Genomic DNA, 225,557 nt, shown 5'->3' with positions numbered 1-225,557 from the left:
AGCCGGATGGCCTTCATGGCCTTGAGGCTGAGCGACATGAACGCGGCGTACTTCTCGTCGTCCATGCCGAACGACGGGGCGAGCGGCATGATCCGCTGGTGGGCGACGGTCTGGGCCTCGGTGTACTTGAGGATGCCCTCGGAGCCGTGGCGGCGGCCGAGGCCGGAGTCGCCCATGCCGCCCATCGGGGACTGGACGCTTCCGTAGCCCGCCGCGTAGGACTCGTTGACGTTCGCGGTGCCGCTGTTCAGCTCGGCGGCGACCTTGCGGCCGCGCCGGCCGTCCTTGGTCCAGACGCTGGAGTTCAGGCCGTAGGGCGTGGAGTTGGCGAGGGCTATCGCCTCCTCCTCGTCGCGGAAGCGGTAGAGGGAGACCACCGGGCCGAAGGTCTCCTCGTTGCAGACGGCCATCGGGGCCTGGACACCGTCCAGGACGGTGGGCTCGTAGAAGAGCGGGCCGATGTCGGGGCGGGCCTTGCCGCCGGTGAGCAGCTTGGCGCCCTTGGCGACGGCCTCCTCGACGTGCCGGGTGACGGTCTCCAGCTGGCGCTCGCCGACCAGCGAGCCCATGTCGGCGCCGTACGCAAGGGCGTTGCCCAGGCGCATGGCCTTCACCCGGGCCACGAAACGCTCGGCGAACTCGTCGGCTATCGACTCGTGGACGTACAGCCGCTCGATGGAGATGCACAGCTGGCCCGCGGAGGAGAAGCAGCCGCGGACGGCGCCGGCGGCGGCCTTGTCGATGTCGGCGTCGTGCAGCACCAGCATGGCGTTCTTGCCGCCCAGTTCGAGGGAGCAGCCGACCAGCCGGGCCGCGGCGCCCTGCGCGACCTCGCGGCCCGTGCGGGTGGAGCCGGTGAAGGAGACGTAGTCGGCGTGCTTGACCACCTCGGGGCCGACGACCGGGCCGTCACCGAGGACGACCTGCCAGACCTCCGGCGGCAGGCCCGCCTCGATCAGCTGCTCGCGCGCCCAGAGGGCGGTCAGCGCGGTCTCGGTGTCGGGCTTCATCACGACCGCGTTGCCCGCGACGAAGGCGGGGAGCGCGTCGCCGACGGACAGCTCGAAGGGGTAGTTCCAGGGCGCTATCTGGCCCACCACGCCCTTGGGCTTGCGGAGTTCGGTGACCTTGGTGAGGGTCGGCACGACGCCGGTGTGGCCCTTGGGCTTGAGGTACGCGGGGGCCTTGCGGCCGTAGTGGCGGGCGGCGACCGCGACCGCCTGGACCTCTTCGTGGGCGTGCAGCCGGGCCTTGCCGGTCTCCAGCTGGATGAGGTCCAGCACCTCGGCCTGGCGCTGGAGCACCAGGTCGTGGAAGCGGAGCAGGATCGCGGCGCGCTTGCGTACCGGGGTGGCCGCCCACTGGCGCTGGGCCACGCGGGCCCGCTCGAAGGCGTCCGCGACGTCCTCGGGGGTGGACTCGGGCAGCTCGGCGAGGACGTCGCCGGTGAACGGCGTGTGGTTCGCCGTCCGGCCGCTGCCGACCACGCCGCGGGTCAGGCGGGCGACCAGGTCCTTGGTGACCACATCGGCGGCGGTGCGGGTGCCCGCCGCTGCGGAGGCGACCGGGTTGCCGTCGGCGGGGGCGGTCTGTGCGGTGTCCAGCGAGTCCGTCATGGCGCCGAGCGTATGCCTCCGGGAACACTTTGTGTACCCGCCGGTAATGGGTTTTCACCGGGCGGCCACAATTGCGCCAGTGTTCGCTGGCCAGAACGCCGGTGTCCTGGGGATTCCTCCGCGCACGAAGGGCGGCGGGTCAGCCGGTGGCCGGGTCGCGCAGCACCTCGAAGGTGTCCAGCGCGGTGTCGAAGTGTCGTTTCGCCGCTGCCCGGTCACCGAGCGGCGCGGAGATCCACACGTCGTACATCCGGCCGCCCTGCGTCCAGCTGAGGTCGTACGTGCGGCGCGGGCCGCCGTCCCCCTCGCCGCCGTCCCAGGTGAACTCCCACAGCGCCGCCCGGTACCCCTGGTGGGTGGTGGCCGTGACCCGGCCGTCGCGGTACCCCCGGTAGTTCTGCGGACCCTTGACGTGCGCCTCCCGCATCGTGCCGAGCGGCCCGCCCGGCTGCGGCGGCTGGACATGGATGCCCAGCCGGAACCGCTTCCCGGCGGAGTAGTAGTACACCCGCGGCTTCTCGTAGGAGCGCGTGAAGCCGTCCGGCACGGCGAGCGCGAAGCCCTGCGGATCGCGGACGACGCCGTACCCGCGCGGCGCGGTCGCCCCCGGGCCCGGGTTCCCCGACGCCGTCGGCGCCGGCGTACGCGCCCCGTCACCGTCCGTCCCCTTCAGCACCAGTACGGCGGCACCGGCGCCCGCACCGGCCAGCACCAGCGCGGCCGTCACGGCGAGCAGCACCGTACGGGTACGCCCGGTGTGCGGCCGGGCGGCGGCGGCCAGCGCCCGGCCGTCCAGCGCGTCCCGGAGCGGCGCCGACGGCCCCCGGGCGGGCGTGGGCGGCAGCGGCGCCTGCTCCTCGGGCAGGGCGTCGGCGCCCGGCTCCGGCATCCGGCCGGTCTGGAGATAGCCGCGCAGCAGCCGCTCGGTGCCCGCGACGGTCAGCCGGCGCTCCGGATCGCGCTCCAGCAGCCCGCTGACGACCGCGTGCAGCGGCCGGGCCGCCTCGGGGATACGGATCTCGTCGGACAGCACGGCGTGCAGCACACCGCCCAGGGAATCGCGGTGGAAGGGCGTCCGGCCGCCGCTGAGGACCGTGCACAGCAGCACCCCCAGCGACCACAGGTCGCCCTCCGGGCCGGTACCGCGGCCCGCCATCCGCTCGGGCGCGGTGTACTCCGGCGAACCGACGAACGTCCCCGTCTCGGTCAGCGTCGACCCGCCCGCCACCTGAGCGATGCCGAAGTCGGTGAGGACCACCCGGCCGGTACCCGCCTCCAGCAGCACGTTGGCGGGCTTGATGTCGCGGTGCAGGACCCCGCGGGCGTGCGCCACGCGCAACGCGCCCAGCAGCGCGACGCCGATCCGTGCGGCCTCCCTGGGGGCCAGCGGGCCGCCCGTCGCCAGCCGGTCGGCCAGCGAACCGCCGTCCACCAGCTCCATCACGATCCACGGCCGGTCGTCCTGGGTCACCACGTCGTGCACGACGATCACGTTCGGATGCTTGATCTGCGCCACCGTACGGGCCTCGCGCAGCATCCGCTCACGCAGCACCGACACGTCCGCGGAACCGCCCAGCCCGTCGGTGCCGAGGGTGCCGAAGGTGGTGCTGCTGCCGCCCTGGTCGTCGTCGAGGTTCAGCTCCTTCACCGCGACCTGCCGGCCCAGCAGTTCGTCGGCGGCCCGCCAGACCGTGCCCATCCCGCCGCGGCCGAGCCGGCCCTCCAGCCGGTAGCGGCCGGCGATCAGGCGGCCGTGTCCCCCGAAGCTCCCCATGAAGGCCATCTTGCCCCACCGTTCGCGAAGCGGAAGAAGGTACCGACCGCTCCGCACCCTGTCGCGAACGGGGACCGAGGTGATCAACTGGCCATATGGAGGCAGTAGTCACGAGCGTGGTCGCGGTGGTCGGCACGCTGCTCGGCGCCGGCACCACCCACCTCTTCCAGCGCCGCGAGACCGAGCGCAGCCACGCCCTCGCACGCGAGGAGAAGTTGCGGCAGGAACGCATCGACGCGTACTGCGCCTACGCGGGGGCCCTGCTGGAGTACCGCAGAGTGCTGGTCCACCGGTGGTTCGTCCTGCACGACGGCGACGAACTGTGCGGCGAGGACACCCCCGAGCTGCGCGAGGAACAGTACAAGGCGCGGCGCGCCGCACAGGAGACGATGTTCCGGGCCCAGATGGTCAGCGGCGACGCCGACGTGGTCGAGCAGGCCGAGCGGCTGATGGCGGGCGTCACGGAGCTGCACTCCGTCGAGACCCGCCAGTCGCTCACCGCACTGCGCACCCGCACCCGCCAGGAGATCCGCGACTTCGTCTCGGCGGTCGCGGGACGGGTGCGCTGAGAACGCGGGGCGGGTGGGCCAAGACCGGGGGCCGGTGGGCCGGACGGTGCGCGACACGGCCCGAGGAGAACACCGGGGCCGCCGGCACACAGGGGTGGAACCTCCGCGCACACACGCGCCGTCCTTGAACAATGACAGTGCACGGCGGGCGCACCGCACGACGGGCGCCCGCGGGCGAGAACGCGGCGTACGGCCCGGTGTGCGCGGCGGATCGGGGGTCGGTCATGGCGATGCAGGACGGCGGGCTGCTCGACGTACGGCCGGGCGCCGCATCCGGCCGGGCCGCGCCCGAGCACAGCGGCGCCTACCTCGCGGCCGGGCTGGCCCTGACGCTGTACGCGGGCGCGCTGCTCGCCTGGGTGGTGACCGGCGCGGTCGACGCCCGGGTGGGCCCCCTGGACTTCGCCGAGGGCCTCTTCAACCCGCTGGCGGGGCCGGTGGGCGCGCTGGGCCCGCAGGAATGGGCGCTCGCGGTGGCACTCGCCGCGGTGGCCGGTGCCGCGCTCGCGCAGCGCACCGTCGCCCGCCCGGCCGCCGTACTGCTGGCCTGCCTCGTCCTGGCCCGCTCGCTGCGCGAGGGCATCGGCCTGCTGCACCCCGGATACCGCTCCGCCTACCGCTTCGAGGCAATGGGCGGCTGGACGCTGGCCACCCACGTACTGGGCCTGCTCGCCGGGATCGTCGTGCTCTGCGCCCTGCTGCCCGCGCGCCCCGACGCGGGCCCCGGCCGGGCCCCCGGCTCCTGGTGGCCGGGGCGGGTATCCCGGATCTGCGGGGCGCTGTTCCTGCTGGCCGGACTGGTACAGACGGCCTGGCTGGTGCGGCTGCTCGCCGACGGCACGAAAGGCGCGGGGTCCTACCTGGCGAGCGCCGTGGACGCGGCCGTGAGCCCGTCGGCCGTGGCGCCGTCCGCCGGGGCCGCGTTCGCCACGCTGACCGCCGTCGCGGGCTGGCTGGTGACCGGCCGGCTCGCCCTGCGGGGGCGGCGGGACGTCCGCGGCGCACTGCTGGTCTTCGCCGCGCTCCAGCTCTACCTCGTGGTGCGGACCGTGGTCGGCTACACCGTCACCGGGGCCTTCGGCACCGGGACGCGGACGGTCGAAGGGACGCTGGACCTCGCCACCACCGCGTACTTACTGGCCGCGATGACCTCGGTAGTGGTACTCACCACGGGGCGGGCGTTCAGCCCCGGCCACGGCAGCACGCACTCCTGGGCGCACACCCGCCCGGAGTGAGCACGGACCCCGAAGGGGACGTTCGGTACCGAACGCACCGATGGCGGCCGTCGCGTGTGGGGGTCGCGGCGGCCGCCGGTGTGAGCTGCACCGCGTGACCGGCTCGTGGCCTCCTCAGTGGTGCAGCATGAGGAGCACTCTGCCCGCGGGTGCCGTCCCGCGGCATCCTCCGCAGGTCGCGTGCGGACCCCCGCCCAACGGCGGGGGTGCGGGCCCGCCGCGCGGAGTCGGTACGGCACGACAGGAAGGGGCGACCGGTGATCCGTGTCGCTGTGGTGGACGACGAGCGGCTGGTCCGGTCCGGGCTGCGGATGATCCTGGGCACGGCGCCGGACGTGGAGATGGTCGCCGACTGCGGCGGCGCCACGGCCGTCGAGACGGTACGGCGCAGCGGTGCCGAGGTCGTACTGCTCGACATCCGGATGCCGGACGTCGACGGTCTCACCGTACTCCGCGGCCTGCGGGCCGCGGCCGAGCCCCCCGCCATCGCCATGCTCACGACCTTCGACGCGCAGGAGTACCTGACGGCCGCGCTGCGCGAGGGCGCGTCCGGCTTCCTGCTGAAGGACTCCGACCCCGAGCAGCTGATCCGCGCCGTGCGCACTCTCGCGGCGGGCGGCAGCGTGCTGGACCCGGGCGTCACCCGGGCCGTCATCGGCGGGTACCTCACCGCCGAGACCCAGGCGGCCGCGGCGGACGCCGTACGCGCCCTCACCCCGCGCGAGTCGGAGGTGCTGGCGCTGCTCGGCGAGGGCCTGGGCAACGCGCAGATAGCCGCCCGGATCGGCCTCGCGCCCAGCACGGTCAAGGATCACGTCAGCGCGCTGCTCGGCAAACTGGGCGGCATCAACCGGGTACAGGCCGCGATCGTCGCGGACCGCGCGGGCCTGGTCACGGGAGGCCCGAGATGACACCGGCCGGTACGGTCACGGAGCCGGCCCCGGCGGCGGAAGCGGGGGACATACCGGCGGCAGGACGGCGCGGCATCCGCGCGGGCCGGTGGCGGCAGCACGCCGTCCTCGTCGTCCCCACCCTGCTCGGCATCGCCGACTCCTTCCTCGTCAACGACGTCGACCAGCCGCTGGAACTGGGCGTCTCACTGCTGGCCGCGCTGGCCCTGCTGCTGCGCCGCCGACTGCCCCTCACGGTCTTCCTGGCGACCATGCCCGGCCTCTACATCGGCTACATCTGGTTCGCGCCGATGATCGCCCTGTACACGGTCGCCGCGCTGCGGCCGGGCCGCTTCCGGCTCGGGGCCTGCGCGTTCCTGCTGATCGCCGCGCACTTCTTCCCGTACCCGATCGCGGACTGGGAGCCGACCGCGTACCGGGAGAACACCCTCGTCCTGATCGACGCCTCGGTGACCTCGGCCGGGCCGATCGGGCTGGGTCTGCTGGTACGCACCCGGCGCGAACTGGCGGCCCGCGTCGCCGATCTCACCCGCAGCCTGGAACGGGAGGACCGGCTGATCGCGGACCGGGTACTGGCCACGGAGCGGGCGCGGCTGGCGCGCGAGATGCACGACGTGGTGGCCCACCAGGTCAGCCTGATCAGCCTCCAGGCGGGGGCGCTCCAGGTCGCGTCGGAGGACGCCGGGGCGCGGGAGGGCGCGCGGACGATCCGGCAGCTGTCGGTACGGACGCTGGAGGAGCTGCGGCACATGGTCGGCATCCTGCGGGCCGCGGGCGGCAGACCACCGGAGGAGCAGGACGGCGCGGCGCAGCCGGCGCCGGCGCCCCAGCCGGACCTGGCCGAACTGCCGCGGCTGATCGAGATGTCGGCGCTGGACGTGACGTACGAGAACGGCGTGGACGGGGACGCGCCGACGGACCGCACCGTGGAGCGGGCGGCGTTCCGCACCGTGCAGGAGGCGCTGACGAACGTCCGCAAACACGCGCCGGGCGCCCGGGTACGGGTACGGGTCGCGCAGCCGCGCGCGGAGGATGCGGGACTGCTGGTGGAGGTCCGGAACGGCCCGCCGGACGCGGGCGCGGACGCCCCGCAGCTCCCCGGCGGCGGCCACGGCCTGGTGGGCCTCCGCGAACGCGCCCAGAGCCTCGGCGGCACCCTGGAAGCCCGCCCGACCCCGGACGGCGGCTTCGTCGTACGCGCGGAGTTCCCCCCACGGGCGGCTTGAGGGGGGGGCGGTGAGGCTGCCGGGGCTTGGGGGAGGCGGTGAGGCTGCGGGGGCTTGGGGGGGGCGGTGAGGCTGCCGGGGTTTGAGGGGGGGCGGCGAGGCTGCGGGGGGGCTGTTGGTGCCCGGGGGGTGTCAGACCCTCCCGCTACTGTGTTGAGAAGGGGACCTCGTGCTCCCCCATGGGGAAAGAAAGCGGGGGAAACGGTACGGCGGTACAGGCGTCCAGCGGTCCGGCGGGGAGTGCCGGGGCGAGCGGAAGTCAAAGGCGCGATACGGCGGAAAAGCCGCAGTTCGGTGGCGGGGCAGGCGGAGAGCGGGGCCGACCCGGCGGGGAGAGGAGACGCTCAGGCGGAGAGCGGGGCCGCGGTTTCGTCGACGGCGGTGGTCACGTCGGGGTACACCTCGAAGAGGCGGCGCACGCCGAGCGCCGCGAGCACACGGTTCACGTGCGAGCCGTCGACCGCGCCCTGAGCGGGCAGGATCAGCCGCAGCCGGCCCTGGCAGGAGCGCATCAGGCGGCGCGCGGCGATCAGTACGCCGACGCCGCTGGAGTCGCAGAACTGCACTCCGGACAGGTCCAGCACGACGCTGCGGCGCCCCTCCGCGACCGCGTCGTGCACATGCTGGCGCACCGAGGGGGACGTGACCAGATCCATTTCGCCGGACACCCGCAGGACCGCCCAGGGGCCCTGCTCGTCCTCTGCCACCTTCAACGTCACGCGCTCGAAGCCTTTCGCTCGCTCTCGGACCGGACGCCTCTCCGGAGCCATCCGGAACGCACCCTTCCCCGCATCGGCTGCCCGGACCCGCTCCCCTGAAACTCGTGGGAATTCCTCGCGCAACAGGCCGCCACGACCCAGGCTATGCCCTGGATCACCGGCTTTCCTCCCCGCATCCGGTCACACACGAATAACGTGCGGGCAAAAAAGGGCATGAACGATCTGTATCAGTCGTCTTTCGCCAGGAACTTCAATCAGAAAGTGACGGGACCTATACCATCCGCAGTCGCCGCACGGCTCGTTTTGCCGTAAAGGAAGGTGCGCCGGCGGACCGGAGCACTACATTCGATGGCACGGCGCACACACGACGGACTCTGTGACGATGAACTTCTGTGACGGTGGGCACAGCGGCGACGGGGAAGGGGGCCGTGGATGGTGAACGAAGCGCCGCCGCGCTGGGACAGGCGGATGCAGCAGCGGCTCGCCCGCGGCGAAGCAGCCGCGCTGGGCGAGCTGTACGACCGTTTCGCTTCGCTCGTGCACAGCCTCGCGCAGCGCGTCCTGGAGGACGAGGACGCCGCCGACCGGATCACCCGCGAGGTCTTCGGCTACATATGGGAGAACCCCGACGCGTACGACCCCAAGCAGGGTTCGCTGCGGTCGTGGGTCGCCACCCTCACCCACCGCCAGGCCGTGCACCGGCTGCGCCAGACCGAGGCCGCCTCCGCGCTGGGCTGTGGCGCCGACGCACCGGAACCGGCCGAGATCGAGCAGAAGATCAACGCCGCCTCCACCGCGGCCCGCGCCGACTACATCGTCACCTCCATGCCGGCCCCGCTCCGCGCCGCGCTGGAACTGGCCTACTTCCAGCGCCGCGACTACCGCCAGACCGCCGCCGACCTGGGTGTCACCGAGGACGAAGCGCGCCGTCGGCTCCGGCTCGGCCTGCAGCTCCTCGCCACCGCGCACAACCACCAGGCGGGGCCGACCGCGCCGGGCCACCCGGGCTCCCCGCCGCCGGCACCGCCCGGCTCCGGATACGGGCGGGCGCTGTGAACGGCCCCGAGGACTGGGACCGTTTCGGCCCGCAGGGCCCCGAAGGCACGGGCCGTCCCTGCCCCGGCAACGGCGAGCGCCCGCGCATACCGGCCCCGCGACGCCCCGCCGAGGACCAGGGCCCGCTGCCGGACGTCCACGTGCCGGAGTCGGCCCCCGAGCCGGACCCGCCGGCGGAACAGGAGCGGAAGCGGGCGCAGGAGCGGGAGCAGGGGCAGGAGCGGGACACCTCCGACGACAGCGGCGCCGAGCACGCCGCCACGCAGAAGGACGGGACCACGGACCAGGACCCGGCCGGCACCGACCGGCCCGAGCCGCCGCACGCGGTGCTCAAGTCGCTGCTGGGCGCCTGGGCGCTGGCCGCCTGCTCGGCCGAGGAGACCGCAGCCGTCGAGGCGCACCTCACGGACTGCGCCACGTGCGCCGATGAAGCGCTGCGGCTGCGGGACGCGGTCGGCCTGCTGCACCCGGCCGACAGCCTGGATCTGGACCCGCTGCTGCGCAGCCGGGTCCTGGAGGGCTGCCTGGGCCGCCGTCCGGCGCGTATCCCGGTGCCCGAGTGGGCGGGCCCGTACGACGCGGAGGCGGCCAAGCTGGACGCGTTGCTGCGGGACATGGGCGAGGCGGAGTGGCGGGCCCCGGTCCGGCTGCGGTGGTTCGAGAACGACCGGGCGGCCGGCCGGACCACGACCGTCGCGGGCGTCATCGGGCATCTGATGTCCGTGGACGGCCTGGTGGCCAACGCCCTCGGCCTCACCGACCCGCTGGGCGCCGAGGTCCCGGAGGACGCCCCCACCGACCCGACGGAGCGCACGCTCGCGTACTGGCGTACGTCGGTGCACGAGGAGTCCCCGCTCGCCACCCGCGAGCCGTGGCGCGAGCAGACCCACGCCCTGATACGGACGGTGGCGTTCGCGGGCCGCGGGGTGGCCGAACTTGCCGTTCCGTACGGCGACTTCCGGCTGCCGCTGCGCGACTCCATGCTGGAGCGGGCCTTCGAGTGCTGGGTGCACGCCGGGGACATCGCCGACGCCGTGGACTATCCGTACGAGGCCCCGGCGGCCGACCACATGCACGGCATGGTCGACCTGGCGGCCCGGCTGCTGCCGTCGGCGCTGGCCGTACGGCGCCGCTCCGGGCTGGCCACGCCGCCCCGGCGGCTGGTCGAGGCGGGCACGCCGGGGCGCACGCTGCACCTCGAGGTGGAGGGCAGCGGCGGCGGCCACTGGTACATCTCGCTGGACTCGCCGGGCGCGCTCGGTACGCCGGACCACACCGTGGCGCACATCGCCCTGGACAGCGTGGAGTTCTGCCAGCTGGCCGCTGGGCACGTGTCGCCCGAGGACGCGGCGGCGGGCCAGCACGGCGAGCGGGACGCCATCCGCGACGTCCTCTTCGCGACGGCTTCGCTCTCGCGCCTCTGACGGCTTCGCTCTCGCGCCGCTGACCGTCCGTACGGTCAGCGGCGCGAGCGGCGGTACGTCGAAACGTTCAGGCGAAGACGACCGTACGGCTGCCGTTGAGCAGCACGCGGCGCTCGCTGTGCCACTTCACGGCGCGGGCCAGCGCCTGGCACTCCACGTCGCGGCCGACGGCGACGAGCTGCTCCGGGGTGACGTCGTGGCCGACCCGGGCGACCTCCTGCTCGATGATCGGGCCCTCGTCGAGGTCGGCGGTGACGTAGTGCGCGGTGGCGCCGATCAGCTTCACGCCGCGGGCGTGTGCCTGGTGGTACGGCTTCGCGCCCTTGAAGCTCGGCAGGAAGGAGTGGTGGATGTTGATGATCCGGCCCGACAGCGCCTTGCAGAGGTCGTCGGAGAGGACCTGCATGTACCGGGCCAGTACGACCAGCTCGACCTGCTCGGCGCGGACCAGCTCCAGCAGCTGGGCCTCGGCCTGCGCCTTGGTGTCCTTCGTCACCGGGATGTGGTGGAAGGGGATGTCGTAGGAGGCGACCAGCTCGGCGAAGTCGGTGTGGTTGGAGACCACGGCCGCGATCTCCACCGGCAGCGCGCCGATGCGGGAGCGGAAGAGCAGGTCGTTCAGGCAGTGGCCGAACTTGGACACCATGAGGACGACGCGCATCTTGTCGTCGCCCCGGTGGATCTGCCAGTCCATCTGGAAGGAGTCGCCGACCGCGGCGAAGCTGGCGCGCAGCTTCTCCAGCGTGACGGCGGTCTCGGCACGGAAGTGGACCCGCATGAAGAAGAGTCCGGTGTCCCGGTCCCCGAACTGCTGGCTGTCCACGATGTTGCACCCGGTCATGAAGAGGTAGCTGGACACCGCGTGCACGATGCCCTGCTTGTCCGGGCAGGACAGCGTCAGGACGTACTGATCGGAGAGGGCGGGCTTCGACTGGCTCATGAGGAGAAAGGGTCGCACATTCCGGCCCTGCGCACACCGTCCGCTCCCCTGTCGGCTGCCCGGAGGGCGCCGCCCGCCGGGCCTCACGTGGCCCGGCTCACTCCTGCGGTTCCAGGCCCCTGGTGACGATGGCCAGCACTTCGAGGGAGCGTGGCGGCACGTCCGGGTCCTCGCCGTCGGCGGTGGCCATGCGGACGTGGGCGTCGCGCGCGGCCCGTACGGCCTCGGGCCAGCCGTGGTGCTCCAGGTAGTCGCCGGCCGGGGCGTCCGCGCCGACCTGGTGCAGGATGCGCAGCACCCGGAGCACGGCGACGTCGACCAGCGCGGCTTCCTGGGAGTCCCGGAATATCGTGCCGACGTACTTCTCCGCGGACCAGTTGTCCAGCCAGGTGTCCTCCACCAGCCGGTACACGGCGTCGGTCACATCGCCGTATCCGGGCAGGCCGGCCACCCAGGTGTCCTGCTGGAAGGCGGGGTCGGAAAGCATGTGCAGCGCCGAGCGCACATTGGCGCGCCAGCGCCACCAGGGCATGTCGTTGAGCGGCATGGCGCCCATGGTGGTCGAGCGGCGGCCGCGACGGGAAGACTTCTCCGAACCTTGCACAACAATCGATCGTACGTTCTCGGCCAGGACGCGGTGGCCGGGCCTCCCCCGCTGTTCACCTTCAGGTCACTTTCCGTTACCCGAGCAGCACTCAGGTGTTCTGTCCTGGCCGGAAAAGTGCGGGCACATGACCGGACGGCGTCGTTCCTTCCCCCGTTTCTGCCACCGCGCCACCGCGATCCGCTCAGCGGTGGCGGGTACGGCGGTCCTGGCGTCCCTGCTGACCGGCTGCGGTTCGCTCCCCGGCGCCTCGGGCGACGCCGCCGGTGCCGGGGACGGGTCCACGATCACCGTCATGACCTGGGCGCCCTCGGGCACCAAGGGCACGAACATGGCCGGGATGCCCGCCATGGCCGAGGCGTACGCGCGCTGGGTCAACTCCAAGGGCGGCATCGCCGGCCACCGGCTGCGGGTGCTCACCTGCAACGAACGCAACGATTCGGTCGCCGCGGCGCGCTGTGCCCAGAAGGCCGTCTCCGCCCACGCCGTCGCCGTCGTCGGTTCCTACAGCCGCCAGGGCCGGTCCTTCATGGGCCCGCTGGAGGCCGCGAACATCCCGTACATCGGCGGGTACGGCGTCTCCGGCGAGGAGTTCGACAGCCCGCTGTCCTACCCGGTCAACGGCGGCCAGGCGGCCCTGCTGGCGGGCAACGGGCGGCAGCTCGCCGGCGAGTGCGAGCGGGTCTCGCTGGTCCGTCCCGACACCATCCAGGGCGACCAGATGCCGCCGCTCCTCAACGCCGGCCTGGCCACCGGCGGCCGTACGGCGGCCCACGACGTCCGGGCCCCCGAGAACGCCACCGACTACACCGAGGCGGCCCAGCAGTCGATGGACGAGGTCGGCGCCGACCCGGCCTTCTACGGGACGGCGGAGTTCGGGGCCAAGGCCAAGGGCGCCTGCGTCACCGCCACCCTCGGCGAGCACACCGACACCTTCTTCGACTCCTTCCGGCGCCTCCAGGAGGACAAGCCGAAGGTCCAGATGGCGTCCGTGCTCGGCAGCGTGAACCAGACCCTGGTGGACCGTACGGGCGGCAAGTCCAGCCCGCTGGAGGGCGCGCTGGTCACCGGCTGGTACCCGGACGCGCGCGACCGGCGCTGGGACCCCATGCGCGACGTGATCACCGAGCACGCCTTCGACGACAACCGCATCGACCCGGCGGACGCCGGCGTGCAGACCACGTGGATCGCCTACACCGTGCTGCGCGCGACGGTCGAGCAGGTCGCCGAGGAGGGCGGGGACGTCACCGCGCGCTCCCTCCAGCAGGCACTGGACAACGGGGACCGGGCGGTCGACACCGGCGGCCTCACCCCGAAGCTGCGCTGGCGCTACGACGACATGCTCGCCGTGCAGTCCTTCCCCCGGATCGTGAACGCGATGGTGACGTACCAGGTCGTACGGGACGGCCGGCTGGTCACCACGCACTCCGGCTTCGTGAACCTCACCAGGACGCTGGAGAAGCCGCGCAAGGACGCGTGAGGTGCGGCCCCGGCACCGGGCCGCACCGGGAGGCCCGGAGGGCGCCGAGGCCGGTCCTCGGCGCTGCTCCGGGCGGCGGTGCCTCAGAGCCGCCCGGACGGCCTCAGAGCTGCTCGGGACTGTGCTCGGTCAGGCCGTACTTCTTCGCGATCGGGTTCCAGAGCTGCGCGGCTTCCTTCTTGTTCGTGGTCGCCTGGCCGCTGGCGGTGTTGCCCTGCACCGCCGCCTTGGTGCCGCGCGCCTTGCCCTTGTGGCAGCCCTTCTTGCCCGCGTGCGCGACCTGGTCGGCCCAGGTGGCGTAGTGGCTGTCGGCCGCTGCCGAGGACTTCCAGGCATTGGTCAGCGCGGTGGTCAGCGCGAGGTGGTCGGGCACCTGGTCGACCGAGAGCTTGCCCAGCCGGGTGACCAGGTCGTTGCGCTGCTTCGCCGCGTCCCGCAGGTCCTTGGCCGCGTCCCCGAGCTTGTTGCAGGACTTGATGTTCCCGACCGCGCCGATCACCGCGGAGCGGCTGTTGTTGCTGTCCTTGAGCAGCGCGTCCAGCTCCTTGGCCTGCGCCTCGGCCGGGTCCGCGGTCGGCGAGGGCTTCTCCTCCTGCGCCGCGCCCGCGGACGTCTTGCCGCTGTCCTTCTTGGCGCTGTCGTCGCCGCTGCCGCTGAGCGCGTAGCCGACGCCGAGCCCGGCGCCGACGCAGACCACCACGACGGCCCCGATGACGGCAGCGGGCGCGAGCTTGCGGCGGCGCCCGCCACCGCCGTGGCCCTGGCGGTCCTCGGTGGGGAACCCGCCCTGCGGCGGGAAGCCGCCCGGCTGTGGTGCCGGGCCCGGCTGCTGGGACGCCGCGGGCTGTGCCGCATACGGCTGACGCCCCCCGAAGCCCTGCGCTGCGGGCTCCTCGAAGCGCGGCATCTGCTGGGTGGAGGCCGGGGAGTCCGCCTCGGCGGCACCGGCCGGCGTGTCACGGAAAAGGCCGTCGAACTCGGCCGGGGTCGGCCGGTCCCCCGGCCTGCCCGGCCGGATGGCGAACGGCGCGCCCGGGGGCGGCTGCGGCGCACCGCCGCCGACCGGCGGGATGAGCTGGGTCGCCGCGTCGGTGCCGTCGGGCGAGGCGGGTGCCTTCGGCATCACCGGCCGCCGCAGCATCGTGGTGGACTCGGCGTCTCTCTCGGGCCGCTTGTTCTCGGGCGGCAGCGAGCCGGGCATCGGCCCGGGCGCCCCCTGCGCCGGCGGCATCGGCTGCGCGCCGGGACCGCCCTGGCCGCCCTGCCCCTGCCGGCCGGCGAAGGGCGGGATGAGCTGGGTCGCCTCGCTGTCCCCGGTGGCGGGCGGGATGAACTGGGTGGCCTCGCTGTCCCCGGCCGTGGGCGGCAGGTACTGGGTGGCGTCGGCGTCCCCCGCGGCGGGCGGCAGCGGGCCGGCGCCCTGCCCCGCGGCGGGCGGCAGCGGCGCGCCGGCGCCGGGCTGGTCGGCCGCGGGCGGCAGCGGCGCCGCGGGCTGCCGCTCGGCACGCACGAGCGCCCCGCCGGCACCGTTCCCGGCCCCGTCCGTACCGGACCGCTGCGGAGCGGAGGGCTGCTGCGGAGCGGCGGGCTCCTGGGGGTAGCCGTAGCCGGAGTGCGCACCGTTCGGGGCGGCGTCCTGGCCGCCCCCGAAGGCGTTCCGGTCGCCATAGGCGTTCTGCGCCCCGTGGGTGCCCTGGGAGCCGTAGCCCTCCTGGCCGGCGAACTGGGGCTGCTGGCCACCGTAGGACGCCTGCTGGCCACCGAAGGGCGCCTGCTGGCCGTACGTGTTCTGCGCGCCGCCGTAGAAGGGCTGCGTGCCCTGGGAGGGCTGCGCACCGTAGGAGGGCTGCTGCCCGTAGGCGCCCTGGGCGTCGCCGTACGAGGGCGCGGCGTCGTACGAAGGCGGGGCGTCGTACGAGGGCTGTGCGCCGTACCCGGACTGGGGCGCGCCGTACCCGGGCTGCTGCCCGTACGTGCCCTGCCCGCCGGGCGAGCCCTGGCCACCGCCGTACGAGGGCTGAGCACCGTACGAGCCCTGCGCGCCGTACGTGTCCTGGGCGCCCGGATAGCCCGGGCCGGCCGGCGGCTGACCCGGCGGCATCGGGGGCACCGGGGCCTGTCCCTGGGGCGGCGGCGGGTAGCCGCCCTGCTGCGGCGCCCCGTAGGAGTCCTGCTGCTGCGGCGCCTGGGACGGCCCCCAGGGCTCGCCCCACGGCTGACCGGCGGCGGGCGCGGACTGCTGGTCGGGCACGTACGGCTCGCCGCCGTTCGCGGGCAGCACCACGCCCTCGCGCGCGGGTCCGCCCGCAGCACTCTGCGGGTCGCCACCCTGTCCGCTCTGCGTCACCGGGACTCCTACTTCTGCTTCTTACGGAATCGTCGGCTCACGCTACCGGGTAGCAGTCACGTTCGACCACGTCGCCTGGTCATGGGCCACTTGACACCCAGCAGCCCCACACGGTGATGTCCGCAGATCCACGGATATGGGTGCCACACGACAGAACGGCACACAGCAGACGTCCGCCGCTCCCCCGAGGGGAGCGGCGGCACCGTCCTTCCGCGCCTGCGCCGGTACGCCTACGTCTACGCGGCCCGCAGTTCCAACCGCGCGGCGAACTCCCGCACCACCGCCTCTTCCCGGTACGGCTCCAACCGCGCCTGGAAGTCCTCCAGGTACTCCGTACCGCGCGAGGACCGCAGCCCGCTCAGCAACTCGGCCGCACGCGTACCCGTATGGCACGCCTGCTCGATCTCGCGCTGCTGCACCTGCGCGCTCGCCAGCAGCACCAGCCCGATCGCGCGCCGCCGCGCCCGGCTCTCGGGGAGCCCGGCGAGCGCCTGCTCGGCCTGCTGCCCGGCCGCGGTCGCCTGCCCCAGGTCCCGGTGGCAGTGGGCCAGTTCGTCGGCGAGGTAGGCGGGGTCGAAGTGCGCGATCCACGCCGGGTCGTCGCCCGCGTCCGTACCCGCCTCGGCCCGGTCCATCGCGCCGACCGCCCGCGCGGCCACGGTCTGGAACGCCCGCTCGTCCCCCATCAGCGCGTGCCCGCGCGCCTCGGCGGCACAGAACATCGCCTCGGCCCGCGGCGTCACATGCCCGCGCGAGCCTTCCTGGGCCGCCCGCGCGAGCTGGGCGATCTCCCGGGGGTTGCCGAGCGAGGCGGCGAGGTGGCTCATGCTCGCGGCGAGCACGTACCCGCCGTACCCGCGGTCGCCCGCCGCCTGGGCCAGCCGCAGCGCCTGGATGTAGTACCGCTGCGCCAGGCCGGGCTGCCCCGTGTCGACGGCCATGTACCCGCCCAGCTCGGTCAACCGGGCCACGGCGGCGAAGAGTTCGCGGCCGACCGACTCGCGGTACGAGCCGGCGAGCAGTCCGGAGACGACGCTGTTCAGGTAGTGCACGACGACCGGGCGGACGTGCCCGCTGCCGTACTGGTGGTCCAGCTCGCTGAGGGCGCTCGTCATCGAGCGCACCGCTTCGACATCCGAAAGCCCCACCCGGGCACCGGCGTTTCGCGCGACCTGGGTGTCGGCGCCGGTGATCAGCCAGTCGCGGCTCGGCTCGACCAGCGCGGACGCGGCGACGGTGGAGCCGCTGAGGAAGTCCCGGCGGCCCACGTCGCTCCGCCACAGCTCGCAGACCTGTTCTATCGCGCCGAGGACGGTGGGCGAGAACTGCAGCCCGACGCCGGAGGCGAGGTTCTTGCCGTCGGCCATGCCGATCTCGTCGATCGTGACCGTGCGCCCCAGCTTGCGGCCCAGCGCCTCGGCGATGATGGCGGGCGCCCGGCCGCGGGGCTGCTGGCCGCGCAGCCAACGGGCGACGGACGTCTTGTCGTAGCGCAGATCCAGACCGTGCTCGGCGCCGCATACGTTGACGCGGCGGGCGAGCCCGGCATTGGAACAGGCAGCTTCCTGGATGAGCGCCTGCAGCCGTTCGTTCGGCTGCCGCGCAACGAGTGGCCTGGCGGCCATGCTGTACCCCCTGTGTACTGCGGCGCGTTCACCGTCGAACGCCGTCCCCGTCCATCATTTCCCGCCCGTACCCGTGATATCCGTGATACCCGCCATATCCGAGTTGCTCGGGATATCAGAGGTATCAGCGATATCAGCGGTACCTTCCACATACCGCCAATTGCCCGCGAGGTCCGCTCCCTCCCTCCATGAGCTTCACTGCGTGCACGGCAGGTACGAGCACATACGGGAAAGCGCGCGGCGCCCGCCTTCTGTGTGCGTACGCGGCGCCGCCGTACCGGAACGCGTCCTTCGGGGACGCCCACACGGCCCACGGCCCGCCGCCGGGCGGCCTTCCCGCCCTCTCACGCAAGTGGCTACCCACCCTCCGCCGCACGGCCCCGTACGCGCCCCCGCCCGTGCATCCATGCGCCCCACATGCAAGAACGTTGCGCCGGGCCGTGCCACGGGTTGGCCGTAACCCTTGGTGACAGCGGAAGTTGTCACCTTCGTGGAACAGAGCAGCGGAGTCACTCAAGCCCCACAGGTCCCTCAGCAGCGCGGTGAGCGGCTGCTCGACATTGCGGTGCGTTACGCGGCGGAACGGCATTGGGACGTACTCCCCGGCGCATGGCTGGAAGACGACGGTGCGACGCCGTACTGCTCGTGCGGCGCCCGCGGCTGCCCCGCCCCCGGCGCCCACCCCCTGGCGGCCGACTGGACCACGGCCGCCACCGGCAGCACCTCGGTCGTCCACACCCTGTGGACGAAGAACCCCCGCGCGGCGATCCTGCTCCCGACGGGCCGCACCTTCGACGCGCTGGACGTGCCCGAGACCGCCGGCTGCCTGGCCATGGCCCGGATGGAACGGCGCGGCCTGCCGCTCGGCCCGGTCATCCGCACCCCCGCCCGCCGGATGCTCTTCCTCGTCCTCCCCGGCGCCGCCGCCAAGGTCCCGGACCGCGTACGGAAGCTGGGCTGGTCCTCCCTCGCCGGCCTCGACCTCATCATCCACGGCGAGGGCGCCTACCTCCCCGCGCCGCCCACCCGCACCGGCCGCCACGCCCCGGTCCAGTGGGCCGTTCCCCCCACCCCCGCCAACCGCTGGCTCCCCGACGCCGAAGACCTCCTCACCCCCCTCACCTACGCCTGCAGCCAAGAGGCCGCCGCCGTCCGCTCTTCCTGAACGCGGGGCCTTGCGGGGGGAGGGTGGAGCGGCGCCGGGACGGGGCCGAGGGCTGAGGCCACCGTTTCGGCGAACGGCAGCCGGCCCCTCCCCGCCGGAACGCCACTCCCCTCGCCCCACCGCCCCGGCCTCCCCTCCCAGCACCCCGGTAAGCCCTGCCCGAGCACGAGCCCACGGCCGCACTCCTCGAGCCCCCACGGATCCGCAGAGACGGCCCCGGGCTCAGTGGCAGAGCGGCCGGTGACGACGATCAGCAGTCGGCCGTGTCACGTAACCGACGCGGAGCTCGATATCCGTGCCAGCGTCCTGAACGGCGTTGGCGACCAACCCGCCGCACACACAATCGGGCATCTCCGCCGGACCGGGCAGCCGGCTGCCCGGCGACACGTACGAGGTGGCCCGCGGCCCCGTGCGCAGTACGGGCACAGGGCCGCGGTCGAATACGGCCCTTCGCCCCCGCGCGCAGCATGGTGCTCCGCGACTCGCAGGCTTGAGGACCGGTGGCGGCAGGGGGCGGGGGCAAGGGGGGCCAGGGGTGGTGGGAGGCGGGGGGCGGGGGCGGGGAGCGAGTCGGGAGCCGGGGGCCGGAGAGCGAGTCGGTAGCCGGGGTGGGGGCGGCTCGAGATAGCCCCCTCCGGGGCCCTCCCCCCTCCCCCCCCGGATGGTGATCTTGAGCTTCTGGTGGGGCATGCCCAGGCAATGCCTGGCCCGTGCTGGTTTGTGATCGGGCGCATATCGTGGGGCGTGGCGGGGGCGTGACCGGTCTCTGCCGTGACGTCTATCGACAGGGGAACCGGTGACGACCGAAGGTTCGGGTGCTGTGGAACAGGCTGGCACGGCGGCGGCGCCGGCTGCCGTGCGTATCCACAACCTCTGGAAGAAGTATGGAGATCACACCGCCGTCGCGGGAATCGATCTGACGCTGCCCGCCGGGCGGTTCATCGGGCTGGTGGGCCCGAACGGCGCGGGCAAGACCACCACGCTCTCCATGGTGACCGGCCTGCTGCGGCCGGACTCGGGGCAGGTGGAGATCGGCGGGCACGACGTCTGGCAGGACCCGGTCGCCGTGAAGTCCCGGATCGGCGTACTGCCCGAAGGACTGCGCCTGTTCGAGCGGCTGTCCGGCGCCGAACTCCTCTCGTACATCGGTCGGCTGCGGGGGCTGCCCGGCGACGAGGTGGACAAGCGGGCCGGTCAGCTGCTGGACGTGCTCGACCTGTCCGGCGCCCGGAACAAGCTGGTCGTCGACTACTCCACCGGTATGCGCAAGAAGATCGGGCTGGCGGCGGCGCTGCTGCACAACCCGGAGATCCTCTTCCTGGACGAGCCGTTCGAGGGGGTGGACCCCGTCTCGGCGCAGACCATCCGCGGCGTGCTGGAGCGGTACACCGGGTCCGGCGCGACCGTCGTCTTCTCCAGCCATGTGATGGAGCTGGTCGAGTCGCTGTGCGACTGGGTGGCCGTGATCGCGGGCGGGAAGATCCGCGCCGACGGGCCGCTCGCCCAGGTACGCGGCGACGCCCCCTCCCTCCAGGACGCCTTCCTCGAACTGGTCGGCGCGGGCGGCCGTGCGCGGGCCGGGCAGGACCTGGACTGGCTGGGCGGGAGCGGCACACGATGAGTACGCAGGTCCGAGCGGTGAGCCGGCAGTCGGCCGCGGGGTCGGCGCCCGCCCTCACCCCCCTCTTCGTACGGCTCAAGCTGTCGCTGCTGAAGAACGGCCTGCGGCAGTCCGCCGGCCGCACCGCCGCGTACATCGCCTCGATCGTCGTCACCCTGCTGATCGCCGCCGGGCTGCTGCTCGGGCTGATCCTGCTGCGCGGCGTGCCGGGCGCGCCGACGGTGGCCGTGCTGCTCACGGCGCTCGTCGCGCTCGGCTGGGCCGCGATGCCGCTGTTCTTCCCGAGCGGCGACGAGACGCTGGATCCGACGCGGCTGGTGATGCTGCCGCTGCGGCCCCGGCCGATGATCATTGCGCTGCTGGTCGCCTCGCTGATCGGCACCGGGCCGGTCTTCACGCTCGTCCTGGCGGCCGGTTCCGTGATCGCCGTGGCGCACGGCGCGGCGGCCGCGCTCGTCGGGGTCGTGGCGACGGTGCTGGTGCTCCTCGTGTGCGCGGCGCTGGCCCGCGCCATCGCCACCGCGAACGTACGGCTGCTCACCAGCCGCCGCGGCCGTGATCTCGCCGTCCTCAGCGGCCTGTTCGTGGCGGTCGGCGCGCAGGGCATCAACCTCGGCGCTTCGAAGCTCTCCGAGGCGCAGAGCCTGACGGTGCTGGAGCCGGTCTCCGATGTGCTGCGCTGGATCCCGCCGGCCTCGGCGGTGGACGCGGTGGCCGCGACGAGCGAGGGCGCGTACGGGCGTGCCGCGCTCGGGCTCGCGCTCACGGCGCTCGCGCTGGTGCTGCTCGTGTGGTGGTGGCTCCGCACCCTCACCCGGGTGATGACCTCGCCCGACTCCTCGACACTCCAGGCCGCGGAGACCGACAGCGGCCGCAAGCGCGCCGACAAGGCGGGCGGCGGCTGGTCGCGGCTGCTGCCGGGCGGCCGTACGGGGACCGTCATGCAGCGCACGCTGCGGTACGCGTGGCGTGACCCGAAGACGAAGATGGGCTGGGCCTCGGGGCTCGGCGTCGGCCTGCTCGTGCCCCTCGTGTCGGTCGTCCAGGGCAACGGCAGCGTCTACACCGCCTGCTGGGCAGCGGGGCTGCTCGGTATGCAGATGTACAACCAGTTCGGGCAGGACACCTCGGCGTTCTGGATGGTGGCCTCGACGATCTCCACGCGGCGCGACGCGTACGTGGAGCTGCGCGGGCGGGCGCTGGCGCTGTGCCTGGTCGCGGTGCCGTACGTGTCGCTGGTGGTGGTCGGCGCCGCGGCGCTGCTCGACAGCTGGGGCGAGTTCCCGGAGGCGTACGGGCTGGCGCTGGCGCTGCTGGGTGCGCTGATCGCCACGGGCGCTTTCGCCTCCGTCTTCTTCCCGTACTCGGTCCCGTCCGAGGGCAACAAGAACGTCGCCCCCGGGCAGGCCGGGCTCGCCTGGATCAGCATCCTGGGCGGGATGGTCGTGGGCGCGGTGCTCTGTGCCCCGATGGTGGGTCTGACGGTCGGCCTGCATGTGGCGGGGCTGAACGGGCTGCTGTGGCTGGTGCTGCCGACGGGTGTGGCGTACGGGGTGGGCGTGGCCTTCCTGGGGCTGTGGCTGAGCGCCCGTCATGTGCTGCGGCGGCTGCCGGAGATCCTGGTGGCGGTGAGCCGGGGCTAGGTCGCGTCCCTGGCGTCCCTGGGGCTGTTGGGGCCGGGCTGCCGGGCCGGCGGCGGTCGGCCCTACGCGCGGGGCCTCGCCGCCTCCGCACAGGGACTCGCCGCCCTCCACGCGGAGCCTCGCCGCTCACCGCGCCGGGCCTCGCCGCTCACCGCGCCGGGTCTCGCCGCTCACCGCGCCGGGCCTCGCCGCTCACCGCGCCGGGCCTCGCCGCCCTCCGCGCCGGGCCTCGCCGCTCACCGTCGAACGTGTGCCCCGGAGCTCGGGCTCCGGGGCACACTCATGTCCGGTCGACGGCCCCCTGGTGACCTCCGCAGACCTTTGGCGAAAGCTTCCGCCCCGGCTCGGCAGCGGTGCCGTCAGGCCGGGAGGGCCGTATGCAGGAACGGTTCCAGGCAGCGGCGCCAGTCCTCGGGGCGCTCCCACGGGACGAGGTGGCCGGCGTCGGAGATCTCGGCGTACGCGCCGCGCGGGAGGACGCGGACCATCTCCTGCGCCTCGGCGCGGCCCAGTTCGCCGTCGAGGCCGCGGACGACCAGGGTGGGGCACTCCACCAGCGCCAGTTCCTCCCAGTGCGCGTCGTGCACCCAGGCCTCGCGGACGGCGAGCATCTGGCGGCGGGAGAAGACCGGGCGCCAGCCGTCGGCGCGCTCGGCCATCACCTCGGCGAAGAACTCGCCGCGGGCCGGCCGGGGCCGCTCCAGCGTGGGGTCGTCCTCGCCGAACCACTTGCGGACGTCGGCGAGGGTGGCGAAGGGGACCGGCCAGGAGCGGAACCACTCCTCCCATTCGCGCTGCGAGGCCGCGCCCAGCGCGGAGGCCCGCATGTCGCAGATGACCAGAGCGCTGACGAGGTCGGGCCGCCGGGCGGCGAGCTGCCAGGCGGTGAGTGCTCCCATGGAATGGCCGATAAGTGCCACCGGCGCGAGGTGCAGCTCCTCGATGGCGGCGATGGCGTCGTCCACGTATGTCAGGCGGTCGAACGGCCCGTCACCGGGCTTCTCGCTGCGGCCGTGGCCCCGTTGGTCCAGGCCCACGGGGCGGTAGCGCGCGCCGAGCCAGCGGGCGGTCTCCGCCCAGTGCGCCGCCCGTCCCATCAGGCCGTGCAGGAGCAGCACACCGGGACCTCGTCCGTTGCGCTTCTGCTCCGATCCCTCGCCGTAGGCCTTGGGAGGGTCGGTGAACTCCCAGGCCGCGAGCCGTACGCCCCCGCTACCGGTCACGTCGATGCGCCGCACCATTGCTTGGCACCCCCATCCGTCCCCTTGAGCAGCCCCACACTATCGAACCCATATTCGAATATACTGCCGTCGCGTCTCAACACCCCTCGTACGAGTGACCATGCTCAAGGATTGGCCGCCCGCGGCAGGGAAAGAGTGTGAGCGGGAGGCGGGCCCTGACGGGAAGAGGGCCCGCGGGGGAAGACCCTGAGAGCTCGGGGCTCCGGGTCTTCGCGGGGGGACATGGGGAGGCAGGGCCCCGGCTGCTCGCAGCGCCGGGGCCCCTGCTGTCCGTGGCCCCCCAGCCAGGCGATGCTTCCGTCCGCGGACTCATCCGAGCCCCCTCCCCAAGGGGTCACGACGGCCGGCCGGATGTGTTCCCCGCGCACCCGCCGACGCCCGTCCCCAGGTCCTCAACGCCTCACGCCCATGCGCCCACGCGCATGTGACAGCGCCAGGGTGACACGGAGCCGCGCCCACCGCTCGCATTCCGCCAAGTCCACGGCGGGCGGGCGGCCGGAGCGCGCCTTGGTACAGGCAATTGCTCCAGGTCAGGGGCGCAAAAGAGACGGAAGGGGCGGCGAAAAAATCTTCGCGGAACGGCGAAGCGGAACATGCCCCGGGAAACGGCGGTGAAGCCGTCGCACCGGGTGGGCGCCTGCGCAGGCATTGCGGAAGCGGCGCCCCACCGGTGAAGCGGAGCGGCGGTACGCGGACGGAGCGACCGCCGGAACGGCGCCGGCGAGCGGGCCGGAAGAGGTCAGCGCTTCGCCACGAAGACGTGCTGCGCGATGTCGGTGGCCAGCTCGGCGGCCTCGCCGCTGCTGCCGACCAGCACCCCGGCCGACGACTCCGTCACGCTCACCACGGCCCCCGGCTGCACCCCGGCGCGCCGCAGGGTGTACATCAGCTGGGCGTCCGTCTGGATGGGCTCGCCGATCCGCCGTACGACGACGGTCTTGCCGTCGGCGCCCGGGTCGAGGTCCATCAGGCTCAGCAGGCCCTCGTCCAGGAACGCATCGGCCTCGGCCTTCTCGCCCAGCTCGTCCAGGCCCGGGATGGGATTGCCGTACGGCGACTCGGTCGGGTGGCGCAGCAGCTCCAGGACGCGGCGCTCGACCGCCTCGCTCATGACGTGCTCCCAGCGGCAGGCCTCGGCGTGCACCTGCTCCCACTCCAGGCCGATCACGTCGACGAGCAGGCACTCGGCGAGCCGGTGCTTGCGCATCACGCGCGTCGCCAGGCGGCGGCCCTCCTCGGTCAGCTCCAGATGCCGGTCGCCGGCGACCTGGACCAGGCCGTCCCGCTCCATGCGGGCGACGGTCTGGCTGACCGTCGGACCGCTCTGGTCGAGCCGCTCGGCGATCCGAGCGCGCATCGGGACCACACCTTCCTCTTCCAGTTCGAGGATGGTGCGGAGATACATCTCCGTGGTGTCGATCAGTCCGGACATGCGTGCCCCTCGGCTGTGTCGTGCGATGGCCCTGGACTCAATTCTGACGCATCCCACCGACAACGGTGCCGCCCGTGGGCCGAAGGGCGGTCGGGAGCGCTGCCCGGAAGCGGCCGTCGAGCGGCCGTCCGGCCCGTGACCTGGGCCGTACGCACGGCGTTCGCCATGCGTCGGAACCTTTCGGCCCTACGGTACGGGCGCCGTATTGACAGGGCACTGGTCCAGACCGCAACGTGAGCCGCGCCACGACCGCGGAACCGGCCACGACCATGCGCCACAGGAGCGACCGTGTACCGCTGCGGGCGGCCGTGCACCACTGCGGCGCGGGACGCCCGTCCGGTTCCGACCGGCCGGACGGGACCATACGAGGAGAGGGGCGCTCCGCGATGGGCGGAAGCGAGAGCAACGGGCTGGCCGGGCAGTTCTTCGACGCGGCGATCGACCTGCTGCGTACGGTGCGCGACACCGAGGGCGAGCGGATCGTCGAGGCGGGGACGCTGATCGCCGACACCGTGGCGGCCGGCGGCCGGATCTTCTGCTTCGGCGCCGGGCACTCCTCGCTGCCCGCCCAGGACACGGTCTACCGGGCCGGCGGCCTGGCGGTGATGAACCTGCTGGCCGTACCGGGGGTGGTGGGCGTCGACGTGATGCCCGCGACGCTGGGCAGCGCCCTGGAGCGGGTCGACGGGCTGGCCGCCGCCGTCCTGGACTCCAGCCCGGCGCGGGCCGGCGACCTGCTGGTGATCATCTCGCTGTCCGGCCGGAACGCGCTGCCCGTGGAAATGGCGCTGAACGCCCGCGCGCTGGGCCTGAAGGTCATCGGGCTGACCTCGGTCGGGTACGCGGACGGCACCAAGTCGCGGCATGTCTCCGGCACGTTCCTCAAGGACCACTGCGACATCGTGCTGGACAGCCGGATCCCGGTCGGCGACGCGGAGCTGACCGCGCCGGGCATCGAGGCGCCGTTCGCGCCCGCCTCCACCGTCGTCACCAGCGCGATCATGCAGGCGGTCGTGGCGACCGCGGCGGGGACGCTCGCGGAGCGCGGCATCGACCCGCCGCTGCTCCGCTCGGGGAACGTCGACGGCGGCCACGAGTGGAACGGCCGGGTCATGCGCGAGTACGCGGACCGGATCTTCTACCGGCACTGAGAGAGCCGGGCTCCGCTGCCGAGCGCCCCGGAGCACCGGAGGGACGGGGCGCGGGGCCGGGCCCACGCGCCCCGGCGTCATCTCTTGCCCAGCGCGTCCGCCAGGTCCAGGGACGCGGCGATGCGGGAGGCGACGTCCTCGGCGTACGCGGCGTCCGCGCGGTCGAAGGGGCGGCGGGAGGCGCCGCGCAGGAAGGTGGCCACCCCCACCGTCCGGCCCCGGCTGCGCAGCACCACGCACAGGCCGTGCACCGTCCCCTCGGGCCACTTGCGGGCCGCCGCCCAGCCCTCGGGCGAGGCCGAGAGACCCGCGCTGGCCCGGACCGAGCCGCGGCGCCGGTACGCCTGGACGGCCGGGTGGCCCGGTACGTACGCCAGCGGGATGCCGGTGGCGGCGACCGGCTGGGAGGGGCCGGGCGCGCCCGCGGGCGAGGCGAGGGCCCGGACCAGGCGGGGCGCTGGGTCCCCGGTGTCGTCGGGCGGCGCGCCCACGTCCGCGTCCTCGATGGGCGTGGTCGTGTCCAGCCCGGAGAGCGGCGGGCCGGCGGGCGACGGTACGGCCGCCAGGTCGACCAGGCCGTGGTCGGCGAAGCCGGCGAGCGCGAAGTCCAGCTGGACGGCGGCTGCCTCCATCGGGTCCTCGCACTCGGCGGCGGCACGGCCCGCGCGGTGCAGCTGATGGGCGCGGAAGCGCTGCAGCGAGCTGTCCTGTTCGCCGCGCTTGATGTCGGTGATGTCCTGGAAGAGCCAGCCGACGCCGAGCGGTACGGGCTCCTCGGCGAGCGGGGACGCCAGCCGCAGGAAGCCGCTGCGCCAGCAACGGCGGGGCTCCTCCGCCTCCTCGGAGCGCAGCGTCACCCACAGTTCGGTGGCGGCCGGGGGCGCGCCCTCGGCCAGGACGTGCTGGAGGGCGCCCTCCAGTTCCTCGACGCCCTGGGCGAGCAGGTCCCCCAGCGGGCGCCCGAGTACGTGCGTACGCCCCAGCCCCAGGGCGCGCGCGGCGTGGGCGTTGACGACGGCGGGGCGCAGGTCGGCGTCGACGAGGACCACGCCCCAGGACGCGTCGTCGAAGAGGGCTTCGCTGAGCGCGATGGAGCGTTCGAGGTCGATCTGCGTGTGCACCTCGCTGAACGCGCAGTACACCCCGGCGGGCGCGCCGTCGGTGCCGGTGACGGCGGAGGACTGGGTACGGACCAGGACCCGGCCGCCGTCCTTGGTGAGCAGCGCGAACTCGTGCACCTGGCGGCCCGGCGCGGTCATGGCGCCCATCAGGGCCGCGTGCACCTCGTCGGCGTCCTCGGCGCGTACGGCCCAGCCGGCCAGGCCGGCGCGGCCGACCGCTTCGGCGGTGGTCCAGCCGAGGATGCGTTCGGCCTCGCGGTTCCAGTGGGTGACGGTGCCGTCGGCGTCGAAGGCGCACAGGGCGGCATCCATGCCGTCCAGGAGTGCGGCGAGCAGGCCGGAGTCCTCGCTGTCGGGCGGGGGCGGATCCGCGTCGGCCTCCTGGTCGTGGCGCTGGTCCGGGCGGCCCGGTTCTCCGGGCAGCGCGGCGTTGAAGTGGCGGGACGAAGCAGTCACTGGCACCCCCTGCTGGACGCGGCTGCACGTGCTGCACGTCGGATCATTCAACTGGAACGTGATGCAGCCCACACCCCATTCCGTAAAATCTCCGCCCGCCGGAAATTCGGTTGTGGAGGGCCGGAGGGGTTCTTAGTGTGTGGAGCACACGAGAAGGGAGGTGGTTCGGCAGATGTATGCACACCGGACGCGTGAGGTGGCTGCGGGCTAGCGGCCCGTCGCTTCACTCAGTGCAGCGCCGGACCAGCGCACGAGAGCTGTGCGCAGCCGGCCAATCCCAAGCAGTCACCCGACCCGCGGGCCGCCGGTTCGTCCGACCGGCCCCCGGCGCCTGCCGGCGCCGGGGAGATGGCCCGCGGGTCGTCTGCGTTCTCCCCTCGCCCTACGGCGCGAGGCGCTCCACGGCCCAGCCACCGCCCGGCGCGCGGACGTACCGCAGCCGGTCGTGCAGGCGGTTCTCGCGCCCCTGCCAGAACTCCACGCTCTCGGCGGCGACCCGGTAGCCGCCCCAGTGGGCCGGCGCGGGCACCTGCTCGCCCTCGGGGTAGCGGGCCGCGAGGTCGGCGTACGCCCGTTCCAGCTCCGCCCGGGAGCCGACCACCGAGGACTGCTCGCTGGCCCAGGCGCCCAGCTGGGAGCCGTGCGGGCGGGTGCGGAAGTAGGCGGCGGTCTCGTCGCGGCCGATGCGCTCCGCGGTGCCCCCGACGATGACCTGGCGGGCGAGCGGGTGCCAGGGGAACAGCAGCGAGACGGCCGGATTCCGCCCCAGTTCGCGGCCCTTGCGGCTGGTGTAGTTGCTGAAGAAGACGAAGCCCCGGTCGTCGAACGCCTTCAGCAGGACGGTGCGGGAACTGGGCCGCCCGTCCTCGTCGGCGGTGGAGACGACCATGGCGTTGGGCTCGTGCATGCCGCTCGCGGCCGCCTCCTTGAACCAGCGCGCGAACTGCTCGTACGGAGTGCCCGCGAGGTCCTCCTCGCTGAGGCCGTGCGCGCGGTACTGGGCGCGCATCGAGGCGGGGTCGGGGTGGGCTGCGGATGCGGCGTCGGCAGGGTGCACGGGCATATCTTGCAGCATCCTGCGGGCAGTACGGACCGGCGACGGCCGGCCCGTGCGCCACTCGCGGCCCGGCAGTCTGCCCGTCTTCGGGGGTGCGTAACCCTCCCGTCAGGAAATCGCACAGTGTGCCGGATGTCACGCTTCCCCGCACGTGCGGAACCCACCAAAATCATCTGGTGGGGCGCTGTGGACTCCGGACATCCGGAGATATGGTGTCCGCCCCTGAACGCACTGAACGCCGGAACCGAACCGGTGACGCACCGTCACCGCCCGCGGTCCGACCGGAATGCGGGGACCGCCGGGCGAGCGAGAGCAGTCCAGGCAAGGAGTACCGACGACCGCATCACACGTGACCGCACGGCCCCGACCGCACGGCACCGTGGCCACGAGCCGCGCCGCCGTCCCTAGCTTGAGGAGCTTGCCTGATGTCCGACTTCGTACCCGGGCTCGAAGGAGTCGTCGCGTTCGAGACGGAGATCGCCGAACCTGACAAGGAAGGCGGCTCGCTGCGGTACCGCGGCGTCGACATCGAAGACCTGGTCGGCCATGTGTCGTTCGGGAACGTGTGGGGCCTGCTGGTCGACGGGGCCTTCAACCCGGGCCTGCCGCCCGCCGAGCCGTTCCCCATTCCGGTGCACTCCGGTGACATCCGGGTGGACGTGCAGTCCGCGCTCGCCATGCTCGCGCCCGTGTGGGGCCTGAAGCCGCTGCTGGACATCGACGAGGCCGAGGCGCGCGACAACCTCGCGCGGGCCGCCGTCATGGCCCTCTCGTACGTGGCCCAGTCGGCGCGCGGCCAGGGCCTGCCGATGGTCCCGCAGAAGGAGATCGACAAGGCGGAGACCGTCGTCGAGCGCTTCATGAAGCGGTGGCGCGGCGAGCCCGACCCCAAGCACGTGAAGGCCGTCGACGCGTACTGGACGTCGGCCGCCGAGCACGGCATGAACGCCTCCACCTTCACCGCCCGCGTCATCGCCTCCACCGGCGCCGACGTGGCCGCGGCGCTCTCGGGTGCGGTGGGCGCGATGTCCGGTCCGCTGCACGGCGGCGCGCCGTCCCGCGTGCTGGGCATGATCGAGGAGATCGAGCGCACCGGCGACGCGAAGGCGTACGTGAAGAACGCGCTGGACCGCGGCGAGCGGCTGATGGGCTTCGGGCACCGCGTGTACCGCGCGGAGGACCCGCGCGCCCGCGTGCTGCGGCGGACGGCCAAGGAGCTGGGCGCGCCCCGCTTCGAGGTCGCCGAGGCGCTGGAGAAGGCGGCGCTGGAGGAGCTGCACAACCGCCGCCCCGACCGGGTGCTGGCGACGAACGTGGAGTTCTGGGCGGCGATCACGCTGGACTTCGCCGAGGTCCCTGCGCACATGTTCACCTCGATGTTCACGTGTGCCCGTACCGCCGGGTGGAGCGCGCACATCCTGGAGCAGAAGCGGACGGGCCGGCTGGTGCGGCCGTCAGCGCGGTACGTGGGCCCCGCGGCCCGCAGCCCGCGCGACATCTCGGGTTACGGGGACATCGCGGGCCGCTGACGGCCGGCGGTACTCGGCACATCGGCCGAAGGGACGGGCGCCCCGGCGGGGCGCCCGTCCTCATGTCCGCAGCGCCTCGTCCAGCAGCAGTGCCCACTGCGCCACCACTCGCTCGCGGCGGGTCGTGTCGTCGCTGAGGAGGGTGGCGAGGCCCAGGCCGCGGGCCATGTCCAGCAGGCCCTGGACGGTCTCCCGCACGCCGGGGACGGTCTCGTCGGCGCCCAGCAGTTCCACGGCGATGCGGTGCGACTCGCGGCCGACCCTGGCCTCCAGTTCGGTGACCCGGCCGTGCAGCTGGTCCTCGTTGGCGGCGGCGACCCAGAGGTGGAGCGCGGCCCGGAAGAGCGGGCCCGTGTAGAGGTCGACGACGGCGCTGACCACGGCCCGGCGGTCGGCCGGCGCGGAGGCGGGGAAGAGGGCGCGCAGCGCGTGCGAGCGCTCCTCGGCGACGTACTCGACGGCCGCGGTGAAGAGGTCCTCACGGGTGGGGAAGTGGTGCTGCGCCGCGCCCCGGGAGACGCCCGCGCGCTCCGCCACGACGGACACCGTGGAGCCCGCCCAGCCGTGTTCGGCGAGGCAGGAGACGGCCGCTTCCAGCAGCTTGCGGCGGGTGGCGCGGCTGCGGTCCTGCTGCGGTTCCTTGGGGGCGCGGGTCACTGTGCCCATGACGGCTCCCGGCGCTCCAGGAACGCGGTCATGCCCTCGCGGGCCTCCTCGGAGGAGAAGAGGCGGACGGACTGTTCGGCGAGCGCGTCGGTGTCCCGGTCGAAGGCGCGCAGCACGCCGGCGGAGGTGAGCTTCTTGGACTCCGCCAGGCCCTGCGGCGAGCCCTTGCGCAGGCCCTCCAGCACCGGTTCCAGCGCCGCGTCGACGTCCTCGGCGGCCAGCGTCACCAGGCCCGTCCGGGCCGCCTCGGCGGCGTCGAAGCGCTCGCCGGTGAGGTAGTAGCGGGTGGCGGCGCGTGCGTCCATGCGCGGCAGTACGGGCATGGAGATGACGGCGGGGGCCAGGCCGAGCCGCGCCTCGGTGAAGGCGAAGGTCGCGCCGGGCCCGGCCACGGAGATGTCGCAGGCGGCGAGCAGCCCGAGCCCCCCGGCCCGTACGTGCCCGGTGACGCGCGCGACGACCGGGACCGGCAGGCCGACGATCTCGCGCAGCAGCCGGGCCAGCCCGAGCGGGCCGTCCCCGGCCGCGCCGGACGTCGCCTCGGAGAGGTCGGCGCCGGCGCAGAAGGTGGTGCCGGTGTGGGTGAGGACGACGGCGCGGGTGCCGGGGTCGGCCACGGCGTCCGCGAGGCCCTGCCGCAGTTCGGTGACCAGGCGGGCGGAGAGCGCGTTGCGGTTGCCGGGCGAGTCCAGGGTGAGCGTGGTGATGCCGCGCTCGTGTGCCCGCGGCACCAGGGGGGTCTCGGGTGCGTCGGTCATGAGTCCTGCGAACTCCTTTCCCGGGCGCGGAGTTCGCGCCGCAGGATCTTGCCGGTGGCGGCGCGCGGTACGGCGTCCGTGAACTCCACCCGCCGGATCTTCTTGTAGGGGGCCACCCGGTCTGCAACGTACGCGATGATCTCCCGCTCGGTGAGCAGGGCCCCCGGTTGCGGTACGACGTACGCCTTGGGTATCTCATTGCCGTCGGCGTCGGTGACGCCGATGACGGCCGCGTCGGCGATGTCCTCGTGCTGCAGCAGCAGGGCCTCCAGGTCGGCGGGGGCCACCTGGTACCCCTTGTACTTGATCAGCTCCTTGACCCGGTCGACGACGTGCAGCCAGCCGTCCGCGTCGCAGTGGCCGATGTCGCCGGTGTGCAGCCAGCCGTCGGCGTCGATCATGGCGTCGGTGGCCTCGGGGCGTCCCAGGTAGCCCTTCATGACCTGCGGGCCGCGGATGAGGATCTCGCCGGTGTCGCCGGTGCCGAGGTCGGCGCCGCCGTCCAGGCCGACGATGCGCATTTCGGTGCCGGGCAGCAGCTTGCCGACCGCGCCGGGCGGCGCCTGGCGGGCGTCCCGCGGGACGACATGGGTGCCGGGCGAGAGCTCGGTCATGCCGTACGCCTGGAGGACCGGCGGCAGCTTCAGGCGCGCGGCGCAGGCGGCGGCCAGCTCGGCGTCGAGCGGCGCCGCGGCGCTGAGCAGGTACTCCAGCGACGAGAGGTCTCTGCCCTCGACGGCCGGGTGCTTGGCGAGCGCGAGGACGATGGGCGGGGCCACGTAGACGGCGGTGACCCGGTACTTCTCGATGGCGCCGAGGAAGCTGTCGAGGTCGAAGCGGGGCAGCACGACGACCGTGGCGCCCTTCCGCAGCGGGGCGTTCATCAGCGCCGTGTAGCCGTAGATGTGGAACATCGGGAGTACGGCCAGGACCCGGTCGCCGGGGCCGGCGGTGAGGACGCCGTCGAGCTGGACGAGGTTGGTGGCGATGTTGCGGTGGGTGAGCATCACGCCCTTGGGCGCGCCGGTGGTGCCGGAGGAGTACGGCAGGCACGCCAGGTCCTCGGCGGGGTCGAGGGCGACCTGCGGCTCGGGCGCGCCGGTGGCCAGCAGGTCGGGCAGGGACCGGTGGCCCGGGGCGCCGTCGCAGACGAAGATCTCGGTGACGCCGCCGCACTTCTCGGCGGCCGTACGGGCCGTCGGCAGCAGCGCGGAGACCGTCACCAGCCAGCGGGCGCCGGAGTCGTGGAGCTGCTTGGCGACCTCGTCGGCGGTGGCCAGCGGGTGGACGGGCGTCACGGCGGCGCCGCAGCGGGAGGCGGCATAGCAGACGACGGGGTAGGCGACGGAGTTCGGGCTGTGCAGGGCGAGGACGTCGCCCTTGCGGATGCCCGCCTCGGCGAAGGCCGCGGCCAGGCGGCGGGTGCGGGCGTCCAGTTCGGCGTAGGTGAGGGTGGTGCCGGTCAGGCCGTCGATGAGGGCCGGCCGGTCGCCGTGCTCGGGGGCCGACCGGCCCAGTACGGCTTCGTGGATCGGCAGGTCGAGGGGGGCGACGCCGGGGTACTCGCTGCGGAACACCATGGACTCACTGCCCTTCGCTCGGTGGTCGGCAGCCGGCTTCTGCGGCTGCGGTGTCGGACGGTGTTCCGCAGCATGGCGGTCTCAGTAGGACTTGGGGAGACCCAGGGACTGGTGGGAGACAAAGTTGAGGATCATCTCCCGGCTGACCGGGGCGATTCTGGCCACCCGGGCCGCGGTGATCATCGAGGCGAGGCCGTACTCCGCGGTGAGGCCGTTGCCGCCGAGGGTGTGCACGGCCTGGTCGACGGTCTTCACCGCGGCCTCCCCCGCCGCGTACTTGGCCATGTTGGCGGCCTCGCCCGCGCCCATGTCGTCGCCGCTGTCGTAGAGATGGGCCGCCTTGTGCATCATCAGCCGGGCCAGCTCGATGTCGATGTGGCACTGGGCGAGCGGGTGGGCGATGGCCTGGTGGGCGCCGACGGGCACCTTCCAGACCTGCCGGTCGCGGGCGTACTCCAGGGCCCGGCCCAGGGCGTAGCGGGCCATGCCGAGGGCGAACGCTGCGGTCATGATGCGCTCGGGGTTGAGCCCGGCGAAGAGCTGGAGGAGACCGGCGTCCTCTCCCCCACTGCCGAAAGCGTGGGAGGGGCCCCCACCCACCAGCGCGTCGGCGGGCAGCTTCACATCGTCCAGCACCAGCTCGAACTGCTTCTCCGGCGCCGCCAGTTCCATGTCGATCGGGCTGCGGGAGAAGCCCGGCGCTTCGCGCGGGACGATGAAGAGACAGGGCTTGAGCTTGCCCGTCTTCGCGTCCTCCGTACGGCCGACGATCAGCGTGGCCTCGGCGATGTCGACGCCGGAGATGAAGACCTTGCGGCCGTTGAGTATCCAGCCGCCGGTCTCCGGGTCGCGGCGCGCCGTGGTGGTGATGCGGTGCGAGTTGGAGCCGGCGTCGGGCTCGGTGATGCCGAACGCCATCTTGCGGGAGCCGTCGGCGAGACCGGGCAGCCACTGCCGCTTCTGCTCCTCGGTGCCGAAGCGGGCGATGACGGTGCCGCAGATGGCGGGCGAGACCACGAGCATCAGCAGGGGGCAGCCGGCCGCGCCCAGCTCCTCCAGGACGATGGCGAGTTCGGTGATGCCGCCGCCTCCGCCGCCGTGCTCCTCGGGCAGGTTGACGCCCAGGTAGCCGAGCTTGGCGGCCTCGGCCCAGAGATCGTCGGTGTGCTTGCCCTCGGCGACGACGCGGGTGAAGTACTCGCGTCCGTACCGCTTGCCGAGCGCGGCGACGGCCGCGCGGAGGGCCTGCTGCTCTTCGGTTTCGATCAGGCTCACGGGGTGCTCCTTCGAGGGGTGTCGGTCAGTCGGAAACGACGGCCAGGAGGGCGCCCACCTCGACCTGGCGGCCGGGCTCGGCGTGCAGTGCCGTCACCGTCCCGGTCGCAGGCGCAGTGATCTTGTGTTCCATCTTCATCGCCTCCAGCCACAGCAGCGGCTGCCCGGCCGCCACGCGGGCCCCCTCGGTGACCCCGTCCGCGACGCGGACCACCGTGCCGGGCATCGGCGCCAGCAGCGATCCGGGTTCCTGGCGGGCCGTGGGGTCGGGGAAGCGGGGCAGCGCGGTGAGGGCCGTGGCGCCGAGCGGGGAGTCGACGTACACCCGGTCGCCGTGGACGGCGACCTCGTAGGTGCGGCGCACCCCGCCGGACTCCAGGACGACACGGTCGGCCGAGACCGCCACGACCTGCACGCCGTCCGCCGTGAGGCCGTCGCGGGTGTGCCAATAGCGCGCCTCGTGCTCCTCGCCGTCCGCCTCGGTGCGGTACCGCTTGACCTGCGGCTGGGAGGGCACGTTGCGCCAGCCGCCGAAGCGCGAACGGCCGTGCGTGTCGGCGAGCGCTGCGGCCAGTGGCGCGTGCGGGTCGGGGGCGGCGGCCGTGAGCGCGGGCAGGTGGCGGTCGTAGAAGCCGGTGTCCATGGCGGCGCCGGTGAACTCCGGGTGGCGCAGGGAACGTACGAGCAGGTCGCGGTTGGTCACCGGCCCGTGGACGCGGGCCCGCTCCAGGGTGCCCGCCAGTATGCGGACGGCGGCGGCGCGGGTGGGTGCCCAGGCGACGGCCTTGGCGAGCATCGGGTCGTAGTGGATGCCGATGGTGTCGCCGTCGGCGCAGCCGGAGTCCAGGCGGACGCCGGGGACGTCGAGACGGTGCAGGGTGCCGGTCTGCGGGGCCCAGCCGGCGGCCGGGTCCTCGGCGTAGAGGCGGGCCTCGACGGCGTGGCCGCGCGGCTCCGGCGGGGTGTCCGGCAGCGCCTCGCCCTCGGCGACGCGGAGCTGGAGCGCGACCAGGTCGATGCCGAAGATCTCCTCGGTCACCGGGTGTTCGACCTGGAGGCGGGTGTTCATCTCCAGGAAGTGGGCGGTGGAGCCGACGACGAGGAACTCGACGGTGCCCGCGCCGCGGTAGTCGGTGGCGCGCGCCGCGCGTACCGCCATCTCGTACAGCGTTTCCGTCAGTTCCGGTGTGAGGCCGGGCGCCGGTGCCTCCTCGATGACCTTCTGGTGGCGGCGCTGGAGGGAGCAGTCGCGAGTGCCCAGCGGCCAGACGGTGCCGTGCGCGTCGGCGAGGATCTGCACCTCGACGTGGCGGCCGTCCTCGATGTACGGCTCGACGAACACCTCGCCGTCGCCGAAGGCGCTGGCGGCCTCCGCGCGGGCCGCCGCCAGCTCGCCGTCCAGGTCGGCCAGGTCGCGGACGACACGCATGCCGCGGCCGCCGCCGCCCGCCGCCGCCTTCACCAGCACCGGCAGATCGTCCGCCGTGACCTCGGCGAGCGGGGCGATGCCCATCAGCTCCTTGGCCCGGGTCTTGGACGCCATCGCCTCGATGGCGGCGGGCGGCGGGCCGACCCAGGTCAGGCCGGCGTCGGCGACCGCGGTGGCGAACTCCGCGTTCTCGGAGAGGAAGCCGTAGCCGGGGTGGACGGCGTCGGCCCCGGCGTCCAGTGCGGCCTTCACGATCAGGTCGCCCCGCAGGTACGTGTCGGCGGGCGCGTCCCCCGGGAGCCGTACGGCCGCGTCCGCCTCCCTGACGTGCGGCGCTCCGGCGTCCGCGTCGGAGTGCACGGCGACGGTGGCGATGCCCAGCTCCCGGCAGGTGCGGAAGACCCGGCGGGCGATCTCGCCGCGGTTGGCGACGAGGAGAGAAGAGATCACGGAGGTCATGAGGTCCCCTACATCCTGAAGACGCCGAAGCCGCCGCGGGCGCCCTCGTACGGTGCGGTGTGGATCGCCGACAGGCACAGGCCGAGGACGGTGCGGGTGTCGCGCGGGTCGATGACGCCGTCGTCGTAGAGCCGGCCGGACAGGAACATCGGCAGCGACTCGGACTCGATCTGCTGCTCGACCATCGCGCGCAGCCCGGCGTCCGCCTCGTCGTCGTACGGCTGCCCCTTGGCGGCGGCCGAGGCGCGGGCCACGATCGACAGGACGCCCGCCAGCTGCTGCGGGCCCATGACGGCGGACTTGGCGCTGGGCCAGGCGAAGAGGAAGCGGGGGTCGTACGCGCGGCCGCACATGCCGTAGTGCCCCGCCCCGTACGAGGCTCCCATCAGCACCGACAGGTGCGGCACCGTCGAATTCGACACCGCGTTGATCATCATCGCGCCGTGCTTGATGATGCCGCCCTGCTCGTACTCCTTGCCGACCATGTAGCCGGTGGTGTTGTGCAGGAAGAGCAGCGGGATGTCGCGCTGGTTGGCGAGCTGGATGAACTGCGCGGCCTTCTGCGACTCCTCGCTGAACAGCACGCCCTGCGCGTTGGCGAGGATGCCGACCGGGTAGCCGTGCAGCCGCGCCCAGCCGGTCGTCAGCGAGGGCCCGTACAGCGGCTTGAACTCGTCGAAGTCCGAGCCGTCGACGAGCCGGGCGATGACCTCGCGCGGGTCGAAGGGGGCCTTGAGGTCGTCGGGGACGATGCCCAGCAGCTCGTCCTCGTCGTACTTCGGGGGCTCGGCGAGCTGGGGGTCGGCGTGCGCCTTCTGCCAGTTGAGGCGGGCGACGACCCGGCGGGCCCGGCGCAGCGCGTCCGGCTCGTCGACCGCGAAGTGGTCCGCGAGCCCCGACGTACGGGCGTGCATCTCGGCGCCGCCGAGGGACTCGTCGTCGCTCTCCTCGCCGGTGGCCATCTTCACCAGCGGCGGCCCGCCGAGGAAGACCTTGGCCCGCTCCTTGACCATGATCACGTGGTCGGACATGCCGGGGACGTACGCGCCGCCCGCGGTGGAGTTGCCGAAGACCACGGCGACGGTCGGGATGCCGGCGGCCGAGAGCCGGGTGAGGTCCTTGAAGAGCGCCCCGCCCGGGATGAAGATCTCCTTCTGGCTGGGCAGGTCGGCGCCGCCGGACTCCACCAGCGAGACGACGGGCAGCCGGTTGGCGTACGCGATCTCGTTGGCGCGCAGCGCCTTCTTCAGCGTCCAGGGGTTGGAGGCGCCGCCGCGTACGGTCGGGTCGTTGGCGGTGACCAGGCACTCCACGCCCTCGATCACGCCGATGCCGGTGACCAGCGAGGCGCCCACCTGATAGTCGCTCCCCCACGCGGCGAGCGGCGACAGCTCCAGGAACGGGGTATCGGGGTCGAGCAGCAGCTCGATGCGTTCGCGGGCGAGCAGCTTGCCGCGTCTGCGGTGCCGCTCGACGTACTTCTCCCCGCCGCCGGCGACCGCCTTGGCCTGCTCGGCGGCCAGTTCGTCCAGCTTGGCGAGGAGCGCCGCGCGGTTCTCCGCGTACTCGGGGCTCGCGGTGTCCAGCCCCGTGCCGAGCACGGTCACAGCAGTACCTCCGGTATGTCCAGGTGGCGGGCGCGCAGCCACTCGCCCAGGGCCTTGGCCTGCGGGTCGAAGCGGGCCTGGGAGGCCACGCCCGCGCCGAGCAGTCCGTCGATCACGAAGTTCAGCGCCCGCAGGTTCGGCAGCACGTGCCGCTCGACGGGCAGGCCGGCGGCCTCCGGGAGGAGCGTGCGGAGCCGTTCGGTGGTCAGCTCGTGCGCCAGCCAGGCCCACGCCTCGTCCGTACGCGCCCACACCCCGACGTTGGCCGCGCCGCCCTTGTCGCCGCTGCGGGCCCCGGCGACGAGGCCGAGGGGCGCGCGGCGGGTGGTGCCGTCGTGGTGCAGGGGTTCGGGGAGGGGAGGGTCGGGCTCCCGTATCAACTCCCTTGTCACCGTCGCCGGTTCGACGGTCACGCGGCGACCGTCCGGCAGCACGGCGACGTGCGGGACCTCCCCCACCGGTACGTACGCGGCTTCGAAGACGCCGTACGGGGCGCCCTTGCCGGGCGGCGCCGTGACGTGGAAGCCCGGGTAGCTGCCGAGGGCGAGTTCGACCGCGGCACCGCTGATCACCCGGCCCACCGCGTCCTGGTCCGGGTCGCGGACCACCAGCCGCAGCAGCGCGCTGGCCTCCTCCTCGGATGCCGCGTCGGGGTGGTCGGTGCGGGCGAGCCGCCAGTCCACCTCGGCGGGGCGGCGGCCCGCCGCGTCGAAGGCGGCCTCCATCTGCTCGCGCACGAGCCTCGCCTTGAGGTCCACGTCCAGCCCGGTCAGCACGAACGTGACCTCGTTGCGCCAGCCGCCGAGCCGGGTCAGGCCGGTCTTGAGGGTGGGCGGCGGCGCCTCGCCCCGTACACCGTCGATCCGCACCCGGTCCGGGCCGTCCTGGGTGAGCCGGGCGGTGTCCAGCCGGGCGGTCACGTCGGGTCCGGCGTACCGGGCGCCCGTCGTCTCGTACAGCAGCTGCGCGGTGACCGTGCCGACCGTGACGGCGCCGCCGGTCCCCGGGTGCTTGGTGATCACGGCGGAGCCGTCGGCGGCGATCTCGGCGAGCGGGAAGCCGGGGCGGCGCATGTCGAGCGCGCCGAAGAAGGAGTAGTTGCCGCCGGTGGCCTGGGTGCCGCACTCCAGGACGTGCCCGGCGATCACCGCCCCCGCCAGCCGGTCGTGGTCGTCGGGCCGCCACCCGAAGTGCGCGGCCGCGGCCCCGCTGACCAGCGCGGCGTCGGTGACCCTGCCGGTGACGACCACCTCGGCGCCGGACCGCAGGCACTCCGCGATGCCGCCACCGCCGAGGTAGGCGTTGGCCGTCAGGGTGCCGTCGGGCCATCCCCCGCGGGCGAGCAGGTCGTCGCCCTCGACGTGCGCGACACGCACGGGCACGCCGGCCTTCTCCGCCAACTCCCGTACGGCGTCGGCGAGTCCGGCCGGGTTGAGGCCGCCCGCGTTGGTGACGATCCGTACCCCGCGTTCGGCGGCCAGCCCGAGGCCGGTCTCCAGCTGCCGCAGGAAGGTCTTCGCGTAGCCGCGGCCCGGGTCCTCCAGGCGGTCGCGGCCCAGGATGAGCATGGTCAGTTCGGCGAGGTAGTCGCCGGTGAGGATGTCGAGCGGGCCGCCGGTGAGCATCTCCTCCAGCGCGCCGAAGCGGTCGCCGTAGAATCCGGAGGCATTGCCGATGCGGAGGGGAGCCGTGGGCTCCCCGGGTATCGCGGGGGTCACGCGGTGGGCTCCTTCGGCGCTGTGGGCTCCTTCGGCGTTGCGGACCGGGGGCCGCGACCGGCACCCGGCGGCCCCGCGAAGGCCTGCGCGATGCCCAGCCAGCGGTCGGCCTCCGCGCCCTCCGCCGTCACCGCCACGTCGTCGCGGTGCGCCCGCTGGGTGACCAGCAGGCAGAAGCCGAGCGCGTCGCCGGTCACCCGCTGCGCCGCGTCCTCGGGCCCCCACGTCCAGAGCCCGCCGTCCGGGGCGCGCAGCTCGACGTGGAACTCCTCCTCCGGCGGCGTGAGCCCGTGCGCGAAGTAGGCGAAGTTCCGGGCCCGTACGCCGATGTGGGCGACGTGCCGCAGCCGCGCCGTGGGCTCCCGTACGACGCCGAGCGCATCGGCCACGTCCTGGCCGTGCGCCCAGGTCTCCATGAGCCGCGCGGTGGCCATCGAGGTGACGCTCATCGGCGGCCCGAACCACGGCAGCCGGCCGCCGGGGTGCCCGGCGAGCGCGTCGTGGAGGGCCGCGCGGCCCGTACGCCAGTGGGCCAGCAGCTCGGCGGGCGGGCGGCGGGCCCCGTCCTCGGCGCCCTCGTCGACGAAGGTGTCCGGGGCGGCGAGCGCCGCCTCGGCGGCGCGCCGGAAGCCGTCCGGGTCGGTGGCCGCGTGCAGGGCCTGCTGGTCGGTCCAGGCGAGGTGGGCGATCTGGTGGGCGATCGTCCAGCCGGCGGCGGGCGTCGGCAGCGCCCAGCGGTCCCCGGCGAGCCGTCCCACGAGGCCGTCCAGCGCCTCCCCCTCCGCGTGCAGGTCGGCGAGGACCGGGCTCGGATCGGACACGCTGCACTCCCCTCATCAGGCCCGACTCGCAGGCGGGTGGGCCGCGTTGACGTGTGTGGTGCGGCTTAAGAGAGTGGCAGTCGCCCCAGAAACAATCAAGCACGCATGCATGATTTTCTGCCGCGCCGTCGCTCCCGGGCGGGCGCATCATGGAAGGGAGAGGTCCGTCCGGCGCTGTGGCCGGTCCGTGAACACCGCCGGAGGGGTGGTGACGGGCCCCGGAGGCATGACACGGGCCTGTCGACGAAAGGACCCCTCATGCTTGAGGTCAAAACGATTGAGAAGCCGGACGAACGGCGCGAGTTCCCCCGTGGCCACCTCGACACCGTCCACCTCTCCGGGCTGGACTTCGCCAGGGCGACCTTCGAGCCCGGCTGGCGCTGGTCCGAGTGCGTGGCACCGCTCGCGGGGACCACGAGCTGCGAGGTGCCGCACAACGGCTATGTCGTGCAAGGGCACATGGGCGTCCGCATGGACGACGGCACGGAGGGCGAAGCCGGCCCCGGCGACGTCTTCGTGATCTCCCCCGGGCACGACGCCTGGGTCGTGGGTGACGACACGGTCGTGGTGTACGACTTCGCCGGCGTCATGGCCCAGCAGTACGCGAAGTCGACGTAGGAGGAACGCACTCAGCCGCCGTGTGCGTACAGCGAGAAGCGGCGGCGGTTGACCTTGCCCGAAGTGAAGCCCGCGACCAGCTGGTCGCCGCCGCGGCGCAGCACCGCCAGCCCCTCCGGCTCGCGCGGGCGCAGCTTCCGACCGGCCGTCGTACGGACGTCCTGGAGGACGGTGCCGGTGCGCAGGTCGATGCCGGCCAGGCGGGCGTCGCCGGGCCCGGAGGCCGGGTTGCCGGGGCCGTACGGGCTGCCGGTGAGCTGGTACGCGTAGTTCCCCGAGAGCGCCAGGCCCTGGTAGAAGACGCCCTTGCGCAGCGGCGGCTGCGGGACGTCGGTGAGCGCCTTGGGCTTCGCGCCGCGGACGAAGTCGTCCAGGTCGTAGAGCGCGTAGCGGTAGATGCCCTTGCGGCGGTAGCGGAGCAGCAGCCGGCCGGTGGCCATGTCGACGGCCGGCTGGTTCTTCGTGGTGCCCGGCTGCGGGTGGAAGGTGGTCAGCGAACGGTCGCCGGCCCGCAGGACGCGGTTCGGGGTGTAGGTGAAGCGGGCGATGCCGCGGCCGTAGCCGGAGGCGGGGTTGACGTCCCACTCCGTCCACAGCAGGGGCGCCCGGCCCGGCCGTTCTTGGACGCCGATCGAGCCGCCGTGCCCGAAGCCCTTGAGGAACATCCGGTCCTTCAGCCGCCCGGCCATGGTGAGGCGGTTCAGGCAGAGGTCGCCGCGGGTGACCCGCTGTGCGTGGGTGTACGTGCGTGTCTCGCCCCTGAGGCGGACGCCGCCCTGCACGACCTGGAGGGCGTAGATGTAGCCGTTGCCCTCGTCGAACGCGAAGGACTGGAGGACCGAGGTGTGCGTGAGCCGCTTCTTCTGGAGCAGCGAGGCGGCCGGCCCGGACACGTCGATGTACCCGCCGCCGCCCGGTGCGGCGCCGGGCAGGGCGATGTCCGGCATGCCGACGTCGGCGGGTGCCGGTTTCACCGTGGGCACCGGCTTGCGGCCCGGGCCCGGGGGCCGCGGGGCCGCCTCGGCCGGGCCTGTGAGCAGCGCCGGACCGCCGAGAACCGCGGCGCCTCCGAACCTGAGAAGTTCCCTGCGCCCGATCCCCGTCATACCGCGTCGCCCCTCCGTCGCCGTCCCGTGCGTCGTCGTCCGTACGTCCTCTTTCCGTACGGAAGACGTGTGACCGATGGCGGACAGGCACCACACTCGTTTTCCGGCGGCTTCATCCATCCGCCCCCGGCCCCTCACACCAACGGCGGCAGGGATCGGGGGCGGTGACGGAAGCGGGCCGGTGACCGGAGCTCGCCGGCTTCGGGTCAGTGCCCCGAACTCGCCGAGCGGACGGCGCCGACGCTCGCGAGGACGACCATGCCGATGGCGGCGACCTCGGCCCAGCCGAGCGCCTGGTGCAGGACCAGGAAGCCCGCCGTCGCCGCCGCGGCCGGCTCCAGGCTCATCATGACCGCGAAGCCGGAGGCCGGGAGCTTGCGCAGGGCGAGCAGCTCAAGGGTGTACGGCAGCACCGAGGACATCATCGCGACGGCGGCGCCCAGCCCGATCGTGACCGGGTCGAGCAGCGCGGCGCCGGAGGTCGTGACGCCCAGCGGCAGGGTGAGGACGGCGGCGACGGTCATCGCCAGCGCCAGCCCGTCGGCCTGCGGGAAGCGCTGTCCCGCGCGGGCCGACAGCAGGATGTACGCCGCCCACAGCGCGCCGGCCGTCAGCGCGCACCCGGCGCCGAACAGGTTCAGCCCGTCGAAGCCCTCGCGGCCCAGCAGCGCGACGCCGCCCAGCGCGAGCGCCGCCCACACCAGGCTCAGCGCGCGCCGGGAGGTGACGATGGACAGCACCAGCGGGCCGAGGAACTCCAGGGTGACCGCCGCGCCCAGCGGGATGCGGTCGATCGCCAGGTAGAAGAGGGAGTTCATGCCGGCCAGCGCGAAGCCGAAGCCGACCACGGTGGCCCAGTCGCCGCGTGAGTAGCCGCGCAGCTTCGGGCGGCAGGCCACGAGCAGGACGAGCGCCGCGACGACGAGGCGCAGGGTGACCACACCGAGCGCGCCGGCCCGTGGGAACAGCAGCACGGCCACGGAGGAGCCGAACTGCAGCGAGATGATGCCGCCGATCACCAGCCCCACGGACACCATGCGGCTGCGGGAGCCGTCCGCCCGGGCCGCCCGCTCGGCCCGCCGGACCTCCTCCGAGGCCGGTACCGCTACGGGCAGCGCGCCCGCGTCGGACGCCGCGAGCCGCGAGGGCTCACCGGCGTCCGGGAGGCCGGAGGAAGCGCGGGAACGGGGGCCGGCCTGCGCGCCGGCCGAGGGAGACGAATGATTCACGTGCCCCAAGCTACGGTCCGGCCGCCGCACGGAAAAATGCACTTTCCGCGAATTCGTTGCGATCGCACATTTCCGGCCGTTCCGTCACAGGTGCTCCGCCAGCACCTCCGCGAGGTGACGTCCGGGCCGTTCTCCCAGCTGAGACAGTTGCGTACGGCAGGAGAAGCCATCGGCGACGATCTCGGCGGACGGGTCAGCGCCCCGTACGGCAGGCAGCAGTTGCTCTTCTGCACACGCCACGGAAACGTCGTAATGCCCGCGTTCGAAGCCGAAGTTGCCCGCGAGACCGCAGCAGCCGCCGCTCAGCTCGCCCGTCAGCCCCGCCCGCTCCCGCAGCCGCCGCTCGGCCGCGTCACCGAGGACCGCGTGCTGGTGGCAGTGGGTCTGACCGGCCACGGGACGGTCGATCCGGGGCGGCTGCCAGTCCGGCGCGCACTCCTCCAGGTACTGGGCGAGGGTCCGCACCGAGCGGGCCAGTTCGGCCGCGCGCGGGTCGTCCGAAAGCAGCTCCGGCAGATCGGTACGGAGCGTGGCCGCGCAGCTCGGCTCCAGGACGACCAGCGGGCGGCCGAGGGCCGGGCCGATGTGGTCCAGGGTGCGGCGCATCACCTTGCGCGCCTGGTCGAGCTGGCCGGTGGAGACGTAGGTCAGGCCGCAGCAGACGGCCTTGCCGGGCGCCGCCGGGAGCACGACCTCCTTGCCCGCGGCCTCCAGGACCCGCACGGCGGCCTGCCCCACGGACGGTGCGAGGTAGGTGGTGAAGGTGTCGGGCCAGAGGGTGGCGGCCTTCGCCCGCGGGATGATCCGCGGCCGGAAGCCGGTCGTACGGGCACGGAAGCGGCGGGCGAACCAGCGCGTGAACGGCTCCGGCGCGATCTCGGGGATCGTGCGCTCCGCCGCGATGCCGCCCGCCCGCTTGGCCACGGCGGCGAGCGGGCCGACCCCGGCCGCCGCGTTGAGCACGGGAGCCAGCCGGGCGACGGACGCGGCACGCAGCCACAGCGGCAGCCGCCCCATGGCGTAGTGCGCGGCGGGCCGCAGCCGGCCCGCGTAGTGGTGGTGCAGGAACTCCGCCTTGTACGTCGCCATGTCCACACCCACCGGGCAGTCGCTGCGGCAGCCCTTGCAGGACAGGCAGAGGTCGAGCGCGTCGTGCACCTCGGCCGACCGCCAGCCGTCCGTGACCACCTCGCCCGCCAGCATCTCGTGCAGCAGCCGGGCGCGGCCGCGGGTGGAGTGCCGCTCCTCCCCCGTCGCGCGGAAGGACGGGCACATCACGCCCGCGCCCGGGACGGAGGTGTTGCGGCACTTGGCGACGCCGACGCAGCGCCGTACGGCGGCGGAGAAGTCGCCCTTGTCGTGCGGGTATCCGAACTCCACGTCGACCGGCTGCTTGGGCAGCACGGCGAAGCGGAGATTGTCGTCCATGCGGTGCGGACGGACGAGCATGCCGGGGTTGAGCCCGCCCGCCGGGTCCCACATGTCCTTGAAACGACCGAAGAGGCCCGTCAGTTCCGGCCCGTACATCTTCGGCAGCAGCTCGGCGCGAGCCTGCCCGTCGCCGTGCTCGCCGGACAGCGAGCCGCCGTGCGCGACGACCAGGTCCCCCAGGTCGTGCGAGAACTCCCGGAAGCGGCGGATGCCGGGACCGGTGAGCAGGTCGAAGTCGATGCGTACGTGGATGCAGCCGTCGCCGAAGTGGCCGTACGGGGTGCCGCGCAGCCCGTGCTGGGAGAGCAGCGCCCGGAAGTCGCGGAGGTAGCCGCCCAGCCGCTCCGGCGGTACGGCGCAGTCCTCCCAGCCGGGCCATGCCTCGCTCCCGTCGGGCATCCGGGTCGCCGTCCCCGAGGCGTCCTCGCGGACCCGCCACAGGACGCGCTGCCCCGCCGGATCGGACACCACCATGTGGTCCGTGACGCCGTCGGCGGCCGCCGCCCGGCACATCTCCTCGGCCCGCGCCCGCGCCTCCGCCGGCGAGGAGCCGCCCGTCTCCACGAAGAGCCAGGCGCCCCCTTTGGGCAGCCCGCCCGCGTCCGGCACCAGGTCGGACGCCATGCCCTCGACCGTCAGCGGCTCGTACGGCAGGAGGGTGTGCGCGGCCTCGGCGGCGGCGCTCTCGTCCGGGTACCCCAGCACGGCCAGGGCCCGGGCCGCCGGCGCCTCGACCAGTTTCACGGTCGCTGCGGTGAGCACCCCGAGCGTGCCCTCGCTGCCGGTCAGCGCCCGCGCCAGATCGACCCCGTTCTCGGGGAGCAGCGTGTCCAGCGCGTAGCCGGAGATCCGGCGCGGCAGCTCGGGGAAGCCGGTGCGCAGCAGCGCGAGGTTCCCGTCGACCAGGGCACGCACGCCGTCCGCGAGGGCGCCCGGCACCCCGTCGAGCCCCTGCCCGGCCCGCACCCGCTCGCCCCCGTACGTCAGCACGTCCAGGGCATGCACATTGTCCGCGGTCGTCCCCCACGCCACCGAGTGCGAGCCGCAGGAGTTGTTGCCGATCATGCCGCCGATCGTGCAGCGGCTGTGCGTGGACGGGTCGGGCCCGAAGGTCAGGCCGTGCGCGCCGGCCGCGGTGCGCAGCTCGTCGCAGATCACGCCCGGCTGGACCACGGCCGTCCGCGCCTCCGGGTCCAGCGACTCGATCCGCCGCATGTGGCGGGTGAAGTCCAGCACCACACCCGTACCGGTGGCCTGCCCGGCGATGGACGTACCGCCGCCGCGCGGCACCACCGGCACCCCGTGCTCCCGGCAGACCCGCAGCGCCGCCGCCACGTCCGCCGCATCACGGGGCGCGACGACCGCCCGCGGCACCCGCCGGTAGTTCGACGCGTCCATGGTCACCAGCGCCCGGTCCGCCGGGGTCCCCGACACCTCCCCCCGTACGGCCGCCGTCAGCGCCCGTACCAGCTCCTGGTCCGCCGTCCCTGTCCCTGTCTCCCTCTGCGCACGCTCAGCCATACCCCTCAGCCTGCCCCGCGGGACGCCGGGAGATGGGCTGCGACGCCCGGCCATCCCCGGACACTCCCGTCTCAACGGCTGGACTCGGGTCAGAACCCGGCGGCCCGACGGATTAGGCTTCGCCTGTGGCTGATATCCAGATTCCCGCTGACATCAAGCCCGCCGACGGTCGCTTCGGCGCGGGCCCCTCCAAGGTGCGTACGGAGGCGGTCGACGCCCTGGCCGCCACCGGAACCTCTCTCCTCGGCACTTCCCACCGCCAGGCCCCGGTGAAGAACCTGGTCGGCAAGGTGCGCGAGGGCGTCCGCGACCTCTTCCAGCTCCCCGAGGGCTACGAGGTCGTGCTCGGCAACGGCGGCTCCACCGCGTTCTGGGACATCGCGACGCACGGTCTGATCGAGCGCAAGTCCCAGCACCTCACCTTCGGTGAGTTCTCCTCCAAGTTCGCCAAGGCCAGCAAGCTCGCGCCCTGGCTGGAGGAGCCCACCGTCATCTCCTCCGAGCCCGGTACGCACCCGGAGCCGCAGGCGGAGGAGGGCGTGGACGTCTACGCCTTCACGCACAACGAGACCTCCACCGGTGTCGCCGCGCCGATCAAGCGCGTCGCGGGCGCCGACGAGGGCTCGCTCGTCCTGGTCGACGCCACCTCCGGCGCCGGCGGCCTCCCGGTCGACGTCTCCGAGACGGACGTCTACTACTTCGCCCCGCAGAAGTCCTTCGCCTCCGACGGCGGCCTGTGGATCGGTGTCTTCTCCCCCGCCGCCCTGGAGCGCGCCCGCGCGGTCCACGCCTCCGGCCGGCACATCCCGGAGTTCTTCTCGCTCCCCACGGCGATCGACAACTCCCTCAAGAACCAGACGTACAACACCCCCGCCCTCTCCACCCTCTTCCTGCTCAACGAGCAGCTGGAGTGGATCAACGGCCAGGGCGGCCTGGACTGGGCGGTCCGCCGCACGGCGACCTCCGCGCGCACCCTGTACGGCTGGGCCGAGGACTCCAAGTACGCCACCCCGTTCGTCACCGACCCGGCCAAGCGCTCGCAGGTCATCGGCACGATCGACTTCAACGACGACGTGGACGCCGCGGCCGTCGCCAAGGCCCTGCGCGCCAACGGCATCGTCGACACCGACCCGTACCGCAAGCTCGGCCGCAACCAGCTGCGCGTCGCGATGTTCCCGGCCATCGACCCGGCCGACGTCGAGGCCCTGACGAACTGCATCGACTACGTGATCGACAAGCTGTAGTCGTCCGCCTGCGGTGACATACGGAAGGGCCCCGGCGAGGTGATCGCCGGGGCCCGTACGCGTTCCGTGGCGCCTGCCGCGTTCTGTGACGTACCCCGTGGCGCCTGCCGCGCGCTCAGCGGCGGCCGCGCCTGCGGATGGCGATGATCGCCACCATGGCCACGGCGATGACGAAGATCCCGGTGACCGCCGGGTTGCTCTTCTCCGAATCGCCGGAGTCGGAGGAGTCACCGGAGCCGCCCGTGCCGTTCTCGTCACCACCGCCCGGAGTGGCGGAGACCGAGTCCGGCAGCTGCTTCCCGCTCAGCCCGACCGGCCGCACCTCGCTGTTCTCCCCCTCCGACCCGAACATCAGCGTCCGCCCGTCCGGGGTGAACGTGACGGACTCGCCCTGCCCCTGTATCGGTACGCCGATGCTGCCGATGTCGTCCTTCGGGCGGCCGTCCTGCCAGCGGAACATCCGGCCGCCGAAGTAGCTGCGCAGCATCAGCCGGCTGCCGTCCGGCGAGAACGCGCCGTCGGTGACCCACATGTCGATGCCGGAGACCCGTCCGAAGACGTTCGGCCCGGACGTGCTCAGCCGCTCCGGCCCGGCGTACAGCGCCGCACCCCCGTCCTCCTTCTTCGACACGACGTACACCCGGCCGGTCTTCGGATGGACCATCATCGCCTCGGCGTCCCGCGGACCGTCCGCGTACTTCACGTCGTACTGGGTGGCCGTCACCGTCTGATCGCGCAGCTGCTTCGGCTCCGGGAAGCGGTAGATCCAGACGTGGTCCCAGGAACCGCCGAGGTTGTCCCCGATGTCGCCGACGTACAGATCGCCGTCCGGCCCGACCGAAATCGCCTCCACGTCACGCGGATCGCCGACCCCCCGCATGGTGACGGTCGCGACGGTCCGCCCGGTCCGGGAATCCACGGCGTAGACGTAGGGCCCGTCGTCGCTGTCGTTGTGCGTCCAGTAGACGCCGGGGTGCGCGCGGCTGGCGGCCAGACCGCTGGACTCGGTGATCCGCGGGTCCTTGATCGTGAACTGCTCCGGCTCACCGCCGGACGCGGCCACGGCGCCGGCGGCCGACACGAAGAGCAGTACCCCCGCGGCACCTGCCGCGCACAGAAGCGAACGCATGCCCCCAGCTTCCCACCAGCGCGGCGGTGTACGGGGGCACGTGGCGGGCGTCACGTACCGGCCACGCCGGTGATCGGCGAAAATGGCCGGATGCGGATCATGTTCGTCGGCGACTCCATGACCATCGGCTCCGCCGGCGACTACACCTGGCGCTACCGCATGTGGCAGCACCTCAACCGCACATACGGCGGCCCGTACCGAATCGTCGGCCCGCGCGACACGCTCTACGACGTCGCCGCCGCCGAACCCGTCTCGTACGACTACGGCGACCCCGGCTTCCCCGAGCGCGCCCGCCGCCATCTCGCCGGCTGGGGCGAGGGCTGGCTGCACATGGCCCCGCTCATCGCCGACGCCGTACGCGCCCACAAGGCCGACACGCTGCTCATCTCCCTCGGCCTGATCGACCTCGGCTTCTACACGGACGCGGCGCAGACCGCCGCGAACGCCCGCCGCTTCTTCGCCGAGGCACGGGCCGTACGCCCGCACGTGCGCGCCGTACTCCTCCCCGTCATCCCCAACATACGAGCCCTGACGGATCCCCTCTTCGCCGCCGAGTGCGACCGCTTCAACGAACTCCTGGCGAAAGCCGTCGCCGACCTCTCCACCCCGCAGTCGCCGTTGCTCCTCGCCTCTCCCCCGTCGGACTACATCCTCGACCGCGACACGTACGACGGCACGCATCCCTCCCCCTCCGGCGAACACCTGCTCGCGGCGGCCTTCGCCGACGCGATGCACCAGGGGTGGGACGTGGGCGGCCCGTACGAACCGGCACCGCGCTAGGCCGGACCCGGACCTCCCCGACGGGATGCGGTCACCCGCCCCACGCGGTGCGCTGCGACACCCGCACGCAGTACTTCTTCCAGTCCCCCTTCCTGGTGTCGTACGTCGTCGGCACCGCGCACGCCGTGGCACGGAACGTGTCGTCGACCGAGGCCATCGGGGTGAACTGGTCCTTCCCGTAGGCGACCAGCGCCGCCTTCTGCGAGCCGCCGCTCACCTGGATGGTCACCTGGTCACCCTGCTCGCCATCGAGGATCCGGGCCCACAGGACACCGCAGTGCTTGCTGTACCGCACCTGCAGCGCCACGGGGTTGCCGCGCGGGGGCTGCCATCCGACGGCGTCGGCGGAGCAGCCTTCCTTCTGCGGGTTCCTGCCGTCGCAGCCGGGACCGGGGCAGGTCGCCGGCGGCGGGTCGTCGGGCAGTGCGTACTGGACCACGACCGGTACGAGGCCACCGGCCACCGCGACGACCAGCGCATGCGTCGAGTGAGCCCGCAACCAGGCCCAGGCCGCCGCCCAGCGCCCCCGCGTCGGCCGGTGCGAGCTGTTGGTGTCACCGCCTGCTGTGCCCATCCGGTCTCCAGAGAGAACTCGTGCGCCAGAAGACACCAGTATTCACGGCCGCCACTTCTCAACGGCAGTCAATTTTCCGCCCGTTGGGCCACGTTGCCCTTCAGCAGGCGGCCAGCACCCGCACCGCCATCTCCTGCAGCAACTCCGGCTCCACGTAGGGCGCTTCCACGCAGGGGAGCGAGCGCCAGTCGAGCGGCCAGGTGTCCCCGTACAGCGCGGGCACCCCGACGAACGCCGTGTGCCGCCCGTCCCGCCCCAGCACCTCCGCCCCCACCGGCCACGCGTATGCCGCGGCGGTGCGCGGCGGGAGCAGGAAGTAGGAGCTCCGTCCCCGGGTCGAAGTCCGGACGATGGGCCCGGCCCGGAAGTGGGTGAACGCCATCAACTCGTAAGCCACTTGCTCCCCGAACAAGTCCCCGATGCGGATGGCGTCGAAGTGGACGCCGACGAGCCGCAAGGCATGCCCCGAGGCGGGCACCCAGGCCGGGACGAGATCGGGTGAGATTCGAAGGTTCATGCCGAAGACGATTGCCGCCGGCGCTTGACTGTGACCAGTGCCACATACGGCTCGTGCGAAGCCGTGCACTCGGGGAGGGCGTTGTGTACATGGATGGCAATGCGCGGATGTTCGGCGCGCTACTGAGGTTCTACAGGGAACAGGCTGGGCTGACTCAGGAGGTCCTGGGCCGGCGCATCGGCTTCTCCAAGTCCCAGGTGGCCATGGTCGAGCGGGGAGAACGACCGCCCAAGGGCAGCTTCGCGCCGCTGTCGGACGAGACGCTGGATGCTCAGGGAGCGCTGCGTGTGGCGGCGACGCACTTCCGAGTCGACCACCTGCCACGGTGGACCGCGGAGTACGCGGAGGAGGAGGCTCGGGCGGTTGCCCTCCACACGTACGCCAACCATGTCGTCCCGGGACTCCTCCAGACGGAGGCGTACGCGCGGGCCGTCTTCAACTGCAACTACTGCCCTCCCTTGGACGACGAGGAGGTCGAGGCCCAGGTGGCCACTCGGCTTGCTCGTCAGCAGCTGTTCCACCGAAAGCCGACACCTGTCCTCAGCTTCATCCTGGAACTGGTGGTGCTCACCCGGCCACTCGGTGGGCCGGAGGTACTGAAAGGGCAGCTCCAACACGTGCTGGACATCGCCCGGATGCGCAATGTCGAGATCCAGGTGATGTCATCGGACCGGCAGACGCACGCGGGCCTCGCGGGCCCGATGATCCTCCTGGAGACGGGCGAACTTCGCCGGCTCGCCTACGTGGAGGGACAGGGGAGCGGCTACTTCGTGAGCGAACAACCAGACGTGGGAAACCTGTTCGGCAAATATGGCATTCTGCGGTCGCAGGCTCTCACGCCGGAAGAGTCCGTGGAACTCATCGAACAGGTGGCACGAGGACTATGAACTGGTTCAAGAGCAGCTACAGCGCTGAGCAGGGCGAGTGCGTCGAGGTTGCCATCGCCCCCTCCGCCGTCCACATACGGGACTCCAAAGACATAGCGCGGCCCGGTATCACCGTGTCGGCCGACACCTGGGACCGCTTCACGTCCTTGATTCGAGTGCGCTCCAAGGCGTTGGCTGTGGAGTCATGGAGTACACGCAGCTAGGACGTACGGGGCTCAAGGTCAGCCGACTCGTGCTCGGGACGATGAACTTCGGGCCGCAGACCGACGAGGCCGACAGTCACACGATCATGGACGCCGCGCTGGGTGCGGGCGTCAACTTCTTCGACACGGCCAACGTGTACGGCTGGGGCGAGAACAAGGGCCGGACGGAAGAAATCGTCGGGTCGTGGTTCGCCAAGGGCGGGGGCCGGCGCGACAAGGTCGTGCTGGGGACCAAGGTCTACGCGAACATGGCCCCGGACGGGGACGGCGCCTGGCCCAACCACGACAAGCTGTCCGCCGTGAACATCCGGCGGGCCGTGGACGCCAGCCTCAAGCGGCTGGGGACGGACTACATCGACCTGTACCAGTTCCACCACGTGGACCGGTCGACGCCGTGGGACGAGATCTGGCAGGCGATCGACGTCCTCGTGCAGCAGGGCAAGATCCTGTACGCGGGGTCCTCGAACCACGCGGGCTGGCACATCGCGCAGGCCAACGAGGCGGCCGCGCGGCGCGGGTCGTACGGGCTGGTCAGCGAGCAGTGCCTGTACAACCTCGCCGAGCGGCGGGCCGAGATGGAGGTCATCCCGGCGGCCCAGGGCTACGGGCTCGGCGTGATCCCGTGGTCGCCGCTGCACGGCGGGCTGCTGGGCGGCGCCATCCGCAAGGAGCGGGAGGGCGGCAGCGGCCGTACCGCCTCCGGGCGGGCCGCCGACACGCTCGCCGACCCCACCGCGCGGGCGCAGATCCAGGCGTACGAGGACGTCGTGGCCAAGCACGGGCTGGAGCCGGGCGAGGTCGCGCTGGCGTGGCTGCTCACGCGGCCCGGCGTGACGGGGCCGATCGTGGGTCCGCGTACGACGGATCAGCTCGCGTCGGCGCTGCGGGCGGTGGAGCTGACGCTGCCGGACGAGCTGCTGCGGTCGCTGGACGAGATCTTCCCGGGGCCGGGCCCGTCCCCCGAGGCTTTCGCCTGGTAGACGGGCGCTGCGCGGGACGGCTCCTGGGCCGGGTGGTTCAGGAGCCGGTCCCGTCGTACGCACCGGCGCCGCGGCCGTCACTGCATGGCGGCCGCCACGACGACAACGATCAGCAGCACGGCGAGCAGGCCGGACATGATCCGGTTACGGGTCTTGGGGTCCACCCTTTGAGCGTAACCGGACCGCCGGACCGGTCCGCAGCCAGTACCGCCCCGGGTCGTCCACGGGTCAGTGGCCGTCGCCCAGGGGCCAGGAGGCCACCGTCTCGTAGCGGGGCTGCTCGCCGGGGACGCCGGAGACGGGCAGGTTGCTGCGGACGAGGGCCAGGTCGGCCACGCTCCACTCCTCGCTCTCGTACTCCGCGAGCGCGTCGGCGAAGGGGACGAGGTCCACGCGGGCCTCGCCTCCCCGGGCACGGGCGAGGGTGAGGTGCGGGGTGTAGCGCCGGTGCTCGTCCATGTCCACGCCGGCGCGCCGGGCCGCGGCCCCCGCGGCGTCCGCCAGGTGCCGCATCGGCTCCCGGCCGCCCGCCGCGCCCGCCCACAGCACCTTGTGGTCGAACCGGCCGCCGCCGCTGATCCGCAGCGGGAACGGGCGGTGGCGGTGGGCGGCGCGGGCCAGCCGGGTGTGCAGCTCGGGGAGCAGGTCCTCGGCCACCTCCCCGTAGAAGGCGAGCGTGAAGTGCCAGCCCTCATGGCCGGTCCAGCGAAGGCGCTCCGCGCCGGGAAGCCGACGGAGGAGCTTCACCTCGGCCGCCAGCGCGTCGATCACCGCCTGCGGCGGCAGAACCGCTGCGAAGAGTCTCATACGGTGATTCTCGCGGGTGCGGGGCGTCTCGGGCGGGCTGATAACGCGGTTCCCCGCGCCCCTTGAAGGGCGCGGGGAACCGGGTGGGCGCCGTGGGACCGTGGGCGGCGGACGTCACGCCGCGGCGGTGACCCGTTCTCGGGTGGCCGGTTCGCGTGGGACGACGGCCAGGTGCTGGTGGCCGCGGCGGAGGTCGACCTTGAGGCGGAGGCCGCCCTTGCGGGCCAGGACCAGGCCGACGGCCACCGCGGCCAGGGCGGAGATCAGGCCGCCGGTGAGGAAGCCGACGCGCGCGCCGTACGCGTCGGTGACCCAGCCGACGAGCGGCGCGCCCAGCGGCGTACCGCCCATGAAGACCATCATGAACAGGCTCATCACGCGGCCGCGCATGGCGGGGTCGGTGGCCAGCTGGACGCTGGAGTTGGCGGTGACGTTGATCGTCAGGCCGCACATGCCGATCGGGACGAGGAGTACCGCGTAGAGCCAGAACGCCGGCGACAGGGAGGCCGCGATTTCCAGGACGCCGAAGAGGAGCGCCGCGCCGACCAGCAGCCGGAGGCGGGAGGTGCCGCGCCGGGCCGCGAGCAGCGCGCCGGCCAGTGAACCGGCCGCCATGAGGGTGTTGAGCAGGCCGTACGTGCCGGCGCCCGAGTGGTAGACCTTGTCGACGAAGGCGGTCAGCCAGATCGGGAAGTTGAAGCCGAAGGTGCCGATGAAGCCGACCAGGACTATGGGCCATATCAGGTCCGGGCGGCCCGCCACGTAGCGCAGGCCCTCGCGGAGCTGGCCCTTGCCGCGGGGCACCTGCTTGCCCGGGTACAGCTCGGCGGGCCGCATCATCAGCAGGCCGATGACCGGAGCGATGAAGGACAGACCGTTGAGCATGAAGGCCCAGCCGCTGCCGACGGCGGTGATCAGTACGCCGGCGACGGCCGGGCCGACCAGCCGGGCGGACTGGAAGTTCGCGGAGTTCAGGCTGACGGCGTTGCGCAGGTCGTCGGGGCCGACCATCTCGGAGACGAACGACTGCCGCGCGGGGTTGTCGACGACGGTGACCAGGCCGAGCAGGAAGGCGACGAGGTAGACGTGCCAGACCTGGACCTGTCCGGTGAGGGTGAGGACGGCCAGGGCGAGTCCCGTGCAGCCCATCGCGGCCTGGGTGAGCAGGAGGAGCTTGCGCTTGGGGAGGCGGTCGGCGATGACGCCGCCGTACAGGCCGAAGAGCAGCATGGGGAGGAACTGCAGGGCCGTGGTGATGCCGACGGCGGTGGAGGAGCCGGTCAGGCTCAGCACCAGCCAGTCCTGGGCGATGCGCTGCATCCAGGTGCCGGTGTTGGAGACGACCTGGCCGGTGGCGAAGAGCCGGTAGTTACGGTTGCGCAGCGAGCTGAAGGTGCCCTTGCGCGGCTTGACGGCAGCCGCAGCGGGTTCCGCGGGGGCGTGGGCAGTGCCGGTCCCGCGGTCGTCGTCGGGGTTCGGTGCGGGGGCGGAGTCTGCTCCGGATCCCGTACTCAAGTGGGTTCGCCTCCTCGGCGGTCGGTGGCTGTATCACGGTGCACACAGGTGGCTCCGGCGGTTGCGGCTCGTCCTTCTCGGCCCGGCGCCGCGCGCTAGAGGTGCGCGAGCTTCTCCAGTACGGGTGCGGCGACGCGCAGCGCCTCCCACTCGTCCTCGTCCAGGCCCGAAACCAGCTCGGCCAGCCAGACGTTGCGCTTGCGGCGGCTCTCCTCGAGCATCTCCTCCGCCTGCTCCGTCTGCATGACGACCTTCTGGCGCCGGTCGTCGGGGTGCGGCTGCAGCCGGACCAGCCCCTTGGCTTCGAGCATCGCCACGATGCGGGTCATCGACGGCGGCTGCACGTGCTCCTTGCGGGCCAGCTCACCGGGGGTGGCGGTGCCGCAGCGCGCGAGGGTGCCCAGCACCGACATCTCGGTGGGGCTCAGCGATTCGTCGACCCGCTGGTGCTTGATCCGGCGGGACAGGCGCATGACGGCGGACCGCAGCGCGTTCACGGCGGCATCGTCGTCACCGAGGGACAGTTCCGGCATGTTTGTTAGCGTAACTCATTACTCTCGCTAAAGAAAGCCGAGGGGCGCAGGACTACATGCATCACCCAAACGAGTGAGAGGGTGGCGGAAAGTGACGCGCCAGAACGGGCCGTACGTGGAACGTTGACCGCATGGGATCGAGAGTGCTCAGCCTTCGCGTCGAGAGTGAGCTGCTGGAGCGCATCGGACAGCACGCGGCCAAACGCGGCATGAGCGTCCAGGATTACGTGATCCGGACGCTCATGCGCGAGGACTTCGACGAACGCTTCAAGACGTCGGTCGAGGAGACGGAACGGTTCTACGCCGCTCCGCCGATATAACGGGGCGATAGCAGGGGCGTTCGCTCCGCCGATACAGCCGAGGGAGCCAGTGACTACTTCAGGCCGAGCGCCTGCTCGATCGGGTTGAGCAGGAAGTAGACCAGGAAGCAGAGGCCGACGACGTTCAGCAGCCACGGGACCTGCCGGAAGCGGCCGGTCGCGGCGCGCAGCAGGATGAAGGCCACGACACCGATACCGATACCGGTGGTGATGCTGTACGTGAACGGCATCGAGACGATCGTCAGGAACGCCGGGATGCCGACCGTGAAGTCGCTCCAGTCGATCTCGCGGACGTTGGACGCCATGATCAGGAAGCCGACGACGAGCAGGGCGGGCGTGGCGGCCTGCGACGGCACGACCGTGGCGAGCGGGTTGAAGACCAGCGTGAGCAGGAAGAGTCCGCCGGTCACGACGTTCGCGAGGCCCGTACGGGCCCCCTCGCCGACGCCCGCGGTGGATTCAACAAAGCACGTGTTGGCCGAGCAGGAGCCGAGGCCGCCGCCCGCGACGCCGATGCCGTCCAGCATCAGGATCCGGCCCATGCGCGGCAGCTGCCCGTTCTCGTCGGTCAGGCCGGACTCCTCGCCGACGCCGATGATCGTACCCATCGCGTCGAAGAAGCCGGAGAGCAGCACGGTGAAGACGAAGAGGCAGCCGGTGAGGATGCCGACCTTCTGGAAGCCGCCGAAGAGGCTGATCTGACCGACCAGGCCGAAGTCGGGGGTGCCCACCAGCGCGTCCGGGATCTTCGGCACGGCCAGGCCCCAGGCGCTGTCCGGCAGCCCCGCGATGGTGTTGATGATGATCGCGACGATCGTCATGACGACGATCCCGATGAGGATCGCGCCCTTGGTCTTCCGCACGGTCAGCACGAACATCAGCGCCAGGCCGAGGACGAAGACCAGTACCGGCCAGCCCTGGAGCTGGCCGCCGGTGCCCAGACCGAGCGGCACGGTGGTGTGCGCGGAGTCCGGGTTGCGGGTGACGAAGCCGGAGTCGACCAGGCCGATCAGGCTGATGAAGAGGCCGATGCCGATGGCGATGGCGCGGCGCAGCCCGTTGGGGATCGCGTCCATGACGCGCTGCCGCAGGCCCGAGGCGACCAGGATCATCAGCACGATGCCGGCCCAGACGACCATGCCCATCGCGTCCGGCCAGGTCATCTGGGGCGCGAGCTGGAGCGAGACCAGCGCGTTGATGCCCAGCCCGGCGGCGAGCGCGATCGGGACGTTGCCGATGACGCCCATCAGGACGGTGGTCAGGCCCGCCATCAGTGCGGTGGCGGTGACCAGCTGGGCGTTGTCCAGGTGGTGCCCGTTCATGTCCTGACCGCCGGCCAGGATGATCGGGTTGAGGATCACGATGTAGGCCATCGCGAAGAAGGTGGCCAGACCGCCGCGCACCTCACGGGCGACCGTGGAGCGGCGTTCGGAGATCTGGAAGAACCGGTCGAGACCGTTCTTGGGCTCGGGCGTGGCGCCGGACGGGGAATCGGCGTCGGCCTCGGTGGTGGCCGGGGTGGGCATCGGTGGGGACCTCAGTGGTACGGGCCTGGGGAGGCGCGGGCGGCCCGGTTCCCGGACCACACAGACGATCGGATCAGTTTTGTTCTATCAGACGAGAGAAACCGGTCAGATCCGGAAAGGTTCAGTATGAATAAACAAATCGATGATCGCTATCTCCGCGCGTAGACCCTTGCGCCGACCGGGTCGGGACCGGTTCCGGCACCGTTCACGAGTGCCGGGGGAAGCCGGCGGACCGGCCCGCCGTAAGCTTGGTGGTATGTGGAAGAAGTCCGAACTGCGCGAGGCCCCCGCCCCCCTGGAAGGGCCCGTCGTCGCCACCGTCACCGGCGGCACCGTCATCTGGTTCGTGCTCTTCCTCGCCCAGCTGCCCTTCTACGGCTGGTTCGACGACCGGGGCACCACCTGGTGGGTCTGGACCTGCCTGGCCGGCGGCGGCCTCGGGCTGCTCGGCATCTGGTACGTCCGCAGGCGCGACGCCGCCATAAAGCGCGACGCGGCAGCGAAGAGCGCCGAGGGCCGGGCCGCCTCTTCCGACGCCTGACCCCCGGGTGACCCAGGGAGCACCTGCCCCCGGGTGAGCCGGGCCCCCGCGTCCCCGCGGAGGCCCCCTCGGAGAACCTCTCCGTCAGCGATTCCGTCAGTCGAACCAGCGCGCCCGCGCCAGCTCCTCCGTACGGGTCGGGTCCTCCAGCAGCGCCGCCACCTCGAAGCGGCGCGGCCACTGACCGGTAGCCCAGGCCAGCCCGGCCGCCACGCCCTCGAACGTGGCCGCGTGCACCGTGCCGTCGGCGGCGCGCCGCCAGTCCAGCTCGGTGTCCCCGCCTTCCGCGGCCACCAGCAGTTCGTCGTGCTCGACGTACGTACCGGGCGTGTCGGGGCCCAGCAGCACCCGTACCGCGTCCGGCACCTCGCGCACCGTGCCCTCGCTCCGCACCTCGGCGGCGCACTCCTCGCTCAGCCGGCGTACCTGGAGCAGCTCGGCCAGCGCGCCGGCGCGGCCCGGGCTCACCGGCAGCAGCGGCCGGTCACCGGCCAGCGGCAGCAGGTCGGGCGCGTCCGCGATGACCGCGTCGGCCGCGTCCACCACCCGCACCGCGTCCCCGACCACGGCCCGCAGCTCGTCCGGCAGCGTCACCTGCTCGGGGTCCATCCCCGCCAGCGCGCCATAGAGGGCGTGCAGCTGAGCGGCCGTCACCGCGGCGTCCTCGTCGGCCAGCCGCCCGAGCAGTTCGGCGGCGCCGCCCGGCTCGTCCAGCAGCGCCTCCACCGAGGTCCGTACGCCCAGGGCGCGCAGCACCTGCGCGTCGACCTCGCCGGCGTCCGCCGCCTCGTACAGGCCCGCCAGCAGCGGGTCGCCGCCCGCGGAGCGCAGGCCCGCCGGGCGCCGCCCGTCGAGCACGGGGTGGCCGCGCAGCCACCACGCCGTGTACGGGCGCACCGTCTCCGTCGTGCCGTCCGGGAGCAGGACCCGTACCGGGGCGGTCAGCGCGTCCCGCAGCGGCGGCTGCGACAGCATGGCCAGCACCTGCGGCCAGGCGTCGTCGTCGACCAGGTCCAGGTCCCGTACGGCGACGATCTCGGTGGCGACCGGCGGTACGGGCGTCTCGGGCAGCCCGTCGAGGACGTCCTCGCACCACACGTCCACGGCGTCCAGCAGCCCGGTGTCGTCCGGCTCGGCGAAGTCGCCGTCCCGGGGCTCCAGCTCGTCCGGGTCCAGGACCACGTCCTGGGCGCGGACCAGCGCGAAGTCCGCCAGCACGCCCACCGCGGTCAGCGGCTGCTCGCCCCAGCGGGCCGCCAGCTCCTCGTCGACGCAGGGGAGTTCGCCGTCCCGGATGACCCGCTCGAAGGCACTGCCCGGGTAGACCAGCTCCCCGGCCGGGGCCGGCTCGCCGTCCTCGTCGGGCAGCGCCAGCGCGCCCAGCCACGGCTCGTCGCCCGGGGCCAGCCCCGCGTCACGGACCAGCCCGAGCACCGCCTCGGCCAGCTCCTCGCCGGCGAGCGCGCCGCCGGGCCCGTCCGCCGTCTCCTCGGCGAAGACGTCGTACTCGTCCTCCGCGTCCTCCAGGGAGTGCGCGACCGCCGCGCGTACCTGGGGGGTCGTCAGGACGGCGCGCGGCGTGGCGGGCACCGCGCCCAGCTTCTCCAGCAGCGGGTGGACCGCGTCCGGGTGCGCGACCTTCAGCCCCAGCCGGGCCAGGGTGCGGTGCCGGGACGCCGTTTCCGTGCCCTCCTCCCGGAGCGGCAGCAGCACCTGGCGGGGGCCGATCGTCGTCCGGACTCCCCCGGACTCCTCGGCCGGCCCGCCCGCGAGCGGTACGGGGAGCCCGCTCAGCCGGTCCGGGTCGGTCCCGGCCAGCGAGGCGTACAGCCGCCGCCACCAGGACGGCGCGCGCTCCACCCCGGCCAGCCGGTCGACGACCTCGCCCAGCGGCACCCGGGCCACGCCCAGCGCGCGCAGCTCGGGCCGCCGCTCCAGGCCGGCGGGGAGCAGGCTGGGGAACAGCTCGGCCAGGACGGCGACGGTCCCGGCGCCGGCGCCCTCCACCAGTTCGGCCTCGACGGGGCGCAGCACGTACGGCCCGTCGGCCTCGACGCCGGCCGGTTCGTCGGCCTCCGGCCAGGTGCCGAGCGCGCGGTCGGCCTCGCGGCGCACCGCGGCGCCGGTGCCGGCGCCGGGCAGGAACGGCACTCGCGGCAGCCGCTCCAGCACCAGCCGCCGCAGCTCGCCGTCCAGGCCGCCCTTGCCCAGCGGCCCCGGCACCAGATCGATGGTGCCGACGGAGGCCGGCTCCCAGTCCCGGAGCAGCGCGGCGTAGGCGTCGGCGGCGCGCTCGGTCACGAAGTCGGCGAGCGGCCCCGGCGCGACGTGCCGGCGGGTCGGCTCCAGCGGGAGCGACGCGATGAGCAGCGCGGGCAGGCCCAGCGGCTCGTCGGTGGGGGTCGGCGCGTGCACGACGGGCGCGGTGGCCGGGCGTACCGGCTCGCCCTCGGCGTTCACCGGCACCGCCCAGGTCACCGACCAGACGGGCCGCAGCCGTTCCTCGACGGGACGGTCCCCCAGCAGTGCGGGCTCCAGGGCGCCGCCGTCGGAGGCGACGCGCCAGCGGACCGTGCCGCGCGCGCTGTCCTCGACCACGACGTACGGGCCGTCGGCGCCGCGCCGCAGCGTACGTGCGCCCTCGGCCGTCTCGATGACGATCTCGCCCAGGCCCGGCAGGGTCAGCAGCAGCGCGTCGTCGACGGCGGCCAGCAGACGGTGTGTCAGGTCCTCGGCGGCGCCGTCCCGCAGCGGCAGCACCACGGCGGTGTCGTACCCCTCGGGAGCCGTGCCCTCGGCGGGCAGCGGCAGCCGGAGCAGCGGTACGTGGCCGTCCCGACGGCGCAGTTCGTTGCCCAGACCCGGGCTGTGGGCCGCGACGTCCAGCGCCAGCGAACGCGCCTCGGCCAGCGACCAGCGCACACCGCCGGTCCTGCCGACCACCGCCGGTTCGTCGGTCACGGCCAGCACGGCGGCGAAGCCGACACCGAAGCGGCCGACCGCGCCCGCCGCAGCGTCGCTGTCCCGCTTGGCGGAGGCGCGCAGGGTGGCCAGCGACTCGACGCCCGTGGCGTCCAGCGGCGCGCCGGTGTTGGAGGCCACCAGGACCGCGTGCGCGCCGTCCTCGCCCGGGTGCAGCGTCAGGCGCAGCCGGCCCGGCACCCCGGCGCGCGCGGCCGCGTCGGCGGCGTTCTGCGCCAGCTCGACCACGAGCCGGTCGCGGTACCCGCCGAGCGCGAGGTCCTCCTCGGCGTTGGCATCCTCGCGGAACCGGGCCGGGGAGCCGGCCCAGGCGTCCAGCACGCCCCGCCGCAACCGCGCGGCTCCGAAGGGGTCCGCACCATCGACGGGATTCCGGACGGTCGCCCTACGGCTCACGACTGCTCCCTCGCACACAGCTTCCCGCCCCGCGGCGGCTTCGCACGTCATTCTTCCGTCTCGGGTGCCCCGCGAACGGCCGGGGTACGACACGCCTCGCCAACGGGCCGAGAACGAGGGGGTCCGCGGCCGGAGCGCGTGTCGAGCCGTGCGTCGCACCGGCGTACGCCGCGTGCGGTGCGGGGCGGGCGTGCGCCGGGGTTCGGCCCTCGGCCGCGGCGACCCGGCGCAGCACGTCGACCTGCGCCACGTACGTCAACCGGCCCCGCGCACGTCAGCGGCGGCCCCGCGTACGTCGGCCGCCGGGGCGTCCCGGCGTGCGGCGTCCCGGCCCGGTGCCCGCGCCGCGCGCGGCAGCGGCGGGCCGTCGCCCCGGTGGGTCAGCTGTGGCCGAGCTCTTCGGCGGGTTCGCCCTCCGAGACGGAGCCGCCGGTGCGGTCCGGGCGGAGCGGCATGGGCTCGACGACGGTCTCGTCGATGACCGGCGGGGCCGGGCGCGGCGGCTTGGGCATCACGGCGGCCTCGGAGTGACCGCCGCAGCCGTACGCCAGCGAGACGACCCGGCCGTCCGCCGGGGAGAACTCGTTCGCGCAGACGCCGAAGGCCTGCCGCAGGGAACCGGCGAGCGGCACCAGGAAGCCGCAGCTCATGCACGCGGCGGGCGCGGCCTGCGCCATCGGGGTCTTGGCGCCGTACGCCTCCTCCCAGCGGTCGGCGGCCGTGTGCAGGCCGTACCGGGAGAGCACCCGGGCGCGGCCCATGCCCAGCTCCTCGGCGACCGCGGCGATGCTGCCGCGGGCCGGCACCGTGGCCTGGTGCGCGGGGGTGCCGGCGACCACGTCGGCGTCCTCGGCCTCGGCCAGCTCGGCGAGCGGGCCCCGGCGGGCCTCGGCGTCCTCGTCGGCGCTCGCGGCGGCCGGGGTGCCGGCGCTCCGCGCGGCACGTGCCGCGTCGGCGCGGTCGGCGGCGGTCGGGCCGGCCGCGTCCGCGTCGGGCGAACCGGGGGCGACGGGCGGGACGCCCACGCCGCCGTTGTCGCCGAACGTCTCGTCGGCCGCGAAGCCGGGCTCCAGCCGCAGGTCCTCGGACTCGGTGGGCAGCAGATCGCCCGGGCCCATGTCGCCGGGGCGCAGCCGCTCGCTCCAGGGCACCCACTCGGGTGCCAGCAGCGCGTCGGGGCCGGGCAGGAGCACCGACTCGTCGAGCGTGACGACCTTGGCGCGGGAGGCGCGGGCGACGGTGACCGCCCAGCGCCAGCCCCGGTACCCGGGCTCCTTGCATTCGAACAGATGAGTGACGACGCGGTCCCCGTCGGCCACTGCGTCGACGTGCTCACCGACCATGCCCGGCAGGGCGGCCTCCTCGGCCGCCCCGCGGGCGAGTTCGACGGCCTCGGCGCAGAGGCGGTCGGGCGTACGGCTTCGCATCGCAGCACTCACAAGAATCGATTCTCTCTTCCACGCCGTCTCACGAGCGCGCCGGCCGGAGCCGTCCTGAACCTGTCCGGACGACCGACGGGCCGGGGCGGGCGGAGCGGACCTGGGGACCGCGTCGACGTCCGCGCCCGATCAGCCCTCCAGAAGCAGCGCGCCTATACGAACCATTCTGCGGGATCGCGGCAAGGCGCGCGGCCAAGAGCGACCGCCGGTGGCGCGCTACACACGCTACCCCTTCAATCGTGTACGACCCCCCGGCGGGAGCGGCAAATGTCACCGGCAGCCACCACGGGCCCCTCCACGGCCCCCTGTCCGCCCGGGAAGGAACCCGTGGAAACTCGTGGAAACTGGCATCACCTGGGCGAGTTGAGGAGCCGTTTCGGGCACTATGACGACGTGGCCGCCGCCAGGGCATCGACCGAGGGCAGCGGCCCGGTCCGTGGCGCGGGCCGGGCCGTCGGCCGCGCGAGCCGGGCCGCCGGGGCCGCGGTACGCCGTCCCTTCGCCGCCTCCGGGCGCGCCGTCCGCCGCGCGACACACGCGCACGGCGCGGGCGAGTCGGGCCTCGGAAAACTGATCGAACTGCACGCGGTGAACTCCGCCGGCGACATGCTGATCACCGTCGCGCTCGCCTCGACCGTCTTCTTCTCCGTCCCCACGGACCAGGCGCGCGGCCGGGTGGCCCTGTACCTGGCGGTCACCATGGCGCCGTTCGTGCTCCTCGCGCCCGTCGTCGGGCCGCTGCTGGACCGGGTGCCGCACGGCCGGCGCGCCGCGATGGCCGGGGCGATGCTGGCCCGCGCGGTGCTGGCGCTCACGATGTCGGGCGCGGTGGCCACGGGCGGCCTGGAGCTGTACCCGGCCGCGCTCGGCGTACTGGTGTCCTCCAAGGCGTACGGCGTGGTGCGTTCGGCCGTGGTGCCCCGGCTGCTGCCGCGCCGCTTCTCCCTGGTGAAGGCCAATTCGAGAGTCACCCTGGCCGGGCTGCTGGCCACCGGCGTGGCGGCGCCGCTGGGCGCCGGACTGCATCTGCTCGGCCCGGCCTGGCCGCTGTACGGCGCGTGCGCGGTGTTCGCCGCAGGCACGTTTCTCTCCTTTTCGCTGCCGCACAAGGTCGACTCGGCGCGCGGCGAGGCACGGATTCCTCCGGCGCGGCGGGCGCACCGCCCCCGCCCCGGGCTGCGCACCGTCGGCGGGTCCGTCCTGCGCGGCCTCCGGGCGAACTCCGCGCTGCGCGCGCTCTCCGGCTTCCTCACCTTCTTCCTGGCGTTCCTGCTGCGCGAGCACCCGCTGAGCGGGCTGAGCCCGGCGGTGTCGCTGGGGGTGGTGGCGGTGGCGGCGGGGGCCGGGAACGCGCTGGGCACGGCCGTCGGGGCCTGGCTGCGGGCGCGCGGCCCGGAAGTGATCATCGCCGTGGTGCTGGCGCTGGCGCTCGGCGTGACGGTGGCCGGCGCGGCCCTCTACGCCGTACTGGCGAGCGTGATGGTCACCGCCACCGCCGCCGCTGCCGGGCTCTGCCAGGCGCTGGGGAAGCTGTCGCTGGACGCGCTGATCCAGCGGGACGTCCCGGAGTCCTTCCGCAACTCGGCCTTCGCCCGCTCCGAGACGGTGCTCCAGCTGTCGTGGGTGGTGGGCGGCGGGCTGGGCATCGCGCTGCCGCTGCACGGCGTCCTGGGCCTCGCCGTGGCCGCCGGCGTACTGGCCCTGGCCGCCGCCACGACCGTACGGGGACTCCTCGCGGCGGCCCACGGCCACGGCGCGGCGCGCCCCCGTGTGGCGTAATGCCCGGGGCATGCGCGGCGCCCCCGCGTGGCGTAACCCGCTCCACACGGAGCAGCGCGCACCGTACCCCGGCGTCGTGCGGGCCCAGCGGCCAGATAGCCTGCCCGCATGACCGCGTTCTCCTCCTCGCTCCGGGGCAAGGGCCGCCGTGCCGCCGCCGCCGCGGGCGCCGTGTCCCTGGGACTGCTCGTCCTCTCCGCCTGTGACCAGCCCACGCCGCGGGCGACCGTGACCGCCGGCCAGGACTCCGTCACGGCCGAAGCCTCCTGCTACGAGGACGGCAAGACCATCGGCGACCTCACCTCCAAGAACAAGGCGGAGCAGGCCAAGTTCGAGAAGTGCATGACGGCGAAGCCGGATCGGACGATCACCATTCACCCCGGTGACAAGGTCCGCCTCGGCGTCGAGCCGGACATGGCCGAGCAGGGCTGGATCGCCATGGCGAACGGCATGCCGGTGACCAGCCTGAGCAAGCAGACCTACACCTCCGTCGAGGGCGACCGGGTCTTCTACAACCAGCAGACCCAGCAGATGGCCGACTCCGCGACGATCTCGATCATGACGTCCAAGGGCGGCAAGTACACCGGCGTCTGGAACATCAAGCTCGAACGCGCCTCCTCCTGAGCGCCGCTCCTGAACCGCCCGGTCACCTGATGCGCATCCTGGTCGTCACCGCCGTCCCCGCCGAACGCGACGCGGTCACCGCCGCGACGGCGGGACGGCCCGAGCGCATCACCGTGCCGGGCGGTTTTGAGTTGCACCGCACCGTGCGGTCCGACTCCCCCGGGGGCCCGTTCGCCCTCGACGCCCTCGCCGCCGGCGTGGGCCCGGCCGCCGCCGCTGCCGGCACCGCCACGGCCCTCACGGCCGCCGCGCTGTCCCCCTCGGCCTCGTACGACCTGGTCGTCTCGGCCGGCATCGGCGGCGGCTTCGCGCCCGGCGCGCCCGTCGGCTCGCTGGTCGTCGCGGAGGAGATCGCGGCCGCCGACCTCGGCGCCGAGACGCCCGACGGCTTCCTGCCGGTCACCGCGCTCGGCTTCGGCACCGACGCGCACCGCCCGCCCGAGGACCTGGTCGCGGCGGTCGCCGCGGCCACCGGCGCGCTGCCCGGCACCGTCCTGACCGGCTCCACCGTCACCGGCAGCACGGCCCGCGCCGAGGAGCTGCTGGCCCGCCACCCGCGCGCGCTCGCCGAGGCCATGGAGGGCTTCGGCGTCGCCGAGGCCACCGCGGCGCACGGCCTGCCCGTGCTGGAACTCCGTACGATCTCCAACCCCGTCGGCCCGCGGGACCGCGCCGCCTGGCGGATCGGGGAGGCGCTCGCCGCCCTCACCGCCGCCTTCGCCGATCTGCCGCGAGCCCTGTACTCAAGGAGCACGCCATGAGCCAGGCGCTCAAGATCGCGTTTTCGCCCTGCCCGAACGACACGTTCGTCTTCCACGCCTGGGCGCACGGAAAGGTCCCCGGCGCCGCCGCGCCGGAGGTCACCTTCGCGGACATCGACCTCACCAACGGCATGGCCGAGCGCGGCGAGCTGGACGTGCTGAAGGTGTCCTACGCCGAACTGCCCTGGGTCCTGGACGAGTACGCGCTGCTGCCCTGCGGCGGCGCGCTCGGCCGCGGCTGCGGGCCGCTGGTGCTCACCAAGGACGCGGCCGCTCCCGTGGACCTGAAGGGCCGTACGGTCGCGGTGCCCAGCGAGCGCTCCACCGCGTACCTGCTGTTCCGGCTGTGGGCCGCCGACCAGGTGCCCGGCGGCGTGGGCGAGGTCCGGGTCATGCCGTTCGACGAGATCATGCCGGCGGTGCGGGACGGGCTCGTCGACGCGGGGCTGGTCATCCACGAGGCCCGCTTCACGTACCAGAACTTCGGCCTGACCCGCCTGGCCGACATGGGCGAGCACTGGGAGACCACGACCGGGCTGCCGATCCCGCTCGGCGCGATCATCGCCAAGCGGTCGCTGGGCGAGGAGACGCTGCGCGAGCTGGCCCGGACGATCACGACGTCCGTACGGATGGCGTGGGAGGACCCCGAGGCCTCGCGCGCCTGGGTCCTGGAGCACGCGCAGGAGATGGACCCGGCCGTCGCGGACCAGCACATCGGGCTGTATGTGAACGAGTTCAGCGCGGACCTGGGCGAGAACGGCTACGCGGCGGTGCGCGGGCTGCTCACCCGTGCCGCGGCCGAGGGGCTCGTACCGCCCCTCGGCCCGGATGCGCTGAAGTTCGTATGACGGCCGGCCCCCGCGGGACCCCCCGCGGGGGTGCTTCCGGACGGCCGGTCCGCCGTCCTCAGACGTCCAGCTGGTCGGCGACCGCGCGCAGCATGCCGGCGATCTTGCCGCCGTGCGCCCTGTCGGGGTAGCGCCCGCGCTCCAGCTGCTGCGCGACGCCTTCCAGGAGCGTGGTGAGGTCCTGGACGATCGAGGCCAGTTCGTCGGGCTTGCGCCGCTGGGCCGCCGCGATCGAGGGGGCGGGGTCGAGGAGGGTCACCGAAAGTGCCTGGTCACCACGTTGACCCGCCACTACGCCGAATTCGACGCGCTGGCCCGGCTTGAGTGCGTCCACGCCGGCGGGCAGCACCGAAGAGTGCACGAAGACGTCACCGCCGTCGTCGCGGGAGAGAAAGCCGAAGCCCTTCTCGCTGTTGAACCACTTGACCTTGCCGGTAGGCACGTCTGTCCTCGTCCTCGTACTCGTCGGGAAAAATGGGGGTAGCTGCGCACACAACAGCTCTGGATAGCAATGCAGCGGGTCTGCGGACCCGCCGGCACCAAGGCTAATGGTCCGGGGCCTGGTGACAAGACGTCGCCGGGTGGTTCCTCAACGCTTCCGAGCGGGGACTTACCCTGGTCGTGTGTCTGACAATCCTCCCGTCCGGGGCGCGGCCCCGGCGGTCACCGAAGGTCCGCGCGCCGGGGACGCTCTCGTCCGGATCGGCGCGATCGTGTTCCTTATTGGCGCCTTCGCCACGCTCGCGACGATGACGCCCCTTTTCCTCGGCTCCGACCCGTTGCCGCCCGTCTTCTACTGGGTCTGCATGCTCATGGGCGCGGGCTTCCTGATCGCCGCGGCCGGAGTGCTGCGCTCGATCGCGGCGCAGCGGCGTCAGGCCCGCGAAGCGTCGGCTCAGCCGCGCGGGGCGTCCGCGAGGTAGCCCTCCAGCCAGGCCGGGAAGGCGGTCAGGCCGGGCAGGACGACGTCCGCGCCGGCCTCCCGCAGCTCCTCCTCGGAGCACGGGCCGGTGGCCACCGCGACCGAGAGCGCGCCCGCGGCGCGGGCACCGCGCACGTCGCCGGTGTGGTCGCCGACGTAGACGCTCGCGCCGTACTCGCGCAGCGCCTCCGCCTTGCCCTCCGCCCACAGCGAGCCGACGACCGCGTCGGCGTTGATGTCCAGGTGCTTGAGGTGCAGCTTGGCGTTGGGCTCGTACTTCGCGGTGACCACGATGGCGCGCCCGCCCAGCCGCTGTACGCCCTCGATCGCCTCGCGGGCGCCCGCCATGGCGAGCGTGCCGGTGATGGCGTGCTCGGGGTAGAGCGCGCGGTAGCGGTCGGCGATCTCGGCGACCCGCTCCTCGGGGTACCAGTTGCGGATCTCCTGCTCCAGCGGCGGCCCGAGCCGGGTGGTGACGAGGTCGGTGTCGATGTACGTACCCGTGGCCGCGGAGAGCGCCGCGTAGGCGTCCTTGATGCCCGGCCGGGAGTCGATCAGGGTCATGTCGAGGTCGAAGCCGACCGTCAAGGTGTGCGTGGCCATGACACCCATTGTGCCTCTGGCACGCACGGCCACGGTCCGTACACTTAGCGGAGCCTTACCTTCATCCTCCGTAGGCGTACGCCTCCCCTCCGTACGCGTACACGCTCCACCTGAACACTGCGCTCCGCGGAATGGACCCGATGTCAGTCGCCCTGGCCGGCAGCCCCAGAAGCTCTCTGGCGCGACGCCGCATCTGCTGGACTGCCGCCGCGTCGCTCGCACTGCTGCTCGCGGTGCTCCTCTCCCTCGCGGTGGGCAGCCGCGCGATCGCGCCCCGCGAGGTGCTCGACGCGCTCTTCCACGGAGGCGACAGCGAGGCGGCGCAGATCGTGCTGTTCCTGCGGCTGCCGCGCACCCTCGTCGGGCTGCTGGTCGGCGCCGCGCTCGCGCTGGCCGGCACGGCGATGCAGGGCATCACCCGCAACCCGATCGCGGACCCCGGCGTCCTCGGCATCAGCCAGGGCGCCTCGGCCGCCGTGGTCCTGGCCATCGCCTTCGCGGGCGTGCACTCGCTCTCGGGGTACGTCGGCGTCGCCTTCGCCGGTGCCGCGCTCGCGGCCGTCTTCGTGTACGCCGTCGCCGCGCGCGGCCGCGGTGGCGCCACCCCCGTGAAGCTCGCGCTGGCCGGCGCCGCGATCAACGCGCTGCTGGTCGCGGTGACCATGGCGGTGCTGACGACCAGGTCGGCCGCGCTGGACGAGTTCCGGTTCTGGCAGGTCGGCTCGCTGACCGGCCGGGACGCCGCCGTGGCCGCCCAGATCTGGCCGTTCCTGCTGGTGGGCGCGGTGCTGGTGGTCGTCGTCGCGCGCGGCCTGGACGCCCTGGCGCTCGGCGAGGACGTCGCGAAGGGGCTCGGCCAGAAGGTCGCCACCGTACGGATCGTGGGCGGGCTCGGCGCCGCCGTGCTGACCGGCGCGGGCGTCGCGGCGGCCGGCCCGGTCGCCTTCGTCGGCCTCGCCGTGCCGCACCTGGCCCGCGCCCTCGTCGGCAGCGACCACCGCTGGGTGCTGCCGACCGCCGCGCTGCTCGGCCCGGTGATGGTGCTGGTCGCCGACACCGTGGGGCGCGTCCTCTTCCCGCCCTCCGAGGTGCCCGCCGGGGTGATGACGGCCCTGATCGGCGTCCCGTTCCTGGTCACGCTGGTGCGCCGGAAGGCGGTTGCGGCATGACCTCCACCTCCGCCCCGCAGGCCCCTCCGGCCCCGATACGCCCGGCCGGCTACGCGCTGCTGCGCGCCGGCCGGACCGCCTTCCTGATCCACCGCCGGGCCGCGCTCGTCGCCACCGTGCTCACCCTCGTGCTGGCCGCCGGCTGCGTCGCGTACCTCTCCCTCGGCGAGCACGCCGTCGCGCCCGCCGAGGTGATCCAGGTGCTCCTGGGCCGGCCCTCGCCGGACGCGCTGGTGATCGGCACGCTGCGGCTGCCCCGGATGTGCGTCGGGCTGCTGGCCGGCGCCGCCTTCGGCGTGGCCGGCGCGCTCATCCAGACCGTCGCGCGCAACCCGCTCGCCAGCCCCGACATCATCGGCATCACCCAGGGCGCGAGCGCGTTCACCGTCGGCGCGATGACCTTCGGCATCGGCTCGTACGCCGTCCTGCCGTACCTGTCCGTCGCGGGCGGTCTGCTCGCCGCCGCGCTGGTCTACGTCTTCGCCTGGCGCGGCGGGCTGCACGCCACCCGCTTCGTCCTCATCGGCATCGGCTTCGCCGTCGCCCTCCGCTCGGTCACCCAGCTGTTCCTGACCAAGGGCGACTACCTCGTGGCGCAGAAGGCCCAGGTCTGGATGGTCGGCTCGCTCAACGGCCGGGGCTGGGCCGAGGCCGTGCCGCTCGCCTGGGCGCTGCTCGTCCTGGTCCCCTGCGTCCTGTGGGCGGCCCGCGCGCAGCGCACCGTCTCGATGGACGACGACACCGCGACCGCGCTGGGCGTACGGCTGGGCCGCACCCGGCTCGGCCTGGCCACGCTCGGGGTGCTGCTGGCCGCGCTGGCCACCGGCGCCGCCGGGCCGGTCGACTTCGTGGCACTGCTGGCACCGCAGATCGCCCGCCGGCTGACCCGTACCGCGCAGATACCGCTGCTCTGCTCGGCGCTGCTGGGCGCGTGCGTCGTGGTCCTCGGCGACCTGCCGGCCCGCACGCTGTTCGCGCCGACCGAGCTGCCGGTCGGCGTGCTGACCGCGGCCATCGGCGCCCCGTACCTGATCCATCTGCTCGTGAGAGGGCACGGCGCCCGGCGCCGTGCCGCGGGAGGAAGCGCGTGACCACCATCGACGACCGCACCGCGAGCAGGCTCACAGCCCGCGGGCTGACCCTCGCCTACGAGGACCGCACCGTCGTCGACGGGCTGGACCTGGACGTCCCGCACGGCGCCGTCACCGTCGTCGTCGGGCCGAACGCCTGCGGAAAGTCCACCCTGCTGAGGGCCCTGGGACGGCTGCTGAAGCCGCGCGGGGGCGCGGTGCTGCTGGACGGTACGGACATCGCCCGCATCCCCACCAAGAAGATCGCCCAGTCGGTCGGCCTGCTGCCGCAGACGCCCGTCGCACCCGAGGCGATCACCGTCGCCGACCTCGTCGCCCGCGGCCGCCAGCCGCACCAGCACTGGTGGCAGCAGTGGTCGGAGGCGGACGAGCGGGCGGTCACCGAGGCGATGGACCGTACCGACGTCGCCGAGCTGGCCGACAGGCCCGTCGACGCGCTCTCCGGAGGCCAGCGGCAGCGCGTCTGGATCGCCATGGCCCTCGCCCAGGAGACCGACCTGCTCCTCCTCGACGAGCCCACCACCTACCTGGACATCTCCCACCAGGTCGAGGTGCTGGACCTGGTGCGGCAGCTGAACCACGAGCGCGGCCGCACCGTGGTCGCCGTCCTGCACGACCTCAACCAGGCCGCGCGCTACGCCGACCACCTGGTGGCGATGAAGGCCGGGCGGATCGTCGCCCAGGGCCCGCCCGCCGAGACCGTCACCGCCGAACTGGTCCACGACGTCTTCGGCCTCGACTCGGTCGTCGTCCCCGACCCCGTGACCGGCTCCCCGCTGGTCGTCCCCGGCCGGCCCTGGCAGTCCCCCGCCGACGGCTGACCGCCCCCGCCCCGGGGCCTGTCCTCGGCTCCGGGGCCTCCGCTCCGGGGCCTCTCCTCGGCTCCGGAGCCGCTCCCCTCCGCTCCCCTCCGAAAGGCCCGCTCATGGTCTCCGTGCCCCGTCCCCTCCGCGCCGCCGCCGTCCTCGCCGCGGCCACCGTCGCCCTGTCCGCCTGCGGCGCCACCGGTGCCACCGGGTCCAAGAACGGCGGCGGCTCCTTCAAGGCAGCCGACTGTCCCGCCCAGCCGAAGACCACATGGGCGAAGCCGGCCGACGGCGCGCACACCGTCCCGACCGCCATGGGCGACGTGCAGGTCCCCGCCGCCCCGAAGCGCGTCGTCGTCCTGGACACCGCCGAGCTGGACTCGGCCCTCACCCTGGGCGTGAAGCCGGTCGGCGCCACCCACGCCGACGTGGCCTCCGGGTTCCTGGCGTACCTGCCCAAGGACGAGGTCGCCGGGATCAAGGACGTGGGCACGATCGGCACGCCCGACATGGAGGCGATCGCGGCCCTGAAGCCGGACCTCATCCTCACCAGCAAGGTCCGCGACGGGCAGCGCTACGAGCAGCTGAAGAAGATCGCCCCCACGGTGATGACCGAGACCACCGGCTACCCGTGGAAGCAGAACTTCGCCACGCACGCCGACGCGCTCGGCAAGGTCGAGGAGGGCAGGAAGGCGGCCGCCGCGTACGAGAAGCACGCGGCGGAGGTCACCGACGCGCTCGGCGGCGCCGGCGCGGCGGCGAAGAAGACCACCAACGTCGTCCGCTTCGTCGAGGGCGCCGACACCCGCATCTACGGCTGCCGGAGCTACATCGGCACCCTCCTGGACGACATCGGCACCGCCCCCACCGACGTCGTCAAGGACGCCAAGGACGGCCTGATGACCGAGATCGGCCCCGAGCAGATCACCCGCGCCGACGCGGACGCGGTCTTCTACTCGGCGTACGGCAGCCCCGAGAAGTCCAAGGAGAGCCAGGTCACCGGCGGGGCGCTGTGGAAGAACATGAAGGCCGTGCGGAACGGCAGCGCCTTCCGCGTCTCCGACCAGCTCTGGCTCCAGGGCATCGGCTACACCGCGGCCGACCGCATCCTCGACGAGCTGAAGCGGGACCTGACGAAGACGAGCTGAGGCCGGGACCTGACGGAGTAGCCGGGGGCCTGGCAAGGTAGTCCGGGACCTGACGAACTGGCTCCCGGGACCCTACGAAGCAGCCCCGAGGCCTTCAGCTCACCGCGGCCCTCGCCGTATGCGCCACAGCAGGAAGAGCGCGGAGGCGACGGCCGCGACGCGGACCACGACCGGGAGCGCGTCGGTCAGCACCGGGCCCAGCCGGTCCTGGCCGAGCGGGTCGCCCCACCTGCCGGCGAACCGGCCCCACAGCCAGACCAGCGCCGCCGCGCACACCAGACCCGGCACGCCCAGCGCCGCGAACTTGGCCTCGGCACGCGACAGCTTGCGCGAGGCGTACGCCACGACCCAGCCGAGCGCGGCGGCGAGCCAGCTGCCGGCCGCGGCGCCCGCGGCCAGCAGCAGCACCGCCAGCACCAGGACCGGGCTCGGCTTCGGGCGCGGCGCCGCCACCACCGCCTCGCCGGCCCCCTCTGCAGCGGGCGCCGCGGCCGGCGCGGCGGGCGGTTCCCGCCGCCAGGGCAGCGCCTTGCCCGTCGCCTTCCGCAGCACGCCGGGCAGCCCGCCCCGGCCCGTGTCCGCCGCCTCCGTGCCGGCCGCCGTCTCCTCGGACTCCTCCTCGTCGGTCTCCGGCGGGCGCCGTATCTCCTCGATCTCGATGCCGCCGACGAAGCCGGGCACGGTCTCCCCGGGGCCGTACGGCTCGGCCGTGCCGAACGGCTCGGCCGACACGCGCCACCAGTCCGGCTCCTCCTCGGCCGTCGCGTCCCGGTCGCCGAGCTGGTCCAGGTCCGCCAGATGCGGCGGCGGGGCGCCCTGCTGAGGGACCATGGGCTGCGCGCCGCCGCGGGGCGCGGGCACCTGGCCTCCCGGCTTCGACTGCCGCTTGAGCAGCGAGGGCAGCCCGCCCGGCCGCCGCTCCGCCGGACCGCCGGCCGGCTCCTCCGGCACCGGCTCCTCGCCGCTGACGGCCGCAGCGACCACCGACTCGGGCGTGCCCAGCCTCGCGAGGAGGCGTTTGACGTCGCCGCCGCCCCGGCCCCGGTCCGCGTCTATCCGCGACCGCAGCCGGGCGACCAGTTCCATACGCTGCCGGGCCGTCAAGCCCCGTCCCTGCGCCAGGTCGCCGACCCGGCTCAGGTAGTCGAAGACCAGCTGATCACTCTCGATCCCCACCGAAACACCTCTGCGCCAGCCCGATTCCCGCCGCTCCGACGGTACCCCTCCGGCCGCCCCCGCCCACGCTTTTCCACAGGGGGCGGGCAGCGGCTTTCCACAGGCACGCGGACAAGGGGGCGGGCGGCGGCTTCCACGGGCGCGCGGGCACCGGCGCCCCACCCGCAACCATCGGCCCACCGGCCGCCAGACGGTAACGTGGGGCGAATGAGCGGCAGCCATCCGTCCCCCCGCACGCTGGCCGAGGAGTTGCGCAACCGGCCGGACGTCGACCTGTCCGCTCTGCTGCGGTCCCGGCCCGACCTGCTCAACCCCGTCCCCGGCGACCTGACCCAGCTGGCCACCCGGGCCGGCACGCGGGCCTCCGTGGTCCGCGCCGTGGAGCGGCTGGACGCCTTCGCGCTGCAGACCGCCGAGGCGCTCGCCGTCGCCCCCGACCCCTGCCCGTACGACACGCTCGCCGGGCTGATGACGGGCGACGAGGACGCCGCCGACACCGACCCGCAGCTGCGCGCGGCCGTCGCCGGCCGCCTCCCCGAAGCGCTGGCCGCCCTGCGCGCCCAGGCGCTGGTCTGGGGGCCCGACGACCGGCTCCGGCTCGTCCGCACCGCCCGCGAACTCCTCGCCCCGAGCGCCGCCCACCCCTCCCCCACCGGCCTCGGCCCCACCGTCGCCGAGGCCGCCTCGGGCATGTCCCCCGGCCGCCTCCAGGAGATCCTGGCCACCGCCGGGCTGCCCGCCACCCCCGACCCGGTGACCGCCGTCGCCGCGCTGACCTCGCTCTTCGAGGACCGCGCCGCCATGGCGACGCTGCTGGACGAAGCGCCCGCCGAGTCACTGGCCGTCCTGGACCGGCTGGTCTGGGGCCCGCCGTACGGCTCCGTGACCGCGCAGCCCGCGCCGCACCTGCGCTGGCTGCTGGACCGCGGTGTGCTGCTCCCGGTGGGCGCGCGGAACGTCGTGCTTCCCCGCGAGGCCGCCCTGCACCTGCGCGCCGGGCGCGCGCACCGGGCGCCGGAGCCGCAGCCGCCCGCCCTCGCGCCGGCCACCGCGCGCGATCCGGAGATGGTGGACCGCACCGCGGCCGGCCAGGCGTTCACCGCGCTGGACACGATCGAGGAGCTGCTCAAGGAGTGGGACCTCGGCGGCCCGCCCGTACTGCGCGCCGGCGGCCTGAGCGTCCGCGACCTCAAGCGGACCGCGACAGCGCTGGACACCGGAGTGCACACCGCCGCCTTCTGGCTGGAACTGGCGTACGCGGCCGGGCTGGTGGCCTCGGACGGCGAGGCCGACGAGCGGTACGCACCCACGCCCGCCGCCGAGGACTGGCGGCAACTGCCAGCCGAGGAACGCTGGGTCCGGCTGGCCACCGCCTGGCTGGCCGCGACCCGCACGGCCGGCCTCGTCGGCACCGCCGACACCAAGGGCCGCACCCTCGCCGCGCTCGGCCCGCACCTGGACCGCTCCCCCGCACCCGAGGTGCGGCACCGCGTCCTCGCCCTGCTCGGCAGCGTCCCGCCCGGCACCGCCGTCCCGCAGGACGCCGTCCTGGCCCGCCTGCGCTGGGAGCGGCCGCTCCGCGCCGCCGCCCAGGCCGCCGCCCCCGGCACCGCGCCGGAGAACGGCCGGGCCACCGACCACAACGCAGCGCAGAACGCAGCGCACGCGGCGCACACCGCCCCGCAGGACCTCCGCTCCCGTATCGCCCTGTGGTCCCTCCACGAAGCCGAGCTCCTCGGTCTCACCGGCCGCGGCGCCCTGGCGGGCCACACCCGCGCCCTCCTGGAGACCGGCCCGGACAGCGACGACGAGAAGGCCCGCCGGGCCGCCGCCGCTGCCCTCGCCCCGCTGCTGCCCGCCCCCCTGGACCACGTCCTCCTCCAGGCCGACCTGACCGCCGTCGCGCCGGGCCCCCTGGAGCGCCCGCTCGCCGACGCGCTCGACGTACTGGCCGACGTGGAGTCCAAGGGCGGCGCGACGGTCTACCGCTTCACGCCCGGCTCCGTACGCCGCGCCCTGGACGCCGGCCGGTCGGCGGCCGACCTCCAGGCCTTCCTCACGGCGCATTCCCGTACGCCGGTGCCGCAGCCGCTGGCGTACCTGATCGACGACGTGGCACGCAGACACGGCCAGTTGCGGGTGGGCGCCGCCTCCGCCTACGTGCGCTGCGACGACGACGCGCTGCTGAACGAGATCCTGGCCGACCGGCGCGCCGACGGGCTGCGGCTGCGCCGCCTCGCCCCCACCGTGCTGGCCGCCCAGGCCGCGCCGGACGCCCTTCTGGAGGGGCTGCGCGCGATGGGGTACGCGCCCGCTGCCGAGTCCGCCGAGGGGGACGTGGTGATCACCCGCGCCGACGCCCACCGCACCCCGCCGCGCACCGCGCCGGCGCCGGTCCCCGACGGCCCCCCGCCCCCGGACGCCACGCTGCTGGAGGCCGCCGTACGGGCCATCCGCGCGGGCGACCTCGCGGCCACCGCCGAGCGCAAGCCGGGCCCGGCGGCCGCGGCGCCCGCGCCCGGCCGGCTGCCGCGCACGACGTCGGCCGAGACGCTGGCCACGGTGCAGGCGGCGGCGCTGACCAACTCGGCGCTGTGGATCGGGTACGTCAACGCCGACGGCGCGGCCAGCCAGCGCGTGATCGCGCCCGTCCGGGTCGAGGGCGGCTTCGTGACCGCGTACGACCACACCGCCGACGAGGTCCGCACGTACGCGCTGCACCGCATCACGGGCGTCGCCGAGCTCGCCGACGACGCCGCTTCCTGAGGCGCTGCGCAGCGCGCGTTCCGGAGGCGCGGGGCCCGCGTACCTGAGCCGCGCATCGCGCGTCCCCGAGGTGCGGGGGCGCGCGGCTCCAAGGTGCGGGGCGTGCGTGCCCGGCCGCGGGGCGTGCGTGCTCGGCGGCGGGGCGCGCGGCTACAGGGCCGCACTCCGGCCCGGCTCCCGCTTCGGCACGGATGCGGCACACTGGACGTTTGGCCGTACGTACGGGCGGCCGGGCCTCCCGGTGACGGCGGGCGGGCGCAGGCGAAGCGAAAGGCGAGGCGCGTGAACGGACCCCTCATCGTCCAGAGCGACAAGACGCTGCTGCTGGAGGTGGACCACGAGCAGGCGGACGCCTGCCGGCAGGCCATCGCCCCCTTCGCGGAGCTGGAGCGCGCCCCGGAGCACATCCACACCTACCGGGTGACGCCGCTCGGCCTGTGGAACGCGCGGGCCGCCGGGCACGACGCGGAGCAGGTCGTGGACGCGCTGGTGGCGTTCTCCCGCTATCCGGTCCCGCACGCGCTGCTCGTCGACATCGCCGAGACGATGTCCCGGTACGGCCGCCTCACCCTCAGCAAGGACCCGGCGCACGGCCTCGTGCTCACCACCACCGACCGCCCGGTGCTGGAGGAGATCCTGCGGTCGAAGAAGGTGCAGCCGCTGGTCGGCGTACGGATCGACCCGGACACGGTCGCGGTGCACCCCTCCGAGCGCGGCCAGATCAAGCAGACGCTGCTGAAGCTGGGCTGGCCGGCCGAGGACCTGGCCGGTTACGTCGACGGCGAGGCGCATCCGATCGAGCTGGCCGAGGACGGCTGGTCGCTGCGGCCGTACCAGCAGCAGGCCGTGGAGAACTTCTGGCACGGCGGCTCCGGCGTCGTCGTGCTGCCCTGCGGTGCGGGCAAGACGCTGGTCGGCGCGGGCGCGATGGCCGAGGCCAAGGCGACCACGCTGATCCTCGTGACGAACACCGTCTCCGCGCGCCAGTGGAAGCACGAACTGGTGAAGCGCACGTCGCTGACCGAGGACGAGATCGGCGAGTACAGCGGTACGAAGAAGGAGATCCGGCCGGTCACCATCGCGACGTACCAGGTGCTGACGACCAAGCGGAAGGGCGTCTACCCGCATCTGGAGCTGTTCGACTCCCGCGACTGGGGCCTGGTCGTCTACGACGAGGTGCACCTGCTGCCCGCGCCGGTCTTCAAGTTCACCGCCGACCTCCAGGCGCGGCGGCGGCTCGGACTGACCGCGACGCTGGTCCGCGAGGACGGCCGGGAATCCGACGTCTTCTCGCTCATCGGCCCGAAGCGGTTCGACGCGCCGTGGAAGGAGATCGAGGCGCAGGGGTACATCGCGCCCGCCGACTGCGTCGAGGTCCGCGTCAATCTGACCGACTCGGAGCGGCTGGCGTACGCCACGGCGGAGAGCGACGAGAAGTACCGCTTCTGCGCGACGACCGGCTCCAAGCAGCAGGTGACCGAGGCTCTGGTGCGCCGGCACGCGGGCGAACAGACCCTGGTGATCGGGCAGTACATCGACCAGCTGGACGAGCTGGGCGAGCATCTGGACGCGCCGGTCATCAAGGGCGACACGAGCAACGCGCAGCGCGAGAAGCTGTTCAACGCGTTCCGCGAGGGCGAGCTGTCCGTCCTGGTCGTCTCCAAGGTCGCGAACTTCTCGATCGACCTGCCGGAGGCGACGGTCGCGATCCAGGTGTCCGGCACCTTCGGTTCGCGCCAGGAGGAGGCACAGCGCCTCGGCCGGGTGCTCCGCCCGAAGGCGGACGGCCACGAGGCGCGCTTCTACTCGGTCGTCGCGCGCGACACCATCGACCAGGACTTCGCGGCCCACCGCCAGCGCTTCCTGGCCGAACAGGGCTACGCGTACCGCATCGTGGACGCACACGAACTTCTGGCGGACGAGGGAGCGTGAGCGGATCGCCGGGGGCGTGAGCGGGGCCCGTTGTCAGTACCCCTCGGTACTGTGTTGAGAAGGGGACCTGCCGCCCCCATGGGGGAAGCGGGGAGCGAAACGGTACGCCTGGCGCTCGCTGCAACCAGGCACCGCCCGCCCGCCTACCGCGGCGACCGAGGCCCCGGCACCCCTTCCCGCCCCGCTGCCTCGCTCCGCCCCGGTACCCCGTCCCGCCCCGGCACCCCTTCCCGCCCCGGTACCGCCCCCCGGCCCCCCACCGCCTCCCCGCTCCGTACCGGCGGGCGGGTCAGGGCGCCCGCTGCCACGCCGGTCAGCGCGCCGCCTCGCCAGAAGACCGCGGCGAGGAGCAGGGTCAGGCCGATCAGGGGGTACGGCGCCGCGAGTGGCTGCTGCCACCACGGGAGGGCGAGGTCCAGGTCGCCCTTGTGGGGCGTCAGCCACATCGTGCGGGCGGTGAACAGCACGGCCAGCGCCCACCAGGCCGTACGCCGCCACGCGTCCCCCCGTACGTGCGTGGCCAGTACCGCCAGCAGCGGGACGCACCACACCCAGTGGTGGGACCAGCTGATCGGCGAGACGAGCAGCGCGGTGAGCGCCGTGCACAGCACGCCCCACGCCTCGCGGCCCGCGACCAGGCCCGTCCGGCGGGCCGCGGCCATCCCCACCACGGCCGTGAGCACGGCGGCGGCCGCCCAGACGGTGCCGGGGTGCGGGGTGTGCAGCAGGCGGGCGACGAAGCCCTGGAGCGACTGGTTGTCGACGATCCAGGCCTCGCCGACCCGGCCCGTCTCGTAGAGCCGCTCGGTCCAGAACTCCACGCTGGCGCCGGGCAGCGCGACGACGCCGAGCAGGACCGTGCCCGCGAAGCCGGCGAGCGAGACCAGTGCGGCCCGTACCCGCCCGGTGAGCAGCAGGTACACCGCGAAGAGCGCGGGGGTGAGCTTGATGCCGGCCGCGATGCCGATGGCCAGGCCCTTGCCGCGGGCGCCGTCGGGGCGGGTGAGGTCCCACAGGACGAGGCAGGTCAGCGCGAGGTTGATCTGCCCGAAGACCAGCGTCTGGTACACCGGCTCCAGCCAGACGGCGAGCGCGGTGGCGGCGAGCAGCGACGGGACGCGGTGCGTGGCGCGCAGTCCGGCGAGGCGCGCGGAGAGGTGGATCAGCAGGGCGAGCAGGGCGACGTTGACGAGGACCGAGGCGACCTTGAGGAAGCCGGCCGGGAACCACGCCAGCGGCACGAACAGCAGGGCGGCGAACGGCGGGTAGGTGGCGGGGAGGTGCCACTCGGTGACCCGGAAGCCGTAGAGGTCGCCGCCGGTGAGGACGGAGTCGCCCATCGCCCGGTAGACGAGGATGTCGGAGTTCGGCATGGGCACGATCAGATGCACCAGGCCGAGCGCGGTCAGGGACACCGCGAGCAGCGCTGCCGCGGGGACCGTGTGGCGCGGGAGGGTGCGGGGCGGTCGAGGGGCCCGGGTGGGGACCGTACGGCCCGCCGGCGGGTCCGGCGTTTCCCGGGTGGTGCGTGGCCTGCCCACGAGGGGCGTTGTCCGCTGGATCGGCTTCCCGTCGGCGGCAGACACGCGGGTGACCCCTCCTTGTCGCCATATGCTGATTGCACCCTGTTTACAGCGACGTTAATCGATCACACACGAACTTTCGTGACGCTTTCCGGACGTCCGGATGTCAGTCCCTGGGCCGCGAGGTGCCGGGGTCCGAGGACCGTGACGTATCGGGGGACCGGTCGTCGGCGTACTCGCCCAGTACCACGACGCTGAGGGCGGTACCTGCGAAGACCTTCACGGCCCGCAGGGCACTGCCCACGGGGTGCCGGTGCCCGGTGTCGTGGGCGACGGCGCGGGCGCCGTGTCTGGCACGGCCGGCCGCCTTGGGATCGGGTGGCGTGTTCAGGTAGTCGGTCATGTCTCCATGATGGGATTCACCCGGTCGCCGCACATCCGACCATGGACCGATCCGCGTGTCGCGCGGCGTACGGCCCCGGAAGCACTGCGCGACGGCCCTCCCCTAGGGGGTGCGGGGCCGTTTTTATTCGGTCGCGCGGCCATTGGGTGCTGGCTACAATCGCGCGTCTGCCCGCTTCCCGACGGCTCTCGCCGAGGAGCGCCGCCGCCCGGACGGAAACCGGCCGGCCCCCAGACCACCGCAGCTGCCCGGAGGCGAAGCCGTGCCCTCGCACGCCCAGGATCAGAAAGCCGAGAAGACCGAGCACGACGAGAACGACCCCCTGGAGCGCGAGCGACGGCACCTCGCCGCCTCCCGTTCCGCGCTCCGTGCCATGCGCGCGGACGCCGAGTCGCTGAACATCAAGGACGTCGCGGCGAACTGGGTCAACGCCCAGGTGCTCCAGGGCGAGATCGACGCCCGTATCAAGGCGCTCGCCGACCTCTCCCACACGCCGCTCTTCTTCGGACGGCTGGACTATCTCCACGCGCCGGGGATGGACCTGGCCGAGGGCGCATCGAAAGGGGCGGCGCGGAGCGCCTCCGGCAAGGGCGGTGGTGGGCGACGGGAGGGCGAGGACTTCTACATCGGGCGGCGGCACGTCCATGACGCCGACGGCGACCCGATGGTGATCGACTGGCGCGCGCCGGTCTCCCAGCCGTTCTACCGGGCCTCCAAGAAGGACCCGATGGACCTGCGGCTGCGTCGCCGCTTCGGGTACACCGGCGGCGAGCTGACCGCGTACGAGGACGAGCACCTCACCGACCCGGCGGAGGCGGAGCAGACCTCCAAGCTCCTCCAGACGGAGATCGAGCGGCCGCGCGTGGGGCCGATGCGGGACATCGTGGCCACCATCCAGCCCGAGCAGGACGAGATCGTCCGGGCCGGGATCGGCGGCACGGTCTGCGTCCAGGGGGCGCCCGGTACGGGGAAGACCGCCGTCGGCCTGCACCGGGTCGCGTACCTCCTGTACGCGCACCGCGAGCGGCTGGCGCGCGCCGGCACCCTCGTCATCGGGCCCAACAAGTCCTTCCTGCACTACATCGAGCAGGTGCTGCCCGCGCTGGGGGAGCTGGAGGTCAAGCAGGCCACGGTCGACGACCTGGTCGCGCACGTGGAGGTGCGCGGCGCGGACGACGCCGCTGCCGCCATGGTGAAGGGCGACGCGCGGATGGCGGAGGTGCTGCGCCGCGCCGTGCGCGCGCACGTCACGATGCCCGCCGAGGGGTGCGTGGTGGTCCGCGGTTCCCGCCGCTGGCGCGTGCCGGCGTACGAACTGGAGGAGATCGTCACGCAGTTGCTGGACCGCGGCATCCGGTACGGCGCGGGCCGGGAGGCGCTGCCGCACCGTATCGCGCACGCCGTGCTCGTCCAGATGGAGCGGGCCGGCGAGGCGCCCGACGACCGGGTGCAGGACGCGGTCGCCCGGAACGCCGCGGTGAAGGCGACGGTCAAGGCGGTCTGGCCGCCGGTGGATCCGGCCAAGCTGGTGCTGCGGCTGCTGAGCGACGCGGACTTCCTCGCCGAGCACGCCGACGGCGTCCTCACCGACGAGGAACAGAAGACCGTCCTGTGGACCAGGCCGGCCCGCAGCGTCCGCAGCGCCAAGTGGTCACCGGCCGACGCCGTCCTCATCGACGAGGCGCGCGACCTGGTGGAGCGCACGCACTCGCTCGGGCACGTGGTCCTGGACGAGGCGCAGGACCTCTCCCCCATGCAGTACCGGGCGGTGGGCCGGCGCTGTTCGACGGGTTCGGCGACCGTGCTGGGCGACATCGCCCAGGGGACGACGCCGTGGTCGACGGACACCTGGGAGGAGGCGCTGGCGCACCTGGGCAAGCCGGGTGCCGAGGTCGAGGAGCTGACGCAGGGCTTCCGTGTGCCGCGGGAGGTGATCGCGTACGCCTCGCGGCTGCTGCCGGCGATCGCGCCGGACCTCTCCGAGGCGACCTCCATCCGTGAGTCGCCGGGCGACTTCGGGATCCGTCCGACGACGGCGGAGGCGCTGGACGCGGCGGTGGTCGGGGCCTGTCGCGACGCGCTGGGGCGGGAGGGCTCCATCGGTCTGATCGCCGCGGAGCCGCGTGTCCCGGCCCTGCGTGCGGCGCTGGCCGACGCGGGCCTGGCCACGCTGGAACCGGGCGAGGAGACCTCGGCGGACGCCCGGCTCACGCTCGTGCCCGCCACCCTCGCCAAGGGTCTGGAGTACGACTACGTGGTGCTGGACGAGCCGGCGGCGCTGGTGGACGCCGAGCCCGACCAGCGGACGGGCCTGCGGCGCCTGTACGTCTGCCTCACCCGTGCCGTCTCGGGGCTGACGATCGTGCACGCGGCGCCGCTTCCGGAGGAGCTGGCGGGCTGACGGGCCCGGCGCGCGCGGACCGTTCAGCGGGCCGGGCAGCGGGCCGCTCAGCCGTCGAGTGCCGTGCGCCAGGTCTCGACGGCGGCCGGGGCGACCGGGGCCGTCCAGCCGTTCGGGCGGGCCGCGCCGCCGATGTGGAAGGCGGTGACGCCGGCGGCCCGGAGGCGGGGCACATGGCCGAGGGCGAGGCCGCCGCCCGCCATGATCTGCGGGTCGTACCCCGGTTCGCCGGAGGCGGCGCGGGCCGCCTCGGCCAGGAGGACCGGCAGCCCGTCGTCGACGCCGGCGGCCGAGCCGGCGGTGAGGTAGGTGTCCAGGCCGGGCCGGCCGTCGAGGCGCTTGCGCAGGCCGTCGCGGTCGGCGGCACGGTCGATGGCGCGGTGGAAGGTCCAGCGGCAGCCGTCGATCACCTCGGCCAGTCGGTCCAGTGCCGCGAGGTCGGGCCCGCCGTCCTCGGCCAGGAAGCCGAGCACGAACTCCTCGGCGCCCTCCGCCCGGAGGGCCGCGGCTTCGGCGCACAGCGCGTCGAACGTGCGGGCGTCGCCCGCCGCGAAGCCGTCCGCCGCGCGCAGCATGACGCGCAGCGGGATGCCGACGGCGGCCCGTACGGCGGCGACGGTCTCGCGCGGCGGGGTCAGCCCGTCGGCGGCCATGTCCGTGACCAGTTCGAGGCGGTCCGCCCCTCCGGCCTCGGCCGCGGCGGCGTCCGCGGCATCGAGCGCGATCACCTCAAGGATTGGTCTAGACATGTGCTCAAGAGTGCCACACCCGGCAGGCCACCGCTACGGAGCGACACCGATACGGCGCGAAAGCGATCCGGAGGAGCCGTCCGGGACACGCCACCGATCGGCGCGGATCACTGTGGTGGGGCCCCAGGTCCGGGTGCGCACAATGGACGTATGGCTTCCTCTCCGACGGACACCGCGGACCGCACGGACGCGGGCGACCTCCTGCGCCGCCGCTGGCACGACGCCGTACTGGCGCTACGGGGCTCCGGCGCCGCCGCTTCCGGCGCCATGTCCCTCGCGCCGGACCCCGCTCCGTACGCCGACAACCTGCTCGCGCGCTGGGCCGAGCCGCAGCGCCGGTACCACACGACCGCCCACCTGACCGCCGTACTGGACCGGATCGACGAGCTCGCCGCGCACGCCGCCGAGCCGGATGTCGTACGGCTCGCCGCGTGGTTCCACGACGCCGTCTACCGGCCGGACCGCTCCGAGAACGAGGAACGCAGCGCGGCGCTGGCCGAACGGGCGCTGCCGGAGCTGGGGATCGACGAGGAGCGCACGGCGGAGGTCGCGCGGCTGGTGCGGCTCACGGTCACGCACGACCCCGCGGAGGGCGACCGCAACGGCGAGGTGCTGTGCGACGCGGATCTGGCGGTGCTGGCCGGGGCGCCGGAGCAGTACGCCGCGTACGCCGCGGCGGTGCGGGAGGAGTTCGGGTTCGTGCCGGACGAGGCTTTTCACGCCGGCCGGGCCGACGTCCTGCGGCAGCTGCTGGCGCTGCCGCGGCTGTTCCGCACACCGGTGGGGCACGACAGATGGGAGCGGCTGGCCCGGCGGAACCTCAGCACGGAGCTCGACCTTCTGACGTCATGAGGGCGACGGCCGGGGCGGGGCGGAGGCGCCGGGGTCCGGGGCGCACCGCACGCACGTTCATCTCTCTTCGCGCGGCCGGCTCAGCGGCGCTCGCCCCGGCTGCGCGCGTTGGCCAGTGCCGTACGGGCGGCGAGCCGTTCGCGCGGAGTGGCCTCCCGGGCATCGGCCGGCGGACAGTCCCATTCGCGGCCGCCGCCCGGCGGGCGCAGCTGCACGTAGGGACCTTCGTGTCCCATCACTTCTCCGATCCTGCCGAACCGGGTGTCGACCACGTACGACCCCTTCGCCGGGAGCGTCACCGGGTACCTCATCTCTCCGGTCGCTGACCTCACTGCGCCTCACCGCGCCTCACTGCGCCTAATCGCGCTCCGTCGCGCCTCACTGCTTGTGTCTATATGGTGACGGTCCGGGGTTAAGCTTGACAGAGGGTGACATCCAACAACACCAGGTGCACGACAGGGAGTGGGCCATGCCGAAGCCGAAGCAACTGGACGCATCGGAATCACCGAGGGCGCTCTACGGCGCTGAGCTGCGATTCAAGCGGGAGAGGGCAGGGCTGACGCAGGCCGAGCTCGGAGCACCCATGTTCGTGAGCGGGTCGTTCATCGGCCAGCTCGAATCGGGCGCACGACGTATGCAGACGGAGTACGCACGACGGATCGACGAGATCCTCGACACCGACGGGTTCTTCGCGCGGAATGCCGAGGCCGCCCAGCGCTCGCGCTATCCGGAACACTTCGCGGACGCCGCCGACTTTGAAGCGTTAGCCCTGTCGATCAGGGAGTACGCACCCCTGCTCGTTCCGGGGCTGCTGCAAACGGAGGAGTACGCGCGAGCCGTGTTCCGCGCGGTGCATCCGGTGGCCCCCGAGGAGGTCATCGACGATCTGCTGTCGGCGCGGCTGGACCGCGCCCGCATCCTCAACAATCCAACAACCCCGTTGTTCTGGGCGGTACTCGACGAGAACGTGCTGCGCCGCCCGGTGGGCGGTCCGGCAGCGATGCACGCCCAACTCGCCCATATCGCCGCGCTCATGCGTCGAAATCGCGTCATCGTGCAACTGCTGCCCTACGCGGAGGGAGCCCACGCCGGTCTCGAAGGTTCGCTGAAGCTGATGACATTCGCAGATGCACCGCCCGTCGCGTACCTACAAGGCCTTGAAACAGGTCAGATGTTGGATGAGCCTTTGCGTGTGGAACGGTACGGCCTGGCTTACGATCTCGTCCGGGCCGCTGCACTGTCACCCGAAGCGTCCCTCGTTCAGATCGAGTTGGCGGCGAAGGAATTCCAGGATGGTCATGGATAACGACACGTTCCACCCGGCGCGGTACCGCGCCGTTCCCGGCGCGGGCCACGGTGCGCACAGCACCGCGGCCCGCCGCCCTTCGGGCCACGCGCCCGACCTCTCCGGCGTCCGCTGGCGCAAGAGCAGCTACAGCGGCGGCAGCGGCGGCGACTGCGTGGAGATGGGCTACGGCGCCCCCGGCGCCGTCCCGGTACGCGACAGCAAGATCCCTTGGGGCCCGGCGATCGTCGTGCCGCCGGCCGCCTGGTCGGCGTTTGTCACGGCGGTGCGGGACGGCGCGCTGGACGGGGCCGCCGGCGCCTGACGGCCGCCGGTTCGTGACGCGGCGGGTAACGGCCGCGTCACCTGCCGATGAAGACGGCCGTACGGGCCGATGACGGTCACTTCGGCGCGGACCCGCCGGGAATGTCATGCCTGTTCACACTGTTCATGCGTGTCATGCCCGTCCCTTCCACTCGCGCCGAACGCGCCCGAATGCCCATCGCCGTCTACATCCTCGGCCTATCCGTCTTCGCTCTCGGCACGAGCGAGTTCATGCTCTCCGGAATCCTCCAGCCACTGGCCCGGGACATGGACGTCTCCATCCCCCAAGCCGGACTGCTCGTCTCGGCTTTCGCGATCGGCATGGTGGTCGGCGCACCGACGCTGGCCGCCGCCACCCTCCGCCTGCCGCGCCGTACGACGCTGATCGCGCTCCTCACGGTCTTCGGTCTCGGCCAGGTCGCGGGCGCCCTCGCGCCTTCGTACCCCGTGCTGTTCGTCTCCCGTGTGGTCAGCGCGCTGGCCTGCGCGGGCTTCTGGGCGGTCGGCGCGGCGGTGGCCGTCTCGCTCGTGCCCTTCACGGCGCGCGCCCGCGCGATGGCCGTGATGGTCGGCGGTCTCAGCATCGCCAACATCGCCGGGGTGCCGGCCGGTGCGCTGCTCGGGCAGACGGCCGGCTGGCGCGCCGCGTTCTGGGGGGTGGCGGCCCTCTCCGCGATCGGCCTCGTGGGCGTGATCGCCCTCGTGCCGCGCACGGAGGTGCCCACGGGTGAGGACCGCCCGCAGCTCCGCCGTGAGCTGGCGATCTACCGGGACAAGCAGGTCTGGCTGTCGCTCAGCGCCACCGCGCTGAACGCCGCCGCGGTCTTCGCCCTGTTCTCCTACCTCTCCCCGCTGCTCACCGACGCAGCCGGGCTCGCCGAGAGCTGGGTGCCCACGGTCCTGGCGCTGTTCGGCGTCGGCGCGCTCATCGGTACGTACATCGGCGGCCGGGTCGCCGACGCACACCTCTTCCCGACCCTCTTCGGCGGCATCGCCGCCTCCACCGTCGTCCTGGCGGCGCTCGCGCTGACCGCGCACAACTCCGTGGCCGCCATCGCGCTTTCCCTGATGCTGGGCGTCACGGCATTCGCCACGGCACCGGCCCTGAACGCCCGGATGTTCAACGTGGCCAACGCGGCACCCACGCTGGCCGGCGCCACCACGACGGCCGCCTTCAACATCGGCAACACCCTCGGCCCGTGGCTCGGCGGCCTGGTCATCAGCGCGCACTGGGGCTACCCGGCCGTGGCGTGGACCGGCGCGGCGCTGGCGGCCGCCGCGGTCGTCGCAACCGCCCTGTCCTACCGGGCGCAGCGCTCGGCGAGCGCCTCCCGCCTCGTCGCCTCCTCGGACGAGCCGGGCGCCCACGAAGCGGCGGCGGACGAGCGGAGCGTGTCGGCGGGCGCGAAGCGTCTCTGACGCACCCCACCGCGTACGGCCGGCCGCCCGGCACGTACGGCACGAAGGCGGCGGCACGGCTCCTCGGCCGCGCCGCCGCCTTCCGCTTGCGGTGATCAGTGCCGCGGGTGTTTCGGCCGGCGCAGCCCCGCCGCCGTGAGCCGGCGCACCAGTTCCTTGCTGCCGATCTCGACCGCGCCGGCCCGTACGGCGTCGGCGTACCGTTCCGCCGGCAGGTCGTAGTGATCGCGCTCGAAGGCCCGGCGCGGCGCGCCGAGGCCGGCGGCGAAGGCGTGCAGCTCCTCGAACGACACGTCGCTCACCAGATGCGACCACAGCCGGCCGTGCCCCGGCCAGGTCGGCGGATCGATGTAGACCGTCACCCCGGGCCTCTCAGCGCGCCGCGGTGCCGAGCGAGCCGACACGGGCCACCGAGACCGCCGTCTTCGCGCAGACCCAGTGCGGGTCGGGCCCCAGCTCCGGCTCCACGTCCAGCGCGTGCGGGTCGCCGCCGTCGGTGCACACCGGGCACAGCGGCCAGCGGCCGTACCGCTCCAGCAGCGCGTCCTGGACGTCCTGGGCGACGAGCCCGGCGACGAATTCGACCCCCTCCGGCCACTGCTCCACCCACCACCGCCGGTGCGCGACCGCGTCCTCCACCATCGAGACGATGTCCGCGTCGGCGACCTCGTCCGCCATCAGATCCGCTATCACCAGGGCCCGTGCCGCGTGCAGCGCCTGTTCCAACTCCATATGCCCATTGTCGCGCGTACGCGCCGGAGCCCCACACGCGTTCCCGTCCACCGACCGGCCCCAAGTTGTCCACAGGCCACGGAAAGGTATTGACGCCGCGTACAGCTGAAATTACTTTTCAGTGGTGAGCACGAGATTGAAGGAAACTTTCAGCGGCACCCCCGGCGACCGCCCCGCTCCCCGGACCGGTCCCGGCGCCGCCCGCCGCCCCCAGCCGGACCGGACCCCGCCCGCCCCCGCGGCCCTCGCCGCCAAGGTGCGCACGCTGGCGCCGTCCATGACCCGCTCCATGCAGCGGGTCGCGGAGACCGTCGCCGCCGACCCTGCCGGCTGCGCCGCGCTCACCGTCACCGGCCTCGCCGAACGCACCGGCACCAGTGAGGCCACCGTCGTCCGCACCTCCCGCCTGCTCGGCTACCCGGGCTACCGCGACCTGCGGCTGGCGCTCGCGGCCCTCGCCGCGCAGCAGGCCACCGGCCGGGCGCCCGCGGTCACGGCCGACATAGCGGTCGACGACTCCCTCACCGACGTGATCACCAAGCTCGCGCAGGAAGAGCAGCAGTGCCTCGCCGACACCGCGGCCGCGCTGGACACCACCCAGCTGGAGGCGGCCGTCGCCGCGCTCGCCGGCGCCCGCCGCATCGACGTCTACGGCATCGGCGCCTCCAGCCTCGTCGGCCAGGACCTGGCACAGAAGCTGCTGCGCATCGGCCTGATCGCGCACGCGCACGCCGATCCGCACCTCGCCGTGACCAACGCCGTCCAGATGCGGACCGGCGACGTCGCCATCGCGATCACCCACTCCGGGCGCACCACCGACGTCATAGAACCGCTGCGGGTCGCCTTCGACCACGGCGCGACGACGATCGCCATCACCGGCCGCCCGGACGGCGAGATCGCCTCCTACGCCGACCACATACTCACCACCTCCACGGCCCGGGAGAGCGAGCTGCGCCCGGCGGCCATGTCGTCCCGTACGAGCCAGCTGCTCGTCGTCGACTGCCTCTTCGTCGGCGTCGCCCAGCGCACGTACGAGACGGCGGCGCCCGCCCTCTCCGCCTCCTACGAGGCCCTGGCGCACCGCCACTCCCCCCGCCCCCGCTGACCGCCCGCGCGCACCACCCGCCCCACCCTCAGCCGTACCGGGAGACCCCCTCACCATGACTTCCACCGCTGACCACGCCGAGCTGCGGGCCCAGCTGGAGACCCTCACCACCGAGGCGTTCCGGCCGGAGCTCGCCGAGATCGACCGGATGCCCACCCTGGACATCGCCCGCACGATGAACGGCGAGGACGCCACCGTCCCGGCCGCCGTCGCCGAGCAGCTGCCGCGGATCGCCGCCGCCATCGACGGCACGGCGGCCCGCATGGCCCGCGGCGGCCGGCTGATCTACGCCGGGGCCGGCACGGCGGGCCGGCTGGGCATCCTCGACGCCAGCGAGTGCCCGCCCACCTTCAACACCGACCCCGAGGAGGTCATCGGGCTGATCGCGGGCGGCCCGCCCGCCATGGTCACCGCCGTGGAGGGCGCCGAGGACAGCAAGGACCTGGCCGCCGCCGAGCTGGACGCGCTCGCCCTGACCGCCGACGACACGGTGGTCGGCATCTCCGCCTCGGGCCGCACGCCGTACGCCATCGGCGCCGTCGAGCACGCCCGCGCCCAGGGCGCGCTGACCATCGGCCTGTCGTGCAACGCCGGCTCCGCGCTCGCGGCCGCCGCCGACCACGGCATCGAGGTCGTCGTCGGGCCCGAGCTGCTGACCGGCTCCACCCGCCTGAAGGCCGGCACGGCCCAGAAGCTCGTGCTGAACATGCTCTCGACCATCACCATGATCCGGCTGGGCAAGACCTACGGAAACCTGATGGTCGACGTCCGGGCGTCCAACGACAAGCTGCGGGCCCGGTCCCGGCGCATCGTCGCGCTGGCCACCGGCGCGTCCGACGCGGAGATCGAGGACGCGCTCACCGCCACCGACGGGGAGGTGAAGAACGCCATCCTGACCATCCTCGGCTCCGTGGACGGCCCGACAGCGGCCCGCCTGCTCGCCGCCTCGCAAGGACACCTGCGCGCCGCCCTCCAGGCCGCAGCCCGGGAAGGCTGACGACCGGGGCCCCGCCCAGGACAGCCGACCGCCCGCCCGCGCGCTCCCTCCGGGAGCGGCGCCCTCTCCCCCGCGCGGCGACGCGCACCCTCCGACAGAACAGCGCCTGCACATGACCTCTGCATCTCCCCAGGGGAACTCCGGCTCCCCGGACAAGAACCGCGCCACCGCCGCCGCGCTCCTGCCCCTCGTGGGCGGCGCTGCCAACATCACGTCCGTCGCGCACTGCATGACCCGGCTCCGCCTCGGCATCAAGGACCGCTCGCTGGTCCAGGACGACGCCCTGAAGGCGCTGCCGGCAGTCATGGGGGTGGTCGAGGACGACACGTACCAGATCGTGCTGGGCCCCGGCACGGTCGCCCGGGTCACGCCCGTCTTCGAGGAACTGGTCGAGGAGGAGCGGGCGGCCGCTCCTGACCCGGCGCCGACCGGGCCCGCCGCTGCCGACGGCACCGCCGGTGCCGCCGACCCGGCCACCGCGTCCGGCCCGCCCGGCGACCCCGCCCCCGTCACCGCCGACGAGCTGGCCGCTCAGGGCGCCGCGATCAAGGCCCGCCGGAAGGCGGCGAACGCCACCCCCTTCAAGCTGTTCCTCCGCCGGATCGCCAACATCTTCGTCCCGCTGATCCCGGCCCTCATCGGCTGCGGCATCATCGCCGGCATCAACGGCCTGCTGACCAACCTCGGCTGGCTGCCGGCCCTGGTCCCCGCGCTGACCGCCATCGCCTCCGGCTTCATGGCGCTGATCGCGGTGTTCGTCGGCTTCAACACCGCGAAGGAGTTCGGCGGTACGCCGATCCTCGGCGGCGCGGTCGCGGCGATCATCGTCTTCCCCGGCGTCGCGAACATCACCGCGTTCGGCCAGAAGCTCGCCCCCGGGCAGGGCGGCGTACTCGGCGCGCTCGGCGCCGCGGTGCTGGCGGTGTACGTGGAGAAGTGGTGCCGCAGATGGGTGCCGGAATCACTCGACGTCCTGGTCACCCCGACCCTCACGGTCCTGCTCACCGGGCTGGTCACGATCTTCGGCCTGATGTACGCCGCGGGTGAGGTCTCCGCCGCGATCGGTACGGCCGCCAACTGGCTCCTCGCCCACGGCGGCGCGCTCGCCGGCTTCGTACTCGGCGGTCTCTTCCTCCCGCTGGTGATGCTCGGCCTGCACCAGGCCCTCATCCCCATCCACACCACCCTCATCGAGCAGCAGAGCTATACGGTCCTGCTGCCGATCCTGGCCATGGCCGGCGCGGGCCAGGTCGGCGCGGCCGTCGCCGTCTACCTCCGCCTCCCCCGCAACGGCTCGATCCGTACGACGATCAAGTCCGCCCTCCCCGCCGGCTTCCTCGGCGTCGGCGAACCGCTGATCTACGGCGTCTCGCTCCCGCTCGGGCGGCCGTTCGTCACCGCCTGCGTCGGCGGCGCGTTCGGCGGCGCCTTCGTCGGCCTCTTCAACCAGCTCGGCACGGCCGTCGGCTCCACCGCCATCGGCCCCTCCGGCTGGGCCCTCTTCCCCCTCCTCAAGGGCAACCACGACCTGGGCACGACGGCGGTCATCTACGCCGTGGGCCTGCTCGCCGGCTATGTCGTCGGCTTCCTGGCCACGTACTTCTTCGGCTTCAGCAAGCAGATGCTCGTCGACCTGAACGCGGACACGGCACGGGCCCCGGTGGCCGGCGGCACGGGTACGGGCCCCACCGCGGCCGCGGCCGGCGGCTCCGCCGCGGCAAAGGAGCCGGCGTCCGTATGAGCCGGCGTCCGCCCGGCCCGGCGCCCGGCTGAGCCGGCCGGCCCGTACCCCCGCCTCGTCCCCCGAGTCCCTCCCCCTGCTGTTCCGCCGCGGTGACATGTACCGTTCAGTCAACGGACGGTTCAACAGGGGGAGTTGAGGCGTGTGACGAGCGATGCGACGAGAGCCCCGCGGCCGGACGGAGCGGCGGAGCCCGCCCCTGATCCGGCCGCACTGCCCGGACCCGCCCCGCAGCCGACCGGCGGCGGCCGGTTCACCCGCCTCCGGCGGCGGTTCGCGGCGCTGGGGGCAGCCAACAAGATCGCGACGGTGGGACTGGTCATCGCCGCCGTACCGGTGCTCACACCACTGGTCACCGCGGGGTACGACGCGCTGTTCGGCGAGGAAGCCATCGCCATGGACGTCAGTCAGGCCGATGACGCCTGCTCGGCCCAGTACGTCGTCCCACCGGCCCATGAGAAGCTGCGGAACGCCGTCCCGGCAGCCCCGACGCGGACCCTCACCCGATGGGAACGGGAGAAGCGGATCACCCACCTGTCAGAGGTCGGCGCGGCCATCAGCATCCGCGGCAACCTCGACAAGGCCGTACAGATCCGGGACCTGTCCCTCACCGTCACCCACCGCTCCGAGCCCACGGCCGGCCGCCTCGCCCCGCACCCCGGCTGCGGCGGCGACGGCATCCGGGAAGTGTTCGTCGTCGACCTCGACTCGCTGCCGGTCGGCCGGCCGGTCTCCAGCGGCTACCTGCTGACCAGCCCCCGCCAGGACGCGGCCCGGCAGGCGGAGAGCCAGGGCAGCCGGAACAGCCTGCGCCTTCCCAAGTCCATCGGCACCAGCGATGTGTACGACCTCCTGCTCACCGGCCGCACCCGGAGCCACTACATCGAGTGGCGGGCCACCCTCACGTGGTGGGACGGCCGGACCCTGCACCGGACAGTCATCGACAACGACGGCCGTCCCTTCCGGGTGACGGCCGGGCCCCGGCCGGCCCGGGAGGAGCGTTGAACTCCCTCCGTGCCGCACGGCGCTCGCCCGTCGCCACCGCCGTCCTCACCGTGCTGCTGCTCCACCTCCTCGGCACGCTGCCGCAGCAGGTCGACTGGGCGGACCGAAGCACCGGCGACCGGCCGCTGTCCGCGCTCCGACTGCTGACCGTCTCGCCGACGCTGCGGTTCACCGAGGCGACCGGCGCGACGGCCGTGCTCCAGGAAGCGCTGTGGACGGTGCTCTTCCTCGCCCTGCTGGGCTCGGCCGCCACGGGGCTCGCCGCCCGGACGACGGGCCGTACCAAGGCCATGACCTGCGGCGTCGCGTTCACCGTTTTCGCACCGCTCGCCCATCTGCTCGCGCTCGCCTGCCTGCGGCTGCCCGAGCTTTCCGCCGACCCCGCGCTGCGCGGCGAGGCGGCGCTCCAGCTGCTCCAGGACGCCCAGGCGGGCGCCGGCCATGCCGTGTTCCTCGGGCTGCTCGGCGGCCAGGTCGGCTATACGGTCAGCATGCTCGGTGCCGCACCGAAGGAGTCCGGACTCGCGCTCCGCGATCAGTTCCACGCCGGCATCCGCCGGTTCCGTGCCGGCCTGTACACCCTCTGGCCGCGGATCGGCGGCACACTGCTCGCGACCGCGGGCGGCGCGCTGGTGCTGGCCGTGCTGCTCTCGGACGCGCCCGGCCGGATGCTGGAGCCACTCGTACGCTTCTGGTGCGCGCCGGGCGAACTGCCCGAGCAGTGCGGAATCTGGCTGCGCGAGCAGGTCGCCAACACCGACGGGATGGCGGCGCAGGCCGGTGAGTCGCCCCGGGAGCGCGCGTTCATGCTGCTCTACGCCTGGCAGATGTTCCTGGTCGGGTACGCGGTCACGCACCTCTTCGTCAATGTGACGACGGCCGGCCTGGCCCGCGTCCCGCGCGTGCTGCTCAGCGTCTGGGCCGCGTACACCGTCGGCGCGATCGGCTTCGTCGGCGGGCTGGCGGCCGGCGCCCCGCCGGAGGAGGGCGCCGCGACAGATCCGCTCGTCAGGCAGCTGATGTTGCTCCTGCCGCCGCCCGGTCTGGAGCATGCCCTGTACGGGGCGCCGGTCGCCGCCGCGGTCTGCGCGGTCGCGGTGTGGGCGGGCAGCCGGCTCGTTCGCCGCGGCACCCGCCCGGCCCCGGCTCCGCTCGACCCCGGTCCGGCCCTCGCTCCGGGCGCCCGGCCCGCCCCATGAAACGCCCGAGGGCGGCACCCCCGCGATGGGGGTGCCGCCCTCGGTCCGTACAGCGCGTACTGCGATGAACAGCTGATCCGTTCCCGGAAGGGGTGGATCAGAAGTCCATGTCACCGCCCGGCATGCCGCCCGGGGCGCCGCCGGCGGCGGCCTTCTCCGGCTTGTCGGCGATGACGGCCTCGGTGGTGAGGAAGAGCGCCGCGATGGAGGCGGCGTTCTGCAGCGCGGAGCGGGTGACCTTGGCGGGGTCGATGATGCCCTCGGCGATCATGTCGACGTACTCGCCGGTCGCGGCGTTCAGGCCGTGACCCACGGTCAGGTTGCGCACCTTCTCCACCACGACGCCGCCCTCGAGGCCGCCGTTGACGGAGATCTGCTTCAGCGGGGCCTCCAGGGCCAGCTTCACAGCGGCGGCACCGGTGGCCTCGTCACCCTCGAGCTCAAGCTTCTCGAAGACCGAGGAAGCCTGCAGCAGGGCGACGCCACCGCCGGCAACGATGCCCTCCTCGACGGCCGCCTTCGCGTTGCGAACGGCGTCCTCGATGCGGTGCTTGCGCTCCTTGAGCTCGACCTCGGTCGCGGCACCGGCCTTGATGACCGCAACACCGCCGGCGAGCTTCGCCAGGCGCTCCTGCAGCTTCTCGCGGTCGTAGTCGCTGTCCGAGTTCTCGATCTCGGCGCGGATCTGGTTGACGCGGCCCTGGACCTGGTCGCTGTCGCCGGCACCGTCGACGATGGTGGTCTCGTCCTTGGTGATGACGACCTTGCGGGCGCGGCCGAGCAGGTCGAGACCGGCGTTCTCCAGCTTGAGGCCGACCTCCTCGGAGATGACGGTGCCACCGGTGAGGATGGCGATGTCGCCGAGCATGGCCTTGCGGCGGTCACCAAAGCCCGGGGCCTTCACGGCGACGGACTTGAAGGTGCCACGGATCTTGTTGACGACCAGGGTCGACAGGGCCTCGCCCTCGACGTCCTCCGCGATGATCAGCAGCGGCTTGCCCGACTGCATGACCTTCTCCAGCAGCGGAAGGAGGTCCTTCACGTTGGAGATCTTGGAGTTGACGATCAGGATGTACGGGTCGTCGAGCGACGCCTCCATACGCTCCATGTCGGTGGCGAAGTACGCCGAGATGTAGCCCTTGTCGAAGCGCATACCCTCGGTGAGCTCCAGCTCCAGACCGAAGGTCTGGGACTCCTCGACGGTGATGACGCCTTCCTTGCCGACCTTGTCCATGGCCTCGGCGATGAGCTCGCCGATCTGGGTGTCGGCCGCGGAGATGGAGGCGGTGGAGGCGATCTGCTCCTTGGTCTCCACGTCCTTCGCCTGCTCCAGCAGGGCGGCGGAGACGGCCTCGACGGCGCGCTCGATGCCGCGCTTCAGGGCCATCGGGTTGGCGCCGGCCGCGACGTTGCGCAGGCCCTCGCGGACCAGGGCCTGGGCCAGGACGGTCGCGGTCGTCGTGCCGTCACCGGCGACGTCGTCCGTCTTCTTCGCGACCTCCTTGACCAGCTCGGCGCCGATCTTCTCGTACGGGTCCTCGAGCTCGATCTCCTTGGCGATGGACACACCATCGTTGGTGATCGTGGGGGCGCCCCACTTCTTCTCAAGGACGACGTTGCGGCCCTTGGGGCCAAGGGTGACCTTGACGGCGTCGGCGAGCTGGTTCATCCCGCGCTCGAGACCGCGCCGTGCCTCCTCGTCGAACGCGATGATCTTGGCCATGTGAAGTGGTCCTCCCGGACAGGGGTGGAAACGCAGTGGACCGCGACGGTGCCCGCGACGGACGGCCTGCGACCCCGTGGTTCCCTGCCCCACCGGGCCGCGGACCTCACCGGCCCGATCCGAAGTTCTGTCACTCTCACCTTCAGAGTGCTAACGCAATGATTAGCACTCGGCCCCCCAGAGTGCAAGCGCCTCCACAGAAGGCTCGATGAGCGGTGGTGGTGGGCGACAGGGTGGACGCAAGCACCTCAGCCAGGCTGCGGGCTCGCGCGGCGGCTGTGCAAGGGGCCGGGCCATTGCATGCCGTGCACAACAAGAGGCCCGTACCCCCCTCAGGGAGCACGGACCTCCGTACGCTGCAGTCGGTCGGCGCTTCAGCCGGCCACGCGAACCATGTCCGCCTGCGGCCCCTTCTGACCCTGCGAGATCTCGAACTCGACCCGCTGGCCTTCCTCAAGGGTGCGGTAACCGTCCATCTGGATCGCGCTGTAGTGGACGAAAACATCCGCACCACCGTCGACCGCGATGAAGCCGTACCCCTTCTCCGCGTTGAACCACTTGACGGTGCCCTGAGCCATTCCTAACTCCCCTATTGCTGGCCCTTGCGCAGGACCGCACTCCGCGGACCCGGGTCAGACCTCACCCTCAAGGAGGGTGTGCGCCGGAACGCGTCGACCGCCGCTGAATGTATCTGGACCGATGCCCAGCGCAACAGGTCAATCGGACGAGAATTCTGCCCACGACCATTCGCCGATATCTGGCGAAGTCTCAACAATTCTGGGCAAGCCGGGCCGGGCATAGCTCATCAACACGACAAATTGCGCACACACTTTGGGCACATCTTGTCGTGTTCTCATATGCGGCGGGCACGCGCGCGAAGAGGATTCACCTCAACTGTATCGCCTTTAACGACATGGAATCGCCCCGTCCGCTTCTGTTGCGGACGGGGCGATTCCGGGGCGCGCATCCCGTCATTCACGAGACGGTGCACAAGGGGCGCACACAGGGCGCACAAAGGGGCGTACGGCCGCTTTTTCAGCAGCCGCCGGCCACCGCGGGAATGATCGAAACGCTGGCACCGTCCGGCGTCGCGGTCTCCAGGCCGCCCTCGAAGCGCACGTCGTCGTCGTTGACGTAGACGTTCACGAAGCGGCGCAGCTTGCCCTGGTCGTCCAGGACGCGGGCCGCGATGCCGTTGTGGTTCTTCTCCAGGTCCTGGATGACCTCGGAGAGCTTCGCGCCCTCGGCGGGGACCTCGGCCTGGCCGCCGGTGTAGGTGCGGAGGATGGTGGGGATGCGGACGTTGACGCTCATGTTCTTCTGCCTTCCGGTTTCAGTGGCTACGGGTGCGAGGCGGCTCTCCGGCCGGGGGCCAGGGCTCAGCCGAGGCCGGCCTCGCGGAAGGAGTCCAGGCTCGGACGGATGGTCGCGGTCGGGCCGGTGGTCGGCGCGACGGCGTCCAGCGTCTTCAGGCCGTCGCCGGTGTTCAGGACGACGAGGGACTTGGCCGGGTCGATCTGCCCGTTCTCGATGAGCTTCTTGGTGACGCCGACGGTCACGCCGCCCGCGGTCTCCGCGAAGATGCCCTCGGTGCGGGCCAGCAGCTTGATCGCGTCCACGACCTGCTCGTCGTCGACGTCCTCGACGGCGCCGCCGGTGCGGCGGGCGATGTCGAGCACGTACGGGCCGTCCGCCGGGTTGCCGATGGCCAGCGACTTGGCGATGGTGTTCGGCTTCTGCGGGCGGACCACGTCGTGGCCGGCCTTGAAGGCGGTGGACACCGGCGAGCAGCCCTCGGCCTGGGCGCCGAAGATCTTGTACGGCTTGTCCTCGACCAGGCCGAGCTTGATCAGCTCCTTGAGCCCCTTGTCGATCTTCGTGAGCTGCGAGCCCGAGGCGATCGGGATGACCAGCTGGTCCGGCAGCTCCCAGCCGAGCTGCTCGCAGATCTCGTACGCGAGCGTCTTGGAACCCTCGCCGTAGTACGGGCGGAGGTTGACGTTCACGAAGCCCCAGCCCTCGCCCAGCGGGTCGCCGATGAGCTCGGAGCAGAAGCGGTTGACGTCGTCGTAGTTGCCCTCGATGCCGACGAGGTCACCGCCGTACACCGCGGCCATGACGACCTTGCCCGCCTCCAGGTCGTGCGGGATGAACACGCAGGAGCGGAAGCCGGCCCGGCGCGCCGCGGCGCCGACGGCACCGGCCAGGTTGCCGGTGGAGGAGCAGGACAGGGTGGTGAAGCCGAAGGCGCGGGCCGCCTCGACGGCGATGGCCACGACGCGGTCCTTGAAGGAGTGCGTCGGGTTGCCGGAGTCGTCCTTCACGTACAGGCCGCCGGTGACGCCCAGCTCGGCGGCGAGCCGGTCGGCCTTGACCAGCTTGGTGAAGCCCGGGTTGAGGTTGGGCTTGTCGGCCACGTCGGCGGGGACGGGCAGCAGCGGCGCGTACCGCCAGATGTTGTCGGGACCGGCCTCGATCTGCTTCTTCAGGCCCTCGGGGTCGCCGCTCGGCAGGTCGTAGGCCACTTCGAGCGGCCCGAAACATTCCTGACAGGCGAAGATCGGGCCCAGATCGAAGCGGGTACCGCACTCGCGGCAGGACAGCGCAGCGGCGGGGCCGAGGGAGACGGCGGAAGTGGTGGTGCTTTCAGAAGCTTGCACAGCCATGGAGGCGAGGCCCTTTCTCCTCATCTTCCTCACGACGCATCTCGCCGTGAGACGGATTTGGCACCTTCCCTAGCCGGGAGCCTCGCGCGCGGGACGTCAGTGTCCTGGCGGCAAGACCGGCTGGAGGGTTGCCGGGGCTTCAACGGGCCGTATCCCTCTGCCCCTCTGGATGAGCGGTATGGCCTGCATACGAAACACAGGCGTTTGTTCAGCGGTGACCCCGGCATGCGGTGGTCATCCGCGTTGTTCAAGACTGTAACCGAAGGGGTGGATGGTTGAGATAGCCGTCCGAACCGCGAGATGGCTCACACCGCGTAGCAAGATGGCCCACACGCGTAGCAAAAGGAGACGGATACGTGCTGGAAGAGGTGGAGCGCTGGCTGGCCGGCCGCTCCTGGTCCGCCGCCGACCGACCGCTCGACCAGCTGTTGGCAGCGAAAGGGCGCACGGGGCAGACGGTCAGCGTAGTGCTGCCCGCGCTCGACGAGGAAGCCACGGTCGGCACGATCGTGGAGATCATCCGTCGTGACCTGATGTCCGACGCGATGCCGCTGGTCGATGAGCTGATCGTGGTGGATTCCGGCTCCACCGACCGCACCTCCGAGGTCGCCGCCGCGGCCGGCGCCCGGGTCGTGCACCGCGACGCGATCCTGCCGCGGCTGGCGACGGTGCCCGGCAAGGGCGAGGTGCTCTGGCGCTCGCTGCTGGCCACCAGCGGCGACATCGTCTGCTTCGTCGACGCCGACCTGCGCGAGTTCTCCGCCGACTTCGTGTCCGGGATCGTCGGGCCGCTGCTGACCGACCCGCAGGTGCAGTTCGTGAAGGCGATGTACGACCGGCCGCTGGGCGACGCCGTCGGCGGCGCCGGGGCGGGCCGGGACGGTCGTCGTGCCGGCGGCGAGCAGGGCGGGCGGGTGACCGAGCTGGTGGCCCGCCCGCTGCTCAATCTGCACTGGCCGCAGCTGGCCGGTTTCGTCCAGCCGCTCGGCGGCGAGTACGCGGCCCGGCGCTCGCTCCTGGAGCGGCTGCCCTTCCCCGTGGGATACGGCGTCGAGCTGGGCCTGCTGGTCGACGCGCTGCACACGGTCGGCCTGGACGCGCTGGCGCAGGTGGACGTGGGGGTGCGCCGGCACCGGCACCAGGACGGGCAGGCCCTGGGGCGGATGGCCGCGGCGATCTACCGCACCGCCCAGCTGCGGCTGGCGCGCGGCCACCTCGTACGGCCCCGGCTCACCCAGTTCGACCGGGGTGCGGAGGGCGGCTTCGTGCCGCGTACGACCGCGGTGGACACCGAGGAGCGGCCGCCGATGCGCGGCATACCGGAGTACGCGGAGCGGCGGGCGGCCTGAGGCCGGGGCGCGGCGGGCGGTACGGGCCCCGAGGAGCCGCGGGGATCCGGTGCGCCGGGGGCCGTCCGCGCGCTCGTGCGGGCCGCGCGCGGCGCCCGACGTGCGGCTGCGCCCGCGATGTGCTGCGGGCCGTACGTTTGAGCGGATCTGTGGCGGGTTAGTTCATCGGCATGGTCTCCTCCAGCTCAGGTGCCCAGGTTCTCGTCGCGTCCAACCGCGGCCCGGTCTCCTACGCCCTGGGCGCGGACGGCGCGCTCACTTCCCGGCGCGGCGGTGGCGGACTGGTCTCGGGCCTGTCCGCGATCGGCTCGGACGCCGGAGCCGTGTGGGTGTGCGCGGCGCTCGGCGACGGCGACCGCGAGGCGGCCCGGCGGGCCGCCTCCGGTGCCGGACTGCTGGACCCGGCCGACACCGGCGGACAGCAGGTCCGGATGCTGGACATCCCGCCCGAGGTGTTCTCCGACGCGTACAACGGCATCGCCAACTCCGTGCTGTGGTTCGTCCACCACCTGCTGTACCAGACGCCGCTGGAGCCGGCGTTCGACGCGGATTTCCGCGGCCAGTGGGCGGCCTACGAGGCGTACAACACCGCCTTCGCCGACGCGCTCGCCGAGGCCGCGGCGCCGGGCGCCGCCGTCCTCGTGCAGGACTACCACCTCACGCTGGTGCCGGGCCTGCTCCGCGAGCGCCGCCCCGACCTGCGCATCGGCCACTTCTCGCACACCCCGTGGGCGCCGCCGGACTACTTCCGGCTGCTGCCGGACGATGTGGCGGCCCAGGTGCTGCGTGGCGTCCTGGGCGGCGACCGGGCGGCGTTCCTGACCCGCCGCTGGGCCGAGGCGTTCGCCGAGTGCTGCGCGGCCGTGCTGGGCGCCGAGGTGGCGCGGGACGGGGAGGCCGGGCTGCGCGTCACGCACGAGGGCCGGACCACCCGGCTCGGCGTGCACGGCCTGGGCGCCGACGCGGACTTCCTGCGCGACCGGTCCCGGCAGCCGGACGTCGACGACCGGCTGGCGGACCTGCGCGAGCAGATCGGCACCGGCGAGGACGGCGCGCCGCGGAAGACGATCGTGCGGGTGGACCGCACGGAGCTGTCGAAGAACATCGTGCGCGGGCTGCGGGCGTACCGGCGGCTGCTGGCCGACCGGCCCGAGTGGCGCGGCCGGGTCGTCCACATAGCGTTCGCCTACCCCTCGCGGCAGGACCTGGCGGTGTACCGGGAGTACACCGAGGAGGTCGCGCGGCTGGCCGGGGAGATCAACGACGAGTTCGGCACGGCCGGCTGGCTGCCGGTCGTGCTGCATGTGAAGGACGACTTCGCGCGTTCCCTGGCGGCCTACCGGCTCGCCGACGTCGCGCTGGTCAACCCCATCCGCGACGGCATGAACCTGGTCGCCAAGGAGGTGCCGGTGGTCTCGGAGGCGGGCTGCGCGCTGGTGCTCTCCCGGGAGGCCGGGGCCTGTGCTGAGCTGGCGGACGACGCGCTGGTGGTCAATCCGTACGACATCGAGGCGACGGCCGGCGCGCTGCACGAGGCGTTGACGATGCCCCAGGACGAGCGCGCGGAACGTTCGAAGCGGCTGGCCATGGCGGCGACGGCGCTGCCGCCCGCGCAGTGGTTTTTGGACCAGCTCCGGGCCCTGCGGGGCTGAGGCCGACCGGGTTCCGGGCTGCCCCGGACAGTGCTTTTGCCGGCTGCCCCGCCGTCGTGGTCGCTCGCGCAGTTCCCCGCGCCCCTTCAGGGCGCGGGCTTCGCCGCCTCCGCGAGGGCCGTCAGCAGCTGCACCACCCCGGCCGGGCCCGGTACGACCAGGTCGGCGCGGTCGGCCAGTTCCTCGGCGCCCTCGCCGACCGTCGCCGAGCTGCACACCAGCACCCCGGGCTGTCCCTGGTCGCGGAGCGCGTCGACGGCGGCGTACGCGGCCAGGTCGCCGAGGTCGTCCCCGGCGTAGAGGACCGCGCCCGCCGCCACCTCCCGCAGGTACGACGTGAGCGCCACGCCCTTGTCGACGCCGGGCGGGCGCAGCTCCAGGACGAAGCGGCCGGGCTCGACGATCAGACCGTGCCGCCCGGCGAGGTCGGCCAGCGGCGCGCGCAGCGCCTCAAAGGTGCCCTGCGGGTCAGGGGTGCGGCGGGTGTGCACGGCGACGGCCCGGCCGCCCTTGGTCTCGATGGCGTCCTCGACGGGCGCGTCCCGCCAGGCACCGGTGCCCGCCAGCAGGCCGGGCAGCTCGGCGGCCGCGGCGGCGACGCCGGGCGGCGGCGCGGGCGCGTCGATCCGGCCGGTGGCGGCGTCCCAGCGCTCCGCGCCGTAGTGCCCGAGGACGACGAGGTGGTCCAGGCCGTCCGCCGCGGCGAAACCGCCGAGCCGTACGGCGGTCTCCGCCGGCCGGCCGGTGATCACCACGACGGCGCGCAGCAGCGGCGCGAGGCGGGCGAGGGCCGGAACGACGCCGGGGTGCGCGCGGGCCTGTTCGGGGTCGGGGACGATGTCGGCGAGGGTGCCGTCGAAGTCGAGCGCGACGACGGCTTCGGCGGGCCGGGCGAGGAGGGTGGCCAGGCCCGCGCGGCCCGCTTCGGACACCGGCTGCGCGAGGAGGTTCTCGGGGCTGCCCATGGGGCCGAGCCTATCGGTGGGCCGGGGCGCGCGGAGGGCGTACGGAGATCTTGAGCGCCGGACACGGCGCGGGCTCAGCGACGTGCGCACCGGAGACGCGTCCCCACCCACTACTCAACGACGCGCCCGCCGCTCCTCTCGGACTCGGCGCAGCTGCGGACCGGCCGGGGCACTCGGCGTCCGTCATCGACGCGCCCGCCGCTCCTCCCGCACCCGGCGCAGCCGATTCACCGTCACGGGGTCGTGGGCGAGCGCGCGCGGGTCGTCCAGGAGGGCGTTGAGCAGCTGGTAGTAGCGGGTCGGCGAGATGCCGAGCCGCTCGCGCACGGCGCGCTCCTTGGCGCCGGGGCCGGGCCAGGAGCGGCGCTCCACGGCGAGCACGGCCTCGTCGCGCGCTGACAGCTGCTCGGACGGCGATTCGGACACCACACGACCACGATAGCCCCGCGGTACGACATCCCTACTGATCACCCGGGCGGGCGGCGCCGGCCGTCCGTCGTCAGCGGGTCGCGCTGTCCGCCTCGTTCGCGGTGTTCTCGATGTCGGTGAGGACCTGCTGCGGGTCGCCGTCGCTGCCGACCGCGCCGCCCATCTTGGCCTTGACGGTCTTGCTGACGAGGGGCCAGGAGGTCTTGTCGGCGGGGTAGAACTCCGCGTCCGGCAGCTGCGTGAGGAAGCCGTGCAGCTTCTTGTACTTGTCCTCGGCGAGCATGTCCTGGGAGGCGGAGACGGTGACCGGGAGGAGGCCGTAGTCGCCGGAGAACTTCAGGACGTTGCCCTTGTCGTAGACGAAGTCGAGGAACTTGCCGATCTCGGCGCGGTGCCCGTGCTGCTTGAAGCCCATCATCCAGTCGGCGACGCCCATGGTGGACTTGGCGGGGCCGTTGATGCCGGGGAGTGCGACGGTGCCGTAGTCGACGCCCTTGGCCTTGGCCTGCTGCATGAGGGTGGGGTGGCCGTTGAGCATGCCCACCTTGCCGTCGGCGAAGGCGTCGAAGCCGGCCTGGCGGTTGAGCTTCGCGGGGTCGCCGCCGGTCAGGCCGGGAGTGACGAGGTTGTCCTTGACCCACTTGAACGTGCGGACGTTCTGCCGCGAGTCGATCGTGTACTTGCCTATGGAGTCGGTGTAGCCGCCGCCTCCGCTCAGCATCCAGATCATCGTCTCGGCCTGGGTCTCCTCGGGGCCGAGCGGCAGCGCGAACGGCGTCTTCACGCCCGCGTCCTTCAGGAGCTGCGCGTCCTGCTTGATGTCGGACCAGGTCTTGGGCGGGTCGGCGATGCCGGCCTGGGCGAAGAGCTTCTTGTTGTAGAAGAGGCGGCGGGTGCTGGCTCCGAAGGGCAGGCCGTACTGGACGCGGTGGTACTCGCCGGCGTCGGCAAGGCCGGGCGTGAAGTCCGCCTGGGTGCTGATGGAGAGCAGGTCGTCGGCGCTGTAGAGCTTGCCCTCGGCGGCGTAGTCGGCGTAGGCGCCGATCTGGGCCATGTCGGGGGCGTTGCCGGCCTCGACCCGCTTCGCGACCTCCTTGTCGACGTCCTCCCAGCTGTAGACGTCGACGTCCACCTTGATGTTGGGGTGCTTCGCCTCGAAGGCCCGCGTGACGCCGTCCCAGTAGTGCTTGCTGGAGTTGGACGCGTTGTCGCCGTAGTCGGCGGCGACCAGCTTCAGGGTGACGTCGTCGCTGCCGCCGGGTCCGCCGGAGCAGGACGCCAGGGTCAGTGTCATGGCCGTCGCGATACCCGCCGCCGCGAGGCTCTTGTAGCGTCGCTGTACTGCCATTACGTGCCCTTTTCCGCCTTCGTGTGCCGTCTGGGTGTGCCGTACGTCCGGGACGCGCCGCGGCGGCGGGGATCACCCCCGCCGGGCGCATGAGCTGCGAGTCTGCCCCGCACACCGTCACAAGGTCTACACCAAATGAGGTCTCCGTTTCGCATCAGCGAACCGGAACGCGGGCCTCCCTCCGGCCCTGCGCGACCGCCCGGCGCACGCGGCGCGGACGGAGCGCCCGGTGAAGCGCGGGCGACCCGGCGCCCAACTCCCCGTGCAGCACGCCCGAACATCACCCCCACAGGGTAGCTACGCGCGGAGACCGCAAGTGGACTAGACCTTTCGACACTTCTCGCGGGAGACTGGCCCGCGTGAGACATGTCATCGCGCTCGATGTGGGCGGCACCGGGATCAAGGCCGCACTCGTCGGTACGGAGGCGGCGTCCTCCGGAGGCGCGCCCGCCCGGCCGCCCGTCCTGCTGCACGAGGCCCGCCGCCCCACGGGACGCGAGCGCGGCCCCGAGGCGGTGATCGGCACGATCCTCGATTTCGCCGCCGAGCTGCGCGAGCTGGGCGCCCGCCGGTACGGCACCCCCGCCGCGGCCGTCGGCGTCGCGGTCCCGGGCATCGTCGACGAGACCACCGGTACCGCCGTGTACGCCTCCAACCTCGGCTGGCGCGACGTCCCGCTGCGCCGTCTGCTCTCGGAGCGGCTCGACGGCGTACCCGTGGCGCTCGGCCACGACGTACGCACCGGCGGACTCGCCGAGGGCCGCATCGGGGCGGGCAAGGACGCCGACCGGTTCCTCTTCCTGCCGCTGGGCACCGGCATCGCGGCCGCCATCGGCATCGGCGGCCGCATCGAGGCCGGGGCGCACGGCAGCGCGGGCGAGATCGGGCACATCGTCGTACGCCCGCAGGGTCCGCAGTGCGGCTGCGGCCGGCGCGGCTGCCTGGAGACGCTGGCCTCGGCCGCCGCCGTCGGCCGCGCCTGGGCCGCCGCCTGCGGTGACCCGGACGCCACCGCGGCGGACGCCGCCAAGGCCGTCGAGTCCGGCGACCGGACGGCCGTCGCCGTCTGGCAGGAGGCCGTCGACGCGCTCGCCGACGGTCTGGTCACCTGCCTCACGCTGCTCGACCCGCAGACCCTGATCATCGGCGGCGGGCTCGCCGAGGCGGGCGACACGCTGTTCGCGCCTCTGCGGGAGGCGGTCCGGCAGCGGGTTACGTTCCAGCCGCTCCCCTCGATCGTTCCGGCGGCGCTCGGGGACGCGGCCGGCTGCCTGGGCGCAGGACTGCTCGCCCGGGATCTACTCTCCACGGAGGTAACTGCCTGATGGCGGACCGAACCATCCTCAGTGGCGCCCGGGTGGCGCTGCCCGCGGGCGTCGTCGACGAACTCGCGCTCACCATCGACGGGCCGCACCTCGCCGTGGGCCCCGCGGCCGGCGGCACCACCGTCGACCTGTCGGGGCATCTGATCGTCCCCGGCTTCGTGGACATGCACGTGCACGGCGGGGGCGGCGGCTCGTTCTCCTCCGCCGACCCCGAGGAGTGCCTCAAGGCCGCCGACACCCACCGCCGCCACGGCACCACCTCCATGGTCGCCTCGACCGTCACCGGCGACCTGGCGGACCTGGCCCGGCAGGCGGCCGTCCTGTCCGAGCTGGTCGAACAGGGCGAGCTGGCCGGCATCCACTTCGAGGGCCCGTTCATCTCGGCCCACCGCTGCGGCGCCCACCAGCCGGAACTGCTGCGCGACCCGGACCCGGCGGACGTCCGCAAGCTGATCGACGCGGCCCGCGGCACGGCGAAGATGCTGACCCTCGCCCCCGAACTGCCCGGCGGCCTGGACTCCGTACGGCTGCTGGCCGAATCCGGCGTCATCGCGGCCATCGGCCACACCGACTCCACGTACGAGGCGGCCCACGAGGCCATCGAGGCGGGCGCCACCGTCGCCACCCACCTCTTCAACGCCATGCCGACCCTGAACCACCGCACTCCCGGGCCGATCGCGGCACTCCTGGAGGACGAGCGGATCACCGTCGAGCTGATCAACGACGGCACCCATCTGCACCCCGCCGTCCTGGAACTGGCCTTCCGTCACGCGGGCGCCGACCGCGTCGCGTTCATCACCGACGCGATGGGCGCGGCCGGCATGAGCGACGGCATGTACCCGCTCGGCCCGATGGAGGTCGAGGTCAAGGACGGTGTCGCGCGCATCCACGGCGGCCCCACCGCCGGCTCGATCGCGGGCTCCACGCTCACCCTGGACCTGGCCTTCAAGCGCGCCGTCACGATCGACGGCATCGGCATCGAGCAGGCCGTACAGGCGCTGTCGGCGAACCCGGCCCGGCTGCTGGGCATCGACGACCGCACCGGCTCCATCGAGCCGGGCAAGGACGCCGACCTGGTCGTACTGAACGCGGCGTACGACGTGGTGGGTGTGATGCGGCGGGGTGAGTGGGTGGTACGGCCGCCGCAGGCCGGGTAAAGACCCGGTGCGGACGTTGGTCCGGGCGGGCACCCCGTCCGGGCTGGGCCGATTGATCCGGATCCGCGGCCCCGGCGGTCAACGCGCTCTGTGCCAACTGCCGTCGGCGATGGCATGATCGCTCGCGCACTCGTCCGTACCCGGCCGTTCACGCGGCCGCCCGACCACTGCGCGGGAGGGGGAACCATGATCCTCACGGTCACGCTGAACGCCGCACTCGACATCACCTACTGGGTACCGCGGCTCCGCCCGCGCGGCACCAACCGGGTGACGGAGGTGTCCGAACGCCCCGGCGGCAAGGGACTGAACGTCGCCCGGGTGCTCGCCGCACTGGGACATGACACCGTTGCCACCGGTTTCGCCGGCGGCGGCACCGGCGACGCGCTGCGCGCCATGCTCGCCCAGGAGACCGGCGTCACCGACGCGCTGGTGCCGATCGGCGCCGCCACCCGGCGCACCGTCGCCGTCGTGGACACCGCGGGCGGCGACACCACCCAGCTCAACGAACCGGGCCCGACCGTCTCCCCCGCCGAGTGGGACGCGTTCCTCGGCCGCTACCGCGAACTCCTCGACGGCGCGCAGGCAGTGGCCCTGTGCGGCAGCCTGCCGCCCGGTGTGCCCGTGGACGTGTACGCGCGCCTCACCCGTACGGCCCGCACGGCCGGCGTCCCGGTCCTCCTGGACACCAGCGGCGAACCGCTGCGCCGCGGCCTCGCAGCCCGGCCCGACCTGGCCAAGCCCAACGCCGACGAGCTGGCCGCGCTGACCGGCCACAACGAACCACTGCGGGCCGCACGGGACGCGCGCCGCCGGGGCGCGCACACGGTAGCGGCCTCGCTCGGCGCCGACGGCATGCTCGCGGTGACCGCGGACGGCTCCTGGCAGGCCGCGCCGCCCCGGCGGATCGCCGGCAACCCCACGGGCGCCGGCGACTCGGCGGTGGCCGGCCTGCTGACCGGCCTGGTCGAAGACCTCTCCTGGCCGGACCGCCTGATCCGCGCGGTGGCCCTGTCCGCAGCAACGGTCCGCGCCGAGGGCGCCGGCGAATTCGACCGCGCCACATACGAGGAGTTGCTGGGCGAGGTCACCGTGACGGACGGGCCGGCCGCGGCCTAGAGACAGCGCCGGCCGGGAGCCCGAGGCTCAGGGACGGCACCGGCCGGGAGCCCAAGAATTGGCGGCGGCACCGGCCGGCGGCCGCATCGTGGCCCCGGCCGGCGGTACCGGCTACGGCTTGGTGACCTGGCCCGCCTTGAGCCACACCTGGTCGAGGTTGAAGTCGCACTTGTTCCCCTGCTCGCAGGAGATCTTGACCTCGTTGGTGCCCTTGTTCAGCTGCACCCAGGCGTAGGTGCGGGTCCAGCCCTTTTCCCAGTCGCCTTCCTGCGCCCCGGCGAAGTTCTTCATGTTCAGCCCCGAGTCGCGGGCCTTGCCGTTGATCGACAGGGTGGCGTCGGCGTCCTTGCCGGGCACGCCGTACCCGACGAAGACGGTGTACTGACCGGCCTTGGGCACGTCCATCTTCCACGTCGCCGCGGAGCCCGGCGTGTTCATACCGGTGACGTACAGGCCGCCGGACGAACGGGCGCCCGGTATGTCCTTGGCGGTCGTCGCCGAGCCGTCCAGTCGCAGGCTGCCCGCGTCGGCCTTGGGCAGGTCGACCTCGGCCGGCTTGTCGGACGGCTTGGCGCTCGGCCCGGCGCTCTCGCTCGCGGACGCGCCGGCCCCGCCGGCCCCCTCGCCCTTCCCGTCGTCACCGTTGGAGATCATCGCGACGCCGATGCCGACGCAGACGACGGCGACGACCGCGATGGCGCCGATGAGCAGGCCGTTGCGGTTGCGGCGCGGCCCCTGGCCGGAGCCGCCGGCACCGTGCCCGCCGTGACCGTTGCGCGCCCCGCCGCCCGGCAGCGTCTCGGGCGCCGCGTAGTGCGCGTTCTGGCCGTACGCCTGCTGCGGCGCCTGCGCCTGCTGCCCGTACTGCTGCTGCCCGTACTGCCGCTCACCGACGGCGCGCACCTGGTTGTAGGACCTTCTGGGGACGCCCGGCTGCCGCACCGCCGCGCCGGCGCCCGACTGACCCTGCGCGCCCGCCTCGCCGCCTTCCGAGCGGTAGAGGTAGCCGAACGGATCGTCGTTCTCCGGCGTGTCCGTGCCGTTACTACCGGCCGTCATTCCGCGTCACTCCCCAGCGGTCTTGCAAACGAATGTCTACGTACTGATGTCTACATGCTTGTGAGGCCCCCGGCGGCCAGCGCCGCATCGGCGCAGCCTACCCGGTGCGGAGCGGCGTACGCCGGTTCCGTACGGCCACAAGATCACTACAGGACGGTGAACAGCAGGCGCTCACCGGGCTAGGCAGCGGTCAGCGCGGTACGGGCGCCCTCCGCCGGGCGGGAGGTGTCTTCCGCCACACGGCCCGGACGGGGGACGGACGCGGGACGGGTGGGACGGGTGGGACGGGTGGGACGGGTGGGACGGGTGGGGCAGACGGGCCGAACCGTCGTCCCCACCTCGCCGGACCCGGCGGGTTCGCGCGACCGGGTGCCGGGGCCGTCAGCTCGCCCGCCGGTTCGCCTTCGAGCGGGACCGCTTCTCGACGTACATCCGCTGGTCAGCGGATTGCAGGACCTCCTCGGCCGACATGCCGCAGCCGGCCCAGCCGATCCCGAAACTGGCGCCGACCCGCACGGCCCGGCCGTCCACCCGGATCGGCGGGATGATCGCGTTCCGCAGCCGTACGGCCAGGTCCTGGGCGTCCGCCTTGCCCAGCCCGTCAGCGAGCACGACGAACTCGTCACCGCCGAGCCGGGCGACCGTGTCGCCGTCCCGCACCCCGTTGGTCAGCCGCCTGGCCACCTCGATGAGCACCGCGTCACCCGTGTGGTGCCCGAACCGGTCGTTGATCGACTTGAAGCCGTCCAGGTCGCAGAAGAGCACGGCCAGCCCCTTGGCACCGTCGTCCTCGGGCCCGTCCGACGGCGCCACCGCGTGCACATGGCTGTCGTAGACGGGACCCGTACGGGCGAGGTGGAAGCCCTCGAACGGTTCGCCGCCGCCGTCCGGCAGGAAGTCGTGCCCGTCGATCTCCCCGCCGACCGCCGAGGCGAAGGCGTCCGCCTCGTCCGCGCCCGGCGGCCGCGAGCACAGCCGGGCGCTGAGCCGGGCACGCAGCTCGGCGGCGTTCGGCAGGCCGGTCAGCGAGTCGTGGCTGGCACGGTGCGCGAGCTGCAGCTCGTGCCGCTTGCGCTCCTCGATGTCCTCGACGTGCGTGAGCAGGAAGCGCGGGCCGTCGGCGGTGTCCGCGACGACGCTGTTGCGCAGGTTCACCCAGACGTAGGAGCCGTCCCGGCGGGCCAGCCGCAGCTCCGCCCGGCCGCCCTCGGCCGAGGTCCGCAGCAGCGTCCCGATGTCCTCGGGGTGCACCAGGTCGGAGAAGGAGTACCGGCGCATCACGGAGGCCGGGCGCCCCAGCAGCCGGCACAGCGCGTCGTTCGTACGCAGCAGCCGTCCGTGCTGGTCGCCGCCCATCTCGGCGATGGCCATGCCGCTCGGCGCGTACTCGAAGGCCTGCCGGAAGCTTTCCTCGCTCGCCCGGAGCGCCTGCTGCTCCCGCTCCAGCCGGACCAGCGCGCGCTGCATGTTTGCCCGCAACCGGGCATTACTGATCGCAATCGCGGCCTGGAAAGCGAACATCTGAAGCGCCTCGCGGCCCCAGGCTCCCGGACGGCGCCCGTTGCGCGGCCGGTCGACGGAAATCACGCCGAGCAGCTCGCCGCCGCCGGAGGAGGCCGAGTACATGGGCGCGAAGAGGCGGTCCATCGGATGCCACTCGTCGGGGAAGCGCGGCGTGGGCCCGGCGGCGTGCCACTGCGGGACGTCGTCGTCGTCCAGCACCCAGCCCTCGGTGTGCGGAATGAAGCACAGGTCGCCCCAGCGCTGGCCCATGCTCAGCCGGCGCTCCCAGGACTCCCGGGAGCCGACCCGGCCGGACAGCAGGGCCTCCGCACCCGCACTGCCTGCGACTGCGGCCACGACGAGGTCGCCGTCGGGGCGTACGAGATTGACCGCGGCGAGCTCATAGCCCAGCCCGGTGATCGCGCCGTCGGCGACGGCCTGCAGCGTGTCTGCAAGGCTGCGTGCGGTGTTCAGGTCGGCGACCACTTGGTGCAGCTGCCGCAGGGTCGCAAGACGGACGTATGGCTCCGACTCGGTCTCCATCGCTCGCTCTCCCTGAGACCTCGACAGCAACTCCAGGCTTCTTGTCGTCCTCTAGTCGTCCGATTGCCACGGCCACTGAATCACAGTGAGCTGTTCACCCGGTACACAGGGTCAACAATTACCCCCTGCTGTGACTCAAGTCACAGAACACGCCGGGAAGTTACCCACCTCCCCCGAAAGCCCTTTCCTCGCTTCCATAAACTTCCTGAACGCAAATTCCGCCGACCGGAGTCCTCGGTCGTCAGCCCTAGGACGCGGCTGGTCCCAGGGCCCGATGCGAACCGCACGCGGATCCGATTAGCGTTCATTGTCTGTTCACGAACAACCCTGCCGCCGCCACCGACCCGCGCACCGCCCCGGCCCCGGGCGCCGGCCCGCACCAGGCTGGGGAGCCGAGCCCCTGTTCGGAGGAGGCGGTTTCCCGTCCGGAGGAGATCGCCTCGCACCCCGACGCGATCGTCGAGGGCCAGGAGCTGATCCCGCATGCTGGTGGGGTGAGTGCCGACGAGTTCCGTGCCGCCCTGTCCCGGCTCGCTGCCGGGGTCGTACTGATCACCGCCCTCGACCCGGAGGACGATCCGGCCGACGGGGACGTCCCGGACGGCGAGGACGCGGGGATGACCGCCACCGCGTTCATGTCCGTCTCACTCGACCCGCCGCTGGTCATGGTGAGCGTCCGCAACGAGTCCCGGATGGACGACATCCTGGAGCGGCAGCCCCTGTGGGCCGTCTCGGTCCTGACGGAGGGCCAGCGCAACATCGCCGGCCAGTTCTCCATGAAGGGCCGCCTCAGCGACCGGCTCCTCTTCGCGAGCGTCCCGCACGTACGGGGCAAGGAGACCGGCGCCGCACTCGTGGAGGGCGCGCTCGCCACGATGGAGTGCCGCACGGAGCAGCGCGTCGTGGCCGGTGACCACACCCTCATCATCGGCCGCGTACTGACCGCCCACACCCCGCACGTGGAAACGAACCCCCTGACGTACTTCCGGGGGCGGTACCGGAAGCTGGGGTAGGGAAAGCAGGCGGCACGGGGAGCTGGGGGTACTGGGAGCCTGAGGTAAGGGGAGCCGGCGGTACGGGGAGCTGGCGTCGGCCCGTCTTAAGAGGTGAGGTACGGCGGGCTCAGTGCCAGTCGCGGCCCGAACGCCCCCGCTTCGTGTCACCGCGCTGCTTCTTCTCCCGCAGCCTGCGCTCATTGATGCCCCGCGGTATGCGCGTCTTGCGGCGCGGCTTCGGCGGCGGCGCGGACGCCTCCGCCAGCAAGGAGGCGAGCCGTACCGCGGCGGTCTCGCGGTTCCGCCACTGCGAGCGGTGCTCGGAGGCCCGTACGGACACCACGCCACCGTCGAGCAGCCGCCCGCGCTCGGCCAGCCGCTGGAGCGCGCGCTCCTTCCAGGCCTCGGGCAGCGCAGTGGTCGCGGCGAGGTCGAATCGCAGCTCCACCTGGCTGTCGGAGGTGTTGACGTGCTGGCCGCCCGGTCCGGATGAACGCGAGAAGCGCCAGACGAGCTCCGCCTCCGGAAGGACGACCGAACCACGGATGACATAGGGCCCGGACATGGACCAATGATCGCGCGCCCGCGCCGGTCCCGTCACCCGCATTTCCCCGTCCCGGTCCCTGTCCGGGTCCCCGCCGCGGTCCCGGTTCGGTGCCCGTCCGGGCACCCGGCCCCCCGGAGCCGCGCAGAGTCCATGGAGCACGCCGGCCGCGGCAGCCGCATCAGGACTTGGCAAAGAAAGTAAAGCCAGCTGGAACCTCATGGTCCTCGACCGACGTTGTGCAGGGTGACGGTAGCTTCGTCCGGAGTACGGAGCCCGACGAAACGACGAGGAAAGGGCACTCCCATGGCTGTAAGCCTGTCCAAGGGCGGCAACGTCTCGCTCACCAAGGAGGCTCCGGGCCTGACCGCCGTCACGGTCGGCCTCGGCTGGGACGTCCGCACCACCACGGGCACGGACTTCGACCTCGACGCGAGCGCGATCGCGGTCAACCCGAGCGGCAAGGTCTTCTCGGACCAGCACTTCGTGTTCTTCAACAACAAGGCCACGCCGGACCAGTCCATCGTGCACACCGGTGACAACGTCACCGGCCAGGGCGAGGGCGACGACGAGCAGATCAACGTCAACCTCGCCGCGCTGCCCGCCGACATCGAGAAGATCGTCTTCCCGGTCTCCATCTACGACGCCGAGAACCGCAGCCAGAACTTCGGCCAGGTCCGCAACGCCTTCATCCGCATCGTGAACCAGGCCGGCGGCACCGAGATCGCCCGCTACGACCTCAGCGAGGACGCGGCGACCGAGACCGCGATGGTCTTCGGTGAGCTGTACCGCAACGGCTCGGAGTGGAAGTTCCGCGCCGTCGGCCAGGGCTACGCCTCGGGCCTGGTCGGCATCGCCCAGGACTTCGGCGTCAACGTCTGAGCCGGCCAGACGGCCACCTCGGCTGACGGCTGCTTCGGCTGACGGCCACCCCGGCTGGCTGCTGACTGACGGAGGCCGCCCGCACCGCACCCAGCGGCCGCGGGCGGCCCCCGCCTGCTCCGACCTGCTCCGGCCCGCTTCGATCTGCTCGACCTGCCTCGATCTGCTCCGACCGGGGCTCGGGGAGCGGGGAGCGGGGCCACCTCCCGGGCGGACCTCCGCCCGCCCCGGCACGAACTTCGCCGCTCCCGTTCTGCGCCGCTCCCGTCCCGGCTCCTCCGTAACCGGCGTCTCCGCACTCCGCCGACTCCCTCGCTTCGGGGCGACCGACCGACGAACATGCGGCCATGACCGGTACAAGCCACCACCCGCACGAGGACGAGCCGCCCACTGACTCCCCCGCTGACTCCCCCGCTGAGGCTCCCAGTGGGGTTCCCCCTGAAGCTCCCGCTGAGGTTCCCGCCGAAGCTCCCGCTCTGGAACCGCTGAGCGCCCTGCTCGCAGAGACCGACGGCCGCCTTCCGGACCCACTCCTCGACGAACTGACGGACCTCTACGCCTCCAACGCCGAGTTCTTCGCCCTCAGTGGCGACTTTCCCGACCCGTACGCCCTGCGGCGGGACGAGGTCGCCTCCAGCCTCAACGCCGAACTGGCGCACCCCGCCGCCGAGGTACTCCTCGCCCGCGAACCGGGACGCGCAACGGCTCCCGGGTCGGGACGCGCAACGGCTCCCGGATCGGGCAACCGGCCGCCGGGACGGCTGACGGGCCTGGCCGCCACCCTCGCCGAACACCCCGACCCGATCGACCCGTACCCCTGGATCGGCCTGCTCCTGATCCACGGCGACCTGCAGCGTTCCGGCCGCGGCAGCCGACTGGCGACATGCGTCGAGGACCGGCTGCGCGCCTCCGGCCACGACGGCGTACGTCTGGCCGTCCTGGACGACAACCCCGGCGCGCTCGTCTTCTGGACCGCCCTCGGCTACCGCGCCATCGACCACCGCACGGACCACGCCATGGGCCGCCCGTGCACGGTCCTGCACAAGGACCTCTCCACCGGCCCTGACAAGGCCGGCCGACCGTAGCCCGTCGCGGGAGGGGCGTGGGGCGGACGCGAGGTGGCCGCGGGGCGGACGTGAGATGGGCGTGGGGCGGTCGTGAGGTGACGTGGGGCGGAAGTGAAAGCGGGCCCAAGCCCCTCAGGCGGCCGCGCTGTCCGGCCGCGCAGCCGGCGGCACCACCCCGCCCCCCTCGGCCTCGGTCTCGACCTCGGCGCCTGTTCCGTCCCCCGGTGGGGTAGCGAGAAACGCCAGCTCATCGAGCGACAGCCCGAGCGTCGAGGCGAGGGTCGCCACGGTGAAAAAGGCCGGTGTGGGCGCCCGCCCCGTTTCGACCTTGCGCAGCGTTTCGGCGGAGATCCCCGCGGCTGCCGCGATCTCGACCATGCTGCGGCCGCCGCGCGCCGCCCGGAGCAGCGCCCCCAGCCGCTCGCCGCGCTCGCGTTCCCAAGGAGTGAGAGGTGTACGGACCATGCCGTGATACTAATACCGGTAAACAAATACCGGTATAAAAATTGGGTGCACCGACGAGCCACGGACTCGGACAAGCGGCGACAGATGCCTGGCAACCAGCGACTGGCGACTGGCAACCAGCGACAGGCCAGAGGCCACGGGCCACACGGCACACGGCACACGGCACACGGCACACGGCACAGACGATGGGGCACGCAGCCGCCATCCCGCCCCGCTCGTCCCGCCCGACCCGCCCGGGAACCGGCTCACAGCACCCCGATCACGGAGGACCCGACCATGGTGGAGATCAAGACCGACACCGCCCTCGACTCGATGCGCGCCACCGGCCGCGTAGTCGCCGACATCCTCACGGCCGTACGCGACGCCGCCACCCCCGGCACCCGGCTGACCGAGCTGGACGAGGTCGCCCGCTCGGTACTGCGCGAGGCAGGCGCCACCTCGCCCTTCCTGAACTATCGCCCGTCCTTCGCGCTCACCCCCTTCCCCGCCACCATCTGCACGTCCGTAAACGACGCGATCGTGCACGGCGTCCCGAGCCCGCACCGGCTGCGCGACGGCGACCTGCTCAGCATCGACTGCGGCGCGGTGGTGGACGGCTGGGCGGGCGACGCGGCCATCACCGTCGCGGTCGGCACTCCGCGCCCGGAGGACCAGCACCTGATGGACACCACCCGGCGCGCCCTGGAAGCCGGCATAGCGGCGGCCGTCGTGGGCGCCCGCATCGGCGACATCTCGCACGCCATCGGCAGCATCGGCCGTGCCGCCGGCTACGGCATCCCCTCCGACTTCGGCGGCCACGGCGTGGGCCGCCAGATGCACGAGGACCCCTCCGTACCCAACGACGGCCGGCCCGGCCGCGGCTTCGTCCTCCGCCACGGCCTCGTCCTCGCCATCGAGCCGATGTTCCTGGCCGGCGGCAGCAACGCGTACTACACGGGCGGCGACGGCTGGACGCTCCACACCACGGACGGCAGCCGCGCCGCCCACTTCGAGCACACCATCGCCATCACCCACGACGGCCCCCGCATCCTCACCCAGCCCTGACCCCAACCCAGCCTTGTCCCCATCTCCCACCGACCAGCGCCCCCGGAGAGGCCCGGGCCCCGCCCCCAGAGAGGCCTGGACCCCGCCCCGCCCCCGGGAAGGTCCGGCCCCCACTGGAAACGTCCGGGTCCGGGCCCCCACCGATCAGCGCCCCGGAGAGGGCCCGGCCCCCGCCACCGGAAAGGCCAAGCCAGGTCCCGCCCCCGGTCCTCCCCCGGGCCGGGCACGGGCCCCGCGGCAGCCCCCACCGGCCGGCTCCGGGCCTCCCTCCGGCCACCCCCGAGCGATCACCGCAACCGGCATGCGACCATCACCTACGTGATCGACCTCGGCTACTCGCTCTCCCGGCGCTTCCCGGACCCCCCGCAGACGGACTACCGCACCGCGGACACCCGCGCGCTGCGCCACGACCTGTTCTGCGGTGACGTCTACCTCGCCGACACCAAGGCGGACCGGGAGCTGTCCACGGCCTGGGGCTGGGTTCCGGTACTGGACTTCGCCTGGGCCCTCTGCGACATCGTCGAGCAACTCGACCGCGACCCCCACGGCAGCCGCGCCGCCCGTCCGCAACACGCCGAGCTGGACTTCACCGAGTCGTCCGACCGCGTGCTCTTCGAGCGCCGTTTCGGATGGGTGGACGTCACCGCCGACTGGATGCCGGTCGACGAGGCCCCGCTCAGCTTCAACCACGCCGCGCTGCGCCGCGAGGCCCGCGACTTCCTGCACGACCTGATCGCCGACCTCACGGACATGCACGACGGGCTGGCCGACAACCCCCTCGTATGGGACCTCCAGGCCCGCTTCCCCCGCGTCTGATCATCCCCAGTTCCCCCGCACTCTCCGCACGCTCCGCGCTCCCCAGCGCTCCCCCATTGCGACGGTCTCGCCCCGCTGAACCCCCGCACTCCCCCGGTTCCTGACGGCCTCACGCTCTCTCCCTCCGCAAGCCCGCCCCCTCCCCTCCTCTCTCCCCCTCTCGCCCAGCCCCGTTCCTCGCCGCTCCCCTCGCTGATCGCCCCCTCCCCTAGCCCCCTTTCTCCTAGCTCCCTTTCTCCTAGTCCCCGCTCCCCCCGGCTGGCCCCGGCCCCCCTCACTCCACTGTGACGCCCACCTGGGCGGCGAACGCCGGTGCCAGGTCCATCAGCTGGGACGTGCTGATCACCGCGCCCGCGAGCCGGTCGATGCCGCGCGCGATGTCCAGCGTCGCCGCACCCCGCAGGTCGACATCCCGCATCCGCACCTCGCTGAAGTCCGTACGCGCCAAGGTGCAGCCGTCGAACGTCACCCGCTCCAGCTCGGCCCCGCCGAAGTCCGCCTCCACCAGCACGCATTCCTCGAACGCGACGTCCCGCAGCTTCGCCTTCCGCAGGTTGAGGAAGTCGATCTTCCCGCCGTGCACCACGACCCGCTCCAGCACCGCGCCGTGCAACTGCGTCCCGCCCAGCCGTGCGTCCCGCATCTCCACATCGCGGAACGACGCCCCCGACAGATCCGTACCGACGCCCCGCACCCCCTCCAGCACGCTGTCGATGAAGCGGGCCCGGCTCAGCACCGCCTCGTCCAGCGAACTGCGCCGCACCGCACAGTCGAGGAACCGCGCGCCCCGCGCCGACTGCCCCCCGAAGTCCGCGTCCGCGAACTCCAGCCCGTCGTAATCCCCCTCCGGCTCCCACTCCCCTCCCTCGTACGCGACCAGTTCCGGCAGGCGCACCTCCGGTCGCCGTACCGCCCGCCTCGCCCGCTCGGCGTTCCCGGCTCTCCCGGCCACACGACCACCGCCCATCTCCGCACCCTTCCGTCTCCGCCCGCGCCCCCGCACGCAAGCACCTCGGCAAGCCAGTCCCGCCGGCATCCACCCGACACCCGGCACCCGGCACCCGACGCCCGAGATCCGGCGCTCGCTCCCCCGGACCCCCGACCCCCGGCACCCGACCCCGGCCCCCAACACCCGGCAGCCGACTTCGCCCTCATCCCGACCCATCCTGCACCCAGCCACTGACATTCCGCCGTCGCCCGTCCCGGCCTGTGGATAACCCCCTCGGCAACCCGCCGACATGGCCGTACTCGACCTCGGCGGCCGAACGCATCGGCCGGGGCCCGGGACCGGGCGCTATCCCACGATCCCCAGCTCCCGCGCCGTGTTGTTCAGCCGCCGTCCACCCGACTCGGTGCACGTCACGATGTCCTCGATCCGCACCCCGAAGCGCCCCGGCAGGTAGATCCCCGGCTCGATCGAGAAGCACATTCCCGGCACCAGCGGCAGGTGTTCGCCCTCGACCATGTACGGCGGCTCGTGCGTCGTCACGCCGATGCCGTGCCCGACCCGGTGAATGAAGTACTCGCCGTACCCCGCCGCCTTGATCACCTTCCGCGCCACCCGGTCGATGTCCTGGCACGCGGCGCCCGGCCGCACCGCCTCGAACGCCGCCTGCTGCGCCTCCCGCACGATGTCGTGGACCTTGCGCTCCTCCGCGGTCGGCTCGCCCACGTGCACGGTGCGCGTCGTGTCCGAGCCGTACCCGTCCTTCAGCCCGCCGAAGTCGAGTACGACCATGTCGCCGTCCTCGATGACGCGGTCACCCGCCTCGTGGTGCGGGTCGGCCCCATTGGGCCCGGAGCCCACCACCGTGAAGTCCACCTGGCTGTGCCCGTGTTCGCGCAGCAGCCGCGCCAGGTCCGTCGCCACGTCGCACTCCCGGCGCCCCGCGAACGGCACGCCCAGGATCTCCTCGTACGTGGCATCCGCTGCCGCGCCCGCCGCCGCCAGCCGCTCCACCTCGTACGCGTCCTTGACCGCACGCAGCATCGGCAGCGCCTCCGTGAGCGAGGCGTACGCGCTGCCCGGCAGCGTCCGCTGCATCCCGAGGAGGTGCATCGCCCAGGCCGAGTCGGAGATGCCGTACCGCCGCTCCGGCTCCAGCAGTCCGGCCAGTACCGCGTACGGGTCCTCGCCGTCCCGCCACCCCACGATCTCCGTCGCGGCGGCGCCGGCGGCATGCTGCGCGTCCGCCCGCTCCAGTACCGGCACCACCAACTGCGGCCGCCGGTCAACACGGACAACCAGCGCGGTCAGCCGCTCCGTCACAGCAGTCGGCCGGTACCCCGTGAGCCACACCAGATCGGGCCCCGGCGTCACGATCACCCCGGCCAGCCCGGCATCTGCCGCCGCCCGCCCGGCCCGCTCCATCCGCCGCTCGAAGTCCTCCCGCGTCAGCGCAGCGCCTTTCTCAGCCCCCTCGTCAGCGCCCTTGTCAGCACCCGCTCCAGCACTTGCCGCCATCCCGGCCTCCCCGTCGTCCGCCGTAGTCCTCACAGAACTCACCATGCCGGGAACTTACGCCGGGACCGGCCCGACAGCGCCCGGCCGTGCCGCACGAACCAGCCCCGATCACTCCCCCGCACGCCGACCAGGCTGAAGCGCCGGATGCCGGAGGCCGCCGCGAGCGCGGAGCAGCCCCGGACGCGCGCCCGGCGACATCGCCCGGCCACGTCCCCCTACGCAACTCCCCCTGGATAGAGTCGTTCCCGACCGGTGCCGGAGTGTCCCGCGGGGCGGGGCCGTCCGGCGCGCTGTGCCGGACGGCCCGAGTCGAAATGACCGTCATGGACTGGTCATGGATGACCGTCATGGGCTGTCATGGGCTGTCATGGACCGGATGGGCCGTGACGCGCCGTCACGGCCGCCATGCACCGGACCGTGACCGGCCCGTCAGCCGTCATGCACTCATCTCCCATCAGCCGTCATGCACTCATCAGCCGTCGTTGTCCGGCGTACGGAGGCGGGAGGAACCATGTTCACCTTCGAGGTCGACCCCGGGGCGCTGTTGCGCGAACGCACCCGTCAGCTGGTCTCGCTCGGCGTTCCGGCGGGCGTCGTCGCGGACGCCTCGGACCGGATCGACGACATGTGGGGTACCGGGCCCACCGGCTGGGTGCCGGTATGGACGCAGCACGCCGAGCGCGCCGCGCAGCAGGGGGGCCCGCTGCTCGCCTCCCTGTGCTGGGGAGCCGCCCGGTTCCCCGTGACGGCGACCCCTGAACGCCGTGCCGCCCACGAGCGGCAGCTGGAGTGGTATTTGAAGGCCGCCGACGGATTCCCGGTCCGTTTCCAGCGCAAAGTCGTCGAAGTGCCCCATGGCCACGGCACCACCGCCGTCCCGCTTCACCTCTTCCGCCGCCGGCAGGCTGCCGCCGGGCACCCGCGCGGCGTGCTTCTCCTCTCCGGCGGCGTGGACACCTGGAAGATGGACCTGCACCGGCTCGCCGTGTCCTCGGCCCTCGCCACCGGCCTGCTGGTCGTGGCGGTGGACATGCCCGGTACCGGCGAGTCGGCGGTACCGCTCAGCCACGCCGCCGACACCGTGCTCGGCGGCGTCGTGGAGCTGCTGCGCGCGCAGTACCGCCGCCGGTGGGCTTCCTCGGGCTGAGCTTCGGCGGCCACTGGGCGGCGAAGATGGCCCTTCAGGGCCGGGTGGACGCCGCCGTCGACATCGGCGGGCCGACCGGCATGGCCGTACGCGGTGACGCCGAGTTGCTGGCCATGCCGCACGGGATGCCGGGCATCGTCGGCAACGCCCTCGGCCTGGACCGGCAGCCCGAGGGCCGGCAGGCCGCCGAGCTGCTGGCGCGCTTCTCCCTGCGCGAGCAGGGCCTGCTGACGGCCGCCGGCACGGCACCGCTGCTGGCCGTCAACGGCGCCGACGACCAGTACGTACCGCTCCTCGACACGACCGGCCTGGCGGGCACGGAGAAAACCACGGTGTGGGTCGTACGGAACGCCACCCACTGCGCCCCCGAGCGCTTCCTCCCGCTCATGGCCGCCGCCTGGGGCTGGCTACTGGCGCGGCTCACTCCGGGCCGCCGTACCCGCCTGGCGGAGGAGGCCCTGCGCCTCCCCCTGCGGCCGTTCCTCATGCCCCCGGCGGAAGCCGCGGCGCGGGGAGTACGGGATCACGACCGCCCGGCCCCGGCCGGCGCGACGCGCGGCTCCTGAAGCGGCGTCAGCTCACCGCTGAGGTAACGGTCACGGGTCCTGGCCCGCTGGATCTTGCCACTGGTGGTGCGCTCGACCACGCCGGGCGCGACGAGCAGGGTCTCCGCCCGGGGGATCTGGAAGGCGTGCCGGATGTGGCTGGTGATCTCGGCGGCCAGCTCGCCGGGGGACGTGCCGTCGAGCTGTCGTGGCCTGATCTCCTGTACCAGAACGAGCTGTTCGGGGTGGCCTCCCAGTGCGAACGCGGCGGATGCGCCCGAGGCGAGGACCGGATGGGAGGTCCGGACGGATTCCTCGATGTCGTGCGGGTAGAGGTTGCGGCCGTTGATGATGATGAGGTCCTCGACGCGGCCGGTGACGTAGAGCTCGCCGTCGATCAGGGTGCCCAGGTCGCCGGTGCGCAGGAACGGCCCCTGGCCGTCGGCGGTCCGGGCGCGGAAGGTCTCCCGCGTCAGTCCGGGGTTGTTCCAGTACCGGCCCCGACGCTGGGGCCGCTGACCCAGATCTCGCCGCTGCGCTGCTCCGGCAGTACCTCCAGGGTGTCGGCGTCGACGATGCGGACACCGAGCACTCCGGGCCGTCCGCTGCTCACCAGCCGCTGGACCGCGGTGCCCGGCCGGGCGGGGTCGAGTCGGCCGTGCTGGAAGGCATCGGCGTCGACGCCGTGCACGACCGGTCCGCGCAGCCTGGGGGTGCCGGTCACCAGGAGCGTGGCCTCGGCGAGGCCGTAGCAGGGGCTCATGGCTTCGGGCCGCAGGCCGGCCTCGGCAAAGCGGCGGGTGAAGCGTTCCATCGCCGGGATGCTGATCGGTTCCGCGCCGTTGAGGGCCACCTCCAGCGACGACAGGTCGAGCGTGGCCAGTTGCCGGTCGCTGACGCGCCGGGCGGCCAGTTCGTAGGCGAAGTTCGGTGCCGGAGTGATGTCGGCCCGGTAGTGGCTGATGGCCTGGAGCCAGGCGGAGGGACGCTTGAGGAAGGCCATCGGCGACATGTAGTAAATGGGTGCCGCCCACGTAGAGCGGGTGCAGGAACTGGCCGATGAGGCCCATGTCGTGGAAGTGCGGGAGCCGGCCCACACCGCGTGTGCGGGGGCCGGAGCCGATGGCCTCGCCGATGGCCGCCTGGTTGGCGACGACGTTGCCGTGGGTGACGACGACGCCCTTGGGCGTGCTCGTCGAGCCCGAGGTGTACTGGAGGAAGGCGACCGAGTCCGCCTCCAGGGGTACGGGGCGCCAGTCGTCGGGGTCGGCGTCGAGGGTGTCCGTGGTGGCGTAACTCAGCGTGCTGTCGCCGGACGCCGGCCAGTCGTTCAGGAGGGGCATCGTGGGGGTGTCACTCAGCAGGTGGCCGATGCCGGCGTCCGCGACGATGCCCGCCAGTCGGTCGAGGCTGCGCCGGTGGCCGTCCGTGGGCGGCGCGGGGACGGCGATCACGCCGGCGTACAGGCACCCGAGGAACGCGTCCAGGAAGGCCGGGCCGGGCACCAGCCACCCGACCGCTGACAACCCCACAGACACCAAACGCCCCGGCCGGCCCCTCGAAGGGGCCCGGCCGGGGCGTTCGCGCAGTTCAGCGCCCTGAGCCCCCTGTCGGATTCGAACCGACGACCTTCGCTTTACAAGAGCGGTGCTCTGACCAGCTGAGCTAAGGAGGCGTGTCATGTGAAGTGTACCCAGGGGTGAAGGTTACCTGGCGGGGGGATTTCGTGATGTCCGATCTACTGACACCGGGTGGCCTTGCGGGTACCGTCCCTGGCAGTCGGTGTGCAGTGGACTACACCACCAGCGCACGCCGGCTGCCACATTCCTTCCTTTACTCGGATCGTCCGGCACGTTCCTGCCGGTGAAGGGACATATCACCATGGCTACGGTCACGTATGACCAGGCAACCCGGATCTACCCGGGTTCCGACAAGCCCGCCGTCGATCAGCTCGACATCCAGATCGAGGACGGGGAGTTCCTCGTCCTGGTCGGGCCGTCCGGTTGCGGCAAGTCCACCTCCCTGCGGATGCTCGCGGGCCTGGAGGACGTCAACGGCGGCGCGATCCGGATCGGGGACCGCGACGTCACTCACCTGCCGCCCAAGGACCGGGACATCGCCATGGTGTTCCAGAACTACGCGCTCTACCCGCACATGACCGTCGCGGACAACATGGGCTTTGCGCTCAAGATCGCCGGCGTGAACAAGGCGGAGATCCGGCAGAAGGTCGAGGACGCGGCGAAGATCCTGGACCTGACCGAGTACCTGGGCCGCAAGCCGAAGGCGCTGTCCGGTGGTCAGCGTCAGCGTGTGGCGATGGGGCGCGCGATCGTGCGTGAGCCCCAGGTGTTCCTCATGGACGAGCCGCTGTCGAACCTCGACGCGAAGCTGCGCGTCCAGACGCGTACGCAGATCGCCGGCCTGCAGCGCCGCCTCGGGATCACGACCGTGTACGTCACGCACGACCAGGTCGAGGCCATGACGATGGGCGACCGGGTGGCCGTCCTCAAGGACGGGCTGCTGCAGCAGGTCGACTCGCCGCGCAACATGTACGACCGGCCGGCGAATCTGTTCGTGGCGGGGTTCATCGGGTCGCCGGCGATGAACCTCGTGGAGGTGCCCATCACGGATGGCGGCGTGAAGTTCGGCAACAGCGTCGTACCGGTCAGCCGGGAGGCGCTCAGCACGGCGGCGGACAAGGGCGACCGTACGGTCACCGTCGGCGTCCGGCCCGAGCACTTCGACATCGTGGAGCAGAACGGCAGCGCCGCGAAGACCCTGACGAAGGAGTCCGCGGACGCGCCGGCGGGCCTGGCCGTCACCGTGAACGTCGTCGAGGAGCTGGGCGCGGACGGGTACGTGTACGGCACGGCCGAGGTCGGCGGCGAGGTAAAGGACCTGGTCGTCCGCGTCAACGGCCGTCAGGTGCCGGAGAAGGGCAGCCAGGTGCACGTCGTGCCGCGGCCGGGCGAGACGCACGTCTTCTCCACGTCGACCGGTGAGCGGCTCAGCGACTGAGCGGTTCGCCGCGCGCGACGCGCGCGGAAAGCGGTGGGCGGGGCGGTTTCCCTTGCGGGGCCGCCCCGTCGGCGTTGGGGCCGGCCGACCCGTCGGACTTTGAGCCGGCCGCCCCGTCGGCCATGGGGCCGGCCCCGCTCGGCGAGGGGTGCTTGGGGAGGTCCTGCCGTGCCGCGCCACGCCCGCCCTCGAGGTGCGGCGCGGTTTGAAACGGGGGGCGGGATGGGGAGGTACCGGGCTTCCGGTTGTCGACAATTGGGCGGGCAGTTCCGCCATTTCGAGCAGCGTGCGTCAACATCATTTAACCCGCGACAGGCGATTTCATCCCTCGACCGGGTGACTAAATGTCGCCATATCATCACTGCTCGCTACCATCACGGACGTGAACTCCGCAGCCCGGCGTATCGGCCGAACTCTCGCTCTCGTCCTGCCCGTCGTCCTCGTACTCTCCGGGACACTAGCCGTCACTCGTGTGCCGTGGGCCTCACCGACTTCCGAGTCGCAGATGCTCACTGCCTCTTCCGGTACGGCCACCAGCCATCAGCCGCGCAACCGTGCCCCGCAGGACGTCCTGCGGGACCGTCTGCTGGCCGAACTCCAGGAGAAGGACCCGGGAACCGCCCTGACCCACCTCCAGGAGGCCACCACCAAGCGGCCGTCGCTGGCCAAGCACTGCGCGTCCATCGCCCGCGCGCTGGGCCGCGCCGCGGTCCAGAAGTACGGCGCGTCGCACCGCGCCCAGGCATACTCGCGACCGGTCTGTGACACGTCGTTCGCGAGCGGGGTCGCCACTGCGCAGTGAGCGGCCACCCCGTAACGACCGAAGCATCAACCGAAGTAACAGCCGAATCACCAGCCGAAGCAACAGCCGCACTCGTAGCGGCAAGGCTCGTCACTCCAGCAGGACCAGCCGGACCAGCCGGACCATGTGACGAACGGTGTGATGACGGGCGTACTGCGGTGGGCCACCGTGCCGATCGTCGTACGGCCGTCGTCCCGGCGGGTGGCGGACCACGGCGTACGGCCGCCGGACGGCGACTTCTCGTACGTCCTCTCGTACGTCCTCTCGTACGTCCTCCTGTGCGGCCTCCCGTGCGGCCTCCCGTGCGGCCTCCCGTACGTCGGGTGACAGGGCCCAGCGATCGCACCCGGTCCGCCACAGTCAGCGCATAGGGTGCGGATCATGACAGGTGTCCCGTATCCGCATCCCACGCAGGCCGTGGTCCTGGCCGGCGGCCAGGGCTCGCGACTCCGCCCGTACACCGACGACCGGCCCAAGCCGATGGTCGAGATCCCGGGCACCGGGACCCCGATCATCGGCCATCAGCTCGCCTGGCTGGCGGCCGAGGGCGTCACCGACGCGGTCGTCTCCTGCGGCCACCTCGCCGAGGTCCTCCAGGACTGGCTGGCCGAGGCCGAACTCCCCCTGCGGGTCACCACCGTTGTGGAGACCGAACCGCTGGGCCGCGGTGGCGGGCTCAAGTACGCCGCCGCCTCTCTCCCCCGCCCGGGTCAGCCCTGGTACGCGACCAACGGGGACATCTGGACGCGCTTCTCCCTGCGCGAGATGGCGGACTTCCACCACGAACGCGGCGCGGACGCCACGCTGGCGCTGGCCCGGCCGCGGATCCCCTGGGGCGCCGTCGAGACCGACCCCTTCGGGCACGTACTGGATTTCATCGAGGCGCCGCCGTCGCCGTATCTGATCAACGCGGGTGTGTACGTCTTCTCCGCGGCTTTCACGGAGTTGCTGCCGGACCGTGGCGACCATGAGCGCACGACGTTCCCACGGCTTGCGCGCGAGCGCCGGCTGGCTGGTTTCCCGCTGCCGCAGGGCGCCTACTGGCGCGCGATCGACACGGCCAAGGACCTCACCGAGGCCGCGCAGGAACTCGCCCGGTACGGGCCCGGAGACGGGCACGGGCGTGGGCATGAGCGTGGCCGTGGACATGGGTGACGGACATGGACTCGGGCGCGACTGCGACTACGACTACGACTACGACTACGAGCGTGACCTGAGGAACGGGCAGGAGTAGCAGGGCGCGCCCTCCACCCCCGCGCACCTCGGAACCCATCCCCTCCCCACCCACACACCCCTCCGCCACCCGCCCCACAGCCCTTTCAGGCGGTGGAGGGGTGGCGGAGAGGGGACGGGCGGGGGAAGTGGCCCGGGGGCGGCTGGGTCAGCCCAGGAGGCCGCCCAGGGTGCCGCCGGAGGAGGAGCCTCCGGAGGAGCCGCCGCTGGAGGAGCCGCTCGGGGAGGAGCCACCGCCCGTCGTGCCGCCGCCGGTGCCGGCCGTGGAGGTCGGGGGCTGGGTGGCGGGGGCGGGGTCGGCCGGGACCGACTGCTGGGGCGGGCCGCTCGTCGTACGGCCCGGCTGGGCGCCCTGGGTGGCACCGGCCGTCTCCCTGGCCGCGCCCGGCTGCGAGGCCGACGGCGAGACCGAGGAGTCCGTACCACGGGAGGTGCCCGCCGTGGGGGACGCGCTGCCCTGGGTGGTGCCGCCCATGCGGCCGTTGCTCGTACGGTTCGGGGCCTCGCGCGGGGTGTGCAGCGAGCGGCCGGGCAGGGTGTTGGTCGGCGGCTCGCCCGGCTTGGGGACGGTCGGCCCGGAGGCGGAGCGTACGGCGCCGCCCAGGAGGGAGCCGATCAGCAGCGTCAGGCCGGCGACCACCGCGGTCATCACGGCGCCGCGGCGCAGCACCCGGCGCCGCAGGTCCCAGACCTCCACGCGGGGGCCGAGGTTGCGCCAGGCCTCGCCGGCCAGTCGCGCGTCCAGGGAGTACACGGGGGCGCCCGCGATGATCAGCGGGCTCCAGGCGGCGAGGTAGATGATGTCCGGCGCGTCGTACACAGGAACGTTGCGCCAGCTGACGGTCATCAGGAGGGCCGCCGAGAGCAGCGCGCCCATGGAGGCGGCGACCCGCTGCCAGAGGCCGCAGACGGTCAGTACGCCGACGACGACCTGGAGGAAGGCGACGGTGAGGCCGGCGCCCACCGGGTGCGCGAGCGCGAAGTCGCGGAGCGGGGTGGCGAGCGCCCAAGGGTGCAGCGACTCCAGCCACTTCACCATGGAGCCGCGCTCGCCGCCGTCGAAGTAGACGGGGTCGCAGAGCTTGCCCATGCCGGCGTAGACGGTGATGAAGCCGAGGAAGACGCGCAGGGGCAGCAGGACGACGCCGAGGTTCATCCGGCGGTCGGGGTAGAACGCCTGCTTGTCGCCGGCGAAGCGGCGGCCGTCGCCGTGGCGGGGCTCGAATTCGGCGTCGCTGCACGGGCCTTCGTCCCAGTCCGACCCGGGAGCGCCGGTGCCACCGGAGCCGCCGGACGCGGCGCCGTACGCACCGGCGTACGAGCCGTCGGCCCCACCGGCGTACGAGCCGGCCCGGGTGTCGGCGTGCGCCCCGTCGTGCCACGCGCCGCCCGCGCCCGCCGTGACGTACGCGCCGCTCTCGTCCGCGGCGTACGCACCGTCGGACCAGGTGTCGTCCGTGGGGCGGGAGTGCGGGAGCCGGGGCATCAGCTCGGTGTCGTCGGAGGCGCCGCGGGGCCCGATCACACCGGGCGACGGCGGCGGCGCGAAGGCGCCCGTCCCGTCCGGCCTGACCCGGGGCAGGACCTGGGTCGCGCCGGCGTCGTCGCTGCCGCCGCCCGCGCTGTTCCGCACGGCGTGCAGGAGCTGGGTGGTGGGCGCCGAGGTGTCGCCGGGCGTCGTACGGCCGCTCCAGACGACGGGCGCGCGCCTCCTGGCGGGGGCGGGTCCGGCAGCGGCGGTGCCGGACGCGGCGGCGGCCGTGGCACCCCGCGCGGCGCCCGCCGACGCGGGGGCCGCGAGCTGCACGCGGAAACTGGCGTGATTGACGATGACCTGCGCGGGGTCGCACGGCACCTTGACCGAGCTCAGTACCGGCTCGTCATCGAAGCCCGGCGAGCGTCCCCCCGTAGGCCTGCGGGGTGTTCTGGTGTCCACGCTCATCTAACCGAGTGACCAGCGTTTAAGACACTGCCTTGACCGCGTCGATCTGTCCGAGACCCGTCAAAACTTCCCGCGTTGCACGGAGGGTGATGTTCTGCCCCGGGTTGGCGGCATGGTTCGTACCGATATGCGGCGCGGCCGCTGCGCTTCGGGGCGACACGGCTGCCGCACTCGGGCAACGCGGCTGCCGCGCTTCGGGGCGGGACAGCTGCCGCGCTTCGAGGCGGGAAGGCCGCCGCACTTCGAAGCGGGACGGCCGCCGCGCTACGGGGCGGTAAGACCGCCGCCCCGATGCACGACAAGCGCACACGGGAGCGGCCCGAGGCCCGCCCCCGCGTTGCGCAGAGGCGTCACGCCCGGCGGCGCGCCGCCTCCCACAGCACCACGCCCGCCGCGACACCGGCGTTCAGCGACTCGGCGCCGCCCGGCATCGGGATGCGGACGCGCACGTCGCAGGTCTCGCCGACGAGGCGGGAGAGGCCCTTGCCCTCGCTGCCGACCACGATGACGACCGGGCCGTCCAGCACCTCAAGGTCCTGGAGCTCCATCTCGCCGTCGGCCGCGAGGCCCACGACCGTCATGCCCGCCTTCTGGTACGTCTCCAGCGCACGGGTGAGGTTGGTGGCGCGCGCGACGGGCGTGCGCGCCGCCGTACCTGCGGAGGTCTTCCACGCACCCGCCGTCATCCCGGCCGCGCGCCGCTCCGGTACGACCACGCCGTGGCCGCCGAACGCGGAGACGGAGCGGACGACCGCACCGAGGTTGCGCGGGTCGGTGACGCCGTCGAGGGCGACGATCAGCGGGTCCTCGCCGTTGTCGAACGCGGCCGCGGGGAGGTCCTCGGGGTGCGCGTAGTCGTACGGCGGGATCTGCAGGACCAGGCCCTGGTGGTTCAGGCCGTTGGTCATGCGGTCCAGCTCGGGGCGCGGCGCCTCCATGAGGTTCATGCCGCGGTCGGCGGCGAGCTGGAGCGCCTCGCGCACCCGCTCGTCGCTGTCGATGAACTGCTGGACGTACAGCGTCGTCGCGGGGATGTCCTCGCGCAGCGCCTCCACGACCGGGTTACGGCCGACGACCAGCTCCGACGTGCCCTTGGCGCCGCCGCGGCGCGGGGCCGGACGGCGGTGGGCCGACTGCTTGGCCTGGGCGTTGGCGATGCGGTTCTTCACATGTCCCTTGCGGGCGGACGCGGGCGGGGTGGGGCCCTTGCCCTCCAGGCCCCGGCGCCGCTGGCCGCCGCTGCCGACCTGCATGCCCTTCTTGTTGGACGTGCGGCGGTTCCTGCGCTGGCTGTTGCCGGCCATGGGTCACCTGTCTCTTACTGCTCTCGACGTCTCGCGACGTGGATGTGATGTCTGCTGCGTATGCGTATGAGTGTCGCCCGCGGAGCCCTGTGCGGGCTACCGGGACGGGACCGCGCCGCCCGCGCCCACGAGGGCGCGGGCGCTGCCGTCCGCTTCGCCGCCGTCCGTCACGACAGCGACCAGCGCGGCCCCGACGGGGTGTCCTCGATGGCGAGGCCGGACTGCTGGAGCTGGTCGCGGATCGCGTCGGCGGTGGCGTAGTCCTTGCGGGCGCGGGCCGCCTGGCGCTGGTCCAGGACCATGCGCACGAGGGAGTCGACGACGCCGTGCAGGTCCTCGCCGCGCTCCGAGGCGCCGCCGGACCACTGCTCGTCGAGCGGGTCCAGGCCCAGTACGCCGAGCATGGCCCGCACCTCGGCCAGTCGGGCGACGGCGGCTTCCTTGTCGTCGGCGGTCAGCGCGGAGTTGCCCTGCCGGACGGTCGTGTGCACGATCGCCAGCGCCTGCGGGACGCCGAGGTCGTCGTCCATCGCCTCGGCGAAGGCCAGCGGCACCTCGTCGGCGGGCTCGACCGGTCCCCCGGCCAGCTCCACGACGCGCTGCACGAAGCCCTCGATGCGCGCGAACGCGGACTCGGCCTCGCGCAGCGCTTCCTCGCTGTACTCGATCATCGAACGGTAGTGCGGCGTGCCAAGGTAGTAGCGCAGCACGATGGGGCGCCAGCGCTTGACCATCTCGGAGACGAGCACGGAATTGCCCAGGGACTTGGACATCTTCTCGCCGCTCATCGTGACCCAGGCGTTGTGCGCCCAGTACCGCGCGAACTCGTCGCCGTAGGCCTTGGCCTGCGCGATCTCGTTCTCGTGGTGGGGGAAGACCAGGTCGACGCCGCCGCCGTGGATGTCGAAGCGCTCACCCAGGTACTTGTGGGCCATGGCCGAGCACTCCAGGTGCCAGCCGGGCCGGCCGCGGCCCCAGGGGGTCTCCCAGCTGGGCTCCCCTTCCTTGGCCGCCTTCCACATCGCGAAGTCGCGCGGGTCCCGCTTGCCGGTCTCGCCCTCTCCGGACGGCTGCTTCAGCTTGTCCAGCTCCTGGCCGGACAGCTGGAGGTAGTCGGGGAAGGAGCGGACATCGAAGTAGACGTTGCCGTCGACGGCATAGGCGTGGCCGCGCTCGATCAGGCCGCGCATCATTTCGATCATCTCGGGGACGTGTCCGGTCGCGCGCGGCTCGTACGTCGGCCGCAGGCAGCCGAGGGTGTCGTACGCGGTGTTGAACGCGACCTCGTTCTCGTACCCGATCGACCACCACGGACGGCCCTGCTCGGCCGACTTCTTGATGATCTTGTCGTCGATGTCGGTGACGTTGCGCACGAACGTCACGTCGTAGCCGCGGTACTCGAACCAGCGGCGCATGATGTCGAAGTTCAGTCCCGACCGGATGTGCCCGATGTGCGGGGCGGCCTGCACGGTCGCGCCACACAGGTAGATCGAGACGCAGCCCGGCGTGAGCGGGGTGAAGTCACGGATCTGCCGGGCGCTGGTGTCGTACAGGCGAATGGTCACGCATCAAGGGTAGACGGAACGAGGCAGTGCCCCGCGACCCGATGGGCCACGAGGACACAGAAGCGTGACACGCGCGGGCGCCCTGTCACACTTCGCGACGATATGGGGCCTATGTGCGGTCCGGGGTGGGCCGATCCGTCGGTCCGGGGTGAGCCGGTCCGTACGACGAGGCGAGCCGATGGGTACGACCGGGCGCCGCGGGCGGGTACGGAGTGCGCCCGTCCGTCCATCCGCCCGCCCGGTCCCGTACCCCGCCAACACCCCTGCGAAGCACGGCATTCCCCCTCACTACCCGGTCCCTTACTACCCGGCCCCTCGCGACCCGGCTCCCGTCGGGCGGTGCGTTCAGCTCGCTCGGTACACCAGGGCCGTGGCGAGAGCGGCCAGGCCTTCGCCGCGGCCGGTGAGGCCGAGGCCGTCGGTGGTGGTGCCGGAGACCGCGACGGGGGCGCCGGCCGCGGCCGAGAGGGCCTTCTGGGCCTCCTCGCGGCGCTTGCCGACCTTCGGGCGTACGCCGATGACCTGTACGGCGATGTTGCCGATCTCGAAGCCCTCGGCGCGGACGATGCGGGCGGCCTCGGCGAGCAGGGTCACGCCGGAGGCCCCGGACCACTCGGGGCGGCTCGTACCGAAGTGCGCGCCGAGGTCGCCGATCCCGGCGGCGGAGAAGAGGGCGTCGCAGGCGGCGTGCGCGGCGACATCGCCGTCACTGTGCCCGGCGAGGCCGTAGCCGCCGCTGGCGGCCTCGTCCCACAGGAGACCGGCACACCACAGCTCACGCCCCTCTTCAAAGGCGTGTACGTCCGTCCCGATCCCCACCTGGGGCAACGCGACCATGAGATTTTCCTCCCTGCGAGTGAACATCGAACCGCGCGAGAACTCCGCCCCGCCCCCGCTCGTCGAACGGGTAGGGGACCCACCCCGCAGCCCCCGTATACGCCCCGCCCCCGCCCCAAACCCACGGGCGGCCGAAGCCGGGACCGAACCGCCGAACAGTCGAACAGCCGAACAGCCGAAAAAAGAAACCCGAGCCCCCCGAGGCGACCGCCGTCTCCGACAGCCGCCCCCTCGGACCGCCGCTCAGGCGCACCCGCCCCTCAGACACACCCGTCCGTCACGCGTACCCGTCCGTCACGCGCCGGCGGGCCAGTACGGCCTCGGCGAGTACGAGGTCCAGCGGGCGGGTGACCTTGAAGGCTTCCTCGTGGCCGGGCACGACCACGACCGGCGCGCCGAGCCGCTCGACCATGCCGGCGTCATCCGTCGCGCCCTCGCCGTCGAAGGTGACGGTCGTATGCGCCTTGACCAAGGTGTCCCGGTCGAAGCCCTGCGGGGTCTGCACGGCGCGCAGCCGGGCGCGCTCCGGGGTGCCGACGACCGGCTCGTTTCCGCCGTCGGGATCCGGCCGTACTTCCTTGACCGTGTCGGCTAGCGGCAGCGCCGGCACGACCGCGGGGGCGCCGCCCCGTACGGCGGCGATCACGCCGTCGACGGTGTCGACCGGCACGAGGGGCCGCGCGGCGTCGTGGACGAGGACCACGTCGACGTCGTCGGGCAGCGCCTTCAGGCCGAGGCTCACGGACTGCTGGCGGGTGTCGCCGCCGGGGACGACCAGCAGTTCCGTGCGTTCGGGGAAGGTGTGGCCGTCCAGCAGCGCGCGGACTTCGGGCGCGCCGTCGGGCGGCGCGACCACGACGACGAGCGAGACGGCGCGGGAAGCGGCCATGGCGCGTACGGCGTGGATGAGCATGGGCGTGCCGCCCAGCGCGCGCAGGGCCTTGGGGGCGCCGGGGCCGAGGCGTACGCCACGGCCGGCCGCGGGGATGACCGCCGCCGTGCGAAGTCGGCGGGAATCTTCAGACATCGGTTGCACTCCGTGAGCCGGGGGTCGCACCCCGAATTTCGAGCGGCAGGTTTGTTTACTCGGCCGAGGTGGGTATGGCCTCACCGTGCCGGGCGCGACGCCCCGACCGGACCCTTCCGTGACGACCGGTCGAGCCAGCTGCCCGGGCCCGGCACGTCAGTGCCCATCACATCGGCCGACAGGCTCGATGACCAGGCCGTTCGCGGTGGGTCATCGAGGCGGGTCGCAGACATCTTCAGACGTTGCCGGCAACGCAGTCGCCGACCACGCATGAGGCGTCGCTGACATCTTCGGATGCCGGTGATTGCCCATTGCCAGTGACCGCCGGTGGCAGCGGTGGGGTTCCCACCCCGGTCCCCCGGCTCCCGGCCTGCCCGGTCCTCGGCGTACAGCCGGATACGGGTACGTCCAGGTACGGCGGCTCGTCAGTAGCGTCAGATATGCCGCAGCGCCCGGCAACGGACCGCTTCCGTGGGAAGCAGTCGTCGCTCGGGCACCGCGGCATTTTCGTGCTGAGCCATTCTTCTGCTGAGCACCGCCGAGCACACCACTGTGGGCGATCACTGTGGATACCCAGCGGCGTGGGGACCCAGCAGCGTCCGGCGTCAGGACGCGAGGACCTCGTCGAGCAGAGCCTCGGCCTTGTCTTCGTTGGTGTTCTCCGCGAGAGCCAGCTCGCTCACCAGGATCTGGCGGGCCTTGGCGAGCATGCGCTTCTCACCTGCGGAGAGTCCGCGCTCACGCTCACGACGCCACAGGTCGCGAACTACTTCGGCGACCTTGATCACGTCACCGGAGGCGAGCTTTTCGAGATTTGCCTTGTAGCGACGGGACCAGTTCGTCGGTTCTTCGGCATATGGTGCGCGGAGCACCTCGAAGACCCGGTCGAGCCCGTCCTGGCCGACCACATCGCGCACACCGACGAACTCCGCATTGTCCGCTGGCACACGAACCGTCAGGTCGCCCTGAGCGACCTTCAGCACCAAGTAGGTCTTGTCCACGCCTTTGATCTGGCGAGTTTCGATGGCCTCGATCAGCGCGGCCCCGTGATGGGGATAGACCACGGTGTCGCCAACCTTGAACGTCATGTGACAGGTACCCCTTCCGTGGCTATCCATCCTAACACGGGAACGGTTGGTTCTGAATGGCGTTTTCGCAGGTCAGGGCGTATCTCGGGGCTTGACAACGATGGCCGTGACGTGCATCGGCCGCCTGCCGGAAGCAGGTATTCGCAGGTCGGAGGCGCTTCTTGAGCGCAGCGAAACACGTACGTCACAGCCCCGGAAGAGCCTGATCGAGAGGACGAACGTCCCGTTTTGCCGGGATCCGGATGGCGGGCTTCCAGTGCTCCGTTCGGTGTCTCACGATCACTCTCCCGATCAGTCCCGTCCGAATCGGAAATTGATCACGGCGTCACCCGGACGGGTGGGCCTGACATGATCAATTCGTGTGACGCGGCGCATTCCTTATGCCTTTGCCGCTATTCCTCCGACGGGCGCGGCGGATTCGCGCGCCACGGCGACTCGAACGGACGGCAGGTGAATTCTTCCGGCAGTTCCCGTGAGGACTTCGGCAATCCGGCAGCGCAACGGCCGGACTCCACACCGGGTTGGCACGGAGGAGGCATGAGGGAGGCATGAGGCAGGCCGCCGGAGAAGGTGATCCGGTGCGTTACGAGTGGCCGGTAGTGACCATGTGACCGGCGCGTGATCGCTCAGGGGCGGGTCGGGTGCGGCGCCGCAAGGGCGGCTCGGTAACCTAGCGGCGCTGACACACCCTTAGGGCGGCTTTACGTACGGCGCCGAAGCACGGCGTACGGAAGGGCCGCCCAGCCGTCCACCGCGACCGGGCATCACCGTTCGGCCGCCGAAGCTCGTCCTAGGAGATGCCGCCGCCGTGAGCCGCAGCCTTCGACGCGGCGCCCTCGCCGCCACCGTCCTCACGCTCTCGATCGCCTCGCTCTCCGCGTGCGCGGCCGGGAACGACGCCGCGACGCTGCAAGTCAAGCCGGACAACGCCGCCACCTCCGTCGGCGACATCAAGATCCAGAACGCCACTGTGATCACCCAGCCGAAGCCGGAGGCCAAGGGCCCGGCCGCCGTGTCCGCGACGCTGTTCAACGGCGGCGCGAAGGACCAGACGCTGGACTCCGTCACGCTCGACGGCAGCGGCACGCAGGCCGAGCTGAAGCCCGCCAAGGGCTCCGGCAAGATCACCGTGCCGGCCGGCGGCTCCGTCGTGATCGGCGGCAAGGGCAACGCCACCGCCGTGCTGGCCAGCGGCCGCGAGGCGGTCCAGGACGGCGACGCGCAGGGCGTGACCTTCGCGTTCAGCCGCACCGGCAAGGTGAAGCTGCGCGCGTTCGTCGTCCCGGCGAACAGCTACTTCAAGGAGTACGGCCCGAGCGAGGTCCCGCAGCCGGGCCAGTCCGGCGCCGCCACGCCGTCGGGCACCGGCTCGCCGTCCGAGTCGGCGTCCGGCAAGCCGTCGGAGTCGGGCAAGCCCTCCGACGCCGCCTCCGCCCCGGAGTCCGCGCACGCCGGCCACTGAGCCGTAGCGGCGCACTGAGCAGAGAGCCGTAGCGGCGCCCCTCGGCGCCCGCGGCCCGGCCGACGCCCGTCGCGCCCCCGCCGCCCCGCGGGAGCACGGCGGGCGTGGCTGTGCGTACGGCGTGTACGCACGGCGTGTACGCACGGCCGTCCGTACACGCCGTACGTACACCGGATACGCGTACGCGCTCATCGCTGTTCCGCCGCCCCCGTCGGGCAGTCGGCCCGCCCGGCAGTCGACCGCCGGCTCCGCCTCCCCCAACGCCACAAGCGCCCCACCCGGCTTCGGGGCGGAGCGCTGGAGCGACGCACGTACTCCTCGCGGGAACAGGCACGGGCGCAGGTACAGGCACAGGTACCACTGCAGGTACAGGCACCTGTCCTCGTGGCCTGTCCCAGTGATCGGCTTACGGCTCGAACTTGTACCCGAGGCCGCGGACCGTGACCAGGTAGCGCGGGGCGCCCGGGTCCGGCTCGATCTTGGCGCGCAGGCGCTTGACGTGGACGTCGAGGGTCTTGGTGTCGCCCACGTAGTCGGCGCCCCAGACCCGGTCGATCAGCTGCATACGGGTGAGGACCCGGCCGGCGTTGCGCAGCAGCATCTCCAGCAGGTCGAACTCCTTGAGCGGCAGGTCGACCTTGCCGCCGGAGACCGTGACGACGTGCCGGTCCACGTCCATGCGGACCGGGCCGGCCTCCAGGGCCTGCGGGGTGACCTCCTCCGGCTCACCGCGGCGGCGCAGGACCGCGCGGATGCGGGCGACCAGCTCCCGCGAGGAGAAGGGCTTGGTGACGTAGTCGTCGGCTCCTATTTCCAGGCCGACGACCTTGTCGATCTCGCTGTCCTTGGCGGTCACCATGATGACCGGGACGTTGGAGCGGCCGCGCAGCTGGCGGCAGACCTCGGTACCGGGCAGGCCGGGCAGCATCAGGTCGAGCAGGACCAGGTCGGCGCCGTTGCGCTCGAACTCGTCCAGTCCGTCGGGGCCGGTCGCGGCGATGGCGACCTCGAAGCCCTCCTTGCGGAGCATGTACGACAAAGCGTCGCTGAAGGACTCCTCATCCTCGACGACGAGCACTCGGGTCACGGAAGGACCTCCGGGGCAGGATAGGGCGCACGTAGCGCTTCCGGGGAAGTGTGGTGGTGGGTGACGGCCGGGCCGCTGTAGGTGTCGTACGGACCGTCCTCGCCATCGAGGTCGTCCGGGTCTGATCCGGCGGGGTCCCGGCGGGCCTCGCGGTCGCGGACCGCGCCGGCTTCCGGGAGCCGCAGGGTGAAGGTGGAGCCCTGTCCTTCGGCGCTCCATACCGTGACCTCCCCGCCGTGCGAGGCGGCCACGTGCTTGACGATGGCGAGACCGAGTCCGGTGCCGCCGGTGGCGCGGGAGCGCGCCGGGTCGACGCGGTAGAACCGCTCGAAGATCCGGTCCCGGTCCTTCTCGGAGATGCCGATGCCCTGGTCGGTGACGGCTATCTCGATCATCGTGCCGCCGGCCGCCGGGACGCGGCGGCCGGCTATCCCGACGCGGGTCCGGGCCGGGGAGTAGTTGACGGCGTTCTCGACGAGGTTGCCGAGGGCGCCGGCGAGCTGGCTTCTGTGGCCCCATACGTACAGGTCGGCCGTGCCGCCGACGGCCATGGTGATGGACTTGCTGCTGGCCTGCTGGCGGCAGCGGTCCATGGCCTCCTCGACCAGCTCGTCCACGTGGACGGGCTCGGCGTCCTCCAGGGGGTTGTCGTTCTGCACCCTGGAGAGGTCGATCAGCTCCTGGACGAGGCTGGTCAGGCGGGTGGCCTCGGCCTGCATGCGGCCGGCGAAGCGGGTCACCGCCTCGGGGTCGTCGCTCGCGTCCATCACGGCCTCGGAGAGCAGCGAGAGCGCGCCGACCGGCGTCTTGAGCTCATGGCTGACGTTGGCCACGAAGTCGCGGCGGACCGCCTCTATGCGGCGCGCCTCGGTGAGGTCCTCGACCAGCAGCAGTACGAGCCGGGAGCCGAGCGGGGCGACCCGCGCGGAGACGGCGAGGGCGTCGCCGCGGCCGGTGCCGCGGCGCGGCAGGTCCAGCTCGACCTGGCGTATCTCGCCGTCCCTGCGGGTGTCGCGGGCCATCTGCAGCATCGGGTCGACGGCGAGTTTTCCGCCACGTACGAGCCCGAGGGCGTACGCGGCCGAGCTGGCCTTGACGACGCCGTCGGCCTCGTCGAGGACGACGGCCGAGGACCGCAGTACCGACAGGACGGTGTCGACGCCGGGCGGCAGGACGGCGTCGGTGTGCAGGGACGAACGGGTGGGTTTGGCCTGGTCCCGTTCGCTCCAGCGAAACGCCAGCATGGCGATCACGCCGGTACAGCATCCGGCGATCGCTGCCACTGCGGCGATGGCCGCGTCCACGTTCATGAGTCCAGGTTATGCGCCGGTTGTGACAGTTCCACAGCCATCCGAGGGTCACCTCGAACACCCGTTGCCGAGAGTTCACCTTCACGTCGGTACTGGTTCACTCCGGATGGGCGAACCGGTCGCATCCGGGCTCGAACGTGGGAGCGTGGGGATCGTAGACCCACGCCACCAGGGGCGCAGCCCACGCTACGACGCAGGGCACGCCCCGGAGGTCGGCGGGCATCGCAGGCCCACACCGAACGACTCGATGCGAGAGAAGGTCACTGATGCGGGACGCGTACCACGAGGAGCTTGACTCGATCGGCGAAGGCCTGGTCGAGATGGCCAGGCTTGTCGGCTCCGCGATCGGGCGCGCCACCACGGCGATACTCGACGCGGACCTGAAGCTGGCGGAGAACGTGATCGCCGGCGACGAGAAGGTCGATGATCTGCAGCGGGATCTGGAGGCGCGGGCCATAGCCCTGCTGGCGCGCCAGCAGCCGGTCGCCACCGACCTGCGGATAGTCGTCACGTCGCTGCGGATGAGCGCGGACCTGGAGCGGTCCGGTGACCTGGCGCAGCACGTCGCGAAGCTGGCGCGGCTGCGGTTCCCGGAGTCGGCGGTGCCCCGGGACCTGCACGCCACCATCCTGGAGATGGGGCAGCTGGCGCAGCGCCTGATGGCGAAGGCCGGTGAGGTCATCATCACGAAGGACGTCGACCTGGCGCTCCAGCTGGAGCAGGACGACGACGCGATGGACCTGCTGCACCGCACGCTGTTCCAGCACCTGATGGACGACCGCTGGAAGCACGGCATCGAGACGGCGGTGGATGTCACGCTGCTGGGCCGTTACTACGAGCGGTTCGCCGATCACGCGGTGTCGGTCGCCAAGCGCGTGGTCTACCTGGTCACGGGCGAGCACGCGGACGAGATCGCGCCGCACGCGGCGGTCGAGGGCGCCTGAGCGCTCCGCGGGCGGGGCGCGCGGAGGCTCCGCGCGCCCCGATCCGTGCGGCCGCGCGCCGTTGGTGTGCCTCCCCGGGTGGGTAAGGGAGGGAAAGAACCTCCCTTATGGCTGCCAACCAGGAGGCACTTCATGACCCAGTCTGTTTCCAGCACCCCCGCGCCCGAAACGGCCAACGGCTGCTCGTGCGGCCCCGGCTGCACCTGCGGCTGCCAGTCGGGCGGCCCCTGCCAGTGCGGCGGCGGCTGCGGCTGACCCACCCGCAACGGCCCGAGCCCCCCGCCCGCGAAGAATCGCGAGCGGGGGGCTCGTCGTTGCGCAGACGCAGGGGGCTTACTTCTTCTTGCCCTGGTTCTTCACTGCCTCGATGGCGGCCTTGGCGGCTTCCGGGTCGAGGTAGGTGCCGCCCGGGTTGAGGGGCTTGAAGTCGGCGTCGAGCTCGTAGGAGAGCGGGATGCCGGTGGGGATGTTCAGGCCCGCAATGTCGGCGTCGGAGATGCCGTCCAGGTGCTTGACCAGGGCGCGGAGGCTGTTGCCGTGGGCGGCGACCAGGACGGTGCGGCCGGTGAGGAGGTCGGGGACGATGCCGTCGAACCAGTACGGGAGCATGCGGACGACGACGTCCTTGAGGCACTCCGTCTGCGGGCGCAGCTCGGGCGGGAGCGTGGCGTAGCGCGGGTCGGAGAACTGGGAGTACTCCGCGTCGCGGTCCAGCGCGGGCGGCGGGGTGTCGTACGAGCGGCGCCAGAGCATGAACTGCTCCTCGCCGAACTCGGCGAGGGTCTGGGCCTTGTCCTTGCCCTGGAGGGCGCCGTAGTGGCGCTCGTTCAGGCGCCAGCTGCGGTGGACCGGGATCCAGTGGCGGTCGGCGGCCTCCAGGGCCAGCTGCGCGGTGCGGATGGCGCGCTTCTGGAGGGAGGTGTGCACGACGTCGGGGAGCAGGCCGGCGTCCTTGAGCAGCTCACCGCCGCGGACCGCCTCCTTCTCGCCCTTCTCGTTCAGGTTGACGTCCACCCAGCCGGTGAACAGGTTCTTCGCGTTCCACTCGCTCTCGCCGTGGCGGAGGAGGATGAGCTTGTACGGTGCGTCGGCCATGCCTTTGAGCGTAATCGAAAACGGGGGCTGCTCCGGCAGGGGCCCGGCCCGTGGACGCGGGGCCGCTCGTCTGTGAGAGGGCAGTGTCGTTTGACGGTTCGTGTTAATTCAATGGCGGACTGTGACCTGCGTATGTAGTTTCCCCTTGGCGGGTGTGCCACTTACATCGCCGCCTGCATCGCTGCTTTGGGGGAGACAGGGTGAGACGGGTCGTCGTCGCAAGTGTGGCCGGGTTGCCACGGCAGTTCTGGTGGCTGTGGACGAGCACGCTGATCAACCGGCTGGGGGCGTTCGTCGCCACCTTCCTGGCGCTGTACCTCACGGTCGAGCGCGGGTACTCGGCCTCGTACGCGGGGCTGGTCGGCGCGCTGTACGGATTGGGCGGGGTCGTGTCGTCGGTGGTCGCCGGGGTGGCGACCGACCGGCTCGGGCGGCGGCCGACGATGCTGGTCGCCCAGCTGACGACCGCGGGCTCGGTGGCACTGCTGGGCTTCATGACCGACCCGGTGGCCATCGCGGCGGTGGCCTGCGTGGTGGGCATGGCGAGCAACGGCTCGCGGCCCGCGCTGCAGGCGATGATGGCGGACATCGTCGCGCCCGAGGACCGGGTACGGGCCTTCGCGCTCAACTACTGGGCGCTGAACATGGGCTTCGCGATCTCCTCGTCGCTGGCCGGGCTGCTCGCCCAGCACGGCTATCTGCTGCTCTTCCTCGGCGAGTCCGTGCTCGTGCTGGCCTGCGCGATCGTGGTCTTCGTGAAGCTGCCCGAGTCCCGGCCGGTGGCAGGGACGGTGGAAGGCGGTGCGGCGGAGGGGCCCGTACCCCGTGTGTCGATGACGACCGTGGTGCGGGACGGGCGGTTCATGACCGTCGTCGGGCTGAACCTGATGCTGGCGCTGCTCTTCCAGCAGGCGTACGTGTCGCTGCCGGTGACGATGGGGCTGGCGGGGTTCACCAGCTCCGACTTCGGGCTGGTGATCGCCACCAACGGCGTGCTGATCGTGCTGTTGCAGATCCCGGTGACCCGGTTCATCGAACACCGCAGCCCGGCGGCGCTGCTGATCGGCTCGGCGCTGCTGACCGGCTACGGGTTCGGGCTGACGGCGTTCGCCGGTTCGGTGGCGCTGTTCGCGGTGGCCGTCGCCGTCTGGACGCTCGGCGAGATCATCAACTCGCCCACCCAGATGGGGCTGGTGGTGCGCCTCTCCCCCACCCACGGCCGCGGCCGGTACCAGGGCATGTACGCGCTGTCCTGGTCGGTGGCGTCGCTGGCGGCCCCACTGCTCGGCGGGACCGTCATCGACCGGTACGGCCCGGGGGCGCTGTGGGCCGGCTGCGCGGTGATCGGCACGGTGGCCGCGTGCGGTTACGGGCTGCTGCTGCGGCGGATGAACGCCGAGGAGCGCGCACGGGCCGCGGCCGAGGGGACCACGGCCCCGGCCCCGGACCCCGTCACGGACGCAGTTCCCGCCCCCGTCACGGACGCAGCCGCCGCTGTGCCTCGTACAGATTCCGTGGCCTGACCGCGCCGGGGCGGCCGTAGTCCGTCAGCCTGCTGTGCAGGTCGCCCGTGAAGTCCGGCTTGTCGATCTGGCCGAACTCGCGGACCGTGGAGATACCCGCGGTGACGCTGTACGGGGCCAGGCCGTCGATCTTCACCATGCCGGCCCGCCCGTTGGTGACGCGGATGTTCCAGTGGGTGAAGCGGGCCCCGAAGAGGGGACCGGCGCGCAGGTCGCCGCCGTGCTCGCCGTTGTTGTTCACGACGATCTCGGTACGGACGTTGGCGAACGGCATGCCGCGGTGGGAGTCGAACGTGCCCATTTCCATCCGGCCACGGGACCAGACGTTGTAGCTGGACAGGTTCTCGACGTTGATGCCGTGCAGGATGGTGCCGGGCGGGGCGGGTACGGTGCGCTGCTCGATCACGAAGTCCTCGAAGAGGTTGTCGTGCGCGCCCTCGCGGCAGTAGTAGGGGTGGTGGGAACCGCGGCCCGCGACACGGGTGTTGCTGACCGTGCAGGAGGACGAGGCGGTCAGCCCGATGCCGTTGTCGACGTGGCGCGCGACGACGTCCCGTACCCAGCAGTCGTAAGCGCACTGCAGGAGGACGCCGTTGTAGCCCTTGTCGTGCAGGTGCGGGGACTGCGGCGTCTCGACCGCCTCGATCGTCAGGCCCTCGACCCCGGCGCCGGTGAGCGCAGGGACGTGGGTGGTGAGCCGCGGGTCCCACTCCGGACGTACGTCGAGGGGCAGCGGGCGCTCGAAGGTCACCTCGCGCCCCTTGATACGGACGATGCGTACGGGCCACTCGTACGGGACGAAGCTGTTGAGTTTGGCCCTGCCTTCCCAGGTGTACGCCGCGGGCCCCGGCCCGCCGCCCGCCATGTGCTGGAGGAGGGTGTGGTCCCGGTCGTCGGCCAGCCGGAGGAGGACGAGGGCGCCGGGGCGCAGGCGTGAGGTGTCGGCGACCGTCACCGACCAGTCGCCGCGGCGGGCGGGGCGTACGGCGGTGAGCGTGCGCCACTCGTCGCGCCGGTTGCCCGTCCAGCCCTCGAACGGCCAGTCCTTCTTCCTGATCGCCGCGACGAGCGATTCGTAACGGGCCGTGGGGCAGAGCCAGATGATGCCGCCGGTCCAGGACCAGGCGGACTTGTCGCCGCCGTACCGGCTGCCGTACGGGCCGATCAGCTCGGTGAGGTGCTTGGTGGCCAGCAGCTTCGTACGGCCGCTGCCGGCGCCGCGCAGCACCACGTCGTCGCGGCCGATGCGGATCACGTCGTCGATGCGGAAGGTGCCGGGCGGGAGCGTGACGGTGCCTCCGCCGCGGCGGCCCGCGGCTTCGAGGGCGCGGTTGAGGGCGGCGGCGGAGTCCTTGCTGCCGTCCGGGGTGGCGCCGTGGTCGCGTACGGCGTCGATCACCGGTCCCGCACCGGCGGCCCGTGGGCCGCGCCTGCTGCCTGCCCGGCCGACGTACGGGATCTGCGGATGCCTGAAGGGGCGTGCCGTGTATTCGTCCCAGAGCGCCGTGCGACGGCCGGCCGCCGAGGCCGGGAGAGCGGGCAGCGCCGCGGCCGCCGCCACGGCCGTCGCGCTGCCCAGCAGGGTGCGCCTGCTGATGTCCATGGGCCGCCCTTCATGCAGGTGAAGAGGTGCATGGGAAGGAGGCCGCGAGCATGGCACGGGCCCGCCGCGCGGCGGAAGGGCTGGAAACGGGCGCGGCGAGATGGGCCGGAAAGCGCTACTTGCCCCGGCCGGTCAGGTGGGCGAACGCCTCCAGGTTGCGGGTGGACTCGCCGCGCGAGACCCGCCACTCGTACTCCTTGCGGATCGCCGAGGCGAAGCCCATCTCCAGCAGGGTGTTGAAGGAGCCGTCGGCGTTCTCCAGGACCGTGCCGAGGATTCGGTCCAGTTCGTCGGGGGTGACGGCCGCCAGCGGCAGCTTGCCGGCGAGGTAGATGTCGCCGAGGCTGTCGATGGCGTAACTCACGCCGTACAGACGGGTGTTGCGCTCCAGCAGCCAGCGGTGCACCGCTTCGTGGTTCTCGTCAGGGCGGCGGACGACGAACGCGTTGACCGACAGGGAGTGCCGGCCGACCAGCAGCGAGCAGGTGGTGGAGAGCTTGCGGGTGCCGGGCAGCTTGACGACGTAGCTGCCCTCCGCCGGCGACTCCCACTCCAGCCCGGCGTCGTTCAGCGTCTCCTCGACGATCCGCCGCGCGTCCGCGGCCCTGCTGTCCTCAGCCATGCAGTGATCGTAGGCGACGGCGCCGCTCCTGCAACGCGGCGGTGTACACGTCGGCGGTGGCCCCGGCCGCGGTGTCCCAGCCGAAGGACTCGGCGTGCCGGGCGGCCGCCGCGCCCATCCGCAGCGTGAGCGAGGGGTCGTCGGCGAAGCGGCGCAGCGCGCGGGCGTAGTCCGCCGGGTCGTGCCCGTCGATCAGGAAGCCGCTGACGCCGTCCTTCACGGCGACCGGCAGGCCGCCCACCGACGCGGCGATCACCGGGGTGCCGCACGCCTCGGCCTCGATGGCCACCAGCCCGAAGGACTCGCTGTACGAGGGCATGACCAGTACGCTGGCCGCCCGGTACCAGTCCGCGAGCTGGTCCTGGCCGACCGGCGGCCGGAACCGCACCACGTCGGCGATGCCCAGCCGGGCGGCGAGCTTCTGCAGCCCCTCCGGCTTGGCCAGGCCGCTGCCGCTCGGCCCGCCGACGACGGGGACGACGATCCGCGAGCGCAGCGCGGGCTCCTGGTCCAGCAGCACCGCGACGGCGCGCAGCAGGATGTCCGGGGCCTTCAGGGGCTGGATCCGGCCGGCGAAGAGCGGGATCAGCGCGTCCTGGGGCAGGTCGAGGCGGCTGCGTGCCGCGGCCCGCTCGTCGGCGACGTCACTGCCCGTCACCCCGCTCGCCGGGCGGAAGCGGTCGAGGTTGACGCCCGGGTGCACGACGGCGACCCGGTCCGGCTCGGCCTCGTAGTGCCGGACCAGCTCGCCGGCCTCCTCGGCGGTGTTGGCGATCAGGCGGTCCGAGGCGCGCACGATCTGCGTCTCGCCGATGACGCGCGCGGCCGGCTCGGGGGTGTCCCCCTCCGCCAGCGCGGCGTTCTTGACCTTCGCCATCGTGTGCATGGCGTGCACCAGCGGGACGCCCCAGCGCTCGGCGGCGAGCCAGCCGACGTGGCCGGAGAGCCAGTAGTGGGAGTGGACCAGGTCGTAGTAGCCGGGGCGGTGGCCGGCCCAGGCCTGCATGACGCCGTGCGTGAAGGCACACAGCTGGGCGGGCAGGTCCTCCTTGTTCAGCCCCTCGTACGGGCCCGCGTCCACGTGGCGTACGAGGACGCCGGGGGCCAGCTCGACGGCGGGCGGCAGGGTGCCGGTGGTGGCCCGGGTGAATATCTCGACCTCGATGTTGAGCGAGGCGAGCTTCCTGGCCAGCTCGACGATGTAGACGTTCATGCCGCCCGCGTCGCCCGTGCCGGGCTGGTGCAGCGGGGAGGTGTGCACGCTCAGCATCGCCACTCGGCGCGGCTTGCGGGAGCCGCCCAGCCGCAGCCTGGCCGGGCCGGTGAACTGGCTCTGGGGACGGCCGCGGAGCCGGGACACGTATTGGCTCACTGCGAGCTACCTCCCAAAATCCGGCACAATTCCGGCGTAAAAACGCCTCTCAACCGCCCAACAACGGAGTCGGCCGAGCCATTTCCCGCCAGGCGCCCGACCCCGCCCTCTTTGCCAAAGCGTGACCCTGGCGGGCGGCGGCCGGGATGCCGCCGAGCGCCCCGGCGGGGCATGGGCGGGGTGTCCGCCGCACACCCTGACGGGCGACGAAGCGGGTGCCCGCCGAGTCCTGACGGTCGACGGACCGGATGCCCGCCGAGTCCCTGACGGGCGACAGGCCGGGTGCCCGCCGCGCAGCACATAAAGTCATGCCATGGCCCGTAGCTCCCCCACGCCCCCGCCCGCACGCCCGGTCGGGAGCGCCACCCGCGGGACCACCAACCCCAACCGGCTCCGCCGCATGGACCGCTGGATCGCCGCCACGCACGGCCCCCAGCTGCGCCGCACCACCGATCCGGTCGCGGTCGACCTCGGGTACGGGGCCGCGCCCTGGACCGCCGTCGAGCTGCTGGACCGGCTGCGGACGGCGCGCGGGGACGCGGAGGTGGTGGGGGTGGAGATCGATCCGGAGCGGGTCGCGGCGGCCCGGCCGTACGAGCGGGCCGGGCTGGTCTTCCTGCACGGCGGCTTCGAGGTACCGCTGCCGGGCGCCCGGGACCGCTCCCCCGCGCTCATTCGTGCCGCGAACGTGCTGCGGCAGTACAGCGAGGCCGAGGTGGCCGAGGTCTGGGCGCGACTGCGCGCGCGGCTGGCGCCGGGCGGGCTGCTGGTGGAGGGCACCTGCGACGAGATCGGCCGTCGGCACGTCTGGGTCGCGCTCGGCCCCGAAGGCCCCCGCACGGTCACCTTCGCGGCCCGCCTCGGCTCCCTGGAGGCCCCCTCCGACCTGGCCGAACGGCTCCCGAAGGCGCTGATCCACCGCAATGTGCCGGGCGAACCGGTGCACGCCTTCCTGCGCGACTTCGACCGGGCCTGGGCGGCGGCGGCCCCGTACGGCGCGCTCGGCGCCCGCCAGCGCTGGATCCGGTCGGCCCTCGCCCTCCGCGACGCCGGCTGGCCCCTCGCGGACGGCCCCCGCCGCTGGCGCCTGGGCGAGCTCACGGTCCACTGGACGGCGCTGGCACCGCGGGGGGCGGGCTGAGCGGTACCGGTACGCGACAGGTCCGCGCGATGGGCGACCATCTGCAGACCCGCCGGCCGCGCCGCCGCGAAAACCGGTCAGAGGTCATGCATCGCTCCTCCCCTTCGGGTGAATCAACCGCAGAAGCGCCGTTGAGCTCGGTGCACTCCATACGCTGCGGAGCATGATCGACACACGGGTTCCGAACCGCACCTCCAAGACTTTCTCCCGCATCTACGTGGCCCCGGCGCTCCGGAAGCATCTGGACACAGGTGGAGAAATCACAGAATGGCTGGCCGGGCGATCTCCCATTGCCTCCATGGCCCGCATTTCCGCCGACCGGCTGGAGGGAGACGCGGTCGGCGTCGGCCGACAGCACCGGAACAACACTCGGAATGCAGAAATCCACAACTGCGCCGTTGTCATGCATTACGAAGACAACAATGTATCTGCGGCCGAGCCGGAAGCGAAACGACCGGCTTTTGAGCAAATGCTCAAAGATGTCACGCACGGCCACGAAGAGGAAACGAGAATCCCGATTCGGGGCTGCATCGTGACCGAGCGGGATCACGCCTATCGCCTTACTCGGGATTCCGTCTCTCTCCGGGACGCCTTGGTCATGGCAGAGGACAGCATTTTCATCGAGGGCCAGAACATCATGGAGCTTGCCGAGGATGACGAATCCTTAAACTCCGCCGCCACGCACAGCGGGGCGAAGGAAACAGAACTGTCGAGACTCCGCAGGCGGACAACGAGGAGCGCTGCTGACAGAGCGGAAGAGGGCCGAGTATGCGGGGGCCCGCGGCGCTTCGGGTGGCTCGGGGCGTCCCGAGAACCCTTTCGCCCGGGAAACACGCACCGCGACGGCGAGGAGTGGCCTCATCTGATCGAAATGATCAGGATGCGGCATGCAGGAGCTTCCTGGCGCAGTATCGCGGGAGCAATGAACCGGAAGGGCGTGAGAACCGCCAGGGACGGAATGTGGTCGGAACAAGGGGTCAAGGGCGCCGTCACCAACCCCGCGTGGTGGGGAGGGAGGGTCCTGAACGGAGCGTTGGTGAGGGACGAAGAGACCGGGGAGCCCAGGATCGGCGTCTGGGAACATGCCCGGAGAGAAGACGGGTGCACGTATGGGATGTGGAAGAGCATCATGGCGGGCATCGACGCCAAGCGGTTGCACCGAGGAATGACGGCGGGGCAGGGAAGCCGACAGTCCGCCGGGGAACCGCGCTCCCGCACCTATCTCTTCTCAGGGATCCTGAGATGCGGGCGCATGAACAATCTCGGCATGGTCTGCCATGCGAAGCTCTCGGGGAACAAGGCTTCCGGGAGGAACGCCAAGTATGGCCCCTACTACCGCTGCGGGAGTGTCCACTGCAAGGGAGTGGGACGACGAGTGGAATCGGTCGACAAGTACCTGGAGGGGATCGTCCTGAAATACCTGGGAGAACATTTTTCCGAAACGAAGCCCCAGGTGGTTCCCTGGGGAGGTGAAGCGAAGCTGGCCACTCTCCGCAAACAACGGGAGGAGATCAAGGCAGCCGTCGCGGAGGGGCATTCCCTATGGGCAGATGCACAGGATGTTCTCGTGCGCTTGAACCGCAATATAGAGACGCTTGAAAAAGAGGGGCAGGAACATCTGGCGGCAGAGGCGAAACGCAACCTGCTTCGAGGGTGGCGGTACGAAACGTGGAACCGGCTGGACCTGGCCGCCAAGCGTGCCGCCATCGGCCAGGTTCTTGCGTCCGTGATCGTGCTGCCCGTACCGAAAGGAGTCAGCGACAAAGCCCCGTTCGACCCTGCACTGCTCAAGGTGCACTGGCAGCACCAGGACGGATCCTGAACCGTCAGAGCTGTCCTCCGGAAGCGCGGAGTGAAGCCAGCAGAGCATCTACGAGTTCCGCGTCCATGGGGCGCGTCAATCGATTCCTGGCGTCAGGGGGAGAAAGCCAGAGCAGTTGAGTGACTTCCCGGTTGGGAGCGAATGCGCCGCCCGTCGCCTCGGCTGACCAGTAGCGAACCTGCTTGGGCCGTCCCTTCGCATCTCTGTACCGGGTGCTGGGCAACTCCGGACCCAGAGTGCAGGTCATGCCGGTTTCCTCGAACACTTCGCGTACCGCCGTGGCCCGTGCCTCCTCCCCTGGTTCGGCCTTGCCCTTCGGTAGCGACCAATCCCCCCACCTCGGCCGGTAGACCACGGCGATCTCCAGCCCGCCCGGCTCCCCCGAGCGGCGCCACAAAACGCAGCCCGCTGCGAGGATCACCGCTTCGTTCATCCGTCGGTCCTTCCTCATCGGGGCCAGTCGCCGCGTTCCGGTGTGCGGTCGCGGGGCCGGAAGGGGTCGGACGGGAGCGGGTGCCAGGCGCGGGTGAAGGCGTAGCGGGCGGCCTCGACCTCGTGCCGCTGGTCGGCGTGGAGGATGCCGAGGGCGTAGGCGGTGGCCGGGGCGATGCGCGGGGTGCGGGCGGCAGCGGCGGCGGCCGCCGCGGCCTCGGCGGCGTCCCGGTGCCGCTCCAGCGCCCGGCCCGCCTCCACCAGCCGCAGGTCGGTGACGCCGCCCTCGGCGACCTCCTGCGCGTACCTGCTGTGCCGCAGCAGCAGCCGGACCTGGTGCCAGGGGGTGTCGTGGCGGTCGTCGGCGGTCAGCGACGCCGCGTTGTACGGGTGCCCGGCGCGGGTCAGCGGCAGCGCGGCGACGGCCTCGGCCAGCCGGCGGTGCGCCTGGTCGGCCAGCGGCGGCAGCGCCTCGGCGGCGAGCCGGTCGGCGGCGTTCTTGTCCAGCGGGGCCTCGGAGGCGAGTACCGCCACGGCGTCCGCGACGGCGTGGAAGCGTGACGAGCCGAGCGCTTGCAGGGCGGCGGAGTGGGCGCGGGTGCGGGCCAGGGTCAGCTGCCGGTCCAGCAGCGCGCCGGCCCGTGCGGCACCCGCCGCGGTGGTGGCGGCCGGGTCCTTGGGGTCCCGGGTCCGCTCCTCGCGGGGGCCGGCGTCCCTGCCCCGCGCCGGGCGGGCGGGCGTCCGCTGCGGCGCCGGCCCGTCCTCCGGCGCTCTGGGGGTGCCGCCCGGGTCGGCGGGGCCGGCCACGCGGTGCAGCGCGGCCAGCAGGCGTTCGAGCCGGTCGGCGTAGGAGTGCTCGCGGGCCAGGGTGCCCGACAGCCAGCCCAGCTCGGAGCGGAGCTGGTCGGCCCAGGTCTCGTCGGTCAGCGGCCGGAAGGTGTGCAGCGCGCCGCTGATCCGGCGGGCCGCGGCCCGCAGCTCCCGGGCCGCGTCCCCGGCGCCGCGCGCGTCCGAGCCGCTCTCGCGGTGCAGCCGGAGGCTGCGCAGGAACGCCGTGGACTGTTCGTGGAGGTAGGCCGAGAACACCTCGCCGGCCGTGGCGCGGTCCGGTGGCGGCTCCGTCACCGCGCCGAGCAGGCCGGCGGGTGCGGGTGCGGTGCTCCGGTTCGCTCCGTGCGTCATGCCGTCCTCCTCACGGTGACCGTGGCGGCCGGGCGCGCGGCGGCAGCCGGTCCGGCCGCGGCCGCGCGGGCACGGCTCCGCTCGCGGGGCGGGGAGCTGGGCGGGGAGGGGTCATGTCGCAGGGCCACGCCGGCGCCTCCGGGCGTCGATGAGCATTTCTTGTACGTTCCGCAGCGGCTTGCCGTCCGCGTCGGTGGCGTGCCGGGTCCAGTTGCCGTCGGGGCCGAGGTGCCAGGACGAGGTCGCGTCCGACATGCCGGTCTCCAGCAGCCGGACGAGCGAGGCACGGTGTCCGGGGTCGGTGACCCGGACCAGCGCCTCGATCCGCCGGTCGAGATTGCGGTGCATCATGTCCGCGCTGCCCAGCCATACTTCCGGCTCCCCTCCGTTGCCGAAGGCGAACACCCGGGAGTGTTCGAGGAAGCGGCCCAGGACGCTGCGGACGCGGATGTTCTCGCTCAGCCCCGGTACGCCGGGCCGCAGGGCGCAGATTCCGCGTACCCAGATGTCCACCGGTACACCGGCCTGGGAGGCGCGGTAGAGCGCGTCGACGACGGCCTCGTCCACCATGGAGTTGACCTTGATGCGGACGTGCGCGGCGTGTCCGGCGCGGTGGTGCGCGATCTCCTTGGTGATGCGCTGGACCAGGCCGTCGCGCAGCGACTTGGGGGCGACCAGCAGCCGTCGGTAGGTCTCCCGGCGGGAGTAGCCGGAGAGCCGGTTGAACAGGTCGGAGAGGTCGGCGCCCACCTGCTGGTCGGCGGTGAGCAGGCCGATGTCCTCGTAGAGCCGGGCCGTCTTGGGGTGGTAGTTGCCGGTCCCCACATGGGAGTAGCGGCGCAGCATCTCGCCTTCCTGGCGGACGACGAGGGAGAGCTTGCAGTGCGTCTTGAGGCCCACCAGGCCGTAGACGACGTGGCAGCCGGCCTCCTCCAGCTTCCGGGCCCATTTGATGTTGGCCTGCTCGTCGAAGCGGGCCTTGATCTCGACCAGGACGAGGACCTGTTTGCCGGACTCGGCGGCGTCTATCAGGGCGTCGACGATCGGGGAGTCGCCCGAGGTGCGGTAGAGCGTCTGCTTGATCGCGAGGACGTGCGGGTCGGCGGCGGCCTGCTCCAGGAAGGCCTGTACGGAGGTGGAGAAGCTGTCGTACGGGTGGTGGAGCAGGACGTCGCGGGAGCGCAGCGCGGCGAAGACGTCGGGCGCCGAGGCGGACTCGACCTCGGCGAGGTCGCGGTGGGTGCCGGCGACGAACTTCGGGAACTTCAGCTCGGGCCGGTCCAGCGCGGCGATGCCGAAGAGGCCGGTCAGGTCCAGCGGTCCGGGGAGCGGGTAGACCTCGGCCTCGGAGATCTTCAGCTCCTGGACCAGCAGGTCCAGGACGGCCGGGTCGATGGACTCCTCGACCTCCAGCCGGACGGGCGGCCCGAAGCGGCGCCGCAGCAGTTCCTTCTCCAGGGCCTTGAGGAGGTTCTCCGCGTCGTCCTCCTCGACCTCCAGGTCCTCGTTGCGGGTGACCCGGAACATGTGGTGGGCGCGTACCTCCATGCCCGGGAACAGCTCTTCCAGGTGCGCCGCTATGACGTCCTCTATGGGGACGTAGCGCTGCGGGGAGGCCTCCAGGAAGCGGGAGAGCAGCGGCGGGACCTTGACGCGGGCGAAGTGGTCGTGGCCGCTGACCGGGTTGCGGACGACCACGGCGAGGTTGAGGGAGAGGCCGGAGATGTACGGGAAGGGGTGGGCCGGGTCCACGGCCAGCGGGGTCAGCACCGGGAAGATCTGGTGGCGGAAGAGGGTGAACAGGCGGGCCTGTTCCTTCTCGGTCAGCTCCGGCCAGCGGATCAGGTGGATGCCCTCGCCGGCCAGCTCGGGGGCGACGTCCTGCTGGTAGCAGGCGGCGTGCCGGGCCATGAGCTCGCGGGAGCGGGTCCAGATCAGCTCCAGCACCTCGCGGGGCTGGAGCCCGGAGGCGGAGCGGGTGGCGACGCCGGTGGCGATTCTGCGCTTGAGGCCGGCGACCCGGACCATGAAGAACTCGTCCAGGTTCGACGCGAAGATCGCCAGGAATTTGGCACGTTCCAGCAGCGGCGTGGCCGGGTCCTCGGCCAGTTCCAGTACGCGTTCGTTGAAGGCGAGCCAGCTGCGTTCGCGGTCCAGGAAACGGCCGGCGGGCAGCTCCGTGCCGTCGTCGCCCAGCACGCCGTCGACGTCGTAGGCGTCGAGGTCGGCGTCGAGGTCGGGTTCCAGCTCGGGCAGGGGCGCGGCGACCGTGTTCGGGCGGTGCGCGGCGATCGAGCCGACCGAGGGCTGAGCCTGTGCGGACGGCGTCTGGGGCGTTGCCTGGGCGCTGGTCTGCTGGTCCATGACCTCATTGTTCCGCGCTCCCGGCCGGGAAAGCGCGTCGGGAGGCGGCGGGGCGGCTCGGAGCCATCGGTCACCGGCCGGCTGCGCGGAGGGCTGCATTCAGTGATGCTCGCAAGCGAGTTTGAATCGCCGGTAACGCAGACATGACGGACAGGCAAGCGGGAGGCCACCCGGAGGGGACATTACGGTGCCGGGCGACGGTGCGGCGGCGGGACACGTACCCCGCCGCCGCACCCCTGACACCCCGTCAACACCGGTACGGGGGAACCGCGCTGTCCGTCACAGCTCGGTGCGGTACATCAGGTCCGTCTCGTGCGTGACGAAGCCGAGCCGCTCGTAGACGGTGACGGCGGGGACGTTGTCCGCGTCGACGTAGAGCATGGCCGTGGGCACGCCCTCGGCGGCCAGGTGGCGCAGGCCGATCGCGGTGAGAGCCTTGCCGAGCCCGCCGCCCTGGGCGCCGGGCCGGACACCCACGACGTAGACCTCGCCCAGCCCCTCCTCGGCGTGCTTCTTCGTCCAGTGGAAGCCGATCAGCTCTTCTCCCCGCTGGGCCAGGAAGAAGCCCTTCGGGTCGAACCACGACTCGGCCTTGCGGTCGTCCAGGTCACGCTGGGTGAGCGAGCCCTGCTCGGGGTGGTGGGCGAAGGCCTCGGCGTTCGCGGCGAGCCAGGCCGCGTCGTCCGTGCCGGGCTGGAAGGTGCGGACGGTGACGCCCTCGGGCAGCGCCGGCTCCGGCAGGTCCAGGTCGGTCAGCGGGCGGCGCATCTGCCGCAGCTCGCGGAAGAGGGTCAGGCCCAGGGTCTGCGCGAGATGACGGGCCGCGGGGTGGCCGCCGTGCGCCCAGAGCCGGAGCCGCCGCCCGGACTGCTCCAGTAGCGCGCTGCCGAGCTTGCGGCCCAGGCCGTGGCCGCGGAATTCGGGGTGGACGACCAGCTCGGCGGCGGGCGCCTCGACGGGGTCGGTGTCCTCCAGCTGCCCGTATCCCACGACGCGGTCGCCCTCGGCCCGCACGAGGAAGTGCTTGACGCCCTCCCGGTGCCCGCCACGCAGCTGCAGCCGCCCCTGCTCGGAGACGGCCGGCTGCCCGTCCGTCCGCGCCGCCGTCTCGATCAGCTCAAGTACGGCGCCCGCCACGTCCGGCGTGAGCGCGTCCAGTACCTGCATGCCCCGGTCGGGCCGGCCCGTTTCCTCTGCAGCGTCAGTCATGTCCCGAAGCGTACGGCGCCGCGCGCGCCCGGTGACGACCGCCGTCGCGCCCTACCCGTACCCGGCGGGGCAGCCGTCGCCGTGCCGCAACCGTGCCGTCACCCGACACCCCTGTTGCGCTACGCGCGTTGACCGTAGGCTTCCGGTCGCTCGCACACTCCTGATCCGCTGTCCATGAGGGGGACGACCCATGTCAGACACTCCGCACCGGCGCCGCCCGGTGCGCCGCCTGGCGGCCGCCGCGACGGTGCTGGCCGCCGCTGCCGGTGTCACGGCCGCGGCCCTGCCCGCCGGCGCCGGCACGCACGGCGGCCCCGGCCACTCCTCCCGCACCGTCGACGTGCAGCTGCTCTCCTTCAACGACTTCCACGGCAACCTGGAGCCGCCGCAGGGCTCCTCCGGCACCGTGGACGAGGAGCAGGCGGACGGCAGCAAGAAGAAGGTCGAAGCGGGCGGCGTGGAGTACCTGGCCAACTCCCTGCGCACGGCACGCGAGGGGCACCCGTACTCCGTCACCGCGGCGGCCGGCGACCTGGTGGGCGCGAGCCCGCTGCTCTCCGGCCTCTTCCACGACGAGCCGACCGTGGAGGCGATGAACAAGCTGAAGCTGGACGTGACGAGCGTCGGCAACCACGAGTTCGACGAGGGGCGCACGGAGCTGGCCCGGCTGCAGAACGGCGGCTGCCACCCCAAGGACGGCTGTTACGAGAAGGACCGGAAGTTCGCCGGCGCCGACTATCCGTACCTCGCCGCGAACGTCACCGACGAGCAGACCGGCAGGCCGGTGCTCAAGCCGTACACGGTCTGGAAGCACAAGGGCGTGAGGATCGGCTTCATCGGGGTCACGCTGGAGGGCACGCCCGACATCGTCAGCGCCGACGGCGTGAAGGGCCTGAAGTTCCACGACGAGGCCGAGACGATCGACAAGTACGCCAAGGTGCTGCGGAAGCAGGGCGTGAAGTCGGTCGTCGCGCTGATCCACGAGGGCGGCGCGCCCGCGTCCACCGCGTACAACTACGACTGCGACAGCCCCGGGCCGGGCGACGGGGTCTCCGGGCCGATCACCGAGATCGCCAAGAAGGTCTCGCCGGACGTCGACGCGCTGGTCACCGGCCATACGCACCAGGCGTACGCGTGCACGATCCCGGACCCGGCCGGGCAGCCGCGGATGGTCACCTCGGCCTCCTCCTTCGGCAAGCTCTACACCGACACCACGCTGACGTACGACCGGAAGACCAGGGACATCGTGCGCACGGCCGTGAAGTCGGCCAACCACGTGGTGAACCGCACCCAGCCCAAGGCCGCCGACCTGACCGCGCTGATCAAGCGCTGGGACAAGCTGGCCGCGCCGGTCGCGAGCAAGCCGGTCGGGTACATCTCGGCGGACATCGCGGGCCGCGGCGCGAGCACCCCGGAGTCGCCCCTCGGTGACGTGATCGCCGACGCGCAGCTGGAGGCGACGGCGGACAGCGGCAAGGGCGGCGCCCAGGTGGCCCTGATGAACCCCGGCGGCGTCCGCTCCGACCTGGCGTTCAAGGCGTCCGGCAGCGAGGGCGACGGGGTGGTGACGTACGGCGAGGCGTTCACGGTCCAGCCGTTCACCAACATGACGAACGTCGTCTCGCTGACCGGGAAGCAGCTCATCACCGCGCTCCAGCAGCAGGTCAGCGGCGCCAACGAGGCCTCCCCCAAGATCCTCCAGGTGTCGAAGGGGTTCACCTACACCCTGGACATGACCAAGTCCGGCGCCGGCCGGGTCGTCGTGGACTCGGTGAAGCTCGACGGCGAGCCGGTCGACCCGGCGAAGAGCTACCGCGTCGCGGTGAACGAGTTCCTGGCGGGCGGCGGCGACGGATTCGCCGCGTTCAAGGACGGAACGGACAAGTACGTCGGCCCCTCCGATCTGGAGGCATTCACCGCGTACCTCGGCGCGCACTCCTCGGCGTCCGGCCCGCTGACCCCGCCGAAGGCGGACCGCATCACCGTGGTGAAGTAACGGCTCATATCCCCACTTACCGACAGTAAGACTTGCGTTCGACAGCCGTACGCATGGTGGGATGTGCCGATGCGACCCCCCACACGCATAGCCGCGTCACACGCTCCGCAGGACGCGCGGGACTCTCAGGAGACCCGCGCGTCCCAGGGCCCGGTTGCCCAGGGTGACACCCGCGAGATGGCACCGGTCAACCCGTACGCGGAGCTGGCCGGGCTGGCCGACCCCGAGCCGGAGCCGGAGCCGGGCCCCGCGCGGTCGTACCTCAACGAGCGCGACGACAGCGACGACCCCCTGGGGCTCGGGCTGCGCCCGGACCCCGAGGACGAGGACGCCTGGGAGCCGCCGAACCACCGCAAGGCCCGGCGCGGCATCGGCAGGTTCGCCGCCGTGCCGCTCACCGTGAAGCTGGTCGCCACGGTCCTGGTGGCCGCCTCCTTCGCGGGGCTCGCCGACCGGTTCGCCGTGCTGTACGCGCAGAACAAGGCCGCCGAGAAGCTCAAGGACTCGCTGCACCTCGCAGCCGACCCCGAGGTGGACATCGAGGGCTTCCCCTTCCTCACCCAGGTCGCCGACAAGCACCTGGACCGGGTGCGGGTGGCCATCCCCGACCTCGCCGCCGACCGCGTCTCGCTGGCGAAGTTCGAGGCGACGGCGGAGGACGTCACGCTCGACGGCGACCTGCCCACCTCCCTCAAGGGCGGCACGGTCGGCCGGATGCACGGTGACGTACTGCTCTCCTTCGAGGACATGAACCGCGAACTGGGCGCCTCACAGGTGAAGTTCAGCGAGCTGGGGCCCGACGCGGTACGCGCCGAGGGGCGGCTGCCGATCGCCGGGCACGAACTGCGGATGCACGCCCGGGCCCACATCCGGCAGGCCGGCGACCGCGGCATCTCCACCGAGATCAGCGGCATGCGGCTCGACATCGGCGACATCGCGGTCTACCGCCCCGGCACCGGCAAGGGCGAGGGGCTGCAACTGACCCGCAAGACCGCCCGGCAGCTCAGCCGGGAGGCCGCCAAGATCAAGGCGATGCTCGGCGTACCGGCCATCGCCGACCGCATCGGCATCCCGCGGGACACCATCGACGCCGCGCTGCACAACGAGAAGAAGCTGCACGACCTCGTCGGCACGCCGCGCTTCATCGGCAAGCTGATGAAGGTCAACCTCGTCGACGTCGTGTCCGACCACCCCTGGCTGCTGCAGAAGGTCGGCATCGATCCGAAAATTCTCGGTGGCCTGGCGGGGCTCACCAAGCCGGAGATCGCGGACCGCTTCGACCTGTCCTTCCGGCTCCCCGCCACCCCCGGTGACGTGCGACTGCGCACCGTCTCCGTGGAGCGGGACGGCATCCGCGCGCGCCTGACGGGCACTCAACTCCCCTTCGGTGACGCGGCGAAGAAACAGCCCTGACGCGATACGCACGGGACACAAGGGGCGTCGGTAAAGAACCACGGACGCGGTAATTCCGTCGTATGAGGTGAACGAACGGTGCACCCGGGATGTCCGGGTGCCGACGTCAGGAGGAACCGTGCGCCACCGTTCCACCCCCACCGCAGCGCGCTGCGCCGTGGTGGCCGCGCTGCTCACCGCCCCGCTCGCCTTCGCCGCCCCGGCGAGCGCGGCACCCGCAGACACGCCGGCCGCCGCCGCGAAGGGCCCGGCGGGCACCGCCCCGCAGGCCGACTTCAACCACGACGGCTACGCCGACATCGTTGCCGGAGCCCCGGGCGGCACGGTCGGCGGCAAGGCGAAGGCCGGTTACGTCACCGTGGTCTACGGCTCGGCCTCCGGTGCCGCCACCGGAAAGCACCAGGTCATCAGCCGCGCCACCGCCGGCGTGCCCGGCGACCCCGCCGAGGGCGCCGGCTTCGGCGACCGCACCGTCGCCCGCGACCTGGACGGCGACGGCACCAGCGACCTCGCCATCACCGGCTCCGGAGGCCCGGTGGTCCTGTGGGGCTCCACCGACGGCCGGGGCGGCGCGAGCAGCCTGCAGGGCATCGGCGGCCGCAACCTCACCGCAGGGGACTTCGACGGTGACGGCCACACCGACCTGGTCGGCGACAGCGACGGCTCGGGGGACTCGGACTCCTCCGGCCTGCACGTGATGTACGGGCCGTTCACCCGGGCCGGGGCGCCCGCCCGGACCGCGGACTTCGACACCGGCCACCTCTTCAACTCGGAGGACCTGGCCGCCGGTGACCTCAACGGTGACGGCCGGGACGACCTGGTCAGCATGCACGCGTTCGAGGAGATGTCGGAGTCGAGCGAGCTGTGGAAGGGCACCGCCGACGGCCTCTCCACCAAGCCCACGGAGCTGCCGGACGCCGCGGCCGCCACGGTCGGCGACGTCGACAAGGACGGCTACGGCGACCTCATATACCGCCCGGTGCCCGGCGGCGTCGTCGAGGACCTCCCGTACGACAAGGGCACGGTCAAGGTCGCGTACGGCTCGGCCGACGGCCCGGGCAAGCGCACCACGACCCTCACCCAGGACACCGCGGGCGTCCCCGGAGCGGGCGAGGAGGGCGACCAGTTCGGCTACTCGCTCAGCGCCGGCGACGTGAACGGCGACGGCTACGCGGACGTCGCGGCCGGCGTCCCCTACGAGGACCTGACCTCGGCCTCCGGCGCCGCCCTGAAGGACGCGGGCAGCGTGGTCCTGCTCAAGGGCGGCAAGGGCGGCCTGTCCGGCACCGGCGCGCAGGCGCTCAACCAGACGACCACCGGGGTCCCGGGGGTCGCCGAGGCCGGTGACCGCTTCGGCCAGGCCGTCTCGCTGCTCGACACGGACAAGGACGGCAAGGCCGACCTCGCGGCGGGCGCGCCCGGCGAGGACGGCACGAGTCTGAAGGACACCGGCGCGGTGTGGTCGCTGCGGGGCGCGGCCGGCGGGCTGACGACGACCGGTGCCGTCTCGTACGGCCCCGGCGTGCTCGGTGCCCCCGAGGCCGGCGCCGGCCTCGGCTCGGGCTTCGCCCACTAGGGCCTTTCGTCCGGATCGGGCCGGCACCCGGCAAGATCCGGACGAGCGGTCCTAGCCGCCGCTCACGCCGTCCCCCGGGCCCGGCTCCGGCGCGTGGTCCGGGGGCGGCGTGGCCGCTCCCGGCAGGGTCAGCTCCGCCAGCGTGCCGCCACCCTCCGCCGCGCGGAGCCGGACGGCGCCGCCCGCCTGCTGTGCCGTGCGGGCCACGATCGACAGGCCGAGGCCGCTGCCGGGCAGGCTGCGCGCCGAGGGCGAGCGCCAGAACCGCTCGAAGACGTGCGGGAGTTCGTCGGCCGGGATGCCGGGCCCGTGATCGCGTACGGTCAGCAGGCCGCCCTTCAGGCGGACCTCGACCGTGCCGCCGGCGGGGCTGAACTTCACCGCGTTGTCCAGGAGATTGACCACCGCGCGCTCCAGCGCGGCCGGCTCCGCCCGTACGTACCAGGGGTCGAGGGCGGCGTCGAGGGTGAGGGACGGGCCGCGCAGCCGGGCCCGTTCGAGCGCCGTCGCCGCGACGTCGTGCAGTGCGACGACCGGCGGCGCGCCGTGGCCGCCGGCCCCGTGGTCCGGCGTCCTGGACAGCTCCTGGAGGTCGCCGATCAGCGCGGCCAGCTCGCCCATCTGCGCCTTCACCGAGTCCAGCAGGGCGAGCTTGTCGTCGGCCGGGATGGCCCGGCCGGTGCGCTCGCTGCGCTCCAGCAGGTCGATGTTGGTGCGGAGCGAGGTCAGCGGGGTGCGCAGCTCGTGGCCCGCGTCCGCGATCAGCTGCTGCTGGAGGTCGCGGGAGGCGGCGAGCGCGGCGGTCATGGAGTTGAAGGACCGGGAGAGCCGGGCGATCTCGTCCTCGCCGTCGGTGGGGATGCGGACGGCCAGGTCTTCCGTACGGGCGACGTGCTCGACGGCGGCGGTGAGCCGGTTCACCGGCTTCAGGCCCGCCCTGGCCACCCACAGGCCGGTGGTCGCCGCGCCCAGCACACCGACCCCGGAGACGATCAGCAGCACCAGCGCGAGCTGGTTGAGCGGCTGGGACACCTGGTCCATGGGCGTGGCGACGGACACCGCCACCTGGTTGCCGAACGCGTCGGTGGCGGGCCCGCGGGACGCCTCGGTCGAGACCCGCATCTGCGCCCCGTCGGCGGCCCGCGCGGTGTGCATCGCGTCACGGGCCCTGCCCCGCGCGACCTCGACGTCCGCCCGTGTGGCGGGGATCTGCGACCGCTCCGGCGAGGTGCACACCCGGCCGTCCACCGACACCAGCTGGACGGTGTACGGGCCGGCCGGCGGGAAGCTGACGCCCTGCGCGGTCCCGTTGCACTCGGCGCTCAGCGCCCGTACGTACGCGTCGTTCACGCTGACGCTCTTCAGGGTCGCGTCCAGCTGCTCGGTGAGCCGGTCGCGGGTGATGAGCCAGCAGGCGGCGGCCGAGGCGGCGACCGCGAGCGCGACGGCGAGCGCGGTGAGCATCGCCAGCCGGGACTGGAGCGGCAGCCGACGGTAGCGCTGGGCCGCTCTCTCGCGGACGTTCACTCGGCACCGCCGGACCGCAGGACGTAGCCGACGCCGCGCACCGTGTGCACCAGCCGGGGCTCGCCGCCGGCCTCGGTCTTGCGCCGCAGGTACATCACGTACACGTCCAGGGAGTTGGAGGAGGGCTCGAAGTCGAAGCCCCAGACGGCCTTGAGGATCTGCTCGCGGGTGAGGACCTGGCGCGGATGGGCCAGGAACATCTCCAGCAGGGTGAATTCGGTGCGGGTCAGCTCCACCGGGCGGCCGCCGCGGGTGACTTCACGGGTGGCGAGGTTCATGGTCAGGTCGGCGAAGGTGAGCGTGTCGCCCTCGTCGGGGGCCGCGCCGGCGGCCGCCGCGTAGGAGCTGCGGCGCAGCAGCGCGCGGATGCGGGCCAGCAGCTCGTCCAGTTCGAAGGGCTTGACCAGGTAGTCGTCGGCGCCCGCGTCGAGTCCGGTGACCCGGTCGCCGACCGTGTCGCGCGCGGTGAGCATCAGGATCGGCACGGTCAGGCCGCTCGCGCGCAGCCGACGCGCTGCGGTCAGACCGTCCATGCGGGGCATCAGCACGTCCAGCACGATCAGTTCGGGCCGGTGGGCCGCCACCTTCTCGACCGCGTCCAGGCCGTCCACGGCCTCGTCGGTGGCGTACCCCTCGAAGGCGAGCGAACGGCGCAGGGCCTCGCGGACGGCGGGCTCGTCGTCGACGATCAGGATGCGGGCGGGCGTCTCGCCCTGCTCGGCGGCGCTCATGTTCTCGGTGACCTCGGTAGGGGTGAAGGGAGGGGCCAGGACCCCCTCAGCCTCGCACGGCACGTCTGCGGGAGCGCCGCGCGGCGCGGGACGGGGACCGGTACGGCGCGTGCGGCGGATCATGGGGTGCCGCGCCGCCCGCGCTCAGGCTGACGGCCGTGGCGAGCGCGCGCCGCGCGCGGTGCAGCGGAACGGTGGTACGGGTCCGCCTCGTACGGGTCCGCGCGGCGCGGGTGCGCGTCGTACGGGTCGCCGTGGTGCGGTTCCTCGTGGTCATGGTGCCTCCTCGTACGTGTACAGGTGGCGGGGCTCGGTTCAGCTGTTCGTCGTGCCGCCGGCGCGCAGGTCGGCCAGGTCCGCCTTGACGGTGTTGATCGGTATGGCGAAGCCGAGGCCGACGCTGCCGGCGCTGCTGCCGCTGCCGGCGGAGCTGCCGGAGGCGGAGTACATCGCGGAGTTGATGCCGATGATGCGGCCCGACATGTCGATCAGGGCGCCGCCGGAGTTGCCGGGGTTGAGCGAGGCGTCGGTCTGGATGGCCTTGTAGCTGGTGGTCGAGTCGCCGGTGTCACCGTTGTACTGGTTGCCGCCGAACTCGAACGGCCACGGCATGTCGCCCTGCCCCTGGCCCTGCTGCTGTTGCTGTTGCTGCTGGTCCTCCTTGGGCACGGTCACCTCGCGGTCGAGCGCCGAGACGATGCCGCTGGTCACCGAGCCGGTGAGCCCCTCGGGCGAGCCGATCGCGACGACCTGGTCGCCGACCGCCAGCTTGCTGGAGTCGCCGAGGGTGGCGTGCGTGAGGTTCTTGCCGCCCTTGATCTTGATGAGCGCCAGGTCCTTGTCGGGGTCGGTGCCGACGACCTGGGCGGTCTTGGTGGAGCCGTCGCTGAAGGACACCGAGACGGTGTCGGCGCCGGAGACCACGTGGTTGTTGGTGATGATCTCGCCGTCACCGGTGATGACCACGCCGGAGCCGGTGGACTCCCCCTCGGTGGTACGGCCCTTGATCTCGACTGTCGCGGGGCTGACCGCCTTGGCGACCGAGGAGACCCCGCTGCTCGACGTGGCGCCCGCGTTGACGACGGCGGTGCTCTGGCCGCTGCTGCTGCCGCCCTGCGTTGCACTCCCGATGAGCGCGGCGCTGCCGCCGCCGATCAGGCCGGAGGCCAGCGCGACCGCGGCGATCAGCGCGACGGGGCGACGCACCTTGCGGCGCGGGGCGCCCTCGGCACCACCGTCGGGACCGCCGTCGGCGGGCGGGGCCGGCGGGGCGTACGGGGGCGGCGGCGGGTAGGCCGCCTGCGCGGCACCGCCGTGCGGGCCGAAGGACGCGTACGGGGTGGCCTGCCGGGTGTCGTACTGCGGGGTCTCTTCGCCGCTTCGGCGGTAGCTCTCGGTCATGTCTACGACTCTGCGAGCCGTGCATGAGAACAAGCTGAGAGCACCCTGAGAGGTCCGGCAGAAGTGGGTATGCCCGGTATAAAGACGCCTCTGCCGCCCGTCGGAAGGCTCAGCCCGTGCAGCCGCAGGACTGGCGGACCACCAGCCGGGACGGGTACTGCCGCAGCCGCTCCCGGCGCGACCCGGCCAGCCGCAGCGCGTCGTCCAGCACCAGATCCACCGCCGTACGGGCCATCGCCTCGCGGTCGGAGCCGACCGTGGTCAGCGGCGGGTCGGTCAGCGCCGCTTCCTTCACGTCGTCGAAGCCCGCCACCGCCAGCTCGCCCGGCACGTCGATGCGCAGCTCGCGGGCCGCGCGCAGCACGGCGATGGCCTGGTCGTCGGTGGCGCACATGATCGCCGGCGGCCGGTCCGGGCTTTCGAGGAGCTTCAGCGCGATCGGGTAGGCCTCGTAGCGGTTGTACGGGGCGTGGAAGTAGCGGCCCTCGGTCGGGCGGCCGGCCTCCAGCATGGCCCGCCGCCAGCCCTCGACGTGGTCGGTGACCGGGTCGCCGGACTTGGGCGTCTCCTCCAGGCCGCCGAAGAACGCGACGTAGGGGTGGCCGTGCTCCAGGAGGTGGCGGGTGGCGAGCTGGGCGCCGCCGATGTCGTCCGCCATCACGGCGACGTCGTCTATGGCGTCCGGGCGGCGGTGCAGCAGCACCACGCGGGCGTCCCAGGTGTCGATCTCGGTGGCGGCGTGCTCGCTGGGGCCCTGGCTGATCAGGATGAGCCCGGACACCCGCATGCCGAGGAAGGCGCGGAGGTAGTGGACCTCGCGCTCGTCCTCGTAATTGGCGTTGCCGACCAGCACCATCTTGCCGCGCTCGGAGGCGGCGCGTTCCACGGCGTGTGCCATCTCCGCGAAGAACGGCTGGCGCGTGTCGGGGACGATGAGCCCTATGAGGTCGGTGCGCCGGGAGGCCATGGCCTGCGCGACGCGGTCAGGCCGGTACCCCAGCTCCTTGATCGCGGCGAGCACCCGCTCGCGCGTGGCCGGGGCGACCGGCCTCGGTCCGTTGTTGATGACGTAACTCACCACGGCGGTGGACGTCCCCGCCAGCCTCGCCACATCATCCCGCGTCACCTTGGCCACGCGCGGCAGTCTACGCGGGTGGTGCTACCGCTTGGCAGGGCGTACGCCGCCCGCCGCCGCGCTCCGGTCTGCGGTGTGCTCACGCGCCTCGGCCGCGGCCCGCGCGGCGGCGCGTTCGGCCTGCTGGGCGGCCTTCTCCTTGGCCTCCTCTGCGGCCCGCTCGACCTTCTCCGGTACGACGAAGCGGTAGCCGACGTTGCGCACCGTGCCGATGAGCGACTCGTGCTCCGGGCCGAGCTTGGCGCGCAGCCGCCGTACGTGCACGTCGACCGTGCGGGTGCCGCCGAAGTAGTCGTAGCCCCAGACCTCCTGGAGCAGCTGGGCGCGGGTGAAGACCCGGCCCGGGTGCTGCGCGAGGTACTTGAGCAGCTCGAACTCCTTGAAGGTCAGGTCCAGGACCCGGCCCTTGAGCTTGGCGCTGTAGGTGGCCTCGTCCACCGAGAGGTCGCCGTTGCGGATCTCCATCGGGCTGTCGTCCGAGGTGACCTGCTGGCGGCCCATGGCGAGCCGCAGCCGCGCCTCGACCTCGGCGGGGCCCGCGGTGTCGAGGAGTACGTCGTCGATGCCCCAGTCGGCGGTGACGGCGGCGAGGCCGCCCTCGGTCACGACCAGGACGAGGGGGCAGCCGGGGCCGGTGGAGCGCAGCAGCTGGCAGAGCGACCGGACCTGCGGCAGGTCGCGGCGGCCGTCGATGAGGATGACGTCGGCGCCGGGGGTGTCCACCAGGGCCGGGCCCTCGGCCGGGGCGACGCGCACGCTGTGCAGCAGGAGGCCGAGCGCGGGGAGCACCTCCGTGGAGGGCTGGAGGGCGTTCGTGAGAAGCAGCAGCGAGCTCATCGCTCATCACCCGCCCGGGTCGTCCGTCGTCGCCTGTCCGTTCGGGTCTTCTGCACGCTTCGCTCGCCCATCGGTTCCTCCTCGGTCCCTGCCTGCGAGGACTTTGCGGCACTGCTTCGTACGGTCGCGGGCCCCGCGCCGTTGCGAGGTTCGCATGCTTCCGGAACGTGAGCGCTCCGGCACGCTCCGCACCCAAGGAGCACGCCCGCGCTCATCCGCGCACCGCGCGTCTGAAAGCACAAAAGGACCCGGGGGCTACGCTGCCCGGATCCTCCATGCCCGACAGAATAGCCCACATGCCTTCCCAGTCGGCGGCCGACTTTGCGCGATCTTGTGTTCCTTCGATCACTTCGAGTGGTCGGCGCGTAGCCCTGTTGACGGACGACGGCGTGTGCGTCGAAGCCCTGCACTCCCCCAAGCTGCAAGCAGCAGGGGGTGCCCCCACCCATCCGGACGCGCCGTCCGGCCCTCCGAACGGTCTCGTCGTGGTCCTCGCGCACGGCTTCACCGGCTCGCCGAACCGCCCCGCGCTACGCCGTGCCGCCGCCGCGTTCGCGCAGTACAGCCCCGTGATCACGTTCTCGTTCCGGGGGCACGACCGTTCGGGTGGGCGGTCCATGGTGGGTGACCGGGAGGTGCTGGACCTGGCGGCGGCGGTGCGGTGGGCGCGCGCCCTGGGTCACACCCGTGTGGCCACGGTCGGTCGTGATCCGGCACGCCGCCAAGTACCGGCCGGAGCATGAGGGGCGCACAGGTGCGCACACCGACATGGTGGTGGCCGTGAGCGCCCCTGCCCGCTGGTATTACCGCGGTACCGCGGCGATGCGGCGGCTGCACTGGGTGGTGGAACGGCCGCTCGGCCGCCTCGTGGGGCGGCTGGGGCCGCGCACCCGTATCCACTCCGAGGCATGGGACCCGGTGCCGCTCTCCCCCACCGAGGCGGCGCCGATGATCGTGCCCACCCCGCTGCTCATCGTGCACGGCGACCGCGATCCGTACTTCCCGCTCGACCACCCCCGCGCGCCGGCGGCCGCAACCGCGCCCGGCTCCACCGACCTGTGGACCGAGCGCGGCTACGGCCACGCGGAGAACGCCGCGACCCCGGACTGCTGGACCGGATCGCGGGGTGGCCCGGCGCGCGGACGGCCGGGCCTGCCGGGGACTGATCAGGCGGCGGGCTTCCGCACCGTCTCGATCAGGCTGGTGAAGCCCTCCGCGCCGTACCCCGCCGCCACACCCCGGCCGAACAGGGCCGCCAGGGCAGCGGGGACCGTGGTGTCCAGGCCCGCGTCCCGCGCCGCCTGCAGCGCGTGCTCGGTGGTGGCCGCGCACATCGCGAGGGTCGCCTCGTCGCCCGGGTACCGCCCGGCGGCCACGTCCGCCGCGATCACCGGCAGGAAGGACGAAGCGGTCTCCGCCGCCCGCGCCGCGTACGGCAGGTACTCCGCCGCCGGGATGCCGTGCGCCCCGGCCAGCGCCTGGGCCTGCAGGTGGCCGGTCAGCGTGGTCCAGAAGACGGTCATCAGCGCCTGGTAGTAGACCTGCGAGAGGCCCGGGTCGGCGCCGCGGTAGTCGGCTTCGGTGAGCACCTCCAGCGTGGTGCGGTACGCCTCGAAGACGCCCTCGGGACCGCTGTAGAAGGTGGCGGACCCCGGCTGCCCGACCAGCGGCGCCGGGACCTGCACACCGCCGGTGAGGTACCGCGCCCCGTGCCCCGCCGCCCACTCCGCGCCCTCGCGGGCCCGCTCCGGGGTGTCGGAGCTGAGGTTGACCACGACCCGTCCGTCCAGCGCGGCCGCGGCCGGCTCCAGTACCGCGTACATCGCGGTGTAGTCCGTCAGGCTCAGCACCACCAGCTCGTTGGCCGCGAGCGCGTCCGCCACCGTGCCGGCCCGCGCCGCCCCCTCCGCCACCAGGTCGTCCGCCCGGCTCGCGGTCCGGTTCCAGACCGTCACCGGGTGCCCGGCCGCCAGCAGCGCCCGGACCATGGCCCGCCCCATCGGCCCGAGCCCGATCAGTGTCACGCCCTGCTTGCTCATGCCCCACCCCTTCGACATTCACTAAAACGAGCGTTCTATTTAGAACGCGAGCACGATAGCACTCTCTAAAACGAACGCTCTACTCCATTGCGCGCGCGGATACGATCGGCACCATGCAGAAGACCAAGGGCGGCACGGCCGGCGCCGGGCCGGCCGCAACGGACGGCGGCACGGCCGCCCCCGGCACCCGCGACCGGATCCTCGCGGCCACCGCGCGGCTGCTCCAGCGGCAGGGCTACGAGGCGAGCGGCATCAAGCAGATCGCCCGCGAGGCCGACGCCACCCTCGGCTCCGTCTACCACTTCTTCCCCGGCGGCAAGCAGGCGCTGGCGGCCGAGGCGATCCGGCACAGCGACGACGAGATGACCGAGCTGCTGCGGACGGCGATGGCCGGCGCCGAGGACCCCGCCGACGCCGTCGTGGCCTGCACCCGAATGCTCGGCGAGGCGCTGCGCGCCTCCGGCTGGACCGACGGCTGCCCGGTCACCACCACGGCCCTGGAGGCCGTCGGCCGCGCCCCCGACCTGGAGCGTGCCTGCGCCGAGGCGCTCCAGCACTGGCAGGACGTGCTGCGCGACAAGTTCCGTACCGCCGGCATCGCCGCGGGTGACGCGGCCGACCTGGCCCTCACCGTCATGAACACCCTGGAGGGCGCGGAGATGGCCGCCCAGCTCCGGCGCAGCGAAAAGCCGCTCCAGGTGGCGGGACACCATCTGGAGCGGCTGATCAGGCTCTACCTGTAGGCCGGCCGGGAGCGGCCTCAGTCGTTCTCCGCCACGGCCTCCGCGAACTGGGCCGAGTACAGCCGCGCGTACGCGCCGTCCGCCGCCAGCAGGGCGTCGTGCGTGCCCTGTTCGACGATCGAGCCGGACTCCATGACCAGGATCAGGTCGGCGTCGCGGATCGTGGAGAGCCGGTGCGCGATCACGAAGCTCGTCCGGCCCGACCGCAGCTGCGCCATCGCCTGCTGGATGAGGAGCTCGGTACGGGTGTCCACCGAGCTGGTCGCCTCGTCCAGGACCAGGATCGCGGGCTCGGCGAGGAAGGCACGGGCGATCGTGATCAGCTGTTTCTCGCCGACCGAGACGTTGCCGCCCTCCTCGTCGATGACGGTCTCGTAGCCGTCGGGGAGGGTGCGCACGAAGCGGTCGACGTGGGTGGCCTTCGCCGCCTCGACGATCTTGTCCATCGAGGTGCCCTCGGGGGCGCCGTACGCGATGTTCTCCGCGATGGTGCCGCCGAAGAGCCAGGTGTCCTGGAGCACCATGCCGATGTTCGCGCGCAGCTCCTCGCGGGCCATCGCGGCGACGTCCACGCCGTCCAGCGTGATCCGGCCGCCGCTCACCTCGTAGAACCGCATGAGGAGGTTGACCAGCGTCGTCTTGCCGGCCCCGGTGGGCCCGACGATGGCGACGGTCTGGCCGGGGCTGACGGCCAGCGAGAGGTCATCGATGAGCGGCTTGTCCTCGTCGTACCGGAACGAGACGTTCTCGAAGGCGACGTTGCCCCGCACATGGTCGGGGCGCGGCGGCTGCTGCCGGTCCGGCTCCTGCTCCTCGGCGTCCAGCAGCTCGAAGACCCGCTCGGCCGACGCGACGCCGGACTGGACCAGGTTGGCCATCGAGGCGACCTGGGTGAGCGGCTGGCTGAACTGCCGGGAGTACTGGATGAACGCCTGCACGTCACCGATGGAGAGCGCGCCCGAGGCGACGCGGAGGCCGCCGACCACGGCCACCAGGACGTAGTTGAGGTTGCCGATGAACATCATCGCGGGCTGGATGACGCCGGAGATGAACTGCGCCTTGAAGCCCGCTTCGTAGAGCGCCTCGTTCTCCTTGCGGAAGATCTCGGCGGACTCCTGCTGGCGGCCGAAGACCTTGACCAGGGAGTGGCCGGTGTACATCTCCTCGATGTGCGCGTTGAGCGTGCCGGTGGTCTTCCACTGCTGGACGAACTGCGGCTGCGCCCGCTTGCCGATCCGGGTGGCGACCACCACCGACACCGGCACGGTGAGCAGCGCGACCAGCGCCAGCAGCGGCGAGATCCAGAACATCATCGCCAGCACGCCGACGATCGTCAGCAGCGAGGCGACGATCTGGCTGAACGTCTGCTGGAAGGTCTGCTGGATGTTGTCGATGTCGTTCGTCGCGCGGGACAGCACCTCGCCGCGCGCCTGCTTGTCGAAGTAGCTCAGCGGCAGCCGGGCCAGCTTCTCCTCCACCTGCTCGCGCAGCCGGTAGACGGTCCGCTGCACCACCGTGGTGACGATGCGGGCCTGCACGAAGCCGAAGAGGGAGGACGCGAGGTAGATCGCGAAGACCCAGAGGAGCACCGTGCCGACGGCGCCGAAGTCGATGCCGTGGCCGGGGACCACCGGCATCGTGCCGAGGATGTCGGCCAGCCCGTCCTTGCCCTGATCCCGCAGGGCCTCGACGGCCTGCTCCTTGCTGATCCCCGCGGGCAGCTGCCGGCCGACGATGCCGGCCATGATCAGGTCGGTGGCGTGGCCGAGCACCTTGGGCCCGGCGACCGTCAGCGCGACGCTGACCGTGCCGAGCAGCAGCGCGACGGTGACGATGGCGCGCTCGGGCCGCATCTGGCGCAGCAGCCGCTTGCCCGAGCCCTTGAAGTCCATGGACTTCTCGGTGGGCTGGCCGCCCATGAAGCGGGCCGGGCCCGCACCGGGTCTGGGGCCCGCCTGCGGGGCCGCCTTCTGCGGGGCCGCGCCCTTCGCCGGGGAGCTGCCCTTGTCTGAGGAGCTGCCCTTGTCCGGGGTACTCACGCCGCCTCCTGCTCGGTGAGCTGGGAGAGCACGATCTCCCGGTACGTCTCGTTCGCCGCCATCAGCTCGGTGTGCGTACCCGTGCCGACGACCCGCCCCTCGTCCAGGACCACGATCCGGTCGGCCCCGCGGATGGTGGACACCCGCTGCGCGACGATCACCACGGTCGCCCGGCCGGTCTCGCGGGCCAGCGCGGCCCGCAGGGCGGCGTCGGTGGCGTAGTCCAGCGCGGAGAAGGAGTCGTCGAAGAGGTAGATCTCGGGCTTGCGGACCAGCGCGCGGGCGATGGCCAGGCGCTGCCGCTGACCGCCGGAGACATTGCTGCCGCCCTGCGCGATCGACGCCTCCAGGCCGCCCTCCATCCGCTCGACGAAGTCGCGGGCCTGCGCGGTCTCCAGCGCGTGCCACAGCTCCTCGTCGGTGGCGTCCGGCTTGCCGTAGCGCAGGTTGCTCGCGACGGTCCCGGAGAAGAGGTACGGCTTCTGCGGTACGAGGCCGATGGCGTCGGAGAGGGTGCGCGGGTCGAGTGCGCGCACGTCCTCGCCGTCCACGAGCACCGCGCCGCCGGTCGCGTCGAACAGCCGGGGCACCAGGCCGAGGAGGGTGGACTTGCCGCTGCCGGTGGAGCCGATGACGGCGGTGGTCTCGCCGGGGCGCGCCACGAGGGAGACGTCCTTCAGGACCGGCTCCTCGGCGCCGGGGAAGCGGAACTCCACGCCGCGCAGCTCCAGCTCGCCGTGGCGGCACAGCTCGGTGATGCCGGCGGCCGGCGGGGTGACGCTGGTGTCGGTGGCCAGTACTTCCTGGATGCGCTCGGCGCAGACCTCGGCGCGGGGCAGCATCATGACCATGAACGTGGCCATCATGATCGACATCAGGATGTACATGAGGTAGCTGAGGAAGGCCGTCAGCGCGCCGATCTCCATGCCGCCGCTGTCGATGCGGTGCCCGCCGAACCAGACGACGGCCACGCTGGAGGCGTTCACGATCAGCATGACCAGCGGGAACATCATCGACATCAGCCGGCCGGCGCGCAGCGAGACGTCGTACAGGTCGGTGTTGGCCTTCTCGAAGCGGGTCCGCTCGTGCTGGTCCCGGACGAAGGCGCGGATGACCCGGATGCCGGTGATCTGCTCGCGCAGCACGCGGTTGACGGTGTCGATGCGCTCCTGCACGCCGCGGAAGAGCGGCCGCATCCGCCGGACGACCATCGCCACCAGCACGCCGAGCAGCGGAACGATGACCAGCAGCAGGCCGGAGAGCGGCACGTCCTGGTTGAGCGCCATGACGACGCCGCCGATCATCATGATCGGCGCCGCGACCATCATCGTGAACGTCATCAGCACCAGCATCTGGACCTGCTGGACGTCGTTGGTGGTGCGGGTGATGAGCGAGGGCGCGCCGAAGGAGCCGAGCTCGCGCGCGGAGAAGGACTGCACCCGGTCGAAGACGGCGGCCCTGATGTCGCGGCCCAGCGCCATGGCCGTACGGGCGCCCAGGTAGACGGCGCCGATCGCGCAGACGATCTGCAGCAGCGTCACGGCGGCCATGAAGCCGCCGGTGCGGAGGATGTAGCCGGTGTCGCCCGCGACGACACCGTTGTCGATGATCTCGGCGTTGAGGGTGGGGAGATAGAGCGTGGCCAGCGTCTGGACGAGCTGGAGCAGCACGATCAGGGATATCGAACGTCTGTGGGGGCGCAAATGCGCCATGGCGAGTCGGACCAGCACGCGCCGAAGCCTATGCGAACGTTTGCCCGCAGCAACCGATATTTCTGTCTTACGGGGTTCCGGCCGCGAGGCTTTGCCATCCCTTGCCCGGGGCCGCGCGTCCGGCGGCGTAGGCCATCATGGAGGCGGCAACGAAGGAGAAGGGGCCGTCCGTGACAACAACAGGCACCGTCCGCTACTGGGCGGCGGCTAAGGCCGCGGCCGGCACGGCCGAGGAGCCGTACGCCGCGCGCACACTCGCCGAGGCGCTGGACGCGGCGCGCGCGGCGCACGAGGCGAACCCGGAGTTCGCCCGCGTCCTGCTGCGCTGCTCGTTCCTCGTCGACGGCACCGCGGTCGGCAGCCGCGACCACGCCGCGGTCCCACTGTCCCAGGGCGGCACCGTCGAGGTCCTCCCACCGTTCGCGGGAGGATGAGCGCCGAGATGAGCGACCAGCAGCACGGCCCGTACTACGGGCAGCACGATCCTTACGGACAGCAGTACGAGCCGCAGGGCCCGTACGCGGGCAGCCAGGAATACGCCCAGGACACGTACGCCCCGGGCCAGTACGCCCACGCCCAGGGCCCGTACGCCAACGGCCAGGACCCGTACGCCGATCCGTACGCGCAGCCGCAGGCGCCGTACGCGCAGCCGCAGACGCAGACCTGGGACGGCGCGACCTGGGAGACCGACGCGCGGCAGCCCGCGCACGCCTACGCCGCGGCAGAGACCACCCACCTCCCCGCTCAGCAGGCGGAGCACCAGGACGCGGCGCCGCACGCGCCCGCGCAGCGGGCCGCTGCCGACGACGACCTCTCGCGCCTCGCGCCCAACCAGCGCGCCCGCGCCCTGGGCCACTCGCCGATCATCCCGCCCGGCTTCCGGCCCGCCGCGCTCACCGCGGGACTCGCCGTGCTGCTCGTGCTGGCGGCGCCGCTGCCCCGGGTGTTCCCGGCCGTGGTGGTCGCGGTCCTGCAGGCGGTCACGGCGGCCGGCTGGTTCCGGCTGAACGGCATGTGGCCGGCCCGCCAGGGCATCGCGCTGGCGTTCCTCGGCGGCCTGGTCACCGACGTCGCGCTGCTGGTCACCGGCCGGGACGACGCGCCCGTTGTGGGCATCGGCACGCTCGGCGTGTGGTGCCTGTTCGTCCTCGTCCTGCAGCTGCGCAACCGCAGCAGCGCGGACGAGCGGATGTACGCGCTGACCGCGGGCCTCACCTCGTCCGCGCTGGCGGTGCTGGCCGCCGGCCACCTCGCGGCCGAGCCGCACGCCACGGTCACCGGCGCCGTGGCCGTGGCGGTCGCGGTGCTCGCCCGCGCGCTGCCGCTGCCCGGACCGGTCTCGGTGGTACTGGCACTGCTGGCCGCTACCGGTGCGGGGATCGCGGCCGGACAGTTCGGCGGCGACGGCGCGGCCGGTGCCGTCCTCGGCTTCGCGGCCGGCGGCTGCGCGCTGATCGGCCTGCGGGTCGCCAGCTACGACTACCCCTCGCGGTTCGTGCACCTGACGGCCGGCGTCGCGCTGCCGCTGGCGCTCGCGGCCCCCGCCGTCTACGTCCTGGGCCGCACCCTGGGCTGAGCGGATTCCCGGTATCAGCGCGCAACCTCTTCAGGCCGGTCACGCTCCTTACGGAGGAAGCGTGACCGGCCTGTTCATGCCGTCGCACAAGGTGCCCGGTTAGGCTCGGCGTCACACCGAAGCATGGGGGGAAGGGGTTCGATGCGTGCTCTGAGAAGGCTCTTGGTGTTCTTGGTCGTCGTCGCGGCGCTGTTCGTTGCCGCCGACCGGCTGGCCGTGAACTTCGCCGAGGACAAGGCCGCCGAGAAGATACGGGGCAGCCTGGGGCTGAGCGAGACGCCCCAGGTGTCCATCAAGGGTTTCCCCTTCCTCACCCAGGTCGCGAGCGGCACCCTCACCGAGGTCGACGCCTCGCTCGGCGGCATCGAGGCCACCGCCGAGGGGCACCGGCTGCGGGTCACGGAGCTGTCCGCCCGGTTCCACGACGTGAAGCTGAGCGGCGACTACACCTCCATCGAGGGCGCGGCCTCGGCGACCGGCGAGGCCCGTATCGGCTACGCCGACCTGACCAGGGCGGCGGGGGACGGCGTGCGCATCTCGTACGGCGGCACGAGCGGCGGCAGGAGCCAGGTCAAGATCTCGCCGGACATCCCCGTGCTCGACTCCCTCGACGTGGTCGGCACCGTCTCGACGGTGGGCGGCGACACGATACGGCTGCGCGCCGACGAGCTCCCGACGCTGTGCACCGCGGTCCCCGGCTGCGAGGACAAGGTGCGGGCCCGTACGGATCACGACTGGAAGCTGGGCGAGCTGCCGGCCGGGCTGAAGCTGGACCGCGTGACGACCACCCGCGACGGCATAGCGATCTCCGCGAAGGGCACCGACGTCAAGCTGCCGGGCTGACCCGACGGCCACCACGGAGGCCCTTGTCCATACCTTGAGACGGGCTTGTCCGTACCGCGACCCATGGCGGCCGTCCGGCCCGCCGCCGGACGGCCCGCGCACAGCCGTACCCACCCTCCGCTTCCACATCCCGGACGCTCACGTCTCACCATCCGACACACCGGTGACACGCCCCACCGTCCCTCTTTACGATCGGAGCCATGCAGAGCCTGATGAGCCGTTCCCGTACGCGGGGACAGGCGGATCTCACGAAGCGGCGGGCAGTCGACCTGTGCCGCGTCGCCGCCATGCTCTGTCGCTCTGTCTGACGGGTTTCTGCCCCCCGTCCTCCCGGCCGTGAGGCCATTCCGCCCGTACCCCCGCGCAGCGCCGCGCGCCTCTGATGCCGCCGCGCGTACCGGCGTACTCCTGCGCAACCGCATCCGAAACTGCCCCGGAGGAGAAAACCATGAGCCGTAGCGACGTCCTCGTCGACGCCGACTGGGTCGAGGCCCACATCGACGACCCCAAGGTGGTCCTCGTCGAGGTGGACGAGGACACCTCGGCCTACGACAAGAACCACATCAAGAACGCGGTCCGTATCGACTGGCAGCAGGACCTGCAGGACCCGGTGCGCCGTGACTTCGTCGACCAGGAGGGCTTCGAGAAGCTCCTGTCGGAGAAGGGCATCGCCAACGACGACACCGTCGTCCTCTACGGCGGCAACAACAACTGGTTCGCCTCCTACGCTTACTGGTACTTCAAGCTCTACGGCCACCAGGACGTCAAGCTCCTCGACGGCGGCCGCAAGAAGTGGGAGCTGGACTCCCGCGACCTGGTCGACGGCTCGCAGGTGCCGAACCGCGCGAAGACCGAGTACAAGGCCAAGCCGCAGGACACCTCCATCCGCGCCTTCCGCGACGACGTCGTGAACGCGATCGGCAACAAGAACCTGGTGGACGTCCGCTCCCCCGACGAGTTCAGCGGCAAGCTGCTCGCCCCGGCGCACCTCCCGCAGGAGCAGTCGCAGCGCCCCGGCCACGTGCCGAGCGCCCGCAACATCCCGTGGTCGAAGAACGCCAACGACGACGGCACCTTCAAGTCCGACGAGGAGCTCAAGGCCCTCTACGAGGACGAGCAGGTCGACCTGGCGAAGGACACCGTCGCCTACTGCCGCATCGGTGAGCGCTCCGCGCTCACCTGGTTCGTGCTGCACGAGCTCCTGGGCCAGGAGAACGTGAAGAACTACGACGGCTCCTGGACCGAGTACGGCTCGCTCGTCGGCGTGCCGATCGAGCTCGGCGCCAACAAGTAAGCCCCGACCCACCCTCCCTACCCCTCAAGGAATTCCCATGTGTGGAGCACAGGCCGGCGGCCCCGACGCGTCGACCATCAAGCCCGGCGAGACCACGATCCAGGGCAGCGTGACCAAGAACGGCGAGCCCGTCACCGGTTACGTCCGCCTGCTGGACAGCACCGGTGAGTTCACCGCCGAGGTCCCCACCTCGGCCACCGGACAGTTCCGCTTCTACGCGGCCGAAGGCACCTGGACGCTGCGCGCGCTCGTCCCGGGCGGCACCGCCGACCGCACCGTGGTCGCCCAGCAGGGTGGCCTCGCGGAGGTCGCCATCGCCGTCTGACGCGGACCGTCCCGGACGGTCCGCACACGGCCGGAGGGCCGCGCCCCAGGGGTTTGGACGCCTTGACGGGGGTGCGGTCCTCCGCGCTTCCCGCCCTCCGTACGGCTCGCCGCGACGGAGGGCGCAGCGCTGTTCAGGCCCGCCACGCGGATCTACCGTGGAGGTATGTCCGTGCAGCGCCGCCACCGCAGGTACTACGCCATGATGGCCACCTGCATCGCGCTCTTCGTCCTGGCGTGGGGCGTCGTGCGGCTGTGGTCCGTTCCCGCTGCGGTGGCGATGTGCGTGGTCGCCATGGTCATCCCGCCCTTCGCGGCGATCGTGGCGAACCGCAGGGAGCCGGGTGAGCGCTGGTGGGACGAGTCCGGCGACCCGGAGTCCGACCGCTGGTGGCGCGAGCTGGACGACAAGGACCACCGGTGAGCGCCCGTCCGGCCCCTGGGGCGGACCTCACAGCGCCGTCGCTCCCCGCGGCGACTAGACTCACCTACGGTCCGTAAACCCTCACTCTGTCCGAGGAGCGCGCTCGTGCTTGAGGCATTCTTCACCGCCCTGCTTGTCCTGGTCGCCGTCGGCGTCGTCGCCTTCGCCGGTCTGACCTGGAAGAAGCTGTACCAGGGTCAGCGCTGACCGCGCCCGGACCGAGACTGTCCACCTCCTATAGATCGCCTGAGCTCTCATGATCGAGATCCCGTCCGACCTGAACCCGGCCCTCGTACCGCTGGCCTTCCTCCTGGGCAACTGGGAGGGCGCGGGCGTCGCCGACTTCCCCGGCACCGAGAAGTGCAACTTCGGGCAGGAGGTCACCTTCTCCCACGACGGCCGTGACTTCCTGGAGTACCACTCGCACAGCTGGGTGCTCGACGGCGAGGGCAAGAAGGTCCGCCCGCTGGAGTCCGAGAGCGGCTACTGGCGCATCGACAAGGACCGCAAGGTCGAGATCGTCATGGTCCGCGACCAGGGCGTCGTCGAGGTCTGGTACGGCGAGCTGGCCGACCAGAAGCCGCAGATCGACCTGGCGACGGACGCCGTGGCCCGTACCGAGGCCTCCGGCCCGTACAGCGGCGGCAAGCGGCTGTACGGCTACGTCAACAGCGACCTGATGTGGGTCGGCGAGAAGGCGACGCCGGACGTCCCGCTGCGCCCGTACATGTCGGCCCACCTCAAGAAGGTCGCGGACGCCGACCTCAAGGAGTGGGCGGAGAGCCTGCCCGAGGACATGCCCGACGGCGTCTCCTTCTTCAACCCGGACGGCACGCCCTACAAGCCGTAACAGCGCGCCGACGGGCGTACCTACACTGGGGGCGTGGTGACCACCGACTGGCAGAGCGACCTCCGCAAGCGCGGATACCGTCTGACGCCCCAGCGGCAGCTCGTGCTGGAGGCGGTCGACCGGCTGGAGCACGCCACGCCCGACGAGATCCTCACCGAGGTGCGCAAGACGGCGGGCGGCGTCAACATCTCCACGGTCTACCGCACCCTGGAGCTGCTGGAGGAGCTGGGCCTCGTCAGCCACGCTCACCTCGGGCACGGCGCGCCCACGTACCACCTCGCCGACCGGCACCACCACATCCACCTGGTGTGCCGGGACTGCACCGAGGTGATCGAGGCCGACCTGTCGGTCGCCGCGCCCTTCCGGGAGACGCTGCAGAAGACGTTCGGGTTCGACACGGACCTGAAGCACTTCGCGATCTTCGGCCGGTGCCGGGAGTGCACCGCGAAGGCGGCCGGCGAGGACGGGGACACCGCTCCCGGTACGGACTGACCTCCCGGTACTACCGGGACGTACGCTGGAGCACATGCTGCGTCCATCAGAAGCCAGCCCCCTGCTGTCGCTGCCCGGTGCCGTCCCCGCCGAGGCCCCCGACGAAGGCGTCGCCGCGCACTACGGCGACCTCTTCCGCGAGCAACGCGCCCTTGCGGACGGCGCGGGCTTCGTGGACCTCTCGCACCGCGGCGTGCTCGCCGTCTCCGGCCCCGAGCGGCTGAGCTGGCTGCACCTGCTGCTCACCCAGCACGTCAGCGAGCTGGCGCCCGGCCACGCCACCGAGGCGCTGATCCTCTCCGCCAACGGCCACATCGAGCACGCGGTCTACCTCGTCGACGACGGGGAGACGACCTGGCTGCACACCGAGCCCGGCACCCAGGAAGCGCTGCTCGCGTACCTGGAGAGCATGAAGTTCTTCTACCGGGTCGAGGTGGCCGACCGTACGGACGAACTGGCCGTCGTGCACCTGCCGGCCGGCTCCATCGCCGAGACGCCCAAGGACGCCGCCGCCGTCCGCGAGACGCCGCACGGCCGCGACCTCTTCCTGCCGCGCGCCTCCCTGGAGGACTTCGCCGGGACACACGGGCCGGCGATCGGCGTGCTGGCCCTGGAGGCGCTGCGCGTCGAGGCGCACCGGCCGCGGCTGGGCCTGGAGACCGACCACCGCACCATCCCGCACGAGCTGGGCTGGATCGGCACGGCCGTCCACCTCCAGAAGGGCTGCTACCGCGGCCAGGAGACCGTCGCCCGCGTCCACAACCTGGGGAAGCCGCCGCGCCGGCTGGTCTTCCTGCACCTGGACGGCAGCGAGGTGAAGCTGCCGGGGCACGGGGCGCCGGTCCGGCTCGCCGCCGACGGCCCCGAGGGGCGCCAGATCGGGTTCATCACGACCTCGGCCCGCCACCACGAGCTGGGGCCGATCGCGCTGGCCCTGGTCAAGCGGAACGTGAAGGCGGACGCCGAACTGATGGCGGACGGCACGGCGGCGGCTCAGGAGATCGTGGTCGAGCCGTAGCGGGCGCTGCCCGCTTCAGACCTCCAGGAGCACCGTGAACGGGCCGTCGTTCGTCAGCGAGACCTTCATGTCCGCGCCGAACCGGCCCGTTTCCACCTGCGCGCCGAGTGTCCGCAGCTGCGCGACGACCTCGTCCACGAGCGGCTCGGCGACCGGCCCCGGCGCCGCCGCGTTCCAGGTGGGGCGGCGGCCCTTGCGGGCGTCCCCGTACAGCGTGAACTGGCTGATCACCAGCAGCCCCGCGCCCGTGTCCGAGCACGACTTCTCACCGTCGAGGATCCGTACCGACCACAGCTTGCGGGCCAGCTGGGCGGCCTTCTCCGGGGTGTCGTCGTGCGTCACGCCGACCAGGACGCACAGGCCCTCCCCCACGATCTCGCCGACGGTCTCGCCGGCCACGTCGACACGTGCGCCGTTCACTCTCTGCACCACTGCTCGCATACCGCCATGATGCCGGTCGCCACCCCAGGCCACCCCCGCGGGTGCGGGGCGCTCCACCACCCGGACAGCCCAACCGCGGCGCCCGTCTTACCCCCACACGGACCGTTCGCGGGCCAATGACCCTGCGCGCGCACCTCTCGCAGTGGCACGATGCCTGCACGCGGTGCGCGGGACCACGTGGCTCCGGACCGCGCCGCACGAGGGGACGGACACACGCATGAGCACCGCCGGCACCGGGCAGACATCCTCCGGTTCCGTACCTTTTGCCCGTACATCCGCCCAAGGGGCAGCGGCGGTCTCCGCGCGCGGGCCCCTGCCCCTGCCGACGACGATGTCCACGTCCCGGCCCGAGCCGTCGCCCCCGACCGGGCGCCCGGCGCGGCCCGGCGACCGCACCGAGGATGGCCCCATGCTTCCCGCAGGCCCGGCTCAGCCCCGCCCTCCGCTGCAACGCGACCGCTTCCGTCCGGCCCCCCGGCCCGACCTCTCGGGTCGCGGCCTGCCCGAGATCCGCAGGCTGCGCCGGGACGCGCAGCAGGAGGAGGCCGACCTCAGCTACGTACGGCGGCTGCTCCAGGGCCGGATCGACATCCTCCGCGCGGAGGCAGCGCGGCGCGCGGCACCCCAGACCACGGTCCTGGACCGGCTGCCGGAGATCCTGACGGACGAGCCCTCGCGGCACCGCTCCTCCGCCCGGCACGTGACGGTCGGGACGCCGCACAGCGAGGAGTACCGCCGGCTGGCCGAGGACATGCTCGGCGAGGTCGAGCTGTCCGACCTGGGCGCGCGCACGGACGCCGAGCTGCGGGAGGCGATGGGCCGGCTGGTCCAGTACGAGCAGCAGGTCTCGCTGCGCCGCCAGTCGCTCCAGCGCACGGCCGACGATTGCAGCGCGGAGATCGCCCGCAGGTACCGTGAAGGGGAAGCACAAGTAGACGACCTGCTCTCCTGACCCGGCGGCCGACCGCCGTCCGGTCCTCGCGGGAGGCGGGTCCGCGACCCCGGAAGGCCCGCGATGACCTCCTCCGCCGACACGCCCGGTGCGATAACCGAGCAGCAGCCGTCCCTCCCGCCCGTGCTCGCCGAGGTCGTCCGCTCCGGCTTCGTCGAGGGCGTGCACCGCGGCTCGCTGGTCGTCCTGGCCGCGGACGGCAGCGTGGACCTGGCCCTGGGCGACGTGGCCGCACCGGTCTTCCCGCGCTCCACGAACAAGCCGATGCAGGCCGCCGCGATCCTCCGCGCGGACCTGGACCTCTCCGGCGAACGCCTGGCCCTGGCTGCCGCCAGCCACTCCGGAGAAAGCTTTCACCTCGATCTCGTGCAGAAGATGCTCGCCGAGTACGACCTCACCCCCGAGCAGCTGCAGACCCCGCCCGACCTGCCGCTCGACCCGGCCGAGGCGGAGAACTACCTGGCCGCCGGCAAGGTCCGCGACCCGCTGACCATGAACTGCTCCGGCAAGCACACCGCGATGCTCGCCGCCTGCGCCGCGAACGGCTGGCCCCTGGAGAACTACCTCGACCAGCACCACCCGCTCCAGCGGCTGGTCCTGGAGGCCGTACGGGACGCGAGCGGCGAGTCCGTCGACCACGTCGGCACCGACGGCTGCGGCGCGCCCCTGATGGCCCTCTCGCTGACCGGCCTGGCGCGCGCGTACCGGCACTTCGTCCTGGCCGCGCCCGGCACGCCCGAGCGCCGGGTGGCGGACGCGATGCGCACCCACCCGGAGTACGTCGCGGGCACCCGCCGCCCCGACACCTGGCTGATGCGGGAGATCCCCGGCGTGCTGTCGAAGATGGGCGCCGAGGCCGTACAGGCGCTGGCGCTGCCCGACGGCCGTGCGCTCGCCTTCAAGGTCGACGACGGCGCGACCCGCACGCTCGGCCCGATACTCGCCCGCACGCTGCGTCTGATGGGCGTCGACGCGCCGGTCCTCGGCCGCATCGCGGACGTCCCGCTGCTGGGCGGCGCCGAGCGCGTGGGCGAGATCCGGGCCGCGGCGTTCTGAACCGGCGGCCGGCGCGCTGACGTTGCCCCGCCCGGCGCGCCGTTAATCCGGACGACAACCCGTCAGGACGGTGGCTAGCGTACGCACATGAGCCTTGAGGTGCGCGCGGTCGACGAGGCGGAGTTCACCGGCTGGATGGAGGCGGTGGCCACCGGCTTCACCCGGCCGCCGGGGACGCTGACCAAGGAAGAGATCGAATTCCGCCGCGGCGGCGCCGACTTCGCCCGTATGCAGGGCGGTTTCGACGACGGGCACTGCGTCGCGACCTTCCGCAGCTTCGCGCAGGAGCTGACCGTCGTGGGCGGCGCCCGGGTGCCGGCCGACGCCGTGAGCCAGGTGACCGTCTCGCCCACGCACCGCCGCCGCGGCCTGCTCAGCCGGATGCTCGAACGGGACCTGGCCGCGGCGCGCGAGCGCGGCGAGGCGGTGGCCACGCTGATCGCCGCGGAGTACCCGATCTACGGGCGGTACGGCTTCGGGCCCGCCACGCATTTCACCGAGTGGCGCATCGACGTGGCCCGCGCCCAGCTCGGCTCCGGCCGTCCGGGGGCTGAGAACGGCGGCCGGGTGGAATTCGTGAGCCCCGCCGAGGTGCGCGCCCTCGGCCCGGCCCTGCACGACCGCTTCCGGGCACGACAGCACGGCGCGGTCTCGCGCAACGCGCGCTGGTGGCAGCTCGCGACCGGCGAGGTCCAGTGGCCGGCGCTGGAATGGAAGGAGCCCTTCCACGCCGTGTACCGGTCGGCGTCCGGCGAGGTCGACGGCCTGGTCACGTACGCCTGTGACGACCGCTGGGAACAGAAGCAGCCCGAACAGACCGCCTACGTCAGAAAGCTGATCGCGGTCAGCCCGGAGGCCGAGCGCGCCCTGTGGCACTTCCTGTGCTCGATCGACTGGGTGTGGCACGTGCGGACCGGGGAGCGCCCCCCGGACGACACCCTGCCGCTGCTGCTCGGCGACCCGCGCGCCGCGAACATCGAGGAGCACGCCGACTACCTGTGGATCCGGCCGCTGGACGTGCCGCGCCTGCTGACGGCGCGGACGTACGCGGTGCCGGGGTCCCTGGTGCTGGAGGTGGCCGACGCGGCCGGGTACGCCGCCGGCCGGTACCACCTCGACGCCGGGCCCGAGGGCGCCACGTGCACGCCCACGACGCGCTCCGCCGACCTCACCCTGGACGTACGCGACCTGGCCTCGCTGTACCTGGGCGACGAGTCGGCCACGCGGCTCGCGGCGCTCGGCAGGATCCAGGAGGACCGGGCGGGCGCGGTGGCCACCGCGGACGTGCTGCTGCGGGCCGCGCGGCGGCCGTGGTGCCCGGACATGTTCTGAGGCGTCCTGCCGCCGACTCGCCGTCCGCGGCCCTGGCCTGCATAAAGTGGCGGGTGCAAGCGCACACCACGACAGCAGGAGGCCGACAGCATGAGCGAGACGACCCCAGGCGCGCAGGGGCCCGAGTCGATCGAGCACGCGCACGACCCCGAGGTGCTGCAGCTGGCGGCCAAGGTCTTCGACCTGGCCCGGCACGGCGACACCGACACCGTCGCCGCATACGTGGACGCGGGGGTGCCCGCCAACCTCACCAACGAGAAGGGCGATTCGCTCATCATGCTGGCCGCGTACCACGGCCACGAAGCGACCGTCGAAGCCCTGCTCCAGCGCGGCGCGGACGCCGACCGGCCCAACGACCGCGGCCAGACCCCCATCGCGGGCGCCGTCTTCAAGGGTGAGGACGCCGTCGTACGGCTCCTCCTCAGCCACGGCGCCGACCCGAACGCGGGCACTCCGTCGGCGGTCGAGACGGCCCGCATGTTCGAGAAGAAGGAACTTCTCCAGCTGTTCGGCGAGGGGTGAGGGGCGGGGGCTGAGGGATAGCGGTTGAGGGAACGGGGCTGCGGGCTAGCGGCTGAGGGGCGGGGCGGGGTGCTTCCGTGAGGCGCGCGCCCGCCCCGCGCCGGCCCGGCAAGCTTGACCTCAAGTTTTCTTGAGGTTCTAGCGTCGTCTCCGCATTCCTTCACCGCTTCAGAGAGGCATGTCATGTCTGCGGAGACCATCAACCTCGCCGTCATCGTCGGAAGCACCCGGGAGGGCCGCTTCGCGCCCGTCGTCACGGACTGGTTCACCGCTCACGCGGCCGCCCGCCCGGACCTCGGCGTGGACGTCCTGGACCTCGCCGAGATCCAGCCGTACGCGCTGCGCGGCGGGCCCGGCGCGGAGGCGTTCGCCAAGCGTGTCGACGCGGCGGACGCCTTCGTCGTGATCACCCCGGAGTACAACCACTCCTTCCCCGCCCCGCTCAAGCACGCCATCGACCTGCTGCACGCGGAGTGGCAGGCCAAGCCGGTCGGCTTCGTCTCCTACGGCGGGATCTCCGGCGGCCTGCGCGCCGTGGAGCAACTGCGCCTGGTCTTCGCCGAACTGCACGCCACGACGGTCCGCGAAACCGTCAGCCTCCCCATGGCCGGACAGCTCTTCGACGGCCGGGGCCGGCTGCACGCCCCGGAGGGCCCGGACCGCGCGGCCGCCGCCCTCCTGGACCAGCTGACGTGGTGGGCCCACGCCCTGCGCGACGCCCGCCTCGCCAGGCCGTACGCGGGCTGACGGACCGGACCGGCACCTGACGCGGGCGCGCGGAGCGGCCGGTCGGGTGCCGGCCGCCGCGGGGCGGCAAGTCGGGCGTCGACCACCGCGGGGCGGCTAGTCGAGCCTCGACCACCGCGGGGCGGCTACCGGCCGTCGCCCGGGATCACCCGGTCCACCAGGGCTGGTGCGGGGCGGCTCGGCAGGTGCCGGCCGCCGCGGTCCGGCTACCGGCCGTCGCCGGGGATCACCCGGTCCACCAGGGCGGCGATCAGCCCGTCCGTCTCCTCGCCCGGCACCACACCCGGCAATGTGAGCTGCTCCAGCATCAGGCCCGTCATCGCGAGGTACATCAGCATCACCGCCGTACGGTCCCCCGGCAGCCCGCCCTCCTCGTGGAAGCGGATGTCGTCCTCCAGCACGCCCCGCAGGGTGGCGGTCAGCTCCGCGCGCAGCTCGGGCCGCCGGGTGGCCTCCAGGCGCAGCTCCAGCATCGCGAGGTAACCGGTGCGGTTCGCGGTCACCCGGCGGTTGATCCAGCCCATCAGCTCGGTCACCAGCTCACGGCCGTGCGGCGCCTTCATGACCTCGGTGACCTCGTCCGGGTCCGGCGCGATGCGCTGGTGGATCTGCCCCGTGACCTGCGCGAGCAACGCGTCCCTGCTGGCGAAGTAGTTGGAGGCGGTGCCCTTCGGCACGGCCGCCTCCGCGTCCACGGCACGGAACGTCAGGCCACGCGCGCCGTCCCGCGCCAGCACCTCGATCGCCGCGTCCACCAGCGCCGTACGCCGCTCCGGATTGCGCACCACCGGCACCCTCCTCGCAATTCCCTTGCAACCACTACGCCCAACGTACTACAACTAGAGTACTTCGATTCACTACAAGCGGAGTGGTTGGCGGCACCGTGCCACCGACCGGGAGGGAACCGCATGCGCTTCGAAAAGCTCGGCATCGCCGTACTCAGCGACGACACGGCTGCCAGCGGCCGCTTCTACACCGACCACTTCGGCTTCACCCAGGTCGCCGACCTCGGCTGGTACGTCAGCCTGCACCACCCCGAACACCCCGCGTACGTCCTCGACTTCGTCCAGCGCGGCCACGAGAGCATGCCGGCGGGCTTCCGCACCCAGGACACCGCGGGCCTCTGCCTCGCCTTCCTCGTCGCGGACGCGGCAGCAGAGGAGGCCAGGCTGCGCGCCCGGGGCGTACGCATCACCGAGCCACTGCGCGACGAGCCCTGGGGCCAGCGCCGCTTCAACCTCGAAAGCCCGGAGGGGATCCTCATCGAAGTCCTCCAGACCATCGAGCCGGACCGGGAATGGCTGGCGGCTCATGGCGGGGGGTGAGCCATTCCTTGCCGCCGCCCTCGAGCCATCCCCTGCCGCCGCCCTCAAGCCATTCCCTGCCGCCGCCCTCAGAGGGGCCCCTCCTCGGGGCCCCTCCCCCCCACCCCCTCCCCACCCCCCATCTCAGGCCGCAGATCTCAGACCGCGGGCCTCAGACCGCGGGCCTCAGACCACAGGCCACAGATCCCAGACCACAGATCCCAGACCACAGGCCACGGATCCCAGACCACAGACCTCAGGCCACTACTTCGGTTCGTCGCCGGGAGGCGCGGGCGGGCGGCTCCACAGGCGTTCCATCTCGCGGCGGTCGCGCTTGGTCGGGCGGCCCGTGCCCCGGTCGCGGACCGGGACCTGCAGGGCCGTCGCGCGCGGGGGCGGGGGCGGGCTGTTGTCGACGTAGCACTCGACCGCGACCGGCGCGCCGACGCGCTTCTTCACGAGCCGCTTCACGACGACGATCCGCTCGCGTCCGGCGTGTCGCAGCCGGACCTCGTCGCCGGTCCGCACGCCGTGCGCCGCCTTCACGCGCTCGCCGTTGACCCGCACGTGCCCGCCCCTGCAGGCCGTGGCCGCCGCCGATCTCGTCTTCATGAGCCGCACGGACCAGATCCAGCTGTCGATCCGCACGCTCCCCTCGTCCTCACTCATGTCCCCGACTTTACGGCGGCACGGCGGGTGGCGCGGGGGCCTGTGGAAAACCCTCAGCGATTGACGAAGGCCAGGCTCGACGCGTCGTAGCGGGTGCCGGCGACCGCGTCGGCCGGGGCGACGGCGTCGATGGCCGCCAGCTCATCGGCGGACAGCCCGACGGCGACCGCGGCGACGTTCTCCAGCAGGTACTTCTCGCGGCGCGTGCCCGGGATCGGCACCACGTCGGCGCCCCGGTGCTGCACCCAGGCCAGCGCCAGCTGCCCGGCGGTGACGCCCTTTTCCACAGCCAGCTCGTCCAGCTTCTCGACGATGGCGAGGTTGCGTTCCAGGTTGCCGTCGGCGAAGCGCGGCTGGGTACGGCGTACGTCGCCCTCCGCCATCCCCTCCACGGAGGTGTACCGGCCGGTGAGGAAGCCGCGGCCGAGCGGCGAGAACGGCACGAGGCCGACGCCCAGCTCCCGGCAGACCGGTGCGATCTCCTGCTCCAGGTCGCGCGTCCACAGCGACCACTCGCTCTGCAGGGCGGCGATGGGGTGCACCGCGTGCGCCCGCCGGATCGTCGCGGCGCTCGCCTCGGAGAGGCCGAGGTGCCGCACCTTGCCCGCCGCGACCAGCTCCGCCATCGCCCCGACGGTCTCCTCGATCGGCACCTCGGGGTCGACGCGGTGCTGGTAGTACAGGTCGATGTGGTCGACGCCGAGCCGGCGCAGCGAGGCGTCGCAGGCTTCGCGTACGTACGCGGCGTCGCCCCGGATCGCGGTCGGCTCGCCGAGCTTGTTGGCGAAGCCGAACTTGGTGGCGATCACCGCCCGGTCGCGGCGGTCGGCGACGGCCCGCCCGACCAGTTCCTCGTTGTGCCCGGCCCCGTAGAAGTCGGAGGTGTCCAGGAGGGTGACGCCGAGGTCCAGGGCGCGGTGGATGGTCGCGATCGACTGCGCGTCGTCCGAAGCGCCGTACCCGTGACTCATCCCCATGCAGCCCAGCCCCTGGGCGGAGACGGTCAGATCGCCGAGCTGCCGAGTGGGAATGCCGGTCATGCGTAACCTCCTGGAAGTGCCCCGTCCCCCGTGGGCGAGGACCGTGTCGGGCTCACGTCAGGGACGGTAGGAGTTGGAGCGCACTCCAAGTCAAACCCCCTGGAGGCGGCGGCAGTCGGCCGGCCGCGTCGTCACTCCGGCTTGCGCGCCTCGAAGAGGGAGCGGGTGGAGTGGGCGACGAACGGCCCCTCGGCCTGGATCTTTTCGTGCAGCTCGCGCAGCCGGTCCCGGTACTGCTCGACGGTGAACCCGGGCACCATCCAGATCACCTTGCGCAGGAAGTAGACGACCGCGCCGATGTCGCGGAACTCCATGCGCAGCCGCTCGAACCGCAGGTCGGCGATCTCCAGCCCGGCCGCCTCGGCCGCCGCCCGCTCGTCGTCGGGGTGGCGCCCCCGCCGGGCCTCGGGCTGCGGCCCGAGGAAGTATTCGACCAGCTCGAAGACGCTCTCGTGCGCCACGTGCTGCGCGAAGTACGTCCCGCCTGGGCGTAGTACGCGGGCGATCTCCGCCCACCAGATCGTTGCCGGATGCCGGCTCGTCACCAGGTCGAACGCGTCGTCGGCGAAGGGCAGCGGCGGCTCGTCCGGGTCGGCGACGACCACCGCGCCGAGCGGATGCAGCAGCCGGGTGGCCTTGGTGACGTTCGGCGGCCAGGACTCGGTGGCCACCATCACGGGAGGCAGCTTCGGCGCCCCGGCGAGCACCTCGCCCCCGCCGGTCTGGATGTCCAGCGCGGCCGACGCGCCGGCCAGCCGCTCCCCCATCAGCCGCTGGTACCCCCACGAGGGCCGCGCCTCGGTCGCCCGCCCGTCCAGCCAGGAGAAGTCCCAGCCCGCCACGGACACGCTCGCCGCCTCGGCCACCAGATCGTCAAAACCGCGCTTCATCCCTGCATCCTCGCTCCGCTCCCGATCTGCGGCAAACGATTTCCGCCCGCGTGGCCGTGAGGGGCTCAGACGTCCGCAGCCGGGCCGTCGGGGCCGTACTGGGCTCAGCCGTCCGCACCTGTGCCGTCAAGGGCGGCCGGATCGAAGCCGGCCTCGGTCAGGACGTCGGCGGCGACTCCGCGGCCGACCCGGGCGAGTCCGATCAGCAGGTCGTCGCAGTCGATGCGGTCGGAGCCGTTCTCCTCGGACCGTGTCTCGGCGATGGCGATGGCCTTGCGGGAGTAGGGCGTCCAGGCGATGCGCTCGGCCGCCTGGGAGGCGCCCATGCTCAGCCGGGTTCCGACGGATCGGTGGACCGTCTCCGGTGAGACGCCGGCGGTCCGCAGGAGCCGGGTGGCGCTGTTGTCCTCTGCCGTGAGTCCCCGGAGCAGGTGCTCGGTGCCGATGTAGTTGTTGCGGTGCTGCACTGCCGCCTGCTTGACATGGGCCATCGCCCGGCGGAGGTCGTCGGTCATCGCCTCGGGGCCGTAGCGCTTGTGCGGGGCGTGGAAGCGCTGCTGGACCGCCTGCCGGGTCACGCCCAGGGCGGTGCCGATGTCGGTCCACGAGGAGCCGTGCATCCGGCAGTGCTCGACGTAGTCCTCGACCAGGTCGTCCGCCAGCGCCTGCAGCTGGCCTGCGAGTTGGGCGGCGACGGTCAGCAGAGCGAGCCAGTCGGGCTGTTCTTGTCCGCCGGGGCGGTGGGCGGTGTCGCATCTCCGGTCGACTTCCGCGATGAGGTCGTCCAGGTCCGGAAGAGTCATGAGGCAAGTACGCGTTGACAATTTGAAATTGTCAAGGTGCGCTTGCCTCGCCCCGGGCGAGAGGGCAGGACGTCGATCAGCGCCCCGCCTGTGACTTCCAGCGTTAGATGTCACCGGCGAAGGCTTTTGATCTGACGTGTTCTCTCGCGCTTCCAGCGCTTCCTGTCACCAGATTCATGCGGCAGTTGTCACTTCCGGCTGTTTCTCGGCCGAGTTGTCACTAGATCCGGAGATTGCCCCTCTTGCCGCTCTCGACGGTGGTCGTGTGGTGCCGTGGACGGAGTGCGTTCCCTAGTACAGCCAGCGTCCCCGGCTGAGGCTCGGGTCGGTGGTCTGTGGTCGCACAGCTGCTGGTGGGAAGACTTGCTTGTCCCGGTGTCCGTAGCGCCGGGCAGGGACGGCCTCGGCCTCGGGCCGGGGTGGACGCGCCGTTGGACGGTGACCTGGCGGACAGCGAGCGACGAGGTGTCCTGCACTGTGCGGGACTTGGCCCACACACCTCTCGCGGAGGGAGCTCCGATGCGCTGGTTCTCCTGGCGTCGGGCCCAACGCCACCGTCCCAGCCTTCAGTTCCTCGTCAGCACCGGTCGTCATCACGGGGCCGAGAGCTTGGAGGAGGCCCGGCTGCTCCTAGTCCTCGACTTCGCGGCTGGCCTCGTCGACGTGCTGTCGCAGCCCCTGCGGCTGCGGTTCGACACCGCGACCGGCCGCAGGGGACACATCCCGGACTTCCTGGCGGTGACCCGGACCGGCGTCTGGCTGATCGACGTACGGCCACGGGCGTTGATCGCGCCGGAGGACCTGGAGGCGTTCGCCGCGGCTGCCGAGGCCGCGCTGGCCTGCGGCTGGCATTACATCGTCGCTGCGGGCTGGAGGGACCATGTCGCCGCCGCGGTCGATGCCTTCTCCTCTCAGCGTCGGTCCATGTCCGACCCGCTCGGGCTGCGGCCGGCGCTCAGGGACGCGGCCTGCGAGGGTGGCACGTTCGGGGAGCTTGTGGACGCCACCCCGTTTCCGCCGCTGGCCCGTGCGCAGCTTCTGCACCTGCTCTGGAACCGGCGCCTGGGAGCCGATCTGAGCCGACCGTTCGGTGACCGGTCCTTGGTGATCAACCCCGCCGGGGAGGCGTGATGAGGTCGGCGGCAGTCCTGGACCTCTCGCCGGGGGCGGCTCTGGTGCTGGACGGCGGGGAATGGACGGTCGAGCGCCGGGAGCCCGAACTCGGTCGGGTCCACCTGGTCCGCGGCGATGGTGCCCGGCAGCCGGTGAGCTTCCGGTTCCTGGCCAATCACCCCAACTGCCGCCCCTCATCCAGGACTGCGGCTCAGGGCTCCAGCCGGGGCCGTCAGCCGAAGACCGTGCAGGACCTGGAGCCGGGAAGGCGGGAACTCGCCGCATTCCGCCTGGCTCACCTTCTGGAGGTGGAGACCGGCTTTCGCAGCGGCGACCCGCTGCGTCCGGGGCCGGGTGAGCCGAAGCCGGAGTACGATCCGGCCACCACGACGCTGACCGCCCGCCGCCTGGCGAAGGTCGCCGAACTGGGAGCCATGGACCGCCAGCAGGCGAAACTGCTGGGCCTGGACCGGGTCGGCTACCGGACCCTGATCCGCTGGGACCGCCGCCGACGGGAAGCGGGCCTTATTGGCTGCGCGGACGAGCGGTGGCTGCGTGAGAGCGGCGGCCATCCGAGCATTACTGAGGAGGTCCGAGAGGCAATCTTCGCGGTCCGCGCGGAGACCCTGCACCGGTCGAAGGTGACCATGCGGACCCGGGCGCGCATGATCCACCAGTATGTACGCGAGACCTTCCCTGACAGGGACGTCGCCGTCCCCAGCTACCAGACTCTCTGGGTGGTCTGGCGCGAGTGGTTCGGGCCGGGTCGGTCCCGCCAGCGCTACGCGCGCTCAGCCGAACTGCCGTCGAAGAACGGGCACGTGCTCGTTCATCGGCCCGGCCAGGTGGTGGCGCTGGACACCACGGTGCTGCCCGTGATGGTCCGCGAGAGCGTGTTCGGCGATCCGGTGAAATGCCACCTCACGCTCGCAATGGACGTGCACACGCATTCTCTTTGCGCCTTCCGGCTCACGCTGGTCTCCGACCAGTCGGTGGATGTCGCGATGCTGCTGAGGGACGTGATGCTGCCGCTGCCCATGCGGGCGGACTGGGGCGAGGAACTGGAGTGGCCCTATCCGGGCCTGCCCGCCGCGGTGGTCGCGGAGTTCGCCGGGCACAAGGTCGCGGGGCTGCCGTTCTTCGCCCCGGAGACCGTGACCACGGACCACGGGTCCGTTTACCGCAATCACCACTTGGTTGACGTCCAGCGGGTGCTCGGCTGCAACATCCTCCCGAGCCGAGTCTTGAGGCCTACGGACAAGTCCGCCTGCGAGCGGGCCTTTGGCGCGATCAGGTCGCTGCTGTTCGAGCAACTGCCCGGCTACACCGGCATCGACCCCGCCGACCGCGGAGCGGACCCGGAAGGCGACGCGGTGCTGACTGTCGACGAGATGGAGCACGTGATTGCCACCTGGATTGTTGCCGTCTGGCAACGGCGAAGGCTCGGCGAGTACGCGCCCAGCTGGGACCCCGGCGGCGATCACAGCCCCAACTCGCTGTTTGCCGCTTCGTTCGCCCAGGCCGGCTTCGCGATGGAGATCCCCTCGGCGGAGCTGTTCTACGAGCTGCTGCCCGTCCACTACGTGCAGAAGATCGATGCCCGGCGCGGGGTGAAGATCCGCGGACTCTGGTACGACGACCCGGCCCTGGACCCCTACCGGGGCCAGCGCTCGGCCCGCGGCGGAAAGCACAAGGGCCAGTGGATCATCCGGCGGGACCCCCGGGACCGCCGCAATGTGTTCTTCCAGGACCCACTCACCCACGGCTGGCATCCACTTGCCTGGACCGGGCTGCCGCCTGAAGGGCAGGCCCCCGCCTTCGGTGACGCACGCGTACGCGAACTGCTCAAGAAGGCTCAAGCCTGCGGGCTCAGGCCCCAAACGGATGACGAACTTCTGCCGGTTCTCATGGAGTTGCTCGGCTCCCGCGTCCCGGTGAGTCAGTGGCCGACCCGGCTGCCGAAGTCTGCGCGAACCGAGCATTCGCGTGAGGTCGTTCAGGCCGCCGCCTCGCAGGCTGACCGGCTGCAGAGCGAGCCCGCCGCGGACGCTGCCGCCGAGGATGCGGTAGTCACGCCCCTGCGCTGGCAGGAGAGGACGCGTCAGGCCGCGGAGAGCATTGACAGCCACCGGCGGCACCGCCGTGAGCAGGCCGTTCATGGCAGGCCGAAGGCACCGCCTCCGCTGGGTGAGGCATACCGGCAGCGTGATCTGTTCCTCCTGCCCGAGGAGGACGAGGAAGAGGATGGACATGGCGGACCCAACGCGGAGTGAAAGCGGCATTGTCCCCTTCCTTCGGGCTGGCCCGCCGCCGGACCGCACCAGGGTCGAGGGCTGGCGGCAGTGGCAGGAACGTCGGAGCACCTTCATCCCGGCGCCGCGGCTCTCCGCGGAGGAGTACGCGGCGATGAGCCCGAGACGCCGTGCTCTGCATGACCTGCACCGGACCGCGACGCACGTGAACATGGGGCTGCTGGAGACCCCGATGAGCGCGAAGGTCACCAAGCTGATGCGGGGGCGGATGCGGAACAACGCGCTCAACTTCGAGCCGGGGACTCGCGACGGGCTGATGGTCAGCGGCGGCGGTTACCTGGGCAAGACGGAAACGGCCTGCGATGCCGCGGCCACGTTCGAGATGCTGTGGCGGGATCTTCACCGGCAGCTGCTGCCCGGTCCGGTCCCGGGCACCCGGGACCTGTTCGTCCCCGTCGCCTACTGCCGCACTCCGGTGCGGGCGACACCGAAGGGGTTGTGCGCGGCCGTTCTGGACTTCTACGGGGCGCCGCTGCCGAAGACGCTGAACGGCATGATCCGGGCAGTGCGGGACTCGTTGCGGGACCATCGCACAACGGCCTTGCTGCTGGATGACATCACCAGGCTCAGGCTCCACCGTGAGGACGACCAGGACACTCTCGATCTCGTCCGGGAGCTGATGGACCTCAACGTCACCCTGGTGCTGATCGGTGTCGACATCCCCCGTTCGGGGCTGCTGAGGAGCGGCTATCCCGATCCTCGCACGGGGCAGTGGGTCTTCCCGCCGGCTAAGCCGGGGAAGAGTTACAACCCGTCGGCTGCCACGCAGACTGAGCGGCGTTTCGACCTGGTCGATCTTGATCCGTTCGACTACGACACCGCTGCGGGCATGACCGCGTTCATCCAGCACCTGGCTGGCATCGAAGACAGGTTGAGGCTGTTCCGGGGCCGGCCCGGGATGCTCACCGAAGGCGGGATGCCGGAGTACCTGTTCCGCCGCACCCGCGGCATCGTCGGACTCCTCAAACGGCTGATCGAGGACGGATGCACCGAGGCGATCGAGTCCGGGGCCGAGGAGCTGACCCCGGAACTGCTGTCAGCGATCCCGATCAACCTGGGCAATCTCACCGACCGTGACCCAACAGCCGGGGAGATTCCCGAAGTTCCCACAGATGTTCCCGTCCCTGCCCGGAAGCCCCGCAGGAAGGGACGTAACACCGTTTACGACGACCGCGGTGGAAGCGCGGCCGGTGGCTGAGCCGCCCAGCCTGTCCTCCTTGCGGTCGCTGCCCAGGAGCCTGGACCCGCTGGAGGACGAGTCACTGCCCGGCTATGTGCTGCGGCTTTCGCACCGGCTGGGCGTCGGACCGGGACCGCTGATCCTCCGCATGGGGATCCCCAGCAGCCGGAAGGACAGGACGACCCTCATCCGCATCCCGATCTCCTGCGCGATCAGTCTCGGCGAAGCCGACCTTGACGCTTTCTGCCACGCCACCCGTCTCTCCCGCCAGGAGACAGCTGGCCTGCTGCTGGCCTTGCTCGGAACTCGCTACGGCCCCTTGAGCTCCGATTTTCGCGGCCGGAGCAGTTCCGGCACCAGTCGCCTGCAATACAACAACCCCTGGCTCCTGACCACGCGGACCCAGTACTGCCCCGACTGTCTCGTCGGAGACGGTTCGGAGATCCAGCAGCGTCACGGCGGCGCCTGGCGCAGGCTCTGGAGGCTTCCGCCGGTCTTTTCCTGCCCGCACCACGAACGCTTCCTCCGCCGCTACTGCCACCTCTGCGGCGAACTGGCCCAGAATCGCCACAGCAACGACCTGATTGCCCGGCCGCGAGACAGCGACCTGCATCCTGTCCGATGCAGAGCGACCCCGAAGCCGGGGAATCCCCGGGCAGTGAGACCAGCCTGCGGAGCCGACCTCACCCAAGCTCCCAGGAGTGAGGAGCCGATGCCCCGGGACCACCAATCACGTGACGTCCTCTTCACACTGCAGAAGAAGTACCTGTCGTTCCTGTCCGCGCACGGCCCCGAGCAGGTCAGCAGCATCGGCTGGCTGACCCCCACGGCACAGTACTTTCAAGACCTCCGCGGCGTCGTCGCCCTGATCTTCATGACTTGGCCCGAAGCCCGGCCCCACGCGGCCACCCCTGAACTGGCGCGAATCATCGATACCGAGGCCGAACGGCGCCACGAGCTGTTCCATCGTCGCGGTGCCCAGCCACGGAAGAACCTGCGGTCAACCGCATACACCGACCCGCCGGACGATCCCATCGCCACCGGCGCCGTCCTTGAAATCGCAGACCGCTTCCTCTGCACACCAGACGAAGAAGCCGCAGCACACTTCCTCGTCCCTCTCGCGGACGAAGCCAAGCGCATCCACCAGCCGCTCAGTTACACCCTCCGCAGCCCTCGCGGCGCCTCGATTCCCCTCCGAGTCGTCCTCGCCTACAGCCCCCGGGGAAAGTCGAGAACGCGGAGCGACGTTATCCAAGGCGTCTCTGCGGGAACCGCCACCCGAGCTACCGGACGCGACTCTTCTGGGTAGCCAGCGCTGCGGGGCTGAGCTGGGCCCTAGCTCATTAAGTTCGTCGTGTTTTGACACCGTAAGGGGGTTCTCTGTGGCCACCAGTGCCTGTTTGCGTGTGACGGAAAAGCCTCAACGCTTAACGGATTCTGCGATCTGCAGGGCACAGGCTGTGCTGGCGTGAGCGCGCTCACCGGCCCCGGGGCCGGCACATGGGCTCCCTCCGTATGCGAGGAGTCCAGAGTATTCACACCCTGTCCTTCGGAGCCCAGTATGCCGAGGCTAGATAAGCCTGATCATCCGAGCCACAGAAGGTACTTTCGCCTTCTGCTCAGAATCTGGTCGCCATCGCAAGTGAAATGCTGGGTTAGAGCAGTTTTTGAGAGTGCGCAGCGACCGGAAGTATTGTGCCGTCAGGGAGGACACCACGTCGGCGAATAGAGTCCGCGGAAACCCAAGCAATGTCGGCGTGCGGTGTCTCCATTAGACGACGCAAGTGGACTTCTTGATCTGCAGTAGGAAGCAGTTCGTAGATATCTGCAATCAATATTTCCCATGATTGCGCATGTTCGCTAAGTCTAATCTTCGCTACGTCACGCCTCACATAGTCCTGAAAAGTAAATGGGAAAACCTCGGCTGGCAAGATCCCTGGACCGATTAGTTCCTCGTGGAACTCTCTCCAAGGTGAGTCTTCGCGACCCGCTCGGGAATCAAACCACGAATAAAATCTGGGAATCTTTGAGCCTTTAAATCGCACCCGCAAGTCGTCGCTGCTGGCGGTGTCTATAGGGATCAAAGAGTCATCCTGTGCGCCAATGGACACCAAAAAATGCTTGCCGTACTCTGAAACCTTATAGACACCTCCGACTGGTTGTAGCTGAGAGAAACGTCGGCCTTTGATCAGCAGATATTTACCATCGATCTTGATTCTGAATAGGTAGGCTGCCGAGATTCTCACATCTTGATTTCCGTACCGTACCGAGTACCAGAGATGGCGCAAATTCAGGCGGTTTGCCACTATGCTGTCCAGAAGCGGAATTACCAAGCTGATTACCGCTCCGCTAGCGATGCTTCCTACCGCTTTCCCGTTGTATGAAAAAGTCGCGGCAAGGGAAGCCATGAAGAGCACGGCGTAAACGAGAAGTCTGCTCATTGGCGTCAGAAGTCCAATCTATAACTTAGGGAGTGGAATCGTTGACGGGTGCTGCAGGCGCGATAGGTATCGAGCAGTCCATTTCAGCATGGTTGGATGACTGCTAAGCCGTTTCAGGAGCCCTCTAGGCATGTAGTCGGCCTCATACATGGCCACAAGAAGGGCTCTTCTTACGTCAATATCGTACTCGCCCTCGTACTCCATTTTCAGAAGCTGTCCGTCGTTGGAGGCGCCCAGAAGGCCTATATATCGTGCGGCGAACTCGCGCGGGTAGCTAGTTCGGTTTCTATCTCTAACTATTCTCCACGCCCACGAAAGCAACACTGGAGAGCGGATTCCGCAACGCATCGAGGTCTCAAATATGTTGCGCTCTAGCAATGGGTAGTCAACGGTCGGAACGCTCTCCAGTAGGCCTTCTAGGAGTTGCTTAAGTTCATCTTCTTTGCCTTTCACGCTTTCCATGTAGCGGAGGATGCGCGGCGAAATGTGATGCCATTCCTTCAGGTTGCCCACGGCCCAGGTGAAAGCGAAATCATCACTTCTTTTTCCTAGGTAGGGGAGTGATAGCTTGATGTTACGCTCATTTGCCGGGCTTTCGGCAATAGCATCTCTGAAAAATAGACGCAACTGCTTTATCGCATCTGGCTTGCGTAGGGTAAGGTCGTACAGAATTCCGTCGCTGCGACTGTCGTCGAGATGTGATTCAGCCTCGCTCCGCGCATAGATTCGCGTCTTGGTGGCTGACATGTTCAGTCTGCGCGCTCTTAGCGCTCGATTTACGTGCTGCAGTATCGAGCGTAGGCGCTCCTCATTGACATCAAAGAGGTAGATATCGTCAGAGTACCGAAGGAAATCTATGTTGAACTGCTGAATAAAGTTGTCAATCGGGAGTAGATAAGCATTCGCAAGTATCCCCGATGCGGCGGATCCCTGAGGGAGTCCCCAAGTGTGACATTGGCTCTCAAATCCTTCCAAGAAGCTGTGTATTTTCGTTGCAACGGAGCTGGGGACCCCGGCTGATGTCAGATCCATGAGCAGCGCCCCGATATCTATGTGTTCATAGAAAGACGCTATGTCGGTCTGTGCCATTACGAGCTCTTTGTTGTGAGAAAGAACTCGCCGAGCCTCAGTTCGCATAGCTTTCCAGTCCCAGGAGGAATGGACCGCTAATTTTTTGGAACGATGGTTATAGACTGCTTTTGAGAGCAGGGGATCGATAAACTCGGAAGCTTCAAATGCCAGGGCCTCGTAAATGAGTCGATCCTGGACTGAAAGTCGGGCCAATGGTCGAGTTGCCAAGTAATTCTTCGGATGCTCAACTAGGCTTATGGAAGCTGGCGTGTAGTCGTGTTGATCGAGGAAATCGAGAATTTCGGAACGATATTCGCTCCAAAAGGGCTGCAGGTCTCGAAAGTTAATTACGTCGGGAAGATCAAGGCGCCCTTGGCCACTCCATAGCCTGCCAGCGGCTCGGTTCACGAAGCGACTGCGGGTCTCGTTTCCTCTCACAGTCATCAGCCTACGTGCGCTCGCGGGATGAGCGCAGTTGCTTGCTTTGGCCGACCTCGCTGGCAGTGCTTCGGCAGTTAGGCCAGGGCGAGTTGGGCGGTAGCGATGTGGTCGGCTGTCGTGTTGAAGCCCGGGTTTCGGGCATGAGGAGGGCGGCGAGGGGCTCATCGGGTACAGCTCGGTCCATGGTTGAGGAAGGCCATCGGCGAGTGATGCGCGCGGGTGTTATCCCAGGTCGCGGCCGCTTCCTCCTTGTCGGAGTGAGCTGTGATGGAGACGCCGTTGAGATCGACTACGACGTGGCCTTCGGCGTCGGGGGCGTTTTTGCCGGCCAACGACCAGGCGCGAGCACAGACTTCGGCCCGAGGCGATCGGATGGCCTGCAGGGCCTCGCACGATTCGAGACTCCCACGTCGGCGCCAAGCCCATCAGCGACATCAACGAGGCCACGCAGGACGGCAAGGGGTGTCCCCGGGCCCCAGCCGCAGCGCAGAACCGCCGCAGTCGGGAAGAGCGGCGCTGCGGGCGTCTGGCCAGGGTGATCTTCCAGAGTTCGCTAGTCGTTGGGCAAGTAGCTAGCCGGAACTGGCCGAGTTGCCCATCCCGATTCTTAGCTCAGCTGATGACGACGTCGTGGTGATCGGTGGCTAGGACCCGACCGTTCTTGACGATGTAGACCTCCACATAATGTTGGCCTTTCCAAGAAGTCGACTCCTTGCGGGTTCTGCTTCGGTCCTCATCGAAAATGATCTCGCCTCGGAGTTGATCAAGCGCGGCGGCTTCGGGGCCGCGGTTCCTGATCTTCCAATAGAGGTCGTACGGTTCCGGTACGTCGGTTGTGATGGTGAAGCGCAGACTCTGAAGGACGCTCACTCGTCGGAGGCGACGCAGGGGACCGTGACGAAATCCGCTCTTCGGGAGCACCTGGGCATTGATCCGTACCTTGTATCCTCCTCGCCAGCTGAAACCAAACTCTTCGATGTACTGCTCATGTGGGGCACGGGTCTCGCGAGTTGGTTGAATGCTCGCAGATGCTGTCAGGGACTTCTGTGCCGAGCTGGGTTGTTGGAACGAGTTACCGAAGACACGCTGCCATGCTGCAAGACTCAGCGCTTTATCTTCTTCGTCATAGGCCTCGGTCACCCATGAGCTATACAGGTTGATCTTCTTACGGAAGTTCTCGTATTGTTCCTGGTTCCAGCGATGATTGAACGTCGTCTCGGGGCAACTCGGGTCGGTGAGGGGCGGCATAAGCGGGTACAGGTCTAGCCAAGCGCTCAGGTCGGCCAGAATCGTCTTGAGAGCTGTGGGAGTGTCGCTGTAGCGCGTAGCTTCGTGCCAGGCTTGGATGCGTTCGCCGAGCAGAGTCGTGAGAATGACAGACGGTACACTGAAGGTCTGCTTGAAATCTCGGATGTACTTCAGCAGTCTGATGACGCGACGCAGCTGTCCGTTGGCCAGACTGTCCTTCTCTTTCATCCAGTCGGTGAATCCTTGAGGGTTGGTATCCTCGAATTCATTCTCGGCATAATTGACGATGACTTCGCGGCCGTCCGACAGAGTGATGTAGGGCACCACGTCGACGTGGCAATCGCCCGCGTAGACGATGCGGCAGCACCGGTTCTTCTTGGTGACCTTCGACTTGTAGGTGGTGGACCGCTTGAACGCAGCCCGGACCTCCCGCAAGTAGTCTTTGGGCTTCCAGTCCTCCACCTCATCCATGTGAAGGAGAAAGTCTGCGTCAAACTCGTGATTGTTGAATGGCTTGATGATGGTGCGGTGAGCCCAAGACCCCTGCGGGATGTGCGTCTTGTAGAGGTCGCCGATCTGGCTGTCGGACTTCAGGGTCGATGTAATCGCGTTCACACGGTCGTTGAGTTGGTCGAGACGTGTCTGGTTGAGGTTCACAGTGTCTGCAAGGAATGCACTGAAGTAGGCCAGCAGTTTCATGAGATCTCCAGCGCGACTGTGTAGCGTCCGTCAGTCCGGTCGTAGATGGCCATCTTCGGGTGCACATGAGCGTCATGGACTCGTCCCAAAGCTACGGCTGCCGAAACCGGGGCTGCGGCCAGAACGTGCAGGGTCTGCATGTGCTTGTGCTGGGCTTCCAAGGAGGAGAGCATCGAGCGCAGCGAGTTTGTGAATTCGCTCAGCGTTTCGAGGGAGTCGATTACATCGACTGAGGGCATCTTGCCAGCAGGGTTGATTACCCAGCGCGGTAGTTCCTTTAGATGCTCGGGAAGTTCGTCTGCCTGGATGGACCCGGAGACGTTGAGGACCAGGACCCCCTCCTTGGCGCCCTGTAGGAGGTTCTGCGGTGGAGTGGTGGTGAAGCTGATGCCAGGCGCCGGGTTGTCGGGCCAGTTCCATGCCTCTGTGCTGCGGTGACGTTGATAGATGGTCACGGCAAAGGTGTCGTCGAGGCGAGAGCCGAAATAGACGAGCAATGGCAGACGCGCGAAGCCGAAGGCGCTGACGTGGTGTACGGCGTCCTCGCGCAGTGCCTCAGCGAGCCGATGCTCAAGGATTCGATCGATCTGCCGCTTGCATTGCTCCCAGTAGGCTGGCTCGCCCTCCTCCTCTCCGATCACGTTACGGAGGTCGATTTCGAAGCCGTCACCGTGCAGGCTCAATGGAAAGTCCGGGAACCGCTCCTCTGAGCGGATCACCGCTTCGGCGGCCGTCGGCTTGGTCAGCTCAACCTCGTAGCCACGTACCGGTCCGATCAACCGGATCACCGCGGTTCCATTCTGAGGACTGAGACCAGTCATGCGCCGGATCCAAGCCTCGCGCTCGCGCTTGATCGCCCGCAAGCGCTCCACCGTCATGAGGTCGAGTGACCCCCTGCGGTCGATCTCGTTGTGCTCACCTCGACACAGAAGCATCAGGTTGTCAGCGAGGTCCCGCTTGTCTTCTGGGAGCGGGGCCATGCCTCGCGGAGAGCCAGGTGCTACGTCTCGGCCCACGATGTGGGCTAGTTCCCCGAGGGTGAAGTCCTTGTACGTGAGCTTGCCTTCGAGCAGGTAGTTGCCGCAGAACTCACAGCGCCCCCCGGCGCGGACCCAAGCTTTCAAACGTTCTGTGTCGGAGATGGCCATACGCCCTCTTCTCGCGCATCTTCCCATCGAAGATGGAAGTGCTTACAGAGAAGCACGCGCCACTGACAGTCGGGGGCCGTCAGTGTGATCACTCATCGAGGGACGGCTGTACGCCACCCGGGCCGAGCTGTCGAGCGGGCCGGGTACGAGTCAGCGGCAACCCCGACGAGGAGCTCTCCCCGGCGGACCAGGCCAGGCTGCTCGGGATCGACATCAGCGCGATCGCCACTACCGCGAAACCCACCGCGACTGGCCCGCCCACGTGTGAACTGAGGAGCTGGAGAGCGGCTGGGCGCGCGAGTACCTCACCCGGTGCCAACTGTGGGAGTACGCCGACTCCGGCCCGCGGGCCGGAGTGGCCAGCCGCCCGCCGGCGCCGGACCCTCGGGGCGCCCAGGCCGGCTCGCCGGGTCACTCGAACAACCAGTGACTGATCACCCGGAGCACCTCGGCGAGGATCGTGAGGAAGCGGATGTACTCGAAGGCCGGCCGCATCTTCTCCAGCCCACGCCGGGTGCTCTGGGTGACCGTCCCCTTGGCAACGCCGTAGTCGTCCGCCACGCTCTGGGCGGTCTCACCGAGTGCCTTGTGCTCGTACAGGTACCGACGTTCCTTCTCGGGGAGCTTGGCCAGTTCCTCCTCCAGAAGGATCCGGTCGACCAGCGCGTCGATCGGATCCTCCGTGGCCTCCTCGATCTCCGCCAAGTCGGCGGGAGTCTCCTTCCGCTCCAGGGGGTAACGCCTCCAGGCCGTCCTCTTGGCCACCTGGTACATGGCACGCTCGGGCTTCTTCAGCTTCTCGCGCTTCTCCCACAGGACGGCCATGGTCTCCGCCGCGACCTCGTCCACGGCCCTCTCGCGTTGCTCGAACGGCAGGTGACGCAGCGTTCCGCCGATGTACCTATGCAGGCGTCGGCTGTACAGGAGGTGGAACCGGTCGAACGGGCCCTGGTAGACCCAGCAGGGCTGGCACCACCGTGCTCGATCGGCGTACAGGCCGGTGGGCGAGTCTGCGCGGGCGTCATCGGCCGGACCGGTCGGGAACACGACGGCCTGGCGGCTCGGTTCGTCGGAGCAGCCCAGGCAGTCCGGCATGTGATCCTCGTTCACGCGCTTCCCCTCGGAGCAGGGGCCGACCTCGGTCGTACGGCCCATCACCATGCTCGTGCGCGACGAGCGGTCTTTGGGCGACAACGAGATCTGTCGGCTTCTGCTCAAGCGGACGGCCAGTCCCGAAGATGGCGGCCGTACGCGGGGACTGGTGACAAGAATCCCTGGAAGGTGACACCTATCGCGTGAAGTCACACCGCCCCGCCCCACATGACACGGAACACTTTTGCTAGCGGCTGCTTGCAAAAGTTAGCGAACGGAGGCACGATCGGGGACATGGCATCACTCAACGTCGGCAATCTCGGGGAGTTCCTGCGGGAGCAGCGGCGCAACGCGCAGCTGAGCCTCCGGCAGCTCGCCGATGCCGCCGGGGTGTCCAACCCGTACCTCAGCCAGATCGAACGCGGTCTGCGCAAGCCGAGCGCGGAGATCCTGCAGCAGCTGGCGAAGGCCCTGCGGATCTCGGCCGAGACGCTGTACGTCCAGGCGGGGATCCTCGACGAACGACGGGACCCGGACGGCCTGGAGGTGCACAGCGCGATCCTGACCGATCCGGCCCTGAACGAGAAGCAGAAGCAGGTGCTGCTGCAGATCTACGAGTCGTTCCGCAAGGAGAACGGCTACAGCTCGGACCTCGCACGCGCCGAGGGGCTGGACCTCGACCGGCCCGCGCCGGAAGGCGAAAACGGCGACGACGAGCGGCACGGCGGTACGGGCAAGGGCAAAGAGGGCACCCGTGGGGCCGACGGCGAACCGCACGCCACCTGAGCAATCCGATTCCAGGAGGAAGAACGGCATGGCCATCACCGACGACATCGTCAAGAAGGTGACCGACCCCACCCCCCTGTACGCCCTGGCCGGCACCGCGGATCTCGCGAGCGAGAAGCTCAAGGAGGTGCCGGGGCTGGTGGAGCGGCTCCGCGCCGAGGCGCCCAAGCGCTTCGAAGAGGTGCGCTCCACCGAGGCCAAGGCCGTGCAGGACCGCGTGTCCAAGCAGGCCAAGGAGGCCCAGGACAAGTTCTACGAGCTGCTCGGCTCCCTGGACACCGACCTGAAGAAGATCCGCGAGCAGGCCCAGGACCTCGCGCTGCAGGGCGTCGGCCGGGCGGCGGAGTACGCCGTCAAGGCCCGCGAGACCTACGACGAGCTGGCCGAGCGCGGGCAGCGCGCCGTGCAGACCTGGCGCGGTGAGGTCGCCGAGGAGGTCGAGGAGCTCGCGGTCGCGATCGAGCCGGAGCCCAAGGCGGAGCCGAAGTCCACCGAGGCCAAGGCCACGGAGACCAAGCCCGCCGCGGGCAGGAGCGAGCCGGCGAAGGCCGGGGAGAGCAAGCCGGCCGCCGCCAAGACCGGTACGGAGGCCAAGCCGGCGCCGGCGAAGAAGACGACGCCGACGGCGCCCGCCGCCCGGAAGACCACGACGGCGAAGAAGACCACGCCGCCGTCGAAGTGAGCGACGGACCAACGGAGCGGGCCGGGCACGCTGGACGTGCCCGGCCCGTTCTACCGGTACGGTGACGAGGACAGTCCGACAGTCAACGGGTGGTGGAACGGCGTGCTGATCCAGGGTTTCAACAATCTGCTGTGGCTGCTTTCGCTGGCCATGCTGGTGTTCAGCGGGTTCGCCTTCATCGATTCCGCCATCCGCCGCGAGGACGCCTATCGCGCCGCCGACAAGAAGACGAAGCCGTTCTGGCTGATCATCCTGGGCCTGGCGACTCTGGTGAACGTGCTCTTCGGGATCATGTCGTTCCTGCCGATCATCGGGCTGATCGCGACGATCGTGTACATGGTCGACGTCCGGCCCGCGCTCAAGCGGGTGTCCGGCGGCGGCAAGGGCCCGCGCCGCGGCGGCTCCAGCTCCGACGGCCCGTACGGCCCGTGGAACGGCGGCCGCTGAGCCTTGACGGGCCCCGGCCGGTCAGGCGCTGAGCCCCTGGCGGCCCCGGCCGGTCGGGCCCCGGGCGGTCAGCTCCACGCCTCCCCACGGTCCAGCAGCAGCACCGCGAGGTCGTCGGTCAGCTCGCCGCCGTTGAGGTCGCGCACCTCCGTGACGGCGGCGTCGAGCAGCGCCTCCCCGCGCAGCCCCGCGGCCATCTTGGCGGCGACCAGGTCGACCATGCCGTCCTGGCCGAGGCGCTGGTTGCCGTCCCCGACCCGGCCTTCGATCAGGCCGTCGGTGTACATCAGCAGGCTCCAGGCGCCGCCCAGCGTCACCTGATGGCGCGGCCAGCGGGCGCGCGGCAGCAGGCCGAGCGCGGGGCCGCCGCTCTCGAACGGCAGCAGGCGCGGCGCACGGCCGGCCCTGGCCAGCAGCGGTGCCGGGTGGCCCGCCATGCAGACCCCGGCGTTCCGCCCGTCCGGCGCGATGTCCACGGTGCACAGCGTCGCGAAGATCTCGTCGTTGTCCCGCTCGTTCTCCAGCACCCGCTGGAGGGTGGAGAGCAGTTCGTCGCCGCACAGGCCCGCGAAGGTCAGCGCGCGCCAGGCGATGCGGAGTTCGACGCCGAGGGCCGCTTCGTCGGGGCCGTGCCCGCAGACGTCGCCGATCATGGCGTGAACTGTTCCGTCCGGCGTGCGGACCGTGTCGTAGAAGTCGCCGCCGAGCAGGGCACGGCTGCGCCCGGGCCGGTACCGGGCCGCGAAGCGCAGGTCGGAGCCGTCCAGCAGCGGCGTGGGCAGCAGTCCGCGCTCCAGCCGGGCGTTCTCCTGGGCGCGCAGCCGGGACTCGGTGAGCTGGCGCTGCGCGAGGTCGGCGCGCTTGCGTTCCACTGCGTAGCGCACGACCCGGCTGAGCACCGTGCCGTCGAGCTGGTCGCGGGGGAGGTAGTCCTGGGCCCCGACGCGTACCGCCTCGGCGCCGCGCTCCGCGTCCGCCTCCGCCGTCAGCGCGAGGACGGCGTGGCGCGGGGCGAGCCGCAGGACCGCGCGCAGCGGCTCCAGCTCGTCCTGCGTCCCGGTCTCCTCGGTCTCGGCGCGGCTCTCCCGGTCGTCGGCGTCCCGCGCTTCCTGGCGCGGCATGGCCGCAAGGTCGAGCAGGACGCAGTGCACGTCGTCGGTGAGCAGCCGCTGGGCCTCGGTGAGGTTGCGGGCGGTGCGGACCCGGACCTTGTGGCCCCGGCCGTCGGACATCTCGGGGACGGAGCTGGTCGGGTCGTCGCCGATCACCAGCAGGGTCAGCCCGTGGCTGCCGCTCCCGGTGACGGCGGGGCGCAGGGAATCCGCGGGGCCGGGGGCCGGGCCGGTGTGCTCGGTGTCCGCCGGGCCGGTGCCGTCGTGCGGGCGCGCGGGGTCCCCCTGCGCCGGGCGCGCGGTCTCGGGCGCGCCGTTCAGCGGGCCTGCCGCCTGGGGCAGCACGGCCGTGCGCTCACGCGGACCGGGTACGGACATGTCCTCTGTTTCCTTCCCTCCCCCCGAGGGTGCGGCGGCGGTGACCGACCGGCGCACCACCGTGCCCGGTTCCGCGCCGCTCACTGGTCGGTACGAGCGGTGCGCCACCGGGCACTGGAAGGCGACCTTAGCGCCAGTACGGGCCCGTACGGAATGGCGAACAACACGCCGCCAGGGGCATATACCGGGGTGGGGAAGCGTTTTGGCCGTCCCCGGGAGAAATGCGGAATGACGAACATCACCCCCGGGCACACGCTGGGCTACCGGACGGTGACGGGTTTGTTCCCGGCCGGATGCCGGAATCGCCGGGCGGCCACGGCACGCACGCGCCGCGATACGGCGCGTCGACTCAGGCCTTCGCGTCCGGCCGTACGACGCCCAGAATCCGCATGGAACCGGCCCCCGTGATCGTCACCTGCCGGCCGGGCCGCGGGGCGTGCACGATCGCCCCGTCGCCGAGGTACATCCCCACGTGGCTGGCGTCCTCGTGATAGATGATCAGGTCGCCGGGGCGCATGTCGTCGATGCCGATACGGCGCAGCTGCCGCCATTGTTCCTGCGAGGTGCGCGGAATGCTCCGGCCGGCCGCTTCCCACGCCCGCATGGTGAGTCCGGAGCAGTCGAAGGTGTCCGGGCCCTCCGCGCCCCATACGTAATTCTTGCCGATCTGCGCGGTGGCATAGGAAATGGCCTTTTTCCCCTGTGCGGACGCGTCCCCGCCGATCTCCCGCAGAATTCCGGAGTCCAGCCATTTCGTCTGCGCACGGTGGGCCCGGTCCTCTTCCAGCTTCTTCAGCCGCTCCTTTTCCTCGGCCTTCAGCTGTGACTCGATCCGCTCGGCGGCGTCGATCTTCTTCTCGATGTCCTTCTTCGCCGCGGCCTTCTTCTTGCGTTCCTTCTCCAGCCTGTCCCAGCGCTCGGTGGCGTCCTGGGCATAGCCCTGCAGGTCGTGCTCGGTCCGCGCCAGTTGCCCCAGTACGGTCCGGACCGCGTGCTGTCCCTTGCGGGCGAGCGTGGCGTTGTCGAGGAACCCCTCCGGGTCCTTGTTCAGCATCAGCTTCGCCTCGGCGGGCAGCCCGCCGCCCCGGTACTGCGCGCTGGCCAGCGAGCCGGCCCGCTTCTTGAGCTGCTCGCGCCGCTCCTGGGTGCTGACGATGTTCTTCGCCAGCTTCACGATCTCCTTCTGCTGACGTTCGACCTGCTCCTTGGCGCCGTTGTAGGCGTCGGTGGCCCGCTCGGCCCGGCGGTAGAGGTCGTCGATGCGCTTGCGTACGTCCTCCAGGTCCCGCTTGCCGTCGGGGGCCGGATCGGCGTACGCCGCCGGGGCCGGGCCCACCAGGAGGCCCGCCGCGCACAGCACCACGGCCGCGCGGGCCACCGCCGCGCCACGTCCCACGTTCCGCCGTTCCACCGGGCTCACGGGCCACCTCCGGTCACTCGCCGTACGCGTCGTCCGGGCGCGAGCGCTCCGCCCTGGGGCGGGGCTCAGCCGCGGATGCTGCCATACCGGCCGGTAATGCAGAAGGGCGCCGCACCTACTACTTCCGGGAGATCACCACCGGGCCCGGTACGCACCGGGCAATACCGGCCGCACCCGTCCGACGGCCGAGGTTCACCCCTCGTTCACTCTCTTCCATCGACGCCTTCACCTGATCTGCCTAATTTCAGCCTTACCGAGTGCGCGTCGTGCCCCGGAGGCGGACGCCGCACCGCATAGCTGGACACCTCTCATCTGATTCATTTCACGGCCCAGCACGCCACTGACCACGGCGGGCCCCAGGAAGGAACCTTCGACAGTGAAGCTTCAGCGCAAGAACCGGGTTCGCGCCCTCGCGGTTGGCGCTCTCGCCGTCTCCGGAGCCCTGGCCCTCTCGGCGTGCGGCTCGGACGACACGACGGGCGGCCCCGGCGCCTCGTCCGCGAAGGCCGCGAACATCAAGTGCGACGGCAAGGGCAAGCTGCTCGCGTCCGGCTCCTCGGCACAGAAGAACGCCATGGACGTCTGGGTGCAGAACTACTCCGGTGCCTGCAAGGACACCGAGATCAACTACCAGCCCACGGGCTCCGGTGCCGGCATCACCACGTTCCTCCAGGGCCAGACCGCCTTCGCGGGGTCCGACTCGGCGCTCAAGCCCGAGGAGGTCGCCAAGTCCAAGAAGATCTGCAAGGGCGGCGAGGCGATCAACCTGCCGATGGTCGGCGGCCCGATCGCGGTCGGCTACAACGTCCCGGGCGTGGACAACCTCGTGCTGGACGCCGAGACCCTCGGCAAGATCTTCGACTCGAAGATCACCAACTGGAACGACCCGGCGATCAAGAAGCTGAACCCGGGCGTCAAGCTGCCGGACCTGAAGATCCAGGCGTTCCACCGCTCGGACGACTCCGGCACCACCGACAACTTCACCAAGTACCTCAAGGGCGCCGCGCCCAAGGCGTGGCCGCACGAGCCCGCGAAGACCTGGGAGGGCAAGGGCGGCCAGGCGGCCTCCGGCTCCTCCGGCGTCTCCTCGCAGGTCAAGCAGACCAGCGGCGCGATCTCCTACTTCGAGCTGTCCTACGCGACGGCCGGCAAGATCGACACGGTCAAGCTGAACACCGGCGCCCAGAAGCCCGTCGAGGCCGACGTGGAGAACGCCTCCAAGGCGATCGCCGAGGCCAAGCAGGTCGGCGAGGGCAACGACCTGGCCCTGGACCTGAACTACACCACCAAGGCCGAGGGCGCGTACCCGATCACGCTGGTGACGTACGAGATCGCCTGCGACAAGGGCAACAAGGCCGAGACCCTGCCCGCCACCAAGTCCTTCCTGACCTACCTCGCCAGCGAGGACGGCCAGAAGACCCTCAAGGAGCAGGGCTACGCGCCGCTGCCCACCGAGATCGCCGACAAGGTCCGCAAGGCCGTCTCGTCGCTCTCCTGACCCACCGGGCGGCGGCCGGCGCACGACGCGCAGGCCGCCGCCCGTCCGGTGCACCGCCGCCTGGAGCCCACCGGCTCCGCAGACCGGAGAAACCCATGGATACCTCAGCGATACCCCAGAACCCACCCCCCGCAGCGCCCGCAGAGCCCTCCGCGGTCAGCGGCAAGTCCGTACGCCCCGGTGACCGGATCTTCCTCGGTCTCTCGCGCGGCTCCGGCATCGCGCTGCTGGTGATCATGGCCGCCATCGCGGCCTTCCTCACCTACCGCTCGGTCCTCGCCATCCAGGGCGACAAGGCCAACTTCTTCACCACCTTCGAGTGGGACCCCAGCGGCGCCGAGCCGAAGTTCGGCATCGCCGTCCTCGCCTTCGGCACCGTCGTCAGCTCGATCATCGCGATGGTCATCGCGGTCCCCGTAGCGGTCGGCATCGCGCTGTTCATCTCGCACTACGCGCCGCGCAAGCTGGCCTCGCCGCTGGGCTACGTCATCGACCTGCTCGCCGCGGTCCCCAGCATCATCTACGGCCTGTGGGGCGCCCTCTTCCTCGTCCCGCACCTGAGCGGCCTGTACAGCTGGCTGGACGACTACCTCGGCTGGACCGGGATCTTCAGCTACTCCCAGGGCGCCGCGCGCTCGCTGTTCACCGTCGGCATCCTGCTGGCGATCATGATCCTGCCGATCGTCACCAGCGTCAGCCGCGAGGTCTTCCTCCAGGTGCCCAAGATGCACGAGGAGGCCGCGCTCGCCCTCGGCGCCACCCGCTGGGAGGTCATCCGCATGTCGGTACTGCCCTTCGGCCGCTCCGGCATCATCAGCGCCTCGATGCTGGGCCTGGGCCGCGCGCTCGGCGAGACCATGGCCGTCGCCACGGTCCTCTCCCCCAGCTTCCTCATCGGGCTCAGCCTGCTGGACCCGGGCGGCGGCACGTTCGCCCAGAACATCGCCAGCAAGTTCAGTGAGGCGGACACCTTCGGCCAGGACGCGCTGATCGCCTCCGGCCTCGTCCTCTTCGTCATCACCCTGCTGGTCAACGGCGCGGCCCGCCTGATCATCGCCCGCCGCAAGGAGTACTCGGGGGCCAACGCATGAGCAACGTCATCACCGAGAAGCGCCCCGTGGCGGACAGCGCGCCGCTGCCCCCCGTCTCCCTCCGGCAGGCCCGGCTGCCGCGCTGGTCGCCGCCGGTCTTCGCGCTCGCCGCGCTCGCCGCTGGCGTCGGCATCGGACTGGGCGCCGGCCTGGACAGCAAGATCCAGTGGGGCCTGATCGCCGCACTGCTCTTCATCGCCGGCACGTACGCGGTCGCCGCGAAGGTCGAGGGCGCCCGGCAGGCCAAGGACCGGCTGGCCACCAGCCTGGTCTGGATCGCCTTCCTGCTCGCCGTCCTCCCGCTCGCCTCGCTCATCTGGGAGACCGTCGCCCGCGGCAGCAAGGTCCTGGACGGCTACTTCCTCTCCCACTCGATGGGCACCCTGCCGGACGCCATGGTCGGCGGCGGCATCAACCACGCGATCACCGGCACCCTGCAGCAGGTCGGCCTGGCCACCCTGATCGCCGCGCCGATCGGCCTGCTCACCGCGATCTACCTGGTCGAGTACGGGCGCGGCAGGCTCGCCAAGGCCGTCACCTTCTTCGTCGACGTCATGACGGGCGTCCCCTCGATCGTCGCCGGCCTCTTCGTCCTGTCGGTGTGGATCCTGATCCTCGGCTTCGGCCCCTCCGGCTTCGCCGGCGCCATGGCCCTGGCCATCCTGATGATGCCGGTCGTGGTCCGCTCCACGGAGGAGATGCTCAAGCTGGTACCGAACGAGCTGCGCGAGGCCTCCCTCGCCCTCGGCGTACCGAAGTGGCGCACCATCCTCAAGGTCGTCCTGCCCACCTCCATCGGCGGCATCACCACCGGCGTCATGCTGGCCATCGCCCGCATCACCGGCGAGACGGCCCCGGTGCTGCTCCTGGTGTGGGGCGCCAAGACGATCAACAGCAACCCCTTCGAAGGCGCTCAGCAGTCCCTGCCGCTGTACGTGTACCAGCAGTGGCAGCAGGGCTCCGACGCGAGCTACGACCGCGCCTGGGCCGCGGCCCTCGTCCTCATCGCCTTCGTCATGATCCTCAACCTGGTGGCCCGCGGCATCGCCCGCTGGAAGGCCCCCAAGACCGGCCGTTAAGGCACCCGATGATGCGGCTCCGCCGAATCGGGGCCACCAGAAAGAAGCAGTGATTCCCATGGCCAAGCGAATCGACATCAGCGGCCTCTCCGCCTTCTACGGCAGCCACAAGGCCATCGACGACATCTCCATGACCGTCGAGCCCCGCTCGGTGACGGCCTTCATCGGCCCCTCCGGCTGCGGCAAGTCCACCTTCCTGCGGACCCTGAACCGCATGCACGAGGTCACCCCCGGCGGCCGCGTGGAGGGCAAGGTGCTGCTGGACGACGAGAACCTCTACGGCTCGGGCGTCGACCCGGTCGCCGTCCGCCGCACCGTCGGCATGGTCTTCCAGCGCCCCAACCCGTTCCCCACCATGTCGATCTTCGACAACGTGGCGGCCGGCCTGCGGCTGAACGGCGCGGTGAAGAAGAAGTCCGAGCTGAACGACGTCGTCGAGAAGTCCCTCAAGGGCGCCAACCTCTGGAACGAGGTCAAGGACCGGCTGAACAAGCCCGGCTCCGGCCTCTCCGGCGGTCAGCAGCAGCGCCTCTGCATCGCCCGCGCCATCGCGGTCGAGCCGCAGGTCCTGCTGATGGACGAGCCCTGCTCCGCACTCGACCCGATCTCCACCCTCGCCATCGAGGACCTGATCGGGGAGCTCAAGGAGCGCTTCACGATCGTCATCGTCACGCACAACATGCAGCAGGCGGCGCGCGTCTCGGACCGTACGGCGTTCTTCAACCTGTCCGCCGTCGGCCAGCCCGGCAAGCTCATCGAGGTCGACGAGACCGAGCGGATCTTCTCCAACCCCTCGGTCCAGGACACCGAGGACTACATCTCCGGCCGCTTCGGCTGAGTCGTCGCCGCCCCGGCGGCACGGCGACCGGCAAACCGAGTGTCCTGTGGTGCTGCATGGCGGTGCCACCACGGGACGGAGGGCCCGCCCCCCGGGAACGGGGGCGGGCCCTCATCGTGTCTGCGCGCTTTCACCCGCGCTCGGCGGGCCGGCTCGCTCAGCCGAACGCCAGGTTCACCACCCAGTACGAGGCGGCGGCCACCGCGCCGGCCGCCGGCATGGTGATGAACCAGCCCAGGATGATGTTCTTGGCGACGCCCCAGCGGACCGCGCTGACCCGCTTGGTCGCGCCCACGCCCATGATCGCGGAGGTGATCACATGGGTGGTCGAGATCGGCGCGTGGAAGATGAACGCGGTGCTGAACATGATCGACGCACCGGTCGCCTCGGCAGCGAAGCCCTGCGGCGGGTCCAGCTCGATGATCTTGCGGCCGAGCGTACGCATGATGCGCCAGCCGCCCGCGTACGTACCGAGCGACAGCATCGCGGCACAGGCGATCTTCACCCAGATCGGGATCGGGTCGCCCTGGCCCTCGACACCGCCGATGACCAGCGCCATCACCACGATGCCCATCGTCTTCTGGGCGTCCTGGAGACCGTGGCCGAGCGCCATGCCCGCCGCCGAGACCGTCTGCGCGATACGGAAGCCGCGCTTGGCCTTGTGCGGGTTGGCGCCCTTGAACATCCACAGGATGGCGACCATGACGAAGTAGCCGACGATCAGGCCGACCAGCGGCGACAGGAACATCGGGAGGACGATCTTCTCCCAGACGCCCGACCAGTAGACGACGGAGGAGCCGGCGAGCGCCGCGCCCACCATGCCGCCGAAGAGCGCATGGGAGGAGGACGAGGGCAGACCGAAGTACCACGTGATCATGTTCCACGCGATGGCGCCCACCAGAGCCGAGAAGAGGATCATCATCCCCTGCTTGCCGCTGGGCGTCTCGATCAGGCCCTCACTGACGGTCTTGGCGACCCCGCTGCCCAGGAAGGCACCGGCGAGGTTCATCACCGCCGCCATCGCGAGCGCGGCCCGCGGCGTCAGCGCACGCGTCGAGACCGAGGTCGCGATCGCGTTCGCGGAGTCGTGAAAGCCGTTCGTGTACGTGAATCCGAGCGCGACCGCGATGGTCACGACGAGCGCGAAGGTGTCCATGGCCGGGGCTCAGGACTCCTTCACCGCGATGGTTTCGACGGTGTTCGCCACGTGCTCGAACGCGTCGGCCGCCTCTTCGAGGATGTCCACGATCTGCTTGAGCTTGAGCACCTCGATGGCGTCGTACTTGCCGTTGAAGAGGTGCGCCAGCAGCTTGCGGTGGATCTGGTCGGCCTGGTTCTCCAGCCGGTTGACCTCGATCCAGTACTCGGTGAGGTTCGACATCGTCCGCAGGTTCGGCATGGCCTCGGCGGTCAGCTCGGCCGCCCGCGCCAGGACCTCGATCTGCTGGTCGACGCCCTTGGGGAGTTCCTCGACGTTGTAGAGGACGACCAGGTCGACGGCCTCTTCCATGAAGTCCATGATGTCGTCGAGCGACGAGGCGAGGTTGTAGATGTCCTCGCGGTCGAACGGCGTGATGAACGAGGAGTTCAACTGGTGGAAGACCGCGTGGGTGGCGTCGTCCCCCGCGTGCTCCGCCGCTCGCATCCTCTCGGCGATCTCTGCCCGCGCGGAGGCGTCCGCCCCGAGCAGTTCCATCAGGAGCTTGGAGCCCGTGACGATGTTGTCCGCGGAGGCGGCGAACATGTCGTAGAAGCTCGTCTCCCTGGGGGTCAGACGAAAGCGCACGTGAAATCCTCGGGGTGCATCGGATTCGGTCGAGTTGATGCTAGGCGCATCATCCAGCCACTGCTAACCGGCATTACCTCAGTGTCGCCCATCGGGCAGCATGCTCTGCACGGGGTACCTGCCCCGCGAGGTGCGCGGGGTACCTCTCTCGCGCGCGAAATTCTGTAACATATACCCACCAGGGGTATATGAACCGGCTACGTACCAGGGGAGAAGCCCATGCCGACCACGGACTCCGAGACCGATGGCACCACCGCTGCCGCCGGGTCCTGCCACGGCGCGGAGCCGCAGGGCGACCCTCAGGCCGTGACAAATCATGACCTGGGCATCCATGGGTACGCACACCAGAAGGACGCCCACATCAAGCGGCTGCGCCGCATCGAGGGGCAGATCAGGGGCCTCCAGCGGATGCTGGAGGAGGACGTCTACTGCATCGACATACTCACCCAGGTCTCGGCCAGCACGAAGGGCCTGCAGTCCTTCGGCCTGCAGCTTCTCGAGGAGCACCTGCGGCACTGCGTCGCCGACGCGGCCGTGAAGGGCCCCGAGGCGATCGACGAGAAGGTCAAGGAAGCGACCAGGGCGATCGAGCGCATGCTGCGCACCTGACCCGCGTCGCCGGCCGGCCGGAGCGGGGCAGGGTCAGGGCCCCGGTTGCTGGTCCGGTCGTGCGGGTGAGTGATCCGGCGTGACGAATTCCACGCCGGGGCCGCGGCCGAAAACGGACGTTCGTCACGGCCGGTCGGCGGTCGCGGAGCGCTGTCGCGCCTCCGCCGCGGTCCTTCTTTCGCCACGGTCCGCGCTCACGTCCAGTACCTCGTCGATCCGGTCCGGACTGAGGCGGTCCTCGGGGGACGTCGCCGCCGCGATCATCAACTCACCAGCCAGATCGATCTCGATGAGGGCCACGTGGTCCTGAGTCGTCTGACTGCGGTGCGGCGCCACGTACAACACCTCCTCCTTCGAGGCCCATGCCACTCTTCTGGCGGTTACCGCCAAGGGTAGGGACGGGCGCACACCCCGCGCATGGCACGGATGGACCATTTACGCCGACCTGCCGGACCGGTTTTGCGGGGCCGGTCGCGCAGTCGCACGGCCGGGCGGCGGCCGCTCTCCCGGCGCCGTCAGCCGCTGCCGGGCGCCGCGACCCGGCCCGTGTAGATGTCCTCGCGGTGCGGCAGCTCGACCGGCGCCCCGGCCCCGAAGCGGCCGTACCCGACCGTCGACGTCACCTCCGTGCCGCGCGGCGAGCCGTTGGCGAAGGAGAACCGGTACTGCACCTTGCGCAGCCGCCCCGCCTCGTCCAGATACGCGTCGAAGGGGACCACGTCGGTGGTGAAGCCCTTCTCGGCCGCGGTCAGCGAGGGCCCCATGCCCTTCGAGGCGGCGTCGGCGGCCACCCCGATGTCGGCCGTGCCCCGGTAGTGGCGCACCCGCTCGCCCCGCAGCCGCTTCTCGCCCTCGTACGTCGCCCGGCGGGTGCCGCGCAGCAGCTCCGCCGCCGCCATCGGATCGGTCGCGCCGCCGGTGACGAGATTGCCGTCGGACAGCGCGGTGGTGTCCACCCGCACCCACTTGTCGGCGGGCACCCCGGCGCCGCGGTTCTTCATGTAGAGCGCGCCGGGCGCGAAGATCTCCGTGATCGGCTTGCGCAGCCGGCCGTCCGGGCCCGCCGGCTCCGGCAGCACCAGCCGCAGCCGGCCGGTGCCGCGGCGGTAGTCGTAGTGGCCGGTGCCGCTGATGGCGACGCGGGTGCCGCCGCTGGTGGTCTCCAGCGACGTACGGACCTCGGAGGTGGCCGCGCGCACCAAGGCGTCGGCGGCCTGCCGGAGCGTCACCGAGGGGGGCGGGCCCGCGGGAGCGTCATCGGCGGCGGCGCCGTCCGTCGTACATCCCGATGCCAGCAGGCCGGCCCCGAGCGCCAGTCCCGCCGCCGTGGCGGCGGCGACGGCTCCGCCGATCCGTCTGTCCTGCACCACCATCGCGCACGGGCCCCCTGCCGGTGTCGCGCCGCCGTCCCGCCGCCGCGTGGCGCGGCCGGCATCGGGCAACCATTTCGTTCAACGACCGTTCATCTGGCCCGTCACGCCCGCCCGGTACAACCGGCAGTAGCGTGGTCGTGTGCCGTACCTGACCCAGGACCCGCAGCAGACCGCCGAACCCGACAGCGCCGGCAGCGGCGCGAGCGGGGGCCACCGCACCTCCACCGTCGAGCGCGGCGCCTTCTGTCTGGCCCGCTGCAACTGCGGCTGGTCGGGCCCCGCCCGCCGCGCGCGCTCCCAGGCCCGCACGGACGCCGACCGGCACATCGCCGGCGACCGCTGACCCGGGGCCACCACCAGCCGCTGACCTGAGACACCGGGGCAAAGCACCCCGCAGGCCCCCGAAACACCCGCCGTCACCGCCCGCGCCCTTCCCCGGCGGAACCCGTAGCCCCACTTCCGCATCTGGCTGGGCGGAAGGCATCGGGAAAGCGCCTCGGGCGCTGTTCGGCAAGGGGGCGGCCGTGAGGCGGCGCACAATTCTGCAGGCGGGCGGCGGGCTCGCGGCGACCACGGCGGCCTGGTTCGCCGCGGGCGGTACGGGAGCGGGCCACGCGGCCGCGAAGACGTCCGGGACGTCCTGGGACGCGCTCCGCAAGGGCCTGGACGGCCGGCTGATACGGCCGGGCGACGCCGCGTACGCCACCGCGCGCCGCCTCTACAACACCCGCTTCGACACCCTGAAGCCGTCGGCCGTGGCCTATGTGAAGCACGCCGGGGACATAGCGGAGTGCCTGGCCTTCGCCCGCCGGAACGGCACACCCGTCGCCATACGCAACGGCGGCCACTCCTACGCGGGCTGGTCCAGCGGCGACAACCGCCTGATCGTCGACGTCTCCGCGCTGTCCAAGGTCGCCGCGCCGTCCGGCGGCACCACCCGCATCGGGGCCGGCGCCAAGCTCATCGACGTCTACGAGGGCCTGGGCAAGCACGGCGTGACCATCCCGGGCGGCTCCTGCCCGACCGTCGGCGTCTCCGGCCTGACCCTCGGCGGCGGTCATGGCGTCGTCTCCCGCGCGTACGGCCTGACCTGCGACAGCCTCGTCGGCGCGACGCTCGTCACGGCGGCCGGGAAGACCCTGCACTGCGACGCGAAGGAGCACGCCGACCTCTTCTGGGCGCTGCGCGGCGCGGGCAACGGCAACTTCGGCGTGGTCACCGAGCTGCGCTTCCGTACGCACAAGGCGCCGGACGCGGTCATGGCGTACCTGACCTGGCCGTGGTCCAAGGCGGCCGCCGTGCTGCGCTCCTGGCAGGAGTGGGGCCCGGACCAGGCCGACGAGATCTGGTCCAGCTGCCACCTGGACGCCCGGCCCGGCGCCACCCCGACCGTCTCCGTCGCCGCGTTCTCGCTCGGCTCGTACCGCGATCTCCAGAACGCCGTCGACAAGCTCGCCGACCGCGCGGGCGGCCCCGGCCCCGCGTCCTCCGTCTCGCTCAAGCCGAAGGCGTACCTGGACGCCATGGAGGCGTACGCGGGCTGCGCCTCGAAGACCACCGCCCAGTGCCACCAGCCGGGCAGCACCCCCGGGCGGAACCCGGCCGGGCAGCTGGGCCGGGAGACCTACGCGGCCCGCTCCGACTTCTTCGACCGCTCGCTCGGCGCGGCCGGCATCCGTACGGTCCTGGACCAGATCGAGCGCGCGGGCCGCAACGGCGTCAACGGCAACGTCGCCTTCACCGCCCTGGGCGGCGCGATCAACCGCGTACGGCCGACCGCCACCGCCTTCGTGCACCGCCGCTCGCGGTTCCTCGCGCAGTACCTCGCCTCCTGGACGCCCGGCGGCACGGGCAAGGCCCAGAACGCCTGGCTGGCCGGAATGCACACCGCGATGCGCCGGTACGCCTCGGGCGCCGCCTACCAGAACTACGCCGACCCGGCCCTGAAGGACTGGAAGAAGGCGTACTACGGGGCAGCCGCCGGCCGGCTGGCCGAGGTGAAGCAGACGTACGACCCCAAGCACCTGTTCCGGACGTTCCCGCAGGCGCTGTAGCGACGTGGGGTCCACGGCCCACCGCGGGCCGTGGACTCCCGGAAGGCACGGCGCGGACCGGCGCCCGGGGCTTCCGGAGCGCGGCGCCCGGCCGGCGTGGGGGCGGATACGCGTCGGCCCCGCCCGGTGTCCGGGCGGGGCCGAGGCGCGGATCGTCCGTCGGGGGACGGGACCGTCAGGCCGCGAGGTCCTTGTCGCGGTTCACGCGGCCGTCGCGCGGCGCGCCCGGCGGTTCCGGAAACCCGTCGGGGCCCCCGGCCCCGACGGCACCGGCCGCCCCCGCGGGCCCGAACGCGTCCGTCACAGCCGCGCCGTCCCCCTCGCCCGCTCCGCCCGCGTGTGCCGTCCCCACGCGGGGCACCTGGACCAGCGCCCCGATACGGGAGGCCGCGATCGCCTTCATCAGCGGCACCAGCAGCGCCTGGGCCAGCGGCGCGAAGAGCAGCGCGACCGCCGTGCCCAGCGCGAATCCGCCGATGACGTCCGTCGGGTAGTGCACCCCCATGTAGACCCGGCACAGCCCTTCGAGCAGCGCGAGCGCGATGCCCACCAGCCCGAACTTGCGGTGCGCGATGAAGATGCCGACGCCGACGGCCATGGTGAGCGTGGCGTGGTCGCTCACGAACGAGAAGTCGTTCTTGCCCTCCACCAGGACCTGCAGGCCCGTGTGGTCCTTGAAGGGACGCGGCCGGGCCACGAACTCCCGGATCGGGATGTTGGCCAGCAGCGCGATACCGGCCGCCAGCGGTGCCCAGACCAGGCCCGCCACCGCGGCGGGCGCGTCGGACTTCTTGCGGGCACCCCACCAGGCGACCAGACAGAGGATCGCCAGCCCGGCGATGATGCCGTACTCGCCGACGTACTCCATCACCTGGTCGAACCAGTGCGGAGCGTCCTTGGCGAGGCCGTTGACCTCATAGAGCAGGCCAACGTCGGGGTTCGACCCGTCCAGTGCGAGTCCAGCCATGTGCCGGGGCCCCTAACCTTTCACGCGCGCGAGCGCCATCCGAGTGCTGCCAACCCCCGTGGTCGTCGAGCAGTGCCGTGCCGGCCGCGTCATCGTCAGCCCGCTCCGCAGTGCCTCTCACACCCACTCCAAGGAAACGTCATGCACCCGCACGACGTTCCACTTTCCACCGGATGATCACCAGGACGTTATCGAAGCTTGACTCATCGCCGCAGCTCAGGCCCCATGTTCACGCAGCGTTCCTATGGGGGAGCGCTTTTGCGCCATCTTCGGTCACGCGAGTGGCGCCGATGTAGTCAGGGGTGTCGATCTTGTCGAATCTGATCACCGCACCCGTGTACGGAGCGTTGATCATGTAGCCGCCGCCCACATAGATGCCCACGTGGTGGATCGATCTCGGGTCGTTCAGGTTGTGGGCGAAGAACACCAGGTCGCCGGGGAGCAGTTCCTCGCGCTTCGGGTGCGGCCCGGCGTTCCACTGGTCGTTCGCGACACGGGGCAGCTCGATGCCGACCGTCTTGAAAGCGGCCTTGGTCAGACCCGAGCAGTCGAACCGGCCGCCCTGGTCCGCCGTTCCGTTGCCGCCCCAGAGGTACGGCGTGCCGAGCTTCTTCTGTGCGTAGTAGATCGCGCCGGCGGCCTGCTGCGAGGGCTCCACGTTCTGGACCGGCGCCTCGAAGCTCTTCGCGAGGGTCGTGATGACCTTGACGTAATTCTGCGTCTCCCGGTACGGCGGGACGCCGTCGTACTGGATGACCCGGTAGGCGCCCGCGTTGTACGCCGCCAGCATGTTGTGCGTGGCGTCCCCGGGGACGTTCTTCACGTACTTGGCCAGTTCGCAGTCGTACGAGGCGGCCGACGCGATCGCGTCCACCGGGTCCCAGACGTCCTTGTCGCCGTCGCCGTCACCGTCGACGCCGTGCGTGGCCCACGTGCCGGGAATGAACTGGGCGAGCCCCTGCGCCGCCGCCGGACTCTGCGCCTTGGGGTTCCAGCCGCTCTCCTGGTACAACTGCGCGGCCAGCAGCGCCGGGTTGATCGCGGGACAGAGCGCACCCCACTTCTGCACATGCGCCTGGTACGCCGCCGGCACCGAACCCTTGGCCAGGCCGACGGCCCGCCCCGCGGCGCCGCCGATACCGCCGGCCGCGGCGTACGTACCGATGATCAGTAGCGCGAGAAAGCCGGCACCGAGGCCCGCGCCGATCCCCGTTCCCACCCAGACCTTGCGCACTGCGCCCCTCACCCCCACATCGATCCCCGTCAGGCTACCGACGAACCGTGCACCTGTCCGCCCCGTCTCACGCCACGGGTACCGCGCGACGCCGACAGCCCTTCAGCGGTCCACCGGCCGCGCTTCGCCCCCCGCGTTGACCCCAGGTCAGCGACGTCCCTCCCCTTGCGCCGACCGCGCTGCGTGTTCGCTTCCCGCCTCAATATTGCTCAGAGTGACGGAGCATGGTACACACGGTGAGAATAATGGGCCCTGTGGGCGACGCACGCACCCCTGCTCCCGCCGCCCACACGGGATCCGCCAAAGTTTGACGCCAAGTCGACATCGTCACGGGCAATCGTCAGCGAAGATAGAGACTGGCCGTGCCATGTGGTACGGGAGACAACTACCCAATTGGGGCGGTGAGTTCACAAATGTTCATTGCGGCCGAAAAGGGCGACATCACCACCATTATCGGCGGAATCGCCCCGGACTGGGGCCCGTTCGGGAGCCTGGGCAACGAGGCCCGTGTGATGGTCGAAGTGGTGATGGCGGTGGCCATCCTGCTCTGCCTCGGCATCGCGATCTGGGGCGCGGCGAAGCAGCGCATCGGCGCCACGGCCCTCCGCGACACCTTCAGCGCCGAACAGGGCAAGGGCCTGATCGTCGCCGGCCTGACCGGCGTCTTCATCATCGGGTCACTGGGCACCCTCTTCACCATCGTCTACGGCATGGCGGTCTAGCAGGCCGAACCGTCCCCTCCGCCGGGCCGCGCGGCCGCCGCCGTACGCCTGCCCGCCGTGCCCCGACCCGTACATCCGTCGTACGCCCGTGCGTACGCCCCGCCCGTCCGTCCACGCGCCCACCGCGCGCTCTACCGCGCCGTGCCCAGGCTCACGTCCCATGGTTGTCGTCTGTGCGCGGCCGCCACACCTGGCCCATATCCCTGTCCGAGGCCACATGCTGATGCCCACTCCGCCCACTCGTCCGCAGCCCGCTCCGCACCAGCCGTGCAGTTGTCCACAGGCGATGCGGACGGGTTCGCCGTTCCGTCACAGTGGGGTGTACTCGTATCAGGACGACCGGGCCGCCTCCCACGCGGCTACGGTCGTACCCGGGTTGCGGCAAGGCGACGGCGAAGACGGCAGCGATGCCGGTTGAGGGGGCACAGGCACCATGAGTCTCGGTGACGACGGAGCGTACGGCGGCGGGGAGTACAGCGGCCAGGGCCCCGGCCAGACGCGTACCAGACTTCCCGGCGGCGAGGGCGACGTGTACGGCTCCGGCCGCCGGCCCCGCGGCGGCATGTCCAGCCGCAACCTCGTCACGATCGTCGGCGTGGTCGTGCTGCTCATCGCCGCCATCGCCTTCGCCAACCGCGGCGGCTCCGGCTCCGGTTCGGACTCCGCCGACGGCGACTCCGGCGCCCCGGCCGCCCAGCCCACCGCCCCGACGGGCCAACGCCCCGTCTCCGGCAAGAACCCCGACACCCCCACCATCCCCTCCGGCTTCCCCAAATCCGAACAGGGCGCCCAATCAGCGGCGGCGAACTACGCGGTGGCGCTGGGGTCCAGTGAGATGTTCAAGGAAGAGAGCCGGAAGAGGATCGTGCGGTCGATCCATGACCCCGCGGTCGTCGACAGACTCGAGAACACCCTGGACAAGGCCTACTCCCCGGCATTCCTCAAGAATGTCGGTCTCAACGCCGACGGTTCCGCACCCAAGGATTTCACCTTCGTCTCGCGCACCGTTCCCGTAGGCACCAAGGTCTCGAGCCTCAAGGGCGACTCCGCGACCGTGGAGGTGTGGTGCACAGGCCTCGTAGGCCTGGCGGGCGAGGGATCCACCGACCCCGTGTCCGACACATGGTTCACGATCACGCAGAAGCTTCGGTGGATCGACGGCGACTGGAAGATCGAAACGTCCCAGCAGGAAGAAGGCCCGGCCCCCGTCTCCGGCGACGTGCGCGCGTCCGGCGCCAAGGAGATCACGGATGCTGTCGAGGGTTACGGAGGATTCACGTATGCCAGGTAACAGCCGCCGCCGTGCCTTCTCGCTCACCGCGGTACTGCTCAGCATTCAGACGACCGTCGTCCTCCAGGCGTCACGCGTGTTCGCCGAGCCTTCGCCCACACCGAGCGAAGACCCCTGCGACCAGATCATCGGCCAGGCCAAGGAGTACTGCGAGAAGGGGGACAAGGCCAGTGGCACCACTCGCACCCCCGGTGGTCTGACCGACAGCAACCCCCTAGACCCCCTCCAGTCCCTCGCCAAGGGGTGTGCCGATGCCGCGGCGTGGATCGTCACCAAGCTGTCCGACGCCGTGAAGGCGACCTCGCAGGTCGACTTCACGAACGCCGCGTTCCTGCGGCAGTACGCCGTCGTCTTCGCCGCCTCCACGATCCTCACGCTCGTGCTCTGGCTGCTCGCCGTCGCCAAGCGCGCCGTACGCGGCGTACGCCTCACCGAGGCGATCAGTGAGGCGGTCGGGTTCCTGTGGCTCACCGTCCTCGCCTCCGCCTTCACCCCCCTGATCCTCTACACCGTCGTCTCCGCCACCGACGGCGTCACCGAGATCATCGCCAAGGGGACAGGGGCCCAGACCGACATCTTCTTCGGGGCGTTCTCCGAAGCCCTGAAGAAGGGCACGGACATCGGCGGCGGCCCGATCATGCTGATCGTCGTCGCGCTCGTCTCCGTGCTCGCCGCCGGCATCCTCTGGCTCGAACTGGTCATCCGCGCCGCCCTGCTCTACGTCGGCGCCCTGCTCGGCACGGTCGTCTACGCCGGCCTCGTCGACAAGAACATGTGGGGCCACGTCCGCCGCTGGGCCGGCATCATGATCGCCGTGATCATGGTGAAACCGGTCATCGTGATCGTGCTGGGCATCGCCGGCGCGCTCTCCTCCGAGAAGGGCCCCGACTCCTTCTCCGCCGTCGTCTCCGGCCTCGCCATCATCGTGCTCGCCATCTTCGCGAGCGCCATGATCTACCGCTTCGTCCCCGGCTTCGGCGACGAAATCATGGCGGCCCGCACCAACAAGAAGGCCGCGACCGACGGCAGCCAGGCCGCGGCGCTCGTCTCCTCCCCCGCCGCCCTCGTCTCGCAGGGCATCAAGACCCACAGCTCCCGTGGCAGCGGCGGCAACACCGGCGACACGGGGAACAGCAGCGGCGGCCAGTCCCGCCCGGCCGACGCCGTGGCCGGCGGCCTCGCCGCGCACAGCTCACGCGGCGGCTCCGGCACCGCCGGCCCGCCCGCGCCCCGTACGGGCCCCGGCCCGCGTCCCGGCGCGGCCTCGGGCGGTTCCGTCCGCACCGGCAAGACAGCAGGAGGTGATGGGCGTTGAGCACCCAGTCCCACCCGATCACGCCCCGACGCACGTATCTCATCGGCCGCGCCCGGCCCAACGCGGTCATCGGCAAGAACCGCGAGACCGGCGAGATCGGGCTGATCATCGCGGGCGCGTTCCTCGGGATGATGTGCGGCCTGCTGGTGCCCGTCCTGCCGCTGCGCATCGTGACGCTCACCGGCTTCCCGCTGATCGCGCTGGCCGCCGTGTACGTCCCGTACCGCGGCCGGACGTTCTACAAATGGTTCGAGATCAACCGCAGCTACAAGCGGACACTGCGCCAGGGCGCGACGTACCGCTCCGGCACCCAGGAGGCGGGCATCAGCATGGACGGCCGTGAGGTCGAGATCGGCCCGCCGCCCGGCATCGGCCGCATCAACTGGCTCTCCGCGCCCTTCGGCCCGGACGAGATCGCCGTACTGCTGCACGCCGACCGGCGTACGGTCACCGCGGCCATAGAGATCGAGGGGCCCGGCGTCGGCCTGCGCGACAGCGAGGACCAGGAGGCCCTGGTCGACCGCTTCGGGACGCTGCTCAAGCACGTCGCGAACGGCGACGGGTTCGTCACCCGCCTCCAGATGCTGGCCCGTACGCTCCCCGCCGACCCGGACGCGCACGCCAAGGACGTCGCCCAGCGCGGCGACCGGACCTCCCCCCAGTGGCTGCAGGACTCCTACGACCAGCTGCAGTCCATGGTCTCCACCTCGTCCGAGCAGCACCGCGCGTACCTCGTCGCCTGCATGCACTACAACCGCGAGCTGGCCACCGAGGCCGAGACCATGGCCCGCGCGGCGCGTATGCACAACGGCGGGCTGCTGCGGAAGCGCCTGGACAAGGACGCGGGCCTCGCCGTGGTCATGGCCCGCGAGCTGACCGACATCTGCGCCCGCCTCGCCGAGGCCGACATCCGGGTGCGCCAGCCCCTCGGCCAGGCCCGGCTCGCCTCCCTCGTGCACTCCATGTACGACCCGGACCACCCCATCGACCACATCCAGGCGATGAGCAAGCGCAACGCCTGGCCGGCCGAGCTGGACGCCATGGAGCCCACCTACCTCCAGGCCAAGACGCGCGAGTCCATGACGCGCGCGCCCTGGTGCCACGCCACCGCGTGGGTCAAGGAGTGGCCGCTGACCCCGGTCGGCGTCAACTTCCTGGCCCCGCTGCTCGTCCACACCCCCGACGTCATCCGCACCGTCGCCGTCACCATGGACCTCGAACCGACCGAGGTGGCGATCGAGCGCATGCTGACCGAGAAGACCAACGACGACGCGGAAGCCAGCCGCGCCGCCAAGATGAACCGCGTGGTGGACCCGCGCGACGTGGCCCACCACGGACGCGTCGACCAGCGCGGCGAGGACCTGGCGTCCGGCGCGGCCGGGGTGAACATCGTCGGGTACATCACCGTCTCGTCCCGTTCGCCCGAGGCGCTGGCCCGTGACAAGCGGACCATCCGCGCCTCGGCCGGCAAGTCCTACCTCAAGCTGGAGTGGTGCGACCGCGAGCACCACCGGGCCTTCGTCAACACGCTTCCGTTCGCGACCGGGATCCGCCGCTAAGCCGCTGGGAGGCGCGTACGTCATGGCCATGCTCGATCCGCTCGCCGCGATCACCGAGGCCTTCACCAGCTTCCTCTTCGGGAAGGTGGAGACGACCAGGCTGCCCGTACGGACCTCCACCGGGCAGGCCCAGGCCGTCTATCTGCCCACCGCCGCACCAGGACTGGGCGACTCCGGCGTGATCATCGGCCGCGAGGTGTACAGCGGCAAGGGATACATCTACGACCCCTTCCAGCTGTACGGCCAGCAGCTGCCGGCCCCGCACTGGCTCGTCCTCGGCGAGTCCGGCAACGGCAAGTCCGCGCTGGAGAAGACCTACGTCCTGCGCCAGCTCCGGTTCCGCGACCGCCAGGTCGTGGTGCTCGACGCACAGGGCGAGGACGGCGTCGGCGAGTGGAATCTCATCGCCGAACAGCTCGGCATAACCCCGATCCGGCTGGACCCCACAGCGGCCCTGAACGGCGGCATCCGCCTCAACCCGCTGGACCCGTCGATCACCACCACCGGCCAGCTGGCGCTGCTCCGTACGATCATCGAGGTGGCCATGGGCCACGGCCTCGACGAGCGCTCCGGCTTCGCCCTCAAGGTCGCGCACGCCGCTGTACTCAACGGGTTCGGCTCCGCCGAGGGCGACGACACCAGCACCGACCGCCAGCCGGTCCTCACCGACATCGTCGAGCAACTCCGCCATCCCAAGCCGGAGTCCGCCGAGGCGATGAACGTCGACCTGGACGACGTACGGGCCTGGGGCCTGGACGTCGCCCTCGTGCTGGACCGCCTCGTCGACGGTGACCTCCGCGGCATGTTCGACGGCCCGACGACCGCGGGCATCGACCTCGACGCGCCGCTGATCGTCTTCGACCTCTCCCACATCGACCGCAACTCCATCGCGATGCCGATCCTGATGGCGATCGTGGGCGTCTGGCTGGAGCACACCTGGATCCGCCCCGACCGGAAGAAACGGATCTTCCTGGTCGAGGAGGCCTGGCACATCATCAACTCCCCGTTCGTCGCCCAGCTCTTCCAGCGCCTGCTGAAGTTCGGCCGCCGGCTCGGCCTCTCCTTCGTCGCCGTCGTCCACCACCTCAGCGACGTGGTCGACGGCGCGGCGGCGCGAGAGGCGGCAGCCATCCTCAAGATGGCGTCGACCAGGACCATCTACGCCCAGAAGGCCGACGAGGCACGGGCCACCGGACGCGTACTGGGGCTGCCACGCTGGGCGGTGGAGATCATCCCCACCCTCACCCCCGGCATCGCGGTCTGGGACGTCAACGGCAACGTCCAGGTCGTCAAGCACCTGATCACCGAGGCCGAACGCCCGCTGGTCTACACCGACCGCGCCATGACCGAGTCCTCCATCGCCGACGCGTCGGCGCAGCCCACGGAGGAGGCCCGCGCCCTGGAACGCGCCGCGGACGCCGAGGCCGAAGCACGCGCCGAGGCCATGGCCATGGCACGCCAGCTCAGCAACGAGTCGAGCGAAACGGTGGCGTGAGGGCCTCCAAGGCCTCATTGGCCTCTTTGGTCCCGGACGGACAGTACGGCAGCACGAAGGACGGGTCGGTGGCGTGAGCGGCGACGGGTACGACCGGTACGACCGGCAGGGGCAGGCATACGGAGAACACGGCCCCGGCGGACCGGGCCGGGACGGCGGGTCCGGGCCCCGGCGACGGGAGCGCGGCGTCCCCGACTCCCTGCTCGTCGGCGTACTGGCCTTCCTCCTCGGCCTGACCGTGCTGGTCTGGCTCGCCACGGGCCTCTCCGGCCTCTTCGCCCACGGCGGCTGGCCCGACCACCTGACCTTCACGCGCACCCCCCTCGCGATGCGCGAACTGGTCACCGAGCCGCACGACCTGGCCGGCGCCTGGCCCGCCACCCCGGCCGGCCAGCTCTCCGGCTACGGCCTCTTCTGGGGCGTCCTCATCAGCGAGCTGATGGTCCTGGTCGTCCTCACCGTCTTCGTACTGGGCACGGTCACCCGCTTCCGCGCGGTACGCGCCCAGCGCCGAGCGGAACGGAACGCCGCCCAGCGACGCGTGACCGGCGAGCGCACCGAGAGCGCTCAGCGCCCCGTACCGATGACCAAGGAACCGCAGGCAGGGCAGACACCGCCCGCCACGGCGCCCGCGCCCGCCCCCTCCGCGACAGTTGCTCCTGCCCCTGCCTCTGCCCCTGTCTCAGAGGGGGCGGAGGCCATCGTGGGTAGCGGCACGACGGCCGCAGCTGCCGCCTCCGGCCCCACGGCCGCACCGGCGCCGCAGCAGGCCGCAGACGCCCGTACAGACGTTCCCGCACCGGCCGCTCCCGCGGAGTCCCGTACGAGCACCCCCGCCCCTGGTGCCCTCGACGCCGCCGGCACGTCCGCCGCGGCTGGCGCGGCAAGGGATGCAGGCGCGGCAGGAGCGATCACCGCGCTCGGGGCGGCCGGTACCGCCGCGACAGCCCCTCCCCCCACCCTCGTCGGCGGAGGCAGCGTCACCGAGGCGGCTGCCGGCGCCGCGCTCCCCTGCGTCCACTACCACCACCGCACGGAGCGCCCCGCTGCCCGCGCCGCCGCGCTCGACGTGATCAACGCCGCCGAGGGCCCGCTCCTCGTAGCGACGACCGACCCGACCCTCTGGGCCGAGACCAAGGACGCACGGGCAAAACTCGGGCCGTTGCACGTCTACGACCCGCTGCACGCCCTCGACACCCCCGCCCGCCTCCGCTGGTCCCCCACCGCGGGCTGCGCGGACATCGCCATCGCCGGTACGCGCGCCGCCGCGCTCCTCGCACCCGTACGCCCCGCCAGCACGCTCGACTCCGCTCTCGCCGACGCCGCAGAAACGCTGCTGCGCTGCTGGCTGCACGCGGCCGCCGTGGACGGCCGGCCCTTCCGGCAGATCCACCGCTGGGCACAGGGCAGCGGCGCCGCCCACGAACCCGTACGCATCCTCCGTACGAACTCCAAGGCGGCGTCCGGCCGGGCCGGCGAGCTGGAGTCCGTGCTGACCGCGCATCCCGAACGCCGCGACATGGCCCAGCAGTTGGTCGCCCGCGCGCTGGCCGCCCTGTCCTCCGTCCACATCCGGGACGCGTGCAATCCAGGGCGAGCTGATGGCCTCGCCCTCGAATCATTTGTCGGCGAAGGGGGAACGCTTTATGTTGTGGGCGAGTCCATCGAGGACCCGCGCACGACGCCGGGTGCGATGCCGCTGCTCACCGCACTCGTTTCAAGCGTGGTCGAGCGCGGCCGCCGCATGGCCGAACGGTCATCTGACGGTCGCCTCGACCCACCACTCACCCTCGTCCTCGACGACATCGCGGCGCTCGCCCCCCTGCCGGCCCTTCCCGAGCTCATCGCCTCGGGCGCCACGCAAGGCCTGCTGACGCTCGCTACGCTCCGCTCCCCCGAACAGGCCCGCGCTCGCTGGCCCGACGCCGCACTGCCGGTCTGAGCCCCGGGCCGCCCGGCTCACCGGACCGGTCGGCTCACGGCGTCCGCTTGCGTACGTACTCCCATATCGTCCCCGTGGCGTCCTCCTCGGTCTCGCCGGTGCGTACGAACCCCTGGGCTTCGTACAGCCGTTGCGCGCGGACGTTCCGCTCATGCACCGACAGGAAGACGCTCTCGGCTCCCGCCGGTCCGTCCGTGGCCCGCGCCGCCGCCGCTTGCAGCAACTCGGCGGCCACGCCCGTCCGCCGGTGCTCGGGGCGGACGTAGAAGCCCACCACCTTGGCCTTCGGTTGGTCGGCGGTCTCCAGGAGTACGGCCGCCATCCCGGCCCAGTTGCCGTCGGCCGCCACCGCGACGTACGTGACGACGCCGAGCCCCGACTCACTTGCCTGAGCGTTCTCCTGCCAGCGCTCGTCGGGGTACGCCGACGCCTGCGCATAGGTCGTGAGGAAGGCGATGGATGCCGCCGGGTCCGAAAGCGCCGCGAGCCGCAGCTCCTTGAGGCCGCGCCATTCGCCGGCTGTGACCGGCCTGATGTCGTATCCCATCTCCGCACACTAGACGCGGAGCCGTACGCCTTGGTCCGGAACGCAGAAAAGCCCCGCACCATACGGTGCGGGGCTTCCCCACAATGATTGTTCGGCGGCGTCCTACTCTCCCACAGGGTCCCCCCTGCAGTACCATCGGCGCTGAAAGGCTTAGCTTCCGGGTTCGAAATGTAACCGGGC

General features: G+C 71.9%; 203 protein-coding genes, 1 tRNA gene, 1 rRNA gene, 3 pseudogenes and 1 riboswitch (1 of these 209 running past the window's edge). Of the genes and pseudogenes, 104 read left to right on the top strand and 104 right to left on the bottom strand.

Annotated features, from left to right (window positions below; translation table 11 throughout):
* Window positions 1-1,616 carry the 5' portion of a succinic semialdehyde dehydrogenase gene (locus ACZ6WH_RS23130; protein ID WP_432857979.1) on the bottom strand. Its footprint begins 7 nt before the window's first position, so only the first 1,616 of its 1,623 coding nucleotides appear in the window; its start codon is at window positions 1,614-1,616; the stop codon falls past the left edge of the window.
* Between the two features lie 139 nt (window positions 1,617-1,755).
* Window positions 1,756-3,390 carry a serine/threonine-protein kinase gene (locus tag ACZ6WH_RS23125; RefSeq protein WP_469730178.1) on the bottom strand — a complete coding sequence of 545 codons (1,635 nt, stop codon included), beginning with the start codon at window positions 3,388-3,390 and terminating at the stop codon, window positions 1,756-1,758.
* Window positions 3,391-3,485: 95 nt separating this feature from the next.
* On the opposite strand from ACZ6WH_RS23125, the gene ACZ6WH_RS23120 reads away from it, so the two are divergent.
* From ACZ6WH_RS23120 to ACZ6WH_RS23105, 4 genes are all read left to right on the top strand, one after another.
* Window positions 3,486-3,959, top strand: coding sequence for a hypothetical protein (locus tag ACZ6WH_RS23120; protein ID WP_469730176.1), 474 nt, complete (start codon window positions 3,486-3,488; stop codon window positions 3,957-3,959).
* 224 nt (window positions 3,960-4,183) lie between these two features.
* Entirely contained in the window at window positions 4,184-5,194 is a 1,011-nt protein-coding gene (locus tag ACZ6WH_RS23115) for a hypothetical protein (RefSeq protein WP_469730174.1), read from the top strand.
* A 257-nt stretch (window positions 5,195-5,451) separates the two neighbouring features.
* A complete protein-coding gene (locus ACZ6WH_RS23110; RefSeq protein WP_361559399.1) occupies window positions 5,452-6,105 on the top strand; it encodes a response regulator transcription factor in 654 nt (217 codons plus the stop codon).
* The gene (locus ACZ6WH_RS23105; RefSeq protein WP_469730171.1) at window positions 6,102-7,331 is read left to right on the top strand and encodes a sensor histidine kinase; all 1,230 of its coding nucleotides are present in this window, start codon (window positions 6,102-6,104) and stop codon (window positions 7,329-7,331) included. The genes ACZ6WH_RS23110 and ACZ6WH_RS23105 overlap by 4 nt, the downstream gene beginning before the upstream one ends.
* A 344-nt stretch (window positions 7,332-7,675) precedes the next feature.
* On the opposite strand, the gene ACZ6WH_RS23100 is transcribed toward ACZ6WH_RS23105, so the two are convergent.
* The gene (locus tag ACZ6WH_RS23100; protein ID WP_361559393.1) at window positions 7,676-8,050 is read right to left on the bottom strand and encodes an STAS domain-containing protein; all 375 of its coding nucleotides are present in this window, start codon (window positions 8,048-8,050) and stop codon (window positions 7,676-7,678) included.
* 432 nt (window positions 8,051-8,482) lie between these two features.
* On the opposite strand from ACZ6WH_RS23100, the gene ACZ6WH_RS23095 reads away from it, so the two are divergent.
* Both ACZ6WH_RS23095 and ACZ6WH_RS23090 read left to right on the top strand, forming a co-directional pair.
* Window positions 8,483-9,106, top strand: coding sequence for a sigma-70 family RNA polymerase sigma factor (locus ACZ6WH_RS23095; protein WP_432857970.1), 624 nt, complete (start codon window positions 8,483-8,485; stop codon window positions 9,104-9,106).
* On the top strand, window positions 9,103-10,530 hold the full coding sequence (locus tag ACZ6WH_RS23090) for a zf-HC2 domain-containing protein (RefSeq protein WP_469730168.1): 1,428 nt from the start codon (window positions 9,103-9,105) through the stop codon (window positions 10,528-10,530). Before ACZ6WH_RS23095 ends, ACZ6WH_RS23090 begins: the two co-directional genes overlap by 4 nt.
* A gap of 67 nt (window positions 10,531-10,597) precedes the next feature.
* On the opposite strand, the gene purU is transcribed toward ACZ6WH_RS23090, so the two are convergent.
* Both purU and ACZ6WH_RS23080 read right to left on the bottom strand, forming a co-directional pair.
* Window positions 10,598-11,470, bottom strand: coding sequence for a formyltetrahydrofolate deformylase (gene purU, locus ACZ6WH_RS23085; RefSeq protein WP_432857967.1), 873 nt, complete (start codon window positions 11,468-11,470; stop codon window positions 10,598-10,600).
* A 97-nt stretch (window positions 11,471-11,567) separates the two neighbouring features.
* Window positions 11,568-12,080: an SCO4402 family protein gene (locus ACZ6WH_RS23080; protein WP_432864609.1), complete on the bottom strand. Its 513-nt coding sequence runs from the start codon at window positions 12,078-12,080 to the stop codon at window positions 11,568-11,570.
* A gap of 121 nt (window positions 12,081-12,201) precedes the next feature.
* Between ACZ6WH_RS23080 and ACZ6WH_RS23075 the strand changes: the two genes are divergently transcribed.
* Window positions 12,202-13,554: an ABC transporter substrate-binding protein gene (locus ACZ6WH_RS23075; protein WP_469730165.1), complete on the top strand. Its 1,353-nt coding sequence runs from the start codon at window positions 12,202-12,204 to the stop codon at window positions 13,552-13,554.
* Between the two features lie 103 nt (window positions 13,555-13,657).
* Here the strand turns inward: ACZ6WH_RS23075 and ACZ6WH_RS23070 are convergent, their stop codons facing one another.
* Together ACZ6WH_RS23070 and ACZ6WH_RS23065 are read right to left on the bottom strand one after the other, a co-directional pair.
* Entirely contained in the window at window positions 13,658-15,901 is a 2,244-nt protein-coding gene (locus tag ACZ6WH_RS23070) for a hypothetical protein (protein WP_469730163.1), read from the bottom strand.
* A gap of 236 nt (window positions 15,902-16,137) precedes the next feature.
* Window positions 16,138-17,526 (bottom strand): transcriptional regulator, encoded by a 1,389-nt coding sequence (locus ACZ6WH_RS23065; RefSeq protein ID WP_469730161.1) that lies wholly within the window; start codon window positions 17,524-17,526, stop codon window positions 16,138-16,140.
* A gap of 490 nt (window positions 17,527-18,016) precedes the next feature.
* On the opposite strand from ACZ6WH_RS23065, the gene ACZ6WH_RS23060 reads away from it, so the two are divergent.
* The 3 genes from ACZ6WH_RS23060 to ACZ6WH_RS23050 all read left to right on the top strand — a co-directional run bounded on the left by ACZ6WH_RS23060 (window position 18,017) and on the right by ACZ6WH_RS23050 (window position 21,955).
* Window positions 18,017-18,691: a bifunctional DNA primase/polymerase gene (locus tag ACZ6WH_RS23060; RefSeq protein WP_469730159.1), complete on the top strand. Its 675-nt coding sequence runs from the start codon at window positions 18,017-18,019 to the stop codon at window positions 18,689-18,691.
* A gap of 820 nt (window positions 18,692-19,511) precedes the next feature.
* The gene (locus ACZ6WH_RS23055) at window positions 19,512-20,312 is read left to right on the top strand and encodes an ABC transporter ATP-binding protein (RefSeq protein WP_469730157.1); all 801 of its coding nucleotides are present in this window, start codon (window positions 19,512-19,514) and stop codon (window positions 20,310-20,312) included.
* Window positions 20,309-21,955 (top strand): transporter, encoded by a 1,647-nt coding sequence (locus ACZ6WH_RS23050; RefSeq protein WP_469730155.1) that lies wholly within the window; start codon window positions 20,309-20,311, stop codon window positions 21,953-21,955. The genes ACZ6WH_RS23055 and ACZ6WH_RS23050 overlap by 4 nt, the downstream gene beginning before the upstream one ends.
* Before the next feature lie 359 nt (window positions 21,956-22,314).
* On the opposite strand, the gene ACZ6WH_RS23045 is transcribed toward ACZ6WH_RS23050, so the two are convergent.
* Complete coding sequence (locus ACZ6WH_RS23045; RefSeq protein WP_469730153.1) at window positions 22,315-23,196, bottom strand: alpha/beta fold hydrolase; 882 nt, start codon at window positions 23,194-23,196, stop codon at window positions 22,315-22,317.
* 739 nt (window positions 23,197-23,935) lie between these two features.
* Window positions 23,936-24,628, bottom strand: coding sequence for a metal-dependent transcriptional regulator (locus ACZ6WH_RS23040; protein ID WP_361559360.1), 693 nt, complete (start codon window positions 24,626-24,628; stop codon window positions 23,936-23,938).
* 386 nt (window positions 24,629-25,014) lie between these two features.
* On the opposite strand from ACZ6WH_RS23040, the gene ACZ6WH_RS23035 reads away from it, so the two are divergent.
* The gene (locus ACZ6WH_RS23035; RefSeq protein WP_361559357.1) at window positions 25,015-25,779 is read left to right on the top strand and encodes an SIS domain-containing protein; all 765 of its coding nucleotides are present in this window, start codon (window positions 25,015-25,017) and stop codon (window positions 25,777-25,779) included.
* Between the two features lie 77 nt (window positions 25,780-25,856).
* Here the strand turns inward: ACZ6WH_RS23035 and ACZ6WH_RS23030 are convergent, their stop codons facing one another.
* Window positions 25,857-27,212: a PAS domain-containing protein gene (locus ACZ6WH_RS23030; RefSeq protein ID WP_469730667.1), complete on the bottom strand. Its 1,356-nt coding sequence runs from the start codon at window positions 27,210-27,212 to the stop codon at window positions 25,857-25,859.
* Window positions 27,213-27,738: 526 nt separating this feature from the next.
* Window positions 27,739-28,419, bottom strand: a complete 681-nt coding sequence (gene pdxH, locus ACZ6WH_RS23025; RefSeq protein ID WP_469730151.1) for a pyridoxamine 5'-phosphate oxidase — start codon at window positions 28,417-28,419, stop codon at window positions 27,739-27,741.
* A 419-nt stretch (window positions 28,420-28,838) separates the two neighbouring features.
* Between pdxH and ACZ6WH_RS23020 the strand changes: the two genes are divergently transcribed.
* A complete protein-coding gene (locus ACZ6WH_RS23020) occupies window positions 28,839-29,942 on the top strand; it encodes a citrate synthase 2 (RefSeq protein WP_469730149.1) in 1,104 nt (367 codons plus the stop codon).
* 60 nt (window positions 29,943-30,002) lie between these two features.
* Here ACZ6WH_RS23020 and ACZ6WH_RS23015 read toward each other — a convergent pair whose 3' ends face one another.
* The 8 genes from ACZ6WH_RS23015 to ACZ6WH_RS22980 all read right to left on the bottom strand — a co-directional run bounded on the left by ACZ6WH_RS23015 (window position 30,003) and on the right by ACZ6WH_RS22980 (window position 40,255).
* A complete protein-coding gene (locus tag ACZ6WH_RS23015) occupies window positions 30,003-30,608 on the bottom strand; it encodes a TetR/AcrR family transcriptional regulator (protein WP_469730147.1) in 606 nt (201 codons plus the stop codon).
* Complete coding sequence (locus ACZ6WH_RS23010) at window positions 30,596-31,366, bottom strand: enoyl-CoA hydratase family protein (protein WP_469730145.1); 771 nt, start codon at window positions 31,364-31,366, stop codon at window positions 30,596-30,598. Before ACZ6WH_RS23010 ends, ACZ6WH_RS23015 begins: the two co-directional genes overlap by 13 nt.
* Window positions 31,363-32,946 (bottom strand): 4-coumarate--CoA ligase family protein, encoded by a 1,584-nt coding sequence (locus ACZ6WH_RS23005; RefSeq protein ID WP_469730143.1) that lies wholly within the window; start codon window positions 32,944-32,946, stop codon window positions 31,363-31,365. Before ACZ6WH_RS23005 ends, ACZ6WH_RS23010 begins: the two co-directional genes overlap by 4 nt.
* Before the next feature lie 81 nt (window positions 32,947-33,027).
* Window positions 33,028-34,221, bottom strand: a complete 1,194-nt coding sequence (locus ACZ6WH_RS23000; RefSeq protein ID WP_469730141.1) for an acyl-CoA dehydrogenase family protein — start codon at window positions 34,219-34,221, stop codon at window positions 33,028-33,030.
* A gap of 25 nt (window positions 34,222-34,246) precedes the next feature.
* The gene (locus ACZ6WH_RS22995; protein WP_469730665.1) at window positions 34,247-36,100 is read right to left on the bottom strand and encodes an acetyl/propionyl/methylcrotonyl-CoA carboxylase subunit alpha; all 1,854 of its coding nucleotides are present in this window, start codon (window positions 36,098-36,100) and stop codon (window positions 34,247-34,249) included.
* Window positions 36,101-36,117: 17 nt separating this feature from the next.
* Window positions 36,118-37,716, bottom strand: a complete 1,599-nt coding sequence (locus ACZ6WH_RS22990) for an acyl-CoA carboxylase subunit beta (protein ID WP_469730139.1) — start codon at window positions 37,714-37,716, stop codon at window positions 36,118-36,120.
* Window positions 37,713-39,434 carry an acyclic terpene utilization AtuA family protein gene (locus ACZ6WH_RS22985; protein ID WP_469730137.1) on the bottom strand — a complete coding sequence of 574 codons (1,722 nt, stop codon included), beginning with the start codon at window positions 39,432-39,434 and terminating at the stop codon, window positions 37,713-37,715. Before ACZ6WH_RS22985 ends, ACZ6WH_RS22990 begins: the two co-directional genes overlap by 4 nt.
* On the bottom strand, window positions 39,431-40,255 hold the full coding sequence (locus ACZ6WH_RS22980) for a TIGR03084 family metal-binding protein (RefSeq protein WP_469730135.1): 825 nt from the start codon (window positions 40,253-40,255) through the stop codon (window positions 39,431-39,433). The genes ACZ6WH_RS22985 and ACZ6WH_RS22980 overlap by 4 nt, the downstream gene beginning before the upstream one ends.
* 258 nt (window positions 40,256-40,513) lie before the next feature.
* Here ACZ6WH_RS22980 and ACZ6WH_RS22975 point away from each other — a divergent pair, with 258 nt between their 5' ends.
* The gene (locus ACZ6WH_RS22975; RefSeq protein ID WP_432857931.1) at window positions 40,514-40,873 is read left to right on the top strand and encodes a cupin domain-containing protein; all 360 of its coding nucleotides are present in this window, start codon (window positions 40,514-40,516) and stop codon (window positions 40,871-40,873) included.
* An 11-nt stretch (window positions 40,874-40,884) separates the two neighbouring features.
* On the opposite strand, the gene ACZ6WH_RS22970 is transcribed toward ACZ6WH_RS22975, so the two are convergent.
* The 3 genes from ACZ6WH_RS22970 to ACZ6WH_RS22960 form a co-directional block, all read right to left on the bottom strand.
* Window positions 40,885-41,847, bottom strand: coding sequence for a phage baseplate protein (locus ACZ6WH_RS22970; protein ID WP_469730132.1), 963 nt, complete (start codon window positions 41,845-41,847; stop codon window positions 40,885-40,887).
* 338 nt (window positions 41,848-42,185) lie between these two features.
* On the bottom strand, window positions 42,186-43,094 hold the full coding sequence (locus tag ACZ6WH_RS22965) for an EamA family transporter (protein WP_469730663.1): 909 nt from the start codon (window positions 43,092-43,094) through the stop codon (window positions 42,186-42,188).
* Window positions 43,095-43,292: 198 nt separating this feature from the next.
* Entirely contained in the window at window positions 43,293-46,160 is a 2,868-nt protein-coding gene (locus tag ACZ6WH_RS22960) for an FAD-binding and (Fe-S)-binding domain-containing protein (RefSeq protein ID WP_469730130.1), read from the bottom strand.
* A gap of 125 nt (window positions 46,161-46,285) precedes the next feature.
* Here ACZ6WH_RS22960 and serC point away from each other — a divergent pair, with 125 nt between their 5' ends.
* Complete coding sequence (gene serC / locus ACZ6WH_RS22955; protein WP_469730128.1) at window positions 46,286-47,404, top strand: phosphoserine transaminase; 1,119 nt, start codon at window positions 46,286-46,288, stop codon at window positions 47,402-47,404.
* Window positions 47,405-47,519: 115 nt separating this feature from the next.
* Here the strand turns inward: serC and ACZ6WH_RS22950 are convergent, their stop codons facing one another.
* A complete protein-coding gene (locus ACZ6WH_RS22950; protein WP_469730127.1) occupies window positions 47,520-48,533 on the bottom strand; it encodes a hypothetical protein in 1,014 nt (337 codons plus the stop codon).
* Between the two features lie 90 nt (window positions 48,534-48,623).
* On the opposite strand from ACZ6WH_RS22950, the gene ACZ6WH_RS22945 reads away from it, so the two are divergent.
* Complete coding sequence (locus ACZ6WH_RS22945; protein ID WP_469730126.1) at window positions 48,624-49,313, top strand: GDSL-type esterase/lipase family protein; 690 nt, start codon at window positions 48,624-48,626, stop codon at window positions 49,311-49,313.
* Between the two features lie 31 nt (window positions 49,314-49,344).
* On the opposite strand, the gene ACZ6WH_RS22940 is transcribed toward ACZ6WH_RS22945, so the two are convergent.
* A complete protein-coding gene (locus ACZ6WH_RS22940) occupies window positions 49,345-49,887 on the bottom strand; it encodes a DUF2690 domain-containing protein (RefSeq protein ID WP_469730125.1) in 543 nt (180 codons plus the stop codon).
* A 100-nt stretch (window positions 49,888-49,987) separates the two neighbouring features.
* The gene (locus tag ACZ6WH_RS22935; protein WP_469730124.1) at window positions 49,988-50,404 is read right to left on the bottom strand and encodes a hypothetical protein; all 417 of its coding nucleotides are present in this window, start codon (window positions 50,402-50,404) and stop codon (window positions 49,988-49,990) included.
* A gap of 89 nt (window positions 50,405-50,493) precedes the next feature.
* Here ACZ6WH_RS22935 and ACZ6WH_RS22930 point away from each other — a divergent pair, with 89 nt between their 5' ends.
* From ACZ6WH_RS22930 to ACZ6WH_RS22920, 3 genes are read left to right on the top strand one after another with little or no spacing between them, the layout of a single operon-like run.
* On the top strand, window positions 50,494-51,291 hold the full coding sequence (locus ACZ6WH_RS22930; RefSeq protein ID WP_469730661.1) for a helix-turn-helix domain-containing protein: 798 nt from the start codon (window positions 50,494-50,496) through the stop codon (window positions 51,289-51,291).
* Entirely contained in the window at window positions 51,288-51,494 is a 207-nt protein-coding gene (locus ACZ6WH_RS22925) for a DUF397 domain-containing protein (protein ID WP_469730123.1), read from the top strand. Before ACZ6WH_RS22930 ends, ACZ6WH_RS22925 begins: the two co-directional genes overlap by 4 nt.
* A complete protein-coding gene (locus ACZ6WH_RS22920; protein WP_469730122.1) occupies window positions 51,476-52,474 on the top strand; it encodes an aldo/keto reductase in 999 nt (332 codons plus the stop codon). The genes ACZ6WH_RS22925 and ACZ6WH_RS22920 overlap by 19 nt, the downstream gene beginning before the upstream one ends.
* 228 nt (window positions 52,475-52,702) lie before the next feature.
* Here the strand turns inward: ACZ6WH_RS22920 and thpR are convergent, their stop codons facing one another.
* The 3 genes from thpR to ACZ6WH_RS22905 all read right to left on the bottom strand — a co-directional run bounded on the left by thpR (window position 52,703) and on the right by ACZ6WH_RS22905 (window position 55,329).
* The gene (gene thpR / locus ACZ6WH_RS22915) at window positions 52,703-53,281 is read right to left on the bottom strand and encodes an RNA 2',3'-cyclic phosphodiesterase (RefSeq protein WP_469730121.1); all 579 of its coding nucleotides are present in this window, start codon (window positions 53,279-53,281) and stop codon (window positions 52,703-52,705) included.
* Between the two features lie 114 nt (window positions 53,282-53,395).
* Window positions 53,396-54,796: an MFS transporter gene (locus tag ACZ6WH_RS22910; protein WP_469730120.1), complete on the bottom strand. Its 1,401-nt coding sequence runs from the start codon at window positions 54,794-54,796 to the stop codon at window positions 53,396-53,398.
* A 95-nt stretch (window positions 54,797-54,891) separates the two neighbouring features.
* The gene (locus ACZ6WH_RS22905) at window positions 54,892-55,329 is read right to left on the bottom strand and encodes a MarR family winged helix-turn-helix transcriptional regulator (protein WP_432857903.1); all 438 of its coding nucleotides are present in this window, start codon (window positions 55,327-55,329) and stop codon (window positions 54,892-54,894) included.
* 131 nt (window positions 55,330-55,460) lie between these two features.
* Between ACZ6WH_RS22905 and ACZ6WH_RS22900 the strand changes: the two genes are divergently transcribed.
* Window positions 55,461-55,649: a ribbon-helix-helix protein, CopG family gene (locus tag ACZ6WH_RS22900; protein ID WP_361559279.1), complete on the top strand. Its 189-nt coding sequence runs from the start codon at window positions 55,461-55,463 to the stop codon at window positions 55,647-55,649.
* 53 nt (window positions 55,650-55,702) lie between these two features.
* Here the strand turns inward: ACZ6WH_RS22900 and ACZ6WH_RS22895 are convergent, their stop codons facing one another.
* Window positions 55,703-57,175, bottom strand: coding sequence for an NCS2 family permease (locus ACZ6WH_RS22895; RefSeq protein ID WP_432857901.1), 1,473 nt, complete (start codon window positions 57,173-57,175; stop codon window positions 55,703-55,705).
* 256 nt (window positions 57,176-57,431) lie between these two features.
* Between ACZ6WH_RS22895 and ACZ6WH_RS22890 the strand changes: the two genes are divergently transcribed.
* Window positions 57,432-57,716: a DUF2530 domain-containing protein gene (locus tag ACZ6WH_RS22890; protein ID WP_469730119.1), complete on the top strand. Its 285-nt coding sequence runs from the start codon at window positions 57,432-57,434 to the stop codon at window positions 57,714-57,716.
* A gap of 96 nt (window positions 57,717-57,812) precedes the next feature.
* On the opposite strand, the gene ACZ6WH_RS22885 is transcribed toward ACZ6WH_RS22890, so the two are convergent.
* Together ACZ6WH_RS22885 and ACZ6WH_RS22880 are read right to left on the bottom strand one after the other, a co-directional pair.
* Window positions 57,813-61,094 carry a sacsin N-terminal ATP-binding-like domain-containing protein gene (locus ACZ6WH_RS22885; RefSeq protein ID WP_469730118.1) on the bottom strand — a complete coding sequence of 1,094 codons (3,282 nt, stop codon included), beginning with the start codon at window positions 61,092-61,094 and terminating at the stop codon, window positions 57,813-57,815.
* A 380-nt stretch (window positions 61,095-61,474) separates the two neighbouring features.
* Complete coding sequence (locus ACZ6WH_RS22880; RefSeq protein ID WP_432857895.1) at window positions 61,475-62,521, bottom strand: DUF3027 domain-containing protein; 1,047 nt, start codon at window positions 62,519-62,521, stop codon at window positions 61,475-61,477.
* A 405-nt stretch (window positions 62,522-62,926) separates the two neighbouring features.
* On the opposite strand from ACZ6WH_RS22880, the gene ACZ6WH_RS22875 reads away from it, so the two are divergent.
* From ACZ6WH_RS22875 to ACZ6WH_RS22860, 4 genes are all read left to right on the top strand, one after another.
* Window positions 62,927-64,312, top strand: coding sequence for an MFS transporter (locus tag ACZ6WH_RS22875; RefSeq protein WP_469730659.1), 1,386 nt, complete (start codon window positions 62,927-62,929; stop codon window positions 64,310-64,312).
* A gap of 108 nt (window positions 64,313-64,420) precedes the next feature.
* On the top strand, window positions 64,421-64,936 hold the full coding sequence (locus ACZ6WH_RS22870) for a hypothetical protein (RefSeq protein WP_469730117.1): 516 nt from the start codon (window positions 64,421-64,423) through the stop codon (window positions 64,934-64,936).
* A 29-nt stretch (window positions 64,937-64,965) separates the two neighbouring features.
* Window positions 64,966-65,697 carry a futalosine hydrolase gene (locus ACZ6WH_RS22865; protein ID WP_469730116.1) on the top strand — a complete coding sequence of 244 codons (732 nt, stop codon included), beginning with the start codon at window positions 64,966-64,968 and terminating at the stop codon, window positions 65,695-65,697.
* Complete coding sequence (locus ACZ6WH_RS22860) at window positions 65,694-66,545, top strand: 1,4-dihydroxy-6-naphthoate synthase (protein WP_469730115.1); 852 nt, start codon at window positions 65,694-65,696, stop codon at window positions 66,543-66,545. The genes ACZ6WH_RS22865 and ACZ6WH_RS22860 overlap by 4 nt, the downstream gene beginning before the upstream one ends.
* A 58-nt stretch (window positions 66,546-66,603) precedes the next feature.
* Here the strand turns inward: ACZ6WH_RS22860 and ACZ6WH_RS22855 are convergent, their stop codons facing one another.
* Window positions 66,604-66,987: a cold-shock protein gene (locus tag ACZ6WH_RS22855; protein WP_432857887.1), complete on the bottom strand. Its 384-nt coding sequence runs from the start codon at window positions 66,985-66,987 to the stop codon at window positions 66,604-66,606.
* 181 nt (window positions 66,988-67,168) lie between these two features.
* Here ACZ6WH_RS22855 and ACZ6WH_RS22850 point away from each other — a divergent pair, with 181 nt between their 5' ends.
* On the top strand, window positions 67,169-67,468 hold the full coding sequence (locus ACZ6WH_RS22850) for a hypothetical protein (RefSeq protein ID WP_432857885.1): 300 nt from the start codon (window positions 67,169-67,171) through the stop codon (window positions 67,466-67,468).
* Here the strand turns inward: ACZ6WH_RS22850 and ACZ6WH_RS22845 are convergent.
* Window positions 67,441-68,070, bottom strand: a complete 630-nt coding sequence (locus ACZ6WH_RS22845) for an HAD family hydrolase (RefSeq protein ID WP_432857883.1) — start codon at window positions 68,068-68,070, stop codon at window positions 67,441-67,443. The two genes, ACZ6WH_RS22850 and ACZ6WH_RS22845, sit on opposite strands and share 28 nt — an antisense overlap.
* A 131-nt stretch (window positions 68,071-68,201) precedes the next feature.
* Here ACZ6WH_RS22845 and ACZ6WH_RS22840 point away from each other — a divergent pair, with 131 nt between their 5' ends.
* From ACZ6WH_RS22840 to ACZ6WH_RS22825, 4 genes are all read left to right on the top strand, one after another.
* A complete protein-coding gene (locus ACZ6WH_RS22840; RefSeq protein WP_469730114.1) occupies window positions 68,202-69,239 on the top strand; it encodes a FecCD family ABC transporter permease in 1,038 nt (345 codons plus the stop codon).
* Entirely contained in the window at window positions 69,236-70,330 is a 1,095-nt protein-coding gene (locus tag ACZ6WH_RS22835; RefSeq protein ID WP_469730113.1) for a FecCD family ABC transporter permease, read from the top strand. Before ACZ6WH_RS22840 ends, ACZ6WH_RS22835 begins: the two co-directional genes overlap by 4 nt.
* Window positions 70,327-71,151: an ABC transporter ATP-binding protein gene (locus ACZ6WH_RS22830; RefSeq protein ID WP_469730112.1), complete on the top strand. Its 825-nt coding sequence runs from the start codon at window positions 70,327-70,329 to the stop codon at window positions 71,149-71,151. Before ACZ6WH_RS22835 ends, ACZ6WH_RS22830 begins: the two co-directional genes overlap by 4 nt.
* A gap of 104 nt (window positions 71,152-71,255) precedes the next feature.
* Window positions 71,256-72,284: an ABC transporter substrate-binding protein gene (locus ACZ6WH_RS22825; protein WP_469730111.1), complete on the top strand. Its 1,029-nt coding sequence runs from the start codon at window positions 71,256-71,258 to the stop codon at window positions 72,282-72,284.
* Window positions 72,285-72,383: 99 nt separating this feature from the next.
* Here ACZ6WH_RS22825 and ACZ6WH_RS22820 read toward each other — a convergent pair whose 3' ends face one another.
* A complete protein-coding gene (locus ACZ6WH_RS22820) occupies window positions 72,384-73,460 on the bottom strand; it encodes a hypothetical protein (protein ID WP_469730110.1) in 1,077 nt (358 codons plus the stop codon).
* Between the two features lie 207 nt (window positions 73,461-73,667).
* Here ACZ6WH_RS22820 and ACZ6WH_RS22815 point away from each other — a divergent pair, with 207 nt between their 5' ends.
* The gene (locus ACZ6WH_RS22815) at window positions 73,668-76,226 is read left to right on the top strand and encodes a helicase-associated domain-containing protein (RefSeq protein ID WP_469730109.1); all 2,559 of its coding nucleotides are present in this window, start codon (window positions 73,668-73,670) and stop codon (window positions 76,224-76,226) included.
* Window positions 76,227-76,508: 282 nt separating this feature from the next.
* A complete protein-coding gene (locus tag ACZ6WH_RS22810; RefSeq protein ID WP_432857869.1) occupies window positions 76,509-78,158 on the top strand; it encodes a DNA repair helicase XPB in 1,650 nt (549 codons plus the stop codon).
* Between the two features lie 143 nt (window positions 78,159-78,301).
* Here the strand turns inward: ACZ6WH_RS22810 and ACZ6WH_RS22805 are convergent, their stop codons facing one another.
* Together ACZ6WH_RS22805 and ACZ6WH_RS22800 are read right to left on the bottom strand one after the other, a co-directional pair.
* On the bottom strand, window positions 78,302-79,744 hold the full coding sequence (locus ACZ6WH_RS22805) for a glycosyltransferase 87 family protein (protein ID WP_469730108.1): 1,443 nt from the start codon (window positions 79,742-79,744) through the stop codon (window positions 78,302-78,304).
* Between the two features lie 103 nt (window positions 79,745-79,847).
* Complete coding sequence (locus tag ACZ6WH_RS22800; RefSeq protein WP_432857865.1) at window positions 79,848-80,084, bottom strand: hypothetical protein; 237 nt, start codon at window positions 80,082-80,084, stop codon at window positions 79,848-79,850.
* A 262-nt stretch (window positions 80,085-80,346) separates the two neighbouring features.
* Here ACZ6WH_RS22800 and ACZ6WH_RS22795 point away from each other — a divergent pair, with 262 nt between their 5' ends.
* A complete protein-coding gene (locus ACZ6WH_RS22795; protein ID WP_469730107.1) occupies window positions 80,347-82,485 on the top strand; it encodes a HelD family protein in 2,139 nt (712 codons plus the stop codon).
* 47 nt (window positions 82,486-82,532) lie between these two features.
* Here ACZ6WH_RS22795 and ACZ6WH_RS22790 read toward each other — a convergent pair whose 3' ends face one another.
* The gene (locus ACZ6WH_RS22790; RefSeq protein WP_432857861.1) at window positions 82,533-83,234 is read right to left on the bottom strand and encodes a copper homeostasis protein CutC; all 702 of its coding nucleotides are present in this window, start codon (window positions 83,232-83,234) and stop codon (window positions 82,533-82,535) included.
* Between the two features lie 150 nt (window positions 83,235-83,384).
* Here ACZ6WH_RS22790 and ACZ6WH_RS22785 point away from each other — a divergent pair, with 150 nt between their 5' ends.
* On the top strand, window positions 83,385-84,086 hold the full coding sequence (locus ACZ6WH_RS22785) for an HD domain-containing protein (RefSeq protein WP_469730106.1): 702 nt from the start codon (window positions 83,385-83,387) through the stop codon (window positions 84,084-84,086).
* An 80-nt stretch (window positions 84,087-84,166) separates the two neighbouring features.
* Here the strand turns inward: ACZ6WH_RS22785 and ACZ6WH_RS22780 are convergent, their stop codons facing one another.
* Complete coding sequence (locus tag ACZ6WH_RS22780; protein ID WP_361559219.1) at window positions 84,167-84,397, bottom strand: hypothetical protein; 231 nt, start codon at window positions 84,395-84,397, stop codon at window positions 84,167-84,169.
* A 158-nt stretch (window positions 84,398-84,555) separates the two neighbouring features.
* On the opposite strand from ACZ6WH_RS22780, the gene ACZ6WH_RS22775 reads away from it, so the two are divergent.
* From ACZ6WH_RS22775 to ACZ6WH_RS22765, 3 genes are all read left to right on the top strand, one after another.
* A complete protein-coding gene (locus ACZ6WH_RS22775; protein WP_469730105.1) occupies window positions 84,556-85,392 on the top strand; it encodes a helix-turn-helix domain-containing protein in 837 nt (278 codons plus the stop codon).
* Window positions 85,385-85,696 (top strand): DUF397 domain-containing protein, encoded by a 312-nt coding sequence (locus tag ACZ6WH_RS22770; protein ID WP_432857855.1) that lies wholly within the window; start codon window positions 85,385-85,387, stop codon window positions 85,694-85,696. The genes ACZ6WH_RS22775 and ACZ6WH_RS22770 overlap by 8 nt, the downstream gene beginning before the upstream one ends.
* 170 nt (window positions 85,697-85,866) lie before the next feature.
* Complete coding sequence (locus ACZ6WH_RS22765) at window positions 85,867-87,114, top strand: Cmx/CmrA family chloramphenicol efflux MFS transporter (RefSeq protein ID WP_469730657.1); 1,248 nt, start codon at window positions 85,867-85,869, stop codon at window positions 87,112-87,114.
* A gap of 95 nt (window positions 87,115-87,209) precedes the next feature.
* Here the strand turns inward: ACZ6WH_RS22765 and ACZ6WH_RS22760 are convergent, their stop codons facing one another.
* Together ACZ6WH_RS22760 and ACZ6WH_RS22755 are read right to left on the bottom strand one after the other, a co-directional pair.
* Window positions 87,210-87,476, bottom strand: a complete 267-nt coding sequence (locus ACZ6WH_RS22760; protein ID WP_432857853.1) for a DUF4031 domain-containing protein — start codon at window positions 87,474-87,476, stop codon at window positions 87,210-87,212.
* Between the two features lie 10 nt (window positions 87,477-87,486).
* Entirely contained in the window at window positions 87,487-87,846 is a 360-nt protein-coding gene (locus ACZ6WH_RS22755; RefSeq protein ID WP_469730104.1) for a hypothetical protein, read from the bottom strand.
* Between the two features lie 124 nt (window positions 87,847-87,970).
* Here ACZ6WH_RS22755 and ACZ6WH_RS22750 point away from each other — a divergent pair, with 124 nt between their 5' ends.
* The 5 genes from ACZ6WH_RS22750 to ACZ6WH_RS22730 all read left to right on the top strand — a co-directional run bounded on the left by ACZ6WH_RS22750 (window position 87,971) and on the right by ACZ6WH_RS22730 (window position 93,893).
* The gene (locus tag ACZ6WH_RS22750; RefSeq protein WP_432857849.1) at window positions 87,971-88,951 is read left to right on the top strand and encodes a MurR/RpiR family transcriptional regulator; all 981 of its coding nucleotides are present in this window, start codon (window positions 87,971-87,973) and stop codon (window positions 88,949-88,951) included.
* 55 nt (window positions 88,952-89,006) lie between these two features.
* The gene (gene murQ, locus ACZ6WH_RS22745; protein WP_469730103.1) at window positions 89,007-89,948 is read left to right on the top strand and encodes an N-acetylmuramic acid 6-phosphate etherase; all 942 of its coding nucleotides are present in this window, start codon (window positions 89,007-89,009) and stop codon (window positions 89,946-89,948) included.
* Window positions 89,949-90,060: 112 nt separating this feature from the next.
* Window positions 90,061-91,689, top strand: coding sequence for a PTS transporter subunit EIIC (locus tag ACZ6WH_RS22740; protein WP_469730102.1), 1,629 nt, complete (start codon window positions 90,061-90,063; stop codon window positions 91,687-91,689).
* A gap of 144 nt (window positions 91,690-91,833) precedes the next feature.
* Window positions 91,834-92,694 carry a hypothetical protein gene (locus ACZ6WH_RS22735; protein WP_469730101.1) on the top strand — a complete coding sequence of 287 codons (861 nt, stop codon included), beginning with the start codon at window positions 91,834-91,836 and terminating at the stop codon, window positions 92,692-92,694.
* Window positions 92,691-93,893, top strand: coding sequence for a hypothetical protein (locus ACZ6WH_RS22730; RefSeq protein WP_469730100.1), 1,203 nt, complete (start codon window positions 92,691-92,693; stop codon window positions 93,891-93,893). The genes ACZ6WH_RS22735 and ACZ6WH_RS22730 overlap by 4 nt, the downstream gene beginning before the upstream one ends.
* Before the next feature lie 97 nt (window positions 93,894-93,990).
* Here the strand turns inward: ACZ6WH_RS22730 and groL are convergent, their stop codons facing one another.
* From groL to thrC, 4 genes are all read right to left on the bottom strand, one after another.
* Window positions 93,991-95,616: a chaperonin GroEL gene (gene groL / locus ACZ6WH_RS22725; protein ID WP_361559193.1), complete on the bottom strand. Its 1,626-nt coding sequence runs from the start codon at window positions 95,614-95,616 to the stop codon at window positions 93,991-93,993.
* Window positions 95,617-95,990: 374 nt separating this feature from the next.
* A complete protein-coding gene (locus ACZ6WH_RS22720; protein WP_003986833.1) occupies window positions 95,991-96,194 on the bottom strand; it encodes a cold-shock protein in 204 nt (67 codons plus the stop codon).
* A gap of 457 nt (window positions 96,195-96,651) precedes the next feature.
* Window positions 96,652-96,930 (bottom strand): MoaD/ThiS family protein, encoded by a 279-nt coding sequence (locus ACZ6WH_RS22715; protein ID WP_361559190.1) that lies wholly within the window; start codon window positions 96,928-96,930, stop codon window positions 96,652-96,654.
* 65 nt (window positions 96,931-96,995) lie between these two features.
* The gene (gene thrC, locus ACZ6WH_RS22710) at window positions 96,996-98,282 is read right to left on the bottom strand and encodes a threonine synthase (protein ID WP_432857840.1); all 1,287 of its coding nucleotides are present in this window, start codon (window positions 98,280-98,282) and stop codon (window positions 96,996-96,998) included.
* A gap of 17 nt (window positions 98,283-98,299) precedes the next feature.
* Window positions 98,300-98,458: riboswitch (SAM riboswitch) on the bottom strand.
* 180 nt (window positions 98,459-98,638) lie between these two features.
* Here thrC and ACZ6WH_RS22705 point away from each other — a divergent pair.
* Together ACZ6WH_RS22705 and ACZ6WH_RS22700 are read left to right on the top strand one after the other, a co-directional pair.
* Entirely contained in the window at window positions 98,639-99,631 is a 993-nt protein-coding gene (locus ACZ6WH_RS22705; protein WP_469730099.1) for a glucosyl-3-phosphoglycerate synthase, read from the top strand.
* Window positions 99,632-99,801: 170 nt separating this feature from the next.
* On the top strand, window positions 99,802-101,283 hold the full coding sequence (locus tag ACZ6WH_RS22700) for an alpha,alpha-trehalose-phosphate synthase (UDP-forming) (RefSeq protein ID WP_469730098.1): 1,482 nt from the start codon (window positions 99,802-99,804) through the stop codon (window positions 101,281-101,283).
* A gap of 86 nt (window positions 101,284-101,369) precedes the next feature.
* On the opposite strand, the gene otsB is transcribed toward ACZ6WH_RS22700, so the two are convergent.
* The 3 genes from otsB to ACZ6WH_RS22685 form a co-directional block, all read right to left on the bottom strand.
* On the bottom strand, window positions 101,370-102,248 hold the full coding sequence (otsB, locus tag ACZ6WH_RS22695; protein WP_469730097.1) for a trehalose-phosphatase: 879 nt from the start codon (window positions 102,246-102,248) through the stop codon (window positions 101,370-101,372).
* A gap of 183 nt (window positions 102,249-102,431) precedes the next feature.
* Window positions 102,432-102,677, bottom strand: coding sequence for a DUF3263 domain-containing protein (locus ACZ6WH_RS22690; protein WP_361559177.1), 246 nt, complete (start codon window positions 102,675-102,677; stop codon window positions 102,432-102,434).
* A gap of 70 nt (window positions 102,678-102,747) precedes the next feature.
* A complete protein-coding gene (locus tag ACZ6WH_RS22685; RefSeq protein ID WP_469730096.1) occupies window positions 102,748-104,025 on the bottom strand; it encodes an extracellular solute-binding protein in 1,278 nt (425 codons plus the stop codon).
* Window positions 104,026-104,384: 359 nt separating this feature from the next.
* On the opposite strand from ACZ6WH_RS22685, the gene ACZ6WH_RS22680 reads away from it, so the two are divergent.
* From ACZ6WH_RS22680 to ACZ6WH_RS22670, 3 genes are all read left to right on the top strand, one after another.
* The gene (locus tag ACZ6WH_RS22680) at window positions 104,385-105,350 is read left to right on the top strand and encodes an ROK family protein (RefSeq protein ID WP_469730095.1); all 966 of its coding nucleotides are present in this window, start codon (window positions 104,385-104,387) and stop codon (window positions 105,348-105,350) included.
* Window positions 105,350-106,507, top strand: a complete 1,158-nt coding sequence (gene nagA / locus ACZ6WH_RS22675) for an N-acetylglucosamine-6-phosphate deacetylase (protein ID WP_432857831.1) — start codon at window positions 105,350-105,352, stop codon at window positions 106,505-106,507. The genes ACZ6WH_RS22680 and nagA overlap by 1 nt, the downstream gene beginning before the upstream one ends.
* A gap of 186 nt (window positions 106,508-106,693) precedes the next feature.
* Window positions 106,694-107,623, top strand: a complete 930-nt coding sequence (locus tag ACZ6WH_RS22670; protein ID WP_469730094.1) for a 1-phosphofructokinase family hexose kinase — start codon at window positions 106,694-106,696, stop codon at window positions 107,621-107,623.
* Between the two features lie 111 nt (window positions 107,624-107,734).
* Here the strand turns inward: ACZ6WH_RS22670 and ACZ6WH_RS22665 are convergent, their stop codons facing one another.
* A complete protein-coding gene (locus ACZ6WH_RS22665) occupies window positions 107,735-108,682 on the bottom strand; it encodes a carbohydrate-binding protein (RefSeq protein ID WP_469730093.1) in 948 nt (315 codons plus the stop codon).
* Between the two features lie 381 nt (window positions 108,683-109,063).
* Complete coding sequence (cdgB, locus tag ACZ6WH_RS22660; RefSeq protein WP_432857825.1) at window positions 109,064-110,728, bottom strand: diguanylate cyclase CdgB; 1,665 nt, start codon at window positions 110,726-110,728, stop codon at window positions 109,064-109,066.
* 434 nt (window positions 110,729-111,162) lie between these two features.
* Between cdgB and ACZ6WH_RS22655 the strand changes: the two genes are divergently transcribed.
* Window positions 111,163-111,741, top strand: a complete 579-nt coding sequence (locus ACZ6WH_RS22655; RefSeq protein WP_469730655.1) for a flavin reductase family protein — start codon at window positions 111,163-111,165, stop codon at window positions 111,739-111,741.
* Window positions 111,742-111,850: 109 nt separating this feature from the next.
* Here ACZ6WH_RS22655 and arfB read toward each other — a convergent pair whose 3' ends face one another.
* The gene (arfB, locus tag ACZ6WH_RS22650) at window positions 111,851-112,288 is read right to left on the bottom strand and encodes an alternative ribosome rescue aminoacyl-tRNA hydrolase ArfB (protein WP_469730092.1); all 438 of its coding nucleotides are present in this window, start codon (window positions 112,286-112,288) and stop codon (window positions 111,851-111,853) included.
* Between the two features lie 285 nt (window positions 112,289-112,573).
* Between arfB and ACZ6WH_RS22645 the strand changes: the two genes are divergently transcribed.
* Both ACZ6WH_RS22645 and ACZ6WH_RS22640 read left to right on the top strand, forming a co-directional pair.
* Complete coding sequence (locus ACZ6WH_RS22645; protein ID WP_432857821.1) at window positions 112,574-113,149, top strand: TerD family protein; 576 nt, start codon at window positions 112,574-112,576, stop codon at window positions 113,147-113,149.
* Between the two features lie 347 nt (window positions 113,150-113,496).
* The gene (locus ACZ6WH_RS22640; protein WP_469730091.1) at window positions 113,497-114,234 is read left to right on the top strand and encodes a GNAT family N-acetyltransferase; all 738 of its coding nucleotides are present in this window, start codon (window positions 113,497-113,499) and stop codon (window positions 114,232-114,234) included.
* A 114-nt stretch (window positions 114,235-114,348) separates the two neighbouring features.
* On the opposite strand, the gene ACZ6WH_RS22635 is transcribed toward ACZ6WH_RS22640, so the two are convergent.
* Entirely contained in the window at window positions 114,349-114,681 is a 333-nt protein-coding gene (locus ACZ6WH_RS22635; RefSeq protein ID WP_469730090.1) for a helix-turn-helix domain-containing protein, read from the bottom strand.
* 276 nt (window positions 114,682-114,957) lie between these two features.
* Between ACZ6WH_RS22635 and map the strand changes: the two genes are divergently transcribed.
* Together map and ACZ6WH_RS22625 are read left to right on the top strand one after the other, a co-directional pair.
* Complete coding sequence (gene map, locus ACZ6WH_RS22630; protein WP_469730089.1) at window positions 114,958-115,725, top strand: type I methionyl aminopeptidase; 768 nt, start codon at window positions 114,958-114,960, stop codon at window positions 115,723-115,725.
* Window positions 115,726-116,043: 318 nt separating this feature from the next.
* Window positions 116,044-116,541: a hypothetical protein gene (locus ACZ6WH_RS22625; protein ID WP_361559144.1), complete on the top strand. Its 498-nt coding sequence runs from the start codon at window positions 116,044-116,046 to the stop codon at window positions 116,539-116,541.
* A gap of 274 nt (window positions 116,542-116,815) precedes the next feature.
* Here the strand turns inward: ACZ6WH_RS22625 and ACZ6WH_RS22620 are convergent, their stop codons facing one another.
* Window positions 116,816-117,508 carry a pentapeptide repeat-containing protein gene (locus ACZ6WH_RS22620; protein WP_469730088.1) on the bottom strand — a complete coding sequence of 231 codons (693 nt, stop codon included), beginning with the start codon at window positions 117,506-117,508 and terminating at the stop codon, window positions 116,816-116,818.
* A gap of 327 nt (window positions 117,509-117,835) precedes the next feature.
* Complete coding sequence (locus ACZ6WH_RS22615; RefSeq protein ID WP_469730653.1) at window positions 117,836-118,912, bottom strand: M24 family metallopeptidase; 1,077 nt, start codon at window positions 118,910-118,912, stop codon at window positions 117,836-117,838.
* A 604-nt stretch (window positions 118,913-119,516) separates the two neighbouring features.
* On the opposite strand from ACZ6WH_RS22615, the gene ACZ6WH_RS22610 reads away from it, so the two are divergent.
* Window positions 119,517-120,152, top strand: coding sequence for an alpha/beta hydrolase family protein (locus tag ACZ6WH_RS22610; protein WP_469730087.1), 636 nt, complete (start codon window positions 119,517-119,519; stop codon window positions 120,150-120,152).
* Window positions 120,134-120,718: an alpha/beta hydrolase gene (locus ACZ6WH_RS22605; RefSeq protein ID WP_469730086.1), complete on the top strand. Its 585-nt coding sequence runs from the start codon at window positions 120,134-120,136 to the stop codon at window positions 120,716-120,718. Before ACZ6WH_RS22610 ends, ACZ6WH_RS22605 begins: the two co-directional genes overlap by 19 nt.
* On the opposite strand, the gene ACZ6WH_RS22600 is transcribed toward ACZ6WH_RS22605, so the two are convergent.
* The 4 genes and pseudogenes from ACZ6WH_RS22600 to ACZ6WH_RS22585 all read right to left on the bottom strand — a co-directional run bounded on the left by ACZ6WH_RS22600 (window position 120,676) and on the right by ACZ6WH_RS22585 (window position 122,372).
* Window positions 120,676-121,047: a hypothetical protein gene (locus ACZ6WH_RS22600; protein WP_469730651.1), complete on the bottom strand. Its 372-nt coding sequence runs from the start codon at window positions 121,045-121,047 to the stop codon at window positions 120,676-120,678. The two genes, ACZ6WH_RS22605 and ACZ6WH_RS22600, sit on opposite strands and share 43 nt — an antisense overlap.
* Window positions 121,048-121,169: 122 nt before the next feature.
* A complete protein-coding gene (locus ACZ6WH_RS22595; protein WP_469730085.1) occupies window positions 121,170-121,796 on the bottom strand; it encodes an AMP-binding protein in 627 nt (208 codons plus the stop codon).
* A pseudogene (locus ACZ6WH_RS22590) lies at window positions 121,738-122,202 on the bottom strand (AMP-binding protein); the annotation flags it as partial. The gene ACZ6WH_RS22595 and the pseudogene ACZ6WH_RS22590, both read right to left, overlap by 59 nt.
* Before the next feature lie 96 nt (window positions 122,203-122,298).
* Window positions 122,299-122,372 (bottom strand) — tRNA-Thr (locus ACZ6WH_RS22585).
* 206 nt (window positions 122,373-122,578) lie between these two features.
* On the opposite strand from ACZ6WH_RS22585, the gene ACZ6WH_RS22580 reads away from it, so the two are divergent.
* From ACZ6WH_RS22580 to ACZ6WH_RS22565, 4 genes are all read left to right on the top strand, one after another.
* The gene (locus ACZ6WH_RS22580) at window positions 122,579-123,715 is read left to right on the top strand and encodes an ABC transporter ATP-binding protein (RefSeq protein ID WP_469730084.1); all 1,137 of its coding nucleotides are present in this window, start codon (window positions 122,579-122,581) and stop codon (window positions 123,713-123,715) included.
* 382 nt (window positions 123,716-124,097) lie between these two features.
* Window positions 124,098-124,517, top strand: a complete 420-nt coding sequence (locus ACZ6WH_RS22575; RefSeq protein WP_432857722.1) for a hypothetical protein — start codon at window positions 124,098-124,100, stop codon at window positions 124,515-124,517.
* A gap of 141 nt (window positions 124,518-124,658) precedes the next feature.
* A complete protein-coding gene (locus ACZ6WH_RS22570) occupies window positions 124,659-124,844 on the top strand; it encodes a hypothetical protein (protein ID WP_469730083.1) in 186 nt (61 codons plus the stop codon).
* Between the two features lie 54 nt (window positions 124,845-124,898).
* Entirely contained in the window at window positions 124,899-125,672 is a 774-nt protein-coding gene (locus ACZ6WH_RS22565; RefSeq protein WP_469730082.1) for a nucleotidyltransferase family protein, read from the top strand.
* Between the two features lie 226 nt (window positions 125,673-125,898).
* Here the strand turns inward: ACZ6WH_RS22565 and ACZ6WH_RS22560 are convergent, their stop codons facing one another.
* From ACZ6WH_RS22560 to ACZ6WH_RS22535, 6 genes are all read right to left on the bottom strand, one after another.
* Window positions 125,899-127,686 (bottom strand): DoxX family protein, encoded by a 1,788-nt coding sequence (locus ACZ6WH_RS22560; RefSeq protein ID WP_469730649.1) that lies wholly within the window; start codon window positions 127,684-127,686, stop codon window positions 125,899-125,901.
* 356 nt (window positions 127,687-128,042) lie between these two features.
* Window positions 128,043-128,996, bottom strand: a complete 954-nt coding sequence (gene rlmB, locus ACZ6WH_RS22555) for a 23S rRNA (guanosine(2251)-2'-O)-methyltransferase RlmB (RefSeq protein ID WP_361559076.1) — start codon at window positions 128,994-128,996, stop codon at window positions 128,043-128,045.
* Between the two features lie 167 nt (window positions 128,997-129,163).
* Window positions 129,164-130,561: a cysteine--tRNA ligase gene (gene cysS / locus ACZ6WH_RS22550; RefSeq protein WP_469730081.1), complete on the bottom strand. Its 1,398-nt coding sequence runs from the start codon at window positions 130,559-130,561 to the stop codon at window positions 129,164-129,166.
* Window positions 130,562-130,906: 345 nt separating this feature from the next.
* On the bottom strand, window positions 130,907-131,398 hold the full coding sequence (ispF, locus tag ACZ6WH_RS22545) for a 2-C-methyl-D-erythritol 2,4-cyclodiphosphate synthase (RefSeq protein ID WP_399714254.1): 492 nt from the start codon (window positions 131,396-131,398) through the stop codon (window positions 130,907-130,909).
* A gap of 277 nt (window positions 131,399-131,675) precedes the next feature.
* Complete coding sequence (ispD, locus tag ACZ6WH_RS22540) at window positions 131,676-132,425, bottom strand: 2-C-methyl-D-erythritol 4-phosphate cytidylyltransferase (RefSeq protein ID WP_361559067.1); 750 nt, start codon at window positions 132,423-132,425, stop codon at window positions 131,676-131,678.
* 605 nt (window positions 132,426-133,030) lie between these two features.
* Window positions 133,031-133,513, bottom strand: a complete 483-nt coding sequence (locus ACZ6WH_RS22535; protein WP_003953493.1) for a CarD family transcriptional regulator — start codon at window positions 133,511-133,513, stop codon at window positions 133,031-133,033.
* Between the two features lie 808 nt (window positions 133,514-134,321).
* Here ACZ6WH_RS22535 and ACZ6WH_RS22530 point away from each other — a divergent pair.
* The gene (locus ACZ6WH_RS22530) at window positions 134,322-134,975 is read left to right on the top strand and encodes a copper chaperone PCu(A)C domain-containing protein (protein WP_469730080.1); all 654 of its coding nucleotides are present in this window, start codon (window positions 134,322-134,324) and stop codon (window positions 134,973-134,975) included.
* Between the two features lie 406 nt (window positions 134,976-135,381).
* Here the strand turns inward: ACZ6WH_RS22530 and phoP are convergent, their stop codons facing one another.
* Together phoP and phoR are read right to left on the bottom strand one after the other, a co-directional pair.
* Window positions 135,382-136,053, bottom strand: coding sequence for a two-component system response regulator PhoP (gene phoP, locus ACZ6WH_RS22525; RefSeq protein WP_465270440.1), 672 nt, complete (start codon window positions 136,051-136,053; stop codon window positions 135,382-135,384).
* 5 nt (window positions 136,054-136,058) lie between these two features.
* Window positions 136,059-137,372, bottom strand: a complete 1,314-nt coding sequence (gene phoR, locus ACZ6WH_RS22520) for a two-component system sensor histidine kinase PhoR (RefSeq protein WP_469730079.1) — start codon at window positions 137,370-137,372, stop codon at window positions 136,059-136,061.
* 266 nt (window positions 137,373-137,638) lie between these two features.
* On the opposite strand from phoR, the gene phoU reads away from it, so the two are divergent.
* Together phoU and ACZ6WH_RS22510 are read left to right on the top strand one after the other, a co-directional pair.
* Window positions 137,639-138,316 (top strand): phosphate signaling complex protein PhoU, encoded by a 678-nt coding sequence (gene phoU / locus ACZ6WH_RS22515; protein ID WP_469730078.1) that lies wholly within the window; start codon window positions 137,639-137,641, stop codon window positions 138,314-138,316.
* 132 nt (window positions 138,317-138,448) lie between these two features.
* Window positions 138,449-138,571, top strand: a complete 123-nt coding sequence (locus ACZ6WH_RS22510) for a hypothetical protein (protein WP_469730077.1) — start codon at window positions 138,449-138,451, stop codon at window positions 138,569-138,571.
* Window positions 138,572-138,649: 78 nt separating this feature from the next.
* Here the strand turns inward: ACZ6WH_RS22510 and ACZ6WH_RS22505 are convergent, their stop codons facing one another.
* On the bottom strand, window positions 138,650-139,411 hold the full coding sequence (locus ACZ6WH_RS22505) for a phosphoglyceromutase (RefSeq protein ID WP_030254751.1): 762 nt from the start codon (window positions 139,409-139,411) through the stop codon (window positions 138,650-138,652).
* A 200-nt stretch (window positions 139,412-139,611) separates the two neighbouring features.
* Between ACZ6WH_RS22505 and ACZ6WH_RS22500 the strand changes: the two genes are divergently transcribed.
* Window positions 139,612-140,934, top strand: coding sequence for an MDR family MFS transporter (locus ACZ6WH_RS22500; RefSeq protein ID WP_469730076.1), 1,323 nt, complete (start codon window positions 139,612-139,614; stop codon window positions 140,932-140,934).
* Here ACZ6WH_RS22500 and ACZ6WH_RS22495 read toward each other — a convergent pair.
* The 3 genes from ACZ6WH_RS22495 to mshA form a co-directional block, all read right to left on the bottom strand.
* Complete coding sequence (locus ACZ6WH_RS22495; RefSeq protein WP_469730075.1) at window positions 140,888-142,537, bottom strand: glycosyl hydrolase family 28-related protein; 1,650 nt, start codon at window positions 142,535-142,537, stop codon at window positions 140,888-140,890. The two genes, ACZ6WH_RS22500 and ACZ6WH_RS22495, sit on opposite strands and share 47 nt — an antisense overlap.
* A 115-nt stretch (window positions 142,538-142,652) precedes the next feature.
* Complete coding sequence (locus ACZ6WH_RS22490) at window positions 142,653-143,159, bottom strand: type III secretion system chaperone family protein (RefSeq protein ID WP_469730074.1); 507 nt, start codon at window positions 143,157-143,159, stop codon at window positions 142,653-142,655.
* Window positions 143,152-144,531: a D-inositol-3-phosphate glycosyltransferase gene (mshA, locus tag ACZ6WH_RS22485; RefSeq protein WP_469730073.1), complete on the bottom strand. Its 1,380-nt coding sequence runs from the start codon at window positions 144,529-144,531 to the stop codon at window positions 143,152-143,154. The genes ACZ6WH_RS22490 and mshA overlap by 8 nt, the downstream gene beginning before the upstream one ends.
* A gap of 313 nt (window positions 144,532-144,844) precedes the next feature.
* Between mshA and ACZ6WH_RS22480 the strand changes: the two genes are divergently transcribed.
* The gene (locus tag ACZ6WH_RS22480) at window positions 144,845-145,672 is read left to right on the top strand and encodes a class I SAM-dependent methyltransferase (protein ID WP_469730072.1); all 828 of its coding nucleotides are present in this window, start codon (window positions 144,845-144,847) and stop codon (window positions 145,670-145,672) included.
* A gap of 163 nt (window positions 145,673-145,835) precedes the next feature.
* Window positions 145,836-147,494, top strand: coding sequence for a recombinase family protein (locus ACZ6WH_RS22475; RefSeq protein WP_469730071.1), 1,659 nt, complete (start codon window positions 145,836-145,838; stop codon window positions 147,492-147,494).
* Between the two features lie 4 nt (window positions 147,495-147,498).
* Here the strand turns inward: ACZ6WH_RS22475 and ACZ6WH_RS22470 are convergent, their stop codons facing one another.
* The 4 genes from ACZ6WH_RS22470 to mshD form a co-directional block, all read right to left on the bottom strand.
* The gene (locus ACZ6WH_RS22470) at window positions 147,499-147,927 is read right to left on the bottom strand and encodes an NUDIX hydrolase (RefSeq protein ID WP_469730070.1); all 429 of its coding nucleotides are present in this window, start codon (window positions 147,925-147,927) and stop codon (window positions 147,499-147,501) included.
* Between the two features lie 14 nt (window positions 147,928-147,941).
* Window positions 147,942-149,108 carry a CHAD domain-containing protein gene (locus ACZ6WH_RS22465; RefSeq protein ID WP_469730069.1) on the bottom strand — a complete coding sequence of 389 codons (1,167 nt, stop codon included), beginning with the start codon at window positions 149,106-149,108 and terminating at the stop codon, window positions 147,942-147,944.
* Between the two features lie 111 nt (window positions 149,109-149,219).
* Window positions 149,220-151,472, bottom strand: a complete 2,253-nt coding sequence (locus tag ACZ6WH_RS22460) for an RNA degradosome polyphosphate kinase (RefSeq protein ID WP_469730068.1) — start codon at window positions 151,470-151,472, stop codon at window positions 149,220-149,222.
* 279 nt (window positions 151,473-151,751) lie between these two features.
* A complete protein-coding gene (gene mshD, locus ACZ6WH_RS22455) occupies window positions 151,752-152,681 on the bottom strand; it encodes a mycothiol synthase (RefSeq protein WP_469730067.1) in 930 nt (309 codons plus the stop codon).
* Between the two features lie 190 nt (window positions 152,682-152,871).
* On the opposite strand from mshD, the gene ACZ6WH_RS22450 reads away from it, so the two are divergent.
* The 3 genes from ACZ6WH_RS22450 to ACZ6WH_RS22440 all read left to right on the top strand — a co-directional run bounded on the left by ACZ6WH_RS22450 (window position 152,872) and on the right by ACZ6WH_RS22440 (window position 157,666).
* Entirely contained in the window at window positions 152,872-154,677 is a 1,806-nt protein-coding gene (locus tag ACZ6WH_RS22450; protein ID WP_469730066.1) for a bifunctional metallophosphatase/5'-nucleotidase, read from the top strand.
* A 177-nt stretch (window positions 154,678-154,854) separates the two neighbouring features.
* Window positions 154,855-156,090 (top strand): LmeA family phospholipid-binding protein, encoded by a 1,236-nt coding sequence (locus ACZ6WH_RS22445; RefSeq protein ID WP_469730065.1) that lies wholly within the window; start codon window positions 154,855-154,857, stop codon window positions 156,088-156,090.
* A 118-nt stretch (window positions 156,091-156,208) separates the two neighbouring features.
* Window positions 156,209-157,666: an FG-GAP and VCBS repeat-containing protein gene (locus ACZ6WH_RS22440; protein WP_469730064.1), complete on the top strand. Its 1,458-nt coding sequence runs from the start codon at window positions 156,209-156,211 to the stop codon at window positions 157,664-157,666.
* Between the two features lie 51 nt (window positions 157,667-157,717).
* Here ACZ6WH_RS22440 and ACZ6WH_RS22435 read toward each other — a convergent pair whose 3' ends face one another.
* The 6 genes from ACZ6WH_RS22435 to ACZ6WH_RS22410 form a co-directional block, all read right to left on the bottom strand.
* Window positions 157,718-159,130, bottom strand: a complete 1,413-nt coding sequence (locus ACZ6WH_RS22435) for a sensor histidine kinase (protein WP_469730647.1) — start codon at window positions 159,128-159,130, stop codon at window positions 157,718-157,720.
* A gap of 59 nt (window positions 159,131-159,189) precedes the next feature.
* On the bottom strand, window positions 159,190-159,924 hold the full coding sequence (locus ACZ6WH_RS22430) for a response regulator transcription factor (protein ID WP_432857677.1): 735 nt from the start codon (window positions 159,922-159,924) through the stop codon (window positions 159,190-159,192).
* Between the two features lie 46 nt (window positions 159,925-159,970).
* Entirely contained in the window at window positions 159,971-160,201 is a 231-nt protein-coding gene (locus ACZ6WH_RS22425) for a hypothetical protein (protein ID WP_469730063.1), read from the bottom strand.
* Window positions 160,202-160,239: 38 nt separating this feature from the next.
* On the bottom strand, window positions 160,240-161,325 hold the full coding sequence (locus ACZ6WH_RS22420) for a S1C family serine protease (protein WP_469730062.1): 1,086 nt from the start codon (window positions 161,323-161,325) through the stop codon (window positions 160,240-160,242).
* Between the two features lie 109 nt (window positions 161,326-161,434).
* Window positions 161,435-162,460: a LacI family DNA-binding transcriptional regulator gene (locus ACZ6WH_RS22415; protein ID WP_432857671.1), complete on the bottom strand. Its 1,026-nt coding sequence runs from the start codon at window positions 162,458-162,460 to the stop codon at window positions 161,435-161,437.
* Between the two features lie 24 nt (window positions 162,461-162,484).
* Window positions 162,485-163,297 (bottom strand): response regulator transcription factor, encoded by an 813-nt coding sequence (locus ACZ6WH_RS22410; RefSeq protein WP_432857669.1) that lies wholly within the window; start codon window positions 163,295-163,297, stop codon window positions 162,485-162,487.
* 296 nt (window positions 163,298-163,593) lie between these two features.
* Between ACZ6WH_RS22410 and ACZ6WH_RS22405 the strand changes: the two are divergent.
* Window positions 163,594-164,463 (top strand): annotated as a pseudogene (locus ACZ6WH_RS22405) (alpha/beta hydrolase family protein).
* On the opposite strand, the gene ACZ6WH_RS22400 reads toward ACZ6WH_RS22405, so the two are convergent.
* Window positions 164,464-165,336, bottom strand: a complete 873-nt coding sequence (locus tag ACZ6WH_RS22400) for an NAD(P)-dependent oxidoreductase (protein ID WP_469730061.1) — start codon at window positions 165,334-165,336, stop codon at window positions 164,464-164,466.
* A 113-nt stretch (window positions 165,337-165,449) separates the two neighbouring features.
* Here ACZ6WH_RS22400 and ACZ6WH_RS22395 point away from each other — a divergent pair, with 113 nt between their 5' ends.
* Window positions 165,450-166,079: a TetR/AcrR family transcriptional regulator gene (locus ACZ6WH_RS22395; RefSeq protein ID WP_469730060.1), complete on the top strand. Its 630-nt coding sequence runs from the start codon at window positions 165,450-165,452 to the stop codon at window positions 166,077-166,079.
* A gap of 17 nt (window positions 166,080-166,096) precedes the next feature.
* On the opposite strand, the gene ACZ6WH_RS22390 is transcribed toward ACZ6WH_RS22395, so the two are convergent.
* Together ACZ6WH_RS22390 and ACZ6WH_RS22385 are read right to left on the bottom strand one after the other, a co-directional pair.
* Window positions 166,097-167,998: an ABC transporter ATP-binding protein gene (locus ACZ6WH_RS22390; RefSeq protein WP_469730645.1), complete on the bottom strand. Its 1,902-nt coding sequence runs from the start codon at window positions 167,996-167,998 to the stop codon at window positions 166,097-166,099.
* A 116-nt stretch (window positions 167,999-168,114) separates the two neighbouring features.
* Entirely contained in the window at window positions 168,115-169,848 is a 1,734-nt protein-coding gene (locus ACZ6WH_RS22385) for an ABC transporter ATP-binding protein (RefSeq protein WP_469730059.1), read from the bottom strand.
* 119 nt (window positions 169,849-169,967) lie between these two features.
* On the opposite strand from ACZ6WH_RS22385, the gene ACZ6WH_RS22380 reads away from it, so the two are divergent.
* From ACZ6WH_RS22380 to ygfZ, 10 genes are all read left to right on the top strand, one after another.
* Complete coding sequence (locus ACZ6WH_RS22380; protein WP_432857661.1) at window positions 169,968-170,264, top strand: MoaD/ThiS family protein; 297 nt, start codon at window positions 169,968-169,970, stop codon at window positions 170,262-170,264.
* A gap of 8 nt (window positions 170,265-170,272) precedes the next feature.
* Window positions 170,273-171,406: a hypothetical protein gene (locus ACZ6WH_RS22375; protein WP_469730058.1), complete on the top strand. Its 1,134-nt coding sequence runs from the start codon at window positions 170,273-170,275 to the stop codon at window positions 171,404-171,406.
* A gap of 165 nt (window positions 171,407-171,571) precedes the next feature.
* Complete coding sequence (locus tag ACZ6WH_RS22370) at window positions 171,572-172,249, top strand: LmeA family phospholipid-binding protein (protein WP_469730057.1); 678 nt, start codon at window positions 171,572-171,574, stop codon at window positions 172,247-172,249.
* A gap of 200 nt (window positions 172,250-172,449) precedes the next feature.
* Window positions 172,450-172,557, top strand: coding sequence for a putative leader peptide (locus tag ACZ6WH_RS22365; RefSeq protein WP_361558979.1), 108 nt, complete (start codon window positions 172,450-172,452; stop codon window positions 172,555-172,557).
* Between the two features lie 140 nt (window positions 172,558-172,697).
* Window positions 172,698-173,543 (top strand): sulfurtransferase, encoded by an 846-nt coding sequence (locus tag ACZ6WH_RS22360; RefSeq protein ID WP_361558976.1) that lies wholly within the window; start codon window positions 172,698-172,700, stop codon window positions 173,541-173,543.
* A gap of 37 nt (window positions 173,544-173,580) precedes the next feature.
* Window positions 173,581-173,868 carry a DUF1416 domain-containing protein gene (locus ACZ6WH_RS22355; protein WP_469730056.1) on the top strand — a complete coding sequence of 96 codons (288 nt, stop codon included), beginning with the start codon at window positions 173,581-173,583 and terminating at the stop codon, window positions 173,866-173,868.
* Window positions 173,869-174,033: 165 nt separating this feature from the next.
* The gene (locus tag ACZ6WH_RS22350) at window positions 174,034-174,291 is read left to right on the top strand and encodes a DUF3099 domain-containing protein (protein WP_432857654.1); all 258 of its coding nucleotides are present in this window, start codon (window positions 174,034-174,036) and stop codon (window positions 174,289-174,291) included.
* Between the two features lie 256 nt (window positions 174,292-174,547).
* The gene (locus ACZ6WH_RS22345; protein WP_399714328.1) at window positions 174,548-175,141 is read left to right on the top strand and encodes an FABP family protein; all 594 of its coding nucleotides are present in this window, start codon (window positions 174,548-174,550) and stop codon (window positions 175,139-175,141) included.
* Window positions 175,142-175,174: 33 nt separating this feature from the next.
* Window positions 175,175-175,633 (top strand): Fur family transcriptional regulator, encoded by a 459-nt coding sequence (locus ACZ6WH_RS22340; protein ID WP_469730055.1) that lies wholly within the window; start codon window positions 175,175-175,177, stop codon window positions 175,631-175,633.
* Between the two features lie 34 nt (window positions 175,634-175,667).
* The gene (ygfZ, locus tag ACZ6WH_RS22335; protein WP_469730054.1) at window positions 175,668-176,651 is read left to right on the top strand and encodes a CAF17-like 4Fe-4S cluster assembly/insertion protein YgfZ; all 984 of its coding nucleotides are present in this window, start codon (window positions 175,668-175,670) and stop codon (window positions 176,649-176,651) included.
* Between the two features lie 15 nt (window positions 176,652-176,666).
* On the opposite strand, the gene dtd is transcribed toward ygfZ, so the two are convergent.
* Window positions 176,667-177,092, bottom strand: a complete 426-nt coding sequence (dtd, locus tag ACZ6WH_RS22330; protein WP_432857646.1) for a D-aminoacyl-tRNA deacylase — start codon at window positions 177,090-177,092, stop codon at window positions 176,667-176,669.
* A 409-nt stretch (window positions 177,093-177,501) separates the two neighbouring features.
* Here dtd and ACZ6WH_RS22325 point away from each other — a divergent pair, with 409 nt between their 5' ends.
* The 5 genes from ACZ6WH_RS22325 to ACZ6WH_RS22305 all read left to right on the top strand — a co-directional run bounded on the left by ACZ6WH_RS22325 (window position 177,502) and on the right by ACZ6WH_RS22305 (window position 181,701).
* The gene (locus tag ACZ6WH_RS22325; RefSeq protein ID WP_469730053.1) at window positions 177,502-178,044 is read left to right on the top strand and encodes an RsiG family protein; all 543 of its coding nucleotides are present in this window, start codon (window positions 177,502-177,504) and stop codon (window positions 178,042-178,044) included.
* A gap of 63 nt (window positions 178,045-178,107) precedes the next feature.
* Window positions 178,108-179,100 (top strand): asparaginase, encoded by a 993-nt coding sequence (locus tag ACZ6WH_RS22320; protein ID WP_469730052.1) that lies wholly within the window; start codon window positions 178,108-178,110, stop codon window positions 179,098-179,100.
* A gap of 87 nt (window positions 179,101-179,187) precedes the next feature.
* Window positions 179,188-180,432, top strand: coding sequence for a GNAT family N-acetyltransferase (locus ACZ6WH_RS22315; RefSeq protein ID WP_469730051.1), 1,245 nt, complete (start codon window positions 179,188-179,190; stop codon window positions 180,430-180,432).
* Between the two features lie 90 nt (window positions 180,433-180,522).
* Window positions 180,523-180,954, top strand: coding sequence for an ankyrin repeat domain-containing protein (locus ACZ6WH_RS22310; protein WP_432857641.1), 432 nt, complete (start codon window positions 180,523-180,525; stop codon window positions 180,952-180,954).
* A gap of 183 nt (window positions 180,955-181,137) precedes the next feature.
* Window positions 181,138-181,701 carry an NADPH-dependent FMN reductase gene (locus tag ACZ6WH_RS22305; RefSeq protein ID WP_469730050.1) on the top strand — a complete coding sequence of 188 codons (564 nt, stop codon included), beginning with the start codon at window positions 181,138-181,140 and terminating at the stop codon, window positions 181,699-181,701.
* 206 nt (window positions 181,702-181,907) lie between these two features.
* Here ACZ6WH_RS22305 and ACZ6WH_RS22300 read toward each other — a convergent pair whose 3' ends face one another.
* Complete coding sequence (locus ACZ6WH_RS22300; protein ID WP_469730049.1) at window positions 181,908-182,489, bottom strand: TetR/AcrR family transcriptional regulator; 582 nt, start codon at window positions 182,487-182,489, stop codon at window positions 181,908-181,910.
* 120 nt (window positions 182,490-182,609) lie between these two features.
* Here ACZ6WH_RS22300 and ACZ6WH_RS22295 point away from each other — a divergent pair, with 120 nt between their 5' ends.
* A complete protein-coding gene (locus ACZ6WH_RS22295) occupies window positions 182,610-183,026 on the top strand; it encodes a VOC family protein (RefSeq protein WP_469730048.1) in 417 nt (138 codons plus the stop codon).
* A gap of 243 nt (window positions 183,027-183,269) precedes the next feature.
* On the opposite strand, the gene ACZ6WH_RS22290 is transcribed toward ACZ6WH_RS22295, so the two are convergent.
* The 4 genes from ACZ6WH_RS22290 to ACZ6WH_RS22275 all read right to left on the bottom strand — a co-directional run bounded on the left by ACZ6WH_RS22290 (window position 183,270) and on the right by ACZ6WH_RS22275 (window position 186,407).
* Window positions 183,270-183,674 (bottom strand): RNA-binding S4 domain-containing protein, encoded by a 405-nt coding sequence (locus ACZ6WH_RS22290; protein WP_469730047.1) that lies wholly within the window; start codon window positions 183,672-183,674, stop codon window positions 183,270-183,272.
* Window positions 183,675-183,727: 53 nt separating this feature from the next.
* Window positions 183,728-184,714 carry an aldo/keto reductase gene (locus tag ACZ6WH_RS22285; RefSeq protein ID WP_432857634.1) on the bottom strand — a complete coding sequence of 329 codons (987 nt, stop codon included), beginning with the start codon at window positions 184,712-184,714 and terminating at the stop codon, window positions 183,728-183,730.
* Between the two features lie 131 nt (window positions 184,715-184,845).
* Window positions 184,846-185,604 carry a class I SAM-dependent methyltransferase gene (locus tag ACZ6WH_RS22280; RefSeq protein ID WP_469730046.1) on the bottom strand — a complete coding sequence of 253 codons (759 nt, stop codon included), beginning with the start codon at window positions 185,602-185,604 and terminating at the stop codon, window positions 184,846-184,848.
* 104 nt (window positions 185,605-185,708) lie between these two features.
* Window positions 185,709-186,407 carry a Clp protease N-terminal domain-containing protein gene (locus ACZ6WH_RS22275; RefSeq protein WP_469730045.1) on the bottom strand — a complete coding sequence of 233 codons (699 nt, stop codon included), beginning with the start codon at window positions 186,405-186,407 and terminating at the stop codon, window positions 185,709-185,711.
* Between the two features lie 375 nt (window positions 186,408-186,782).
* Between ACZ6WH_RS22275 and ACZ6WH_RS22270 the strand changes: the two genes are divergently transcribed.
* From ACZ6WH_RS22270 to ACZ6WH_RS22255, 4 genes are read left to right on the top strand one after another with little or no spacing between them, the layout of a single operon-like run.
* Window positions 186,783-187,538 carry a TnsA-like heteromeric transposase endonuclease subunit gene (locus ACZ6WH_RS22270; RefSeq protein WP_469730044.1) on the top strand — a complete coding sequence of 252 codons (756 nt, stop codon included), beginning with the start codon at window positions 186,783-186,785 and terminating at the stop codon, window positions 187,536-187,538.
* A complete protein-coding gene (locus ACZ6WH_RS22265; protein WP_469730043.1) occupies window positions 187,538-189,793 on the top strand; it encodes a transposase in 2,256 nt (751 codons plus the stop codon). The genes ACZ6WH_RS22270 and ACZ6WH_RS22265 overlap by 1 nt, the downstream gene beginning before the upstream one ends.
* Window positions 189,765-191,030: an AAA family ATPase gene (locus ACZ6WH_RS22260; RefSeq protein ID WP_469730042.1), complete on the top strand. Its 1,266-nt coding sequence runs from the start codon at window positions 189,765-189,767 to the stop codon at window positions 191,028-191,030. The genes ACZ6WH_RS22265 and ACZ6WH_RS22260 overlap by 29 nt, the downstream gene beginning before the upstream one ends.
* The gene (locus ACZ6WH_RS22255) at window positions 191,023-192,321 is read left to right on the top strand and encodes a TniQ family protein (protein WP_469730041.1); all 1,299 of its coding nucleotides are present in this window, start codon (window positions 191,023-191,025) and stop codon (window positions 192,319-192,321) included. The genes ACZ6WH_RS22260 and ACZ6WH_RS22255 overlap by 8 nt, the downstream gene beginning before the upstream one ends.
* A 346-nt stretch (window positions 192,322-192,667) precedes the next feature.
* Here the strand turns inward: ACZ6WH_RS22255 and ACZ6WH_RS22250 are convergent, their stop codons facing one another.
* The 6 genes and pseudogenes from ACZ6WH_RS22250 to ACZ6WH_RS22225 form a co-directional block, all read right to left on the bottom strand.
* Entirely contained in the window at window positions 192,668-193,453 is a 786-nt protein-coding gene (locus tag ACZ6WH_RS22250; RefSeq protein WP_469730040.1) for an SMODS-associated NUDIX domain-containing protein, read from the bottom strand.
* An 18-nt stretch (window positions 193,454-193,471) separates the two neighbouring features.
* Window positions 193,472-194,968, bottom strand: a complete 1,497-nt coding sequence (locus ACZ6WH_RS22245) for an RNA-directed DNA polymerase (protein ID WP_469730039.1) — start codon at window positions 194,966-194,968, stop codon at window positions 193,472-193,474.
* Window positions 194,969-195,042: 74 nt separating this feature from the next.
* Window positions 195,043-195,354: pseudogene (locus ACZ6WH_RS22240) on the bottom strand (IS1380 family transposase); the annotation flags it as partial.
* Window positions 195,355-195,577: 223 nt separating this feature from the next.
* Complete coding sequence (locus ACZ6WH_RS22235; protein WP_469730038.1) at window positions 195,578-196,912, bottom strand: SMODS domain-containing nucleotidyltransferase; 1,335 nt, start codon at window positions 196,910-196,912, stop codon at window positions 195,578-195,580.
* Window positions 196,909-198,060: an SAVED domain-containing protein gene (locus ACZ6WH_RS22230; protein ID WP_469730037.1), complete on the bottom strand. Its 1,152-nt coding sequence runs from the start codon at window positions 198,058-198,060 to the stop codon at window positions 196,909-196,911. The genes ACZ6WH_RS22235 and ACZ6WH_RS22230 overlap by 4 nt, the downstream gene beginning before the upstream one ends.
* Window positions 198,061-198,471: 411 nt before the next feature.
* A complete protein-coding gene (locus ACZ6WH_RS22225; protein ID WP_469730036.1) occupies window positions 198,472-199,170 on the bottom strand; it encodes an RNA polymerase sigma factor in 699 nt (232 codons plus the stop codon).
* Between the two features lie 276 nt (window positions 199,171-199,446).
* On the opposite strand from ACZ6WH_RS22225, the gene ACZ6WH_RS22220 reads away from it, so the two are divergent.
* The 3 genes from ACZ6WH_RS22220 to ACZ6WH_RS22210 all read left to right on the top strand — a co-directional run bounded on the left by ACZ6WH_RS22220 (window position 199,447) and on the right by ACZ6WH_RS22210 (window position 201,067).
* Window positions 199,447-199,938 carry a helix-turn-helix domain-containing protein gene (locus tag ACZ6WH_RS22220; RefSeq protein ID WP_469730035.1) on the top strand — a complete coding sequence of 164 codons (492 nt, stop codon included), beginning with the start codon at window positions 199,447-199,449 and terminating at the stop codon, window positions 199,936-199,938.
* 28 nt (window positions 199,939-199,966) lie between these two features.
* The gene (locus tag ACZ6WH_RS22215; RefSeq protein WP_469730034.1) at window positions 199,967-200,620 is read left to right on the top strand and encodes a hypothetical protein; all 654 of its coding nucleotides are present in this window, start codon (window positions 199,967-199,969) and stop codon (window positions 200,618-200,620) included.
* Between the two features lie 102 nt (window positions 200,621-200,722).
* A complete protein-coding gene (locus ACZ6WH_RS22210; RefSeq protein ID WP_361558921.1) occupies window positions 200,723-201,067 on the top strand; it encodes a DUF2516 family protein in 345 nt (114 codons plus the stop codon).
* 68 nt (window positions 201,068-201,135) lie between these two features.
* Here ACZ6WH_RS22210 and ACZ6WH_RS22205 read toward each other — a convergent pair whose 3' ends face one another.
* Complete coding sequence (locus ACZ6WH_RS22205) at window positions 201,136-202,557, bottom strand: PP2C family protein-serine/threonine phosphatase (RefSeq protein WP_469730033.1); 1,422 nt, start codon at window positions 202,555-202,557, stop codon at window positions 201,136-201,138.
* 349 nt (window positions 202,558-202,906) lie between these two features.
* Window positions 202,907-203,953 (bottom strand): C40 family peptidase, encoded by a 1,047-nt coding sequence (locus ACZ6WH_RS22200; RefSeq protein WP_469730032.1) that lies wholly within the window; start codon window positions 203,951-203,953, stop codon window positions 202,907-202,909.
* Window positions 203,954-204,353: 400 nt separating this feature from the next.
* Between ACZ6WH_RS22200 and pstS the strand changes: the two genes are divergently transcribed.
* From pstS to pstB, 4 genes are all read left to right on the top strand, one after another.
* A complete protein-coding gene (pstS, locus tag ACZ6WH_RS22195; RefSeq protein WP_432857620.1) occupies window positions 204,354-205,475 on the top strand; it encodes a phosphate ABC transporter substrate-binding protein PstS in 1,122 nt (373 codons plus the stop codon).
* A 95-nt stretch (window positions 205,476-205,570) separates the two neighbouring features.
* Window positions 205,571-206,566, top strand: coding sequence for a phosphate ABC transporter permease subunit PstC (gene pstC, locus ACZ6WH_RS22190; RefSeq protein WP_469730031.1), 996 nt, complete (start codon window positions 205,571-205,573; stop codon window positions 206,564-206,566).
* Window positions 206,563-207,645 carry a phosphate ABC transporter permease PstA gene (pstA, locus tag ACZ6WH_RS22185; RefSeq protein WP_469730030.1) on the top strand — a complete coding sequence of 361 codons (1,083 nt, stop codon included), beginning with the start codon at window positions 206,563-206,565 and terminating at the stop codon, window positions 207,643-207,645. The genes pstC and pstA overlap by 4 nt, the downstream gene beginning before the upstream one ends.
* A 58-nt stretch (window positions 207,646-207,703) precedes the next feature.
* Window positions 207,704-208,483: a phosphate ABC transporter ATP-binding protein PstB gene (gene pstB, locus ACZ6WH_RS22180; RefSeq protein ID WP_469730029.1), complete on the top strand. Its 780-nt coding sequence runs from the start codon at window positions 207,704-207,706 to the stop codon at window positions 208,481-208,483.
* A 157-nt stretch (window positions 208,484-208,640) separates the two neighbouring features.
* Here pstB and ACZ6WH_RS22175 read toward each other — a convergent pair whose 3' ends face one another.
* Complete coding sequence (locus tag ACZ6WH_RS22175; RefSeq protein WP_432857616.1) at window positions 208,641-209,639, bottom strand: inorganic phosphate transporter; 999 nt, start codon at window positions 209,637-209,639, stop codon at window positions 208,641-208,643.
* Window positions 209,640-209,648: 9 nt separating this feature from the next.
* The gene (locus tag ACZ6WH_RS22170; protein ID WP_030267458.1) at window positions 209,649-210,269 is read right to left on the bottom strand and encodes a DUF47 domain-containing protein; all 621 of its coding nucleotides are present in this window, start codon (window positions 210,267-210,269) and stop codon (window positions 209,649-209,651) included.
* Between the two features lie 219 nt (window positions 210,270-210,488).
* Here ACZ6WH_RS22170 and ACZ6WH_RS22165 point away from each other — a divergent pair, with 219 nt between their 5' ends.
* Complete coding sequence (locus tag ACZ6WH_RS22165; protein ID WP_469730028.1) at window positions 210,489-210,878, top strand: metal-sensitive transcriptional regulator; 390 nt, start codon at window positions 210,489-210,491, stop codon at window positions 210,876-210,878.
* Between the two features lie 123 nt (window positions 210,879-211,001).
* Here the strand turns inward: ACZ6WH_RS22165 and ACZ6WH_RS22160 are convergent, their stop codons facing one another.
* Together ACZ6WH_RS22160 and ACZ6WH_RS22155 are read right to left on the bottom strand one after the other, a co-directional pair.
* On the bottom strand, window positions 211,002-211,214 hold the full coding sequence (locus ACZ6WH_RS22160) for a hypothetical protein (protein ID WP_432857612.1): 213 nt from the start codon (window positions 211,212-211,214) through the stop codon (window positions 211,002-211,004).
* A 179-nt stretch (window positions 211,215-211,393) separates the two neighbouring features.
* Window positions 211,394-212,251 (bottom strand): hypothetical protein, encoded by an 858-nt coding sequence (locus tag ACZ6WH_RS22155; protein ID WP_469730027.1) that lies wholly within the window; start codon window positions 212,249-212,251, stop codon window positions 211,394-211,396.
* 139 nt (window positions 212,252-212,390) lie between these two features.
* On the opposite strand from ACZ6WH_RS22155, the gene ACZ6WH_RS22150 reads away from it, so the two are divergent.
* A complete protein-coding gene (locus tag ACZ6WH_RS22150; RefSeq protein ID WP_432857608.1) occupies window positions 212,391-212,594 on the top strand; it encodes a hypothetical protein in 204 nt (67 codons plus the stop codon).
* A gap of 181 nt (window positions 212,595-212,775) precedes the next feature.
* On the top strand, window positions 212,776-214,305 hold the full coding sequence (locus ACZ6WH_RS22145; RefSeq protein ID WP_469730026.1) for an FAD-binding oxidoreductase: 1,530 nt from the start codon (window positions 212,776-212,778) through the stop codon (window positions 214,303-214,305).
* Window positions 214,306-214,480: 175 nt separating this feature from the next.
* Here ACZ6WH_RS22145 and ACZ6WH_RS22140 read toward each other — a convergent pair whose 3' ends face one another.
* Together ACZ6WH_RS22140 and ACZ6WH_RS22135 are read right to left on the bottom strand one after the other, a co-directional pair.
* A complete protein-coding gene (locus ACZ6WH_RS22140) occupies window positions 214,481-215,272 on the bottom strand; it encodes a phosphatase PAP2 family protein (RefSeq protein WP_432857604.1) in 792 nt (263 codons plus the stop codon).
* A gap of 229 nt (window positions 215,273-215,501) precedes the next feature.
* Window positions 215,502-216,506 carry a C40 family peptidase gene (locus tag ACZ6WH_RS22135; protein ID WP_469730643.1) on the bottom strand — a complete coding sequence of 335 codons (1,005 nt, stop codon included), beginning with the start codon at window positions 216,504-216,506 and terminating at the stop codon, window positions 215,502-215,504.
* Window positions 216,507-216,919: 413 nt separating this feature from the next.
* Between ACZ6WH_RS22135 and ACZ6WH_RS22130 the strand changes: the two genes are divergently transcribed.
* The 6 genes from ACZ6WH_RS22130 (at window position 216,920) to ACZ6WH_RS22105 (ending at window position 224,830) form a co-directional block, all read left to right on the top strand.
* Window positions 216,920-217,228 (top strand): hypothetical protein, encoded by a 309-nt coding sequence (locus ACZ6WH_RS22130; protein ID WP_031067282.1) that lies wholly within the window; start codon window positions 216,920-216,922, stop codon window positions 217,226-217,228.
* Between the two features lie 433 nt (window positions 217,229-217,661).
* The gene (locus tag ACZ6WH_RS22125) at window positions 217,662-218,519 is read left to right on the top strand and encodes a DUF8175 domain-containg protein (RefSeq protein ID WP_469730025.1); all 858 of its coding nucleotides are present in this window, start codon (window positions 217,662-217,664) and stop codon (window positions 218,517-218,519) included.
* Window positions 218,509-219,834: a hypothetical protein gene (locus ACZ6WH_RS22120; protein WP_469730024.1), complete on the top strand. Its 1,326-nt coding sequence runs from the start codon at window positions 218,509-218,511 to the stop codon at window positions 219,832-219,834. The genes ACZ6WH_RS22125 and ACZ6WH_RS22120 overlap by 11 nt, the downstream gene beginning before the upstream one ends.
* Window positions 219,831-221,393 (top strand): SCO6880 family protein, encoded by a 1,563-nt coding sequence (locus ACZ6WH_RS22115; RefSeq protein WP_469730023.1) that lies wholly within the window; start codon window positions 219,831-219,833, stop codon window positions 221,391-221,393. Before ACZ6WH_RS22120 ends, ACZ6WH_RS22115 begins: the two co-directional genes overlap by 4 nt.
* Before the next feature lie 28 nt (window positions 221,394-221,421).
* The gene (locus ACZ6WH_RS22110; RefSeq protein ID WP_469730641.1) at window positions 221,422-222,888 is read left to right on the top strand and encodes an ATP-binding protein; all 1,467 of its coding nucleotides are present in this window, start codon (window positions 221,422-221,424) and stop codon (window positions 222,886-222,888) included.
* Window positions 222,889-222,961: 73 nt separating this feature from the next.
* Window positions 222,962-224,830 (top strand): type VI secretion protein, encoded by a 1,869-nt coding sequence (locus ACZ6WH_RS22105; protein ID WP_469730022.1) that lies wholly within the window; start codon window positions 222,962-222,964, stop codon window positions 224,828-224,830.
* Window positions 224,831-224,864: 34 nt separating this feature from the next.
* Here ACZ6WH_RS22105 and ACZ6WH_RS22100 read toward each other — a convergent pair whose 3' ends face one another.
* Both ACZ6WH_RS22100 and rrf read right to left on the bottom strand, forming a co-directional pair.
* Window positions 224,865-225,377: a GNAT family N-acetyltransferase gene (locus ACZ6WH_RS22100; RefSeq protein WP_469730021.1), complete on the bottom strand. Its 513-nt coding sequence runs from the start codon at window positions 225,375-225,377 to the stop codon at window positions 224,865-224,867.
* An 89-nt stretch (window positions 225,378-225,466) separates the two neighbouring features.
* Window positions 225,467-225,557, bottom strand: a 5S ribosomal RNA gene (gene rrf, locus ACZ6WH_RS22095); the annotation flags it as partial.

This window comes from Streptomyces sp. NPDC050806 (assembly GCF_055586425.1).
Note: the sequence above shows the minus strand (reverse complement) of the source record. Positions and strands in the feature narration are given on the sequence as shown.

Coding starts and splice junctions, on each gene's coding strand:
- ACZ6WH_RS22495 (WP_469730075.1), bottom strand. CDS start 142,537: ATGGACATCAGCAGGCGCACCCTGCTGGGCAGCGCGACGGCCGTGGCG.
- ACZ6WH_RS22490 (WP_469730074.1), bottom strand. CDS start 143,159: ATGGCTGAGGACAGCAGGGCCGCGGACGCGCGGCGGATCGTCGAGGAG.
- rlmB (WP_361559076.1), bottom strand. CDS start 128,996: ATGGCCGGCAACAGCCAGCGCAGGAACCGCCGCACGTCCAACAAGAAG.
- ACZ6WH_RS22840 (WP_469730114.1), top strand. CDS start 68,202: ATGGACCCGATGTCAGTCGCCCTGGCCGGCAGCCCCAGAAGCTCTCTG.
- map (WP_469730089.1), top strand. CDS start 114,958: ATGGTGGAGATCAAGACCGACACCGCCCTCGACTCGATGCGCGCCACC.
- ACZ6WH_RS22790 (WP_432857861.1), bottom strand. CDS start 83,234: ATGTCTAGACCAATCCTTGAGGTGATCGCGCTCGATGCCGCGGACGCC.
- ACZ6WH_RS22320 (WP_469730052.1), top strand. CDS start 178,108: ATGACCTCCTCCGCCGACACGCCCGGTGCGATAACCGAGCAGCAGCCG.
- ACZ6WH_RS22465 (WP_469730069.1), bottom strand. CDS start 149,108: ATGACGCACGGAGCGAACCGGAGCACCGCACCCGCACCCGCCGGCCTG.
- ACZ6WH_RS23005 (WP_469730143.1), bottom strand. CDS start 32,946: ATGGTGTTCCGCAGCGAGTACCCCGGCGTCGCCCCCCTCGACCTGCCG.
- ACZ6WH_RS22125 (WP_469730025.1), top strand. CDS start 217,662: ATGAGTCTCGGTGACGACGGAGCGTACGGCGGCGGGGAGTACAGCGGC.
- ACZ6WH_RS22435 (WP_469730647.1), bottom strand. CDS start 159,130: ATGCTCACCGCGCTCGCCGTCGCGCTCGCGGTCGCCGCCTCGGCCGCC.
- ACZ6WH_RS22460 (WP_469730068.1), bottom strand. CDS start 151,472: ATGGACCAGCAGACCAGCGCCCAGGCAACGCCCCAGACGCCGTCCGCA.
- ACZ6WH_RS22880 (WP_432857895.1), bottom strand. CDS start 62,521: ATGCGAAGCCGTACGCCCGACCGCCTCTGCGCCGAGGCCGTCGAACTC.
- arfB (WP_469730092.1), bottom strand. CDS start 112,288: ATGTCCGGGCCCTATGTCATCCGTGGTTCGGTCGTCCTTCCGGAGGCG.
- ACZ6WH_RS22325 (WP_469730053.1), top strand. CDS start 177,502: ATGCTTCCCGCAGGCCCGGCTCAGCCCCGCCCTCCGCTGCAACGCGAC.
- ACZ6WH_RS22280 (WP_469730046.1), bottom strand. CDS start 185,604: ATGAAGCGCGGTTTTGACGATCTGGTGGCCGAGGCGGCGAGCGTGTCC.
- ACZ6WH_RS22930 (WP_469730661.1), top strand. CDS start 50,494: ATGGATGGCAATGCGCGGATGTTCGGCGCGCTACTGAGGTTCTACAGG.
- pdxH (WP_469730151.1), bottom strand. CDS start 28,419: ATGCCCGTGCACCCTGCCGACGCCGCATCCGCAGCCCACCCCGACCCC.
- ACZ6WH_RS22360 (WP_361558976.1), top strand. CDS start 172,698: ATGAGCCGTAGCGACGTCCTCGTCGACGCCGACTGGGTCGAGGCCCAC.
- ACZ6WH_RS22960 (WP_469730130.1), bottom strand. CDS start 46,160: ATGGCTGAGCGTGCGCAGAGGGAGACAGGGACAGGGACGGCGGACCAG.
- ACZ6WH_RS22865 (WP_469730116.1), top strand. CDS start 64,966: ATGCGCATCCTGGTCGTCACCGCCGTCCCCGCCGAACGCGACGCGGTC.
- ACZ6WH_RS22430 (WP_432857677.1), bottom strand. CDS start 159,924: ATGAGCGCCGCCGAGCAGGGCGAGACGCCCGCCCGCATCCTGATCGTC.
- ACZ6WH_RS23125 (WP_469730178.1), bottom strand. CDS start 3,390: ATGGGGAGCTTCGGGGGACACGGCCGCCTGATCGCCGGCCGCTACCGG.
- ACZ6WH_RS23045 (WP_469730153.1), bottom strand. CDS start 23,196: ATGGTGCGGCGCATCGACGTGACCGGTAGCGGGGGCGTACGGCTCGCG.
- ACZ6WH_RS22155 (WP_469730027.1), bottom strand. CDS start 212,251: ATGGTGGTGCAGGACAGACGGATCGGCGGAGCCGTCGCCGCCGCCACG.
- ACZ6WH_RS22475 (WP_469730071.1), top strand. CDS start 145,836: ATGATCGACACACGGGTTCCGAACCGCACCTCCAAGACTTTCTCCCGC.
- ACZ6WH_RS22250 (WP_469730040.1), bottom strand. CDS start 193,453: ATGAGCAGACTTCTCGTTTACGCCGTGCTCTTCATGGCTTCCCTTGCC.
- ACZ6WH_RS22365 (WP_361558979.1), top strand. CDS start 172,450: ATGCAGAGCCTGATGAGCCGTTCCCGTACGCGGGGACAGGCGGATCTC.
- otsB (WP_469730097.1), bottom strand. CDS start 102,248: ATGGGCAGCCCCGAGAACCTCCTCGCGCAGCCGGTGTCCGAAGCGGGC.
- ACZ6WH_RS22285 (WP_432857634.1), bottom strand. CDS start 184,714: ATGACCGGCATTCCCACTCGGCAGCTCGGCGATCTGACCGTCTCCGCC.
- ACZ6WH_RS23075 (WP_469730165.1), top strand. CDS start 12,202: ATGACCGGACGGCGTCGTTCCTTCCCCCGTTTCTGCCACCGCGCCACC.
- ACZ6WH_RS22390 (WP_469730645.1), bottom strand. CDS start 167,998: ATGGGCGGCCAGCCCACCGAGAAGTCCATGGACTTCAAGGGCTCGGGC.
- thpR (WP_469730121.1), bottom strand. CDS start 53,281: ATGAGACTCTTCGCAGCGGTTCTGCCGCCGCAGGCGGTGATCGACGCG.
- ACZ6WH_RS22395 (WP_469730060.1), top strand. CDS start 165,450: ATGCAGAAGACCAAGGGCGGCACGGCCGGCGCCGGGCCGGCCGCAACG.
- groL (WP_361559193.1), bottom strand. CDS start 95,616: ATGGCCAAGATCATCGCGTTCGACGAGGAGGCACGGCGCGGTCTCGAG.
- ACZ6WH_RS22420 (WP_469730062.1), bottom strand. CDS start 161,325: ATGACCGAGAGCTACCGCCGAAGCGGCGAAGAGACCCCGCAGTACGAC.
- ACZ6WH_RS23120 (WP_469730176.1), top strand. CDS start 3,486: ATGGAGGCAGTAGTCACGAGCGTGGTCGCGGTGGTCGGCACGCTGCTC.
- ACZ6WH_RS22235 (WP_469730038.1), bottom strand. CDS start 196,912: ATGAAACTGCTGGCCTACTTCAGTGCATTCCTTGCAGACACTGTGAAC.
- ACZ6WH_RS22260 (WP_469730042.1), top strand. CDS start 189,765: ATGGACATGGCGGACCCAACGCGGAGTGAAAGCGGCATTGTCCCCTTC.
- ACZ6WH_RS23020 (WP_469730149.1), top strand. CDS start 28,839: ATGTCCGACTTCGTACCCGGGCTCGAAGGAGTCGTCGCGTTCGAGACG.
- ACZ6WH_RS22290 (WP_469730047.1), bottom strand. CDS start 183,674: ATGAGTGAGGACGAGGGGAGCGTGCGGATCGACAGCTGGATCTGGTCC.
- ACZ6WH_RS22640 (WP_469730091.1), top strand. CDS start 113,497: ATGACCGGTACAAGCCACCACCCGCACGAGGACGAGCCGCCCACTGAC.
- cdgB (WP_432857825.1), bottom strand. CDS start 110,728: ATGGAGACCGAGTCGGAGCCATACGTCCGTCTTGCGACCCTGCGGCAG.
- ACZ6WH_RS22740 (WP_469730102.1), top strand. CDS start 90,061: ATGACCTCTGCATCTCCCCAGGGGAACTCCGGCTCCCCGGACAAGAAC.
- ACZ6WH_RS22645 (WP_432857821.1), top strand. CDS start 112,574: ATGGCTGTAAGCCTGTCCAAGGGCGGCAACGTCTCGCTCACCAAGGAG.
- ACZ6WH_RS22615 (WP_469730653.1), bottom strand. CDS start 118,912: ATGGAGCGGGCCGGGCGGGCGGCGGCAGATGCCGGGCTGGCCGGGGTG.
- ACZ6WH_RS22425 (WP_469730063.1), bottom strand. CDS start 160,201: ATGACCACGAGGAACCGCACCACGGCGACCCGTACGACGCGCACCCGC.
- ACZ6WH_RS22620 (WP_469730088.1), bottom strand. CDS start 117,508: ATGGGCGGTGGTCGTGTGGCCGGGAGAGCCGGGAACGCCGAGCGGGCG.
- ACZ6WH_RS22380 (WP_432857661.1), top strand. CDS start 169,968: ATGGAGGCGGCAACGAAGGAGAAGGGGCCGTCCGTGACAACAACAGGC.
- ACZ6WH_RS22715 (WP_361559190.1), bottom strand. CDS start 96,930: ATGAGCGTCAACGTCCGCATCCCCACCATCCTCCGCACCTACACCGGC.
- ACZ6WH_RS22310 (WP_432857641.1), top strand. CDS start 180,523: ATGAGCGAGACGACCCCAGGCGCGCAGGGGCCCGAGTCGATCGAGCAC.
- dtd (WP_432857646.1), bottom strand. CDS start 177,092: ATGCGAGCAGTGGTGCAGAGAGTGAACGGCGCACGTGTCGACGTGGCC.
- ACZ6WH_RS22510 (WP_469730077.1), top strand. CDS start 138,449: ATGACCCAGTCTGTTTCCAGCACCCCCGCGCCCGAAACGGCCAACGGC.
- phoR (WP_469730079.1), bottom strand. CDS start 137,372: ATGAACGTGGACGCGGCCATCGCCGCAGTGGCAGCGATCGCCGGATGC.
- thrC (WP_432857840.1), bottom strand. CDS start 98,282: ATGGCTGTGCAAGCTTCTGAAAGCACCACCACTTCCGCCGTCTCCCTC.
- ACZ6WH_RS22410 (WP_432857669.1), bottom strand. CDS start 163,297: ATGAGCTCGCTGCTGCTTCTCACGAACGCCCTCCAGCCCTCCACGGAG.
- ACZ6WH_RS22375 (WP_469730058.1), top strand. CDS start 170,273: ATGAGCGACCAGCAGCACGGCCCGTACTACGGGCAGCACGATCCTTAC.
- ygfZ (WP_469730054.1), top strand. CDS start 175,668: ATGCTGCGTCCATCAGAAGCCAGCCCCCTGCTGTCGCTGCCCGGTGCC.
- ACZ6WH_RS22450 (WP_469730066.1), top strand. CDS start 152,872: ATGTCAGACACTCCGCACCGGCGCCGCCCGGTGCGCCGCCTGGCGGCC.
- ACZ6WH_RS22670 (WP_469730094.1), top strand. CDS start 106,694: ATGATCCTCACGGTCACGCTGAACGCCGCACTCGACATCACCTACTGG.
- ACZ6WH_RS22565 (WP_469730082.1), top strand. CDS start 124,899: ATGACAGGTGTCCCGTATCCGCATCCCACGCAGGCCGTGGTCCTGGCC.
- ACZ6WH_RS22220 (WP_469730035.1), top strand. CDS start 199,447: ATGGCATCACTCAACGTCGGCAATCTCGGGGAGTTCCTGCGGGAGCAG.
- ACZ6WH_RS22925 (WP_469730123.1), top strand. CDS start 51,288: ATGAACTGGTTCAAGAGCAGCTACAGCGCTGAGCAGGGCGAGTGCGTC.
- nagA (WP_432857831.1), top strand. CDS start 105,350: ATGGCGGACCGAACCATCCTCAGTGGCGCCCGGGTGGCGCTGCCCGCG.
- ACZ6WH_RS22860 (WP_469730115.1), top strand. CDS start 65,694: ATGAGCCAGGCGCTCAAGATCGCGTTTTCGCCCTGCCCGAACGACACG.
- ACZ6WH_RS22815 (WP_469730109.1), top strand. CDS start 73,668: ATGAGCGGCAGCCATCCGTCCCCCCGCACGCTGGCCGAGGAGTTGCGC.
- ACZ6WH_RS22770 (WP_432857855.1), top strand. CDS start 85,385: ATGGATAACGACACGTTCCACCCGGCGCGGTACCGCGCCGTTCCCGGC.
- ACZ6WH_RS23040 (WP_361559360.1), bottom strand. CDS start 24,628: ATGTCCGGACTGATCGACACCACGGAGATGTATCTCCGCACCATCCTC.
- ACZ6WH_RS22845 (WP_432857883.1), bottom strand. CDS start 68,070: ATGGCCACGCACACCTTGACGGTCGGCTTCGACCTCGACATGACCCTG.
- ACZ6WH_RS22175 (WP_432857616.1), bottom strand. CDS start 209,639: ATGGACACCTTCGCGCTCGTCGTGACCATCGCGGTCGCGCTCGGATTC.
- ACZ6WH_RS22400 (WP_469730061.1), bottom strand. CDS start 165,336: ATGAGCAAGCAGGGCGTGACACTGATCGGGCTCGGGCCGATGGGGCGG.
- ACZ6WH_RS23105 (WP_469730171.1), top strand. CDS start 6,102: ATGACACCGGCCGGTACGGTCACGGAGCCGGCCCCGGCGGCGGAAGCG.
- ACZ6WH_RS22140 (WP_432857604.1), bottom strand. CDS start 215,272: ATGGCTGGACTCGCACTGGACGGGTCGAACCCCGACGTTGGCCTGCTC.
- ACZ6WH_RS22345 (WP_399714328.1), top strand. CDS start 174,548: ATGATCGAGATCCCGTCCGACCTGAACCCGGCCCTCGTACCGCTGGCC.
- mshD (WP_469730067.1), bottom strand. CDS start 152,681: ATGACTGACGCTGCAGAGGAAACGGGCCGGCCCGACCGGGGCATGCAG.
- ACZ6WH_RS23065 (WP_469730161.1), bottom strand. CDS start 17,526: ATGGCCGCCAGGCCACTCGTTGCGCGGCAGCCGAACGAACGGCTGCAG.
- ACZ6WH_RS22580 (WP_469730084.1), top strand. CDS start 122,579: ATGGCTACGGTCACGTATGACCAGGCAACCCGGATCTACCCGGGTTCC.
- ACZ6WH_RS22350 (WP_432857654.1), top strand. CDS start 174,034: ATGTCCGTGCAGCGCCGCCACCGCAGGTACTACGCCATGATGGCCACC.
- ACZ6WH_RS22265 (WP_469730043.1), top strand. CDS start 187,538: ATGAGGTCGGCGGCAGTCCTGGACCTCTCGCCGGGGGCGGCTCTGGTG.
- ACZ6WH_RS22315 (WP_469730051.1), top strand. CDS start 179,188: ATGAGCCTTGAGGTGCGCGCGGTCGACGAGGCGGAGTTCACCGGCTGG.
- ACZ6WH_RS22890 (WP_469730119.1), top strand. CDS start 57,432: ATGTGGAAGAAGTCCGAACTGCGCGAGGCCCCCGCCCCCCTGGAAGGG.
- purU (WP_432857967.1), bottom strand. CDS start 11,470: ATGAGCCAGTCGAAGCCCGCCCTCTCCGATCAGTACGTCCTGACGCTG.
- pstA (WP_469730030.1), top strand. CDS start 206,563: ATGAGCAACGTCATCACCGAGAAGCGCCCCGTGGCGGACAGCGCGCCG.
- murQ (WP_469730103.1), top strand. CDS start 89,007: ATGACTTCCACCGCTGACCACGCCGAGCTGCGGGCCCAGCTGGAGACC.
- ACZ6WH_RS22535 (WP_003953493.1), bottom strand. CDS start 133,513: ATGACGTTCAAGGTTGGCGACACCGTGGTCTATCCCCATCACGGGGCC.
- ACZ6WH_RS22940 (WP_469730125.1), bottom strand. CDS start 49,887: ATGGGCACAGCAGGCGGTGACACCAACAGCTCGCACCGGCCGACGCGG.
- ACZ6WH_RS22900 (WP_361559279.1), top strand. CDS start 55,461: ATGGGATCGAGAGTGCTCAGCCTTCGCGTCGAGAGTGAGCTGCTGGAG.
- ACZ6WH_RS22275 (WP_469730045.1), bottom strand. CDS start 186,407: ATGACTCTTCCGGACCTGGACGACCTCATCGCGGAAGTCGACCGGAGA.
- ACZ6WH_RS22120 (WP_469730024.1), top strand. CDS start 218,509: ATGCCAGGTAACAGCCGCCGCCGTGCCTTCTCGCTCACCGCGGTACTG.
- ACZ6WH_RS22445 (WP_469730065.1), top strand. CDS start 154,855: ATGGCACCGGTCAACCCGTACGCGGAGCTGGCCGGGCTGGCCGACCCC.
- ACZ6WH_RS22945 (WP_469730126.1), top strand. CDS start 48,624: ATGCGGATCATGTTCGTCGGCGACTCCATGACCATCGGCTCCGCCGGC.
- ACZ6WH_RS22720 (WP_003986833.1), bottom strand. CDS start 96,194: ATGGCTCAGGGCACCGTCAAGTGGTTCAACGCGGAGAAGGGGTACGGC.
- ACZ6WH_RS23115 (WP_469730174.1), top strand. CDS start 4,184: ATGGCGATGCAGGACGGCGGGCTGCTCGACGTACGGCCGGGCGCCGCA.
- ACZ6WH_RS22570 (WP_469730083.1), top strand. CDS start 124,659: ATGACGGGCGTACTGCGGTGGGCCACCGTGCCGATCGTCGTACGGCCG.
- ACZ6WH_RS22785 (WP_469730106.1), top strand. CDS start 83,385: ATGGCTTCCTCTCCGACGGACACCGCGGACCGCACGGACGCGGGCGAC.
- ACZ6WH_RS22100 (WP_469730021.1), bottom strand. CDS start 225,377: ATGGGATACGACATCAGGCCGGTCACAGCCGGCGAATGGCGCGGCCTC.
- ACZ6WH_RS22215 (WP_469730034.1), top strand. CDS start 199,967: ATGGCCATCACCGACGACATCGTCAAGAAGGTGACCGACCCCACCCCC.
- ACZ6WH_RS23035 (WP_361559357.1), top strand. CDS start 25,015: ATGGGCGGAAGCGAGAGCAACGGGCTGGCCGGGCAGTTCTTCGACGCG.
- ACZ6WH_RS22825 (WP_469730111.1), top strand. CDS start 71,256: ATGGTCTCCGTGCCCCGTCCCCTCCGCGCCGCCGCCGTCCTCGCCGCG.
- phoU (WP_469730078.1), top strand. CDS start 137,639: ATGCGGGACGCGTACCACGAGGAGCTTGACTCGATCGGCGAAGGCCTG.
- ACZ6WH_RS22130 (WP_031067282.1), top strand. CDS start 216,920: ATGTTCATTGCGGCCGAAAAGGGCGACATCACCACCATTATCGGCGGA.
- ACZ6WH_RS22245 (WP_469730039.1), bottom strand. CDS start 194,968: ATGACTGTGAGAGGAAACGAGACCCGCAGTCGCTTCGTGAACCGAGCC.
- ACZ6WH_RS23010 (WP_469730145.1), bottom strand. CDS start 31,366: ATGACCGACGCACCCGAGACCCCCCTGGTGCCGCGGGCACACGAGCGC.
- ACZ6WH_RS22685 (WP_469730096.1), bottom strand. CDS start 104,025: ATGGCAGTACAGCGACGCTACAAGAGCCTCGCGGCGGCGGGTATCGCG.
- ACZ6WH_RS22480 (WP_469730072.1), top strand. CDS start 144,845: ATGGCCCGTAGCTCCCCCACGCCCCCGCCCGCACGCCCGGTCGGGAGC.
- ACZ6WH_RS22165 (WP_469730028.1), top strand. CDS start 210,489: ATGCCGACCACGGACTCCGAGACCGATGGCACCACCGCTGCCGCCGGG.
- ACZ6WH_RS22780 (WP_361559219.1), bottom strand. CDS start 84,397: ATGAGGTACCCGGTGACGCTCCCGGCGAAGGGGTCGTACGTGGTCGAC.
- ACZ6WH_RS22355 (WP_469730056.1), top strand. CDS start 173,581: ATGTGTGGAGCACAGGCCGGCGGCCCCGACGCGTCGACCATCAAGCCC.
- pstB (WP_469730029.1), top strand. CDS start 207,704: ATGGCCAAGCGAATCGACATCAGCGGCCTCTCCGCCTTCTACGGCAGC.
- ACZ6WH_RS22665 (WP_469730093.1), bottom strand. CDS start 108,682: ATGACGGCCGGTAGTAACGGCACGGACACGCCGGAGAACGACGATCCG.
- ACZ6WH_RS22700 (WP_469730098.1), top strand. CDS start 99,802: ATGGTCTCCTCCAGCTCAGGTGCCCAGGTTCTCGTCGCGTCCAACCGC.
- ACZ6WH_RS22305 (WP_469730050.1), top strand. CDS start 181,138: ATGTCTGCGGAGACCATCAACCTCGCCGTCATCGTCGGAAGCACCCGG.
- pstC (WP_469730031.1), top strand. CDS start 205,571: ATGGATACCTCAGCGATACCCCAGAACCCACCCCCCGCAGCGCCCGCA.
- ACZ6WH_RS22635 (WP_469730090.1), bottom strand. CDS start 114,681: ATGGTCCGTACACCTCTCACTCCTTGGGAACGCGAGCGCGGCGAGCGG.
- ACZ6WH_RS22935 (WP_469730124.1), bottom strand. CDS start 50,404: ATGAACCTTCGAATCTCACCCGATCTCGTCCCGGCCTGGGTGCCCGCC.
- ACZ6WH_RS22755 (WP_469730104.1), bottom strand. CDS start 87,846: ATGGAGTTGGAACAGGCGCTGCACGCGGCACGGGCCCTGGTGATAGCG.
- ACZ6WH_RS22230 (WP_469730037.1), bottom strand. CDS start 198,060: ATGGCCATCTCCGACACAGAACGTTTGAAAGCTTGGGTCCGCGCCGGG.
- ACZ6WH_RS23015 (WP_469730147.1), bottom strand. CDS start 30,608: ATGGGCACAGTGACCCGCGCCCCCAAGGAACCGCAGCAGGACCGCAGC.
- ispD (WP_361559067.1), bottom strand. CDS start 132,425: ATGTCTGAAGATTCCCGCCGACTTCGCACGGCGGCGGTCATCCCCGCG.
- ACZ6WH_RS22775 (WP_469730105.1), top strand. CDS start 84,556: ATGCCGAAGCCGAAGCAACTGGACGCATCGGAATCACCGAGGGCGCTC.
- ACZ6WH_RS22110 (WP_469730641.1), top strand. CDS start 221,422: ATGCTCGATCCGCTCGCCGCGATCACCGAGGCCTTCACCAGCTTCCTC.
- ispF (WP_399714254.1), bottom strand. CDS start 131,398: ATGGTCGCGTTGCCCCAGGTGGGGATCGGGACGGACGTACACGCCTTT.
- ACZ6WH_RS22920 (WP_469730122.1), top strand. CDS start 51,476: ATGGAGTACACGCAGCTAGGACGTACGGGGCTCAAGGTCAGCCGACTC.
- ACZ6WH_RS22765 (WP_469730657.1), top strand. CDS start 85,867: ATGCCCATCGCCGTCTACATCCTCGGCCTATCCGTCTTCGCTCTCGGC.
- ACZ6WH_RS22295 (WP_469730048.1), top strand. CDS start 182,610: ATGCGCTTCGAAAAGCTCGGCATCGCCGTACTCAGCGACGACACGGCT.
- ACZ6WH_RS22470 (WP_469730070.1), bottom strand. CDS start 147,927: ATGAACGAAGCGGTGATCCTCGCAGCGGGCTGCGTTTTGTGGCGCCGC.
- ACZ6WH_RS22870 (WP_469730117.1), top strand. CDS start 64,421: ATGACCGCGTTCTCCTCCTCGCTCCGGGGCAAGGGCCGCCGTGCCGCC.
- ACZ6WH_RS22610 (WP_469730087.1), top strand. CDS start 119,517: ATGTTCACCTTCGAGGTCGACCCCGGGGCGCTGTTGCGCGAACGCACC.
- ACZ6WH_RS22505 (WP_030254751.1), bottom strand. CDS start 139,411: ATGGCCGACGCACCGTACAAGCTCATCCTCCTCCGCCACGGCGAGAGC.
- ACZ6WH_RS22950 (WP_469730127.1), bottom strand. CDS start 48,533: ATGCGTTCGCTTCTGTGCGCGGCAGGTGCCGCGGGGGTACTGCTCTTC.
- ACZ6WH_RS22800 (WP_432857865.1), bottom strand. CDS start 80,084: ATGACCGACTACCTGAACACGCCACCCGATCCCAAGGCGGCCGGCCGT.
- ACZ6WH_RS23050 (WP_469730155.1), top strand. CDS start 20,309: ATGAGTACGCAGGTCCGAGCGGTGAGCCGGCAGTCGGCCGCGGGGTCG.
- ACZ6WH_RS22975 (WP_432857931.1), top strand. CDS start 40,514: ATGCTTGAGGTCAAAACGATTGAGAAGCCGGACGAACGGCGCGAGTTC.
- ACZ6WH_RS22895 (WP_432857901.1), bottom strand. CDS start 57,175: ATGCCCACCCCGGCCACCACCGAGGCCGACGCCGATTCCCCGTCCGGC.
- ACZ6WH_RS22835 (WP_469730113.1), top strand. CDS start 69,236: ATGACCTCCACCTCCGCCCCGCAGGCCCCTCCGGCCCCGATACGCCCG.
- ACZ6WH_RS23030 (WP_469730667.1), bottom strand. CDS start 27,212: ATGGATGCCGCCCTGTGCGCCTTCGACGCCGACGGCACCGTCACCCAC.
- ACZ6WH_RS22205 (WP_469730033.1), bottom strand. CDS start 202,557: ATGTCCGTACCCGGTCCGCGTGAGCGCACGGCCGTGCTGCCCCAGGCG.
- ACZ6WH_RS22905 (WP_432857903.1), bottom strand. CDS start 55,329: ATGCCGGAACTGTCCCTCGGTGACGACGATGCCGCCGTGAACGCGCTG.
- ACZ6WH_RS23095 (WP_432857970.1), top strand. CDS start 8,483: ATGGTGAACGAAGCGCCGCCGCGCTGGGACAGGCGGATGCAGCAGCGG.